Annotated in this window: 212 protein-coding genes, 1 tRNA gene and 6 pseudogenes (2 of these 219 only partly in view); 104 read left to right on the forward strand and 115 right to left on the reverse strand. The window is 71.9% G+C overall.

The genetic code is table 11. The features are described from left to right. Positions 1-401: pseudogene (locus OG435_RS23255) on the forward strand (class E sortase) (its annotated part extends 277 nt beyond the left edge of the window); the annotation flags it as partial. A 10-nt stretch (positions 402-411) separates the two neighbouring features. Further along, positions 412-1,131 carry a class E sortase gene (locus OG435_RS23260; protein ID WP_266879337.1) on the forward strand — a complete coding sequence of 240 codons (720 nt, stop codon included), beginning with the start codon at positions 412-414 and terminating at the stop codon, positions 1,129-1,131. 25 nt (positions 1,132-1,156) lie between these two features. Here OG435_RS23260 and OG435_RS23265 read toward each other — a convergent pair whose 3' ends face one another. The 7 genes from OG435_RS23265 to OG435_RS23295 all read right to left on the reverse strand — a co-directional run bounded on the left by OG435_RS23265 (position 1,157) and on the right by OG435_RS23295 (position 10,473). Then, on the reverse strand, positions 1,157-2,194 hold the full coding sequence (locus OG435_RS23265) for a restriction endonuclease (RefSeq protein WP_266879339.1): 1,038 nt from the start codon (positions 2,192-2,194) through the stop codon (positions 1,157-1,159). 144 nt (positions 2,195-2,338) lie between these two features. Beyond that, entirely contained in the window at positions 2,339-4,372 is a 2,034-nt protein-coding gene (pknB, locus tag OG435_RS23270) for a Stk1 family PASTA domain-containing Ser/Thr kinase (RefSeq protein WP_266879340.1), read from the reverse strand. Positions 4,373-4,586: 214 nt separating this feature from the next. Beyond that, on the reverse strand, positions 4,587-6,053 hold the full coding sequence (locus OG435_RS23275) for a peptidoglycan D,D-transpeptidase FtsI family protein (RefSeq protein WP_266879342.1): 1,467 nt from the start codon (positions 6,051-6,053) through the stop codon (positions 4,587-4,589). Next, positions 6,050-7,474 carry an FtsW/RodA/SpoVE family cell cycle protein gene (locus tag OG435_RS23280; RefSeq protein WP_266879344.1) on the reverse strand — a complete coding sequence of 475 codons (1,425 nt, stop codon included), beginning with the start codon at positions 7,472-7,474 and terminating at the stop codon, positions 6,050-6,052. Before OG435_RS23280 ends, OG435_RS23275 begins: the two co-directional genes overlap by 4 nt. A gap of 31 nt (positions 7,475-7,505) precedes the next feature. Further along, complete coding sequence (locus tag OG435_RS23285) at positions 7,506-8,981, reverse strand: PP2C family protein-serine/threonine phosphatase (protein WP_266879346.1); 1,476 nt, start codon at positions 8,979-8,981, stop codon at positions 7,506-7,508. Between the two features lie 141 nt (positions 8,982-9,122). Continuing rightward, a complete protein-coding gene (locus tag OG435_RS23290; protein ID WP_266879347.1) occupies positions 9,123-9,629 on the reverse strand; it encodes an FHA domain-containing protein FhaB/FipA in 507 nt (168 codons plus the stop codon). 10 nt (positions 9,630-9,639) lie between these two features. Further along, positions 9,640-10,473: an FhaA domain-containing protein gene (locus OG435_RS23295; RefSeq protein WP_266879349.1), complete on the reverse strand. Its 834-nt coding sequence runs from the start codon at positions 10,471-10,473 to the stop codon at positions 9,640-9,642. Between the two features lie 293 nt (positions 10,474-10,766). Here OG435_RS23295 and OG435_RS23300 point away from each other — a divergent pair. The 6 genes from OG435_RS23300 to OG435_RS23325 all read left to right on the forward strand — a co-directional run bounded on the left by OG435_RS23300 (position 10,767) and on the right by OG435_RS23325 (position 16,318). Next, positions 10,767-10,849 (forward strand) — tRNA-Leu (locus tag OG435_RS23300). A gap of 205 nt (positions 10,850-11,054) precedes the next feature. Next, on the forward strand, positions 11,055-12,755 hold the full coding sequence (locus OG435_RS23305) for a sensor histidine kinase (protein WP_266879351.1): 1,701 nt from the start codon (positions 11,055-11,057) through the stop codon (positions 12,753-12,755). A 20-nt stretch (positions 12,756-12,775) separates the two neighbouring features. After that, positions 12,776-13,423: a response regulator gene (locus OG435_RS23310; RefSeq protein ID WP_266882012.1), complete on the forward strand. Its 648-nt coding sequence runs from the start codon at positions 12,776-12,778 to the stop codon at positions 13,421-13,423. A gap of 46 nt (positions 13,424-13,469) precedes the next feature. Further along, positions 13,470-14,954, forward strand: a complete 1,485-nt coding sequence (locus OG435_RS23315) for a DUF2252 domain-containing protein (protein ID WP_266879353.1) — start codon at positions 13,470-13,472, stop codon at positions 14,952-14,954. 108 nt (positions 14,955-15,062) lie between these two features. Continuing rightward, positions 15,063-15,914, forward strand: coding sequence for a J domain-containing protein (locus OG435_RS23320; RefSeq protein ID WP_266879355.1), 852 nt, complete (start codon positions 15,063-15,065; stop codon positions 15,912-15,914). Between the two features lie 59 nt (positions 15,915-15,973). After that, positions 15,974-16,318, forward strand: coding sequence for a rhodanese-like domain-containing protein (locus OG435_RS23325; RefSeq protein WP_250738739.1), 345 nt, complete (start codon positions 15,974-15,976; stop codon positions 16,316-16,318). Positions 16,319-16,340: 22 nt separating this feature from the next. Here the strand turns inward: OG435_RS23325 and OG435_RS23330 are convergent, their stop codons facing one another. The 6 genes from OG435_RS23330 to paaA form a co-directional block, all read right to left on the reverse strand. Then, positions 16,341-17,489, reverse strand: a complete 1,149-nt coding sequence (locus tag OG435_RS23330; protein WP_266879358.1) for an acyl-CoA dehydrogenase family protein — start codon at positions 17,487-17,489, stop codon at positions 16,341-16,343. Between the two features lie 125 nt (positions 17,490-17,614). Beyond that, positions 17,615-18,778 carry a 2Fe-2S iron-sulfur cluster-binding protein gene (locus tag OG435_RS23335; RefSeq protein ID WP_266879360.1) on the reverse strand — a complete coding sequence of 388 codons (1,164 nt, stop codon included), beginning with the start codon at positions 18,776-18,778 and terminating at the stop codon, positions 17,615-17,617. After that, positions 18,779-19,300, reverse strand: coding sequence for a 1,2-phenylacetyl-CoA epoxidase subunit PaaD (gene paaD, locus OG435_RS23340; RefSeq protein WP_430625675.1), 522 nt, complete (start codon positions 19,298-19,300; stop codon positions 18,779-18,781). Further along, positions 19,294-20,040: a 1,2-phenylacetyl-CoA epoxidase subunit PaaC gene (gene paaC / locus OG435_RS23345; protein ID WP_266879364.1), complete on the reverse strand. Its 747-nt coding sequence runs from the start codon at positions 20,038-20,040 to the stop codon at positions 19,294-19,296. The genes paaD and paaC overlap by 7 nt, the downstream gene beginning before the upstream one ends. Next, positions 20,037-20,321, reverse strand: coding sequence for a 1,2-phenylacetyl-CoA epoxidase subunit PaaB (gene paaB / locus OG435_RS23350; protein WP_243331024.1), 285 nt, complete (start codon positions 20,319-20,321; stop codon positions 20,037-20,039). The genes paaC and paaB overlap by 4 nt, the downstream gene beginning before the upstream one ends. After that, positions 20,318-21,367: a 1,2-phenylacetyl-CoA epoxidase subunit PaaA gene (gene paaA, locus OG435_RS23355; protein ID WP_266879367.1), complete on the reverse strand. Its 1,050-nt coding sequence runs from the start codon at positions 21,365-21,367 to the stop codon at positions 20,318-20,320. The genes paaB and paaA overlap by 4 nt, the downstream gene beginning before the upstream one ends. 144 nt (positions 21,368-21,511) lie before the next feature. On the opposite strand from paaA, the gene OG435_RS23360 reads away from it, so the two are divergent. The 3 genes from OG435_RS23360 to OG435_RS23370 all read left to right on the forward strand — a co-directional run bounded on the left by OG435_RS23360 (position 21,512) and on the right by OG435_RS23370 (position 24,384). Continuing rightward, positions 21,512-22,177, forward strand: coding sequence for a DUF5819 family protein (locus OG435_RS23360; protein WP_266879369.1), 666 nt, complete (start codon positions 21,512-21,514; stop codon positions 22,175-22,177). A gap of 26 nt (positions 22,178-22,203) precedes the next feature. After that, positions 22,204-23,394, forward strand: coding sequence for an HTTM domain-containing protein (locus OG435_RS23365; RefSeq protein WP_266879371.1), 1,191 nt, complete (start codon positions 22,204-22,206; stop codon positions 23,392-23,394). 228 nt (positions 23,395-23,622) lie between these two features. Further along, positions 23,623-24,384, forward strand: coding sequence for a TrmH family RNA methyltransferase (locus OG435_RS23370; protein WP_266879373.1), 762 nt, complete (start codon positions 23,623-23,625; stop codon positions 24,382-24,384). On the opposite strand, the gene paaN is transcribed toward OG435_RS23370, so the two are convergent. Beyond that, the gene (paaN, locus tag OG435_RS23375; protein WP_266879375.1) at positions 24,381-26,063 is read right to left on the reverse strand and encodes a phenylacetic acid degradation protein PaaN; all 1,683 of its coding nucleotides are present in this window, start codon (positions 26,061-26,063) and stop codon (positions 24,381-24,383) included. The genes OG435_RS23370 and paaN overlap by 4 nt on opposite strands. Before the next feature lie 157 nt (positions 26,064-26,220). On the opposite strand from paaN, the gene OG435_RS23380 reads away from it, so the two are divergent. Together OG435_RS23380 and OG435_RS23385 are read left to right on the forward strand one after the other, a co-directional pair. Then, complete coding sequence (locus OG435_RS23380) at positions 26,221-27,783, forward strand: 3-hydroxyacyl-CoA dehydrogenase (protein WP_266879377.1); 1,563 nt, start codon at positions 26,221-26,223, stop codon at positions 27,781-27,783. Continuing rightward, positions 27,780-28,367 carry a TetR/AcrR family transcriptional regulator gene (locus OG435_RS23385; RefSeq protein ID WP_266879379.1) on the forward strand — a complete coding sequence of 196 codons (588 nt, stop codon included), beginning with the start codon at positions 27,780-27,782 and terminating at the stop codon, positions 28,365-28,367. The genes OG435_RS23380 and OG435_RS23385 overlap by 4 nt, the downstream gene beginning before the upstream one ends. Positions 28,368-28,448: 81 nt before the next feature. Here OG435_RS23385 and OG435_RS23390 read toward each other — a convergent pair whose 3' ends face one another. Then, entirely contained in the window at positions 28,449-29,036 is a 588-nt protein-coding gene (locus tag OG435_RS23390; RefSeq protein WP_266879381.1) for an Lrp/AsnC family transcriptional regulator, read from the reverse strand. 177 nt (positions 29,037-29,213) lie between these two features. Between OG435_RS23390 and pdhA (OG435_RS23395) the strand changes: the two genes are divergently transcribed. The 3 genes from pdhA (OG435_RS23395) to OG435_RS23405 are packed head-to-tail and all read left to right on the forward strand — an operon-like array spanning position 29,214 to position 32,751. Beyond that, positions 29,214-30,365 (forward strand): pyruvate dehydrogenase (acetyl-transferring) E1 component subunit alpha, encoded by a 1,152-nt coding sequence (gene pdhA / locus OG435_RS23395; protein WP_266882014.1) that lies wholly within the window; start codon positions 29,214-29,216, stop codon positions 30,363-30,365. Further along, on the forward strand, positions 30,362-31,375 hold the full coding sequence (locus OG435_RS23400; RefSeq protein ID WP_266879383.1) for an alpha-ketoacid dehydrogenase subunit beta: 1,014 nt from the start codon (positions 30,362-30,364) through the stop codon (positions 31,373-31,375). Before pdhA (OG435_RS23395) ends, OG435_RS23400 begins: the two co-directional genes overlap by 4 nt. Further along, entirely contained in the window at positions 31,375-32,751 is a 1,377-nt protein-coding gene (locus OG435_RS23405; protein WP_266879384.1) for a dihydrolipoamide acetyltransferase family protein, read from the forward strand. Before OG435_RS23400 ends, OG435_RS23405 begins: the two co-directional genes overlap by 1 nt. Positions 32,752-33,038: 287 nt before the next feature. Here the strand turns inward: OG435_RS23405 and OG435_RS23410 are convergent, their stop codons facing one another. From OG435_RS23410 to OG435_RS23455, 10 genes are all read right to left on the reverse strand, one after another. Beyond that, a complete protein-coding gene (locus tag OG435_RS23410) occupies positions 33,039-34,016 on the reverse strand; it encodes an NAD(P)H-quinone oxidoreductase (protein ID WP_266879385.1) in 978 nt (325 codons plus the stop codon). A gap of 27 nt (positions 34,017-34,043) precedes the next feature. After that, the gene (locus OG435_RS23415; protein ID WP_266879387.1) at positions 34,044-35,144 is read right to left on the reverse strand and encodes a potassium channel family protein; all 1,101 of its coding nucleotides are present in this window, start codon (positions 35,142-35,144) and stop codon (positions 34,044-34,046) included. Beyond that, positions 35,132-36,472, reverse strand: coding sequence for a molybdopterin molybdotransferase MoeA (locus tag OG435_RS23420; RefSeq protein WP_266879389.1), 1,341 nt, complete (start codon positions 36,470-36,472; stop codon positions 35,132-35,134). The genes OG435_RS23415 and OG435_RS23420 overlap by 13 nt, the downstream gene beginning before the upstream one ends. Next, the gene (locus tag OG435_RS23425) at positions 36,469-37,353 is read right to left on the reverse strand and encodes an NTP transferase domain-containing protein (protein ID WP_266879391.1); all 885 of its coding nucleotides are present in this window, start codon (positions 37,351-37,353) and stop codon (positions 36,469-36,471) included. Before OG435_RS23425 ends, OG435_RS23420 begins: the two co-directional genes overlap by 4 nt. 241 nt (positions 37,354-37,594) lie before the next feature. Next, a complete protein-coding gene (locus OG435_RS23430; protein WP_243330999.1) occupies positions 37,595-38,134 on the reverse strand; it encodes a bacterial proteasome activator family protein in 540 nt (179 codons plus the stop codon). A gap of 96 nt (positions 38,135-38,230) precedes the next feature. After that, complete coding sequence (locus OG435_RS23435) at positions 38,231-41,080, reverse strand: ABC transporter permease (RefSeq protein WP_266879394.1); 2,850 nt, start codon at positions 41,078-41,080, stop codon at positions 38,231-38,233. Continuing rightward, complete coding sequence (locus OG435_RS23440; protein WP_266879396.1) at positions 41,077-41,808, reverse strand: ABC transporter ATP-binding protein; 732 nt, start codon at positions 41,806-41,808, stop codon at positions 41,077-41,079. Before OG435_RS23440 ends, OG435_RS23435 begins: the two co-directional genes overlap by 4 nt. Before the next feature lie 33 nt (positions 41,809-41,841). Then, positions 41,842-42,573: a PadR family transcriptional regulator gene (locus OG435_RS23445; protein WP_266879398.1), complete on the reverse strand. Its 732-nt coding sequence runs from the start codon at positions 42,571-42,573 to the stop codon at positions 41,842-41,844. A gap of 75 nt (positions 42,574-42,648) precedes the next feature. After that, a complete protein-coding gene (locus OG435_RS23450; protein ID WP_266879399.1) occupies positions 42,649-43,104 on the reverse strand; it encodes a hypothetical protein in 456 nt (151 codons plus the stop codon). Positions 43,105-43,191: 87 nt separating this feature from the next. Next, positions 43,192-44,895, reverse strand: a complete 1,704-nt coding sequence (locus OG435_RS23455) for a protein kinase domain-containing protein (RefSeq protein ID WP_266879401.1) — start codon at positions 44,893-44,895, stop codon at positions 43,192-43,194. A gap of 284 nt (positions 44,896-45,179) precedes the next feature. On the opposite strand from OG435_RS23455, the gene OG435_RS23460 reads away from it, so the two are divergent. Beyond that, on the forward strand, positions 45,180-46,739 hold the full coding sequence (locus OG435_RS23460; RefSeq protein WP_266879403.1) for a protein kinase domain-containing protein: 1,560 nt from the start codon (positions 45,180-45,182) through the stop codon (positions 46,737-46,739). A 91-nt stretch (positions 46,740-46,830) separates the two neighbouring features. Here OG435_RS23460 and OG435_RS23465 read toward each other — a convergent pair whose 3' ends face one another. Continuing rightward, on the reverse strand, positions 46,831-47,247 hold the full coding sequence (locus tag OG435_RS23465) for a pyridoxamine 5'-phosphate oxidase family protein (RefSeq protein ID WP_266879405.1): 417 nt from the start codon (positions 47,245-47,247) through the stop codon (positions 46,831-46,833). Between the two features lie 173 nt (positions 47,248-47,420). Further along, positions 47,421-48,083, reverse strand: coding sequence for a response regulator (locus OG435_RS23470; protein WP_250738766.1), 663 nt, complete (start codon positions 48,081-48,083; stop codon positions 47,421-47,423). 325 nt (positions 48,084-48,408) lie between these two features. Between OG435_RS23470 and pdhA (OG435_RS23475) the strand changes: the two genes are divergently transcribed. The 5 genes from pdhA (OG435_RS23475) (at position 48,409) to OG435_RS23495 (ending at position 54,628) form a co-directional block, all read left to right on the forward strand. Further along, a complete protein-coding gene (gene pdhA / locus OG435_RS23475) occupies positions 48,409-49,614 on the forward strand; it encodes a pyruvate dehydrogenase (acetyl-transferring) E1 component subunit alpha (RefSeq protein WP_266879408.1) in 1,206 nt (401 codons plus the stop codon). A gap of 5 nt (positions 49,615-49,619) precedes the next feature. Next, on the forward strand, positions 49,620-50,600 hold the full coding sequence (locus OG435_RS23480; protein WP_266879410.1) for an alpha-ketoacid dehydrogenase subunit beta: 981 nt from the start codon (positions 49,620-49,622) through the stop codon (positions 50,598-50,600). A gap of 13 nt (positions 50,601-50,613) precedes the next feature. Then, entirely contained in the window at positions 50,614-52,080 is a 1,467-nt protein-coding gene (locus tag OG435_RS23485; protein ID WP_266879411.1) for a dihydrolipoamide acetyltransferase family protein, read from the forward strand. 138 nt (positions 52,081-52,218) lie between these two features. Then, positions 52,219-53,166 carry a GNAT family N-acetyltransferase gene (locus tag OG435_RS23490; RefSeq protein WP_266879413.1) on the forward strand — a complete coding sequence of 316 codons (948 nt, stop codon included), beginning with the start codon at positions 52,219-52,221 and terminating at the stop codon, positions 53,164-53,166. Positions 53,167-53,476: 310 nt separating this feature from the next. Then, positions 53,477-54,628, forward strand: coding sequence for an IS701 family transposase (locus OG435_RS23495; protein ID WP_266879414.1), 1,152 nt, complete (start codon positions 53,477-53,479; stop codon positions 54,626-54,628). A 24-nt stretch (positions 54,629-54,652) separates the two neighbouring features. Here the strand turns inward: OG435_RS23495 and OG435_RS23500 are convergent, their stop codons facing one another. Then, positions 54,653-56,578 (reverse strand): helix-turn-helix domain-containing protein, encoded by a 1,926-nt coding sequence (locus tag OG435_RS23500; RefSeq protein ID WP_266879416.1) that lies wholly within the window; start codon positions 56,576-56,578, stop codon positions 54,653-54,655. Between the two features lie 287 nt (positions 56,579-56,865). Between OG435_RS23500 and OG435_RS23505 the strand changes: the two genes are divergently transcribed. Together OG435_RS23505 and pabB are read left to right on the forward strand one after the other, a co-directional pair. Then, a complete protein-coding gene (locus tag OG435_RS23505) occupies positions 56,866-57,615 on the forward strand; it encodes a class I SAM-dependent methyltransferase (protein ID WP_266879418.1) in 750 nt (249 codons plus the stop codon). 23 nt (positions 57,616-57,638) lie between these two features. Further along, complete coding sequence (gene pabB / locus OG435_RS23510; RefSeq protein WP_266879420.1) at positions 57,639-59,771, forward strand: aminodeoxychorismate synthase component I; 2,133 nt, start codon at positions 57,639-57,641, stop codon at positions 59,769-59,771. On the opposite strand, the gene OG435_RS23515 is transcribed toward pabB, so the two are convergent. Beyond that, positions 59,698-60,723 carry a transaldolase family protein gene (locus tag OG435_RS23515; RefSeq protein WP_266879422.1) on the reverse strand — a complete coding sequence of 342 codons (1,026 nt, stop codon included), beginning with the start codon at positions 60,721-60,723 and terminating at the stop codon, positions 59,698-59,700. The two genes, pabB and OG435_RS23515, sit on opposite strands and share 74 nt — an antisense overlap. Positions 60,724-61,021: 298 nt before the next feature. On the opposite strand from OG435_RS23515, the gene OG435_RS23520 reads away from it, so the two are divergent. From OG435_RS23520 to OG435_RS23540, 5 genes are read left to right on the forward strand one after another with little or no spacing between them, the layout of a single operon-like run. Continuing rightward, entirely contained in the window at positions 61,022-62,191 is a 1,170-nt protein-coding gene (locus OG435_RS23520; RefSeq protein ID WP_266879424.1) for a 3-deoxy-7-phosphoheptulonate synthase, read from the forward strand. Between the two features lie 28 nt (positions 62,192-62,219). Then, entirely contained in the window at positions 62,220-62,990 is a 771-nt protein-coding gene (locus OG435_RS23525; RefSeq protein WP_266879426.1) for a 2,3-dihydro-2,3-dihydroxybenzoate dehydrogenase, read from the forward strand. A 58-nt stretch (positions 62,991-63,048) separates the two neighbouring features. Beyond that, entirely contained in the window at positions 63,049-63,723 is a 675-nt protein-coding gene (locus OG435_RS23530; RefSeq protein WP_266879428.1) for an isochorismatase family protein, read from the forward strand. Next, positions 63,720-65,603 (forward strand): anthranilate synthase family protein, encoded by a 1,884-nt coding sequence (locus OG435_RS23535; protein WP_266879430.1) that lies wholly within the window; start codon positions 63,720-63,722, stop codon positions 65,601-65,603. The genes OG435_RS23530 and OG435_RS23535 overlap by 4 nt, the downstream gene beginning before the upstream one ends. Next, complete coding sequence (locus tag OG435_RS23540) at positions 65,600-65,923, forward strand: hypothetical protein (RefSeq protein ID WP_266879432.1); 324 nt, start codon at positions 65,600-65,602, stop codon at positions 65,921-65,923. The genes OG435_RS23535 and OG435_RS23540 overlap by 4 nt, the downstream gene beginning before the upstream one ends. A 63-nt stretch (positions 65,924-65,986) precedes the next feature. Here the strand turns inward: OG435_RS23540 and OG435_RS23545 are convergent, their stop codons facing one another. Further along, positions 65,987-66,496 (reverse strand): AtaL-like protein, encoded by a 510-nt coding sequence (locus tag OG435_RS23545; RefSeq protein WP_266879434.1) that lies wholly within the window; start codon positions 66,494-66,496, stop codon positions 65,987-65,989. Between the two features lie 222 nt (positions 66,497-66,718). Between OG435_RS23545 and OG435_RS23550 the strand changes: the two genes are divergently transcribed. Genes OG435_RS23550 through aroC form a run of 5 tightly spaced genes read left to right on the forward strand, consistent with a single transcriptional unit; the run spans position 66,719 to position 73,298 of the window. Beyond that, positions 66,719-67,420: an SDR family NAD(P)-dependent oxidoreductase gene (locus OG435_RS23550; protein ID WP_266879436.1), complete on the forward strand. Its 702-nt coding sequence runs from the start codon at positions 66,719-66,721 to the stop codon at positions 67,418-67,420. A 53-nt stretch (positions 67,421-67,473) separates the two neighbouring features. Further along, complete coding sequence (tkt, locus tag OG435_RS23555) at positions 67,474-69,603, forward strand: transketolase (protein WP_266879438.1); 2,130 nt, start codon at positions 67,474-67,476, stop codon at positions 69,601-69,603. Beyond that, positions 69,600-70,901: a 3-phosphoshikimate 1-carboxyvinyltransferase gene (aroA, locus tag OG435_RS23560; protein WP_266879440.1), complete on the forward strand. Its 1,302-nt coding sequence runs from the start codon at positions 69,600-69,602 to the stop codon at positions 70,899-70,901. Before tkt ends, aroA begins: the two co-directional genes overlap by 4 nt. Before the next feature lie 25 nt (positions 70,902-70,926). Continuing rightward, entirely contained in the window at positions 70,927-72,117 is a 1,191-nt protein-coding gene (locus OG435_RS23565; RefSeq protein ID WP_266879442.1) for a 3-hydroxybenzoate 6-monooxygenase, read from the forward strand. Then, positions 72,114-73,298, forward strand: a complete 1,185-nt coding sequence (gene aroC / locus OG435_RS23570; protein WP_266879443.1) for a chorismate synthase — start codon at positions 72,114-72,116, stop codon at positions 73,296-73,298. Before OG435_RS23565 ends, aroC begins: the two co-directional genes overlap by 4 nt. A gap of 186 nt (positions 73,299-73,484) precedes the next feature. On the opposite strand, the gene OG435_RS23575 is transcribed toward aroC, so the two are convergent. Next, positions 73,485-74,957, reverse strand: a complete 1,473-nt coding sequence (locus OG435_RS23575; protein ID WP_266879445.1) for an MFS transporter — start codon at positions 74,955-74,957, stop codon at positions 73,485-73,487. Between the two features lie 123 nt (positions 74,958-75,080). Continuing rightward, on the reverse strand, positions 75,081-75,860 hold the full coding sequence (locus OG435_RS23580; RefSeq protein ID WP_266879446.1) for an alpha/beta fold hydrolase: 780 nt from the start codon (positions 75,858-75,860) through the stop codon (positions 75,081-75,083). A gap of 294 nt (positions 75,861-76,154) precedes the next feature. On the opposite strand from OG435_RS23580, the gene OG435_RS23585 reads away from it, so the two are divergent. Together OG435_RS23585 and OG435_RS23590 are read left to right on the forward strand one after the other, a co-directional pair. Next, on the forward strand, positions 76,155-77,390 hold the full coding sequence (locus tag OG435_RS23585; protein ID WP_266879447.1) for an acyltransferase family protein: 1,236 nt from the start codon (positions 76,155-76,157) through the stop codon (positions 77,388-77,390). A 25-nt stretch (positions 77,391-77,415) separates the two neighbouring features. Further along, positions 77,416-78,270 (forward strand): NAD(P)H-binding protein, encoded by an 855-nt coding sequence (locus OG435_RS23590; RefSeq protein ID WP_266879448.1) that lies wholly within the window; start codon positions 77,416-77,418, stop codon positions 78,268-78,270. 77 nt (positions 78,271-78,347) lie between these two features. On the opposite strand, the gene OG435_RS23595 is transcribed toward OG435_RS23590, so the two are convergent. From OG435_RS23595 to OG435_RS23620, 6 genes are all read right to left on the reverse strand, one after another. Next, a complete protein-coding gene (locus tag OG435_RS23595; protein ID WP_266879450.1) occupies positions 78,348-79,724 on the reverse strand; it encodes an FAD-binding oxidoreductase in 1,377 nt (458 codons plus the stop codon). Between the two features lie 2 nt (positions 79,725-79,726). Then, positions 79,727-80,140, reverse strand: a complete 414-nt coding sequence (locus OG435_RS23600) for a VOC family protein (RefSeq protein ID WP_266879452.1) — start codon at positions 80,138-80,140, stop codon at positions 79,727-79,729. 150 nt (positions 80,141-80,290) lie between these two features. Beyond that, entirely contained in the window at positions 80,291-80,692 is a 402-nt protein-coding gene (locus tag OG435_RS23605) for a YybH family protein (RefSeq protein WP_266879454.1), read from the reverse strand. Between the two features lie 7 nt (positions 80,693-80,699). After that, a complete protein-coding gene (locus tag OG435_RS23610; protein WP_266879456.1) occupies positions 80,700-81,512 on the reverse strand; it encodes an arylamine N-acetyltransferase family protein in 813 nt (270 codons plus the stop codon). 113 nt (positions 81,513-81,625) lie between these two features. Next, positions 81,626-82,642: a 3-oxoacyl-ACP synthase III family protein gene (locus tag OG435_RS23615; RefSeq protein ID WP_266879458.1), complete on the reverse strand. Its 1,017-nt coding sequence runs from the start codon at positions 82,640-82,642 to the stop codon at positions 81,626-81,628. A 119-nt stretch (positions 82,643-82,761) separates the two neighbouring features. After that, entirely contained in the window at positions 82,762-83,385 is a 624-nt protein-coding gene (locus tag OG435_RS23620; RefSeq protein ID WP_266879460.1) for an NAD(P)H-dependent oxidoreductase, read from the reverse strand. Between the two features lie 243 nt (positions 83,386-83,628). Here OG435_RS23620 and OG435_RS23625 point away from each other — a divergent pair, with 243 nt between their 5' ends. Next, positions 83,629-84,714, forward strand: coding sequence for a phenazine antibiotic biosynthesis protein (locus tag OG435_RS23625; protein ID WP_266879462.1), 1,086 nt, complete (start codon positions 83,629-83,631; stop codon positions 84,712-84,714). A 1-nt stretch (position 84,715) separates the two neighbouring features. Further along, positions 84,716-86,089, forward strand: a complete 1,374-nt coding sequence (locus OG435_RS23630; protein WP_266879463.1) for an aldehyde dehydrogenase family protein — start codon at positions 84,716-84,718, stop codon at positions 86,087-86,089. Between the two features lie 86 nt (positions 86,090-86,175). Here the strand turns inward: OG435_RS23630 and OG435_RS23635 are convergent, their stop codons facing one another. From OG435_RS23635 to OG435_RS23675, 9 genes are all read right to left on the reverse strand, one after another. Next, positions 86,176-87,387 carry an NAD(P)/FAD-dependent oxidoreductase gene (locus OG435_RS23635; protein WP_266879464.1) on the reverse strand — a complete coding sequence of 404 codons (1,212 nt, stop codon included), beginning with the start codon at positions 87,385-87,387 and terminating at the stop codon, positions 86,176-86,178. Then, the gene (locus OG435_RS23640) at positions 87,384-88,805 is read right to left on the reverse strand and encodes an FAD-dependent oxidoreductase (RefSeq protein ID WP_266879466.1); all 1,422 of its coding nucleotides are present in this window, start codon (positions 88,803-88,805) and stop codon (positions 87,384-87,386) included. Before OG435_RS23640 ends, OG435_RS23635 begins: the two co-directional genes overlap by 4 nt. Further along, positions 88,802-90,967 (reverse strand): molybdopterin oxidoreductase family protein, encoded by a 2,166-nt coding sequence (locus OG435_RS23645; protein ID WP_266879468.1) that lies wholly within the window; start codon positions 90,965-90,967, stop codon positions 88,802-88,804. The genes OG435_RS23640 and OG435_RS23645 overlap by 4 nt, the downstream gene beginning before the upstream one ends. Then, on the reverse strand, positions 90,960-92,339 hold the full coding sequence (locus OG435_RS23650) for an MFS transporter (RefSeq protein ID WP_266879470.1): 1,380 nt from the start codon (positions 92,337-92,339) through the stop codon (positions 90,960-90,962). The genes OG435_RS23645 and OG435_RS23650 overlap by 8 nt, the downstream gene beginning before the upstream one ends. A gap of 129 nt (positions 92,340-92,468) precedes the next feature. Beyond that, positions 92,469-93,887, reverse strand: a complete 1,419-nt coding sequence (pcaB, locus tag OG435_RS23655; protein ID WP_266879472.1) for a 3-carboxy-cis,cis-muconate cycloisomerase — start codon at positions 93,885-93,887, stop codon at positions 92,469-92,471. Then, complete coding sequence (locus OG435_RS23660) at positions 93,884-95,881, reverse strand: FAD/NAD(P)-binding protein (RefSeq protein WP_266879474.1); 1,998 nt, start codon at positions 95,879-95,881, stop codon at positions 93,884-93,886. Before OG435_RS23660 ends, pcaB begins: the two co-directional genes overlap by 4 nt. Next, complete coding sequence (locus OG435_RS23665) at positions 95,878-97,116, reverse strand: FAD-dependent monooxygenase (protein WP_266879476.1); 1,239 nt, start codon at positions 97,114-97,116, stop codon at positions 95,878-95,880. Before OG435_RS23665 ends, OG435_RS23660 begins: the two co-directional genes overlap by 4 nt. Further along, positions 97,116-98,708, reverse strand: a complete 1,593-nt coding sequence (locus OG435_RS23670; protein WP_266879478.1) for a class I adenylate-forming enzyme family protein — start codon at positions 98,706-98,708, stop codon at positions 97,116-97,118. The genes OG435_RS23665 and OG435_RS23670 overlap by 1 nt, the downstream gene beginning before the upstream one ends. Before the next feature lie 109 nt (positions 98,709-98,817). After that, a complete protein-coding gene (locus tag OG435_RS23675) occupies positions 98,818-99,354 on the reverse strand; it encodes an SRPBCC family protein (RefSeq protein WP_266879480.1) in 537 nt (178 codons plus the stop codon). Between the two features lie 177 nt (positions 99,355-99,531). Here OG435_RS23675 and OG435_RS23680 point away from each other — a divergent pair, with 177 nt between their 5' ends. Continuing rightward, positions 99,532-100,182, forward strand: a complete 651-nt coding sequence (locus tag OG435_RS23680; protein WP_266879482.1) for a TetR/AcrR family transcriptional regulator — start codon at positions 99,532-99,534, stop codon at positions 100,180-100,182. A gap of 20 nt (positions 100,183-100,202) precedes the next feature. Here the strand turns inward: OG435_RS23680 and OG435_RS23685 are convergent, their stop codons facing one another. Then, on the reverse strand, positions 100,203-101,123 hold the full coding sequence (locus OG435_RS23685; protein ID WP_266879484.1) for a pirin family protein: 921 nt from the start codon (positions 101,121-101,123) through the stop codon (positions 100,203-100,205). A gap of 250 nt (positions 101,124-101,373) precedes the next feature. Here OG435_RS23685 and OG435_RS23690 point away from each other — a divergent pair, with 250 nt between their 5' ends. The 4 genes from OG435_RS23690 (at position 101,374) to OG435_RS23705 (ending at position 105,429) form a co-directional block, all read left to right on the forward strand. Continuing rightward, the gene (locus tag OG435_RS23690) at positions 101,374-101,955 is read left to right on the forward strand and encodes an NADPH-dependent FMN reductase (RefSeq protein ID WP_266879486.1); all 582 of its coding nucleotides are present in this window, start codon (positions 101,374-101,376) and stop codon (positions 101,953-101,955) included. Positions 101,956-102,103: 148 nt separating this feature from the next. Beyond that, positions 102,104-103,087, forward strand: coding sequence for an NADPH:quinone reductase (locus OG435_RS23695; protein WP_266879488.1), 984 nt, complete (start codon positions 102,104-102,106; stop codon positions 103,085-103,087). A gap of 94 nt (positions 103,088-103,181) precedes the next feature. Then, positions 103,182-104,648, forward strand: a complete 1,467-nt coding sequence (locus OG435_RS23700) for an MFS transporter (protein WP_266879490.1) — start codon at positions 103,182-103,184, stop codon at positions 104,646-104,648. A gap of 31 nt (positions 104,649-104,679) precedes the next feature. Further along, positions 104,680-105,429 carry a hypothetical protein gene (locus OG435_RS23705; RefSeq protein WP_266879491.1) on the forward strand — a complete coding sequence of 250 codons (750 nt, stop codon included), beginning with the start codon at positions 104,680-104,682 and terminating at the stop codon, positions 105,427-105,429. A 9-nt stretch (positions 105,430-105,438) separates the two neighbouring features. Here the strand turns inward: OG435_RS23705 and OG435_RS23710 are convergent, their stop codons facing one another. Next, positions 105,439-105,849: a PPOX class F420-dependent oxidoreductase gene (locus OG435_RS23710; RefSeq protein ID WP_266879493.1), complete on the reverse strand. Its 411-nt coding sequence runs from the start codon at positions 105,847-105,849 to the stop codon at positions 105,439-105,441. A gap of 97 nt (positions 105,850-105,946) precedes the next feature. Next, entirely contained in the window at positions 105,947-106,315 is a 369-nt protein-coding gene (locus OG435_RS23715; RefSeq protein ID WP_266879495.1) for a winged helix-turn-helix transcriptional regulator, read from the reverse strand. A gap of 102 nt (positions 106,316-106,417) precedes the next feature. Here OG435_RS23715 and OG435_RS23720 point away from each other — a divergent pair, with 102 nt between their 5' ends. Next, positions 106,418-107,071 carry an FMN-dependent NADH-azoreductase gene (locus tag OG435_RS23720; RefSeq protein ID WP_266879497.1) on the forward strand — a complete coding sequence of 218 codons (654 nt, stop codon included), beginning with the start codon at positions 106,418-106,420 and terminating at the stop codon, positions 107,069-107,071. A 13-nt stretch (positions 107,072-107,084) separates the two neighbouring features. Here OG435_RS23720 and OG435_RS23725 read toward each other — a convergent pair whose 3' ends face one another. Then, positions 107,085-107,711 (reverse strand): LysR substrate-binding domain-containing protein, encoded by a 627-nt coding sequence (locus tag OG435_RS23725; protein ID WP_323187889.1) that lies wholly within the window; start codon positions 107,709-107,711, stop codon positions 107,085-107,087. 21 nt (positions 107,712-107,732) lie between these two features. On the opposite strand from OG435_RS23725, the pseudogene OG435_RS23730 reads away from it, so the two are divergent. Continuing rightward, positions 107,733-107,873 (forward strand): annotated as a pseudogene (locus OG435_RS23730) (RNA-guided endonuclease TnpB family protein); the annotation flags it as partial. A gap of 181 nt (positions 107,874-108,054) precedes the next feature. Here OG435_RS23730 and OG435_RS23735 read toward each other — a convergent pair. The 3 genes from OG435_RS23735 to OG435_RS23745 form a co-directional block, all read right to left on the reverse strand. Beyond that, positions 108,055-108,627 carry a GNAT family N-acetyltransferase gene (locus tag OG435_RS23735; RefSeq protein WP_266879499.1) on the reverse strand — a complete coding sequence of 191 codons (573 nt, stop codon included), beginning with the start codon at positions 108,625-108,627 and terminating at the stop codon, positions 108,055-108,057. Next, entirely contained in the window at positions 108,624-109,853 is a 1,230-nt protein-coding gene (locus tag OG435_RS23740; RefSeq protein ID WP_266879501.1) for a DUF1266 domain-containing protein, read from the reverse strand. The genes OG435_RS23735 and OG435_RS23740 overlap by 4 nt, the downstream gene beginning before the upstream one ends. A 228-nt stretch (positions 109,854-110,081) precedes the next feature. Then, the gene (locus OG435_RS23745) at positions 110,082-110,474 is read right to left on the reverse strand and encodes an ATP-binding protein (RefSeq protein ID WP_266879503.1); all 393 of its coding nucleotides are present in this window, start codon (positions 110,472-110,474) and stop codon (positions 110,082-110,084) included. 209 nt (positions 110,475-110,683) lie between these two features. On the opposite strand from OG435_RS23745, the gene OG435_RS23750 reads away from it, so the two are divergent. From OG435_RS23750 to OG435_RS23795, 10 genes are all read left to right on the forward strand, one after another. After that, on the forward strand, positions 110,684-111,547 hold the full coding sequence (locus tag OG435_RS23750) for a helix-turn-helix domain-containing protein (protein WP_266879505.1): 864 nt from the start codon (positions 110,684-110,686) through the stop codon (positions 111,545-111,547). 4 nt (positions 111,548-111,551) lie between these two features. Continuing rightward, a complete protein-coding gene (locus OG435_RS23755; protein WP_266879507.1) occupies positions 111,552-111,728 on the forward strand; it encodes a DUF397 domain-containing protein in 177 nt (58 codons plus the stop codon). Next, positions 111,725-112,216 carry a GNAT family N-acetyltransferase gene (locus OG435_RS23760; protein ID WP_266879509.1) on the forward strand — a complete coding sequence of 164 codons (492 nt, stop codon included), beginning with the start codon at positions 111,725-111,727 and terminating at the stop codon, positions 112,214-112,216. Before OG435_RS23755 ends, OG435_RS23760 begins: the two co-directional genes overlap by 4 nt. Positions 112,217-112,259: 43 nt before the next feature. Further along, positions 112,260-113,468 (forward strand): FAD-dependent monooxygenase, encoded by a 1,209-nt coding sequence (locus OG435_RS23765; protein WP_266879511.1) that lies wholly within the window; start codon positions 112,260-112,262, stop codon positions 113,466-113,468. 303 nt (positions 113,469-113,771) lie between these two features. Further along, positions 113,772-114,605 carry a hypothetical protein gene (locus tag OG435_RS23770; protein WP_266879513.1) on the forward strand — a complete coding sequence of 278 codons (834 nt, stop codon included), beginning with the start codon at positions 113,772-113,774 and terminating at the stop codon, positions 114,603-114,605. A gap of 126 nt (positions 114,606-114,731) precedes the next feature. Beyond that, entirely contained in the window at positions 114,732-115,562 is an 831-nt protein-coding gene (locus tag OG435_RS23775) for a hypothetical protein (protein WP_266882016.1), read from the forward strand. 186 nt (positions 115,563-115,748) lie between these two features. Next, positions 115,749-117,749: a C1 family peptidase gene (locus OG435_RS23780; protein WP_266879515.1), complete on the forward strand. Its 2,001-nt coding sequence runs from the start codon at positions 115,749-115,751 to the stop codon at positions 117,747-117,749. Between the two features lie 32 nt (positions 117,750-117,781). Further along, entirely contained in the window at positions 117,782-118,093 is a 312-nt protein-coding gene (locus OG435_RS23785; protein WP_266879517.1) for a protease inhibitor I42 family protein, read from the forward strand. A 56-nt stretch (positions 118,094-118,149) separates the two neighbouring features. After that, positions 118,150-118,809 carry a GntR family transcriptional regulator gene (locus OG435_RS23790; RefSeq protein WP_266879519.1) on the forward strand — a complete coding sequence of 220 codons (660 nt, stop codon included), beginning with the start codon at positions 118,150-118,152 and terminating at the stop codon, positions 118,807-118,809. Continuing rightward, entirely contained in the window at positions 118,806-120,290 is a 1,485-nt protein-coding gene (locus OG435_RS23795) for an MFS transporter (RefSeq protein WP_266879521.1), read from the forward strand. The genes OG435_RS23790 and OG435_RS23795 overlap by 4 nt, the downstream gene beginning before the upstream one ends. 139 nt (positions 120,291-120,429) lie before the next feature. Here OG435_RS23795 and OG435_RS23800 read toward each other — a convergent pair whose 3' ends face one another. Then, positions 120,430-121,071: a helix-turn-helix domain-containing protein gene (locus tag OG435_RS23800; RefSeq protein WP_266882018.1), complete on the reverse strand. Its 642-nt coding sequence runs from the start codon at positions 121,069-121,071 to the stop codon at positions 120,430-120,432. Positions 121,072-121,098: 27 nt separating this feature from the next. Then, complete coding sequence (locus tag OG435_RS23805) at positions 121,099-121,929, reverse strand: maleylpyruvate isomerase family mycothiol-dependent enzyme (RefSeq protein WP_266879523.1); 831 nt, start codon at positions 121,927-121,929, stop codon at positions 121,099-121,101. 172 nt (positions 121,930-122,101) lie between these two features. Here OG435_RS23805 and OG435_RS23810 point away from each other — a divergent pair, with 172 nt between their 5' ends. Then, the gene (locus tag OG435_RS23810; protein ID WP_266879525.1) at positions 122,102-122,881 is read left to right on the forward strand and encodes a carbon-nitrogen family hydrolase; all 780 of its coding nucleotides are present in this window, start codon (positions 122,102-122,104) and stop codon (positions 122,879-122,881) included. Positions 122,882-122,914: 33 nt separating this feature from the next. On the opposite strand, the gene OG435_RS23815 is transcribed toward OG435_RS23810, so the two are convergent. Further along, positions 122,915-123,418, reverse strand: coding sequence for an LURP-one-related/scramblase family protein (locus tag OG435_RS23815; RefSeq protein ID WP_266879527.1), 504 nt, complete (start codon positions 123,416-123,418; stop codon positions 122,915-122,917). Between the two features lie 32 nt (positions 123,419-123,450). Between OG435_RS23815 and OG435_RS23820 the strand changes: the two genes are divergently transcribed. Then, the gene (locus OG435_RS23820) at positions 123,451-124,251 is read left to right on the forward strand and encodes a hypothetical protein (protein WP_266879528.1); all 801 of its coding nucleotides are present in this window, start codon (positions 123,451-123,453) and stop codon (positions 124,249-124,251) included. Positions 124,252-124,279: 28 nt separating this feature from the next. Here OG435_RS23820 and OG435_RS23825 read toward each other — a convergent pair whose 3' ends face one another. After that, entirely contained in the window at positions 124,280-124,744 is a 465-nt protein-coding gene (locus OG435_RS23825; protein ID WP_368083319.1) for an SCO4225 family membrane protein, read from the reverse strand. 189 nt (positions 124,745-124,933) lie between these two features. Between OG435_RS23825 and OG435_RS23830 the strand changes: the two genes are divergently transcribed. Further along, positions 124,934-126,772, forward strand: coding sequence for an NHL domain-containing thioredoxin family protein (locus OG435_RS23830; protein WP_266879532.1), 1,839 nt, complete (start codon positions 124,934-124,936; stop codon positions 126,770-126,772). Positions 126,773-126,845: 73 nt separating this feature from the next. Here the strand turns inward: OG435_RS23830 and OG435_RS23835 are convergent, their stop codons facing one another. From OG435_RS23835 to OG435_RS23855, 5 genes are all read right to left on the reverse strand, one after another. Further along, positions 126,846-128,144, reverse strand: a complete 1,299-nt coding sequence (locus OG435_RS23835) for a M18 family aminopeptidase (RefSeq protein WP_266879534.1) — start codon at positions 128,142-128,144, stop codon at positions 126,846-126,848. A 101-nt stretch (positions 128,145-128,245) separates the two neighbouring features. Then, the gene (locus OG435_RS23840; protein WP_266879536.1) at positions 128,246-128,989 is read right to left on the reverse strand and encodes a hypothetical protein; all 744 of its coding nucleotides are present in this window, start codon (positions 128,987-128,989) and stop codon (positions 128,246-128,248) included. A gap of 189 nt (positions 128,990-129,178) precedes the next feature. Continuing rightward, complete coding sequence (locus OG435_RS23845) at positions 129,179-131,005, reverse strand: acyl-CoA dehydrogenase (protein ID WP_266879538.1); 1,827 nt, start codon at positions 131,003-131,005, stop codon at positions 129,179-129,181. 67 nt (positions 131,006-131,072) lie between these two features. Next, positions 131,073-131,489 (reverse strand): ATP-binding protein, encoded by a 417-nt coding sequence (locus OG435_RS23850; RefSeq protein WP_266879540.1) that lies wholly within the window; start codon positions 131,487-131,489, stop codon positions 131,073-131,075. Continuing rightward, positions 131,486-131,692, reverse strand: coding sequence for a hypothetical protein (locus OG435_RS23855; RefSeq protein ID WP_266879542.1), 207 nt, complete (start codon positions 131,690-131,692; stop codon positions 131,486-131,488). Before OG435_RS23855 ends, OG435_RS23850 begins: the two co-directional genes overlap by 4 nt. A 120-nt stretch (positions 131,693-131,812) precedes the next feature. Between OG435_RS23855 and OG435_RS23860 the strand changes: the two genes are divergently transcribed. From OG435_RS23860 to OG435_RS23875, 4 genes are read left to right on the forward strand one after another with little or no spacing between them, the layout of a single operon-like run. After that, positions 131,813-132,607: a helix-turn-helix domain-containing protein gene (locus OG435_RS23860; protein WP_266879544.1), complete on the forward strand. Its 795-nt coding sequence runs from the start codon at positions 131,813-131,815 to the stop codon at positions 132,605-132,607. Beyond that, the gene (locus OG435_RS23865; RefSeq protein ID WP_266879546.1) at positions 132,588-132,869 is read left to right on the forward strand and encodes a DUF397 domain-containing protein; all 282 of its coding nucleotides are present in this window, start codon (positions 132,588-132,590) and stop codon (positions 132,867-132,869) included. Before OG435_RS23860 ends, OG435_RS23865 begins: the two co-directional genes overlap by 20 nt. 48 nt (positions 132,870-132,917) lie before the next feature. Beyond that, complete coding sequence (locus OG435_RS23870) at positions 132,918-133,382, forward strand: SseB family protein (protein ID WP_266879547.1); 465 nt, start codon at positions 132,918-132,920, stop codon at positions 133,380-133,382. Positions 133,383-133,413: 31 nt separating this feature from the next. Next, the gene (locus OG435_RS23875) at positions 133,414-134,364 is read left to right on the forward strand and encodes an ArsR/SmtB family transcription factor (protein ID WP_266879549.1); all 951 of its coding nucleotides are present in this window, start codon (positions 133,414-133,416) and stop codon (positions 134,362-134,364) included. A gap of 15 nt (positions 134,365-134,379) precedes the next feature. Here the strand turns inward: OG435_RS23875 and OG435_RS23880 are convergent, their stop codons facing one another. After that, entirely contained in the window at positions 134,380-134,814 is a 435-nt protein-coding gene (locus OG435_RS23880; protein ID WP_266879551.1) for a hypothetical protein, read from the reverse strand. A 194-nt stretch (positions 134,815-135,008) separates the two neighbouring features. On the opposite strand from OG435_RS23880, the gene OG435_RS23885 reads away from it, so the two are divergent. The 6 genes from OG435_RS23885 (at position 135,009) to OG435_RS23910 (ending at position 140,621) form a co-directional block, all read left to right on the forward strand. Continuing rightward, complete coding sequence (locus tag OG435_RS23885) at positions 135,009-135,377, forward strand: peptidase inhibitor family I36 protein (protein WP_266879553.1); 369 nt, start codon at positions 135,009-135,011, stop codon at positions 135,375-135,377. Positions 135,378-135,415: 38 nt separating this feature from the next. Continuing rightward, positions 135,416-135,580 carry a hypothetical protein gene (locus OG435_RS23890; protein WP_266879555.1) on the forward strand — a complete coding sequence of 55 codons (165 nt, stop codon included), beginning with the start codon at positions 135,416-135,418 and terminating at the stop codon, positions 135,578-135,580. A 120-nt stretch (positions 135,581-135,700) separates the two neighbouring features. Further along, entirely contained in the window at positions 135,701-136,702 is a 1,002-nt protein-coding gene (locus OG435_RS23895) for a pirin family protein (protein WP_266879557.1), read from the forward strand. Positions 136,703-137,026: 324 nt separating this feature from the next. Further along, a complete protein-coding gene (locus OG435_RS23900) occupies positions 137,027-138,589 on the forward strand; it encodes a peptidoglycan-binding protein (RefSeq protein WP_266879559.1) in 1,563 nt (520 codons plus the stop codon). A 2-nt stretch (positions 138,590-138,591) separates the two neighbouring features. Further along, positions 138,592-139,365: an ABC transporter ATP-binding protein gene (locus OG435_RS23905; RefSeq protein WP_323187944.1), complete on the forward strand. Its 774-nt coding sequence runs from the start codon at positions 138,592-138,594 to the stop codon at positions 139,363-139,365. Continuing rightward, positions 139,362-140,621: an ABC transporter permease gene (locus OG435_RS23910; protein ID WP_430625676.1), complete on the forward strand. Its 1,260-nt coding sequence runs from the start codon at positions 139,362-139,364 to the stop codon at positions 140,619-140,621. Before OG435_RS23905 ends, OG435_RS23910 begins: the two co-directional genes overlap by 4 nt. 35 nt (positions 140,622-140,656) lie before the next feature. On the opposite strand, the gene OG435_RS23915 is transcribed toward OG435_RS23910, so the two are convergent. Then, positions 140,657-141,127 (reverse strand): hypothetical protein, encoded by a 471-nt coding sequence (locus OG435_RS23915; RefSeq protein WP_266879561.1) that lies wholly within the window; start codon positions 141,125-141,127, stop codon positions 140,657-140,659. Between the two features lie 218 nt (positions 141,128-141,345). Here OG435_RS23915 and OG435_RS23920 point away from each other — a divergent pair, with 218 nt between their 5' ends. Both OG435_RS23920 and OG435_RS23925 read left to right on the forward strand, forming a co-directional pair. Next, entirely contained in the window at positions 141,346-142,095 is a 750-nt protein-coding gene (locus tag OG435_RS23920) for a GntR family transcriptional regulator (RefSeq protein WP_266879563.1), read from the forward strand. Between the two features lie 180 nt (positions 142,096-142,275). Continuing rightward, entirely contained in the window at positions 142,276-143,547 is a 1,272-nt protein-coding gene (locus tag OG435_RS23925) for a PTS transporter subunit EIIC (protein WP_266879565.1), read from the forward strand. 4 nt (positions 143,548-143,551) lie between these two features. Here the strand turns inward: OG435_RS23925 and OG435_RS23930 are convergent, their stop codons facing one another. The 3 genes from OG435_RS23930 to OG435_RS23940 all read right to left on the reverse strand — a co-directional run bounded on the left by OG435_RS23930 (position 143,552) and on the right by OG435_RS23940 (position 148,615). Further along, positions 143,552-144,610 (reverse strand): AI-2E family transporter, encoded by a 1,059-nt coding sequence (locus OG435_RS23930; RefSeq protein WP_266879567.1) that lies wholly within the window; start codon positions 144,608-144,610, stop codon positions 143,552-143,554. 58 nt (positions 144,611-144,668) lie between these two features. Further along, complete coding sequence (locus OG435_RS23935) at positions 144,669-146,309, reverse strand: hypothetical protein (protein WP_266879569.1); 1,641 nt, start codon at positions 146,307-146,309, stop codon at positions 144,669-144,671. A gap of 80 nt (positions 146,310-146,389) precedes the next feature. Beyond that, a complete protein-coding gene (locus OG435_RS23940; RefSeq protein WP_266879570.1) occupies positions 146,390-148,615 on the reverse strand; it encodes a SpoIIE family protein phosphatase in 2,226 nt (741 codons plus the stop codon). Positions 148,616-148,763: 148 nt separating this feature from the next. Between OG435_RS23940 and aspS the strand changes: the two genes are divergently transcribed. Continuing rightward, positions 148,764-150,569 (forward strand): aspartate--tRNA ligase, encoded by a 1,806-nt coding sequence (gene aspS / locus OG435_RS23945; protein ID WP_266879572.1) that lies wholly within the window; start codon positions 148,764-148,766, stop codon positions 150,567-150,569. A gap of 65 nt (positions 150,570-150,634) precedes the next feature. Here aspS and OG435_RS23950 read toward each other — a convergent pair whose 3' ends face one another. Continuing rightward, the gene (locus OG435_RS23950; RefSeq protein WP_266879574.1) at positions 150,635-152,311 is read right to left on the reverse strand and encodes a VWA domain-containing protein; all 1,677 of its coding nucleotides are present in this window, start codon (positions 152,309-152,311) and stop codon (positions 150,635-150,637) included. 292 nt (positions 152,312-152,603) lie between these two features. Here OG435_RS23950 and OG435_RS23955 point away from each other — a divergent pair, with 292 nt between their 5' ends. Then, positions 152,604-154,706, forward strand: a complete 2,103-nt coding sequence (locus OG435_RS23955) for a PhoX family protein (protein WP_266879576.1) — start codon at positions 152,604-152,606, stop codon at positions 154,704-154,706. Positions 154,707-154,778: 72 nt separating this feature from the next. Here the strand turns inward: OG435_RS23955 and OG435_RS23960 are convergent, their stop codons facing one another. The 4 genes from OG435_RS23960 to OG435_RS23975 all read right to left on the reverse strand — a co-directional run bounded on the left by OG435_RS23960 (position 154,779) and on the right by OG435_RS23975 (position 159,972). Further along, positions 154,779-156,035 carry a sensor histidine kinase gene (locus OG435_RS23960; protein WP_266879577.1) on the reverse strand — a complete coding sequence of 419 codons (1,257 nt, stop codon included), beginning with the start codon at positions 156,033-156,035 and terminating at the stop codon, positions 154,779-154,781. 15 nt (positions 156,036-156,050) lie between these two features. Beyond that, on the reverse strand, positions 156,051-156,776 hold the full coding sequence (locus OG435_RS23965) for a hypothetical protein (RefSeq protein ID WP_266879579.1): 726 nt from the start codon (positions 156,774-156,776) through the stop codon (positions 156,051-156,053). 232 nt (positions 156,777-157,008) lie between these two features. After that, on the reverse strand, positions 157,009-158,940 hold the full coding sequence (locus OG435_RS23970; RefSeq protein WP_430625773.1) for an FUSC family protein: 1,932 nt from the start codon (positions 158,938-158,940) through the stop codon (positions 157,009-157,011). A gap of 204 nt (positions 158,941-159,144) precedes the next feature. Further along, positions 159,145-159,972, reverse strand: coding sequence for a hypothetical protein (locus OG435_RS23975; RefSeq protein WP_266879583.1), 828 nt, complete (start codon positions 159,970-159,972; stop codon positions 159,145-159,147). Between the two features lie 121 nt (positions 159,973-160,093). Between OG435_RS23975 and OG435_RS23980 the strand changes: the two genes are divergently transcribed. The 3 genes from OG435_RS23980 (at position 160,094) to OG435_RS23990 (ending at position 161,521) form a co-directional block, all read left to right on the forward strand. After that, complete coding sequence (locus tag OG435_RS23980; protein ID WP_266882024.1) at positions 160,094-160,567, forward strand: RrF2 family transcriptional regulator; 474 nt, start codon at positions 160,094-160,096, stop codon at positions 160,565-160,567. 46 nt (positions 160,568-160,613) lie between these two features. Next, on the forward strand, positions 160,614-161,021 hold the full coding sequence (locus OG435_RS23985; RefSeq protein ID WP_266879585.1) for a RidA family protein: 408 nt from the start codon (positions 160,614-160,616) through the stop codon (positions 161,019-161,021). 71 nt (positions 161,022-161,092) lie between these two features. Continuing rightward, positions 161,093-161,521, forward strand: coding sequence for a hypothetical protein (locus OG435_RS23990; RefSeq protein WP_266879587.1), 429 nt, complete (start codon positions 161,093-161,095; stop codon positions 161,519-161,521). A 256-nt stretch (positions 161,522-161,777) separates the two neighbouring features. Here OG435_RS23990 and OG435_RS23995 read toward each other — a convergent pair whose 3' ends face one another. From OG435_RS23995 to OG435_RS24015, 5 genes are all read right to left on the reverse strand, one after another. Beyond that, on the reverse strand, positions 161,778-161,936 hold the full coding sequence (locus tag OG435_RS23995) for a hypothetical protein (protein WP_266879589.1): 159 nt from the start codon (positions 161,934-161,936) through the stop codon (positions 161,778-161,780). Between the two features lie 97 nt (positions 161,937-162,033). Next, positions 162,034-162,369 (reverse strand): hypothetical protein, encoded by a 336-nt coding sequence (locus OG435_RS24000; protein WP_266879590.1) that lies wholly within the window; start codon positions 162,367-162,369, stop codon positions 162,034-162,036. Positions 162,370-162,565: 196 nt separating this feature from the next. Then, entirely contained in the window at positions 162,566-163,213 is a 648-nt protein-coding gene (locus OG435_RS24005) for a class F sortase (protein WP_266879592.1), read from the reverse strand. Between the two features lie 618 nt (positions 163,214-163,831). Further along, positions 163,832-164,755: a hypothetical protein gene (locus OG435_RS24010; protein ID WP_266879593.1), complete on the reverse strand. Its 924-nt coding sequence runs from the start codon at positions 164,753-164,755 to the stop codon at positions 163,832-163,834. A gap of 35 nt (positions 164,756-164,790) precedes the next feature. Further along, entirely contained in the window at positions 164,791-166,065 is a 1,275-nt protein-coding gene (locus OG435_RS24015; RefSeq protein ID WP_266879595.1) for a 3-oxoacyl-[acyl-carrier-protein] synthase III C-terminal domain-containing protein, read from the reverse strand. 134 nt (positions 166,066-166,199) lie between these two features. Here OG435_RS24015 and OG435_RS24020 point away from each other — a divergent pair, with 134 nt between their 5' ends. Continuing rightward, a complete protein-coding gene (locus OG435_RS24020; protein WP_266879597.1) occupies positions 166,200-167,678 on the forward strand; it encodes a hypothetical protein in 1,479 nt (492 codons plus the stop codon). A 70-nt stretch (positions 167,679-167,748) separates the two neighbouring features. Here the strand turns inward: OG435_RS24020 and OG435_RS24025 are convergent, their stop codons facing one another. Together OG435_RS24025 and OG435_RS24030 are read right to left on the reverse strand one after the other, a co-directional pair. Beyond that, positions 167,749-168,303: a GNAT family N-acetyltransferase gene (locus tag OG435_RS24025; RefSeq protein WP_266879599.1), complete on the reverse strand. Its 555-nt coding sequence runs from the start codon at positions 168,301-168,303 to the stop codon at positions 167,749-167,751. Between the two features lie 43 nt (positions 168,304-168,346). After that, a complete protein-coding gene (locus tag OG435_RS24030; protein WP_266879601.1) occupies positions 168,347-169,288 on the reverse strand; it encodes an SMP-30/gluconolactonase/LRE family protein in 942 nt (313 codons plus the stop codon). 314 nt (positions 169,289-169,602) lie between these two features. Between OG435_RS24030 and OG435_RS24035 the strand changes: the two genes are divergently transcribed. Next, positions 169,603-169,986, forward strand: a complete 384-nt coding sequence (locus tag OG435_RS24035; RefSeq protein ID WP_266879603.1) for a Ser-Thr-rich GPI-anchored membrane family protein — start codon at positions 169,603-169,605, stop codon at positions 169,984-169,986. Here OG435_RS24035 and kdpC read toward each other — a convergent pair. From kdpC to OG435_RS24060, 5 genes are read right to left on the reverse strand one after another with little or no spacing between them, the layout of a single operon-like run. Continuing rightward, positions 169,976-170,608, reverse strand: a complete 633-nt coding sequence (gene kdpC / locus OG435_RS24040) for a potassium-transporting ATPase subunit KdpC (RefSeq protein ID WP_266879605.1) — start codon at positions 170,606-170,608, stop codon at positions 169,976-169,978. The genes OG435_RS24035 and kdpC overlap by 11 nt on opposite strands. Positions 170,609-170,638: 30 nt before the next feature. Continuing rightward, positions 170,639-172,738, reverse strand: coding sequence for a potassium-transporting ATPase subunit KdpB (gene kdpB / locus OG435_RS24045; RefSeq protein WP_266879607.1), 2,100 nt, complete (start codon positions 172,736-172,738; stop codon positions 170,639-170,641). Continuing rightward, a complete protein-coding gene (kdpA, locus tag OG435_RS24050) occupies positions 172,735-174,399 on the reverse strand; it encodes a potassium-transporting ATPase subunit KdpA (protein ID WP_266879609.1) in 1,665 nt (554 codons plus the stop codon). The genes kdpB and kdpA overlap by 4 nt, the downstream gene beginning before the upstream one ends. Before the next feature lie 5 nt (positions 174,400-174,404). After that, positions 174,405-174,494 (reverse strand): K(+)-transporting ATPase subunit F, encoded by a 90-nt coding sequence (gene kdpF, locus OG435_RS24055; protein ID WP_215024204.1) that lies wholly within the window; start codon positions 174,492-174,494, stop codon positions 174,405-174,407. Then, positions 174,491-174,670, reverse strand: coding sequence for a hypothetical protein (locus OG435_RS24060; protein WP_266879612.1), 180 nt, complete (start codon positions 174,668-174,670; stop codon positions 174,491-174,493). Before OG435_RS24060 ends, kdpF begins: the two co-directional genes overlap by 4 nt. Before the next feature lie 219 nt (positions 174,671-174,889). On the opposite strand from OG435_RS24060, the gene OG435_RS24065 reads away from it, so the two are divergent. From OG435_RS24065 to pucL, 3 genes are all read left to right on the forward strand, one after another. Then, positions 174,890-175,702 (forward strand): SDR family NAD(P)-dependent oxidoreductase, encoded by an 813-nt coding sequence (locus OG435_RS24065; protein WP_266879614.1) that lies wholly within the window; start codon positions 174,890-174,892, stop codon positions 175,700-175,702. Between the two features lie 53 nt (positions 175,703-175,755). Next, positions 175,756-177,120 carry an aspartate aminotransferase family protein gene (locus tag OG435_RS24070; RefSeq protein ID WP_266879616.1) on the forward strand — a complete coding sequence of 455 codons (1,365 nt, stop codon included), beginning with the start codon at positions 175,756-175,758 and terminating at the stop codon, positions 177,118-177,120. 255 nt (positions 177,121-177,375) lie between these two features. Next, positions 177,376-178,293 carry a factor-independent urate hydroxylase gene (gene pucL, locus OG435_RS24075; protein WP_266879618.1) on the forward strand — a complete coding sequence of 306 codons (918 nt, stop codon included), beginning with the start codon at positions 177,376-177,378 and terminating at the stop codon, positions 178,291-178,293. A gap of 66 nt (positions 178,294-178,359) precedes the next feature. Here pucL and OG435_RS24080 read toward each other — a convergent pair whose 3' ends face one another. Continuing rightward, entirely contained in the window at positions 178,360-178,821 is a 462-nt protein-coding gene (locus OG435_RS24080; protein ID WP_266879619.1) for a histidine phosphatase family protein, read from the reverse strand. Between the two features lie 121 nt (positions 178,822-178,942). Here OG435_RS24080 and OG435_RS24085 point away from each other — a divergent pair, with 121 nt between their 5' ends. The 5 genes from OG435_RS24085 to OG435_RS24105 all read left to right on the forward strand — a co-directional run bounded on the left by OG435_RS24085 (position 178,943) and on the right by OG435_RS24105 (position 183,476). Beyond that, on the forward strand, positions 178,943-180,229 hold the full coding sequence (locus OG435_RS24085) for a phytase (protein WP_266879621.1): 1,287 nt from the start codon (positions 178,943-178,945) through the stop codon (positions 180,227-180,229). 243 nt (positions 180,230-180,472) lie between these two features. After that, on the forward strand, positions 180,473-180,691 hold the full coding sequence (locus tag OG435_RS24090) for a CbtB domain-containing protein (RefSeq protein WP_266879623.1): 219 nt from the start codon (positions 180,473-180,475) through the stop codon (positions 180,689-180,691). 30 nt (positions 180,692-180,721) lie between these two features. Then, entirely contained in the window at positions 180,722-181,477 is a 756-nt protein-coding gene (locus tag OG435_RS24095) for a CbtA family protein (protein WP_266879625.1), read from the forward strand. A gap of 169 nt (positions 181,478-181,646) precedes the next feature. Beyond that, on the forward strand, positions 181,647-181,880 hold the full coding sequence (locus tag OG435_RS24100) for a hypothetical protein (protein WP_266879627.1): 234 nt from the start codon (positions 181,647-181,649) through the stop codon (positions 181,878-181,880). A 75-nt stretch (positions 181,881-181,955) separates the two neighbouring features. Continuing rightward, the gene (locus OG435_RS24105) at positions 181,956-183,476 is read left to right on the forward strand and encodes an alpha/beta hydrolase (protein ID WP_266879629.1); all 1,521 of its coding nucleotides are present in this window, start codon (positions 181,956-181,958) and stop codon (positions 183,474-183,476) included. On the opposite strand, the gene OG435_RS24110 is transcribed toward OG435_RS24105, so the two are convergent. Then, the gene (locus OG435_RS24110) at positions 183,430-184,068 is read right to left on the reverse strand and encodes a TetR/AcrR family transcriptional regulator (RefSeq protein ID WP_266879631.1); all 639 of its coding nucleotides are present in this window, start codon (positions 184,066-184,068) and stop codon (positions 183,430-183,432) included. The two genes, OG435_RS24105 and OG435_RS24110, sit on opposite strands and share 47 nt — an antisense overlap. 146 nt (positions 184,069-184,214) lie before the next feature. On the opposite strand from OG435_RS24110, the gene OG435_RS24115 reads away from it, so the two are divergent. Further along, positions 184,215-185,156, forward strand: a complete 942-nt coding sequence (locus OG435_RS24115; protein ID WP_266879632.1) for an alpha/beta fold hydrolase — start codon at positions 184,215-184,217, stop codon at positions 185,154-185,156. A gap of 38 nt (positions 185,157-185,194) precedes the next feature. Here OG435_RS24115 and OG435_RS24120 read toward each other — a convergent pair whose 3' ends face one another. Further along, positions 185,195-186,220, reverse strand: coding sequence for a GlxA family transcriptional regulator (locus OG435_RS24120; protein ID WP_430625677.1), 1,026 nt, complete (start codon positions 186,218-186,220; stop codon positions 185,195-185,197). A 155-nt stretch (positions 186,221-186,375) separates the two neighbouring features. Between OG435_RS24120 and OG435_RS24125 the strand changes: the two genes are divergently transcribed. From OG435_RS24125 to OG435_RS24135, 3 genes are all read left to right on the forward strand, one after another. Next, the gene (locus OG435_RS24125; protein ID WP_266879634.1) at positions 186,376-187,008 is read left to right on the forward strand and encodes a TetR/AcrR family transcriptional regulator; all 633 of its coding nucleotides are present in this window, start codon (positions 186,376-186,378) and stop codon (positions 187,006-187,008) included. Positions 187,009-187,115: 107 nt separating this feature from the next. Next, the gene (locus OG435_RS24130) at positions 187,116-187,511 is read left to right on the forward strand and encodes a hypothetical protein (RefSeq protein WP_266879635.1); all 396 of its coding nucleotides are present in this window, start codon (positions 187,116-187,118) and stop codon (positions 187,509-187,511) included. Between the two features lie 96 nt (positions 187,512-187,607). Next, positions 187,608-189,437, forward strand: a complete 1,830-nt coding sequence (locus OG435_RS24135) for an alkyl/aryl-sulfatase (RefSeq protein WP_266879636.1) — start codon at positions 187,608-187,610, stop codon at positions 189,435-189,437. A 28-nt stretch (positions 189,438-189,465) separates the two neighbouring features. On the opposite strand, the gene OG435_RS24140 is transcribed toward OG435_RS24135, so the two are convergent. Both OG435_RS24140 and OG435_RS24145 read right to left on the reverse strand, forming a co-directional pair. Beyond that, positions 189,466-189,987: a hypothetical protein gene (locus OG435_RS24140; protein ID WP_266879638.1), complete on the reverse strand. Its 522-nt coding sequence runs from the start codon at positions 189,985-189,987 to the stop codon at positions 189,466-189,468. A 133-nt stretch (positions 189,988-190,120) separates the two neighbouring features. Next, the gene (locus tag OG435_RS24145; protein WP_266879640.1) at positions 190,121-190,648 is read right to left on the reverse strand and encodes a hypothetical protein; all 528 of its coding nucleotides are present in this window, start codon (positions 190,646-190,648) and stop codon (positions 190,121-190,123) included. Between OG435_RS24145 and OG435_RS24150 the strand changes: the two genes are divergently transcribed. The 3 genes and pseudogenes from OG435_RS24150 to OG435_RS24160 all read left to right on the forward strand — a co-directional run. Further along, positions 190,635-191,195, forward strand: coding sequence for a TetR/AcrR family transcriptional regulator C-terminal domain-containing protein (locus OG435_RS24150; protein WP_266879642.1), 561 nt, complete (start codon positions 190,635-190,637; stop codon positions 191,193-191,195). The genes OG435_RS24145 and OG435_RS24150 overlap by 14 nt on opposite strands. 87 nt (positions 191,196-191,282) lie before the next feature. After that, positions 191,283-192,546, forward strand: a pseudogene (locus OG435_RS24155) (NAD(P)/FAD-dependent oxidoreductase). Between the two features lie 10 nt (positions 192,547-192,556). Next, positions 192,557-192,823: pseudogene (locus OG435_RS24160) on the forward strand (sigma factor); the annotation flags it as partial. Here the strand turns inward: OG435_RS24160 and OG435_RS24165 are convergent. The 3 genes from OG435_RS24165 to OG435_RS24175 are packed head-to-tail and all read right to left on the reverse strand — an operon-like array spanning position 192,750 to position 195,348. After that, complete coding sequence (locus OG435_RS24165) at positions 192,750-193,502, reverse strand: response regulator (RefSeq protein ID WP_266879644.1); 753 nt, start codon at positions 193,500-193,502, stop codon at positions 192,750-192,752. The pseudogene OG435_RS24160 and the gene OG435_RS24165 sit on opposite strands and share 74 nt — an antisense overlap. Before the next feature lie 50 nt (positions 193,503-193,552). Next, positions 193,553-194,710 (reverse strand): sensor histidine kinase, encoded by a 1,158-nt coding sequence (locus OG435_RS24170; RefSeq protein WP_266879646.1) that lies wholly within the window; start codon positions 194,708-194,710, stop codon positions 193,553-193,555. 53 nt (positions 194,711-194,763) lie between these two features. Further along, positions 194,764-195,348, reverse strand: a complete 585-nt coding sequence (locus OG435_RS24175; RefSeq protein ID WP_266879648.1) for a hypothetical protein — start codon at positions 195,346-195,348, stop codon at positions 194,764-194,766. A gap of 134 nt (positions 195,349-195,482) precedes the next feature. Between OG435_RS24175 and OG435_RS24180 the strand changes: the two genes are divergently transcribed. Continuing rightward, positions 195,483-195,818, forward strand: a complete 336-nt coding sequence (locus OG435_RS24180; RefSeq protein WP_266879650.1) for a YnfA family protein — start codon at positions 195,483-195,485, stop codon at positions 195,816-195,818. 107 nt (positions 195,819-195,925) lie between these two features. Here the strand turns inward: OG435_RS24180 and OG435_RS24185 are convergent, their stop codons facing one another. Beyond that, positions 195,926-196,627, reverse strand: a complete 702-nt coding sequence (locus OG435_RS24185) for a hypothetical protein (protein WP_266879652.1) — start codon at positions 196,625-196,627, stop codon at positions 195,926-195,928. Between the two features lie 116 nt (positions 196,628-196,743). On the opposite strand from OG435_RS24185, the gene OG435_RS24190 reads away from it, so the two are divergent. Then, positions 196,744-197,394, forward strand: a complete 651-nt coding sequence (locus tag OG435_RS24190; protein WP_266879654.1) for a TetR/AcrR family transcriptional regulator — start codon at positions 196,744-196,746, stop codon at positions 197,392-197,394. Between the two features lie 63 nt (positions 197,395-197,457). Here OG435_RS24190 and OG435_RS24195 read toward each other — a convergent pair whose 3' ends face one another. The 4 genes from OG435_RS24195 to OG435_RS24210 form a co-directional block, all read right to left on the reverse strand. Continuing rightward, positions 197,458-197,658: a hypothetical protein gene (locus OG435_RS24195; RefSeq protein WP_266879656.1), complete on the reverse strand. Its 201-nt coding sequence runs from the start codon at positions 197,656-197,658 to the stop codon at positions 197,458-197,460. A gap of 164 nt (positions 197,659-197,822) precedes the next feature. Beyond that, positions 197,823-198,332 (reverse strand): nucleoside 2-deoxyribosyltransferase, encoded by a 510-nt coding sequence (locus OG435_RS24200; protein ID WP_266879658.1) that lies wholly within the window; start codon positions 198,330-198,332, stop codon positions 197,823-197,825. Beyond that, a complete protein-coding gene (locus OG435_RS24205; protein ID WP_266879660.1) occupies positions 198,329-199,075 on the reverse strand; it encodes a methyltransferase domain-containing protein in 747 nt (248 codons plus the stop codon). Before OG435_RS24205 ends, OG435_RS24200 begins: the two co-directional genes overlap by 4 nt. Positions 199,076-199,087: 12 nt before the next feature. Next, entirely contained in the window at positions 199,088-200,131 is a 1,044-nt protein-coding gene (locus OG435_RS24210; RefSeq protein WP_266879662.1) for a thymidylate synthase, read from the reverse strand. Positions 200,132-200,494: 363 nt separating this feature from the next. On the opposite strand from OG435_RS24210, the gene OG435_RS24215 reads away from it, so the two are divergent. Continuing rightward, positions 200,495-201,538: an alcohol dehydrogenase catalytic domain-containing protein gene (locus OG435_RS24215; protein ID WP_266879664.1), complete on the forward strand. Its 1,044-nt coding sequence runs from the start codon at positions 200,495-200,497 to the stop codon at positions 201,536-201,538. 117 nt (positions 201,539-201,655) lie between these two features. Here OG435_RS24215 and OG435_RS24220 read toward each other — a convergent pair whose 3' ends face one another. The 5 genes from OG435_RS24220 to OG435_RS24240 all read right to left on the reverse strand — a co-directional run bounded on the left by OG435_RS24220 (position 201,656) and on the right by OG435_RS24240 (position 206,457). After that, positions 201,656-202,117, reverse strand: coding sequence for a hypothetical protein (locus OG435_RS24220; protein WP_266879666.1), 462 nt, complete (start codon positions 202,115-202,117; stop codon positions 201,656-201,658). A 2-nt stretch (positions 202,118-202,119) separates the two neighbouring features. Continuing rightward, on the reverse strand, positions 202,120-202,620 hold the full coding sequence (locus OG435_RS24225; RefSeq protein WP_266879668.1) for a hypothetical protein: 501 nt from the start codon (positions 202,618-202,620) through the stop codon (positions 202,120-202,122). A gap of 29 nt (positions 202,621-202,649) precedes the next feature. Then, positions 202,650-203,978: a hypothetical protein gene (locus OG435_RS24230; RefSeq protein WP_266879670.1), complete on the reverse strand. Its 1,329-nt coding sequence runs from the start codon at positions 203,976-203,978 to the stop codon at positions 202,650-202,652. Between the two features lie 29 nt (positions 203,979-204,007). Continuing rightward, entirely contained in the window at positions 204,008-204,406 is a 399-nt protein-coding gene (locus OG435_RS24235; protein WP_266879671.1) for a hypothetical protein, read from the reverse strand. A 485-nt stretch (positions 204,407-204,891) separates the two neighbouring features. After that, positions 204,892-206,457, reverse strand: a complete 1,566-nt coding sequence (locus OG435_RS24240; protein WP_266879672.1) for a helix-turn-helix domain-containing protein — start codon at positions 206,455-206,457, stop codon at positions 204,892-204,894. A gap of 322 nt (positions 206,458-206,779) precedes the next feature. On the opposite strand from OG435_RS24240, the gene OG435_RS24245 reads away from it, so the two are divergent. After that, complete coding sequence (locus OG435_RS24245) at positions 206,780-207,496, forward strand: DUF4232 domain-containing protein (RefSeq protein ID WP_266879673.1); 717 nt, start codon at positions 206,780-206,782, stop codon at positions 207,494-207,496. Between the two features lie 194 nt (positions 207,497-207,690). Here OG435_RS24245 and OG435_RS24250 read toward each other — a convergent pair whose 3' ends face one another. Further along, a complete protein-coding gene (locus OG435_RS24250) occupies positions 207,691-207,945 on the reverse strand; it encodes a hypothetical protein (RefSeq protein WP_266879675.1) in 255 nt (84 codons plus the stop codon). A gap of 204 nt (positions 207,946-208,149) precedes the next feature. Here OG435_RS24250 and OG435_RS24255 point away from each other — a divergent pair, with 204 nt between their 5' ends. Then, positions 208,150-209,136, forward strand: coding sequence for a hypothetical protein (locus tag OG435_RS24255; RefSeq protein WP_266879677.1), 987 nt, complete (start codon positions 208,150-208,152; stop codon positions 209,134-209,136). A gap of 105 nt (positions 209,137-209,241) precedes the next feature. On the opposite strand, the gene OG435_RS24260 is transcribed toward OG435_RS24255, so the two are convergent. The 3 genes from OG435_RS24260 to tsaD form a co-directional block, all read right to left on the reverse strand. After that, positions 209,242-209,571 carry a hypothetical protein gene (locus OG435_RS24260; RefSeq protein WP_266879679.1) on the reverse strand — a complete coding sequence of 110 codons (330 nt, stop codon included), beginning with the start codon at positions 209,569-209,571 and terminating at the stop codon, positions 209,242-209,244. A gap of 4 nt (positions 209,572-209,575) precedes the next feature. Next, a complete protein-coding gene (locus tag OG435_RS24265; RefSeq protein ID WP_266879681.1) occupies positions 209,576-210,235 on the reverse strand; it encodes an SMI1/KNR4 family protein in 660 nt (219 codons plus the stop codon). A 236-nt stretch (positions 210,236-210,471) separates the two neighbouring features. Continuing rightward, entirely contained in the window at positions 210,472-211,530 is a 1,059-nt protein-coding gene (tsaD, locus tag OG435_RS24270) for a tRNA (adenosine(37)-N6)-threonylcarbamoyltransferase complex transferase subunit TsaD (RefSeq protein ID WP_266882028.1), read from the reverse strand. Between the two features lie 580 nt (positions 211,531-212,110). Here tsaD and OG435_RS24275 point away from each other — a divergent pair. Continuing rightward, positions 212,111-213,319, forward strand: coding sequence for a PP2C family protein-serine/threonine phosphatase (locus OG435_RS24275; protein ID WP_266882030.1), 1,209 nt, complete (start codon positions 212,111-212,113; stop codon positions 213,317-213,319). A 71-nt stretch (positions 213,320-213,390) separates the two neighbouring features. Here OG435_RS24275 and OG435_RS24280 read toward each other — a convergent pair whose 3' ends face one another. Then, the gene (locus tag OG435_RS24280) at positions 213,391-213,729 is read right to left on the reverse strand and encodes a MerR family transcriptional regulator (protein WP_266879683.1); all 339 of its coding nucleotides are present in this window, start codon (positions 213,727-213,729) and stop codon (positions 213,391-213,393) included. 723 nt (positions 213,730-214,452) lie between these two features. Here OG435_RS24280 and OG435_RS24285 point away from each other — a divergent pair. Then, positions 214,453-214,826: pseudogene (locus tag OG435_RS24285) on the forward strand (ATP-binding protein); the annotation flags it as partial. A gap of 36 nt (positions 214,827-214,862) precedes the next feature. On the opposite strand, the pseudogene OG435_RS24290 reads toward OG435_RS24285, so the two are convergent. Next, positions 214,863-215,618: pseudogene (locus tag OG435_RS24290) on the reverse strand (IS256 family transposase); the annotation flags it as partial. 38 nt (positions 215,619-215,656) lie between these two features. Between OG435_RS24290 and OG435_RS24295 the strand changes: the two are divergent. Continuing rightward, on the forward strand, positions 215,657-216,814 hold the full coding sequence (locus OG435_RS24295; protein WP_430625678.1) for an IS30 family transposase: 1,158 nt from the start codon (positions 215,657-215,659) through the stop codon (positions 216,812-216,814). Here the strand turns inward: OG435_RS24295 and OG435_RS24300 are convergent. From OG435_RS24300 to OG435_RS24320, 5 genes are all read right to left on the reverse strand, one after another. Then, positions 216,805-217,365, reverse strand: a complete 561-nt coding sequence (locus OG435_RS24300; protein ID WP_266879687.1) for a transposase — start codon at positions 217,363-217,365, stop codon at positions 216,805-216,807. The genes OG435_RS24295 and OG435_RS24300 overlap by 10 nt on opposite strands. Positions 217,366-217,639: 274 nt before the next feature. Next, complete coding sequence (locus OG435_RS24305; protein WP_266879689.1) at positions 217,640-217,954, reverse strand: SCO5918 family protein; 315 nt, start codon at positions 217,952-217,954, stop codon at positions 217,640-217,642. A gap of 49 nt (positions 217,955-218,003) precedes the next feature. Further along, positions 218,004-218,426, reverse strand: coding sequence for a CBS domain-containing protein (locus OG435_RS24310; RefSeq protein ID WP_266879691.1), 423 nt, complete (start codon positions 218,424-218,426; stop codon positions 218,004-218,006). Positions 218,427-218,472: 46 nt separating this feature from the next. Then, the gene (locus tag OG435_RS24315) at positions 218,473-220,005 is read right to left on the reverse strand and encodes a DEAD/DEAH box helicase (RefSeq protein ID WP_266879693.1); all 1,533 of its coding nucleotides are present in this window, start codon (positions 220,003-220,005) and stop codon (positions 218,473-218,475) included. A gap of 311 nt (positions 220,006-220,316) precedes the next feature. Further along, on the reverse strand, positions 220,317-220,520 hold the full coding sequence (locus OG435_RS24320; protein ID WP_266879695.1) for a cold-shock protein: 204 nt from the start codon (positions 220,518-220,520) through the stop codon (positions 220,317-220,319). Positions 220,521-221,466: 946 nt separating this feature from the next. On the opposite strand from OG435_RS24320, the gene OG435_RS24325 reads away from it, so the two are divergent. From OG435_RS24325 to OG435_RS24340, 4 genes are all read left to right on the forward strand, one after another. After that, positions 221,467-221,733: a hypothetical protein gene (locus OG435_RS24325; RefSeq protein WP_266879697.1), complete on the forward strand. Its 267-nt coding sequence runs from the start codon at positions 221,467-221,469 to the stop codon at positions 221,731-221,733. Next, positions 221,730-222,098, forward strand: coding sequence for a hypothetical protein (locus OG435_RS24330; protein ID WP_266879699.1), 369 nt, complete (start codon positions 221,730-221,732; stop codon positions 222,096-222,098). The genes OG435_RS24325 and OG435_RS24330 overlap by 4 nt, the downstream gene beginning before the upstream one ends. Continuing rightward, on the forward strand, positions 222,095-222,373 hold the full coding sequence (locus tag OG435_RS24335; RefSeq protein WP_266879701.1) for a hypothetical protein: 279 nt from the start codon (positions 222,095-222,097) through the stop codon (positions 222,371-222,373). The genes OG435_RS24330 and OG435_RS24335 overlap by 4 nt, the downstream gene beginning before the upstream one ends. A 682-nt stretch (positions 222,374-223,055) precedes the next feature. Continuing rightward, positions 223,056-223,988: a helix-turn-helix domain-containing protein gene (locus tag OG435_RS24340; RefSeq protein WP_266879703.1), complete on the forward strand. Its 933-nt coding sequence runs from the start codon at positions 223,056-223,058 to the stop codon at positions 223,986-223,988. Between the two features lie 205 nt (positions 223,989-224,193). Here OG435_RS24340 and OG435_RS24345 read toward each other — a convergent pair whose 3' ends face one another. Continuing rightward, positions 224,194-225,528, reverse strand: the 3' portion of a protein-coding gene (locus tag OG435_RS24345) for an ice-binding family protein (RefSeq protein WP_266879705.1). Its footprint extends 300 nt past the window's final position; the window shows 1,335 of its 1,635 coding nt (coding positions 301-1,635); the start codon falls outside the window, past its right edge; the stop codon is at positions 224,194-224,196.

The raw sequence follows: 225,528 nt of genomic DNA on the forward strand, positions 1-225,528 counted from the left end.
TCGACAAGGGCATGGTCGGCCACTACGGCGAGGCGCCGCTCGCGACCGGGATGCCGGCCGATCCCCAGGGCAACTTCGCGCTGGCGGGCCACCGGAACACGCACGGCGAACCGTTCCGCTACATCAACCGGCTGGTGCCGGGGGACAAGATCGTGGTGGAGACCCGGGACGCGTACTACACGTACGAGATGACCTCGCAGCTCGCGCAGACCCCGCCGTCGAACGTGTCGGTCATCAAGCCGGTGCCCGTCGGATCGGGCTTCACTTCCCCGGGCCGGTACATCACGCTGACCACCTGCACCCCGGAGTTCACCAGCACCTACCGGATGATCGTATGGGGCAGGATGACCGGTGAACGCCCCCGCAGCCAGGGTGCTCCGCCCGAGCTGAACAGCCCGTAGAGGATCCGCAGTGTCACGTGTCGCACCGCCCCCGCGCCGCAGCGCCCTCGCGGGGTTCCTGAGCCTGCTGGGCGAGCTCCTGATCACGGCGGGCCTGGTGCTCGGGCTGTTCGTGGCGTACTCCCTGTGGTGGACCAACGTCCTCGCGGACCGGGACGCCTCAGCGCGCGGGGACGCGGTGCGCGAGCAGTGGGACCGGGCGGCGCCCTCCCCGTCGGCGTCCGCGGCGCCGGGCGCGCTGGACGTCCAGGGCGGGGTCGGCTTCCTGCACGTGCCGGCGATGAAGAACGGCGAGGTGCTGGTCAAACGGGGCACCAGCTCGGAGGTCCTGAACGACGGTGTCGCGGGCTACTACACGGAACCGGTGAAGTCGGCCCTGCCGTGGGACCCGGCGGGCGGCAACTTCGCGCTGGCGGCGCACCGCGACGGGCACGGGGCCAAGTTCCACAACATCGACAAGCTGAAGAACGGCGACGCGGTCGTCTTCGAGACCCGCGACACCTGGTACGTGTACACGGTCTTCGCCGACCTCACCCAGACCTCGAAGTACAACGTGGACGCGATCGGCCCGATCCCCAAGCAGTCGGGCCGCACGGCCCCGGGCCGCTACATCACCCTGACGACCTGCACCCCGGTGTACACCTCGAAGTACCGCTACATCGTCTGGGGCGAACTGGTCCGCGCGGAAAAGGTCGACGCGAAGCGAACGCCTCCGGCGGAGCTGCGCTGACGGCGACAGCTTGTCGCTGTCGAAATCACCGCAGCACCTGGAGCACCACTCCGGCGCTCCAGGCCTCCAGAAGCCCCCTGTGGACGGCCGTGACGCCCCCCTGAGCGGCGATGGCCAGGGATTCGCGTGTGAAGGCGCAGGTGGCCACGTAGAGGGCCACGTCGGCCCGCCGCAGCACTTTGGCGGCGCCCAGGAACTTCTGCATCTCGCCACTGAGCACGTGCCGGAAGGGCGCGAAGTTCTTGCCCTGGACGGCGACCAGGCGTCCGTCCGCCGTCTTGGCGGTGATGTCGACCCCGCGGTCGCCGCCGTGCCCGCCGTACACCTCGACGTCGGTGCAGCCGTCGCGGCGGAGCAGGCCGGCGACGTGCTGCTGGAATTCCTTCCGGGTCATGGCGTCGATGGTGCCGATGACTCCGGTGAGCGCCCTCACGTCCTGGCCCCGCTGGAGGCGGCTGAGCTGTAGGTCGTGCTCGACGAGCCGCTGCTGGATCTGCTCGACGTCTTCCCGAAGGGAGATCAGTTCGTGGCGCTGTTCGACGGAGGTCTCGATGAGGACGTTCAGCATGGGCACGATGGTCTTGCCGAGTACGTCGGTGATCCGGCTGTCGATCCGCTCGTCGAGCTCGTCAGAGCGGGAGCTGTGGACAGAGTTATCCACAGCCTGCGTACGGACCTCGCCTTCGGTGTCGAGGAGGTACGCACGCACCTGACGTGCGACTTTGCTGTCGCGGAGCAGCATTCCGACGTTCAGGACGGTCCGTCGGGAGTAGAGGGCGATGGCCGCGGCGCGGCTGCTGAGCCCACTGACTTGCTTAAAGTAAGTCAGTTCTGCACCTGTCAAAACCCGATAGCCGTTGGCTGAGAGTTCGTCCCGGTGATCGAACACCAAGGCGTCCATGACCTGGATGCTGACCTCGTAGTAAGCCGCCACCATCGCCGTCGTCACGTGCAGCCGGTCCGGCAGGAGCGACAGCGCCTTCACCCTGTCCAGTACTTCCGTCCGCTCCAGGACGCTCGTGCGCAGAGTCCTGGACTCGAGCAGCACCGATTCGTTGATCATGATCCGACCCTCCCGGGTGGGCTCCGCTGCCCGCCCCGTCCGGGTTAACGAATTTCGTACATATGAAGACATGTACGTACGGAAAACGGGTCCGGCTCCTCTCGGGGAGAGGGGCCGGACCCGTTCGTGCTCGGGGGTGTGGGGCTAGTTGCTGAGGCCGCCGATGAAGCCGCCGCCTCCGCCGTCGTTGCCGCCGTTCTGTTGGTTGTCGGGCTGCGTGTTCACGTTGATCACCATGCCGATGGTCGCCGGGCTGCCGACCTGCGGGTCCGTGCTCAGGATCCGCGCCTTGCCGTCCGAGGAGCCCGACAGGACGGATCCGAAGATCAGGCCCTTGGAGGCGAGCTCGGCCCTGGCCTGGTTGATGGTCCTGCCGACCAGGTTCGGGACCGTGAGCTGCTGGACCGGCTTGGCGACCGAGATGTTGACCGTCGAGCCGACTTCGACCTGGCCGTTGGGGCCGGGGTCCTGGCTGACGACCGTCTTGGGGGCCGTGCCCGGGGGCGCGTCGACCTCCGTGACGCTGCCGAGCTTCAGCTTGAGGGCCTGCAGGGCCTTCGAAGCGTCGCCCTGGCTCTTGCCGGTCAGGTCCGGGACGGTCACCTTGGAGATTTCCTTGGCCACCGTCAACGAGATCGTCGAGCCCTTCTCGGCCTCGCCGCTCTTCGGGTTCTGCTCGATGACGGTGCCGGGGGGCTGGTCGGACTCGACGAGCTTCTTGTCGATCTGGAAGCCCTTCTCCTGGAGCGCCTTCTCCGCGTCGGCGATCGCCAGCCTGATGACGTTCGGGACGAGGACCTTGGAGGGGCCCGTGGAGACCTTCACCTTGATCACGGAGTTCTTGTCGACCTTGACGTTCTCGGCCGGATCCTGCTCGCAGACGCTGCCCTTGGGGGCGGCGTCGCAGGCCATCTCCCCGACCTGCTCGACGCTGAGGCCGACGTTGGTGGCGTTCGCCTTGGCCGCTTCGAGGGTTTCGCCGATGAGCTTGGGCACTGCCGGCCGGTTGTCGGCCTTGTTCTCGAAGAGGACGCGTCCGATGAGGATCGCGCCGACGAGGACGAGGATTCCGGCGGTGACCAGCAGGAGAGTGGAGGCCTTGCTCTTCTTCTGCGGACGCCGGCCGCGGCCGCCCTGGTCGTAGCCGCCCTGGTCTGCGTACCCGGCGGTCCCGTATCCACCGTCGCCCGGAGGCATCGGCGGGAGCATGGAGGTCTGGTTCGGGTCGGCGGTGCGCAGGGCGGTGGTGGGCTGGTCGTAGCCCTGGGGTCCGTATCCGTTGCCCTGGTCGGGGTAGCCGTAGCCGGCGGCGCCCATGGAGGCGGTGGCGGCGACGGGCTGGCCGTCGAGGCAGGCCTCGATGTCGGCGCGCATCTCGTCGGCGGACTGGTAGCGGTAGTCGGCGTCCTTGACCAGCGCCTTCAACACGATCGCGTCCATCTCGGGCGTGATCTCGGAGTCGAAGTTCGACGGGGGCTGGGGCTCTTCCCGTACGTGCTGGTAGGCGACCGCGACCGGGGAGTCCCCGATGAAGGGGGGCCGGACGGCGAGGAGCTCGTACAGCAGGCAGCCGGCCGAGTAGAGGTCGGAGCGCGCGTCGACCTGCTCGCCCCTGGCCTGCTCCGGGGAGAGGTACTGGGCGGTGCCGATGACGGCGGCGGTCTGCGTCATGGTCATGCCGGAGTCGCCCATGGCGCGGGCGATGCCGAAGTCCATGACCTTGACCTGGCCGGAGCGGGTCAGCATGACGTTCGCGGGCTTGATGTCGCGGTGCACGATGCCGGCGCGGTGCGAGTACTCCAGCGCCTGGAGGATGCCGATGCACATCTCCAGGGTGCGCTCGGGCAGCAGCTTGCGGCCGGAGTGCAGGAGCTCGCGCAGGGTCGAGCCGTCGACGTACTCCATCACGATGTACGGGATGGAGATGTTGTCGACGTAGTCCTCGCCGGTGTCGTACACGGCGACGATCGCCGGGTGGTTGAGCGATGCGGCCGACTGGGCCTCGCGCCGGAACCGGGCCTGGAAGGACGGGTCGCGAGCGAGATCGGCGCGCAGGGTCTTGACGGCGACGGTACGGCCGAGCCGGGTGTCGTGGGCGAGGTAGACCTCGGCCATGCCACCACGGCCGAGCACGTGGCTCAGCTCGTACCGGCCGCCGAGGCGACGCGGCTCTTCCATAACGTGCAGCCCTCTCCGTCAGTCCCGACCGCACCCGTGTGTGGTCCGGCGGTGTGCTGTTCGCGCAAAGGCTACCGGCCGATCGCCGGTGATCGGTTCGTGACCACAGGCTGATACCGGACCGGTACCGTACGCTCGGATCCGGGCGGGAATGGTGACCCGGATCACAGGTGTGTGCCCCTTGCGGCTCTCGCGCTCCCTTCGGCCCCGCCCGTTACCCCTTGGTGCTCTTGAGGACGGCCTGCATGACGGCCTTGGCCACGGGGGCGGCGAGGCCGCCGCCGCTGATGTCCTCGCGGTCCGCTGCGCTGTCCTCGATGACGACGGCGACGGCGACCGGCGAGCTGCCGTCGGGGTTCTCGGCGTAGGAGATGAACCAGGCGTACGGGCGCTTCTTGTTGCCCTCGCCGTGCTGGGCGGTGCCGGTCTTGCCGCCGACGACGGTGCCGGGGATCTTGGCCTTGTCGCCGGTGCCGTTCTGGACGACGTTGACCATCATGTCCCGGACCTTCTTCGCGTTCTCGACGGAGAGGGGCCGGCTCATTTCCTGCGGCTCGTGCTTCTCGACGATGTCGAGGCCGGGGGATTCGAGGTGGCTGACCATGTACGGCTTCATCAGCTTGCCGTTGTTGGCGATGGCGGCGGTGACCATGGCCATCTGCAGCGGGGTGGCCGCGGTGTTGAACTGGCCGATGGAGCTCTGGGCGTTGCCGTCGGGGCTCATGGTCTTGTCGTAGACGCTGGCGAAGGCGCGGACCGGGGTGTCGATCTTGTCGTTGTTGAAGCCGAACTTCTCGGCGGTCTTCACCATGTTGTCCCGCCCCACCTTGTCGCCCATGTGGGCGAAGACGGAGTTGCAGGAGACCTGCAGGGCGTAGTTGAGCGTGGCCTTGCCGCAGTTCTGGGCGTGGTTGACCATCGGCGTCCTGGTGCCCGGGAGGATGTACGGGTCATCGGTGTCGGTCGGCGCGTTGATGTCCGTGACGACCCCGTTCTCCAGGGCCGCGGCGGCGGTGACCACCTTGAAGGTGGAGCCGGGCGGGTAGGTCTCGCGCAGGGCGCGGTTGACGAGCTTCTTGTCCTCGCTGTCCTTGAGCTCGACCCAGGCCTTCTCGTCGGTCTTCGAGTTGCCGGCGAAGGAGCTGGGGTCGTACGAGGGGGTGCTGACCAGGGCGAGGATCGCGCCGGTGCGCGGGTCGATCGCCGCGACGGCGCCCTTCTTGTCGCCGAGCTTGTCGAACGCGGCCTTCTGCGCGGCGGCGTTGAGCGTCGTGACGACGTTGCCGCCCTGCTTCTTCTCGCCGGTGAACATGCCGATGGTGCGGTCGAAGAAGAGCCGGTCGTCGTTGCCGGTGAGGATGCCGTCCTCGAGGGACTCCAGCTGCGTGGAGCCGAAGGCCTGCGAGGCGTAGCCGGTCACGGGGGCCCAGAGCGGACCGTCGAGGTAGGTCCGCTTGAACTTGTAGTCGCTGCCGTCGGTGACGGCGGAGCCGGTGATCGGCTTGCCCCCGACGATGATGTTGCCGCGCTCGGTGGCGTACTGGGCGATCTGGACCCGCCGGTTCTCCTTGCGGGTGCTCAGCTCCTCGGCCTTGACGTACTGGAGCCAGTTGGTCCGCACGAGCAGTGCCAGGACGAGCAGCCCGCAGAAGATCGAGATGCGGCGCAGGGGCTTGTTCATGACGGGCGGACCACCTGGGTCATCTCGGAGTCGGGGGACGGTGCCGGGGCCGGGGCAGGGCGGCGTGCGGTGTCGCTGATCCGGATGAGGACGGCGATGAGGATCCAGTTCGCGAGCACGGACGAGCCGCCGGCCGCGAGGAAGGGCATGGTCATGCCGGTCAGGGGGATGAGGCCCATGACTCCGCCGGCGACCACGAAGACCTGGAGTGCGAAGGCGCCGGAGAGCCCGATCGCGAAGAGCTTGCCGAAGGGGTCGCGGGCGGCCAGCGCGGTGCGCACGCCCCGCTCGATGATCAGGCCGTAGAGCAGCAGGAAGGCCATGACGCCGGTGAGCCCGAGCTCCTCGCCGACGGTGGAGAAGATGAAGTCGGAGTTGGCGGCGAACAGGATGAGGTCGGAGTGGCCCTGTCCCAAGCCGGTGCCGAGGACCCCGCCGGAGCCGAAGGTCATGATCGACTGGCCGACCTGCTGGCAGGCGTCGGACGTCTCGTAGCAGCTGAAGGGGTCGAGCCAGGCGTTCACGCGGGCCTGGACGTGGCTGGCGGTGGAGCCGACCACGGCGGCCCCGCCCACGCTCATGAGCAGGCCGATCACGATCCAGCTGGTGCGCTCGGTGGCGACGTACAGCATGATCACGAACATGCCGAAGAAGAGCAGCGAGGTGCCGAGGTCGTTCTCGAAGACCAGGACGAGCAGGCTCATCGCCCAGATCATCAGGATCGGGCCGAGGTCGCGGCCGCGCGGCAGGTAGAGGCCCATGAAGCGGCGGCTGGCGAGGGCCAGGGCGTCGCGCTTGACCATGAGGTAGCCGGCGAAGAAGACGGCGATGACGATCTTGGCGAACTCGCCGGGCTGGATCGAGAAACCACCGACGCTGATCCAGATCTTGGCGCCGAAGACGTCGGCTCCCAGACCCGGGATCACGGGCAGGATCAGCAGCACGAGTGCGGCGGCCATGGAGATGTACGTGAACCGCTGGAGCACGCGGTGGTCCTTGAGGACCAGGAGCACGCCGGCGAACAGGGCGATGGCGAGGGCCGTGTACATCATCTGCCGGGGTGCGGACTCGGTGAAGGCGCCGAACTGCCGCTTCGCCAGGCTCTGCAGGCGCTCGGACTGGTCGAGGCGCCAGATCAGGACGAGGCCGAGCCCGTTGAGGAGCGTGGCGATCGGCAGCAGCAGCGGGTCGGCGTGCTTGGCGTAGCGCCGTACGACGAAGTGGGCGATGGCCGCCAGGACGCCGAGGCCGAGCCCGTAGGTGAGCATGCCCGGGGGCAGCTTGCCGTCGATCGCCAGGCCCGTGTTGGCGTAGGCGAACATCGTGATGACCACGGCGAAGACGAGCAGCAGGAGCTCGGTGTTCCGCCGACTGGGCAGCTCGATGGCGCCGATGGTGGTCGTGTTGGTGACAACGCTCATGGTGTGACGGGCCCCCTGTGCCCGCGTATGACTACTGCTTATCGCACTGGCTGACGACCTGCTGCTCGGCGGCAGTCAGGACGGGGCCGGGCGTTTGGTTGCCCTGTGCCTCGGCCGCGCGCCGTTGCTCGTCCTTCTTGCACGCGGAGGCCTGGGTACCGAGTTCGTCGATCTTCGTGCGGGCGGCGTCGAGGCTGCTCTCGCTGATCGTGTCCTCGACCTGCTTGCGCTTGAAGGGCGGCAGGTACTTCAGTTCGATGTCGGGGCGGTCGGTCTCCACCTTGGAGAGCTCCAGCGGGCCCAGCTTCTGGCTGATCCCGCGGAAGAGCGCGACGTGTTCGTCCTTGGCGCCGACGTAGAACTGCGTCTGGGTCCAGCGGTAGCCCGCGTAGAGTCCGCCGCCGATGACACCGAGGACCACGAGCAGCGTGAGCGTGCGCGTGGTCCACTTGCGGCCCTTGCCGCGGCGCCTGCGCGGGTGGTCGTACGTGTCCTCGTACCCGGAGTCGCCGTCGTACGGGTCGGCCTCGCCGAAGCTGCCGTACCCGTCGGCTCCGCCGCCCTGTCCCTGGGCGCCGTAACCGCCGTAACCCGGTGCCTCACCGCTGCCGGGAGGGCCGAAGGCGCCGGCGGGCGGGGGGCTCTGGCGGCCGAGCCCGGAGGCGCGGCCGGCCGGGGTCTGCATGGCGTTGCCGCCGTCGAAGAGCTGGTGGTGCTGGTTCTCGGCGACCGCGCCGACGACGACCGGGGTGTCGTTGACCTGCGCGGCCAGGGTGTCGTTGCTGTCGGTGTCGAGGACGTCGGCCACGATGCACGTGATGTTGTCGGGGCCGCCGCCGCGCAGCGCGAGCTGGATGAGCGAGGCCACGGTCTCGCGGGGGCCGTGGTAGTCGGCGAGGGTCTCTTCCAGGGTCTGGTGGGAGACCACGCCGGAGAGTCCGTCGGAGCAGATCAGGTAGCGGTCGCCGACCCGGACCTCGCGGATGGAGAGGTCGGGCTCGACGATGTCGCCGCTGCCCAGGGCTCTCATCAGCAGGGAGCGCTGCGGGTGGGTGGTGGCTTCCTCTTCGGTGATCCGGCCCTCGTCGACCAGGCGCTGCACCCAGGTGTGGTCCTGGGTGATCTGCGTGAGGACGCCGTCGCGGAGCAGGTAGGCGCGGGAGTCGCCGACGTGGACCAGGCCGAGGCGCTGGCCCGTCCACAGCAGGGCGGTGAGCGTGGTGCCCATGCCCTCGAGCTGGGGGTCCTCCTCGACCATGACGCGCAGCTGGTCGTTGGCGCGCTGCACCGCGGTGCTGAGCGCGGTGAGCATGTCGGAGCCCGGGACGTCGTCGTCGAGCTGCACGAGGGCGGAGATCACCTCGGAGCTGGCGACCTCACCGGCGGCCTGGCCGCCCATGCCGTCGGCGATCGCGAGGAGACGGGGGCCGGCGTAGCCGGAGTCCTCGTTGCCCTCCCGGATCATGCCCTTGTGCGATCCGGCGGCGAACCGCAGGGACAGACTCATGCGCACCTGCCCTGTGGATGCCTCGGGGTACAACCGGTCTTGAGCCACACTGCCCACCCTCCGGCCTGGAGCGCGCTCGGGTCCGTGTCCCCGGTGGGACGGACCGCTGCGGCTCGCTCGCTCCGCTCGCTCATTCTCGTACTACTTCCGCAGCTCGATGACGGTCTTGCCGATGCGGATCGGGGCGCCCGGCGGAATGGGCGTCGGGGTGGTCAGCCGGGTCCGGTCGAGATACGTGCCGTTGGTGGACCCGAGATCCTCGACGATCCACTGGCCGTCACGGTCGGGGTAGATCCTGGCATGCCGGCTGGAGGCGTAGTCGTCGTCCAGCACGATCGTGGAGTCGTGGGCGCGGCCCAGGGTGATCGTCTGGCCGGCGAGGGCCACCGTGGTGCCCGTGAGGGTGCCCTCGGAGACGACGAGTTTGGTCGGCGCACCGCGGCGCTGGCGCTGCTGCGGTGGGGCCGCGGCCTGGCGGCCGCCCTGCTGGGCCGGGGCGCCGGAAGCGCCCCCGCCGCGTCGGGAACCGCGCTGCGTGACTCTCGTACCGAAGAGATCGCTGCGGATGACCTGGACGGCCACGATGACGAACAGCCACAGAACGGCCAGGAAACCCAACCGCATGACCGTCAGGGTCAGCTCTGACATTGCCCCCGCTTCACCCTTCGGCTTGCCGGTAAATGATGGTGGTGGATCCCACGACGATCCGCGAACCGTCGCGGAGCGTAGCGCGGGTGGTGTGCTGCCCGTCCACCACGATGCCGTTGGTGGACCCGAGATCCTGGATGGTCGAGGGCGTTCCGGTCCGGATCTCACAGTGCCGGCGCGATACGCCGGGGTCGTCGATCCGCACGTCGGCTTCGGTGCTTCGGCCGAGTACGAGCGTAGGGCGTGAGATCTGGTGGCGGGTGCCGTTGATCTCGATCCAGTGGCGCCGGACGGCGCCTGCGGTGGGTACGGGTGCCGGTCCGCCGGGTACCGGCCTGCGTGCGCCGGCCCCGCCCGGGGGCGGACCCGCGGGCATGGGGGGCGCGGAGGCCGGGGGGTACCCGTAGCCGCCGGGCCGGTCCGGGGGGGCCTGGTGGCCCTGCCCCTGGCCCGCGCCGGGCTGGGAGGTGCTGGAGGCGAGCGTGCGGCTGCGGACCCGGTAGAGACCGGTGTCCAGGTCGTCGGCCTTCTCCAGCTGGACCTTGATGGGGCCCATGAAGCTGTAGCGCTGCTGCTTGGCGTAGTCGCGGACCAGGCCCGCGAGCTCGTCGCCGAGCTGGCCGGAGTAGGGGCTCAGGCGCTCGTAGTCGCCCGTGCTCAGCTCCACGATGAAGTCGTTGGGGACAACGGTCCGCTCGCGGTTCCAGATGGTGGCGTTGTTGTCGCACTCGCGCTGGAGGGCGCCCGCGATCTCCACCGGCTGGACCTCGGACTTGAACACCTTGGCGAAGGTGCCGTTCACCAGACCTTCGAGTCGCTGCTCGAACCGCTTCAGGACTCCCATGGGGCACCTCCTCCGTCGTTGTCGCCCTGTACTGCTTACTGATCGTATCCACGCATGGCGGATTCGGGTGGTTCCCCATCGGTCACGTGCGCATGAGTGTTGGTCCTCACAAGCGATCGTAGGGGCGCCCCGAGGACAGTGTCCCGCACCGGCGGCCGGGTGCGGGAGGGGCGGTCGTCGGCGGGCGTCGGGAGAGCACGAAAAGCGATGTGAATCCAGCCCCTCCGACGTGCTAATGTTCCGATGTCGCCAGGGGAACGGCCCGCAAGGGAAGAGCCGCTGGTAGTCACTTTGCGCGAGTGGCGGAACGGCAGACGCGCTGGCTTCAGGTGCCAGTGTCCTTCGGGACGTGGGGGTTCAAATCCCCCCTCGCGCACAGAGTGAAGAGCCCCCGCTCCGGAGAAATCCGGAGCGGGGGCTCTTTCGTCGTGCCCGGGGGACCCCGGAGGGTGTCCGGGATGCGGACGCGCGCGTGACGAGGGTCTCGGCGCGGGTGCGGACTGCGCCGGGAGACTTTCGTAGCGGGTGGGCGCGACGAAAGAGGGAGGCCTGACGGGGGCGCCGTGTCTAGGGTCGGTCGCGTGGATGTGACGGCGAGGGCGCGTGCGGGACGGGACTGGGTGAAGGGGCCCGAGCCCTGGACCCGGCGGATGCTGGCGGGGGACCTGGCACTGGCCGGGCTGCTGGTGCTGGTCGGGCTGGGGATCGAGGAGATCGACAAGGGTTCCCCGGCGCGGATGCTGGCCAGTTCCGTGGTCGTGGTGGTGCTGACCCTGCTGCGGCGGCGGTTGCCCGTGTTCACGCTGGTGGCCGGCTCGGCGCTGAGCGCCTACCTGCCGGGGGCCTTCCTCGTGGTGATCCCGCTCGGCTGGTCGGCGGGGCGCCGCATCGTCGGCGTCGGACGGGCGCTCGGCGCCTTCACCGCGGCCTTCGCCCTGGCCGTCGCCCTCAGCGTGGTCAAGGACTGGTCGCAGGGCCGCGCGGTGCTGATCATCGTCTTCAGCGCGCTGATGTTCCTCGCCATGGTGGTCATGCCCGGTCTGGCCAGCCGCTACTGGTCCCAGCGCCATACGCTGCTGCGCGCCCTCCAGGAGCGCAACGCCCAGTTGCTGCGCGAGCGGGCCATGGTCGCGGGCCAGGCCCGGCTGCGCGAACGCCAGCGCATCGCCCAGGACATGCACGACAGCCTTGGCCACCAGCTCGCGCTGATCTCGGTGCACACCGGTGCGCTGGAGGTTGATCCGGTCCTGACCGACCGGCAGCGCGAGGCGGTGGGAGTCCTGCGGCAGGCCTCGGTCGCCGCCATGCACGAGCTGCGCGAGGTCGTCGGCATCCTGCGCGACGGGGTGGAGGCGCCGCTGCCGGTCGAGGAGGCGCAGCCCGCCGCTCGCGGGGTGGCGGGGATCGCCGGGATCGTGGAGTCGGCGCGGAGCGCGGGGACGGACGTACGGCTCACCACCGCGGGGCAGCCCAGGCCGCTGGTCGCGGCGTGCGACCACGCGGCGTACCGGATCGCGCAGGAGGCGATGACCAACGCCTACAAGCACGCGCCGGGCGCGCCCATCACGGTGGAGCTGCGGTACGAGGACGACTCCCTGGTGGTGGAGATCGCCAACGGACCGGCGGCCGGTCCGGGCACCGGTGAGGTGGTGTCCGGTGGGCAGGGGCTGACCGGGCTGCGCGAACGGGCCCGGCTGGTGGGCGGCATGGTCTACGCGGGGACCGTGGAGGGCGGCGGGTTCCGGGTGGCCGGGGTGCTTCCCTACGGGACCGAGCCGGCCGGGGCCCGGGAGCGGGGGATGGGCGGGGTCGCCGACGACTTCGGGCAGCAGGTGCAGGCCAGGACCCTCGGCTCGGGCGCGGGTGCCGGGCCGGTGGACTGGGACGCGATCGACCGGAAGCTGCTGAGCGGCGGCAGCCGCGTCGGGGGCGTGACGCTGGGCTGCGGGATCGCGGTCGCCGCCGTGGTGGTGCTGCTGATCGTGATCGGAGCCGCGGTGGCGCTGCTGGTGGGCTCGGTGAGCGACGCGAGCATCGGCCGGGCCGACTACGACGAGATCCAGGTGGGCGAGCCGGAGGGCGCGGTACGGTCGCGGCTGCCCAGCGGGGACAGCATCCTGACCGAGGGACTCGACCGGCAGGGGCCGCCGCGTCCGCGGGGCGCCAGCTGTCTGACCCTGCTCGCGGACGGCGGCGGAGACTGGGACAGCGACAGCGTTTTCCGGTTCTGCTTCAAGGACGGCAAGCTCGTCGACAAGCAGGCGTACGAGGCCAAGCAGTAGGAGCAGGGGTGACAGCCAAGGTGATCCGCGTGGTGATCGCTGACGACGAACCGCTGATCCGGGCCGGGATCAGGATGATCCTGACCTCGGCGGCGGACATCGAGGTCGTCGCCGAGGCGGCGAACGGCCGGGAGGCGGTGGAACTGGCGCGGGCGCACGGCCCGGACGTGGTGCTGCTGGACATCCAGATGCCGGTGATGGACGGGCTGACGGCACTGGCCGAGCTCGGGCGGGCGGCGCCCGAGGTGCGGGTGCTGATCCTGACCACCTTCGGGGAGAAGGAGAACGTGCTGCGGGCCCTGAGCGGCGGCGGCGCGGGGTTCCTGCTGAAGGACTCGGCGCCCGGCGAACTCATCGGCGCCGTACGGGCGGCCGCGGCGGGGGACGCGTACCTGTCCCCGGCGGCGACCCGGCACGTGGTGGACCAGCTCGCGTCCGGCCGGAGCGCCGGCCGGGAGGAAGGGGCGCGGCGCCGGGTGGCCGAACTGAGCGAGCGCGAGCGCGGGGTACTGGCGCTGCTCGGGGAGGGGCTGTCGAACGCGGACGCGGGGCGCCGGCTGCACATGAGCGAGGCCACGGTGAAGACGTACGTGAGCCGGATCCTGGCGAAGCTGGAATGCGAGAACCGCGTACAGGCGGCCCTGCTGGCCAGGGACGCCGGGCTGTAGATATACGGTCGGGCCGAAATCCGATGGCGATCAGGGGGCGGGGCGCATGACGGCGGTAGCGCGGCAGCACGGTGTGGGACCGGAGTCGACGAAGGTACGGATCCCGGAGGTCGAGGGGTTCGCCCGGCGGGCCGGGTCTTCCTCCGGGTCTCCCTCCGGTTCTGCCGCGGGTTCTGCTCCGGTTTCTTCCGTGGGTTCTCCCCGGGAGGCGGGCAAGGCGCTGCGCGTGCGGGTGCCCCGGTCGGTGCACGCGCGGTTCGAGGCCCCGGCCGACCGTCCGGACGCGGTGCGGGCGGTGGAGGAGTCCAACGTCGGCCGGGTCCCCGAGCTCGCGCCGATACGGGTCGGCCGGATGGCCGCCAACCCCTTCGCCTTCCTGCGCGGCTCGGCCGGGCTGATGGCGCACGACCTCTCCGGCGGTCCCGTGACCGGGATCGGCGCGCAGATCTGCGGAGACGCCCACGCGGCCAACTTCGGCCTGTACGGGGACGCGCGCGGCCGCCTGGTCATCGACCTCAACGACTTCGACGAGACCGTCTTCGGCCCGTGGGAGTGGGACCTCAAGCGGCTGGCCACCTCGCTGGTCCTGGCCGGCCGGGTGGCCGGCGCGGACGAGGACACCTGCCGCGCCGCCGCGCACGATGCGGCGGGCGCCTACCGGCGCACGATGCGCCTGCTCGCCAAACTGCCGGCCCTGGACGCGTGGAACGCCATCGCGGACGAGGAACTGGTCTCGCACACCGATGCCCGTGACCTGCTGGGCACGCTGGAACGCGTCTCGGAGAAGGCCCGCAACAACACCTCCGCACGCTTCGCGGCCAAGTCCACCGAGCTCACGCCCGACGGCGGCCGGGCCTTCGTGGACGCGCTGCCCGTGCTGCGCCGGGTCGGGGACGGGGAGGCGGCGGCCGTGGCGGCCGCGCTGGGCCCGTACCTGGAGACCCTCCAGGGCGACCGGCTGCCGCTGCTGGCCCGGTACGCGATCCACGACGTGGCCTTCCGGGTGGTGGGCACGGGCAGCGTCGGTACCCGCTCCTACGTGGTGCTGCTGCTGGACCACCGGGGTGAGGCACTGGTCCTCCAGGTGAAGGAGGCCAGGCCCTCCGCACTGCTGCCGCACCTGCCGGGGCTCGGCTTCGTCTCCCCGCCGGAGGAGCACGAGGGCCGTCGGGTGGTGGCCGGGCAGAAGCGGATGCAGGTGGTCTCCGACATCCTGCTGGGCTGGACGACGGTGGAGGGGCGGCCCTTCCAGGTCCGCCAGTTCCGCAACCGCAAGGGCAGCGTGGACCCGGCGGCGCTGGCCGCCGACCAGTTCGACGACTACGGGCGGATGACCGGGGCCCTGCTGGCGCGGGCACACGCGCACAGCGCGGATCCGCGGCTGCTGTCCGGGTACTGCGGCAAGAGCGACGAGCTGGACGAGGCCGTGGCCGGCTTCGCCGTGGCCTACGCGGACCGCAGCGAGGCCGACCACGCGGTGCTGGTGGAGGCGGTACGGTCCGGGCGGATCGCGGCGGAGTCCGGGGTCTGAGCGGCTGGAGGCCGAGCCCGTGCACGGGCTCGGGCTCGGGATGTTTCACGTGAAACCGGTGGATGTTTCACGTGAAACACCCGGGCCTGCGGGCCTTAGGCTGGCCGGGTGAGCGAGCAGACTGTTCCCGAAGCGTCCGAGCCCGACTCCACGCCCGGCTCCGGCTCCGGCCCCGCCGCCGACGAGCGGCCCGAGGCGCGCCTGGAGCGCGCCGTGCGGGCCGCCGAGCAGGCGCTGATCGAGTTCGAGATCGCGGTGGAGACCTTCCGGGTGGAGGTGGAGAACTTCTCCCGCCTGCACCACCAGAAGCTCGGACCGATGTATTCGCGGCTGGACGAGCTGGACGCCCTGATCGCCGAGGCGAAGGCGGCGAGGACCGGTGACGCGGAGGACCTGCGCCGTGCGCGCGAGGCCCGCTCGCTGGTGATGCCGATGCCCGGGGTGGACGAGCTGTTCCACGACTGGCTGGACGCGGACGGGATGTCCGACGACGCCTCCGCGATGCTCACGGACCGTGCGGTGCGGCCGCCGGAGCGGGTGCGGCCCTCGGAGGAGGTGCGCCGCCTCTACCGCGAGCTGGTCCGCAAGGCGCATCCCGACCTGGCCCAGGACGAGGCCGAGCGCGAGCGGCGCGACGAGTTCATCGCCCGGGTCAACGCGGCGTACGGGCGCGGCGAGGAGCAGCTGCTGCGTGAGCTGGCCGAGGAGTGGGCGGCCGGCCCGGCGCCGGCGGAGCAGCGGCTGAGCGAGAGCGAGGAGCTGTACGAGCGCCTGGAATGGCTCTCGCGCCGCAAGGAGCTGCTGTCGGTGGTGGCCCGGGACCTGGAGGAGAGCGCGATCGGGTCGATGCTGCGGATGGCTCCGGAGGACCCGGACCGGCTGCTGGAGGAGATCGCCGAACAGCTGCTCGGCGACGTCGAGAAGCGTGAGGCGGAGCTGGCGGCCCTCGCCGCAGAGTGAGGCCGGGGCAGGGTCGGATAGGTTGGCTCAGCTATCCGTGACGAGAGAAGGCGACAGACATGAACTCCGGACCGCTTCCCTCGGTGGCCGCCTCCGCGCTGCCCTCCGAAGCCTTTGTCCTCGACGTTCGCGAGAACGACGAATGGGCGGCCGGCCATGCCGAGGGCGCCCTGCACATCCCGATGAGCGAGTTCGTGGCGCGCATCGGTGAGCTGACCGAGAAGATCGAGGACGAGCGCCCGGTCTACGTGATGTGCAGGGTCGGCGGACGCTCGGCCCAGGTGGCCCAGTACCTGCGGGGCCAGGACATCGACGCCGTGAACGTGGCCGGCGGCATGCAGGACTGGGAGGCCGCGGGCCGCCCGGTCGTCACCGACGCGGGCACCCCGGGCTTCGTCGTCTGAGACGTCTCCGGCCCCTCAGCGGCTAGGCGAGCGGGTGGGCGGCCAGCAGGTCGCCCAGTGCCTCCTCGTGGGCCGCGGCCGGGCCGAGCTGGAGCTCCAGCTGCTTGGCCCAGGCGTGGTAGCGGTGCAGCGGGTAGTCGGTGTCGGCGCCGAAGCCGCCGTGCAGGTGCTGTGCGGTCTGCACGACGCGGCGTACGCCCTCGGAGGCCCAGATCTTGGCCACGGCCACGTCGCCGGCGCTCGGCAGCGGTCCGCCCGCTCCGCCCGTGGCGGCGTCGAGCCGCCAGGCGGCCTGCCAGAGCGTGACCTCCATGGCGCGCAGGTCGATGTAGCGGTCGGCGGCCTGGACGGCGACGGCCTGGAAACTGGCCACCGGGAAGCCGAACTGCTCGCGCTTGCTCGTGTACTGGCTGGTCATGGTGAGCACGTTCTCGCCGAGGCCCAGCGCGAGCGCGCAGGTCCCGGTGGCCAGGAGCTGGCGCAGGTGGTCCCAGGCGCCGGGAGCGTCGATCAGGTGCGCGGCCGGGACCCGTACGCCGTCGAGCGTGAGCTCGGCGAGCCGCTCCCCGCTGGTGGAGTACTGCTCCGCGAGGGACAGGCCCCCGGCGGCCCGGGGGACGAACGCGATGACTGCCTCGCCCTCCCCGGTGTGGGCCGGTACGGCGATCCAGTCGGCGCTGTGCCCCCAGGTGACGGTCGTCTGGAGGCCTTCCAGGACCCAGGTGTCCCCTTCTTGTTCCTGCCGTGCGGTGACGGCCAGTTCGGCCGGGTCGTGGCCGCTGCGGCCGTGCGCGGCGACGGTCAGGACGAGGCTGCCGTTCCCGGCGCCGGGCAGCAGGGCACTCGCCAGCTCGGGGCTGCCGTGGGCCTGGACGGCCATGGCGGTGGCGCAGTGCTCCAGCAGCGGAACGCGGGCCAGGACCCTCGCCGCCTCGCGCAGGACCAGGCACAGGGCGATGGCGTCGAGGCCGGAGCCGCCGTGCTCCTCGGTGAGGACCAGGGTCAGCAGGTCGGAGTCCGCGAGCTTGGCCCAGAGCGCGCGGTCGAACTCCTCGGCCACCGCCCTCGGGGTGAGCGCGGGGCTGGGCACGCCGTCCGGGGCCACGTCCGCGAACACGGCCTTGGCCGCCTCGACGGCGGCCTGCTGCTCCTCGGTGAAGGTGAAGTCCACTGCCTGTCCTCCCGCGTACCCGAATCGTGCTCTGTCTGACGGTGCGTCAAGATAGAACACGTTCCTAAAAAAGCACAGCCTGGAAACGTGACAGGGGGACGGCAGTGGAGGCGACGACGGGTCGATCAGCGGTCGAAGTCGATCTCCACGTCCTCCGACACCGGGTGCGACTGGCAGGCCAGCACGAACCCGGCCTCCGTCTCCTTCTCCTCCAGCGCGAAATTGCGCTCCATTCGCACCTCGCCCGAGACGACGAACGCCCGGCAGGTGCCGCACACCCCGCCCTTGCAGGCGTACGGGGCGTCCGCCCGGGCCCGGAGCACCGCGTCGAGCAGGGACTCCCCGTCGCGCACGGGCCAGGTGCCCGAGCGGCCGTCGAGGCGCGCCGTGACCCGGCCGCGGGTGGCGTCGGCCGAAGCGGTGGGCGCGGGGCGCGGGGCGCTGTCCTCGACGTGGAAGACCTCCTCGTGGACCCGGGTGCGGAGCACGCCGAGCGCGCCCAGCGCCCGCTCCGCTCCCGTCACCAGGCCGTAGGGGCCGCACAGGAACCAGCCCGTCACCTCCGTGACCGGCAGCAGGGCGGGCAGCAGTTCGGTCAGCCGGTCCTCGCCGAGCCGCCCGGAAGGCAGCCCGGCCTCCTGCTCCTCCCGGGACAGCACGGTGACGAGCTGGAACCGGTCGGGATAGCGGTCCTTGAGGTCGGCGACCTCCTCCAGGAACATCGTCGAGGCCGCGCTGCGGTCGCTGCGCACCAGGCAGAACCGTGCGTCGGGGCGGGCGGCCAGGAGGGTGGCGGCGATCGACAGCACCGGGGTGATGCCGCTGCCGCCGACGATCGCGGCGTAGTGCGCGGCGGGCGGCGCCGCCGCGGGGTCCAGGACGAACCGGCCGGCCGGGACCATCACGTCCAGGACGTCCCCCGCGGTGATCTCCTTGTGGGCGAAGGAGGAGAACTCCCCGCCCTCCACCAGCCGCACCCCGACCCTCAGCGCGGCGGGACCGGGCCCGTCCGCGGCCGGGGCGGCGGAGCAGATGGAGTACGTGCGCCGAACCTCCGACGTGGCAGCGGTTCCGGCCGCGGCGGAGCCGCTGCGGCGCAGGGTGAGGTGCTGGCCGGGGGAGTGCCGGTACTCGGCGCGCAGCTCCGGCGGGACGGCCAGGGTCAGGGCCACGGAGTCCTCGGTGAGCCGGTCGACCGCCGTCACCGTCAAGGTGTGGAACGCGCCGTGGCGCGCGGGGCGCGTCGGGCTCGCGGACCCCAGCGTGGGCGACGGCGGTGACACGGCCATCTACAGCTCCTTGAAGTGGTCGAACGGTTCGCGGCAGGCGACGCAGCGGCGCAGCGCCTTGCACGCGGTGGAGGAGAACCGGCTGAGCAGCTCGGTGTCGGTCGATCCGCAGTTCGGGCAGCGGACGGACAGGGTGAGCGGCACGGGTCCGCCGGCGGCGTGCGGCCGCGGCGGGGCGATGCCGAACTCGGCCAGCTTGCGGCGGCCTTCGGCACTGATGTCGTCGGTGGACCAGGCGGGGGCCAGCACGGTCCGGACCCGGACCTCCCGTATGCCGTGGTCGGTCAGGATCCGCTCGATGTCCGCGGACATGGCCTCGATGGCCGGGCAGCCGGTGTAGGTGGGGGTCAGGGTGACCTCCACGTGGCCGTCCTCGTGCATCCGCACCCCGCGCATCACGCCGAGCTCGGCGAGGGTGAGCACGGGCAGTTCGGGGTCGGGGACGGAGCCGGCCAGTGCGGCCAGCTCCACCTCCAGCCGGGTCTGCTCGGTGCGGGCGTCCGCGGCGGTCCCGGTCACCACGATGCCCCCGGGTGGCTGCGGTGCAGGTGCTGCATCTCCGCGAGCAGTCGGCCGAAGGACTCGGTGTGCAGTCCCTGCCGGCCGGCTCCGGCGGCCCAGGCGCCCTGCCGGGGGCCCTGGGGCAGCTCCAGTCCGGCGCGCTCCAGTACGTCGCCGAGCGCGGCCAGCCAACGGCCTTCCAGGGCGGCCCAGTCGAGCGGCTCGAGCCCGGCCACCGGCTGGAACATCTCTCCGGTGTACTTCCACAGTCCGTCCAGGCCGGCGCGCATCCGGCGCCGGCTCTCCTCGGTGCCGTCGCCGAGCCGCAGCGTCCACTGCTCGGCGTGGTCGCGGTGGTAGGCGGTCTCCTTGACCGCCTTGGCGGCGAGCGGTGCGAACGGGCCGTCGCCGAGGGCGATCTCCCCGTAGAGCTCGTGCTGGTAGAGCGAGAAGTAGAGCTGGCGCGCGATGGTGTGGGCGAAGTCGCCGTTCGGCTGCTCGACCAGCTGGAGGTTGCGGAAGGACCGCTCCTCGCGGAGGTAGGCCAGCTCGTCCTCGTCGCCGGCCGTCGACAGCAGGACGCGGGCCTGGCCGAGGAGGTCGAGGGCGATGTTGGCCAGGGCGACCTCCTCCTCCAGGACGGGCGCGTGGCCAGCCCACTCGGCGAGGCGGTGCGAAAGGATCAGCGCGTCGTCGCCGAGGGCCAGCGCCGCCGTCACGGCGGAGCTCGCCGTCGTCGTGTCCGTCTCGGTGCTCGTCACAGGTGCTGCACCCCCTCGGGGATCTCGTAGAAGGTGGGGTGCCGGTACGGCTTGTCGGCGGACGGGGCGAAGAACGGGTCCCGCTCGTCCGGGGAGGAGGCGGTGATCTCCGTGGAGGGCACCACCCAGATGGAGATGCCCTCGCCGCGCCGGGTGTAGAGATCGCGGGCGTTGCGCAGGGCCATCTCCGCGTCGGGGGCGTGCAGGCTGCCCGCGTGCGTGTGTGAGAGGCCGCGCCGCGAGCGGACGAACACCTCCCACAGGGGCCAGTTCTGCGTCATACCCGAGCCTCGCTTCCGATGGTCGCCGCGGCCGCCGTGGCCGCTGCCTGCTTCTCCGCATACGCCGCGGCCGCGTCGCGCACCCAGGCGCCTTCCTCGTGCGCCGTGCGGCGCTGGCCGATCCGCTCCTCGTTGCACGGGCCGTTTCCCTTGAGGACTTCCCAGAACTCCGCCCAGTCGATGGCTCCGAAGTCGTGGTGCCCGCGCTCCTCGTTCCACTTCAGGTCCGGGTCGGGCAGGGTCAGCCCCAGCGACTCGGCCTGCGGGACCGCGATGTCCACGAAGCGCTGGCGCAGGTCGTCATTGGTGTGGCGCTTGATCCGCCAGGCCATCGACTGCGCCGAGTGCCCCGACTCGGCGTCCGGCGGGCCGAACATCATCAGCGAGGGCCACCACCAGCGGTCGACGGCGTCCTGCGCCATCGCGTGCTGGGCCTCGGTGCCCCGGGAGAGGGCGAGGAGCAGCTCGTACCCCTGGCGCTGGTGGAAGGACTCCTCCTTGCAGATCCGGACCATGGCCCGTGCGTACGGCCCGTAGGAGCAGCGGCAGATCGGGACCTGGTTGGTGATGGCCGCGCCGTCCACGAGCCAGCCGATCGCGCCCACGTCGGCCCAGGTCAGCGTGGGGTAGTTGAAGATCGAGGAGTACTTCTGCTTGCCGGCGTGGAGCTTGTCGAGGAGCTCGTCGCGGCTGGTGCCCAGGGTCTCCGCGGCGCTGTACAGGTACAGGCCGTGTCCGGCCTCGTCCTGGACCTTGGCCATCAGGATCGCCTTGCGGCGCAGGGAGGGCGCGCGGGTGATCCAGTTCGCCTCGGGCTGCATGCCGATGATCTCGGAATGGGCGTGCTGGGCCATCTGGCGGACCAGGGAGGCGCGGTACTCGTCGGGCATCCAGTCGCGCGGTTCCACCCGCTCGTCGGCCGCCACGGCCGCGTCGAAGGCAGCCGCGAGCTGCGCGCCGAGGTCGGCGGTCACGCCGATCCCCGCGTCCTGCCCTGCGTCCCGCCCCCCGGTCCCCGATGTCACTGCCGGGGTCACTGTCACCATCACGGCCCCCTGTCAGAGGTCTTTTCCCGCCTCGTCCGCCCGACCGACCGATCGTTCGGTTCATGCTCTTCAATGGTGGGACGAGGGCCCGTAGGGTGTCAACCTCTGTGGTCAACCCTGTGGACACCGGATGATCGGGGCGGGATGGATTCGAACGCGCGCGAGCCCCTCGCGGGAGTGGCTCCGCCCCCGCCCAGGGCGCCCGGAATCGCCGGCCTGTCCACCCCGTACCGGGTCGTCACGGCCCTCGCCCTCGGGGCGGTGGCGGTGGCCGCCTGCTGCCACCTGGCCCTCGTGTTCCTGCACGTGGCCCCGTCCAACACGGTCAGCAAGCGGAACGCGGGCTCGATCGACTACTGGATCTACCCCGAGTTCGAACAGAACTGGAAGCTCTTCGCCCCCAACCCGCTCCAGCAGAACATCGCCGTGGAGATGCGCGCGGAAGTGCGGACGGACGACGGCCGGCTGGTGACGGGCACCTGGCGCGATCTGTCCGCCGAGGACGGCGCGGCCATCCACCACAGCCTGCTGCCGAGCCACACCGAGCAGAACGAGCTCCGCCGGGCCTGGGACTTCTTCACCGCCTCCCACGACGAGGACAACAAGTCCACCGGCGAGCGCGGCGAACTGGCCGAGCAGTACCTGCGCCGGATCGCCCTGGACCGGCTGGAGCCCGCTGGGGACGCGGAGGGCCGGATCGTACGGATCCAGGTGCGCGGGGCGACCGCGGAGGTCGCCGCGCCCCACTGGTCCGACGAGAAGACCGACACCCAGACCTACTACCGGGAGCTGCCGTGGTGGACGGTGTGACGGGGTCCGGTGTGACGGGGTCCGGGATGGAGGGGTCCGGTGCGACGGGCCTCAAGGCCTCCGCCGGGCGGGCGCTGGCCCGGGTCAGCGGGCAGGCGCTGGGGCCGTACCAGAGCGCCGTGGTCCGCATCGGATTCGCCGGGACCTGGCTGTTCTTCCTGCTGCGGGAGCTCCCGAACCGCCACGAGCTGTACGGGCCGGACGGACCGTGGAGCTGGGAGCTGGCGCGGCGGCTGATCGACTCGAACCGCGCCTTCACGGTGCTGATGTGGTCGGACTCGGCGCTCTGGTTCGAGATCGTCTACGCGGTGGCCGTGCTGTCGTCCGCCCTGCTGATGCTGGGCTGGCGCACCCGGGCGACCTCCGTGGTGTTCATGGTCGGCGTGCTGTCCCTGCAGAACCGCAGCGTCTTCATGGGCGACGGCGGGGACAACGTCATCCACCTGATGGCGATCTACCTCGTGCTGACCCGGTGCGCACAGGTCTGGTCGCTGGACGCCCGCCGTGCCCGCCGCCTCGGCGCGGCCTCGGCCGGGCGGGCGGGGCCGGTGCTGTGGGGCGTGCTCGGGGCGGTGTTCGCGTACGGGGCGGTGACCGGGGGGTTCAGCACCGGCTGGCTGGTGGCCTTCACGGCCCTGTGGGTGCTCGCCGCCCTGTGGTGGATGGTCGACCGCTACGAGCCGGAGGGGGAGGGGCGGGCCGTCCTCGACGTCCTGGCCAACCTGCTGCACAACGCCGGGATGCTGGTGATCATGGTGGAGGTCTGCCTGATCTACGCCACGGCCGGCTGGTACAAGATCCAGGGGTCGCGGTGGCAGGACGGCACGGCGCTGTACTACCCGCTGAACCTGGACTACTTCACCCCGTGGCCCGGGGTCTCGGCCTTTCTCGCGAGCAGCGGGACGCTGGTGATGCTGCTGTCGTACGGGACGGTCGCGGTTCAGGTGGCCTTTCCGTTCACGGTGTTCAACCGGCGGATCAAGAACGTGCTGCTGGCGTTGATGATGCTGGAGCATGCGGGGATCGCGGTGCTGTTGGGGTTGCCGTTCTTCTCGTTGGCGATGATCGCCGCTGACGCGGTGTTTCTGCCGACGGCGTTCCTGGTCTGGCTCGGGGCGCGGGTCGCTGCGCGGCGGGTGGGTCGGGGGCGGCCCGTCCCGGAACCGGAGCCGTACGCGGATCCGGAGCCCGCGCTCCCCAGCCCCGTTCCGCGCTGAGGCTTGGCCCTGCGGGGCTTGTCCCCTACCCGCCCTTCCACCATCCCCCAGACTCCGTCCGGGGGGACCCCAGCCGGGCTCCGCCCGGACCCGTTTCCGCGTGCGGCGCCGTTGCCGGGGGCCAGCCCCCGGACCCCCGCTCCTCAAACGCCGGAGGGGCTGGATCTTCGCCGGAGGAAGGGCGGGTAGGGGGAGGAGCGGGTGCTGAGGGGACCGTACGCTCGGCGTATGAGTGAGTACGGGAGTCCCGAGGAGATCGCACGGCAGTGGCAGGGGGCTGCCGAGAGGCAGGACCTGGTCCTCCTCGACGGGTTCCACGCGCTGAAGCACGCCCTGCGGTTCGGGGCGGACGTGCGCTTCGCCGTCGCCGAGGAGCCGGAGGCCGTACGGGGCCTCGCGCGGGAGCTGGCTCCGGATGTGGAGGCGGACGTCGCGCGGCTCGTGCGGCGGGCTCCGCTCAAGGGGCTGCTGGCGCGGGTGCACCCCACCGGGGTGGCGGCGCTCGCGGTCCGGCCCGGTCGGGCCGAGGGGCGGGCGCGGCTCGACGCACGGCCCCGGACGGCCCCGATCGTGCTCCTCGACAACCCCCGCAACCTGGGCAACGTCGGAGCCGTCGTCCGGCTCGCCGCAGGCTTCGGCGCCACCGGCGTGGTCACCCGGGGGGATCTGGACCCCTGGCACCCCAATGTGGTCCGGGCCGGCGCGGGGCTGCACTACGCCACGACCGTGGACCGGGTGGAGCTCGACACGCTGCCGCCCGGCCCCCTGTACGCCCTCGATCCGGAGGGCGAGGACATCCGCGCCCTCACCCTCCCGGACGAGGCCCTGCTGGCCTTCGGCTCCGAACGCCACGGCATCTCGCCCGAGCTGCGCGCCCGCGCCGATCACCTGGTGTCCCTGCCGATGCGGCCGCAGGTCTCCAGCTACAACCTGGCCACCAGCGTGGCCATGACCCTCTTCCACTGGGGCGGGCCCAGGGAGAGCCTCTAGCCCTGGCGGCGGACCTCCACCACGCGGAAGCGGTTCGAGACGAACGCCCCGTCGCACAGCGCGGCGTTCGCCGCCGGGTTGCCGCCGGAGCCGTGGAGGTCGGAGAAGGCCGCGGTCTGGTTCACATAGACCCCGCCCGTCAGGTTCAGCGAGAGCTGCGCCGACTCCTCCAGGCAGACCTCCTCGATGGCCCGCTCGGTGTCCGCGGACGTGGTGTACGCGCCGACCGTCATCGCGCCCTTCTCGCGGACCGTGCGCCGCAGCAGGTCGAGGGCGCTCTGCGTGGAGTCGACCGCCACCGCGAAGGAGACCGGGCCGAAGCACTCGGAGAGGTAGGGGGCGGAGTCGTCCGGCTTGGCGGAGTCCAGCTTCACCATCACCGGGGTGCGCACGACCGCGCCCGGGAACTCGGGGTTCGTCACCTCGCGCGAGGCCAGCGCGACCTCGCCGAGCCCGGCCGCCGCCTCCAGGCGGGCCTTGACGTCCGGGTTGACCAGGGCGCCGAGCAGGGCGTTGGCCCGTGCGTCGTCGCCGAGCAGGCCGCCCACCGCGCCCGCGAGGTCCGAGACGACCTCGTCGTAGGACTTGTGCCCGGCGTCGGTCTCGATGCCGTCGCGCGGGATCAGCAGGTTCTGCGGGGTGGTGCACATCTGGCCGCTGTAGAGGGACAGGGAGAAGGCCAGGTTGGACAGCATGCCCTTGTAGTTGTCGGTGGAGTCCAGGACGACGGTGTTGACGCCGGCCTTCTCCGTGTAGACCTGCGCCTGGCGGGCGTTGGCCTCCAGCCAGTCACCGAACTCGGTGGACCCGGTGTAGTCGATGACCTTGATCTCGGGCCGGACGGCGAGCTCCTTGGCGATGCCCTCGCCCGGACGCTCCACGGCCAGCGCGACCAGGTTCGGGTCGAAGCCGGCGTCGGCGAGGACCTCGCGGGCCACCTGGACGGTCAGCGCCAGCGGGAGCACGGCGCGCGGGTGCGGCTTGACCAGCACCGGGTTGCCCGTGGCCAGGGAGGCGAAGATGCCCGGGTAGCCGTTCCAGGTGGGGAAGGTGTTGCAGCCGATCATCAGGGAGATGCCGCGCGGCACGGCCGTGAAGGTCTTGCCGAGCTCCAGTGGGTCCTTCTTGCCCTGCGGCTTCGACCAGTCGGCCTGCCCCGGGACGCGGGTCTGCTCCTCGTAGGCGTAGGCCACCGCTTCGAGACCGCGGTCCTGTGCGTGCGGGCCGCCCGCCTGGAACGCCATCATGAAGGCCTGGCCGCTGGTGTGCATGACGGCGTGCGCGAACTCGTGCGTCCGCGCCGAGATCCGGGCCAGGATCTCGATGCAGACCAGGGCGCGCGCCTCGGGCCCGGCGTCCCGCCAGGCGCCCATGCCGGCCCGCATCGCGGGCAGCAGCACCTCCGGGTCCACGTGCGGGTACTCGACGCCGAGCTCCACGCCGTACGGGGAGGTCTCCGCGCCCGTCCAGCCGTCGGTGCCGGGCTGTCCGAGGTCGAGCCGGGTGCCGCGCAGCGCCTCGAAGGCGGCGAGGCCGTCGGCCGGCGCGGTCTCGCCGTACGCCTTGGGGTGCTCGGGGTGCGGGGACCAGTAGGCGCGGCTGCGGATGGTGGCCAGCGCCTGGTCCAGAGTGGGCCGGTGCTTGGCGGACAGCTGGGGGACGGTGAGCTCGGCGGCCATCAGGGACCAACTCCTCTTTGAGCCGGGCGGGATCAGGCGATCGGGGCAGGCAAGAAGGGATGAACAAGAGCAGACTGGAGTTAGAGTAACCGAACGATCGGTCGGGACAAGAGGGCCCGGCAGACCTGTGGACAAGTCTGTGCGGGAGGATCTGGGCATGACAGCAATCGAGCGGTCCCGCACAGTGGCGGTCGTCGGCGCCGGCACCATGGGGCAGGGCATCGCCCAGGTCGCCCTTCTCGCAGGTCACCGGGTGCTGATCTACGACATCAACGCCGCACTGGCCTCCGACGCGGTCGGGTTCGTCCAGGACCGGGTCGAGCGGATGGCCGCGAAGGGCCGGCTGGACCGGGCCGAGGCAGAGGCCGCGATCGGCCGGATCGGTGCTGCGGCCGGTCTCGCCGAGCTGTCCGACGTGGCCCTCGTCGTGGAGGCGGTCGTCGAGGACGTCACCGTCAAGCGGGCGCTGTTCGCGGCGCTCGAAGAGGTGGTTTCGCCGGACGCCCTGCTGGCCACCAACACCTCCTCCCTCTCCGTCACCGAGCTCGCCGCCGGCCTCGCGCACCCGGGCCGCTTCCTGGGTCTGCACTTCTTCAACCCGGCCCCGCTGCTGCCGCTGGTCGAGGTGGTCTCCGGGTTCGCCACGGATCCGGCCGCCGCCGGCCGTGCGTACGCCACCGTCCTGGGCTGGGGGAAGACGCCGGTGCGCTGCGCCGACACCCCGGGCTTCATCGTCAACCGGATCGCCCGGCCCTTCTACGCCGAGGCCTTCGCGGTGTACGAGGAGCAGGGCGCCGACCCGGCCACCATCGACGCCGTGCTCCGCGAGAGCGGCGGCTTCAAGATGGGCCCCTTCGCGCTGACCGACCTGATCGGCCAGGACGTCAACGAGGCCGTCACCCGCTCGGTGTGGGAGTCCTTCTTCCGCAGTCCCAAGTTCACCCCGTCCCTCGCGCAGCGCCGGCTGGTCCAGTCGGGCCGCCTCGGCCGCAAGTCGGGCCACGGCTGGTACCCGTACGGCCCGGATGCGAAGGCCCCGGCCCCGCACACCGCCGGCCCTGAAGAGGCGCCCGAGAAGGTGACCGTCGTCGGTGACCTCGGACCGGCGGCCGGGCTCCCGGACCTCCTGGAGGAGGCCGGGATCGCGGTCACGGCCGTCGGGCACGGGGGTCCGTACATCCAGCTGCCCGGCGAGGGGCAGCTCGTGCTCGCCGACGGCAAGACGGCGATCGAGTTCGCCGACGTCGTCTACTTCGACCTCGCCTTCGACTACCGCGACGCCACCCGGATCGCGCTCTCCGTCAGCGAGGACACGAGCGAGCGGACGCTTTCCGAGGCCGTGGGGCTGTTCCAGAAGCTCGGCAAGAAGGTCTCCGTCATCGGCGACGTCCCGGGCATGATCGTCGCCCGGACGGTCGCGATGCTGATCGACCTCACCGCCGACGCCGTCGCGCGCGGGGTGGCGGGCGCCGAGGACATCGACACAGCGATGCGGCTCGGGGTCAACTATCCGGTGGGCCCGGCCGCATGGCACGACCGGCTCGGCCGCGACTGGGCGTACGACCTGCTGCACCACCTCGACGAGCGGTGTCCGGGCGGCCGGTACGCGCCGTCGCTGGCGCTGTACAAGCTCGGCTACGCGGCGGGCGAGGACGAGGGCCCGGAGGATGAGAGCCCGGAGGACGAGGGCCCGGACGACGAGGCGGGGGAGACCGAATGACCACGGCCAAGCGGGACACGTACACGCCCGAGACGCTGCTGTCCGTCGCCGTCCAGGTCTTCATCGAGCGCGGCTACGACGGCACCTCGATGGAGCACCTCTCCAAGGCGGCCGGCATCTCGAAGTCCTCGATCTACCACCACGTCGCCGGCAAGGAGGAGCTGCTCCACCGCGCCGTCAGCCGGGCCCTGGACGAGCTCTTCGCGGTCCTGGCGGAGCCGGGGGCGATACGGGGCCGCGCGGTCGAGCGCGTCGAGTACGTCACGCGCCGCACGGTCGAGGTCCTGGCCCGGGAGCTGCCCTACGTGACCCTGCTGCTGCGGGTCCGGGGCAACACCCGTACCGAGCGCTGGGCCCTGGAGCGCCGCCGCGAGTTCGACCACCAGGTCGCGGAGCTGCTGAAGGCCGCCGCCGCCGAGGGCGATCTGCGGGCGGACGTGGACATCCGGCTCGCGACCCGGCTGCTCTTCGGCATGGTCAACTCCCTGGTCGAGTGGTACCGCCCGCACCCCGGCACGACCCCCGACCAGCTCGCGGACGCGGTGGTCAGCATGGCCCTGGACGGCCTGCGCGCGCAGCGCTGACCGCCGCGTCCCGGGCGGCCGTGCACCCGTTGAGCAGGCGGCGCAGGCCGTCCTCGACGGCACGGGGCCATGGCCGCGTGGTCAGTCCTCGGTGATCGTGGGGCCGGCGGTCTGGTCGCGGGCCAGTAGGTCGGTTTCCTCGAAGACCAGCAGGGTGCGGGTGGAGAGGACCTCCGGGATGGACTGGAGGCGGGTCAGGACCAGTTCGCGCAGGGTGCGGTTGTCCGGGGTGTGGACCAGGAGCAGGACGTCGAAATCGCCGCTGACCAGGGCGATGTGGGCAGCTCCCGGGAGCTCGCGGAGCTGTTCGCGGACCGTGCGCCAGGAGTTCTGGACGATCTTCAGGGTGATGTAGGCGGAGGCGCCCTGGCCCGCGCGTTCGTGGTTGACGCGGGCGGTGAACCCGCGGATCACCCCGTCGTCGATGAGCCGGTTGATCCGGGCGTAGGCATTGGCCCGGGACACGTGGACCTGCTCGGCGACGGAGCGTATCGAGGCGCGGCCGTCCGCCTGGAGCAGGCGCACGATCGACCGGTCGATCGGGTCGAGCGGGCGGGGCGGCGCAGCGGGCGGCCCGGGGGATACCGGCGGTACGGTCGCGCCCCCGAGTGCGCCCCCCGCCGGGGAAGCCGCACCGGAACCCGCTCCGGCCATTTGTTCATCCGTCATCGCCCGATGCCTGCCTCTCCTGGACGTCCTGCACCCATACCAGGGCGTCGACGCCACTTTGTCCACAGCCTGGCGCCGCCTGTAGCCAAATTGCCGGGACAACCGAACAATCGGTAGGTGAGGGGCCTCACACCCGAGGCCTCCCTGCCCGCTTCCCACGAGGAGGTGTACGCCGCCATGACGGTCCAAGAGCTGCCCGGTGCCGGTGCGTCCCACCGCTCCACCCCGCCGCCCGCCTGGAGGCCCCGTACGGATGCCGCCCCGCTGCTCCCGGACCCCGAGCCGTACCGGGTGCTGGGCACCCCGGCCGCCGACCGGCTCGACCCCGAGCTGATGCGCCGGTGCTACGCCGAGCTGGTGCGCGGCCGCCGCTACAACGCCCAGGCCACCGCCCTCACCCGGCAGGGCCGTCTGGCCGTATATCCCTCCACCGTCGGCCAGGAGGCGTGCGAGATCGCCGCAGCCATGGTCCTGGAGGAGCAGGACTGGCTCTTCCCGAGCTACCGCGACACCCTGGCGGCCGTGGCGCGCGGACTGGATCCCGTACAGGCCCTGACGCTGCTGCGCGGCGACTGGCACACCGGGTACGACCCGCGCGAGCACCGGATAGCCCCCCTCTCGACCCCCCTCGCCACGCAGCTGCCGCACGCGGTCGGCCTGGCGCACGCCGCCCGGCTGCGCGGTGACGACGTGGTCGCCCTCGCCATGGTCGGCGACGGCGGCACCAGCGAGGGAGATTTCCACGAGGCCATGAACTTCGCCGCCGTCTGGCAGGCGCCGGTCGTCTTCCTCGTGCAGAACAACGGCTTCGCGATCTCGGTCCCGCTCGCCAAGCAGACCGCCGCCCCGACCCTGGCCCACAAGGCCGTGGGGTACGGGATGCCCGGCCGCCTCGTCGACGGCAACGACGTCGCCGCGATGCACGAGGTGCTGTCCGAGGCGGTCCGGCGGGCCCGGTCCGGCGGCGGACCGACCATGATCGAGGCCGTCACGTACCGCATAGAGGCCCACACCAACGCCGACGACGCCACCCGCTACCGGGGCGACGCCGAGGTCGAGGCGTGGAAGGCGCACGACCCGGTCGAGCTGCTGGAGCGCGAGCTGACCGCGCGCGGCCTGCTGGACGAGGCGGGCATCCAGGCGGCCAAGGACGCCGCCGAGGCGATGGCGGCGGCACTCAGGGACGGTATGAACGCGGAGCCCGTGCTCGACCCGATGGACCTCTTCGGACACGTCTACGCACAGCAGACCGGACAACTGCGCGAACAGGCTGCCATTCTCCGTGCCGAGCTGGAAGCGGCCGACCAGGAAGAGGGGGACGGATCATGACCACGGTGGCGGTGAAGCCGTCGGCCACGAAGCCGGCGACCATGGCCCAGGCGCTGAACCGCGCGATGCGCGACGCGATGGCCGAGGACCCGACCGTCCACGTCATGGGCGAGGACGTCGGCGCGCTCGGCGGGGTCTTCCGCATCACGGACGGCCTCGCGAAGGAGTTCGGCGAGGACCGCTGCACGGACACCCCGCTCGCCGAGGCCGGCATACTCGGCGCGGCCGTCGGCATGGCCATGTACGGGCTGCGGCCGGTCGTGGAGATGCAGTTCGACGCCTTCGCGTACCCGGCCTTCGAGCAGCTGATCTCGCACGTGGCGAAGATGCGCAACCGCACGCGCGGTGCGATGCCGCTCCCGATCACCATCCGGGTGCCGTACGGCGGCGGGATCGGCGGCGTGGAGCACCACTGCGACTCCTCCGAGGCGTACTACGTGGCCACGCCCGGCCTCACCGTCGTCACCCCGGCGACGGTCGAGGACGCGTACGGACTGCTGCGCGCCTCGATAGCCAGCGATGACCCGGTGATCTTCCTGGAGCCGAAGCGGCTCTACTGGTCCAAGGCCGACTGGTCGCCCGAGACGCCCGCGGCCGTCCCCGGGATCGGCGAGGCACTCGTCCGGCGGACCGGCACGAGCGCGACGCTGATCACCTACGGGCCCTCCCTGCCGGTGTGCCTGGAGGCGGCCGAGGCGGCCCGCGAGGAGGGCTGGGACCTGGAGGTCGTGGACCTGCGCTCGCTGGTCCCCTTCGACGAGGAGACCGTCGTGGCCTCCGTACGCCGGACCGGGCGCGCGGTGGTGGTCCACGAGTCCGGCGGCTTCGGCGGACCGGGCGCGGAGATCGCCGCCCGGGTCACGGAGCGGTGCTTCCACCACCTGGAGGCGCCCGTGCTGCGCGTCGCCGGCTTCGACATCCCGTATCCGCCGCCGATGCTGGAGAAGTACCACCTGCCCGGCGTGGACCGGATCCTGGACACCGTGGCCCGTCTGCAGTGGGAGAACTGATGCCGCAGGTCATGGAGTTCAAGCTGCCGGACCTGGGCGAGGGGCTGACCGAGGCGGAGATCGTCCGCTGGCTGGTCGCGGTCGGCGACGTCGTCGCCATCGACCAGCCCGTCGTCGAGGTCGAGACGGCCAAGGCGATGGTGGAGGTCCCCTGTCCGTACGGGGGCGTGGTGACCGCCCGCTTCGGCGAGGAGGGCACGGAACTGCCCGTCGGCGCGCCGCTGATCACCGTGGCCGTGGGCGCGCTGAGCGGGCCGGCGGATGCGGTCGCCGCCGCCGTGGGGCCCCAGGACGCCGCAGACTCCGCGAACGCGCCCCGGCCCTTGATCGGTTACGGCTCGGACCATTCCCGTCCGGCGCGTCGGAGGCGGGTGCGACCCGGCTCCGCCGCGCCGGGGGCGGCTCCCGCGGGTCCGGCTCCGGCCGTGGTCGCGGCACCTGCCGTCTCGGCACCGGCGGCCGTCGCACCGGCCGTCGTCGCCGGGCCGGTGCCGGTCATCTCGCCGCTGGTGCGCAAGCTGGCACGGGACCACGGGGTGGACCTGCGGGCCCTGCGCGGATCGGGGCCCGAGGGTCTGATCCTGCGCGCGGACGTCGAGACGGCCCTGCGCGCACCGGCGCAGCCGCCGGTCGGCGCGGCGTCCGTCGCCGCCCCGGCCGCCCTGGCCGCACCGGCCGCGCCGGAGGGTGCCGCGCGGATCCCCCTCAAGGGGGTCCGCGGGGCGGTCGCGGACAAGCTGTCGCGCAGCCGGCGCGAGATTCCGGACGCCACCTGCTGGGTGGACGCGGACGCCACCGAACTGATGGCGACCCGGGCGGCGATGAATGCCGCGGGCGGCCCCAAGATCTCGGTTCTCGCGCTGCTGGCGCGCATCTGCACGGCGGCGCTGGCCCGCCACCCGGAGCTCAACTCCACGGTGGACCTGGCGGCGAACGAGATCGTCCGGCTCCCGGCCGTGCACCTGGGCTTCGCCGCGCAGACGGAGCGGGGGCTGATGGTTCCGGTGGTCCGGGACGCTCAGGCGCGCAGCGCGGAGTCGCTGTCGGCGGAGTTCGCCCGGCTCACGGAGCTGGCGCGGGCGGGGAAGCTGGCGCCGTCCGATCTCACCGGGGGCACCTTCACCCTGAACAACTACGGGGTGTTCGGGGTCGACGGCTCCACGCCGATCATCAATCACCCCGAGGCGGCGATGCTCGGTGTGGGGCGGATCATTCCGAAGCCGTGGGTGTACCAGGGGGAGTTGGCGGTCCGGCAGGTCGTGCAGCTTTCGCTGACGTTCGATCACCGGGTGTGTGACGGCGGGACCGCGGGTGGGTTCCTGCGGTACGTCGCCGACTGCGTCGAGTCGCCCTCGGTGCTGTTGCGCAGCCTGTAGCTCCGCGGGGCCGGTGGGCGGGTGCGGGTGGTCTGCCCTGCGGGGCGGGCTCCCCTACCCGCCCTCGCCCGTTCCCCGGGCTGCGCCCGGACCCCTCCTGGGGCTCCGCCCCAGACCCCGCGCCTCAAACGCCGGCCGGGGCTGGCATTGCCCTGCGGGCAATCCAGCCCCGGCCGGGCAAAATCAGCCCCTCCGGCGTTTGAGGAGCGGGGGTCCGGGGCGGAGCCCCGGGGAACGGTGGAAGGGCGGGTAGGGGACCCAGCCCCGCGCAGCGGTGTTCCGGTGGGTCAGGTGGTCAGGAGGAGTTTGCCCACGTGGGTGCTTGCTTCCAGGACTCGGTGGGCCTCGGCTGCGTCCTGCATCGGGTATGTCGCGTGCACCACCGGGTGGATGCGGCCCGCCGCGAGGAGGGGCCATACGTGTTCCCGTACGGCTGCGACGATCGCGGCCTTCTCCTCCAGGGGGCGTGACCGGAGGGTGGTCGCGGTGATGGCCGCTCGCTTCGCGAGCAGTGCGGCCAGGTTGAGCTCCGCCTTGATCCCGCCCTGGAGTCCGATGATGGCGAGGCGGCCGTTCACGGCCAGTGCGTCCACGTTCCGGGTCAGGTACTTCGCGCCCATGATGTCCAGGATCACGTCCGCCCCGGCGCCGCCGGTCGCCGACCGGATCTCCTCCACGAAGTCCTGCTCGCGGTAGTCGATCAGGATGTCGGCGCCCAGCTCGGCGCAGCGCGCCAGCTTCTCCTTGGCGCCCGCCGTGACCGCGACCCGCGCGCCCACGGCCTTCGCGAGCTGGATCGCCATCGTCCCGATGCCGCTCGATCCGCCGTGCACCAGCAGGGTTTCGCCCGGGCGCAGACCGGCCACCATGAACACGTTCGACCAGACCGTGGAGACGACTTCGGGGAGGGCCGCCGCCGTGATCAGGTCGACTCCCGCCGGGACCGGCAGGAGCTGGCCGGCCGGGACGGCCACCCGCTGCGCGTACCCGCCGCCGGAGAGCAGCGCGCACACCTCGTCGCCGACCGACCAGCCGGAGACCCCGGCCCCGATCGCGGAGATCCGCCCGGAGCACTCCAGGCCGGGATGGGGCGAGGCGCCGGGCGGAGGGTTGTAGAAACCCTGCCGCTGCAGGACGTCGGCGCGGTTCACGGCGCTCGCCGCGACCTCGACGAGGACCTCGCCGTCGCCGGCCACCGGGTCGGGTGCTTCGGCCCACACCAGGGCCTCGGGGCCGCCGGGCTGTTCGATGGTGATCGCATGCATGGCCGGAGGCTACCGCCCCCGGGCCGCTCAGTCCGCCGAACCCAGGACCACCGGCGGGGTGGCCGACGGACTCGCGCGGACGATCGTGATGACACGGTCCGTCAGTTGCAGGGGACTCGCGTGCGGATCGTCGTAAGGGAGCAGGCGGTGGCCGCGCAGGACGCTGACGACCAGGTCGTCGGTGTCCCGGACCGATTTGCCGACCTCGGACCGGTTGACCGGACGCTCGATCAGATCCAGTCCGCTGCCCTGCTGGATGAGGTCCTCCATCACCGTGCCCGCGCTCGGGCTGAGCACCGAGAGCCCGAGCAGCCGGCCCGCCGCGCTGGCGCTGGTGATGACGGCGTCCGCTCCCGACTGGCGCAGCAGCGGGGCGTTCTCCTCTTCGCGGACGGCCGCCACGATCTTCGCGCCGCGGTTGAGCTGGCGGGCCGTCAGGGTGACCAGGACCGCCGTGTCGTCGCGCTGGGTGGCGATGACGATCTGACGGGCCTTCTGGATCTCCGCCCGCAGCAGGACGTCGGAGCGGGTGGCATCGCCGACGACCCCGGTGAACCCCTCCGCGTTGGCGATGTCGATCACCTTGGCGCTCGGGTCCACGATGACGACCTGCTCCTTGCTGAGGCCGGTGGACAGCAGGGTCTGCAGGGCGGAACGGCCCTTCGTTCCGAAGCCGACGACGACCGTGTGGTCTCGCAAGTTCTTCCTCCAGCGGCTGAGCCGCCACTCTTCCCTGGTGCGTTCGGTGAGCACTTCCAGGGTGGTGCCGACCAGGATGATCAGGAACAGCACGCGCAGCGGGGTGATCAGCAGGATGTTGACCAGCCGCGCGCTGTCGCTGTACGGGACGATGTCGCCGTAGCCGGTCGTCGACAGGGTGACGGTCGCGTAGTAGACGCAGTCGAGGAAGTCGACCTTGTCGTTGGCGTTGTCGTGGTAGCCGTCGCGGTCGATCCACACGATAAGGACCGTCAGGAACATCACGAACAGCGCCATCAACAGGCGCCGGGAGACCTGCCGGAGCGGTTTTTCGACGATGCGCTTGGGCAGTTTGATGCGGCGCGAGACGAGTTTCTCGTCGGCGCCGCGCGCCATCGCGTCGGATCCGTGAAGTTTCACGTGAAACATCCCCCCGAGGCCCACGGGAGATCGAGGATCTCCAACTCCTGTCCGGACCGCGCCCCGTTCGGCGGTACGACGGCCAGCGCGTCGGCGGCGGCCACCCCGCGCAGCATCGCCGGCCCGTTGTAGCGCAGCGGTACGGCGTGGTCCTCGGTCAGCAGGACCGGTACGAGGCGGGTGTCGTGCGGGTGTCCGGGTACGTCGCCCTCCACGGGCACCACGTACCGGGGGCGCGGGCGCCGTCCGGCGAGGGCGCGCAGCAGCGGTTCGGCGAGGGTGAGCAGCCCGGAGACGGCGGCCAGCGGGTTGCCGGGCAGCCCCACCAGGTGGCGGCTGTCGGCGCGGTCGCCGAGGCGGGCCAGCAGCATCGGGTGCCCGGGGCGTACGGCCACGCCATCGACGAGCAGTTCGGCGCCGGCCTTGGCGAGCACGGGGTGGACGTGGTCGACCGGGCCGGAGGCGGTCCCGCCGGTGGTGATCACCACGTCGGCGGTGGAGCCGGTGACGGCCGCCAGCAGTGCTTCGGCGCCCTCCGGGTCGTCGCCGAGCCGCCGTACGGAGACGACCTCGGCGCCGAGCCGGGTCAGCCAGGGGCCCAGCATGGGGCTCAGGGCGTCGCGGATGAGGCCGTCGTGCGGGGGGCCTTCGGTGAGCAGTTCGTTGCCCAGGACCAGGATCTCCACGCGCGGCCGGGGCCGGGTGGCGAGCTCGTCGTACCCGGCGGCCGCGGCGAGGCCGAGGACGGCCGGGGTCACCAGGGACCCGGCGGGCAGCAGCAGATCGCCGGAGCGGCACTCCTGGCCGCGCGGGCGGATGTCCTGTCCGGTGACGACGGGCCGCTCGGCGTAGAGAAGGGTGCCGGCCTCGCGGGAGTGCTCGCTGCGGATCACGGCGGTGGTGTCGGCGGGGATCCGGGCGCCGGTGGCGATGCGTACGGCCTCGCCGTCGGCGAGGGGTGCGGGGCGCTCGCTCCCGGCCAGTGCGCTCGCGCCGGGGCGGACCGTCCAGGGGCCCGGGCCGGCGACGGCCCAGCCGTCCATCGCGGAGGTGTCGAAGGACGGCAGGTCGCCCAGGGCGTCGAGGGACGCGGTCAGCACCTCGCCGAGGGCGGCCGCCAGGGGGACCCGGTGGGTGCGGCCGCGGACGGCCGAACCGGCGCGGGTGGCGGTCTCCCGGGCCCGGAGCCAGGTCGCTGCGCGGTGACCGCCGCCGGCGGTGGCGCCTGCGGCGTCGGCGGCATCGGAGCGGGGGGCGCGGCTGACCAGCGCGAGCGCCTGGTCGAGGTCGCGGTCGGCGGCGTCGGCGGCGGCGTTTGCGGCGGGGTCGGCGGTCATCCGGAGCCGGTCGCTTCGGGGCCGGTGGCCTCGTTCTCCGCGGCCCATCGCAGAGCCAGTTCGGCGGCCTTGCGGGAAGCCTCGGCCACGGCCTGCGCGGGGTCGGCGCCGGTGGCTTCGGCGTGGGCCGCCGCGTAGCCGACGAGGAAGGTCGTCAGCGGGGCGGCGGGCCGGGCGACGCCGTGGGCGGCGTCACGGGCGAGGTCGAGCAGGGTCTTGGTGTCGACGGCGACGTCGATGCCCAGCTCGTTCTTGACGGCGGTGATCCATTGCTCCAGCACGGTTCCATGCTCTCTGATTCGGGCGCGGGCGGCGGCGAGATCGTCCCAGGTGTCGCAGTCGAAGGAGGCGAGTGGCGCGGCCGCGGTGACCGGGGTGAGGTCCAGTTCGGCGGTGAGGGCGCGCAGGGGGAGGCCGTGCACCGAGCCGTGTTCCGTGGCCAGCAGGGCGATTTCCCTGCGCAGGGGCTCTGCGCGGTACGCGGCGACCAGGGGCTGGTCGCGGCCGCCCGGGTCCCTGAGCAGGGCGCCGTCCCGGGTGTGGTGTCCGGGCGCGTCGAGGGTGCGGAGCAGGGTGTCGACGGTGTCCCGGTCCAGGAACGGCAGATCGGCGGAGAGTACGAGGACCAGCGGGGCGGTGATGTGCCGCAGTCCCGCGTCCAGCGCGGCGAGGGGGCCGCCGCCGGGGGGGGCCTCCCGGGCCCAGTGCACCGGGCGGGCCGTCGGCCTGCGGGCGGCTACGACGACGGTGGTGCGGGCGCCTTCGCAGGCGGCGAGGACGCGGTCGAGGAGGGGGCGGCCGCCGACGAGCAGGCCGGGCTTGTCGGCTCCGCCGAGGCGGGTTGCGGCGCCGCCTGCCAGGACGATGGCGTCGTAGGTCATTCCCCGAGTATGCGGGGGGTTGGGGCCGGATGGGCTGCGGCGTTTACCGGGTTCTTAACCCGGTGGCCCGCGGGCCGGCCGCGGGCGTGTGCCGCTGCGCGGGGCGGAGTTCCCCTACCCGCCCTTCCACCGTTCCCCGGGCACTGCCCGGACCCCGGTCCTCAAACGCCGGACGGCTGGATTTGGCTCCGCCCCGGGTATGGGTCCGGGGCCGCCCTTTGGGCGGCCCCGGAGGGGTGGGTTAGAGGTAGGGGCCCGAGCGGATGGCTCCGTGCGGGCCGTCCTCGTCGTCCTCGTGGGAGGAGCCCGGCGGGAGGGCGCGGCGCATCTGTTCCAGTTGGGCCCGCGCCGCCATCTGCTGCGCGAACAGGGCCGTCTGGATGCCGTGGAACAGGCCTTCCAGCCAGCCCACCAACTGGGCCTGTGCGATCCGCAGTTCCGCCTCGGAGGGGATGGCCTCCTCGGTGAAGGGGAGGGAGAGGCGCTCCAGTTCCTCCACGAGCTCGGGAGCCAGGCCGTCCTCCAGCTCCTTCACCGACGCCGCGTGAATGTCCTTGAGACGGACCCGGCTGGCCTCGTCCAGAGGTGCGGCGCGTACCTCTTCCAGGAGTTGCTTGATCATGCTGCCGATCCGCATGACCTTGGCGGGCTGTTCGACCATCTCCGTCACCGGGACCTCGCGCGACTCGTCATCGGCGCCGCCGACCGGCATCCCGTCCTGCCCCACGATCAGGCCGTGCGGGGGGCTGTCCTGCGACCGTTCACTCCTCGGCATCTCCATGCCGTCATTCTCTCGCACACCTTCGTATTCACACGGTGTGCCCCCGCACGGGCGTGATCCACCCTGCGCGGGGGCACCAACTGGGCGCCGTGATCGTCAGGCCTCGCGGCGGGCCAGTGCTCCGCTCGAACGGGTGACCAGGGCCGCCAGCAGCGCCGCGCCCACCGGGACGACGATCAGCAGACCGCCCAGGGTCGTCCACGGCACCGCGATCGGGATGTACGGGAGGGCCTCGGAGGCCGCTTCGTAGCCGTTCTCGATGCCGGACCGGACCATGTCGGCCGCGGCCCGCCGTTCGGTGAGCCGGAGCCCGACCGCGGGCAGCACGCCGGCCGCCGAGCCGAGGACCACGCCCATCAGGGCTACCACCCCGCACTGGAAGCCGCTGAGCGTGCGCCGCACCCGCGGCGGTGCGCCGACCGCCGCCAGGGTCTTCAGGTCGCCCTCGGCGTCCGCCTGGGCCAGGCCGGTCGCGATGCCGGCCGCGCCGATGGTGACCAGGCCCGCGAAGACGGTCAGGACGAGCATGACGAGGCTGTCGTCGCCCTCGTAGCCCTTCTCGATCCGTACGCTCGTGTCCAGGCCCAGCTTGTCGAGGGCCCCTTCGAGCCGCTGGCGCTGCTCGGAGCTCGCGTCCCCGTCGAGGGTGAAGTACGAGCCGAAGGGGACGGTGGCGATGCCGGCGCTCTTCGCGGCCGCGGGCGGCAGCACCAGGTCCAGGCCGTAGTCCTTCACCGACTCGGGCGCCTGGTACGCGGCGAAGACCTTGTCCGTGCCGGGCGGCGGCTCACCGGGCGCGGAACCGGGGGCGGTCTCGCCCCGGCCCTTGATCAGCCGCACGGTGACCTTGCCGTCGCGCACGTTCTGCTTCTTGAAGGAGACGGCCTTGCCGGCCTTCAGCGCGGCCGCGGCGCCCGGGTCGTCGACGGCCAGGACGGACAGCAGCTTCTCGTCGGCGACGACCAGGGAGTACTGGATGCCGAAGCGGTCGTACTGGCACCGCCAGTCGTCCCGCAGCTTCTTCCGATCGGTCAGGGAGAACGATTCCGGTCCGTTCACGGCCGTGTAGAGCGGGCAGCGCTGCTCCTTCGGGATGATGATCTCGGCCTGCCCGCACTCCGGGTCGTCCCCGTAGGGGGAGCAGCCCGGCTTGCCGACGACGAGACGGTCCACGTCGGCCCGTACGGCCACCGGGAGTTCCTGCGACAGGGTCGTGCGCATCGCGGGCACGTCCCGGAACGCGGTGAACTCGTTGGTCTCGATCAGACCGGCGCCGTACGGGAGCTGGGCGACGTACTCGTGCCGCGCCTGGATCTCCCTGCTGTGCTGGTACGTGGCCACGGCGACGGTGCCGGCGACGGCGGCCAGTACGGCGGCCACGGCCGGGGCCGTACGCCCCCGGTTGCGGACGGCGTCGCGCAGCGCGAGGCGGGGCGACAGCGGCAGCCACCGGCCAGCCCGGCCGAACAGGCCGACCAGGGTGGGGGTGAGGGCGACGACGCCGAGCTCGGCGATGGCGCTGCCGCCCGCGACGACGGTGACGCCCATCTTGGAGACGGTGCCGAACAGGGCGATGGCGGCCCCGCCCGCGATGGCGATCAGGCCGAGGACGGGCAGTACCCGGTTGGCCCGGCGCACGCCGCGGCGGCCGGTGAGGGAGGCCAGTACGGTCTGCCGGGAGGCGTTGACGGCCGGGACGATCGCGGCCAGCAGGCCGGTCAGGACGGCGAGCAGGCCGATGCCGAGGAGCTCCAGCGGGCGGACGTCGAAGCTGCCGAACCGCTTGCCGATCACGCCCTCCAGCACCGGGCGGAGCCCGATGGTGAGGGCGATGCCGAGGGCGGTGCCGATGACGGCCGCCGCGGCGCCGATGACGAGGCCGCCGGAGAGCACGATGGCCCGGATGTGCCGCCGGTCACCGCCGTTGGCGCCGACCAGGCCGAGCTGGCGGCGCGAGCGCCGGGCACCGACCGCGAAGGCGGGTCCGGCCAGCAGGCAGATCTCCAGCATGGCGAGGCCCACGACGGTGGAGGCGATGGCGACTTCGGTGGCTCCGAGGGTGACGCCGGGCTGCCACATGTCCTTGGGCTGCTGCGTGTAGAGCGGCACCTCGGAGTCGGCCGGCGGGTCGAGCAGTACGGCGCGCGATTCGACGAGGACGTGCTGCTTGGCGTTGGCCTCCTTGACCATGTTCCACGTGAAACCTTCGCCGCCGACCTTCACCAGGTACTCGTCCTGGGGTTCCAGGCCCGTGCCGCCGGCGGCCTTGCGGTCCCGGTCGAGGGGGGCGAGCAGGGTTCCCGGCGGGGCCAGGAGCTGCGCGTTGTCCAGGGCGTCGGGCATCTCGTAGACGCCGACGATCTTGTACGAGGTGGTCGACTCGCGCGGGGTCACGCTGGAGCCGAGGAAGTACCCGGACTCCTCCAGGAAGTGACCGGTGGCGAGGATCTCGCCGGGAGCCTGCGGCAGCCGGCCGCGCTCCAGCGTCCATAGGCCCTTGACCAGCGGGCTCGCCGGGTCCACCTCGCGGAGCTCGGCGTCGAGGATCCCGTACCGGGTGCGGACCTTGGCGTAGGTCTTGCTGTCCTTGACGGCCTGCGCCCCGGCCGGGAGGGCGGGCGCGGCGGCGGCCGCGTCCCGGCCGTCCGGCATCCCGTTGTACTTGTCGTAGCCGCCGACCGGGGCGTAGTTCTGCGCGTCGGGGCTCTGGTAGATGGCCGTGTCCATGTGGGGCGAGGTCACCTTGGCGTCGGCGGTGCCGAGCACCCGGTCCAAGCGCTGTTCGGTGGAGAGCTCCGAGCTGCGGATGGTGACGTCGACGGCGCTCACGCCGACAATCGGCAGGGCGATCATGGCCAGGACGAGGGCGCTGCGGCCCTTGGAGCGCCAGGCGTCGCGGCGGGCTATCCGGATCGCCGCGATCCAGGAGTGGTACATGGAGATCACTGAGCGGCCGCCTGCCCGGAGAGCAGGGAGTCGGCCTGGCTGCGCAGGGTCTCGTCGACGACGCTGCCGTCGCGCAGGAACACCACGCGGTCGGCCCACGCGGCGAAGCGCGGCTCGTGCGTCACCAGGATCCCGGCCGCGCCCGCGTCGCAGCGCGAGCGCAGCAGGGCGAGTACGGACTCACCGGTCTCGGAGTCGAGGGCGCCGGTCGGCTCGTCGGCGAGGACCAGGCGGCGGTCGCCGACCAGCGCGCGGGCGATGGCCACGCGCTGCTGCTGGCCGCCGGACATCTCGTCGGGGAAGCGGTCGGCGAGCTGTCCGAGGTTCATCTCCTCCAGGGCCGCGAGCGTCGAGACGCGGGCCTTGCGGGCCGAGACGCCGTCGAGCTCGAGCGGCAGGGAGACGTTCTCCGCGGCGGTGAGCGCCGGGATCAGGTTGTAGTCCTGGAAGACGTACCCGATGCTGCGGCGGCGCAGGGCGGCCAGCTGCTTGCGGCTCGCGGTGGTGATGTCGGTGCCCTCGACGATCACCCGGCCGCTGCTCGGGGTGTCGAGTCCGCCGGCGAGGGTCAGCAGCGTGGACTTGCCGGACCCGGAGGGGCCCATGACGGCGACGAGTTCGCCGGGGTACACGGAGAGGTCGATCCCGCGCAGGGCGTGCACCTCGGTGGCGCCGCTGCCGTGGATGCGGACGAGCTGGTCCAGCTGCAATACGGGCTGGTCGGGCATGAAGGGTTCCCCCCTGGGACGTGGAGCGGTGGTTCAGACCCGCCGCGTACGGGCGGTGCGGGAAAGAGACCGGTCGGTAGTGGTTGTGGGAGCGGTCGTAGGTGTGGTCGTGGCCGGGGCGGTGGTGGCCCCGGAGGCTCCGGTGACTGCCGTGGCTTCGGCGGGGCGGCCCGCGCCTTCGCCCTCGGGAGGCTCGGCCTCGGCCGGCGCGCGCTCCCCGCGCGCGGACAGCCGTACGAGCCGGGACTCGCAGTGGTCGAGCCAGCGTGCCTCGGCCTCGGTCTGGAAGATCAGCTGTTCCAGGACCAGCAGCCAGGCGATGTCGTCGCGCTCGCCGGAGCGCCCGCTCTCGATGGCGGCGAGCGCCTGGGCCTTGAGCCGGGTGTAGTCCTGCATGGCCTGGACGGTGGCGTGCCGCTGGGACTGGATGACGGCGCGGATGTCCACGCCGGGTGCGCCGACGGCCATGGCGAGCTTGATGGCGAGCTCGTCCCGGGGCGGGTTGGCCCGGTCCACCGGACGCTCGTACCAGGCGTGCAGTTCGTGGCGCCCGGTCTCGGTGATGGCGTACAGGGTGTGCCCGGCGGTGTCCTCGCCGCCGGGGGCGACGAGCCCGTCGCGCTCCAGGCGGGCGAGCGTCGTGTACACCTGCCCGACGTTGAGGGGCCAGGTGGAACCGGTGCGGGATTCGAACTCGGTGCGGAGCTGAGAGCCGTATCTGGGGCCCCGTTCCAGTAGGGCGAGAAGGCCGTGGCGGATCGACATACTCAGTATGTATACCGGGTATGCCCGCCGCCGCAACCATCCTGAGGCCTACATCCCAAGGGGGACGGGCCGGGGTCACATGCCCCGGCGCAGCCGCATTCCCATGAATCCGAGACCCAGTCCCATCAGGGTGAACCCCGTCCCGAGCGGCAGTATGTGCGCGGCCAGGTCGGCGGCCCGCTCGTTCGGCTGGGTGCCGAGCGCGCCGACCAGCGGGGTCGCCGTGGGCTCGGCGGGGATTGCGGGGACCGGCTCGGTGCGGGGGTGCGCCGGCACGGGGCGCGCGGCGAGCACGGTCTCTGGGTTGGCCGGTTCGCCCACCGGCCGACCGGGGCGCTCCCGCCCGGCCCCGGCGGAGCTCCCGGCGAGGTCCTCGAAGACCCGGTCCTGCGACACGTCGCCCGCGGCGGCGACGGCGGGGAAACCGTGGACCGACGCGGAGGCCGCGGCCTGCGCGGGCGCCGTGATCAGCAGCGCGGCTGTTGCCAGCGCTGCCCCGGCGGTCCAGCGCAGCGCGCGGGCGTAGGTCACGGACTCAGATTTGCATAAACGGACAAAAGCGGCATCTCGGACGGGCCGTTCGGAATGCCGGCGCTTCTGCTCCGGGTGCCGGTGCTTCTACTCGGGGTCGCCCGTCGAGATCCACAGGGTGATGGTGGTGTTCGCCGGGTCGAACGCGATGCCCGGTTCGGGCTGCTGCTGGACGACGGTCCCCTCGCCGTAGACCGCCTCGTCCTTGGGCTTCGACTCGTACTTCCAGCCGGCGGCCCGGATGCAGGCCTTCACCGAGACCTGGTCGACGTACCGGAAGTCCGGTGCCTCCAGCTTCTTCGGGTCACTGCGGTCCTTCTGGGCATCCGTCGTGCACTTCTTCTCCTCCATCGTCCGCGACTGGTCCGGCCCCTTGTGCCCGGCCTTCGCCGGGGCGGACGCCGAAGTGGAGGAACCGGGGGTCGACGGCCCGGCCTTGTCCTTGTCGCCGTCGCCGCCCATGTTCAGTACGGCGATCAGCCCGCCGATGGCGACCAGCGCCACCGCGGCGGCTCCCCATACGACCGGGCCGTTCTTCTTCCGGCCGGTCCCACCGGTCCCGCCCTGCGAGGAGTGCGGAGAGAGCGTGTACGGGGGCGGGGTCGCGGGCGAGTACGGAGCCGGGGTCTGCGCCTGCTGGTGGGACTGCTGGTGCAGCGGCTGCTGGTGCTGCTGCGGGTACCCGTACGCCCCGGACTGCGGCGCCGGAGGCGGCGTCGGCGCGTACGCGGACGGCACCGGGGTGTGCGGCGCCTGGTACGGCTGCTGCACCGAGTGCGGCGGCGCCTGCAGGGAGGAGTCCACCGGCGGGAACACGGCCGAGCCGAGTCCGGCGCCGCTGTTCGTCGGGTGCGCGCCCGGGACGATCACCGGGGCTGCCCCGGTGTGCCCGGCGCCCGCCACCCGCGCGACCTCGTCGAGCATGGCGGAGGCGGTGGGGAAACGCTCGTTCGGGTTCTTCTTCAGGGCCCGCGCCACCAGCGCGTCCATCGCCGGGGTGACCGAGCGGTTGATGGAGGAGGGCGCGACCGGCTCCTCCTGCACGTGCGCGTACGCCATGCCCAGGGCCGAGTCGGCGACGAAGGGGACGCGACCGGTCAGCAGCTCGAAGAGCATGATGCCCACCGAGTACAGGTCGGAGCGGGCGTCCACGGCGCGCCCGAGCGCCTGCTCGGGGGAGAGGTACTGCGGGGTGCCGACGACCATGCCGGTCTGCGTCATCGAGGTGACCCCCGACTGCATGGCCCGTGCGATGCCGAAGTCCATGACCTTCACCACTCCGCGCCGCGTCATCATGACGTTGCCCGGCTTGATGTCGCGGTGGACCAGCCCCATTTCGTGGCTGCTCTCCAGGGCCGCCAGTACGTCGGCCGTCACCTTCAGCGCCTTGTCGGCCGGCATGGCCCCGTACTGCCTGATGTCGCCGTCCAGGACGGAGCCGAGCGGCTGCCCCTCGACGTACTCCATGACGATGTACGGCATGACGGCGCCGTCGGCCGCCGCGGGGTTCGCGAAGGAGACGACTCCCTCACCGGTGTCGAAGACCGAGACGATGTTCGTGTGCGACAGTTTCGCTACAGCCTGCGCCTCGCGCCGGAAGCGTTCGCGGAAGGACTGTTCGCGTCCCAGCTCACTGTGCAGGGTCTTGATGGCGACCTGGCGGTCGAGCGCCGAGTCGTAGGCGAGGTAGACGGAGGCCATGCCCCCCTCGCCGAGCAAGTCCCTCAGCTGGTAACGGCCACCGGCCAAAGAGCCGCCCGCGTACTGGCCCTGAGTGCCGTCCTGGCTCATGGCTGTTGCTTCCCCTCGGGATGTTCCCCACGCCCCTGGCTGAGCGCATGTCGCGCCCAGTCTGCCGGAGGGCAAGCACACGTCAAGCCAGGTTCCCGTTCCGTGACCACAAGGCCACAGAGGGGCCACAGGCGCCGCACGCGGGCTCCTCGTCCGAACGGTGACCGGTTCCGAGGCTGTAGCGTTCGTCGGAGCACACGATGAGGACACATCCGCTGAGCGGCGGCCGAGACAGACGACGGTGAGGACTGATGGCACCCGAACCCGAGGGAAGCGGCGCCGGGATGGCAGAGGGTCCTGAGCACTGGGGCGCGGGCGGCCTGGTGGGCGACGGCCGTTACCGGCTGACCCACCGTCTGGGCCGGGGCGGCATGGCCGAGGTCTTCGCGGCGGAGGACGTCCGGCTGGGCCGGACCGTCGCCGTCAAGCTGCTGCGCCCGGACCTGGCCGAGGACCCGGTGTCCAAGGCCCGTTTCACGCGCGAGGCGCAGTCGGTCGCCGGCCTCAATCACCATGCCGTGGTCGCCGTGTACGACTCGGGCGAGGACCGGGTCGGCCCGAACGTCGTCCCCTACATCGTCATGGAACTGGTCGAGGGCCGCACCATCCGCGACCTGCTGATCAGCGCCGAGGCCCCGGGCCCCGACCAGGCGCTGATCATCACCTCCGGCGTGCTGGAAGCGCTCGCGTACTCGCACCAGCACGGCATCGTGCACCGTGACATCAAGCCCGCCAACGTGATCATCACGGACACCGGCGCGGTCAAGGTGATGGACTTCGGCATCGCGCGCGCCCTGCACGGCGCGCAGTCGACGATGACCCAGACCGGCATGGTCATGGGCACGCCGCAGTACCTCTCGCCCGAACAGGCCCTCGGCAAGGCCGTGGACCACCGCTCCGACCTGTACGCGACGGGCTGCCTGCTCTACGAACTCCTCTCGCTGCGTCCGCCGTTCACCGGGGAGACCCCGCTGTCGGTGGTCTACCAGCACGTGCAGGACGCGCCGATCCCGCCCTCGCAGCTGCCGGAGGGCGGCCAGATCCCGCAGGAGCTCGACGGGCTCGTCATGCGCTCCCTCGCCAAGGACCCGGACGACCGGTTCCAGAGCGCCGAGGAGATGCGCGGGCTGGTCCAGTACGCCCTGCAGATGCTGCACGACCAGGGGGCCAACACCGGCACCTGGAACACCGGCCCGGTCACCATGGCGCTGCCCCACGGGCGCGGCCCGGCGCAGACCACGGCGATGGCGACGCCCGGCCAGGGCCAGCCGCAGTACGGCTCGCACTCCAACACCTCCCAGTTCCAGCAGCCGATGGTGCCGCCGCTGAACCCTGACGACGGCTCCGCCTACCCGGGCGGTGGCGGCAACGGCCACGGCCAGGGCGGCAACGGCGGCTACGACGGGTACGGCCAGGGCGGGAACGGCGGCGGCCGCTGGAAGATGCTGCTGTTCGCCCTCCTCGCGGTCCTCGCGATCGCGGGTGGCGTGGCGTACGCGGTCAACAACTTCGGCGGCGGCAAGAAGGACCCCGGCACGAGCACGAACTCGCCGGTGACCTCCCCGTCCTCGTCGGGGAGTTCGGAACAGAACAGCCCGGATCCGGAGACCTCGACGTCCAGGTCGGCGCCGGAGAGCTCGTACACGCCGGGCCCGAGCCGCAGCCGGTCCTCCACGCCGAGCTACTCGTACTCGCCGTCGTACACGCCGTCGCCCACGCCGACGCCGACTCCCACGCCCACGCCGACGCCCACTCCGACCCCGACCCCGACGCCCTCGCCGAAGCCGACGCCGACGCCGTCGAAGACGCCCGAGGAAGACGGGGGCGGGGACATCGGGGAGTAGCCCTGAGTCACGAAGAACGGCCCGGCGGCCCCTCTCGATGAGGGGGCCGCCGGGCCGTCGCTTTCGGGACCAAAGTCCCGCGGGGTGCTGTTCAGAGCGCGTGCTGGTACTGCCGGTCCAGATTGCCCGCGAGGGTGTGGACGGTCACCAGGTGGGGCTCGATCCGCATGTAGACGGGGTCGAACACCGCGCCGTCCACGAAGTGCGGACCGGATCCGAACAGTTCCAGTTCGGCGGTGGTGGGTTCGACGATGTTCGCGGTGCCGGTGAACTGCACCGACCACAGCTGGGAGTCGCCGGAATTGAAGTTGTCGGCGCCGTACGAGACCACGCTGCCGTTGCATGCGTGGTGGTAGCCGAAGCCGGCGTGCATTCTCAGGACGACCTTGCCGTTCACCACGATGTGGCGCGCGACGGCGAGGAAGGGCAGCGCGCGCATGCTGGTGGCGGCTCGGCCGTACGGCACGCGGCGCAGCAGTTCGATGGCGTGGAGTTCCTCTGGGGACATGTCATCCACTGTCCGGTACCGACACCGTGCCGGGAAAGAGGAGCCCGCCCCGCACATCAAGGACGTTGGTCCCGAATTAAACAGTGCGCCCCGTGGAAACGTGCGACCACGGGGCGTGACACTGAGTTACGAAACTGAGTTACGAAACTGAGTCGCGGAACTCGGTTGCGGAACTAGTTCCGCTTCTCGGCCTGCAGGCGGGCCACGTAGGCGGCGGCCTGGGACCGGCGCTCCATGCCGAGCTTCGACAGGAGGCTGGAGACGTAGTTCTTGATCGTCTTTTCGGCCAGGTGCAGCCGCTCGCCGATCACGCGGTTCGTCAGGCCCTCGCCGATCAGGTCGAGGATCTTGCGTTCCTGCTCGGTGAGGTTCGACAGGCGGTCGTCGCCCTTGCCGTTCTTGCCGTCGCGCAGCCGCTCCAGGACCCGGGCCGTGGCGACGGGGTCCAGCAGGGACTTGCCGGCCGCCACGTCGCGCACGGCGTTGAGCAGCTCGTTCCCGCGGATCGCCTTCAGCACGTAGCCCGAGGCGCCGGCCATGATCGCGTCGAACAGCGCTTCGTCATCGGCGAACGAGGTCAGCATCAGGCACTTGATGTCCTCGTTCTGGGAGCGCACCTCGCGGCACACTTCCACGCCGCTGCCGTCGGGCAGCCGGACGTCGAGGACCGCCACGTCGGGGCGGGTGGCGGGGATCCGGACCAGTGCGTCGGCGGCCGTACCGGCCTCACCCACGACCTCGATGTCCGATTCCATCGACAACAGCTCGTGAACACCCCGACGTACCACTTCGTGGTCGTCCAGGAGGAATACCTTGATTTTTCCGTTTTCGCGCACGAACTCAGTTTCACACACTCACCCCTTCCCTGCCGGTGGCGAGCGGGATAACGTGCCGTTGTTCCGGCCCCCTGCAAGGCTGTGACCAGTGGTTGTTCCCGGTTCCGCCGATTTACTTGGAAATCCAAGCAAAATCGCAGGTCAAACGGGGTTTCGCAGTTATGCGACGCACTGGGTAACGTGCATTGCGCAGGGCACTCGCCGGGGCACCTGTCACGCCTGAATCCCAGACCCGAAGCGCACCCACCCCGTGCGCGGGCAGAGATCCAGGTGAGCCGCACTGGTCCCCGGAGAACCCGGGTGCCGGACCGACGGAGGAGCAATCGTGACCGTGGAGAGCACTGCCGCGCGCAAGCCGCGCCGCAGCGGCACCAAGCGGCCGGCCGGCGCGGCAAGCGCCGCCAAGCCCGCCGCTGCCACCGCGAAGACGCATGACGCCGAGCCCCAGCTCGTACAGCTGCTGACGCCCGAGGGGGTGCGCGTCGACGTCGCGGAGAATCCGGACGTCGCGGAATTCGCACCCTTCGTCGCCGACATCACCACCGATGACCTGCGCGGTCTCTACCGCGACATGGTCATGACCCGCCGCTTCGACGGCGAGGCGACCGCCCTCCAGCGGCAGGGCGAGCTGGGCCTGTGGGCCTCGCTGCTCGGCCAAGAGGCCGCCCAGATCGGCTCCGGCCGGGCCCTGCGCGACGACGACTACGTCTTCCCGACCTACCGCGAACACGGTGTGGCCTGGTGCCGCGGGGTCGACCCGACCAACCTCCTCGGCATGTTCCGCGGCGTGAACCACGGTGGCTGGGACCCGACCACCAACAACTTCCACCTGTACACGATCGTCATCGGCTCCCAGACGCTGCACGCGACCGGGTACGCGATGGGCGTGGCCAAGGACGGCGCGGACTCGGCCGTCATCGCCTACTTCGGCGACGGCGCGTCCAGCCAGGGCGACGTGGCGGAGGCCTTCACCTTCTCGGCGGTCTACAACTCGCCCGTGGTGTTCTTCTGCCAGAACAACCAGTGGGCCATCTCGGAGCCCACCGAGCGCCAGATGCGCGTACCGCTCTACCAGCGCGCGCAGGGCTTCGGCTTCCCGGGCGTCCGGGTGGACGGCAACGACGTACTGGCCTGCCTCGCGGTCACCCGCTGGGCACTGGAGCGGGCCCGCCGGGGAGAGGGACCCACCCTGGTGGAGGCCTTCACGTACCGGATGGGTGCGCACACCACCTCCGACGACCCGACGAAGTACCGGCGCGACGAGGAGACGGCGGCCTGGGAGGCCAAGGACCCGATCCTGCGCCTGAAGGCCCACCTGCTGGCCACCGGAGCCGCCGACGAGGCGTACTTCGCGGAGCTGGAGGTGGAGAGCGAGGCCATGGGCAAGCGGGTGCGCGAGGTCGTGCGCTCGATGCCCGACCCCGACACGATGGCGATCTTCGAGAACGTCTACGCGGACGGGCACGCGCTCGTCGACGAGGAGCGCGCGCAGTTCGCCGCCTACCTCGCGTCCTTCGAAGGCGGGGAGTGACCGTCATGGCCGTACAGAAGCTCACCATCGCCAAGGCGCTCAACGACTCCCTGCGCAAGGCCCTGGAGCAGGACCCCAAGGTCCTGATCATGGGCGAGGACGTCGGCAAGCTCGGCGGCGTCTTCCGCATCACCGACGGACTCCAGAAGGACTTCGGCGAGGAGCGGGTCATCGACACCCCGCTCGCCGAGTCGGGCATCGTCGGCACCGCGATCGGCCTGGCCCTGCGCGGGTACCGGCCGGTCGTGGAGATCCAGTTCGACGGGTTCGTCTTCCCCGCGTACGACCAGATCGTCACGCAGCTCGCCAAGATGCACGCGCGCTCGCTCGGCACCATCAAGATGCCGGTCGTCATCCGCATCCCCTACGCGGGCGGCATCGGCGCGGTCGAGCACCACTCGGAGTCCCCGGAGACGCTGTTCGCGCACGTCCCGGGCCTGAAGGTGGTCTCGCCGTCCAACGCCAGCGACGCCTACTGGATGCTCCAGCAGGCGATCCTCAGCGACGACCCGGTGATCTTCTTCGAGCCGAAGCGCCGCTACTGGGACAAGGGCGAGGTCGACGTCGAGGCCATCCCCGACGCGCTGCACGCCTCGCGCGTGGCCCGGACCGGCACCGACATCACCCTGGCGGCCTACGGGCCCATGGTGAAGGTCTGCCTGGAGGCCGCCGCAGCCGCCGCCGAGGAGGGCAAGTCGGTGGAGGTCCTCGACCTGCGCTCGATGTCCCCGGTCGACTTCGACGGGATCCAGGCGTCGGTGGAGAAGACCCGCCGGCTCGTGGTGGTCCACGAGGCGCCGGTGTTCCTCGGTGTGGGTTCGGAGATCGCCGCTCGCATCACGGAGCGGTGCTTCTACCACCTGGAGGCGCCCGTGCTGCGCGTGGGCGGCTACCACGCCCCGTACCCGCCGGCCCGCCTGGAGGACGAGTACCTGCCGGGCCTGGACAGGGTGCTCGACGCAGTCGACCGCTCGCTGGCGTACTGAGGAGAGCCCTGCGATGACGATCCGCGAATTCAAGATGCCCGATGTGGGCGAGGGCCTCACCGAGGCCGAGATCCTCAAGTGGTACGTCCAGCCGGGTGACACCGTCACCGACGGCCAGGTCGTGTGCGAGGTGGAGACGGCGAAGGCGGCCGTCGAGCTGCCGATCCCCTTCGACGGGGTCGTGCACGCGCTCCTCTTCGAGGAGGGCGTCACGGTCGACGTCGGCCAGGTCATCATCTCGGTCCGGACCGGCCCGGCCGACGAGGCCCCGGCGGCGGCAGCCCCGGTGGCGGCCCCCGTGGCCGCTCCCGTGGCGGCTCCCGTGGCCGCCGCCGAGGCGGAGCCCGAGGCCCCCGCCGCCCGCCAGCCCGTCCTGGTCGGCTACGGAGTCTCCACCGCCTCCACGAAGCGCCGCCCGCGCAAGGCCGCGCCGCAGTCGGCGGTCGCCGCGCAGAACGGCACCGGAGTGGCCCACGCCGCGCCCGCTCCGGCGGCTCCGGCCGCCCCCGTGGCGGTCCCCGTCCAGGGCGGCGCGGGCAGGGCACTGGCGAAGCCGCCCGTGCGCAAGCTCGCCAAGGACCTCGGCATCGACCTGGCCGTCGTGGTCCCCACCGGCGACGGCGGGGTCGTGACCCGCGAGGACGTGCACGCCGCGGCCGCCGCGGCCATCACCCCGCAGGCCGTTTCCCCGGCGGTCCCGGTGGCCCAGGCCGCCGCTCCGGCGGCTCCCGTACAGGCCCCGGCTCCGGCGCAGGCCCCGGCCGAGGTGTCCGGGTCCGCCCGCGAGACCCGTATCCCGGTCAAGGGCGTCCGCAAGGTCACCGCCCAGGCCATGGTCGGCTCCGCCTTCACCGCGCCGCACGTCACGGAGTTCATCACCTTCGACGTGACCCGCACGATGAAGCTGGTCCAGGAGCTCAAGGAGGACCCGGACCTCGCGGGGCTCCGGATCAACCCGCTGCTCCTGATCGCCAAGGCCGTCCTCGTGGCGATCCGCCGGAACCCGGACGTCAACGCCTCGTGGGACGAGGCGGCCCAGGAGATCGTGCTCAAGCACTACGTCAACCTGGGCATCGCGGCGGCCACGCCCCGCGGGCTGATCGTCCCGAACATCAAGGACGCCCACGCCAAGACGCTCGGCGAGCTGTCGCAGGCCCTGTCCGGACTGGTCGCCACGGCCCGCGAGGGCAAGACCTCCCCGGCGGACATGCAGCAGGGCACGATCACCATCACCAACGTCGGCGTCTTCGGCGTCGACACCGGTACGCCCATCCTGAACCCCGGAGAGTCCGCGATCCTCGCGGTCGGCGCGATCAAGCTCCAGCCGTGGGTCCACAAGGGCAAGGTCAAGGCCCGCCACGTCACCACCCTGGCGCTGTCCTTCGACCACCGCCTCATCGACGGCGAACTCGGCTCCCGCTTCCTCGCGGACATCGCCGCCGTCCTGGAGCACCCCCGCCGTCTGATCACCTGGTCCTGACGGCCCCGAGGACCGGCCTCCGGGTACCCACCCGGAGGCCGGGATTTCATGCAAAACCACCCCCGCAATGTCCCTGCACCGCCTCTGACGTGCAGAAACCTCTTGGGGAACACCCTCATCCGATGTGACCATCGGTCCATGTACTTCCGCGCTGCCACAGCAGACTCCACCGACCTGGACCGCGCTCTGGCCTACCCGGCCGACGGCCCCGTCCCCGCCCTCACCCCCGAGAAGATCCGCGAAGAGTTCGCCGCGGGCCAGATGCGCCCCGAGTGGACCTGGTTCGCCGAGGACGAGAACGGCGAGATCCTGGCCCGCGCCCTGTGGTGGGGCCGCGCCGACAAGGAGAGCCCGAACGCGCTCGACTGCCTCCAGGTTCGGAGCTCCGTGGCCGACCCGGCCGCCGTCGCCGCCGGGCTGCTCGCCGCCGGGCACGAGGCCTTCGGCAAGCTCCCCGAGTACAACCTCTCGCTGCCGCGCGACTGGCGCACCTCCCCGGACGGCATGGCCGACGCGGTCGCCTGGCGCCAGAAGGCCGCCGCCGCCTCCGGTCTGGTCCGCGAGATCGAGCGGCTCCGCTTCGAGTGGACCCCGGCCGCCGGCACCGCCGAGCCCACCGGCCGCCTCGTCTTCCGCGAAGGCACCGACGAGGAATTCCTCGACGCCTTCGTCCGCCTCTCGTCCGGGAGCCTGGACCTGCACACGCAGAACGAGCTCCGCACGATCGACGCCGAGGAACTGGCGCGCGACGACATCGAGTTCTACACCGACTGCCCCGGCGAGCGCTCCTGGTGGCGCCTGGCCCACCTGCCCGACGGCACCCTCGCCGGCCTGGCGATCCCCTCCGCGACCCCGTACCACCGCAACGTCGGCTACCTCGGCGTGGTCCCCGAGCAGCGCGGCCAGGGCCTGATCGACGAGATCCTCGCCGAGATCACCCGCTTCCACGCCTCCGAGGGAGCCGACCGGATCACCGCCACCACGGACACCGTGAACGTCCCGATGGCCGCCGCCTTCACCCGCGCCGGCTACGAGGTCACGGAGATCCGCCTGGTCCTGGAGGCAGCGGCCGGAGCCACCGGCTGACCTGGAGATGGGTGACGGGGCCACCACACCGCGGCCTTCCGGGCGGTGTGGACGGTGGCCCGGTCACCATGGGGCGCCGCCGCCGGACGGTCCCGGCGGGTCCTGCCGGGCCGGACCCCCTCCGGCCCGGCCGAAGTCCGTGTCGCGGACCCCGTCGGGTGATCGGCGGGACGACGCGGCACATGCCGGTCTGATGGCCCGCCCTGCACGCACGGGCGAATGTGTGTGACGGGTCCACCTGGTTCTCGGACCGCTCCCCACCGCAGGGTTGAGGAGCGTCGGAGAACACGGGGGAAGGGATGGATCCGCAATGACCGTCACGAGTCTTGAACGCCTGTCCACGCTGAGCAGCCGGTTCGTACCGGACCTGGTCGTGGGCGAGCTCTGTGCCGAGCTGTTCGCCTCGCTGCCGCGCAGCGACCAGCGGCGCAAGGGCGAGGTGTACCTGCGCGGCCTGCTGCAGGCCGAGGGGCGCAAGTCGATCCGGAACATCGCCGCGTACGTCGGGGACCGGGCGGCCGAACAGAGCCTGCACCACTTCGTCGTCTCCTCCACCTGGGACTGGGGCCGGGTACGGGCCGCGCTGGCCCGCTACCTGGAGCGGGCACTGCCGCCCCAGGCCTGGGTGGTGCAGCCGGTGGTGATTTCCAAGGCCGGCACGGAGTCGGTGGGCGTGGACCGCCGGTTCGTGCCCGAGCTCGGGCAGATGGTCAACAGCCAGGCCGCCTACGGGGTCTGGTCGGTGGGTGAGGAGCAGAGCTGCCCGGTGAACTGGCGCCTGACCCTCTCCCGGAAGTGGCGCGACAGCATCGGTCCGCTGTCACCGAACGCCGGTGAATCCGAACTGGCCTCCACCCCGCTGGAGTTGGTCGCCGGAGCCGTGGAGGAACTGCGGGGCTGGGTGGGGCGGACCCGTCCCGTGCTGCTCGACGTTCCCGACCTCGATCCCGCGGCGGTCGCACGACGCTTCGAGCCGAGCGGAACGCACTTCGTCGCGCCGGCCCGCGGCTCCCTGCGCGTCCGGTGCGTGGACGCGGTCCTGCCGGGCGCGGCCAACCGCGAACTCGCCGCGCACCAGCTGCTCCTGATGGCGCGCACCCTGCGCCGGCCGGTGAGCTGGCGGGACCCGTCCACCGGGCGGCCCCGCGTCAGCCTGGTGGTCACCGTACGCGTGGAGCTGCCGAACGCTCCCAGGCCGCAGCTGCTGTTCGGCGAGTGGAGCGATCCGCGCGGCTGGCCCGACCAGTGCTGGGTCACCGACATGACGCAGGCGCACCCGGGTGCGCTGCTGCGGCTGGCGAAGCGGGCGCGGCAGGTCGAGGCCGACTTCACCAACGTCGCCCAGAAGGTGGGGCTCACCGACTTCGGCGGCCGCTCCTTCGAAGGCTGGCACCGGCACACCACCCTGGCCTCCGCCGCGCACGCGGTCCGGGTCCTCACCCAGCGCGCCGCGGAGCACTAGGCAGTCCGGGGAATGTCGCCGGGATCAGCCGACGGCGTGCCTGTTCTGCCGCCGCCGCTCCTGGTCGAGGGCCTTGCGGGTGCGCTGCAGCTGGAGGGCGAGCTGCACCTGGAGGGCCTGGGTCGGCTTCTGCCAGTCCTCGCCGAGGATCTCGGTGATCCGCTCCAGCCTGCGGGAGACGGTGTTGGGGTGCACGTGCAGGGACTCCGCCGCCCGAGACGGGCTGTTGGCCGAGGCGAAGTACGCCTCCATGGTGCGGATCAGCTCGGTGTACTGCTGGTCGTCGTAGTCGAGCACCGGACCGATGGTGTCGTTGATGAACCCGGCGATGTCCGGCTTCTCGGAGAGCAGGACACCGAGGAAGCCCAGCTCCTCGGGGGAGGCGCTGCTGCCGATGCCGGTGAGTGCGGTCACCGCGTCCAGGCAGCGCCGGGCCTCCTGGTACAGGTGGACGATCGCCGCCGGGGTGTCGGTCGGCCCGGCCGAGCCGGCGGTGACCGGCTTGCCGAGCACCGCGGAGAGCTCCTTGGCCGCCGTCCTGGCGATGTCGCCCGCCGCGGTGCCGGGGAGCAGCAGCACCACGAGGTCGCCGTCCACGCTCTTGAGGCCGTGGTGGCGGTTGGAGTACGAGGCGGCCCAGGCGGCCACTCGGCCCTGGATCCCCCCTTCGGGGCGGGCGATCACGACGACGTGGGGTTCGTCCAGGTTGAGCCCGAGGCGGCGGCTCTGCTCCGCGATCAGCGCCGGCGACAGCGACGGGCCGCGCAGCAGGTCGTGGAAGAACTCGTCGCGTATGTGCCCTTCGGCGGCGGCCATGCCCTGGTTCATCAGCAGGACTACGGCGGTCACCTGGGCGGTGAGCGCGAGGAGTTGGAGGCGGTGGTCGGTGACCGGGGTGTCGGTGGCCAGGACGAGCGTGCCCAGCATCTCGTCGCCCGCGGCGATCGAGGCGACCCACACCCCGTCGCCCGCGTTCCGGGGCAGTCGGTCGGTGTGGGCGTCGAGCAGGGCGGTGCGGACCAGGGCCTCGTCCAGTTCCGGGAGGCCGGCGCCCGGGCCGGCGAGGGTCCGTCCCGCCGAGTCCCGTACGAGGAGGGTGCCGCCGAGGTCCTTGGCCGCCTCGGCGGTCAGGTTGCCGAGGCCGTCGCCGCGCAGCACGAGGTCGAGCAGGCGGCCGTGCGTCTCCCGGAGCCGGCGGGCGGTGGTGGAGGAGTCCAGGGCGCGGGAGGTGCCCTGTTCCAGCTCGACGACTTCGTACCGGGTCTGCTCGAGCAGGCGGGCCTTCTCGATCGCGACCGTCGCGAGGTCGGCGAGGGAGCTCATGAGGGAGGTCTCGTCGGGCGTGAAGTGCCGGATGTTGCGGTCCGCGACGTACAGGGAGCCCCACGTGGTGCCCTCGTGCCGGAGCGGGATGGCCATGACGGCGCGCAGGCCCTCGGCCTGCACCACTTCGTCGATGACCTTGCTGTGCCGGAAGCTCTGGTCGTTCATGTAGTCGGCCGACCAGAACGGCGAGGCTCCGTCGACGGCCCGCTTGCCGACGCCGCCGTCCAGCGGGACGGCGAACCCGATGGTCAGCGCCGAGGCGTGGCCGTCCGCCGAGCGCACCAGGGAGCACCCGCTCTCGGCGTCGTCGAGGGCGACCCAGGCCATGTCGAGCCCCAGCAGCAGCCGGGCCCGCCGCGTGATGACTTTGAGCAGGGCGTCCACGTCGTACGGAAGGGTCAGGTCGCGCGCGGTGTCCACGAGAGCGGCCAGGCCGGCTTCGCGCTGCTGGCGGCGGACGAAAAGGGCCCGTACTCCAAGGCTTTGGTCCCTCGCCCTGGTCAACTGGGCGAGCGCGGCACCGGACATGCCGGATTCGCGCGCCTTTCGTACCGCGTCATCGAATGCGGATGCCGGCGCCTCTCTGTTCAGCAGTTCCAGCATCTCGTAGGCATGGTCGACCACGTCTATACCGCCCCCCGGTTCACAAGCCGTTCACAACCGGACCTTTGACGGTCCAATCGCTCTCTGGCCTGCATGAACGTAGCCCTTTAGGCAAGATCTGGTCAAGAATCTCGCGGGCGTTCGGCGAGGTCAGAGACGCGGAGGGTGATCGGGCCACCACTCCCCATGACCGATGCTGTCACCTGGACACCTTCTGGCAGGCACTGCCACGACGGCAGGGTGATCACCGAGCGCTCCGGTGCCGTCACCAGCGCGACCACGACTGCCGATGTTGGAGAAGTTCCCCCATGTCTCAGGTGTCACAGATCCACGATGCGACCCGGCTCAAGAGCTTCGAGCGGTCCCTGCTGCGCAGTCACCTGTCCCTGACCCGGGAGGACCGTCCCCGGGAGTTCACGCTGGCCGGCCGGAACTGGGACCTGTTCGACGAGGTCTTCGCCCCCGTCTACTCCCCCTCCACCGGGATCGCCCTGGAACTCCTGGGACTCGGCCACCCGCAGGAGACCCCGCGTTCGGGTTCGTTCCTGGAGATCGGCTGCGGCACCGGGGTCGTGGCCGTGATGAGCGCGCTGGCGGGCTACGACCGGGTGGTGGCGGCCGACATCAGCCCCTCCGCCGTGGAGAACGCGCACGTCAACGCGGACAGACACGGGGTGACCGACCGTCTGCGGGCCGTGCACAGCGATCTGTTCTCGGGGCTGGGCGAGGACGAGCGGTTCGACATCGTCTTCTGGAGCTCCAACTACGTGATGGGCCCCGAGAGTTACGAGTACAAGTCGGTGCACGAGCGGGCGTACGTGGACACTGGTTACCAGACGCACCGCAGGTTCCTGGAGCAGTCCGTGCTCTGGACCACCGCGGGCGGATCCGTGCTGCTGCACTTCAGCGACCGCGGCGACCTGGCCGCGCTGCACGAGATCGCCGCCGACTGCGGGCGCGAGCTGCGCCTGGTGGCGGGGCAGCGGGTCCGCGAGGGCGAGTACGGCGAAGACATGGTCGAGCACATGCTGCTCGAGATCCTGCCGCTCGGAGTCTGAATCAATACCGGGGGAGTTTCATCGTGCGCACGCTACTCATCGACAACTACGACTCTTTTACGTACAACCTGTTCCACCTTCTGACCGAGGTTAACGGCACGGAGCCGGAAGTCGTCCGCAACGACGATCCGCACTGGAGGCCCGCTCACCTGGCCGCCTTCGACAACATCGTCGTCTCGCCGGGGCCGGGAACCCCCGGCCGGACCGCCGACTTCGGTATCTGCGCAGAGACCATCCAGCGGACTGACCTGCCGCTGCTGGGCATCTGCCTCGGACACCAGGGGATCGGCCTGATGCACGGCGCCACCGTGGACCGCGCGCCGCAGCCGCGCCACGGGCGCACCTCGCCCGTCCTCCACGAAGGCACCGGCCTGTTCGCCGGACTGCCCTCGCCGATGGAGGTGGTGCGGTATCACTCGCTCGCCGTGACCGACCTGCCCGACGAGCTGGAGGCCACCGCATGGACTCCGGACGGAATACTGATGGGGCTGCGGCACCGTACGCGCCCGATGTGGGGCGTGCAGTTCCACCCCGAGTCGATCTGCAGTGAGTACGGCAAGGAACTGCTGGCGAATTTCGCCCGGTTGAGCAGGACGTACGGAGCACACCGCGCGGTGCCCGCACCCGCGCCGGTACCCGCGCCGCCCGTACTCGCGCCTACGCCTGCGCCCGTGCCCGCTGCACCGTCCGAGCCCGCGCCGACCCGTGAGCTCAGGCTGCTCACCAGCCGCGTGACCACCGACTGGGACACCGAGGCCGTCTACGACCGGCTCTTCCGGGGCAACGACCACGCCTACTGGCTGGACAGCAGCCGGCCCGGAGCCGATCGCGGCCGGTTCTCCGTCATGGGCGACGCCACCGGCCCGCTCGCCCGGGTGGCCACGGCCGACGTGTGGAGCAGGGTCGTCACCGTGGAGTCGCGGGGCGGCGACGGCGGACTCGTCGCGGGCCCCTTCATGGAGTGGCTCGACCGGGACCTGCGCTCGATCCGTACCGAGCTCCCCACCGGGGACGAGGAGTTGCCCTTCGACTTCGCCCTCGGCTGGGTCGGCTACCTCGGCTACGAGCTGAAGGCCGAGTGCGGCGGCGATCTCGTGCACCGCTCGCCCGTGGCCGACGCCACGATGGTCTTCGCCGACCGGGCCCTGGTCTTCGACCACGTCACGAACACCACCCATCTCCTCGCGCTCGCGGAGGGGGACGACGCCGAGGCCCGGCACTGGCTGACCGGGACCGAGGAGCGCCTCGCGCGCCTCGCGGGCCTGCGGCTGCCGGCCCCCGAGACCGCCGGATCGGGCGGTGAGATCCGGCTGCGCCACGACCGCGCCGCCTACCTGGACCTCATCGACACCTGCCTGGAGGAGATCACCGCGGGGGAGACCTACGAGGTCTGCCTGACCAACATGGCGGAGTCCGACACCACCGTCGACCCCTGGACCGCGTACCGCGCGATGCGGCGCACCAGCCCCGCGCCGTTCGCCGCCCTCCTCCAGTTCGGTGAGCTGTCGGTGCTCAGCAGCTCGCCCGAGCGGTTCCTGCGGGTCTCCCGCGACGGGCTGATGGAGTCCTCGCCCATCAAGGGCACCCGCCCGCGCGGTGCCACTCCCGAGGAGGACGCAGCCCTGGTGGCGGACCTGCTGAGCGACGAGAAGGACCGCTCGGAGAACCTGATGATCGTCGACCTGGTCCGCAACGACCTCGGCCGCTGCGCGCTGCCGGGCTCGGTCGAGGCCGAAGACCTCTTCCGGGTGGAGCGCTACGCCACGGTCCATCAGCTGGTGAGCACCGTACGGGCGTGGAAGCGGCCGGAGTTGAGCGCGCTGGACTGTGTGCGCGCCGCGTTCCCCGGCGGCTCGATGACCGGCGCTCCCAAGATCCGCACCATGCAGATCATCGACCGTCTGGAGGCGGGCCCGCGCGGGGTGTACTCCGGAGCCATCGGCTACTTCTCGCTCTCCGGCGCCGCCGATCTGAGCATCGTGATCCGTACCGCGACGATCACGCCGGACCGGGTCCGGTACGGAGTCGGAGGGGCCGTGGTGGCCCTGTCCGACCCGCACACGGAGTACGAGGAGACGGCGGTCAAGGCTGCCCCGTTCCTGGCACTGACGCAGGCCCGTTTCCCGGAGAGGCAGCGGCAGACGATCCGGTCCTGACGTCCCAGTCGTGCTGGAGGCGGGCGAGTTCCGCCGTCTCCAGCTCGGCCGCGACCCGGGAGGGGGAGACACCGAGCCGCTCCAGCGCGCCCAGCGCGCCCTTTCCCTCGTCCTTCCTCGTGAGCAGGGTGTCCCCGCTCAGGTTCGGCCGGCGCGCCGCCTCCTCCAGGGTGTCCACCGACAGCGCGAGCGCCGTGTTCCAGCCGATGAGCGCGCCCACGTCGGTGCCCCCGGTGGTCCACAACAGCCGTGGCTGCGGTGCCCCGTTGGCCCGCAGCACCCGCCACCAGCCCCCGGACAGCCGGTCCTCCCGGAGCCGGTACAGCGTGCGGGCGACGGCCAGACCCGCCGCGCCCCGGACCTCGTGGCCCGGGTCGACCCCCAGCCCGTCCAGCCGGGACTCGACCTCCGCGTCGAACACCCCCACCGGGAACGAGGCCACCATCAGGGCGTCGTCCAGCGACCGGCCGGACGCGAGCGAACGCTCCAGCCCGTCGACGTAGGCATCGAGCACCTCGGCGTACCGCCCGGCCGAGAAGACCATCGAGGCGTGCACCCCGATGCCCTCGGCCAGGCAGTCGGCCATGGTCTCCAGCCCCGCCGGGGTCGCGGGGATCCGTACGAGCACGTTGGGGCGCGCCAGTTGCCGGTGCAGGGCGCGGGCCGCGGACCGCAGCGCGTGCGCGTCGTGGGCCCACCGGGGGGACACCGGGACGGAGACGTGGCCGACGGCGCCGTCGGTCGCCTCGAACACGGGCCGCAGCAGGTCGCAGGCCCGCTGGAGCAGCGCGAGGGTACTGCCCGGGGGCACCAGGGCGTTGTGGAAATGGGTGCCCAGCACCGGATGCCGGACGCTCGTCTCGAACTCCTCGGGGCCGTGCGCACTCAGCCACGGTGAGACGCCTTCGGACGCCAGTTGTTTCAGCAGGTCTCGCGCTTCTTGACTCACCACGGTCCCGACCTTAGGTGTCCACGACTTGAGCCGTCCCTGAATGGTCGGCTCTGTGTCAGGTGCGTGCGGATCACCGCCTGAGACCCCCTGACGCGCGCGGACTTTAATGTGTGCACCGCCCGTCGATCCCATGGATCCGGGTAATGCGTCATGTCGAATTCCGGGCCGACGCGCCGACGTGACCGAAAATGTAGCCACCTGACGAATCGGTGAATCTCTGGTGGTTGACTCATTCTTTTCTTCGCAGGCTTCTGGCTGCATCCGATGTCACGGCAGGTTCAGTACCGGGAGGTGCCACATGTACGGTGTCGCGCGCTTGAAATCAGCGCCGGCGGGCCAGCAGCCCGTTTGGCCAGACGAAGACGCCCTGGCGAATGCGAGGGCCGAAATCGAGGACTCGGCCGCTCTTGTTCGCGCGGAGGACGTCGAGACCCTGCGGGTCCTGCTGGCCGCGGCCTCGCGGGGCGAGGTGCAGATCGTCCAGGGCGGGGACTGCGCCGAGGACCCCGCCGAGTGCTCCCCCGGATACGTGGCCCGCAAGGCGGCGCTCCTGGACGTGCTGGCCGGCGTCATGAAGACGCGCTCGCTCAAGCCCGTCCTGCGGGTGGGCCGGCTCGCGGGGCAGTTCGGCAAGCCCCGGTCCAACAACACCGAGATCGTCCAGGGCGTCGAACTCCCGGTGTACCGCGGTCACATGGTCAACAGCCCGGAACCCGACGCCGAGCTGCGCCGGCCCGACCCGCAGCGGCTGGTCACCGGCTACCGTGCGGCCGCCGGCGCCATGCGGACGCTGGGCTGGCACGGCGAGCGGCGGCCCTCCGTGGCCGAGGCCCCGGTGTGGACCAGCCACGAGGCCCTGCTGCTGGACTACGAGGTCCCGATGCTGCGCACCCAGCCCGACGGCTCGGTGCTGCTCACCTCGACGCACTGGCCCTGGATCGGCGAGCGCACGCGCGAGCTGGACGGCGCCCACGTCGAGCTGTTCGCGTCCATCTCCAACCCCGTCGCCACCAAGGTCGGCCCGAAGATGACCCCGGCCGAGCTGGTCGAGCTGTGCGGCCGCCTCGACCCGCAGCGCGAGCCGGGACGGCTGACGCTGATTTCCCGGATGGGGGCGGGCACGGCTGCCGAAAAGCTGCCGGAACTGGTCCGCGCGGTCCGCGAGGCCGGGCACCCCGTGCTCTGGATGTGCGACCCCATGCACGGAAACACCGTCAGTGCGCCCGGCGGCTACAAGACCCGCTACACCACGGTCGTCGTGCGCGAGGTCGAGGAATTCCAGGCGGCCGTCGTCGACAACGGCGGAGTCGCGGCCGGACTTCATCTGGAAACCACTCCCGACGCCGTGCACGAATGCGTGCGCGACGAATACCACGTCAGCGAGCTGGGCGAGAAGTACACCTCGTTCTGCGACCCGCGCCTCAATTCCGACCAGGCTGTCGAAGTCGTATCCGCCTGGCGCGGCTGAGACTGAAATAGAGAGAGGCGTTCCCGTCATGGAAGGAAAAATCGCTCTCGTCACCGGAGCGGCCGGCGGTATAGGCGCGGCCATTGTCCGCGCACTGGCCGCCCTGGGCGTCCGGGTGGCCGCGGTCGACATGGACGCGACCCGGCTGCGCGACCTGGCCAAGTCGGTGACCGAGGAAGGAGGCCGCGTCGAAGCGTTCCCGGGCGACGTCACCTCCAGCGCGGACGTCGAGGCGCTGGTGGACGACGTGGAGGCGCTCGTGGGCCCCCTCGACTTCCTCGTCAACGCCGCCGGAGTGCTCCGGCTCGCCGAGGCCCGTGCCCTCACCGACCAGGAGTGGAGCACGACGTTCGCGGTCAACACCACGGGCGTGTTCCTCGTGTCGCGCTCCGTCGTCAACCGCATGGTGCCGCGCGGACGCGGGGCGATCGTCACGATCGCCTCCAACTCCGCGGGCACCGCACGGACGGAGATGGCCGCGTACGCCGCTTCGAAGGCGGCCGCGACCATGTTCACCAAGTGTCTGGGCCTGGAGGTCGCCAAGTTCGGGATCCGCGCCAACATCGTGGCGCCGGGATCCACGGACACCCCGATGCTCACCTCGATGTGGCAGGACGAGAGCAGTGCGAAGGCCTCCATCGAAGGGGTGCCGGGCTCCTACCGCGTCGGCATCCCGCTCGGCAAGATCGCCCGCCCTGAGGACGTCGCCGAGGCGGTCGTCTTCCTGCTCTCCGACAAGGCCGCGCACATCACGATGCACGACCTCACCGTGGACGGCGGTGCGGCCCTCGGTGCCTGAGACCGGTGTGACCAGTCGACCAACCGTCAACGAGACCGTGAACGAGAGGGAGAAACGTATGGCAGGCATACCTGCGATCAGCCCGTATCCGATGCCCTCGGCAGCCGACCTGCCCGCCACCGCCGTCGACTGGGAAGTCGACCCGGACCGCGCCGTACTGCTGGTGCACGACCTGCAGAAGTACTTCCTGACCGCCTTCCCCGCGGGTGAACAGCCCGTCGTGGACCTGACCCGCAACGCCGGAGAACTGCGCGTACGCGCGGCGGCGCTCGGCATTCCGGTCGCCTACACGGCGCAGCCCGGCGGCATGACCCCCCAGGAGCGCGGCCTGCTCGCGGACTTCTGGGGCCCGGGCATGCGGCCGAGCCCCGAACACCGCCAGGTCGTGGACCCGGTGGCGCCGGCCGCCGGGGACTGGATGCTCACCAAGTGGCGCTACAGCGCCTTCTTCAAGACCGATCTGCTGGAGCGGATGCGCGCACAGGGCCGCGACCAGCTGATCATCTGCGGCGTGTACGCCCACGTGGGCGTCCTGATGACGGCGGTGGAGGCCTTCACCAACGACATCCAGCCCTTCCTGGTCGCCGATGCCATCGCCGACTTCAGCTGGGCGGAGCACCGGATGACGCTGGAGTACGCGGCCGGCCGGTGCGCCGCCCTGACCACCACGAAGCAGCTCCTCACGGCCCTCCCGGACCGGGTGGACGCGTACGCGGAAAGGGTTTCGGCATGACCGAGGACCAGCTGGGCCGGATCCTGGGCGACCGGCCGCCGGCCTTCGCGCTGATCCACCGCCCGGAGACCGTTCCCACCGGTCGGCTCGACCTGTTCCTCGGGTCGTTCACCGAGGCCGCGACACTGGCCGACGTACCCCTCGGCGAGGTGGTGGAGGGCGGTGGCGCGCGTCAGGACGTACTCACCCTGATCCCGTACCGGCAGCTCGCCGAGCGCGGCTTCGAGGCACCGGACGACAGCACCCCGCTGCTCGCCATGGTGATCGACGAGCAGACGCAGGTGCCGCTCGACGCCGTGCTGCGGCAGATCCCCGACGGACCCGTCCACCTCGTACCCGGCGGCGACTTCGACATCGACGACGACACGTACGCCGAAACGGTCCGCCGTGTCATCGCGGACGAGATCGGCACCGGCGAGGGCGCCAACTTCGTGCTGAAGCGCTCGTTCGTGGCCGACGTCGGCGACTACTCCGTCGCCACGGCGCTGCGGATCTTCCGCCGGCTGCTGGAGCGGGAGACCGGCGCGTACTGGACCTTCGTCGTGCACACCGGCGACCGCACCCTCGTCGGCGCCTCTCCCGAGCGCCACATGAGCGTGGCGGGCGGCCGGGCCGTGATGAACCCCATCAGCGGCACCTACCGCTTCCCCGCCTCGGGCCCCGAACTGCGCGGCGTCATGGACTTCCTCGCCGACCGCAAGGAGGCCGACGAGCTGTACATGGTCGTCGACGAGGAACTCAAGATGATGGCCCGGATCTGCGATTCGGGCGGCCGGGTCGTCGGGCCCTATCTGAAGGAGATGGCCCGGCTCGCGCACACCGAGTACTTCATCGAGGGCCGCACCTCCCGCGACCCGCGCGAGATCCTCCACGAGACGCTGTTCGCGCCGACGGTCACCGGGTCCCCGCTGGAGAGCGCGGGCCGGGTCATCAAGAAGTACGAGCCGCAGGGACGCGGCTACTACAGCGGCGTGCTGGCCCTCATCGGCCAGGACGAGAACAGCGAGCGCACGCTGGACTCGGCGATCCTCATCCGGACCGCCGACATCGACGACGGGGGGCGGATGCGGATCGGCGTCGGCGCCACGCTCGTGCGCCACTCCGACCCGCTGTCCGAGGTCGCCGAGACCCGCGCCAAGGCCTCCGGTCTGCTGGCCGTGTTCGAGGAGCCCGGACCGAGCAGGTTCGGCGACCACCCCGAGGTACGGGCGGCGCTCAGCCGGCGCAACGACACGATCGCCGGTTTCTGGCTGGACGACGAGGCCGACCGCGCCCGGCCGGTCGCGCTGCTCGCGGGCCGCAAGGTGCTGGTGGTCGACGCGGAGGACACCTTCACCGCGATGATCGGGCACCAACTGCGGGCCCTCGACGCGGAGGTCACCGTCAGCCGCTTCGACGAGCCCTACGACTTCGCCCCGTACGACCTCGTGGTCATGGGGCCGGGACCGGGCGACCCGCGGGAGGTGGACCACCCGAAGATCGCGCACCTGCGGGCCGCGGTCGACACCCTCCTCACGGAGCGGCGCCCGTTCCTCGCCGTCTGCCTCAGCCACCAGGTGCTCAGCACCAAGCTCGGTTTCGGCCTGCGGCGCAGGGAGCAGCCCAACCAGGGGGTGCAGCGGGAGATCGAGCTGTTCGGGCGGCGCGAGCGCGTCGGCTTCTACAACACCTTCGCGGCGCAGAGCGCCTCGGACACGGCCGAGGTGCCCGGCCTCGGCACGGTCCAGGTGTGCCGGGAGGCGGGGACCGGCGAGGTGCACGCGCTGCGCGGGCCCGGCTTCCGGTCGATGCAGTTCCACGCCGAGTCGGTGCTCACGGAGGACGGCGTCCGCATCGTCGGCGAGGCCCTGGCCGGACTGCTGCAGGAGCAGCTCGTATGAAGGCGACGGTGGCCTGGTGGGATCTGGCCGGCTCGGGGCACAGCATCGAGTCGATGCGGTCGTACCTGCGTGACGAGGCGGTCGACCGGTTCGCGTCGGTCGAGGGTCTGCGGCTGAAGTTCTGGATCGCGGATCCGGGGACCGAGCGCTGGGGCGCGGTGCTGCTCTGGGAGTCCGCGGAGGCAGCGGCCCGGCCGCTCGCCCCGCGGGCGGCGGAGCTCATCGGGCGGGCACCGGTGCAGTACACGGTGTTCGACGTCGAGGCGACGGTCGAGGGCGTGCACACGCTGCCCGGGCTGCCGGGCCTGGGCCTGATCTGAGGACTGGTCCGAGGCCTGGTCGGAGTCCGGGGCCCGTACCGAGGGCGGCGGCGAAACGGCCCCTCACGACCCGTTCGGGTCGGGAGGGGCCGTTCGCGTCCCCGTCGTCCCGGGCTCCGTGGAGACCTGGCGCAGAACGGCCGTCATGGCGTCCAGCGTGCCGTGGAAGTCGTCGTCCAGGTGCCGCAGATACGGGTTCTGCTCCAGGACCGCGGCCGTCCTGTCCTCGGTCAGGGTGATGCTCAGCGTGAGGGTGAGCCGCCCCTCCCCGTCCTCGCCGATCTCGTTGCGTATCTCCGTGATGTCGGTGTGGTCCAGGTACCGGTAGACGATGCGTCCGGCGCTCTCCTGGGCGGTGACCCGCTGGAGGAACGTGTGCTGTCCGCGCCGGATCTCCCGGAGGAGTCCGTCCGCGTACCGATCGTGGATCCGGCATTCCGCGATGGCGGGCACATAGTCCGTCGGATGCTCCGCCTTGTGCAGCAGGGCCTGCCACAGCTTCTCCCGGGTGGGACCGCCATGACCTTCCTGACCTGCGTCGACGACCGGACGGGTCCACGAAAGCGTCAGCATTGATCTCCCTTTCGGTCGCTTACCGGCGTGCAGCCTCCGCCCGCCCGGCCGGGGTGTCAAAGGGGGGCCGCGCAGTCCGTCAGATGGATCCAGGACCTGACGAAGTGCCCCAAGTGCACTGCCCGGTCAGGCCCGTTTCCTTGCAAGGTGGCCGCTGGTCGAATGCGCTCGGCGCGAGCCGGCGCCTTCTCGGAGTCCCTGCGGAGAATCAGGAGAACACTGATGTCTGAACGGTTCGACGGCCGGGTCGTCCTCGTGACCGGAGGTGGCGAAGGCATCGGCCGGGCAGCGGCGGTGGCCTTCGCCCGGCTCGGAGCCCTGGTGGTGGTCGCCGGCCGACACCAGGAGACGCTCGACGCGACGGTCAAGCTGATCCACGACGAAGGCGGCCGGGCCGACAGCGTGGTCGGCGAGGTCTCGGACGCCACGGAAGGCGCCGACGCCGGCGCCGCCCACATCGTCTCCGAGACCGTACACCGCCACGGGGCACTGCACGTGGCCTTCAACAACACCACGGAGCTCGGCCCGCACCAGCACGTCGCCGACATCAGCGAGGCCGCCTGGGCGCAGAGCCTGACGGCCAACCTGACCGGCGTCTGGCTGTCCATGAAGCACGAGATCGCCCACATGGAACGGGCCGGCGGCGGGGTCATCGTCAACACGGCCAGCAACATCGGATCCCAGGGGATGCTCCCGGGCCTGGGCGCGTACGCCGCGTCGACGGCGGCGGTCAGCGCGCTCACCCGGACCGCGGCCAAGGAGTACTTCGGCAAGGCCATCCGGATCAACGCCATCAGCCCCTGCCCGCTCGGCCGGGGAGGCAGCCCCGAGGAGATCGCCGACACCGTCGTCTGGCTCGCCTCCGACGCGGCCGCGTACATCGTCGGGCACGACCTCGTACTCGACCGCAAGACCAGCGTGTGACCAGTACCCAGTCGAGCCCCGCGGCCCGGCCGAGCAGAGGAGTCCCGAGCACCATGACGAGCAGCCCCCAGCACAGGTCCCCCCGTACCTTCGAGTGGAGCGACCTGGACCGGCGCGCCGTCGACACCGCCCGCGCGCTGGCGATCGACGCCGTGGAGGCCGCGGGCCACGGCCACCCGGGTACCGCCATGAGCCTGGCGCCGGCCGCCTACCTGCTGTTCCAGAAGCTGCTGCGGCACAACCCGGCCGACCCCCAGTGGGCCGGGCGCGACCGCTTCGTACTCTCCTGCGGGCACTCCAGCCTGACCCTGTACACCCAGCTCTACCTCTCCGGCTACGGCCTGGAACTCGACGACCTCAAGGCGCTGCGCACCGAGGGCAGTCTGACCCCGGCGCACCCCGAGTACGGGCACACCCCCGGCGTCGAGACCACGACCGGCCCGCTCGGCCAGGGCCTGGGCAACGCGGTCGGGATGGCGATGGCGGCCCGCCGCGAGCGCGGTCTGTTCGATCCGGACGCCGCCCCGGGCGAGAGCCCCTTCGACCACACCGTCTGGGCGTTCGTCTCCGACGGAGACCTGGAGGAGGGCATCAGCCACGAGGCGGGTTCCCTCGCGGGCCATCAGCGGCTGGGCAACCTGGTCGTGCTCTGGGACGACAACCGCATCTCCATCGAGGACGACACGCTGATCGCGGTCTCCGAGGACGTGCCCGCGCGCTACCGCAGCTACGGCTGGCACGTCCAGCAGGTCGACTGGACCGTGACGGGGGCGTACGTGGAGGACATGGCCGCCCTGTACGAGGCCCTGTCGGCCGCCCGTGAGGAGACCGGCCGGCCCTCGCTCGTCGCGCTGCGCACCATCATCGGCTGGCCGTCGCCGGGCAAGCAGAACAGCGGAAAGATCCACGGGTCGGCGCTCGGTGCGGCCGAGGCCGCGGCCACCAAGGCGGCCATGGGCTTGGACCCCGAGCGCTCCTTCGAGGTACCGGACGAGGTGCTCGCGCACGCCCGGCAGATCGGCGAACGGGCCCGCGCCGACGTGAAGGCCTGGGCGAAGCGGTACGCGGACTGGCGCGCCGGCGCCCCCGAGCGGGCGGCCGAGTTCGACCGGATCAGCGTGCGCGAACTGCCCGCGGGGTGGACGGACGCGCTGCCCGTCTTCGAGGCGGGCGCGCAGATCGCCACCCGCAAGGCGTCGGGCGAGGTGCTGAGCGCGCTGGCGGCGGCGCTGCCCGAACTGTGGGGCGGCTCCGCCGACCTCGCCGAGTCCAACCTCACCACCATGAAGGGCGAGCCCTCCTTCATCCCCGAGGAACTGGCCACCGAGGCCTACGCCGGGCACCAGTACGGCCGGACCCTGCACTTCGGCATCCGCGAGCACGCCATGGGCGCCGTCCTCAACGGCATCGCCCTGCACGGCGGGACCCGCCCCTACGGCGGCACCTTCCTCGTCTTCTCCGACTACATGCGCCCCGCGGTCCGTCTCGCGGCCATGATGAAGCTGCCCGTCACCTACGTCTGGACCCACGACTCCATCGGGCTCGGCGAGGACGGACCCACCCACCAGCCCATCGAGCACCTCTGGTCGCTGCGCGCCATCCCCGGCCTCGACGTCGTACGCCCGGCCGACGCCAACGAGACGGCCGTCGCCTGGCGCACCGTACTCGAGAACGACGACCGGCCCGCCGGCCTGTGCCTGTCCCGGCAGAACCTGCCGGTCCTCGACCGCTCCGCCGCTTCCGGTGTGGAATCGGCCGAGGGCACCGCACGCGGCGGCTACGTCCTGGCCGAGGCGGCCGGCGGCGCCCCCGACGTGGTGCTGATCGCCACGGGCAGCGAGGTGCACATCGCGCTGGACGCCCGCGCCGTCCTCGAGCGCGAGGGCGTCGCCACCCGGGTCGTGTCGATGCCGTGCCTGGAATGGTTCCAGGAGCAGACCCCCGAGTACCGCGAGCAGGTCCTGCCCGGCGCCGTGCGGGCCCGGGTCTCCGTCGAGGCGGGATCCGCGCTCGGCTGGTACCAGCTCCTCGGCGACGCCGGGATCCCGGTGGGGCTCGACCAGTTCGGCGCCAGCGCTCCGTACACCACGCTGTACGAGCGCCACGGCTTCACCGCCCTCAACGTGGCCGCCACCGCCCGGGCCAGCCTGGCCCGCGTCGCGGCGCAGCGGGGCACGCGGTGAGCGAGCCGGCGCTGATCGCCCGGATCCCGGGCTCCAAGAGCATCACCAACCGGGCGCTGCTGCTGGCCGCCGCGGCCGAGGGTGTCTCGCTGCTGCGGGCTCCGCTGGTCAGCGAGGACACGCTCGCCTTCAGGGAGGCCCTGACCGGGCTCGGAGTGCGCATCGAGACGGTGGAGCACGGCGCCTGGAAGGTGACCGGAACGGGCGGCGCCCCGCGCGGGGGCGGCTCCGTGTGGTGTGAGGACGCGGGTACGGCGGCCCGGTTCCTGCCGCCCTTCGCGGCGGCCGGCGAGGGCGAGTTCGCCTTCGCCGGGACCGAGCAGCTGCGGGCCCGGCCGCTGCGGCCGCTGGCCGACGCGCTGGCCGGGCTCGGCGCGGACGCCCGGGTGACGGAGCCGGTCGGCGGACTGCCGCTGACGGTCGCGGCCCGGGGTCTGGCCGGCGGCGAGCTGACCGTGGACGCCTCACTCAGCAGCCAGTACCTCACCGGCCTGCTGATGGCCGGTCCGCTGATGCGCACGCCGCTGGTCGTACGGGGCGCCGGGCTGGTGAGCCGGCCGTACATCACGATGACCCAGGCGCTGATGCGGCAATTCGGAGCTTACGTCGATGAGTTCGACGGCTCCGGCGAGTTCGGGGACGGGACGATCCAGGTGCTGCCCGGCGGCTACCGGGCCGCCGACCTGGACATCGAGCCGGACGCCTCCACCGCGTCGTACGCCTTCGCCGCGGCCGCCGTCACGGGGCGCGGCATCACCGTGCCGGGACTCGGCACGGGCAGCGTCCAGGGCGACCTCGGCTTCGTCCGGGTCCTGGCCCGGGCGGGCGCCCGCGTGGAGATCACCGACCGGGCGACGACCGTCACCGGTACCGGTCCGCTGCGCGGCGGCTTCGACATCGACATGGGCGACATCTCCGACACCTTCATGACGCTGGCGGCGGTGGCCCCGCTCGCCGACGCACCCATCACGGTGCGCGGCATCGGGCACGCGCGGCTGAAGGAGTCCGACCGGATCGCCGCGGTCGAGGAGAACCTGCGGGCCTGCGGGATCCGTACCGAGTCCGGTCCGGACCGGCTCACCGTCCATCCGGGCCGCCCCACGGCCGCCCGGATCGCCTGCCGCCGCGACCACCGGATCGCGATGGCGTTCTCGGTCCTCGGACTGCGCGTCCCCGGCATCACGCTGGACGATCCGTCGTGCGTCGGCAAGACCTTCCCCGGCTTCCACACCGAGCTGGAGCGGCTCTTCCCGGCCCGCACGCGCCGTGCGCATCGAACGAGCGCCGGCAGTCACTGATCAGGAAAGGGAAGGTGAGACACCCATGGCCGACATACTCATCGCCGGTGGTGGCATCGGTGGACTCGCTGCGGCACTCGGGCTCGCGCGACGCGGCCACCAGGTCACGGTCCTGGAGCGCAGGGACGTCTTCACGGAGGTCGGCGCCGGCATCCAGCTCGGCCCCAACGCCTTCCACGCGCTCGACCTGCTCGGAGTGGGCCGGGAGGTCCGCGAACGCGCCGTCCTCATCGACGAGCTGCGCTTCATGGACGGCATCACCGGCGAGCGGGTCGCGGCCCTGCCGGTGACCGGGAAGTACCGGGCCCGGTTCGGCAACCCGTACGCCGTGGTGCACCGGGTGGACCTCTACCTGCCGCTCCTGGAGGCCGCCCGCCGGTCCCCCGGCATCGAACTGCTCGGAGGATGCCACGTCGTCGCGTACGAGCAGTGGGTGGGCGGGGTGACGGCCGTGCTCGCCGATGGCAGGCGGCGCACCGGCGACGCGCTCATCGGCGCCGACGGACTGCACTCCGCGGTCCGCCGGCAGCTGGTCGGGGACGGGCCGCCGCGCATCTCCGGTCACACCATCTACCGCTCGGTGATTCCCGTGGAGGAGGTGCCCGAGGACCTGCGGGGAAACACCGTGGTCCTGTGGGCGGGCCCGAAGTGGCACTTCGTGCACTACCCGGTCACGGGCGGCAGGTACTTCAATCTGGCCGCGACCCGCGACGACGGCGCCACGCAGGCCCTGGCCGGGGTCCCGGCCGAGCACGGCCACGTGAGGGACTCCTTCCCCGGACTGCCCGGCCCGGCCCGCAGGGTGCTGGAGCTGGGGCGGGACTGGAAGTCCTGGGTGCTGTGCGACCGCGACCCGGTGGACCGCTGGACCGAGGGCAGGGTCGCGCTCCTCGGGGACGCCGCGCACCCGATGCTCCAGTACGCGGCGCAGGGTGCGTGCCAGGCCCTTGAGGACGCGGTCCTGCTGTCGGTGCTGCTGGACGGCCCCGAGGCCGACTTCGTCCAGCGTCTGGAGAAGTACAACGCGGCGCGCCGGGAGCGTACGGCCCGGGTGCAGCTGGTGGCACGGGAGATGGGGCGCGTGCTCTACCACGCGGCCGGGGAGGCGCGGGTGGAGCGCAACGCGATGCTGGCCGCGCTGTCCGACGAGGACATGTACGACAAGGCGGCCTGGTTGCACGGCGCCTACGACTTCGCATGGGGAGACGGAAATTGAGCAGGTTGCGTTGGCTGACGGCCGGGGAATCCCACGGCCCGGCTCTGGTAGCGACGCTGGAGGGGCTTCCCGCCGGTGTTCCGGTGACCACGGAGCTGGTGGCCGAACACCTGGCCCGGCGCCGGCTCGGCTACGGCCGCGGTGCACGGATGAAGTTCGAGCAGGACGAGATCACCTTCCTCGGCGGTGTGCGCCACGGTCTGTCGCAGGGCGGTCCGGTCGCCGTGATGATCGGCAACAGTGAGTGGCCCAAGTGGGAGACGGTGATGTCGGCCGACCCGGTCGACCCCTCGCTGCTGAAGGAGACCGGCCGCAACGCCGCGCTGACCCGCCCGCGCCCCGGCCACGCCGACCTCGCGGGCATGCAGAAGTACGGCTTCTCGGAGGCCCGGCCGATCCTGGAGCGCGCCAGCGCCCGGGAGACCGCGGCCCGCGTCGCCCTCGGCGCCGTGGCCCGGTCCTTCATCAAGGAGGTGGCCGGCATCGAGATCGTTTCCCATGTGGTGGAGCTGGCGGCGGCCAAGGCCCCGTACGGCCTCTACCCGACCCCCGCGGACGTCGAGAAGCTCGATGCCGACCCGGTGCGCTGCCTGGACGCCGACGCGTCGAAGCGGATGGTCGCGGAGATCGACCAGGCCCACAAGGACGGTGACACCCTGGGTGGTGTCGTCGAGGTCCTCGCCTACGGGGTGCCCGTCGGCCTCGGCTCGCACGTGCACTGGGACCGCCGCCTCGACGCGCGCCTGGCGGCCGCGCTCATGGGCATCCAGGCCATCAAGGGCGTGGAGGTCGGTGACGGCTTCGAGCTGGCTCGCGTGCCCGGCTCCAAGGCGCATGACGAGATCGTCTCCACCCCCGAGGGCCTCAAGCGCACCTCGGGCCGTGCCGGTGGCACGGAGGGCGGTCTGACCACCGGTGAACTGCTGCGCGTGCGCGCCGCGATGAAGCCGATCGCGACCGTGCCGAAGGCCCTGGCGACCGTGGACGTCGCCACCGGCGAGGCCACCGTCGCGCACCACCAGCGTTCCGACGTGTGTGCCGTGCCGGCGGCGGGGATCGTGGCTGAGGCGATGGTCGCGCTGGTGCTGGCGGATGCCGTGGTGGAGAAGTTCGGTGGCGACTCCGTCCCCGAGACCCGCCGCAACGTGCGGTCGTACCTCGACCACCTCAAGATCGTCTGAGCGGGGCCCGACCAGGGCGGTACAACGGGCGGTGGGGGCACGGACAACCGTGCCCCCACCGCCCGTTGTGGTTGCTCCCCCTCGGCCGCTGTACCGCCCCGCTCGGCCCCGCGTACGACTACGGCCGGTGCCTCCCCCCGGAGGCACCGGCCGTAGTCGGTGGGGGCGCACGGAGCGCCCGGACGGTCAGACGGTGGCCGGCACCGCGGACTGCTCGTCCTGCGAGGACGGATCCGCGGTCGGCGTGCCCGTCGCATCGGCGTCGGCACGGCGGAAGGTGAGCGCGATGGCGATCGAGACGACCATGGCGCCGGCCGCGATCAGGACGGCGGTGCGCAGACCGTCCGTCGTCGCCGCCCGGGTGGCCTCCTCGCCGGTGATCGAGTTGGCCACGGCCACCAGGAGTGCCAGGCCCACGGCGCCGCCGACCTGCTGGCCGGTGGAGACGATGCCGGAGGCGATGCCCTGCTCCATCGGGTCCACGCCGGACGAGGACGCGGAGAACATGCTCGTGTAGAGCGCCCCCTGGCCGAGGCTGAGCACGATCAGGCCGGGGACCAGGGCGATGTACGAAGCCGACGGGTCCATCGCGAGCGCGAGCATCAGCGTGCCCGCCGCGCCCACGACCAGGGCGCCCAGGATGGTGTTGCGGGTGCCGAGGCGGGTGGCGAGCCGACCGCCGAGGGTGGAGCCGACCAGCCCCGCGACCATCGGGACCAGGAAGGCCAGACCGGTCTCGAGCGCGCTGTAGCCGTGCACACCCTGGAAGTAGATGGTCTGGAAGTACAGCAGCGAACCGAAGGTCGCCATGAACATGAAGGTGGTGGCCACGCCCGCGGACAGGTTGCGATTGCGGAACAGCCGCAGCGGCAGGAGCGGTTCGGCGCTGCGCGACTCGACCACCAGGAAGACCGTGAGCAGCACCAGAGCGGCAGCGCCCGCGCCGAGCACGGGGGCCGAGGCCCAGCCGGACTCCGGTCCCTGGACCAGGGCGAAGACCACGAGCGTGGCACCGGCGGTGCCGGTCAGCGCGCCGGGCACGTCGAAGGAGCGGCCGGCGGCGCGCTTGCCGTCGGGGGCGATCAGCGCATAGGCCGCGGCGATGGCGACGACCGCCAGCGGGACGTTGACGTAGAAGACCGACTCCCAGCCGAAGGCCTGGGTCAGGACGCCGCCGAGCAGCGAGCCGAGGACCATGCCGCTGGCCCCGGCGCCCGCCCAGACCGCGAGGGCCCGGTTGCGCTCGCGGCCCTCGCTGAACGAGGTGATGACCAGGGCGAGGGTGGCGGGGAAGAGGAACGCGCCGCCCAGGCCCTGCAGCGCCCGCGCCGCGACCAGGAACTCCGAGGCGTCGGCGAGACCGCCGAGGAGCGAGCCGACGCCGTAGAGGGAGAGCCCGAAGACGAACATGCGGCGGCGGCCGAGGAGGTCGGAGGCACGGCCGCCGAGCAGCAGGAAACCGCCGTAGATCACGGCGTAGGCACTGACGACCCACTGCAGCGTCTGGGAGGAGAAATCGAGGCTTTCGCCGATTTCGGGCAGTGCCACATAGACGATGTTGTAGTCGAGCGAAGTGATGAGCTGGGCCAGCGCGAGGAGCGCCAGGACAAGTGCGGGACGACGGGATGCCGATGTTCTCGAATCTGTGCCCGACGACATGGGGGGTCCTTTCGGTTCCATCGACCGAGCGGGCTGTTGGGGCCGCGAAAAGGGCGGGGACGGTCGTGACCGGCCCCCGCCCTTTAGTCGAGTGGGAACAATGGGTTCAGGGATGGGAAAGAATCAGGACTGGTGGATGAAGTCCTGAACGAGCTTGACGAATTCGGCAGGCTTCTCGTAGACGACCACGTGGCCGCTTTCCAGCTCGGCGTACGAGCTGTTCTTGATGGCGGCGTGCAGTTCCCGGGAGTTCTCCACGGGGACCGTGTTGTCCAGGGTGCAGCCGATGACCAGCGTCTGGGCCTCGATCTTCGGCAGCAGGTCCCGGATGTCCGCGCGCAGGTTGAGGTCGATGTGGCGCAGTGCGCCCTCGCTCGGCTGGTTGCCGGCGATGATGCCCTCCAGCTGCTCCCGGCCGACGCCGTTGAGGAAGGCGCGGCTGAACGCGGTCAGGGTGCCGAAGCGGCCGAACGCGTCCGGCTTGTCCTCCAGCGCACGCCACACGGTCATCAGGTTGCGCAGGTACTCGTCGTCGGGGGCGGCCCAGCCGGCCGTGAGGACCAGGCGGCGGACCAGGTCCGGGCGGGTGGCTGCGACGGTCGCGGAGACGACGGCGCCGAGGGAGAAGCCGACCAGGTCGACCGGGCCGTTGCCGGCCTCCTCGATCACACCGATCACCTGGGCGGCGAGCCGCTCCACCGTCAGCTCGGTGCCGTCGTCCTCGGTGGCACCGCAGCCGGACAGGTCCGGCAGGAGCACGGTGCGGCTCCCGGCGAACTCGTCGGCGAGGTGGCCCCAGGTTCCCTGGGCGCCGAAGCCGGTGCCGTGGACGAAGAGCAGGCCGGTGCCGGACCCGCGGACCTGGTAGTCCACGCGGGCGTCACCTGCGGTCACGATGGGCATGTTTCTCCCCTTGATGTGCGTCATTGCCGATATCACGATGCGCTCCGCCATCGCCAAGAGATGGGCAACGCCTTCGGAAATCTAAGGGGGAAACAAGGGGCTCGGGAGTTCTGCCCCGGCAATCTGTCAGGTCGGCGCCGGTCGGATCCGGCCGGTGCCGCACGGGAAGCCGCACCGTGTCCGCAGCTGACAGATTAAGCCACCGGCCGTGCCGGGAATCCGTCGGAAGCAGTCTAATCAGCGACTGAACCATAAAGGAAACGCGACAACTCCATTTCCAAGGACGGTTATTTCATGGCTTACGGCCAGATGATCGCGGAAGGACCGGCGGCCGCAACCGTCGAGGCTCCCACCGCGCAGACCGACCGGGGCACCAGCCCCGACCGGGGTACGAACGCGGAGCGTGGCCAGAGCCGGCTTCCCTCACTGACCGGACTCCGATTCCCCGCCGCCCTCCTGGTGTTCCTCTACCACGCGGCCCTGCCGATCCCCGCCCTGCGCCTGCTCGGGGACGACGCGGACGTCATGGACTTCTACAAGGTCGCCGGACAGATGGGCGGCCTCGGCGTCACCTTCTTCTTCGTGCTCAGCGGCTTCGTGCTGAGCTGGTCCGCCCGGCAGAAGGACACCGCGAGGGCGTTCTGGCGCCGCCGGTTCGTGAAGATCTACCCGAACTACGTGGTCGCCTGGGTGCTCGGGATGGTGCTCTTCGCCTCCGCCTACACCCCGGTCGGCACGTCGATCGCCAACCTGCTGATGGTCCAGGTGTGGTCGCCGGAGTTCAACACCTACTTCAGCGTCACCCCGCCCAGCTGGTCGCTCGGTGCGGAGGCGTTCTTCTACGCCGCCTTCCCCATGCTGAACAACGTCTTCCGGAAGATCCGCGACAGCCACCTCAAGTACTGGATCGCCGGCACCGTCGCGCTGGTCGTCGCCACCCCGATGCTCACCTACGCACTGCTGTCGGACGCCCCCGGGATCCCCGGCGGCGAGGCCAGCTCCGTGGTGCAGTACTGGGTCAGCTACGTGCTGCCGCCGGTCCGCATGGCCGACTTCGCGCTCGGCATGCTCGTCGCGCACGCGGTCCAGCGCGGCCGCTGGAAGAACATCGGCATGATCTGGTCGGGGCTGCTGCTCGTGGTCGGCTACGTGCTGACCGCGTACGTCCCCTACCTGTACGGACAGCGTGCCACCTGCATCATCCCGGTGATCCTGCTGATCGCCGCCGCCGCCACCGCGGACGTGGAGAACCGGTTCACCATCTTCCGCAACCGCACCATGCTCTGGCTCGGCGAGATCTCCTTCGCCTTCTACCTGCTGCACTTCGTGGTGCTCGCCTACGGGCGCGAGCTGCTCGGCACCGAGACCTACTCGGCGCTCACCACGGCCCTGCTGCTCGCCGCCGCCGCCGGTATCACCGTCGTCCTCTCCTGGGCCCTCTACGCCGGGGTGGAACGGCCGTTGACCCGCCGCTTCGCCAAGTCGAAGCGTGCCCGCCAGACGTCAGACCGCGTTTCCGCCGGTGCCTGAGCACCCGCCGACATCAAGGAGCAACATGTCCAGCACGCAGATCCTGGTCATCGGGGCCACCGGCCAGGTGGGCCGTGAGGTCCTCTCCCAGCTGATCGGGGCGGGTGTCCCGGTCCGGGCCGGCGCCCGCACCCCCGCGCGCATCGGCGCCCCGGAGACCGTCGAGGTGGTCGAGGCCGACCTCGGCCGGCCCGAGACGCTGCCCGCCGCGCTCGAAGGCGTCGAGAAGGTCTTCCTGTACGCCGTTCCGCAGGGGATCACCGAGTTCCTGGCGGCCGCGCAGCAGGCCGGGGTCAAGCACCTCGTGCTGCTGTCCTCCCAGACGGTCACCGAGGCCTTCCCCGGGCAGGAGCCGATCACCGAGATGCACCGCTCGGTGGAGTCGGCGATCGTCGAGTCCGGCATCGCGTACACCTTCCTGCGCCCGCACAACTTCGCCTCCAACATCCTGATGTGGGGCTGGCCCGAGAGCATCCGGGCCGAGCAGAAGGTGCGCTTCCCCTACCCCGGGTCGCACAGCGACGTCATTCACGAGAAGGACATCGCGGCGGTCGCCGTGACGGCCCTGACCGAGCCGGGCCACGAGGGGCAGAGCTACTTCATCACCGGCCCCGAGTCCGTGACGCAGCGCCGCCAGCTGGAGATCATCGCCGAGGTCGTCGGCAAGGAGCTGGAGTTCGAGGAGCGCACCGAGGAGCAGGCGCGCGAGGACCTCAGCGAGACCGTGCCGGCCTGGGTCGCCGACGCGGTGTTCGGCTACTGGTCCGCCTCCGACGGCGTACCGACGCACCTGTCGGACACCGTGGAGAAGATCACCGGGCGCCCGGCGCGGACGTTCGCCGAGTGGGCGGCCGACCACGCGCGGGACTTCACCGCCTGAGGGTGAGCCGGGGCACATGACGGAGGGGGACGGACCGGATGGTCCGTCCCCCTCCGTGCTGTCGGCTCGCGGTGCCGTCAGCTCGCGGTCGGCTCGATGTTGTAGTTCACCCGGAACAGGTTCTCCGGGTCGTACGCCGCCTTGAGCGCCGCCAGCCGGGCGTGGCCGGACTCCGTGTACGCGCTGCGGACCCGGTCGGCGCCGGTGTCGTCGATGCCGAAGAAGTTCACGAACGCCCCGCCGGTGCCCCACGGCTCCATCGTGCGGTGGAGCAGGTCGTGGGCGTCGCGGATCGCGGGCAGCCGGCCGGGCTCCATGATCGAGGTGGAGAACAGCATGAACCCGGCGTCCCGGCCCGCGACCGCGCTGTCGGTGCGGGGCGGCCGGGCATAGGCGCCCCCGTGGTGGCGGATCTCGACGAAGTAGGGGGCGTCCGCCTGCGGACCCGCCCGTTCGAGCAGGGCCTCGACGGCGGCGGGGGGCAGATCGCGCAGCGCCGTGTTGCGGTCGTACGCCGCCACCGGGAACGGCGGTTCGTGGTGGATGGACCCGACCTCGAGGTAGGGCATCGCGGCCACGGTGTCCTGGAGCACCGGACCGAGGGCGCGCAGCGGCCGCACCAGGCGCTCGCCGTCGGCGTGGTCGCCGGACCAGGCGATCCGGATGTGGGTGACGTACTGGCCGCGCATCGCCTCGGGCAGGACCGGCAGGTCGGGGTAGCGGATCAGCTGGATGGAGGAGGACATCTCCTCGGGGACCGTCGTGGTCCACGCGGCGTAGGCGCGCAGGGCCGTGGCCGCCGTGTCCGGCCCGAAGTAGAGTCCGCCGCCGTAGAGCTCGGCGACCGGGAACAGGTCGATCTCCATGGAGACGACCACGCCGAAGTTGCCCTTGCCGCCGCGCAGGGCCCAGAAGAGGTCCGGCTCCCGGTCGGGGGTCGCCGTGCGGAGCCGGCCGTCCGCGGTGACGACGTCCAGGCTGCGGACGTGATCGGCGGCGTACCCGTAACGGCGGCCGAGCAGCCCCATGCCGCCGCCGACGGTGTAACCGACCGCGCCGACACCCGGGTTGGAGCCGTTCAGGGGCGCCAGGCCGTGCGGGGCGCTCGCCCTGAGGACGTCCTGCCACACGGTCCCGGCCGCGACGGTCGCGGTGCGGCGCACGGGGTCGACCCGTACCCCCGTCATCAGCCGGGTGCTGATCATCAGCTGGCCTTCGGCCGAACGGGAGATGCCGTGGCCGGTGGCCTGCACGGCGACGCCCAGGCCCGCTCCGGCCGCGTACCGGACCGCTTCCTGGACGTCGGCGGTGTCCCGGGCACGGACTATGAGGGCGGGCCGGTGGTCGAGGGCCAGGTTGTAGCCGAGCCGCTCGTCGTCGTAACCCTCGTCCCCGGGCCTGAGGACCGGCGCGGCCAGTACTTCCGGTGCTTCCAGTACTTCTTGTGTGGGCACGGTCAGTCCATTTCGTAGGGGGCGGTCATGACTTCGATGCTGTGGCCGTTCGGATCGTCGAAGTAGACGCCGCGGCCTCCGTACCAGGCGTTGGTGACACCGGCGTGACGGTGGAAGGGGTCGCCCCAGTAGGGCAGCCGGCGGTCCTGGATCCGGGCGAGGATCCCGTCGAACTCGTGGTCGTCCACGAGGAAGGCGTAGTGCTGCGGGGTGACCGTGCCGTCGGCGCCGAGACCGGCGCCCTTGATGGCGTGTTCGCTGCCGAGGACGTCGAGGGTGATGTCGTTGGAGAGCTGGAGGACCCGGAACGGCCCGTAGCCGCGGCTGGGTTCGAGTCCCAGGATGTCGATCAGAAACGCCGCGGTGACGTCGCGGTCCAGGGCGGTGAGGACGGTGTGGTTGAGCCGGATGGCCACGGAGGGCTGCCTTCTGTCGGGGGTCGGGGGTCGGGGGTCAGGGGTCGAGATCGGGGGTCGGGGTCGGTCGGGGTCGGGAAACGCCCCGACCCCGCGCCGGAGGCACGGGGTCAGGACGGACGGGATCGGGCACGCTTCGGACACGAGGGGCTATCCGCGGTCGATGCCGGACGGGTTGTCGATCACGTAGCGCCAGCGGCCGTCGGGCCCGCGGCGGGCCACATCGGTGGCGGAGCCCTCCTGGTGCACCGGGCTTCCGTCCGGGCCGGTGCCCGAGATCACGAAGTCCCCTATGAGCAGGGCGATGTCGTCGCAGACATAGGTGTGCCGCAGGGTGAGCGCGATCGGGACGCCGAGCCCCAGGAACTGGGCGTTGGCCGCGCGCCGGGCATCCTCGGTGACGGCCTCGCCGGGACGGGTGACGAAGACGGCGCCGGGGGCGAAGAGACGGTCCACCGAGGCGAGTTCACCGGAGTTGAAGGCCGCTTCGAACACCGCGGGGAGCTCGGCCGGGTCGGTCGGGGGCAGGAGGTCGTCGAGGACGTCGGTCATGCCGTCCTCAGCCCGTCTGGATGCCGGCGCGACCGGGCTCGGGGGTGGCCGGGAGCACGTCCAGGTCGAAGCCGAAGTACTTGCGGTAGGCGGCGAGCACGGCTTCGTCGTCCGCCAGGTCCTCGACGATGCGCTCCGATCCGGTGATCTGGGTGAGGCGGTTGCCCTTGAGGGTGACGCGCCCGCCGTCCTCGGTCGGCAGCGAGCAGAACACGTCGGCCAGGAACGGCGACTCGGGTGCGGTGCGCCACCACCACAGGGTCGGCACGAAGTCGGCCACCCGCACGGGCCGGTCGTCGATCCGGTAGAGCGGGCGGTCGTTCAGGAGGATGTCGAAGCCCCAGGCGCCCTCGCCCTCGGCCGGTACGACGCGGTAGCTGCCGTGCGCGTCCTGCTGCGGCTCGGCGTCGGCGAAGCGCAGCGGCGTACGGCTGTTGCGGCCGAAGCCGACGTCGACGAGCCAGGCCTCGCCGTCCAGCAGGACGCGGAGCGCCAGGTGGCCCATGAACGGGCCCGGGCCGTCGGGGCGGTAGACCTGGCCGGGCAGGATCTCCACCTCGTAGCCGAGGGCGCTCAGCAGGTACCCGAAGGCGGGGTTGACCTCGTAGCAGCCACCACCGCGACGGCGGTCGACCAGCTTCTCGAGGACCTGCTCGTCCATGTGGACGGGGGCTCCGGCGACGTGGTAGTCGAGGTTCTCGAACGGCACGGTCAGGCAGTGCCGCTCCTGGAGGCGGCGCAGCGCGGCGAGATCGGCCCGCTCGGGCCGGGTCGCGCCGATGCGGTCCAGATACGCGTCAACCTGGGCGTCATTCAGCATGTCTGTCTCCATGGGCAGGGTGGGAGGGGCTGGAGCCTGGGGGAGGTGAGGGGGCGGGGAGGGCGCCTGAGGGAGGGGGCCTGGACGACGACCCCGCCGTTACCCGGGTGCGGTCACCACCGGAGCAGGACGAGGCCCATGGCCATCCCGCCGCCGAACGCGGCGAGCAGGACGAGGTCCCCGTCCTTCATCTCCGCCGTCCGCACGGCGTGGTCGAGGGTGACCGGCACGGAGGCCGAGCCGGTGTTGCCGTACTCCTCGTAGGTCGAACGGGTGCGCTCCCGGGGGATCCCGATCCGGTCGGCGAGGTCGTCGATCATCCGGCCGTTGGCCTGGTGCGGGACGAAGTGAGCGATGTCGGCGGGGGTCACGCCGTTGTCGGCGAGGAATTCGGAGATGGCCGGGGCCACCATCTCGGCGACGAAGTCGCGGACCGCGCGGCCGTTCATCGTGAAGTAGTGCAGCCCGTCGCGGAGGGTGTCCTCGGTGGCCGGGAGGCGGCTGCCGCCGGCCGGGACCCCGATCAGCTCGTGCTCGGAGCTGAAGCCGGCCAGCCGGGCGCTGAGGAGGGTCCGGCCCTTGTCCGGGCCGATGACGACGGCACCGGCGCCGTCGCCGAACAGGATGGTGGTGCGGCGGTCCTCCGGGTTGAGGATCCGGGAGTAGACGTCCGCGCCGACGACCAGCGCGTAGCCGCCCGTGTCCCGGATGATCCGCTCCGCGGTGGTCAGCGCGAAGATGAAGCCGCTGCACACCGCGTTGAGGTCGAAGGCGGTGGTGCCGCTGCCGGCGCCGAGCCCGTCGGCCACCAGGGAGGCGGTCGGCGGCTGCGGCGAGTCGGGGGTGGAGGTGGCCGCGATGACCAGGGAGAGCTCGGAACCGCGGATGCCGGCCTGTTCGAGAGCGGCCCGGCCCGCGGCGACGGCCAGGTCGGAAGTGGCCTCGTCCGGCTTGGCCCAGCGACGGTTCCGTATGCCGGTCTTGCTGAAGATCCACTCGCCGTCGACTCCCGCGGGGGCGCCGACTTCGTCATTGGTGACGACGTGGGACGGCAGACAGGAGCCGGTTCCCAGAATTCCGACGGAGTGCGCTGACGGGCCCTCTTCGAAACGGCGGCCGGTGGTGATCAATTGTCGTCCCCTCGGTGTGCTCGGGCGCCCATGGTTCCGCGCCGTCATGCGCGGTGCCATGTCCTTTCCCGGTTTCTGTCAGGTGGTGGGAAATGCGTCAGAAAGTGCGGCCGGGATTCCTATCGGGCGGCGGCGAGGCCGCGTACGACGATTCCCGCGACTTCGGTGACCCGGCGCGCCTGGAATTCGACGGCGGCGAGATTGTCCTCGTGGACGTTTCCGGGGCGGTTGCGGGTGACGCTGGAGCTGCCGTAGGGGTTGCCGTTCTCCGGGCGGAAGAGGACCTCGCCGGTGGAGCCGTTGGCGACGATGAGCGAGCCCCAGTGGCAGACGGCGTTGTGGACCGCGAGCAGGGTGGTCTCGTGACCGCCGTGCGGTGCGGAGCCCGAGGTGAAGGCGGACACCACCTTGTTGGCGAGCTTGCCCGGAATCGACACGGGCGCGGTGGAGTCGATGAAGGCGCCGACCGGGGCGGCGGGCAGTCCGAACCGGACGGGCGTGCCGATGAGGATGCCGTCGGCCCAGAGCAGGTCGTCGAGCCGGACCTCGGGGATCTCGCCGTCGGTGTTCCCGTGCGCGGCCACGGCGTCCTCGGTGCCGGGCACGACGGTCTCGGCGCTCAGCCGCGGAATGCGCAGGAGCCGTACCTCGGCTCCGGCCTTCCCGGCGGCCGTGGCGGCCGCCTCGGCGAGCTTGTGGACGTTTCCGGTGGACGAGTAATAGACGACGGCGATGTTGACCATTCCTGGACATCTCCTGGCGGGATCGATTGCTTCGGGTCCTGAATCGGACCATCGGATGCTGGTGAGCGGCCGGGAATCCGGCAATGGCCGGCATCGAAATCTGTCAGGTGGCGGCTGTTCGCGGCGGCCAGTTGACGGACTCGTCTCCGCGGCGTGGACCCGTCCCGGGGCGCGGCGCACCATGCGGAAGGTACGGCGTCAACCAGCCCTGCCGGAAGGAGCATCGTGTCAACCGTTGATCCCATGCTGGAATTTCCACTCGACACCCAGCCGGACCCCGACGCATTCCTGCGCGCCGCTCTGCGGTGGCATTTCTCCCCGGAAACGGGCTCGCCGTTCTGGCTCGAACGCGCAGGAACTCTTGGTTTCGATCCGCTGACCGACATCCACGGTTTCGCGGACCTGTCCCGCTTCCCCAACCTCGCCAACGAGCTGCGCGACGTACGCGCCGAGGACCTCATCCCGCGCGGCTACGGCCCGCACCCCGAGGTCGTCGGCGTCTACGAGAGCGGCGGCACCACCGGCGCCCCCAAGCGCATAGTCCTGCTCCAGGAGTGGCTGGACCGCCTGCTCACCTGGAGCAGCGCCCAGCTCGACCGGCACGGCGTTCCGCAGAACGTGAACTGGCTGGTCGTCGCCCCGACCGGCCCCCACATGGTGGGCGACGTCATCAAGCGCCAGACCGCCTTCCGCGGCGGCCTCGCCTTCACCGTCGACCTGGACCCGCGCTGGGTCAAGAAGCTCATCTCCGAGGGCCGGGCCGCGGACGCGGGCGCCTACGCCGAGCACATCGTCGACCAGGTGGCGTTCCTGCTCCAGACCCAGGACATCGGCGTCCTGATGTGCACCCCGCCGATCCTGGAGCGCCTCGCGCGCCGCGACGACCTCGCCAAGCTCATCCACGAGAAGGTCAAGGCGATCAACTGGGTCGGCACCCAGATGGACGCCGACACCCGCTACCTGTACCGCACCGAGGTCTTCCCCAAGGCGCACCTCTACAGCGGCTACGGCTCCACCATGATCCTCGGCAACGCCTCCGAGCGCCCGGGCCTCTCGGACGACGACCCGTGCATCTACGACCCGTTCTCGCCGCACATGGTCTTCGACGTGGTCGACCCGAAGACGCACGAGACCGTCGGGTACGGCGAGCGCGGCCAGGTGGTCATGCACCACGTCAGCAAGAGCCTGTTCATGCCCAACAACCTGGAGCGCGACTACGCGACGCGCGTGCCCGGCCCCAAGGGCGTCTGGCAGCTCGGCGACTCCGTGGCGGACATCGCTCCGGTCCAGGAGTTCGACAACGAGACCGTCATCGAAGGGGTCTATTAAAATGAGTTCCGGCCTGATCACGCTGGACGCACTCGGGCCGGCCGGCCCCTTCCGCGCACGCAAGCGGACGACCGTCACGGACGTGACGGGTGCGCCGGTCGCCGAACTCAGCCTGGTGCCCAAGCTGTTCGTGACGCGGGCGATGACCGCGCTGCGCAAGGCCTCCTCGCTGCCGCTCACCGAGCGGACGGAGGCCCTGGAGCGGGCCGGACGGATCTTCGCCGAGGAGATCATCGACGGACTGTCCTTCGCCGAGTACGAGCACACGGTCGCCCGCGTCTCCGGGGTGCCGATCGGTGTCGTCCGGGCCGCGACGGCCGCCATCATCGAGGCCACCGAGCAGTCCCGGTACGCCGCCTTCCAGGCGCGGCCGGTCGGCGCCGTGGACGACTGGCGCGCCGAGGAGACCCGTAACGGCAGCGCCGTGTGGACCCGGCGCGGCGACGTGTTCGCGGTGCACGCGGCGGGCAACCACCCCGGCCCGCACTCGCTGTGGGTGGAGGCCCTCGCGCTGGGCTACCGGGTCGCCGTGCGGCCCTCGCGCCGCGAGCCGTTCACCCCGCACCGGCTGATCTCGGCCCTGCGGGCCGCGGGCTTCGGCGAGGACCAGGTCGTGCTGCTGCCCACGGACTACGAGGCGGCGGACGAGATCCTGCGCGGCGCCGACTACGGCCTCGTGTACGGCGGCGACGACGTCGTCCGCAAGTACGCGGGCACCCGGGTGCTGCCGCAGGGTCCGGGCCGCTCGAAGATGCTGGTTCCGGCCGGCGTCGACTGGCGCGAGCACCTCGACACCATCGTGGACTCCATCAGCCACCAGGGCGGGGTGGCCTGCATCAACGCCACCACCGTGCTCATCGACGGGGACCCGGCGCCGCTCGCGCAGGCCATCGCCGAGCGCCTCGCCCTGATCCCGAGCCTGCCTCCGGAGGACGACAAGGCCGTCCTGGCGGTGCAGCCGGTGGAGGGGGCCCGGGCGATCGAGAAGTTCCTGCTCGCCAAGGCCGCCGGCACCACGGCGCACCTCGGCGGTGACGGCGTCGTGGAGGAGCTCGGCGACGGGAGCGCGGTCCTGCGCCCGGCCGTGCACCAGCTGGACCGGCCGGACGCGGAGCAGGCCGGCATCGAACTGCCCTTCCCCTGCGTGTGGGTGGCCCCGTGGTCGCCCGCCGACGGTGTCGGGCCGCTGCGCAACTCCCTGGTGCTGACCGCGTTCACCGACGACGAGGCGCTGATCGACGAGCTGCTCGCGGAGCCCACGATCAGCAACGTCTACCTCGGCGACCACCCGACGTACTGGATCCGGCCGGGCGTTCCCCACGACGCCTACCTCGGGGAGTTCCTGATGCGGACCAAGACCGTCATCCGCGACTGATCCGATCCCACCCGTCCCGCCAGTCCCACCGTCCCCTCTCGGCCGTCCGCGGCCGGGAGGGGCGTTCTGCGTTCCCCCGGGGGCGCTCAGCGCGGGCCGGCCAGCAGCCGGTGCCCCGCGGCCGGCATCCCCCGGCCGAGGAAGGGCCGCAGCTCGCCGTAGGCGCCGGCGTCGCCGACCAGGACGCCGCCGAGCAGGGTCCGGCCGTCCGCGTCCAGGACGAGCTTCGCGTACGTGCCGGCCGCCCCGTCCCGCCGGCTGAGCGCCAGCGCACCCGCGGTGCTCGCGTGGGCGTCGCCGAAGCTCGCCACCTCCACGCCGAGCAGCTTCAGCCGCGTGGACATGTCCGCCTCCCCGAACGGCTCCCCGTCCAGGCCCAGCAGCTGGCGGGCCACGGACGCGGCCATCCGGTAGCCGGGTGCGGCCAGGCCGTAGCAGCGCCCGGCCACCGCCGCGCACTCGCCGATCGCCCAGACGTGCCCGTCCCGCGTGCGGCAGTACTCGTCGACCAGGATCCCGCCGCGTTCGCCGGTGGCCAGACCCGCCGGACCGGCGAGCTCGTCCCGCGGGCGCACACCCGCCGAGAACACCACGACGGACGCATCGAGGGTGGAGCCGTCCGCCAGGGCCACGCCGCTCGCCCGGCCGTCGGGACCCGCCTCGATCCCCGCCGTCGCGACACCGCAGTGGATCCGCAGCCCCCGGTCCCGGACGTGCCGCGCGAGGACCTCGCCGCCGTCCGGGTCCACCTGGAGGGGCATCAGCCGCGGGGCGAGCTCCACCACGTGCGGCTCCATGCCGAGCAGCCGCAGCGCGTTCGCCGCCTCCAGGCCGAGCAGGCCGCCGCCGATCACCACCCCGGGGCGTCCCGGCTCGGCCGCGGCGCGGATCGCGTCGAGGTCGCCGAGCGAGCGGTAGGCGTAGCAGCCCGGCAGGTCGTGGCCCGGTACCGGCGGGACGAACGGCCGGGATCCGGTGGCCAGGACCAGGGCGTCGTAGCCGATCAGCTCACCGGTGGTGGTGGTCACGGTGCGCGCGGCGCGGTCCACGCGGTGCACGCCGGTGCTCAAGCGGAGCTCCAGCAGCGGGTCGTCGAGGAAGCCCGGTGCGGCCAGGGCGAGGTCCGCCGCGCTGCGGCCGTCCAGGTAGGAGGAGAGGGCGACCCGGTCGTAGGCGGGGTGCGGCTCCTCGGCCAGGACCACGATCCGCCAGACACCGGCCGCGTCGAGGGAGCGCAGCTCCTCCACGAGGCGGTGCCCGGCCATGCCGTACCCGGCCACGACGAGAGTGCGGTTCACGGGGTGTCGGTCCCTTCCGGAGGACGAAATGTTCCGCACAGCGCGCGTACCGCGTCCGTGCAGCCGCCGCAGCCGGTGGTGGCCCGGGTCACCGCGGCGATCGACGGCAGGTCGTGGGCTCCGGCCCGGCAGGCCTCGGCGAGCGTGTGCTTCGTGACGTTGTTGCAGCGGCAGACCACCGCCTCGTCGGGCAGTTCTTCGGCGTCCGCCGTGGCGGGCGCCGTGCCGAGCAGGAGTTCCAGCCGCCCCGAGGGCACCGGCAGGTCGAGCGCGTGGAGCCGGGTCACCGCGGCGATGGCCCGCGGCAGCCCCAGCAGGACCGCCTCGGTGATCCGCTCGCCGTGCAGCGTCAGCCGGGCGTACCGGCCGCGCGCCGGGTCGGTGAAGGTGACCAGCTCGCCGGCGTTGTCACCGGCCTCGACCTCGGTGGTCCGTCCGCCCCGGCCCAGCTGGACGAGGTCGAGGCCGGGGATCCGCAGCCGGGTGACCTGGCGGGTGCCGCGGCGGCGTACGGGGACCCCGGCGAGGTGTCCGGCGAGGGTCTCCGCCTGTTCCCAGGCGGGTTCGAGGTGTCCCGCGGTGTCGCCCGGGTGCTCCGAGCAGTCGCCGATGGCGTGGATGCGCGGGTCGTCGGTGCGCAGCAGGTCGTCGACCACGACGCCCGAGCGGACCGTGAGCCCGGCCCGGCGGGCGAGCCTGGTGTCCGGTTCGGCTCCGGTGCACAGCAGGACGAGGTCGGCCGCGAGCACGCTGCCGTCGTCGAGGACCAGTTTCCCGTGGTGGTGCTCGGCCGCTCGGCGGTCCGCGTGGACCTCCACGCCCATGCCTTCGAGCCGCCGGGTGAGGAGCGTGCCCGCGACGGAGTCCAGCCGCCGGTCCAGCGGATGCGGCCCGCGGTGTACGAGGGCCACGTCGTGGCCCGCGCGGCGCAGGGCGGCGGCCGCCTCCACACCGAGCAGTCCGGCGCCGAGGACCACCGCGCTCTGCGGGGGTGTCCGGGCGATCCGCTCGGCGTCGGCGAGGGTACGGAGCGCCAGGACGCCGCTCCCGGGGGAGGCGCCGCCCGCCGTGAGTCCCGGGATCTCGGGGAGGGCGGGCCGGGCGCCGGTCGCCAGGACCAGGGTGTCGTAGGGGTGCGCGGCCCCGTCCCGCGTGTGCGCGAGCCGGCGTGCGCGGTCGATGCGGGTCACGGTGACCCCGGTGTGCAGCCGGGTGCCCGGGGGCGGCGCGGGCAGCGTGAGCGCGCCGGGCGGCAGGGTGCCGTCCAGGACGGAGGTCAGCAGCACCCGGTTGTACGCGGCCCCGTGCTCGGCGCCGAGCACGGTGACGCCGCCCCGGTGGCCGTGGTGGTGGAGCCGCTCCACGAACCGGTTCGCGGCGGGCCCGTTGCCCACCACCAGCACCTCGCCCGCGCTCACGGCCGGGCCCTGGCGAGCGGTTCGGAGAGCGCCTCGGGCACCGGTTCGGCGGCCGGCCCGATGCGCACCGCGCACACCTTGAACTCGGGCATCTTGCTGCGCGGGTCGAGCGCGGGGCTGGTGATCAGGTTGGCCCGGCCCGCCCCGGCGAAGTGGAACGGCAGGAAGACCGTGTCCGTCCGCAGGGTCCCGACCAGCCGGACCCGTGCCAGGGTGCTGCCGCGCGCCGAGCTCACCCTGGCGGCGGCGCCCTCGACGAGCCCGTGCCGCCCGGCGGTATCGGGGTGCACCTCGACGAACATCTCGGGTGCGGCCGCCATCAGTTCGGGGATCCGGCGGGTCTGCGCGCCCGACTGGTACTGGGCGAGCACCCGGCCCGTCGTGGCGTACAGCGGGAAGTCCGCGTCGGGGGTCTCGGCGCTGTCGCGGTGCTCGACCTCGGCGAAACGGGCCAGCCCGTCCGGGTGCGCGAAGGCGTCGAGGAACAGCCGGGGGGTGCCGGGGTGCGGTGCGCGGTCCGCCCCGCCCGGGCCGTCGCCGCCCGGGCCGTCCCCGCCCGGGCCGCCCGGGACCTGGGGGCAGGGCCAGTACAACGCCTCGCCCGCGTCGAGGCGTTCGTAGCTGATGCCGGAGTAGTCGGCGCGCCCGCCCCGTGACGCGCGGCGCAGCTCCTCGAAGACCTCGCGCGGCTCGGTGGGGAACTGCGCGGCGGGCCGGCCGAGCCGGACCGCGAGGCCGTGCAGCACCTCCAGGTCGCTGCGGGCCTCGCCGGGCGGGGCCAGCATCCGGCGCCGGCGCAGGATCCGCCCCTCCAGGTTGGTCATCGTGCCCTCCTCCTCGGCCCACTGGGTCACGGGCAGCACGACGTCGGCGAGGAGCGCGGTCTCGGAGGGCACGAAGTCGGCCACGACCAGCAGGTCGAGCGAGGCGAGCCGGTCGCCGATCCGGGCCGCGTGCGGTGCGGAGACCGCCGGGTTCGAGCCGAAGACGAGCAGGGCGCGCGGACCGCCGTCCGTACCGAGGGCGTCGAGGAGTTCGTAGGCGCTGCGGCCGGGACCCGGCAGGGCCTCGGGGTCCACCCCCCAGACCGCGGCGACGTGGGCGCGGGCGGCGGGGTCCGTCAGCATGCGGTAGCCGGGCAGCTGGTCGGCCTTCTGGCCGTGCTCGCGCCCGCCCTGGCCGTTGCCCTGGCCGGTCAGGCAGCCGTAGCCGCTGCCCTCTCGGCCGGGCAGGCCGAGGGTGAGGGCGAGGTTGATGAAGGCCGAGACCGTGTCGGTGCCCTTGCTGTGCTGCTCGGCGCCGCGTCCGGTCAGGACGTACGCCCGCTCCGCGGTGGCCAGCATGCGGACCGCCTCGCGCTGTTCGGCGACCGGGACTCCGGTGACCCGCTCCACGCGCTCGGGCCACCAGGCGGCGGCCCGCCGCCAGGCCGCGTCGAAGCCGGTGGTGCGCTTGTCCAGGAAGGGCTGGTCCGCGTGGCCCCCGACGACCGCGAGGTGCAGCAGTCCCAGGGCCAGTGCGAGGTCCGTGCCGGGCGCCGGCTGCAGGTGCAGGGCCGCGGCCTCGGCGGTGGGGGTGCGCCGGGGGTCGATGACGATCAGCCGGGCCTTGTTCAGGTGGCGCATCAGCGGCGGCATCGTCTCGGCGGGGTTGGCGCCGGCGAGCAGGATCACCTCGGCCCCGCCGAGATCGGTGACGGGGAAGGGCAGGCCGCGGTCGAGCCCGAAGGCGGTCGTGCCCGCGGCGGCCGCCGAGGACATGCAGAACCGGCCGTTGTAGTCGATCTGACTGGTGCCGAGCGCGACCCGGGCGAACTTGCCCAGCTGGTAGGCCTTTTCGTTGGTGAGTCCGCCCCCGCCGAACACGCCCACCGCGTCGGGGCCGTGCTCGTCGCGGATGTCCCGCAGCCGTGCGGCGATCGTGTCGAGGGCGGCCTCCCAGGTGCTGGGGGCGAGCCGGCCGTCCGCCCCGCGCACCAGCGGCGAGGTCAGCCGGTCGGGCGCGCCGAGCAGGGCGGGAGCGGTCCAGCCCTTCTGGCACAACCCGCCCTGGTTCACCGGGAATTCCCCGTCGGGTCTGACGGTCGTACGGCCGGCCCCGCCGCCCAGTACGGTGCCGCACTGGAGGGCGCAGTACGGGCAGTGGGTCCTGACCTCAGCCACGGCCGGCTCGGGCGAGGACGCGCCGGGGGGCGGGCTCGGCGGTGGGGCGCTTGCGGAGGTAGACCGCGCAGGTCACCAGGACGCACACCAGGTAGTAGGCGAGGAAGGCGAGGAACGCGGGCTCACCGGACTTCTCGGAGCCGCCGTACGAGCTGCGGAAGACCAGGTTGACCCCGACCCCGCCGAGGGCGCCGACCGCGCCGGCGATGCCGATCAGCGCACCCGAGAGGCTGCGGGCCCGGGCGAAGGCCTCCGTCGCGTCGTGGCCGGAGGTGACGGCGTCCTCGGCCCTCCTGGCGAACACCGCCGGGATCATCTTGTACGTCGAGCCGTTGCCGATGCCGGTCAGTACGAACAGCACGGTGAATCCGCAGATGAAGAGCGCGAAGGACCCCTGCACGGAGGCCAGCAGCAGGACCCCGGTGCCCGCGGCCATCGCGCAGAAGGTGCAGAGGGTGATCAGGGCGCCGCCCCACCGGTCGGACAGCAGCCCGCCCAACGGCCGGGCCAGCGAGCCGAGCAGCGGTCCGAGGAAGGTGTACGAGGCCGACTCCAGCGGGGTGGCTCCGAACTGGCTCTGGAGCACCAGCCCGAAGGCGAAGCCGTAGCCGATGAAGGAGCCGAAGGTGCCGACGTAGAGGAGGGAGATCCACCAGGTGTGCGGGTCGCGCAGGGCCTCGAGCTGGGCGCCGGGTGCGCCGCGCACGGCGGTGAAGTTGTCCATCTTCAGCGCGGCGAGGAGCGAGACCAGCACGATCAGGGGGAGGTACGCGGAGATGACGTACGCGGGATGGGAGCTGCCGGCCGTGGCGATGACCAGCAGGCCGATCAGCTGGATCGCCGCGACGCCGAGGTTTCCGCCGCCCGCGTTGACGCCGAGGGCCCAGCCCTGGAGGTGCCGCGGGAAGAGGACGGCGATGTTCGTCATGGAGGAGGCGAAATTGCCTCCGCCCACCCCGCCGGCCGCGCCGATCAGCAGGAACACCCACAGCGGGGTGCCCGGCCGCTGGACGAACCAGAGTGCGGCGAGCGTCGGGACGAGCAGGATGGCGGTGGCGAACACGGTCCAGTTGCGGCCGCCGAAGCGGGTCACCGCGTAGCTGTAGGGGAGGCGCAGCAGCGCGCCCACCAGGGTGGGGACGATGACGAGCAGGAACTTCTCGGACGGGGTGAAGCCCAGGCCGATCTCGGGGGACATGAAGAGCACCAGGACCGACCACATGCTCCATACGGAGAAGCCGATGTGCTCGGAGAGGACCGAGAGGATCAGGTTGCGGCGGGCGGTCCTGCGGCCGGTCCGCTGCCAGAACTCCTCGTTCTCGGGGTCCCAGTCCTCGATCCAGCGTCCGGTCTCGGTCCGTGCGGGTCTCATGGCTCCTCGGCTTCCTGTGCGGGGGCTGCTCCATTGATTGAACCGTACAGTTCAGTTCAGTTGAATTCAATGGCGAACCCGGAACGAGAACCCGGAACGAGAAGCCGGAACGAGAAGCGGGGCGTTCGGCTAAGCCAGCGCCCGGTCCACCAGCGGACCGGCGCCCCCGGTGTAGGTACCGGGATCACACAGCCGCGCCCGTTCGTCCGCGGTCCAGCGGCCGTGCAGTGCGGGCTCCTCGGCAAGCAGTTCGTGCAGGGGCCGGCCGCTCGCCTCGGCCGCGGCCGAGACCCGGGTCAGCAGTTCCTTCGCCGCCACCTTGCCCAGCAGCGGAGCCAGTACGGCCGCGATCCGCTCGGACACCACCTGGCTGCCGGTCAGCAGCAGGTTGGCCCGCATCCGCTCCGGCCTGGCGGTGAGGCCCTCGGCGAGCTCGGCGGCCGTGGCGGCCGCACCGCCGACCAGCCGCAGGCATTCGCGCAGCAGCTGCCACTCGGCGTGCCATACGCCGCCCGACCGCTCGTCCTCCGACACCAGGCACTGCACCAGCGCCGCGGAGAGGGCCGGGACCTGGAGGGCGGCGCTGCGCATCAGGGTGCTCAGGACCGGATTGCGCTTGTGGGGCATGGCCGAGGAGCTGCCGCGGCCGGCCACGGCGGGCTCGGCGACCTCGGCGATCTCGGTCCTGGCCAGGGTCTGCACATCGATGGCGATCTTGCCCAGGGCGCCCGAGGTGAAGGCGAGCGCGGCGGCGAGATCGGCGATCGGGGTGCGCAGCGAGTGCCAGGGCAGCAGGGGACGGGCGAGGCCGGTCTCGGCGGCGTAGGCATCGACCAGCCGGTCCAGGTACTCACCGGGCTCGGGCCAGCGGCCCGCGCCGTCGATCCGGGCGTACTCCAGGTATCCGGCGAGCGTTCCGGCGGCTCCGCCGAGCGACACCGGCAGCCCGCTCTCCTGGACCCGGCCCAGCCGCTCGTCCGCGTCCAGGACCAGTTGGCGCCAGCCGGCCGCCTTCAGCCCGAAGGTCGTGGGTACGGCCTGCAGGGCCAGGGTGCGCCCCGCCATCGCGGTGTCCCGGTGCTCCCCGGCGAGTACGGCCAGGGCGGCGGCGGTACGGGCCAGGTCGGCCCGGACCAGGCGCAGGGTCCGGGAGGACACCAGCATGGCGCCGGTGTCGAAGATGTCCTGGCTGGTGGAGCCCCGGTGGACGTACTCGGCGGCTCCGGCGTCCTCGGCGGCGACCACCCGGGTCAGCGCCTGCACCATGCCGACCACGGGGTTGGCGGTCTCCCGGGCGGCGAGGGCGAGGGCCCGCAGGTCGAGGTTCCCGGCCCGGGCGGCCGCGGTGATGGTGTCGGCGGCGGACTTCGGGAGGGTGCCGAGTCCCGCCTGGGCGCGGGCGAGGGCGGCCTCCGCGTCGAGCATGGCCTGCAGCCAGGCCAGATCGCAGACGGCTTCCTCGGCCGGGGTGCCGGCGCGTACCGGGGACAGTAGCCCCGCGTCGGTGAGCGCGTCCTGCCGGCCGGCGGAAGCGGCGGGGGTGCTCATACCAGGACCCCGGTCAGGTCGGTCTCGGCCGGCATCGGTGCGACGCCCGCCGGGACCGTGGCGCCGGCCGTCAGGGCGAGTACGGAGCGGGCGATCGCGTCGGAGTCGCCGAGGGTGACCGAGTCGACGCCCGGCCGGATGCCGGCCGCCGTCACCCAGTGCACGGACTCGGTGGGCACCCCGTACGCGAACCGGCGGGGGTGGGCCCGGCCGCGCGCGTCGAGCAGCCGGTACGGGCGCTCGGTGACGGCCAGGCCGCCGGACTCGTAGCCGGAGCCGTCGCCGCCGGAGATCCGGTACGTGGTGCACTGCTCGGTGTCGAGCAGGTGGCGCAGCAGCGGGTCGTCGGTGCGCCGCAGGTCGGGCTCGGGCAGCCGGGCTTCGATGAGCACGGTGGAGCGGACCGTGGGGCCGGGCACCAGCCGGGACCGCAGGACGAAGGTGGCCTGGTCGCCCGCGGCGGTGTCGACGCGGATCTCCGTACCGGGACCGGTCGGTTCGAGCACTCCGGCGTCGATGAGGGCGATCATCTCCTCGATGCGGGAGGCCGGCGGGCCGATGGAGAGGAAGGCGTTGAGCGGGGTGTACCAGCCCTCCAGGTCGTCGCGGTGCGAGTCGGCGGTCAGGCCGCCGTGGTCGACGGCGAGGCGGATCTCGTTGCGCAGGTCCCGCATGGTGTCCAGGGCCGCCTTGAGCGGGCCGCTGAGGTTGCCGGCCCTGGCCTCCTCGACGTCCTGCGCCAGGTACCCGACGAGCCAGGCCTTGAAGTCCTCGCGGCTGGTGAACTCCCGGTCACCGTAGGGGCGGGAGAGCCGGTCCCAGCTCCAGCGCTCCGCCGCCTCGATGCCGTAGGCGTCCAGCAGCGCTTCGCGGTCCTGCTCCTGCTCCAGCGACAGGAACCGCGCGGTGAACCCTTCGCTTTCGCTGCCGCGGCCCTTGTTCTTCAGCAGGGCGCCGTAGTAGACGCTCTCCGTCTCGCGGGAGATGAGCGGCCACAGGTCCTCGGAGAAGCTGATGCCGTCCCCGTCCGCGGAGCGGCGGCGCATGTCGGCGATCACCTCGGGGGTGAGCAGGCGCGGCAGGTAGCGGCCGTAGGCGCCCTTCTCGTTCTCTCCGCGGGCGTGGTACGGGATGCCGCGCCGGGAGAAGGCGTACAGCTTGGGCTCGTTGCCCGAGGGCAGGTAGGTCAGCCGGCCGTCCTCGCCCCGGACGTACGTGCCGCCGCGGCCGGCGGTGAAGAGCGCCATGTGGTCGAAGAAGTTCAGGCCCAGGCCGCGCAGCAGCACGTTCTCGCCGGGCTTGACGACGTGCAGGTTCAGGTCCGCCGGGTTGGCGGGCGTCACGTAGGTGAGGTGGTGGATCCGGGCGAGGCTCGCGGTCTTGGCCTCGCGGGGGGTGAGCCGGGCCGGTACGTGGCCCTGCGCCATCACGATGGCGTCCAGGTTGTTGAGGCGGACGCCGTTCTCCAGCCGTACGCCCTGCGGGCCGCCCGGTACGCCGTGCGTGTCGGCCATGGCCACGGCGCGGGAGGCGTGCACCTCGACGGTGACGTGGGCGGGGGAGTTCGCCACGACGCGCTCGAAGGTGGCGCGCAGGTAGCTGCCGTAGAAGGCGCGGGTGGGGTAGGTGTTCGGGCCCAGCCGGCGGGCCTCGGCGACGGTGGACTCGAGGAGGCCCGCGGCGGCCGCGCCGCCCCCGGCGACGCTCCGCGACCACTCGAAGAGGGTCGGGCCGGGCTCGATCGGGCCCTCGGTCCGGACGCTGTCGTCCGTGTAGATGGTGATCTGGGAGGCAACCGTGTTCATCAGCAGGAGCTGGGACTGGTCCGGGCGCCACACCTGTCCGGCGCCCGGCGCCGACGGGTCGACGACGTGGACGGTGACGGCGGGGTGCGAGGGGTTGGCGCGCTCGTTGGCGCACAGCCGCTCCAGCACGGACAGTCCGCGCGGGCCGGCGCCGATGATCGCGACCTGGGTACGTCCGTTGCTGCTCATCGCTGTTCTCCGTTCGGGGTGTTGCGGCTGTCGGCGAGGGTGGTGGTGAGGGTGCGGGTGTCGTCGAGGGTGCGGGCGCCGTGCATCCAGGCCACGTAGTCGTGGAGCTGGTCGGCGGAGTACGAGGAGAGCTGGGCGTTCCTGGCCGAGGCGGCGGGTCCCTGGGTGTGCCAGAGCTTGATGCTCTCCCGGGCGAGGAGCTGGATCTTCGCGGTGCGCTCACGCCGCTCGGCGTTGAACTTCTCGAAGCGCTGGGGGAGTTCGGAGGTGTCGCAGTCGAGCAGGTCGCCCAGGATCACGGCGTCCTCGAGGCCCTGGCAGGCGCCCTGCGCCACGTAGTGGAGCATCGGGTGGGCCGCGTCGCCGAGCAGGACGACCCGTCCGTCGGTCCAGTTCGCGACCGGGTCCCGGTCCACGAGGACCCAGGACTTCCACCCTTCGCCGAGGGCGAGCAGCCGCTGCGCGTCCTCGCCCAGCGAGGCGAACTCGCGGCGGACGTCGCCCTTGGAGGCGGGCACTCCGGCCACCGTCTCGGTGGCCTTGTTGTCGCTGCTCGCCGCGAGGTTGAGGTACTTGCCGCCGGCGATCGGGTAGTGCACGAAGTGGCAGCCGGGCCCGGTCCACCAGGTCACGGAGGTGAGGTGGCGCAGGTCCTCGGGGATCTGCTCCATCGGGATGATCGCCCGGTAGACGGTGATCCCGGTGTTGCGGGGCGCGCCGTCCCCGACGAGCTGTCCGCGGATGGCCGAGTGGATGCCGTCGGCGCCGATGACGGCGTCGCCGGTGATGCGCTCACCGTTCTCCAGGACGACCGAGGCTCCGTAGGCGTCCTGCTCGTACCCGGCGGCCGGCGCGCCGCTGCGCAGCTCGATCGCCTCCGAGGCCCGGCAGGCCTCCAGCAGCTTGGTGTGCAGTTCGGCGCGGTGGACGACGGCGTACGGGTTGCCGAAGCGCTCCCGGTAGGTGTCGGTCAGGTCCATGCTCACGACGTGTTCGCCGGTGACGCCGTCCATGAAGCGCAGCTCGTCCATGAGGACGGCGGTGGAGCGGACGCTCTCGCCGAGGCCGAGCTGGTCCAGGGCGTGGATCCCGTTGGGGGCGAGCTGGATGCCCGCTCCGATCTCGGCGAACTCGGGGGCGCGTTCCAGGACGAGTGCGGTGTGTCCCTGCCGGGTGACGGCGAGGGCCGTGGCCAGCCCGCCGATTCCGCCACCGACGATGATCAGCCTCGACATCAGACCTGCTCCTGAAGGGATCGGCCGGCGGTGGCGCCGGAGGTGAGCAGCCGGGCGAGTTCCAGGCGCTTGATCTTGGTGGTGGCCGTCTGCGGCAGGTCGCACTGGCGCCACTGGACGGGCTCGCCCATCCGCGGGAGTCCCGAGACGGCCGACTGCCAGGCCTTCAGGTCCAGCGGCTTGTCGTCCTTGGTGCATACGACGGGCACGGCGTGGCCGTTCTCGTCGGGGATGATGATGACCTCGGCCAGCTCGTCCAGCCGGGTGAAGAGGGTGTCCTCGGCGGCGAGGGTGGAGCCGAAGCCCTCGATCAGGTCGACCTCGCGGTCGAGCAGGTGCACGCAGCCCCACTTGGTGCGGTAGCCGACGTCGCCCATGCGCCACCAGCCGTCGTTGACCTGCTTGTCGTAGCGCTCCTGCTCGCCGAGGTAGGTGACGATCCGGCCGTCGCTCTTGACCTCGATGAAGCCGGGGTTGGTCTCCGACGGGGGCAGGCCGTTGCGGCTGACGACACGGACGTCGGTCATGCCCGGGAAGGGCATGCCCACGCAGCGGCCGTCGGCGTCGAGACCGCGGCGCTTGGAGAAGGAGCGCGCCACGGCGGGGCCGATCTCGCTCTGCCCGTACAGCTGGCCGAAGACCGGGGCCTTGCGGCGGGTGGCGGCCAGGAGCCGCTGGACGGTCCGCGGGTGGATGGCGTCGAAGGTGCTGCTGAAGAGCTTCACGTTCGCCAGAGGGCCGCGCGGGTCGTCGGCGAGCTCCTCCCACTCCATGAAGGAGTTGGGGTGGGCCTCCAGGATGCCGGGGCGGAGCTGGGCGAAGAGGTCGGCGGCCTGCTTGGGGTCGCCGTCGCGGAGCACGACGATCGGGAAGCCGCGGAAGAGGGAGATGGCCAGTGCGGTGATGAGCCGTGAGTGGACGAAGGAGACGTGCATGGCGATGGTCTCGCGGCCCCGGATGAGCGGCTTGGTGATCATCGCCTGCGGCAGGTAGCGCGCCTGGAGGGTGTGACCGGTGTGGACGGCGAGCTTCGGGGTGCCGGTGGTGCCCGAGGTGTGGGTGATCAGGGTCGGGTGGTCCGGCGGCATGGTCACGGAGGGGACGCGCCCGACCCCGGCGAGGGAGGCCAGCTCGGTCGCCTGCTGGTAGCTGCCGGAGGTGAGTAGGACCTGCTCGGCCTCCGCGAACACCGAGGCGGGCAGCTCGTTCTCCAGCTTGTCCTGGTCGGTGAGGAGGTACGGCTGGTCGGTGCGGCGCACGAGTTCGGCAACGGTCTCGCCGTCGAGCTTCGGCGACAGCAGCACCGGTACGGCGCCGATGCGGGCCACGGCGCAGGCCAGCAGCGTGATGTCGAAGCCGTCGGACTTGTAGACGACCACGCGTCGGCCGGGGCGGACCTTGGCGGCCCAGAGCCGGGACGCGAAGTCGTCGATCAGGTCGGCGACTTCGGCCACGGTCGCCCGGCGGCCCAGTGCCGGGGCGATGTCCAGGTCGTGGTCCAGGATCACCACGTTCGTCGGGTGCTTCCTGGCGGCCCGCTCGAAGAGCGTCCCGAGCCGGATGCCTTTGTTGCCGATGCGCTGCAGAATCATCGTCTCGCCGTTCTCAAGTCTCTTACAGAAAAGGTCAGTTGGTCTCTCGGGGTAATCTCTGTCCGCTCTCGGGCCGCTCGCCTCTCGGGCCGCTCGCCGCCCGATGGGCTCAGGCGGTCTTCTCGATGACCGGCTTGACGCGCTGCAGGGTCTCGGCGAGGTCGCCGGCCACCTTCTCGCCCCACTCGGCGAAGAACTTCTGCTGGGCGTCGGCGTCCATCTCGGCGGTGATGCCGACGATTCCCTCCGTGGCGGTGCCCATCCGGAAGTGGTGCGTGAGGAGGCTGCCCGCGCCCTCGGCCTCGATGGAGAAGCCCCAGACGCTGTCCTGCTTCACCCCGGAGCTGTTGTGCATGGCCCACTGGAAGGTGCGGCCGGCTTCGGCCTCGACGACCTCGGCGTGGGTGGTCCACTTGCCGCGCACCACCGGGGCCCAGGAGACGACGTCCTCGCTGCGCTGGTTCTCGCCGCGGAAGACCGATCCGACCGCGCCGGGGGCGCCGGAGGCCCATTCGCCGCCCAGGCATTCGGGGCTCCAGTCGCCGCTGCGGGCCAGGTCGCTGACGACCGCGTACACCTCGGCCGGGGTGGCCTGTACGTGGATCTGGGCTCGCGACCCGAAGAGGGGCGTCTGGGTCTCGCTCATGGAAATGGCCTCCTGGAAAGTCCGCTCGAATGCTGTGGCTGGTTCGAATTCCCCGGCCGGCGCCCGTTCCGGCGCCTTCCGATGACTGAACCATACAGTTCAGTTCAGTTGAACGCAACGGTTCAGTTCAGTTGGGACCTAGACTGGATTCCCACCGCCGAGGAGTAGGGGATCGACATGAAGGCGCGCACCACGGCAGAGCAGCCCGCCGTCCCCACCGGGGCCCGCGCCGCGCGCAAGCGCCAGGCCATCCTGGAGGCGGCGCGCACGGTGTTCCTGCGCGACGGCTTCGGGGCCGGCATAGACCTGCTGGCCGCGGAGGCGGGGGTCTCCAAGGTGACCGTCTACAACCACTTCGGCAGCAAGGAGAACCTCTTCAACGCCGTGATCGGGCAGACGCTCGACGAGGCGCTGGAGGTGGCCCAGTCGGTGATTCAGGCCAAGCTCGCCGAGTCAGACGACATCCGCACGGACCTGGTGGAGGCGTGCCGCACCTGGGTCGCGGGCCTGACAGCACCCGATGTGCTGGCGCTGCGCAATGTGATCGCGGGGGAGCGCCACCGGTTCCCCGAGCTGGGGAGCGCCTGGCAGGAGGAGGGTCCGGGCCGCCAGCACGCCACCTTGGCCACGGCCCTCGGCCGCCTCAACGACCGCGGTCTGCTCCGGATCCCGGACATGGAGCTGGCGGTGCTCCAGCTCTCGGGCCTGGTGCTGTCCCCGCACCTGGTCTACGGCGTGTACGGCACCGCCCTGGACGAGGACCTCGCGGAGCGTCTCGTACAGGGCGGTGTGGCGATGTTCCTGAACCAGTACGGGGTCGACCAGTAGGGCCGGCCGCCCGGCGCCGGTCAGTCCTCGTACCGGCAGTCCTCGTACCGGCCGAGGCGGTCGTTCGCGTAGTCGTCGAAGGCCCGGTCGATCTCCTGTGGGGTGTTCATGACGAACGGGCCGCTGCGGACCACGGGTTCGCCGATCGGCTCACCGGACAGGAAGAGCAGGTCGGCGCCGACCGGCCCGCCCTCGACCCGGACGCTGTCGCCGTCGTGCGCGAGGACGGCCAGGTCCCCGTCGACGAGTTCCCGCGAGGCGGCCTTCCCGCTGCCGGACAGGACGTACACGGCGGCGTTGCGGCCCGCCGGAGCGGGGAGTACGGCGCTGCTGCCCGGGGCCACCGACGCGTGCACGACGGTCACCGGCACCAGGGTCGGGAAGGGTCCGGTCACGCCGAGCGCCGTGCCCGCGATGACCTTGAACCAGGAGCCGTCGAGCTCGCGGACGACCGGGATCAGCTCGGCGCCGCGGTGGCGGGTGCGGGGGCGGACCCCCTTGAGGCGGGCGGGCAGATTGACCCAGATCTGCAGGTGGTGCTGGAGGCCGCCGGCCTCGCGGAAGGCCGCGGTCGGCCGCGCCGTGTCCAGCACGCCCGCGCCGGCCGTGAGCCACCGCACGCCGCCGGGACGTACGACGCCGCGGCTGCCCGTCGAGTCCGCGTACTCGATGTCTCCGTCCAGGACGTACGCGATGCTCTCGAAGCCGCGGTGCGGGTGCTCGGGGTCGCCGCCCCTGGGCTCGCCCGGTCCGAGGGCCACGGGGCCGACCTGGTCGACCGTCAGGAAGGGGTCCAGCTGCGGGATGCGCGGTGTGGGGACGGAGCGGCGCACCGGGAATCCCTCGCCCTCCAGGGCGCGGACCGGCTGAAGCACGTCGACCACCGAACGGCTCGCGGCGGCGGTGGGGGTGGGGTCGGTTGCGGAACCGGGCGTGGTCATGATGCCTTCTCTCTTGGTGGTCGGACGTCGTCCTGCCGTCCCTCCCGAGTTTTCTGAACTATACAGTTCAGTTCAGTTGTCTCGCAAGGCCGGACGTCACCGCATCCCGGACAGCTGACAGATACGCCGGTACGCGGTTGAAGCCCACCCGCGCCTGCGGCCAGACTCCCGCACATCCCACCGACTTCTGCGCACGGGCCTGCCGGGCACGGCGTTCACCGCTCATGTCACCTTCACGGAAGAGAAGTTCATGCCCGATCTCAAGATTCTGGCCATCTCCGGCAGTCTGCGTGCCGCCTCGCTCAACAGCGCCCTGGTGCGCGCCGCGCAGAAGTTCGCCCCCAGTGGCCTGTCCATCGAGATCTACGAGGGCCTGCGCGAGATTCCTCCGTACGACACGGACCTCGACAACGCCACCCCGCCGGCCGCGGCGACCGACCTGCGCCGCCGCATCACCGAGGCGGACGGCCTGTTCATCGCCACCCCCGAGTACAACTACGGCATCCCCGGCGTCCTGAAGAACGCGCTGGACTGGGCGAGCCGCCCGATCGCCCCCTCGCCGGTCTCCTCGCTCGCCGCCAAGCCGATCGCGATCGCGGGCGCCGCGCCGACCAACTTCGGTACGGTCCGCGCCCAGCTGGCGCTGCGCCAGTCGTTCCTGTGGACGGACTCCAAGGTCGTCGGCAAGCCGGAGCTCCAGATCTTCCGGGCCCACGAGCGCTTCGACGAGTCCGGCAATCTGACCGACGAGATCACCATCGGCCTGCTCCGGCAGCTGCTCGACGCGCTCGCCGCGAAGATCCGCGAGACGCGGGCCGCCGAGTCCGTCTGATCCCCTGATCCCCCCACACCCCCGAAGGGCCGCCCGTCCCCCGCGCGGCCCTTCGGTCTTTTCATCACCGGCCCCCTCCCGGCGAGGAGTTGACGAAGCCTCCTCCGCGCCCTGCGTGCGGGGCGGGGCGGCTTGGGAGGATCGGGTCATGCGCGCAGCCTTCATCGAAGAACTCGGTCCCGCCGAGAACATCCGCTACGGCGAGATCGCCCCTCCGGCCCCCGGCCCGACGGACGTTCTGGTCGAGGTCGAAGCGGTATCCGTCAACCCGGTCGACACCTTCGTGCGGTCGGGCCTCTTCCGCACCCCGGTCGAGTTCCCGTTCGTCATCGGCCGCGACCTCGTCGGGACGGTCGTATCGGCCGGTCCCGGAGCCCCGGGCTTCGCCGTCGGCGACCGGGTCTGGTCCAACAGCCTCGGCCACGGGGGCCGTCAGGGCGCCGCCGCCGAACGGGCCGCCGTTCCGGCCGACCGGCTCTACCACCTGCCCGCCGGCGTGGACCCGGCGGAAGCGGTCGCGCTGGTGCACCCCGCCGGCACCGCCTACCTCGCCCTGTTCACGCACGGCCGGGTCCGGGCCGGCGAGACCGTACTGATCGCCGGAGCCGCCGGGAACGTGGGCAGCGCCCTCGTCGTCATGGCCGTCGAGGCGGGAGCCCGGGTCATCGCCACCGCCTCCGCGCGCGACGCCGAACACTGCCGCCTCCTCGGCGCGACGGCGGTCCTCGACTACAAGGACCCCGAACTGGCCGACCGCATACGCGAGATCAGCCCGCGGGGGATCGACCTCCATGTGGACACCTCCGGCACGAACGACCTGACCGGCGCCGTGGGCGCACTCGCCCACCGCGGCCGCATCGTGCTCCTCGCCGGTGCCCGCTCCCAGCCGGTCCTGCCGGCCGGAGCGCTCTACATGAAGGACGGCTCGATCGTCGGCTTCGTCATCTCCCACGCCACCACGGCGGAACTCGCCGAAGCCTCCGTGTCGATCAACCGCCTGCTGGCGAGCGGCCGGCTGCGCGCCCGCTCCGTCGAGCGGGCCTCCCTGGCGGAGGGGGCCCGGACCCACCGGCGCATCGAGGACGGGGAACTGCACGGCAGTCGAGTGGTGCTCCTGCCGAAGGCTTCGTAGATCCCTGGGACCCCTGGGGTCCGTCGGCTCAGGACCTGACGGACTGGCGCCCGGCCCACGGCGGTGCCCGTGAGCCGCTGCCAGACTGCGCGGCATGGACGACTTGCCTCAGGGGCCACCCGCCGCGCCCGGTACGCGGGTGCCCTTCGCGACCCTCGCCGCGGTGCAGCTCCTGCTCAACGCATCGGTCTCGGTCGCCTTCGCCTCCGGACCGGCCATGCAGCGCGAACTCGTCCTGAGCCGTGGCGACCTCGTCCTCGTCAGCGCCTTCTACGGTCTGGCCTTCAGCGGGCTGCTGCTGCTCGGCGGACGGCTCACCGACCGGATCGGATGGCGCCGCCTGTTCACCCTGGGCACGGCCCTGTTCGGCGCGGCGTCCCTCGCCGCGGCGCTGGCCCCCGCCCCCTGGGTGCTGCTCGCCGCCCGCTTCGTACAGGGCTGCGGGGCCGCGCTCGCCGCGCCCCCGGCCATGGCACTGCTGCGCGGGGTCTTCCCCGAGGGCAGGGCCCGGGCCGCGGCGCTGGCCGTCTGGGGCCTGCTGTCCAGCCTGGGCGCCGCGCTCGGCATCATCCTCAGCGGGGCACTCGTGACCTGGCTGTCGTGGCGGTGGACCTTCGGACTGTTCGCGGCGGCGGCCGTGGCCGTGCTCGTGCTCACCCCCCGGGTGCTGCCGACCGGTCCCGCGCCGGTACGGGTACCCGTGGACTTCCTCGGCGCCGTACTCGCCACCCTCGGCCTCTCCACCTCCGGCTACGGCCTCGTGATGGTCGGGCCGCAGGGCTGGGCCTCGGCGCGGGTCCTCGTACCCCTGGCCCTGGGCGCCGTACTCCTCGCCGCCTTCGTCCTCGCCCAGCAGCGCGTCCGCGCCCCCCTGCTGCCGCTGTCCTTCCTCGCCTCGCGGTACCGCGTGACCGCGCTGCTCTGCGCGCTGCTCGGCCCGGCCATCGGCGCGAGCACCGCCTTCCTGCTGGCCCTCTGGTTCCAGCAGGAACGCGGGTACTCGGCGCTGCAGAACGCCCTGGCCTTCGTTCCCTACAGCGCGACGCTGCTCGTGGTCGCCTTCCTCGCGGGCCGGGTCGTCGCCCGCCACGGCGTCCAGGCGGTCGCGGTGACGGGACTGGCCGTCATCGCCTCCGGCCTCCTGCTCATCGGGAGCGCGGGACTGCGTACGGGGTCGACGCCGACGGTGCTGCTGGGCCTGGTCGTCCTGTCGGGAGGCATCGGCACCCTCATGTCCGCCGCGGTCGTGGGGACCGTCGCCGGTGTCCCGGAGGAGCGGTCCGCGCTCGCCGGAGCCGTGGTGAACACGGCCATCCTGGCCGGGCCCACCGTCAGCCTCGCCCTGATCACCTCCGCGGCCGACGCCCGTACGGCCTCGCTGCTGGCCATCGGCGATCCGGCGGCCGTGCCGGGCGGCTACGCCTTCGGATTCGAGGTGGCCGCCGCGGTCTTCCTGCCGGCCATCGGCCTGGCCCTGTACGGACTGCGGGCCGCCCCGCGCCGGCCCGGCCCCGCCGCTTCGGAGGGCGAACACCGGGTGGTGCCGACTCCGGCCCGGTAGCCTCCCGGCCCAGGAAGGGGGGTGGGGCAGGGTGTCCTTCGCCGAGTTGCAGGTGTGTGCCGTCGAGGCCGCCGATGTCTCGGGCGGCGTCTGCGTGGTGCGGTGCATCGGCGGGGTGGCGCGAGCCGGGCAGGTGTACGCGGCGGGCGAGCTGCGGACCAGGCTGCGGGGGATCGAGCGGTACGGGCGCACGGTCGGGTCCTTCGACGCGGGGCACGTGGCGAAGGTGCACCTCACCGGACCCGTGGTCGCGCTGCTCGCCCGCGGGCAGGTGCTGACGTACGTGCCGCCGGACGGGCACGCGCTGGCCGAGCTGGAGGACTGGCTGGCCACCGGGCCGCCCTTGCTGGAGGAGCCGCATTCGGAAACGCTGCGGTGCCTGGCCACGCGCTCGATGCAGAACGACGAGCTGTCCGACGGGGTGCGGCTGCGCTGGGCCCGGGTCGCGCTGGCCGCCCTCGACCGGCTGGGCCGGCCGGAGGAACGGCCGTACGTACACGCCTACGTGATCGGACACCTCGGACCCGGTGAGCCCGGGGACTCCGACCGGGACCCCGCCGCCCTGTGCCGGGACGTGCTGGCCCACTTCGAGCTGACCCCGGACCAGGCGGCGGCGCAGGCCAGGGGCTGGCGGGACCTGCCGCGCCCCGACATCCTCCGGCTGCGCCGCATCAAGAACCTGATCCGCTGTACGGAACCGGCCCGGCCGTACCTCGCGGAGGGCGACCCCCTGGCGGCGGCGGTGGACGCCTGGACGGCGGTGCGGCCGGGGCTCCCGTAGGAGGGCGGGTCAGCGGGCCGCGTTGCCGAGCACCTTGGCCGGGGTGAGGCGCAGGACGACCCGTACCTCTTCGGCCGGGGCGTTCGCGTACTCCGCGCCCGCGCCCGGACCTTGGTACTCCTCCGCGATGCGGACGGCGATGGCCCGGCCGGTGTCCTCGGTGACGGTGGCGGTGCCGCGGATCTCGGCGTAGAGGAAGGGATTGGCCAGGTCGAAGACGGTGAGACCGATCCGGGCGTCCCGGACGATGTTGCGCTCCTTGCGGCGGCCGCGCTCGGTGGAGATCAGGATCTCGTCCTCGTCCCGGGTCACCCACACCACCGAACTCTGGGGACTGCCATCGGGGTTGAGCGTGGCGAGCACCGCCGGATGAGGGGCGTCGAGAAGCCCCCGCACAGTGTCGTTCAGTACAGAAGTCATGTGCGGAACGGTAAGGGGGCGGGGCGCCGGCCCGCGTGCGATTTCGCGCGGACGCGGGGCGACTACGGCAGGTCGGTCGGTGCCGGGTGGCCGCTGATCAGTAGCTCTCCCCGTCCTTGAGTAGGCACTTCTCCGCCCAGTCGCCCAGTTCCGTGAGCGCGGGCTTGAGGGCGGCGCCCCGGTCCGTCAGCCGGTAGGCCACGCGCAGGGGCGGTCCCTCGTCGACCTCGCGCAGGACGAGGCCGGCCGCGGCGAGCTCGACCAGGCGGTCGGAGAGCATGCGCTCGCTGATGCCGGCGATGGACCTGCGCAGGTCCGCGAAGTGGACGGGGCCCTCCATCAGCGAGGCCAGGATCACGCCGGTCCAGCGCTTTCCGAGCAGCCCGAAGACCTGGGTGATGCCGTCGCTCACCCGGCTGCAGGCCCCGGTGTCCTGGTGCTTCGTCTTGCCCGCCTCGTCCGCCATGGCCTCAGGGTACTACCCGCGACTTAGGGGGTGAGAAAAAGTAAGTGACTGTGTTATGAATAGTGACGTACGAAAATGCACCCGCCCATCTTGGAGGCCGTCATGGTCACGCTTCTGCACCTGGACTCGTCCCTGAACCCCGCCGGTTCCACCTCGCGTGCGGTGACCGCCGCCTTCCGCAAGGCCTGGGAGGAGCAGAACCCCGAGGGCACGGTCGTCTACCGCGACCTGGCCGCCGAGCCCGTACCGCACCTGGAGGGCCTCGCCGTGTCCGCGGCCTTCGCCGACCCCTCCACGCACACCCCGGAGCAGGCCGCGGCCTTCGCCGAGCGGCTGAAGCTGGTGGAGGAGCTGGAGCGGGCGGACGCCGTGCTGATCGGCGCCCCGATGTACAACTTCTCGATCCCCTCCACGCTGAAGGCATGGCTCGACCAGGTCATCCTGATGGGCCGCACCGCCGGCCCCGAGTCGCCCCTCAAGGGCCTGCCGGTCACCGTCGTCGCCAGCCGCGGCGGCTCCTACGCGGCGGGCACCCCCCGCGAGGGCCTGGAGTACGCGACGAACTACCTGGAGGGGGTGCTGACCGAGTTGATCGGCGCCGAGGTCGACTTCATCGTCCCCGAGCTGACCCTGGCCACGTCGGTCCCGGCGATGGCCGAGCTCATCCCGCTCGCGGAGGCCTCGTACGCACGGGCGCTCGCGGACGCGGACTCGAAGGGCAAGGCGCTCGAGACGCGCATCGCGTCGGCGGCCTGAAGTCGGAGCGGCCTCAGGCCGAAGCCGACCGCCTCGGCGCCGCGCCCTGCCGGAGCGCTTCGAGCAGGGCGCGTACGGGGGGCCGGCCCAGGGACACCTTGCGGACCGCCGCGTACACGGACCGGACCGGACGCGGATCGCGGACCGGGCGTACGACGACCCCCGGATGGCGGCCGCCCGCCACGGCCGGCGTCCCCGACCCGGGCCCGGGGCCCAGGCCCATCCGCGGCATGAGGCCGATGCCGAGGCCGGCCGCGACGAACCCCTGCGCCGTCGGGTAGTCCTCGCTCTGCACCACGAAGTCCGGGCTGAAGCCCGCCGCCGCACAGGCTTCGAGGACCGGCTCCAGGCAGGGTCCGGGCGGTTCGCTGCCGACCCATTGCTCGTCCGCGAGTTCCACGAGGGCGATCGTCTCCCTGGACGCGAGCCGGTGCCCGGCCGGGAGCACGGCGTCGTACGCGTCGTCGAGCAGGTGGACCAGCTCCACGTCCTCGCGCGGCCGCGTCCGCGGCGCGATGACCAGGGCCAGGTCCGCGCGGCCCTGCTCCACCTCCAGCAGCGGGTCCTCGGGGTCGGTCATCCGCAGGTCGATCCGCACGCCCGGATGGTCGCGGCGCAGCCCCGCCAGAGCGGGGGCCACCAGCGCCGCGCCCGCCGTGGCTGCGGCTGGTCGGGCAACGCCGACTGGAACGCGGCCCGCAACGTCTTGCACCTGTACCGGATGGGCCACGCGCTCATCCCGGCTGCCGGAAGGGCAGTCGTCAGGCGCGCGAAGCGCGTCAAGCCCACTGCCGCAAGGTAAGCAGGAATCTCCCGGCTTCAGCCGGGAGAACACTTCAACTGATGTTCTCGTTCCTCTTCGGCTACAGCTTCACCCTCCAGTCGGACTCCGCCGCACGCGAGGCCGGCTGCCCGACACGCTCCTTGCCTGCTCCGCGCGGTCACCCTCGCGCGTCTCCCGCGGCGCTGAGGGCTGCCCGCCTTCAGTTCCGCAGGTCGAGCAGCATCACGTCACGGAGGTAAGCGTCCGGGCCCGCGTCGGTGCTCGGGGGCCGGGCCTCGCCGATCTTGCGGTAGCCCCACGCCCGGTAGGCGGCGGAGGCCGCCGCGGCCTCCTGGTGGACCTTCAGCAGCACCCGCTCGGCCGTGATGCCTTCGAGCAGCGCCGTGTGCAGCCGCCGCGCCACGCCCTGTCCGCGCCACGGCCCGCGCACGGCGAGCTCGATGAGCCCGAAGGTACGGCGGCCGTCCTCCCGCCGTACGGCGTCGGGCACGGGCTCGGTGAGTTCGTCCCACCACACCGCGTCGGGCTGGAGCGTCCAGCCGTAGGCCATGCCGGCCGGTTCGCCGTCCGGGGTACGGGCCAGGGCCGCGCGGAAGGCGGGCCTGCGCGTCTGTGCGGGGAAGCGGAGGCGGGCGGCGGCGACCTCCTCCTCCGTCTCGTGGTGCGGAGCCTCCGCGAAGGCCTCGGCGTAGACCAGCCCGAACGCGTCCGCGGCCCGTAGCGCGGCCGGGCCCTGCATGCACTCCGTCGTGAGGCTTCCCTGCTGCGTCATGAGGCTCCTTCGGGCGTCCGCCAGGGGATGTTGAGCCAGGGGCTCGCCGGATCGGTGGCCAGGGTGAGGTGCGCGGCCAGTGCGCCCGCGTACCACTCGCCGAACTCCTCCTCGTCGAAGTGCAGACACCGTGCCAGGGCGTACCCGGCGGAGAACTCCTCCCACGAGCGGTACACCCCGCGCGCGGCCTCCCCGGCGGCCAGGACGCCGCGTTCGGCCTCGCCGAGCGTGCCGTAGCGGGCGCCCAGCCCCCAGCGGGCCATCTGCGAGGCCCGGCCGTGGTCCCAGCCCTCGACGGAGCGGACCCAGCCGTCCCCGGGGAGCAGTCCGTCGGCGCGGAACCGCTGCTCGTAGCGGGCGATCCGGCCGATCAGCCGCTGTACGCCCGCGATCTCCCCCTCCACTTCTGCGGTGGGCCGGGGCTCGGCGAGGGTGACCCCCTCGGGGGTGAGCTGCGGTTCGGCGGCCCGCTCGGCGCCCCGGCGCAGGGCGCTCGCGGCGGCGTGCCGCCAGTGCTCCGGGTCGACGGGGCCGGCGAAGTCGGAGGCGAGCAGGCGGCGCACGCGCAGCGCGAACTCCCAGACGGGACTGACCATCTCGGCCGAGAGCAGGCCGCGCAGGACCCGGTGCCAGCTCGCGGAGTCGGTGATGTCCCAGCTCTGGAGCAGGCGTTCGCGCTCGCGGGTGTAGCCGTGGCCGTGGTAGGCGAGGGCGTTCCAGAACTCCCCGTTCGTCACGGAGAGATGGGCGCCGACGGCGAGCCCGTGCGCGACGGGCCCGTGCAGCGGGCCACCGACGTGCAGGGAGTGCAGGGCTCCGGGGGCGAGCCCCCACACCGGGGCGGCGGCGTCCCAGTGGGCGCGCCAGCGGGCGAGGTCGGCGGGGGTGGTGGTGAGGTAGGCCTCGGCGGGGGAGCCGGGGTTCACGGCCAGGTGCGGGGGGTCCGCGGAGTCCCAGGCGTTCGCGAACCAGGCGAGGGACCGGGGCAGGTACACCGTGTGCGGGTCGGGGGCGGGGAGCATCCCCCGGGTGTGGACGACGAGGCAGCGCCGGTCGGGGGTGGGATGGAACCGCGCCTGCGCGGGCTCGGCGTCGACCTGGGCCCGGGACTGCGCCAGGAACAGCTCGCTGCGGGCGAGGACGTCGAGGTACCCGGCCCAGTCCCCGCGCGCCTTGGCCTCGTACAGCTCGCGCTCGATGGAACTCGGCGCCGTCCACCCATCCATGTCGATCAGCCTAACGGGGGACCCTGTGCCCTCCGCGATGAGGCTCCGGGCTCGCGGGAGAGCCCCCTGAGATTGCCGACCCGGGGGATCGGTGGAGTACTGAAAGGATCCGAGACACCCGCAGGAGGAAGGTCATGAGCTTCCTGGATTGGCTCTTTGGCGCCGACGGCAATGGTGTAGTCCAGCTGGGCTCCGAGATCTGCGGCGAGGCCTGATCACCGCTCACGCTCATCGTCCGTGCGCCAGCTCCGCCCATACGGTCTTGCCGACGACCCGGTCGTTCCATCCCCATGTCTCCGCGAGGGCTTTGACGATGTGCAGCCCGCGCCCGAACTGGTCGTAGTCGGCGACCGCCGCTCGCGGTTCGGGACGGCGCTCGCCTTTCGGATCGGTGACCTCGATGCGGAGCACTGCTCCGGTGAGCTTGACCTCGACCCGGAAGTACCGGTCCCACACGGAGCCGTGCAGCAGGGCGTTGGTGGTCAGCTCGCTGGTCAGCAGCGCCGCGTCCGCCGCCAGCTCGGGCCGCCCCCACGCCACGGCGAGCCACGCGGTGTGCCGGCGGGCGGCGGGTACGGAGTCCTGGCGGGGCGGGTAGTTCCGTACGTCGTGACGCTCCATGGCTGTGCACCTCCGGTACGGGCGGTGGCATGCCGGGCAGCCCGGTGCGCTTCCGCCAACTGACTCTGTGCGGTGAGTAGTTCGTTACCGACCGTAGGGCGGGCCGGGTCTGGGGTGCAAGCTAAAGCGGGGAAATATATCCCCAGGGAGTAGTTGTGCGGGTCGGGCCGGGCGCGGAAGACTGCCTCGGGTACGAGGAGGTCGATCAAGTGCCCACGGACAATCGGGTATCCACGGTGCTGGCGCGCCGGCTGGGCGGGGAGCTGCTGCGCCTGCGGGACGCTGCCGGCCTGACCCAGCCGCAAGCGGCGCAGGTGCTGAGTGCCACGGCGGCCAAGGTCGCCAAGATGGAGCGCGGCTGGGTTCCGTTCCGGGACCCGGACATCGTGGCCTTGTGCAAGCTCTACGGAGTGACGGACGAGGCGATGGTTCGCAGCCTGCTGTCACTGGCCAAGCTGGATCGTGAGCGTCGCAAGGCCAAGGGCTGGTGGCAGCACATGCCCATCGTGGGTGGCCTGGGCGAGTACATCGCGATGGAGGAGGTCGCCACACGCATCCGTACCTGGCATCCCGCGCTGGTCCCTGGACTGCTCCAGACCCCTGAATACGTACGGGCGTTGGGGGTCACCTCCAACTGGTCGCACCCTGACGAGATCGAGGCCCTGGTGACCTCGCGGATCAAGCGGCAGGCGCGGTTGTGGGGCGACTCGCCACTGGAGTTCCACGCGGTGCTGTGGGAAGCCGCCTTGCGCCACCAGGTCGGCAGCGTCGAGGTGATGCGGGCGCAGTTGGACCACCTCGTGCAGATGGCGAAGCTGCCGCATGTCCACGTGCAGGTCCTGCCCTTCCGGGCGGGAAGGCACCACGGCGTCGACGGTTCGTTCAACATCGTCTCCTTCGCGGAGCCCGGGGCGCTGGACGTCGGCTATGCCGAGACCATCGGATCTACCCTGTGGGCAGAAGGGGCGGAGGCGAACGAGGCGTACGGCCGGGCCTTCGCCCGGGTGTCACGGCTGAGTCTTGCGCCGCACGACTCCGTGAGCCTGATCGATGCCATCAGCAAAGGTATGTAAGCCCGTGAACGAGTACGAGTTCGTGAAGTCCAGCTACAGCAGCGACCAAGCCAACACGGAGTGCGTCGAGGTGGCCACCAACGTGGTCGGGACCGTCGCCGTCCGGGACAGCAAGAACGCCGACGGGCCCGTGATCCGACTGACCCCCGCCGCCTGGGCGGCCTTCGCGGCCTTGGCGTGATCATCCGGACCGGCCGGCTGACCCTGCTGCCCCTGGAGGCCGCGCACGCGCAGGAGATGGCCACCGTGCTCGGGGATCCGGAGCTGCACCGCTATGTCGGCGGAGCCCCCCTCACCGAGCCGGAGCTGCGCACGCGCTACGCGCGACTCGCCGCCGGGTCGCCGGACCCCGCCGTCACCTGGTGGAACTGGGTGGTGCGGCTCGACGGCGCCGGCCGCCTGGTCGGCACCGTGCAGGCGACCGTGAGCGGCGGCGTCGCCGAGGTCGCCTGGGTGATCGGCACGCCCTGGCAGCGGCGCGGCATCGCCGCCGAGGCCGCAGCCGGGCCGGTCGGGTGGCTCCGTACCCAGGCGGCGGTGCACGCCGTCATCGCGCACGTGCACCCCGACCACACCGCATCCGCGGCCGTCGCCCGCGCGAGCGGCCTCACCCCCACCGACCAGCGGCACGACGGCGAGGTCAGGTGGGAGCACCCGGAGCGCCAGTAGGGTGTCGGGCCCCGGGGGGACTCGTCACGGCGGAGGAGCGGCCATGCGGAGCGGTACGGGTTCGGTCGCGGTGGTCGGAGGTTCCATCGCGGGCTGTGCGTTCGCCACGGCCGCCGCGCGGGCCGGCGCGGCCGAGGTGGTGGTGCTGGAGCGCACGCGCGGGCGGCTCGCGGACCGGGGGGTCGGGCTGTGCGTCCACGACGACCGGGCCGTCGAACTGCGCGCGAGCGGGGCGCTGCCCGAGGGGATTCCCGCGCACCGGCTGGAGCGCCGCCGGTGGGTGGTGCGCGACCCGCAGGCGGGGGCGGGCGGCCGGCTGATCTGGGAGCAGCCGTTCCCGTTCCACTCGTACCACTGGGGACAGCTCTGGCGCGGGCTGCGCGAAGCGGTCCCGGACGCGGTGGTCTACCGGCAGGGCGAGACGGTGACGGGCGTGGCCGGGGACGGGGAGGTGCGGCTCGCGGGCGGCGGGGCCGAGCGGTACGACCTGGTCGTCGGCGCGGACGGCTACCGGTCCGTGGTGCGCGGGGCGGTCTGCCCCGAGTCCCGGCCGCACTACGCCGGGTACGTGTGCTGGCGCGGCAACCTCGACGCGGGGCGGCTGCCGGCGGACGCCGTGGACCCGCATCCGGCGGCGGTCACCACCGTCTGCTTCTCCGGCGGCACCTGCGTCATCTACCGCATCCCGGGGCCGGACGGGCCCCGGGTGAACTGGGTCCTCTACGCCCCGCCGCCGCGGAACGGGCAGTTGCGCTACGACGACCCGACGAGCTTCCCGCCCGGCGGGCTGACCCCGGAGCTCACGGAGCACCTCGGGGCGCTGCTGGAGCGGGAGTTCCCGCCGTACTGGGGCCGGGCGCTCGCGGCGACGGACCCGCGGGACACCTTCGTCCAGCCGATCTACGACCTGGAGACCGCCCGCACCACGGCCGGCCGCCTGCTGCTGGCCGGGGACGCGGCCAGTGTCGTACGCCCGCACAACACGAGCGGCGCCGCCAAGGCCCTCCAGGACGCCACCGCCTTCGCCGACGGCTGGCGGCGGGCGGACTCCGTCGAGGAGCTGCTGCGCGGGTACGAGGAGGTGCGCGGCGGGGCCGGGCGGGAGCTGGTCGCCCTGGCGCGCAGGCTCGGGCGTGCCCAGGTCGAGCGGACCCCGGCCTGGGCGGACATGAGCCGCGACGAGGTGGCGGCGTGGTGGCAGGGGCAGCTGGCGGGGGTGCCCGGGATCGGCGGGCAGTCGATGACCCCGTAGCCGGGACGGTGCCTCGTGGCGGCGGTGCCTCGTGGTGGCGGGCCCGCCTGACGGGGCATCGGCCGAGGGTGACGGTGTACACGCAGGTCACGGGCGTCCGTAGGCCGGTTGCGCGGCGTGTCGGCGCGGGGCGAACAGGGGCTCCGGTTGCGGGAGATGACGGGGTGTCCATGAGTGGACCGTGACACGTCCCATGTCACGGCCCGTGTCACGTGCCAGGTCACGTCCCGTCCCCGGCACACCCCTGACATCCCGGCATCGCTGTCCCCATCGGTGTCGGTGTCCCGCCGACAGGAGAGTCCGTTGCGCCGCCTCACCCGCTACACCGTCCCCGCCGCCCTCTGCGTGACCCTGCTGGCCGCGTCCCCCGGCCTCGCGCAGTCCGCCGTCACCCCCGCGAAGACCCCGGCGGCCTCGACCCGTCAGGCCATCCCCGGAACCGAGGCGCTGCTCGCCCAGGTGCAGTCGCTCGGCGGCGTCGGGGGGCTGCTGAAGCCGGTGACCGACCTCCTCGCGGCGGTACTGAAGTCCCCGGACGGCAAGATCCCGGAGGCGGACCTGGCCGCCTTCAAGGAGAAGATCGAGGCGGCGCTCGCGGAGCTGAAGAAGACCCTGCCCGCCGCCCCGGCCCTCCCGGTACCGGTGCCGCCGGTGGACGCGCCGAACCTCCCGGTGGACCCGCCGAAGCTGCCGGTCGAGGCCCCCAAGCTGCCGGTGGAGGCGCCGAAGCTCCCGGTGGAGGCCCCGGCACTCCCCGTAGAGGCCCCGAAGCTGCCCGTCGAGGCGCCGAAGCTCCCGGTCGAGGCCCCCAAGCTCCCCGTCGACGCGCCGAAGCTCCCCGTCGCGCTCCCCGTCGCCGCCCACAAGGCGAAGCCCGCCGTCGGCCCGCTGGACCTGGCCACCGGAGCCATCGACAAGCTCAAGGCCTCCGTCGACGGGCTCACCAAGGCCGCCGGTCCCTGCGGCTGCTCCACCGATGCCAAGGCCAAGGCCACCGACGTGGTGACCGACCTGGTCGCCGCCCTGGTCGCCCTGCTCACCGGCCTCGGTCTGCCGGGCCTCCCGCCGCTCCCGGTCCCGGCCCCGCCGCTCCCGGTCCCGGCCCCGCCGCTCCCGGTCCCGCTCCCCGTCCAGTAGCGACCGCACCCCCGGCGCTGCCCGCCCAGAACCGGCAGCGCCCGGCCGGGGCCCTCGTGGGCGGGCACGGCACGCGCTCCTGCGTTGACGGAGCCGATACCCGGTGTCCCGTACGGTCGGTCCGTGATGATCAAAACGGACAGCCCTCGCACCCTCGGCGTCCCTGATTCCGAGGCGCGGTTGCGCTTCGGTATGGAACGGCACGAGGTCGGTGGTGGGCCGCGGCGCCACGTGCTGACGGTGGACGAAGAGCCTGCTTTCGAGCTCAACTTCCCCTGCGGGACGTGCGCGTTCCTGTTCCGCCGGTTGCAGGGCGCGACGGAGAGGTTGTCCCTGGAGACCATGCAGGAACGGCTGACCGGAGCCCTGGACGATCTGGACGACGGCGGCGTGATCGAGGCGTTCGGTGCGTTGCTGCCGCAGGGCGAGTACCTTCCGCTGCTCCTGGAGGTGGAACCCCGGCTGGTCCTCCCCGGCAAGGAGGGGGACTACTTCAGCGACGAACAGGTCGCGGGGTGGGGGGTCGATCAGTTCTGGGGCCTCCCGCAGTACCCGCACACTCCGTACTACCGGACCTTCGAGACCGCCGTCGACGCGGACGCCCACCTCTACGAGTTCGTCGTGCCCATGGTTCCCCCGACGTGGAACAAGGAGCAGCGCGTCGAGGAGTACGTCGCGCTCATGGAGGGGGGAACGGTTCCCACGGCGGTGGCGATCTCCACGCTGGACCTGTGTCAGTCCGCCCTCGGCCTGGCGGACGACCCTTGCGAGCACTGGTGCCTGACTCATTTCCTCCTCGACGGCCACCACAAACTGGAGGCCGCGGCCACAGCCGGCAGGCCCGTGCGGCTCCTCTCGCTCCTGGCCCTGGGCGAGGGCATGTCCGGAGCCGAAGACTGGGCCCGCCTCCCCGCCCTGCGCGGCCGGCCGCGCTCGGCCCGAGTGACCGGTACCTGAACCTGCGCCGAAGATCACGCGTGCGGGACGACAACGGCGTACGCCCGGGCCCTCCCCGGAACCCTTGGGCCGGGCGGCAAGCGCCCCCGCGTGCCGCCGCGCGACCGTACGGACCCCCTTGACGCGCCCTCCGTGCAGGTGGACGCTCCCGGGGCTCGGATCCGTAGGTGCGTTGGGGGGGCCGGAATGCCGGAGCAGTCGGAGGGGCGTGTCCAGACGGCGGGGGAGCTGCGGGCGGTGCTCGCGGGGCGCGGGGCGCGGTGGTCCGTGAGCGAGCACCTCGCCGACGGGGATCCCGTCCCGAGGGCCTCCCTGGGCCTGGGCGCGGCCACGGCGGCGGCTGCGGAACTCACCCCCGCCGGGGCGGCGTCGCCGGTGGATCTGCGCAGCCTCGTAGGCCATGCCAGCGGCAATCCGCACCTCAACCGGCGCAGGGCGGCGCACGGGCTGCTGCCAGGCAGCGGCACCGGTACCGGAGCAGGCACCGGGACCGACACCCCCCGTGCGGCCCCGCCAACCGGGGCCCCCGCCCGGCCGTCCGCCGTGGACTGGCGCAGCCGGTGGGGACGGCCCTGGCTCACCAAGGTGAAGGACCAGAACCCGTGCAGCGCCTGCTGGGCGTTCGGGGCGGCCGGCCTGGTGGAGTCGATGGCCCGCATCGAGCACCACGTGTGGGCCGAGCGGTCCGAGGGAGACGTGCACGACGGGACGAAGGCCACCTGCGGACAGACGGGCAGCCCCGAGGCCGCCCTCGACTGGATACGGACCAACGGCGGCCTCGCGGACCCGGGCTGCTGGCCGTACTCCCCACCGCCGCCCGGTACCCCCGTCGACCGCCGGGAGGCCTGGCGGGCGGAGTACACGCCGAGCTGGGACCGTTCCGGCCGGACCGTCCGCATCACCGGGGGCCACGTCCTGCTCGGCGACGTGGAGCAGCAGAAGGTCTGGCTGGACACGGTGGGCCCGCTGACCGCCTGCTTCGACGTGTACGAGGACTTCTTCGGCCTGGGCTCCGGCGTCTACCACAGCACCAGCGACCGCCTGGCGGGCGGCCATTGCGTCCTGATCACCGGCTACGACGACGCGGCCGGCTGCTGGCTGTTCAAGAACTCCTGGGGCACCGGCTACCACGTGGGCGGCTACGGCCGGATCGCGTACGGCGAGGCGCGGATCGACGACTGGGCGAAGTGCGGGCTCCAGGGCACCAACATCGACCCCTGGAGCAAGCGCCGCCTGCACACCGGCAACGTCTACGAGAGCGGCAACGGCCGCGCCCACCGCAACTTCGAGATGGCGGCGCTCAGCGGCGGGGGCGGCGGGGGCGGCGAGGGCGAGGGCGGGGGCGGCGGGGGCTCCCTGAGCCACTGGTGGCGCGAGGGCGACGCCCCCTACGCGTGGACCCGCGCCCAGACCTTCGCCACCGACGCCTCGGGCCAGCCCGCCTTCACGGGGACCACGTACAACCGGAACATGGAGTCGCTGCACGTCACCACCGGCGGCCGGCTGCGCCACTGGTACTACGAGCACTTCGGCGGGGCCTGGCGCGACGGCGGCGCCTTCGGCCCCGGCGACGCGGCGGTCGGGTCGACCCCGGCCTTCATCCAGAGCGACTACGGGGCGCCCGGCAACTTCGAGGTGGTCGTCCGCACCGCCGACGGCCGCCTCAACCACTGGTGGCGGATCAACGGCGCCCCCTGGACCTGGAACGACGGCGGCCGCTTCGCCTCCGGCATCGCCCACTTCGGCCCGGCCCTGGTCCAGACCCGCGCCCGCCACCTCGACCTGGTCGCCACCCGCGCCGACGGCCGGATGCAGCTGTGGTGGCGCGACGACCCGAACGGGTTCGTGTGGCGCCCCGGCGAGGTCTTCGGCTCCGGCATCACCTCCGCGCCCTGCCTCATCGAGGGGCAGAACGGGGCGGCCGACGAGGACACCGCCGGGAACTACGAGCTGTGCGTGACGGCCGAGGGCGGCCGCGTCGAGCACTGGTGGCGCGGCAACGCGGGCGGCGCCGCCTGGCAGCGCTCCGCTGTCTTCGGGCACGACGTGCTGGCGGTCACCGGGATGCTCCAGGGCAGCTTCGGGTTCAACCTGGAGGTGATCGTCCTGCGCACGGACCGCCGGCTCCAGCACTACTGGCGCGACGGCGCGGGCTGGCAGGAGGGGCCGGTGATCGGCCCGGCCTAGGCCGTGGCCGCCACAGGAGAGGAGCGGTCCGCGTGGAGGTCCGCGAGGTGGTGCTCGCGCCCGGTGAGCCGTACGAGCTGCGGCTCACCGTGCGCGGTGCGCGCGGCTACGTCTGGACCTGGCGGGTGACGGGCGACGCGGACGCCGTCGCGGTGGCGCAGGCCCCGCCGGCCGCCGCACCGCAGCCGACGGAGCCGCCGCTGCCCGGGGCGACGGTGGAACGGCTGTACCTCGTACGGGGGCGGGTGGCGGGCCGGGCCAGGATCCGCTTCGCGCAGGTCCGTCCGCCGTATCCGGACGAGGCCCCGTACGACGAGTTCGTGCTGGACGTCACGGTGCGGTGAGGTCCACATACTGGACAACCCTCAACTTGCACCTCTGTTGTATCTATGCTGTGCGCATGCCACCCGCCAGTACCCCCGCCACCACCGTGACCGCTGCCGAACGCGTCTACCAACACGTCAAGCAGGCCGTGCTCGACCGCCGCTACGAGGGCGGGGTGCTGCTGACCGAGGGCGAGCTCGCGGTGGCCGTCGGGGTCTCGCGCACACCGGTCCGCGAGGCGCTGCTGCGGCTGGAGACCGAGGGGCTGCTGAAGCTGTACCCGAAGAAGGGCGCCCTCGTCCTCGCAGTCTCCGCCCAGGAGATCGCCGACGTGATCGAAACCCGGCTGCTGGTCGAGGAGTTCACCGTCCGTCAAGCCGTGCCCGCCCCGGCCGGACTGCTGGAACGGCTCGCGGAACTGGTCGAGGAGCAGCGCCGGCTCGGCGACGCGGGCGAGCTCGCGGCGATGATGGCCGCCGACCGGGCCTTCCACGCGGAGATCGTGCGCAGCGCCGGCAACCAGATCCTCTGCCGCCTCTACGACCAACTGCGCGACCGCCAGCTCCGCATGGGCGTGGCCCTGCTGCACGCACACCCCGAGCGGGTGGAGCGGACGCTGGCTGAGCACCGGGAGATCCTCGACGCCCTGCGCGCGGGCGACGCCGACACGGCCGCCGCGGCGGTACGGGCCCACGTGAGCCGGGTCGGGGAACTGGTGCGGGGGTCCGCCCGATGAGCTCCGCGTCCGCCGCGTCCGCCGCGTCCGCCGCGTCCGCCGCCGCCCCCGCCGCGTCCCCCGCCGTCTTCAAGGACCCGCCGGGCGGCCGCAGGGCGGTGCTCGTCTGGTCCATCGGCGTCGCCGTCTACTTCGTGGCGGTCATCTTCCGCACCAGCCTCGGTGTCGCCGGGCTGGAGGCCGCCGACCGCTTCCACGTGAACGCCTCGGCGCTGTCCACGTTCTCCCTGCTCCAGCTCCTGGTCTACGCGGGCATGCAGATACCCGTCGGCCTGATGGTGGACAGGCTCGGCACCAAGAAGGTGCTCACCCTCGGCGCCGTGCTCTTCACCGCCGGCCAGATCGGCTTCGCGCTCTCCCCCTCCTACGGGATGGCCCTGGCGGCCCGCGCCCTGCTGGGCTGCGGGGACGCCATGACCTTCATCTCCGTACTGAGGCTCGGCACCCGCTGGTTCCCGGCCCGCCGGGGCCCGCTGATGGCGCAGCTGGCGGGGCTGGTCGGGATGGCCGGCAACCTGATCTCCACGCTGGTACTGGCCCCCGTGCTGCACGGCGTCGGCTGGGTGCCCGCGTTCGCGGGCAGCGCGGTGGCGGGGCTGATCGTCCTGGTCCCGCTGGTGCTGTTCCTGCGCGACCACCCGGAGGGACACGAGCCCGCGCCGCGCGCGGCCACCGGCGCGGGCGGCTTCGTACGGCGCCAGATCGCCGACTCCTGGAAGGAGCCCGGCACCAAGCTCGGGCTGTGGGTGCACTTCACGACGCAGTTCCCGGCGATGGTGTTCCTGCTGCTGTGGGGCATGCCCTTCCTCGTCGAGGCCCAGGGGCTCTCGCGCACCACCGCGGGCGGACTGCTGACGCTGGTGGTCGCCTCGAACATGGCGCTCGGGCTGGTCTACGGCCAGGTCGTCGGCCGCCGGCAGTCCTCCCGGATCCCGCTGGCCCTGGGCACGGTCGCCCTGACCGCCCTCCTCTGGGGCTCGGTCCTGGCGTACCCCGGGGACCACGCGCCGATGTGGCTGCTGATCGCGCTCTGCCTGGTGCTGGGCACGTGCGGACCGGCGTCGATGATCGGCTTCGACTTCGCCCGCCCCGCCAACCCGGCGGATCGTCAGGGCACCGCCTCCGGAATCACCAACATGGGTGGTTTCCTCGCCTCCATGACGACCCTGCTGGTGGTGGGCCTGCTGCTCGACGCCACCGGGGACAACTACCGCATCGCGTTCTCCTCGGTCTTCGTCCTGGAACTCCTGGGCATCGCCCAGATCCTGCGCCTGCGCGGTCGCGCCCTGGCCCGCGAACGCGAGCGGGCGGCTGTGCTCGTCCCGGTCGCCCCGGTCGCCCCGGTCGCCCCGGTCGTCCTCGCCGCGGCGTCGGCTTCGGCGCCGCTTCCGCCGGCCCCGGTACCGGCGGCCACCGCCGTGGTCGCCTCCGGGGCCGGCACCCCCGTCGGCACCCCTGCCGACCCAGGGCCCGCCCGGTGAGGTCCGGTGGCGGCCCGGCATCCGCGTAGGCCCCGTACCGCGCGCGGGGGACGGGCCCGGGCGGGACAGACCCCCGTCCTTTCCCGCCCGTCCGTCCGTCCGCTCCGCGGAGTCGGGTTCCGGCCAACGCCTGCCGAGCCTATGAGGGCTCCGCGCGGTCGCGTGTGCACTGCGCGCAGGGACTGTTGACAATCCGCGCAGCAGGTTTGGCGGCCCGTGGGGCGGATCGCACAGCCGCGCGGCGGAACGCGCTCGGGCCGGCCCCGTACGTCTCCCGGAACAGCCGGCTGAACACCGAGGCGTTGGTGAATCCCCAGCGCAGGGCCACGCTGTGGACGGGGACGGCCAACTGTCCGGGGTCGGAGAGGTCCTCGCGGCAGCGCTCCAGCCGGCGGCGGCGGATCGAGGCCGCCACACCCTCCCCGCGCTCCCGGAAGAGGAGCTGCAGCCTGCGCAGCGACAGACCGTGGCGGGCGGCGACCACGGACGGGCTCAGCCCGGGATCGCCGAGGTTGTGCCCGATGAAGGTGTCGATCCGGGTCAGCAGTGCCCGGGTGCGGACCTCCCCGGACGGCTCGCCCTCGACCTGGTCGGCACCGGCCAGGGCGATGGCGATGGCGTTCAACTGCTCCAGCTCGGCCGGGGTGCACTCCTCCCCGTGCGCGGCCAGGGAGCGCAGGTACTGCGCGAGGATCGCCCCCGTGCCCCGCTCGGCGGGGATCCGCGCCGGGTCCCCGGGGAAGGAGCCCGGCTCGGAGGAGTCCGAGCCAGGGGACGGCATCACCGGCCACACCAAGCCGTATCCGGCCTACGGGGTCACGGAGAAGTGGGTCAGGATCGCCTCGGCCAGCGCCGGGTCACCCTCCACCTTCACCCGGTCGGCGACGGTGTGCGCACGCACCCGGCCGGCCGCGAGGCGTACGTACGTCTCCCAGTCCAGGGTCACGGTCACCGCGGGACCCAGCGACGGGGCCTTGTCGATGGTGCCGCGGCCCTCCGCGTCGACCCGTACGGTCCGCATGAACTCCAGCGCCCCGTGCACGTCGATGACGACGGCCGAGTTCGCGGGCGCGCCCGCCTTCTTCGCGACCACCTTCGGCAGCCCGGCCAGCAGCAGGTCCCTGGCCACGTAGGCACCCGGCGAGTCCCAGTTCCCCGGTACGCCCAGGGCCGCCCGCAGGTCCTGCTCGTGGATCCACACGTCGAAGGCGCGCAGCCGGAGCGAGTCCTCCAGGGTGGCCGGCTCGCCCAGCGGGCCGCGGATGATCGTGTCCGGTTCCCGCTTCTCGTTCCGCAGCTGCCGCGAGCGGCGGATGATCGTGTACTCCAGCTCGGAGGTCATCTCGGGCGCGGTGTGGTGGCGCCGTACGTCGACCTGCACCTCCATGTACCGGGAGAACTCGTCGACCACGTGCCGCAGGTCCCGCGGCAGGGTGTGGATCGGCCGCGGGTCGCCCAGCTGCTCGCACTCGATGCCGATGACGTGGGACACGACATCGCGCACGGACCAGTTCGGGCAGGGCGTCGCCCGGCTCCACTCGCCTTCCGTCAACGGAAGGACCAGCTCGGATATCGCCTCGATGGAGTGGGTCCACGCGTCGGCATAGGGCTGAAGGCTGGGATGCGGATGGACGGTCAACGGGACCCCTCGCGTGCTGTTCATCGGCCTGTTGGCGCGTTACGTGCAGTGGCGCGTTCTGGAAGCTTGTGCAATGGCTTCAAAACTACGCTGCCGGTGAGCACCCCGGCAGTGCTTTCGTGTGACGATCGTAGGCCCGAGTTGACGGCTTGAAAGCCAGGACGGTGGTACTGTGCGCGCTTCTCTGATCCAAATCGCGGTGAATGAGGCGGAGTCGGTGGTTTCCCGCCGCTCCAGGGCAGCTGAACTCGTGCGCGAGCAGTCCGGCTCGGACCTCGTCGTCCTGCCGGAACTGTGGACCGTGGGCGCCTTCGCCTACGAGCAGTTCGAGACAGAGGCCGAGCCGCTGGACGGCCCCACCTACGAGGCCATGGCCGCGGCCGCCCGTGACGCCGGGGTCTGGCTGCACGCGGGCTCCTTCGTGGAGCGCGCGGGCGACGGCTCGCTCTACAACACCGCGCTCGTCCTCTCCCCGACGGGCGAGCTCGCCGCCACGTACCGCAAGATCCACCGCTTCGGCTTCGACCAGGGCGAGGCCGTCATGATGTCCGCGGGCGAGTCCCTGACCACGGTCGCCCTGCCGGAGCAGACCCTGGGCCTGGCCACCTGCTACGACCTGCGCTTCCCGGAGCTGTTCCGCGGCCTGGTCGACGCCGGGGCGACGACGCTGGTCGTCTCCGCGGGCTGGCCGGCCCGCCGCCGTGAGCACTGGACCCTGCTGAACCGGGCGCGGGCCGTCGAGGACCAGTCGTACGTCCTCGCCTGCGGGTCGGCCGGGACCAACGGGGGCGTGGAGCAGGCCGGCCACAGCCTGGTCGTCGACCCGTGGGGCGAGGTCCTCGCGGAGGCGGGCCCGGGGGAGGAGGTCCTGACGGTGGACCTCGACCCGCAGAAGGTCGCCGAGACCCGCGAGCAGTTCCCGGCCCTGAAGGACCGCCGCCTCGGGCTCTGAGCCCGTCGAGGGGCGCTGCTCGACCGGCCGGGGCTAATCGCCGCCCGGGCCCTCGCGTTCCTTCTCCGCCATCCGGATCACGCACACGGCGACGGCTACGAGCAGCGAGGCGTCGGCGTCCTCGCGGATCACGTCGACGGCGTACGTCTCGCGGATCCGGTACCACTGGCGGGAGATCAGCGCGAGCAGCTCCCCGTCGTACTCGACCTTGAACTCGCGGTCCAGGATCCGCCCGCTGACATCGAGTTCGGTGCCCTCGTTGAGCGTGACCAGGTAGTGGTTGCGCAGCAGCGAGAACCGCTTCTTGCGGATCACCGCGAGCCGCCGCTCGTCGCGCTCCAGCGTCATCGCGTCGCGCAGGGCGAAGAGCTTCTCCCGCAGCGTGATGAGGATCCGCCCGTCGGGGTCCTTCAACTCCAGGGTGTCCCGGAACCGCAGGGCCTTCCCGTCGACGAGGAAGGCGTGCCGCCCGTCCTCGTCCTCGATCCAGTAGTCGTCCCCGACGGCCAGCATTTTGTCCCGTACCAGGTATTTCACGCCCTCATCGCTGCCCGCGATAGGTTCCGGTCATGCCACTTCTCTACGTGACCGACCTGGCGTACCCGGCGCGCGGCCGCCGCTACGGCGACGAGGACGTCTTCCTCACCGCACGCCTGCGCGAACACTTCCCCCTCGCCCTCTGCCACCCCCTGGACGCGGAGGCCCTCCTCCCCGCCTTCGACACCGTGGTCGTCCGCAACAGCGGCCCGGTCCTCCACCACCAGGAGGCCTACGACTCCTTCCGCACGGCCGCCCTCGCTGCCGGCACCCGGGTCTACAACCCGCTGACGGGCCGCGGCGACATGGCGGGCAAGCAGTACCTGGTCGACCTGACCGCCTCGGGCCACCCGGTCATCCCGACGATCGACGACCCGGCGCACCTGTCCCTCCTCCCCGCGTCCCCCGCCTACGCGGTGAAGCCGAAGCAGGGCGCGGACTCGATAGGCCTGACCTTCACCCCTCACCCGGACTGCGCCCCGGGAGAGTTCCTGATCCAGCCGCGCATCGACTTCTCCTACGAAGTCTCCTTCTACTTCGTGGACGACACCTTCCAGTACGCCCTCTACGCCCCCGACCCGGACCGCCGCTGGGAGCTCGTCCCCTACGACCCCACCCCCGCGGACCTCTCCTTCGCCCGCACCTTCATCACCTGGAACACCCTCACGCACGGCATCCAGCGCGTGGACGCCTGCCGCGCCCCCTCGGGCGACCTCCTCCTGGTGGAGCTGGAGGACCTCAACCCGTACCTCTCCCTGGACCTCCTCCCGCCCGAGGTCCAGAACACTTTCGTCACCTCCCTGGTCCGCTCCCTCCACAGCTTCGGAGCCTGATCCCTGATCCCGGACCCGGGTGCGAGGGCTAGAGCTGCACGCGCCTGGCCCCCTGCCGCGCCACGTAGCGGAGCAGGGCCCAGATCGCGGTGGCGTTGACCAGGGCACTGACCAGGAGCGCGCCGACGAGGCCGAACTCGGCCCCCACGCCGAACTTGTCGTCGCCGGACATGTCCGGCGCGACCCAGTCCGAGGGGCGCGGCACGGACTCCGGGTCGAAGTCCGCCCCGGTGGGCACCGGAAGGGGAGGCGGCTCCACCCCGCCGTACGCGGGCTCCACGACCGGGGCGGACTCGTCCAGGGCGTCCGCCGCGGGTCCGAAGCCGCTCAGCAGCAGCATGCTGACCGGCGCGGTGGCCAGGATCGGCAGGGCCGCGAACATCCCGATGTCACCGGTCCGGCTGCCGATCACGACATAACCCAGCATCGCGACCACCACCGCCAGGTACGCACCGGGCACCCACATCTCAGCCTTCGACCAGCGCCGCACCATGACGTCCACCGTTCCCGTTCCGCTTCGTTCGTTGTGCCCCCAGTCTCGAAGCCCCCGTGCCCCGCCACCTGAGTACGCCTACTCATCCTGTCCGGCCTGCGTACCTGGTCAGAGCTGGTGCGTACGCCCTGAGCAGGCGTTTCGTACGGGCGTGATCCTGCGTTCACAGGTGGATGGCAAGCTTGAAGCATGAACGATGCTGCCCCGGCGCCCACCCCCGCGCCCGCACCCCGCAAGCGTGCCCGTGTCCGTGCCCCCGAGCTGATCGGCAAGGGCGGCTGGCTCAACACCGGCGGGAAGGAGCTCACCCTCGCTGACCTGCGAGGTAAGTGCGTTGTTGTGGATTTTTGGACCTTCTGCTGTGTGAACTGCCTCCACGTGCTCGACGAGCTCCGTGAGCTGGAGGAGAAGCACCGCGACACCGTCGTGATCGTCGGCGTGCACTCGCCGAAGTTCGTGCACGAGGCCGAGCACTCCGCCGTCGTCGACGCCGTCGAGCGGTACGGGGTGCACCACCCCGTGCTCGACGATCCCGAGCTCGCGACCTGGAAGCAGTACGCCGTCCGCGCCTGGCCCACGCTCGTGGTGATCGACCCCGAGGGGTACGTCGTCGCGCAGCACGCCGGTGAGGGGCACGCGCACGCCCTCGCGAAGCTCGTGGAGGAGCTGGAGGCCGAGCACGAGGCCAAGGGGACGCTGCGGCGCGGGGACGGGCCGTACGTGGCGCCCGAGCCGGTGGCGGGGGACCTGCGGTTCCCCGGGAAGGCGCTCGTGCTGCCGTCCGGGAACCTGCTCGTCTCCGACACGACCCGGCACCAGCTGGTGGAGCTGGCTCCCGACGCGGAGAGCGTCGTACGGCGCATCGGTGGCGGGGAGCGCGGCTTCGGGCCGGACTCCTTCAGCGAGCCGCAGGGGCTCGCCCTGCTCCCCGACGGGTCCGTCGTCGTCGCCGACACCGTCAATCACGCGCTGCGGCGCTTCGACCCCGCGACCGGGACCGTGGAGACCGTCGCCGGGACCGGCCGGCAGTGGTGGCAGGGGTCCCCGACCTCCGGGCCGGCCCTCGAGGTCGACCTGTCCTCGCCGTGGGACGTCGCCTGGTGGCAGGGCCGGGTGTGGATCGCCATGGCGGGCGTCCACCAGCTGTGGACCTGGGACCCGGAGAGCGGCACCGTCGCCGTCGCCGCCGGGACGACCAACGAGGGGCTGCACGACGGGCCGGCCGCCGAGGCCTGGTTCGCGCAGCCGTCCGGGCTCGCGGCCACCGAGGACCGGCTGTGGATCGCCGACTCCGAGACCAGCGCCCTGAGGTACGTCGAGGTGGACGAGGGCGGCTACGCCATCCGCACCGCCGTCGGCTCCGGCCTCTTCGACTTCGGGCACCGGGACGGCGACGCCGCCCAGGCCCTGCTCCAGCACCCGCTCGGCGTCACCGCGCTGCCCGACGGCTCGGTCGCGGTGTGCGACACGTACAACCACGCCCTGCGCCGCTACGACCCGGCCACCGACCAGCTCACCACCCTCGCCACCGACCTGCGCGAGCCCAGCGACGCCGTGCTGGTCGGGGACGACATCGTGGTCGTGGAGTCCGCCCGGCACCGGCTGACCCGACTGCGCCTCCCGGAGGAGGCCGTACGGGTCGACGCGATCGCCCACCGCACCCGGCGGGCCGCCACCGAGGTGGCCCCCGGCACGCTCCGGCTCGACATCGTCTTCCAGGCGCCGTCGGGCCAGAAGCTCGACACCCGCTACGGCCCCTCCACCCGCCTGCTGGTCTCCTCGACCCCGCCGGAGCTCCTGACGGCGGGCGACGGCCCCGGCACGGACCTCTTCCGGGAGCTGACCCTGAACCCGGCCCTGACCGAGGGCGTCCTGCACGTCTCCGCGATGGCCGCCTCCTGCGACGACGACCCGGCCAACGAATTCCCGGCCTGCCACGTCCACCAGCAGGACTGGGGCGTCCCGCTCACCGTCACCCCCGACGGCACGAGCCGCCTGCCCCTGGTCCTGGCCGGGATGGACGACTGAGCCCACACGTCACCGTGCCCGCCGGGGGATCTTCCCTCGGCGGGCACGGTCATGACGGGTCGTCGGTGGAGGCTCAGTTCTCCAGGAACGCCAGCATCACGTTGGCCAGGAGGTACGGGTCGTCCGCGCCGCACAGTTCGCGGGCGCTGTGCATCGAGAGGATGGCCACGCCGATGTCGACCGTCTGGATGCCGTGGCGGGCCGCGGTGATCGGGCCGATCGTCGTGCCGCACGGCATCGAGTTGTTGGAGACGAAGGTCTGCCACGGGACGCCGGCGCGTTCGCAGGCGCTCACGAACACCGCGCGGCCGCTGCCGTCGGTGGCGTAGCGCTGGTTGACGTTGACCTTCAGGATCGGGCCGCCGTTGGCGCGGGGGTGGTGCGTGGGGTCGTGCCGCTCCGCGTAGTTGGGGTGCACGGCGTGGCCGGTGTCCGAGGAGAGGCAGATGGCGCCGGCGAAGGCCCGCGCGCGGTCCTCGTAGGAGCCGCCCCGCGAGAAGACTGAACGTTCCAGCACGTTGCCCAGCAGGGGTCCGTCCGCGCCGGTGTCCGACTGCGAGCCGTTCTCCTCGTGGTCGAAGGCGGCCAGCACCGGGATGTGGTCGAGGGTGTCGCCGGCCGAGGCCGCCACCAGCGCCGCCACGGCCGCGTGGACCGACAGGAGGTTGTCCATGCGCGGGCCCGCGAGCAGCTCGCGGTCGCGGCCCAGGTAGGCCGGGGGCTCGATGGAGTGGACCATCAGGTCCCAGCCGGCGACGGAGCCGCGTTCCAGTTCTTCCTCGTCCTCCAGGAAGGCGATCAGGTCGCCCTCGTGGACGTCGCCGAGGCCCCAGATCGGCTGCATGTGCCGCTGCTTGTCCAGCTTGAGCCCGTCGGAGTTCACCGACCGGTCCAGGTGCACGGCGAGTTGGGGTACGCGCATCAGCGCACGGTCGATGTTGACGAGCCGTTCGGTGCCGTCGAGCAGGGTGAGGCGTCCGGCCAGGCCCAGGTCGCGGTCGAGCCAGGTGTTGAGCAGGGTGCCGCCGTAGATCTCCACGGCGATCTGGCGCCAGCCCTGGGCGCCGGTGTCGGGCAGCGGCTTGACCCGGAGGTTGGGGGAGTCGGTGTGCGCGCCGATGATCCTGAACGGCGTGTGCGCGGCCGCGCCTTCGGGCACGTACCAGGCGATGATCGCGCCCCCGCGGAGTACGAACTTGCCTCCCGTGCTCGCGTCCCACGCGTCGGTCTCGGCCAACTGCCTGAATCCGGCCTTCTCCAGCCGCTCGGCCGCGTTGGCCACGGCGTGGTACTGCGACGGACTCGCCGCCAGGAAGGTCATCAGGTCGTCGGTGTGGCCGCGGTCGAAGCGGGCGGCGGCGGGAGAGCTCATGTGGTTCACCTTAACGACGGTCGTGTTCGTCATGGCCGGACTGCGGCGGATGGCCGGAGGGGAGGGGCCCCACGGGCGGGGTGGCCCGGCCCCGGGGCCTGTCAGCCCGGCGGACGGTCGAAGCGGCGCTGCAACTGTCTGCGCTCGCCCCGGCGGATGCGCGGGAGCATCTCCGGGGTCTGCGCGGAGCGCTGTGCGCGTCTCTTGCGTCCGGCGCAGAAGATACAGGCCTCACCGGGAGGGGCGTCGGGATCGATGGGTGCGCCGGGGTGCTCGGAGCATCCGGAGGCGTTGCGCGGGCGCGACAGCTCGCGCGCCACGATGAAGGCGCGGTGCAGGTCGTCGGCCATCGCGACGAAGTCCTCGGGGGGCGAGGACAGGCTCAGGTGGAAGCGGCGCTCCTCGACCGTGCGCAGGCGGGTCTGCAGCGCTTGGAGCGTGTACGGGGGCTCGGGCACGGGGTAGCCGAGCCGGCGCTGCTCCCCGGCGGGCGGGGTGGCGGCGGCCGCGGCGCGGGCGCCCTGGGCGCGCAGTCCGAGCCGGCGCCGGTCGTTGCAGATCAGGCAGCGCCCCCAGCCGTCGGGCGCCTCGGGGTCCAGGGCGCCGTTGGGGTGCTCCGGGCAGCCGGTGTAGCTCTTGGCGGGGGCGAGCCCGGCGGCGGTCTGGAAGGCGGTGTAGAGGGCGTCGGCCACCGATTCGTACTCGGTGGGATGGGCGCCCTCGTAGAGCTCCTTGAGGTGGTCGCCGAGGCTGCCCACGGCGGACTGCAGCTCCTTGAGGGCATAGGGCCGCCCGGTGGGGACCGAGTACCCCCTGCTGCCGCGCTGCTGCTCCTGTGGACTCATACCCACGAGCGTCCCACGAACCACGGACATCCCGGGAAACCCGCAGACCACAGGCGGTACGGGGCTGTGTACGGGGCCTCACGGCGACCGTCGGCCCCCGCGCACGCCGACGGCCGGGTCCCCGTGCGGAGGACCCGGCCGACTGCGCGTACGTACACCGCGTACAGCTGGGGACGGAGGGTACGGGGCCTAGAAGGCGGCCTCGTCGAGCTCCATCAGGGTGTTGTCGACGGCCTCGGCGAGCGCGCGGGCCACCGCGACGCCCGGGAGGACCTCGCCGGCGAAGAACTTCGCGGCGGCGATCTTGCCGGTGTAGAACGGCACGTCCTTGGCGGAGGCGGCCGGCAGCTTCTCGGCGGCCACGGCCGCGCCCTTGAGGAGCAGGTAGCCGACGACCACGTCACCGGAGGCCATCAGCAGGCGGGTGGTGTTCTGGCCGACCTTGTAGATGTTCTTGACGTCCTCGCCGGTGGCGGTGAGGTCGACGACCATCTGGCCGACGATGGCCTCCAGGTCGACGGCGGCCTTGGCGAGCGCGTCGCGGGCCGGGGCCAGCTCCTCGCCGCCTTCGCCCTCGGCCAGGAACTTCTTGATCGTCTCGGTGAGGACGTTCAGCGCGGCGCCCTGGTCGCGGACGATCTTCCGGAAGAAGAAGTCCTGGCCCTGGATGGCCGTGGTGCCCTCGTAGAGGGTGTCGATCTTGGCGTCGCGGATGTACTGCTCGATCGGGTATTCCTGCAGGTAGCCCGAGCCGCCGAAGGTCTGGAGCGACTGCGCGAGCTGCTCGTAGGACTTCTCGGAGCCGTAGCCCTTCACGATCGGCAGGAGCAGGTCGTTGAGGCCCACGAGGGACGCGGTGTCCTCGCCGGCGGCCTGCTTGACCTGGATCTCGTCCTGGACGGAGGCGGTGTACAGCACCAGGGCGCGCATGCCCTCGGCGTACGCCTTCTGCGTCATGAGCGAGCGGCGCACGTCGGGGTGGTGCGTGATGGTGACCTTGGGGGCCGTCTTGTCCATGAAGTTGGCCAGGTCCGGACCCTGCACGCGCTCCTTGGCGTACTCCAGGGCGTTCAGGTAACCGGTCGACAGGGTCGCGATGGCCTTCGTGCCGACCATCATCCGGGCGAACTCGATGATCATGAACATCTGGCGGATGCCGTCGTGCTTGTCACCGATCAGCCAGCCCTTGGCGGGGTGCTGGTCGCCGAAGGTCATCTCGCACGTGTTGGAGGCCTTGAGGCCCATCTTGTGCTCGACGTTCGTCGCGTAGACGCCGTTGCGCTCGCCCAGCTCGCCGGTCTCCCAGTCGAAGTGGAACTTGGGCACCAGGAAGAGCGAGAGCCCCTTCGTGCCCGCGCCGTGGCCCTCGGGGCGCGCGAGGACGTAGTGGAGGATGTTCTCCTCCATGTCGTGCTCGCCCGAGGTGATGAAGCGCTTGACGCCCTCGATGTGCCAGGAGCCGTCGTCCTGCTGGACCGCCTTGGTGCGGCCCGCGCCGACGTCCGAGCCGGCGTCCGGCTCGGTCAGGACCATGGTGGAGCCCCAGCGCTTCTCGACCGCGAGCGCGGCGATCTTCTTCTGGACCTCGTTGCCCTCTTCGAAGAGGACGCCGGCGAAGGCCGGGCCGGAGGAGTACATCCACACGGCCGGGTTCGCGCCCAGGATCGTCTCGGCGAAGGCCCAGATCAGGGAGCGGGGCGAGGTGGTGCCGCCGATCTCCTCGGGCAGACCCAGACGCCAGTACTCGGAGTCCATGAAGGCCTTGTAGCTCTTCTTGAAGGACGCCGGGACGGGCGCGGTGTTGGTCGTCGGGTCGAAGACCGGCGGGTTGCGGTCGGCGTCCTCGAAGGAGGCGGCCAGCTCGTTCTCGGAGAGCTTGGCTATCTCGCCGAGGATCGTGCGGGCGGTCTCGCTGTCCATCTCACCGAACGGGCCGGTGCCGTACACGTTGTCGCGCCCGAGCACCTCGAAGAGGTTGAACTCGATGTCGCGGAGATTCGACTTGTAGTGCCCCATGGCGACGGCTCCGTTAAGGCTCGGTGAGAGTGGTTCCTCGTGCATACCAATCGGTAACGTAATGATGCTACCCACCGGTAATAAGAGCAACCCTTCCGTGGCGACTGTGACCAGGGTCAAGTTCGAGCTCGCACCAGACGGTCTTGCTCCCGGGTCCCTGGATGACACCCCATTGCAGCGCGAGCGCGTCGAGCAGGGCTAGACCCCGCCCGGATTCGTCGCCGTCCGTCGTGTCCCGCCTTACGGGGCGTGCGCGCGGGTCGGGGTCGGTGAGCTCGACGCGTGTACGCGCTGCCCTTCCGGTGACCCGCAGCGTGACGGCCGTGCCGTGGCCCAGGTGGGCGAGGGCGTTGGTGAGCAGCTCGCTCACGCAGAGCTCGGCGTCGGGGGAGGCCCCGGGCCCCAGGTGCGCCCGCACTGCGTGGCGGGCCAGGGGGACGGAGTCGGGGGTGGCGAGGAGGTGGAGCGTGAGGTCGCTGTTCACCGGCCCGCCAGGGCTTCGGCCAGTCGCTGCGCGGTGGCCGGGTTGCAGTTGCCGAGGGCGATGAGGGGTGGGGTGGCGTACCGCCCGGCGTAGGAGAGGAGGTGCAGGTCGAGGGACGGGAGGGTGATCCCGTGCGTTTCGAGTGCGGCTCGGAGGTTCTCCAGGGCCTGGGTCGCCTCGTGGTCGTGGGGGTGGTCGCTCATGGCGGAGCCGTGCCTTTCGCAGCGGGGAGTGACGAACTGCTCACAGCGTGACGCGGCCCGGCGTACCGTTGGAAGGGTTTCGAGTTCCGCTGGACAAGTGGCAAATGGCGGTGGTGGGTTGTGCCCGCTCGTAAGGACCCCGACGCTTCGGCGAACGTCCCCTCCTTCTATGGCGCGGAGCTGCGTTACAAACGGGAATCGGCTGGTCTCACGCTGGAACAGCTGGCGGAGGGCAGCTTCCGGGGGGTGCCGTTCCTGAGCCAGATCGAGCACGGCGAGCGCCGGATGCCGCTGGATCTGGCCCGGCACGTGGACGGGAAGCTGGGGACGGACGGGTTTTTCGAGCGCCGCTGTGAAGATGCGCGCAAGGCGAGGCAGTCCGGGCATGCGGAGTATTTCGCGGACGTCGCCGAGATGGAGCCATTTGCCGAGACGATTGAGGAATGGGCTCCGATGCTCGTGCCGGGGCTGTTGCAGACCCCGGCCTACGCACGGGCGCTCACCCGGGCAGCGATGCCCCGGGCCCTGGACAGCGAGGTCGAGGAAAAGGTGCAAGCCCGCGTCGCGCGGGCCCAGCTGTTCAGGGGTGAGATGCCCCCGTCCTACTGGGTGGTCCTGGACGAGTCACTGATCCGGCGGCAGGTCGTTCCCGCCGGGGCGATGGCTGAGTTGTTGGACCACATCGCGAGCGTGGTCAGAACCACTCGCTCCATTCTGCAGATCGTTCCGGAAACGGCTGCGGCCCACCCGTTCATGATGGGCATGGCCAAGATGATGACCTTCGTGGACGCACCGCCCGTCGTGTACACCGAGAGTCTGCACAGCGGGCAACTCATCGACTTTCCGGCCCTCGTGAACCTGGCGAGGATCGACGCAGCTGCAGAGGACTTCAGAAATGGCAAGCACCGCGATTGACTTGACGTCTGCCTGCTGGCGCAAGAGCAGCTTCAGCAACGGCACGGGCGGCGACTGCGTCGAGGTCGCCGAGGCGTTCCCCGGCGCCGCGCGCTGGCGAAAGAGCACCCACAGCAACGGCAGCGGCGGCGAGTGCGTCGAGGTCGCCGACGGGCTCACCGGAACCGTCCCCGTGCGGGACTCCAAGGACCAGGGCGGGCCCGTCCTCATGATCGGGGCCACCGCCTGGGCGGGCTTCGTGCGGGGGCTGAAGTCCCACTGACCGGAACTCGACGCACCGGCGGGCCCCCGCCTCGGTAGGCTTCGGGCCATGTACGGCTATGACCAGAACGTGAGCGCGGGGCAGCAGGGCTACGCCCAGCCCCAGCAGGGCTACGCGCAGCAGCAGCCTCAGCAGCCGCTGTACCCCGAGCCCTCGCCGCCCTCCCTCGCGGACGCGGTACGCGCCTTCACGACCGGGTCGCTGTCCGCCGAGGACTTCCAGCAGATCTTCGCCTCCTCGAAGGTCTACTGCCCGCGGGGCGACACCCCGGGCTTCCTCGCGCTGCACAACACCCAGCAGCCGGTCATCCCGATGTTCACCACGCTCAAGGAGCTGCGCCGGTACGCCGGCAAGGAGTCCAAGTACTTCGTGATCACCGGCGCCGAGGTGATCGACCTGCTGCCCACCGGGTACGGCTTCGTCCTCGACATGGAGGGCGACCACCGGATGGTCTTCGACGCGAAGGCGGTCGAGCAGATGGTCGACTACGCCATGCGCCGCATGTACGGCTAGGAGCCGACGCCGGGGGGCGGACCTGCTGCGCGTGCACTTCGAGGCCGAGGACCTGCTCAACGTCACCTTCGCGAGCGAGCCCCTGCCCCTGGTGGAGCTGGCCCTCGCGCTGGTGGCCGCGCAGCGTACGGACCAGCAGGCGGTTTTCGGCCGCTGGCGCAGCCTCGCCGCGCGGGAGCTGCCCGGGCGGGTGCGGCCGCTCTTCGACCTCCTGCGCCCCGACGGGGACAACCCCCACTTCGTGGAGCCGTACGCGCGCGGCCTGGAGGAGGGCATCGCCGTCATCCGGGACCGGATCCCCCTCCTCACGCCGGAGGGGCTGGCCCGCGCCGCGACCCGCGCGCCCGGGTCCCCGTCCTGGCTGCGCGCCCTGTGGGGGCAGGACCGGGAGGCCTGGCAGCAGCTCGACTCCGCGATCCGGTCGGCGTACGAGGTCCTGATCGCCCCGCACTGGCCGCGCATCCGGCAGTCCTTCCAGGCGGACGTGGCCTGGCGGACCAGGCTGCTGGCCGCGCACGGGATCAAGGCCTGCCTGGCGAGCACGCATCCGGCGGCGGACTGGTCGGGCCTGGTCTTCGAGGTGGGCCGGCCGCCGGACTACGAGGTCCGGCTCGGCGGGCGCGGGCTGGTGCTGATGCCCTCGCCGTTCTGGACGGGCCGCCCGCTGCTGGACGAGCACCCGGACGGGACGTACGTACTCCTCTACCCGGCGCTGACCCCCCTGCCGCTGGTCTCCCCGGACCGGGCGGACGGCGCGCTGGACGCGCTGCTGGGGCGGACCCGGGCGGCGGTGCTCCAGCTGCTGATCGAGCGGCGGACCACCTCCGAACTGGCCCGCGACCTCGACATCAGCCTCCCGTCGGTCTCGGAGCACACCCGCACCCTGCGCGCGGCGGGCCTGATCACCACGGCGCGGGACGGCAAGGCGGTGCTGCACTCGGCGACCGCCCTGGGCGTGGACCTCATCCACAGCGGCGGCTGACCGCGCGGCCGACCTTCAGGAGCGGTGGCGCAGCCGCCATACGATCGCCGCCACCGTGATCAGGGCGACGGCCAGGGCGCCGTACGTCCACAGGAGGGCGAGGTCGGGGCGGTGGGCCAGGGAGGTGCGGATGCCCGCGCAGGACAGGGCGGCGATCGCCTCGGCGCCGCCGTCCACGCCCTTGAACCCCGTCGCCCAGCGCAGCAGCAGGCAGCAGGCCAGGCAGAGGACGCCGAAGGCGGCGAGATAGGGCCACGGCGAGCCGGGGAGCGGTTCGAGGGGCAGGCCTGTGGCTGCCCAGCGGTAGGAGGCGTACCCCAGGGCCACGACTGCGGCCGCGAGGGCGACGGACCAGCCGAGTGCGGCGAGCGCGGGCTGCGCCTTCCCGTGCCGGGCGTCCGCCCCCGCGTCCGCCTCCGCGCCGTCGGCCTCGTTCGTCGAGGTGGTCACTGATCGGGCTCCTGTCGTGGGGCGTGCGTCGGTCCGTACGCATCGATGGTGTCGATCATGAGGACGCCCGTCCGGGGCCCCTGGTTGGCCGGGCGCAGGTTTCGGCGGTACCCGAAAGGATCGCGGCGGTGGCCGAGAGTCCCGAATATCAGTGCTGCGGGGGGAAACCCGCTCTGACTGACAGGGGGACTGTGATGACACGTACGTCCTTACGCACGAAGCTCGCGGCAGTGGCGGCCACGGGGGTGATGGCGCTGGGTACGGGGGTCCTGGCGGCATCGCCCACGCAGGCCGCCACGGCGGCGGCCGACTGCCCGTACACCTACTTCTGCGCCTACGAGGGGCCCAACTACACCGGCCGCTCGATCAAGATGTGGCAGTGCAGCGATGTCCGGTGGATCCCGTGGGCCGGAACGAACGGCTCCTGGATCAACAACCAGACCCCGGGCACGCGTGCGGTGTTCTCGCTCTCCAACGGGTCGAGCGCCTCCACGTACGGCGCCTACTACGCGGTGTCCGAGCGCATCGACTGGCGCTCGGTCTACTCCATCGACCCCTGCTAGGGCGGTCCCCGTCCCGAGCTCCATCCGAGGAGGCAGCAATGACCCGTACGACTTCCACCACCCGTAAGGCGCTCCGCGCGAAGGCCGCCGCGGTACTGGCCACAGTGGCCCTGGCGGTGGGCGTGGGCGCCCTCGCCGCGGCCCCGGCGCAGGCCGCCACCGCGCACCTGTGCCGGGACGCCAACCCGGCCTGCAACACCTGAACGACCGGCGCAAACCGAGCTACGGGCCCCGGGGGAATTCCCCCGGGGCTCCTTCTGTTCTGTCGGGTGGCAGAAAGTTCGGGTTTCAACTAAACTCGACGCCAGAAGGAGGTTCCGACCATGCCTGCAGTGACTGTGGAGAACCCGTTGACGCTCCCTCGCGTCGGGGAGCCCGCCCAGGAGACGACCGCCCGCAAGGTGCTGGCCGTCACGACCGCCCCGGGTGGTTTCGAGGGCGAGGGATTCCCGGTGCGCCGTGCGTTCGCCGGGATCAACTACCAGTACCTCGACCCGTTCATCATGATGGACCAGATGGGCGAGGTGGAGTACGCGCCGGGCGAGCCCAAGGGCACCCCCTGGCACCCCCACCGCGGCTTCGAGACCGTCACCTACCTGATCGACGGAACCTTCGTCCACCAGGACAGCAACGGCGGCGGCGGAGTCATCAACGGCGGCGACACCCAGTGGATGACGGCCGGCAGCGGCCTGCTCCACATCGAGGCCCCGCCGGAGTCGCTCGTGCTGTCCGGCGGGCTCTTCCACGGCCTCCAGCTGTGGGTGAACCTCCCCGCCTCCGACAAGATGATGCCCCCGCGCTACCAGGACATCGGCGGCGGCCAGGTCCAGCTGCTCTCCACCCCGGACGGCGGCGCCCTGCTCCGCGTCATCGCCGGTGAGCTGGACGGCCACGAGGGCCCGGGCATCACCCACACCCCGATCACGATGATCCACGCGACGGTGGCACCCGGCGCGCAGATCACCCTCCCGTGGCGCGAGGACTTCAACGCCCTGGCGTACGTCATGGCCGGGCGCGGCTCGGTCGGCGAGGACCGGCGGCCCATCCACACCGGGCAGACCGCGGTCTTCGGCGAGGGCGGCTCGCTGACCCTGCGCGCGGACGAGGGCCAGGACGCCAACGCCCCGGCGCTGGAGATCGTCCTGCTCGGCGGCCGGCCGATCCGGGAGCCGATGGCGCACTACGGGCCGTTCGTGATGAACAGCAAGCACGAGCTCCAGCAGGCGTTCGACGACTTCCAGGCGGGCCGGCTGGGCCGCATCCCCACCACCGCCCGCACCGGCCTCGGCCACCGCGGGACGGGCGAGGCCGACACCGAGTCGTAGGCCGCGCGCCCGAACCCCGTACGGCGAAGCCCCTGGCCATCCGGCCCGGGGCTTCGCCGTGTCGTGACGCGGCGCATCAGCGGGAAGCGGCGCCGGATCATGGCCGGAACTTGATCGTTCCGGGCTGATGAGGCTGTGGACCAACCCGTAACTACGTCCTATTCTTTGGGCGCTCGGCCCGGAAGGCGCAGGCGGCCCGGCGCCCCGGTCCGTCCCTGGCGGATCCGCCGGGCGGGGCCGGAGTGCTCGCTCGGGCCGACTCGCCCCCTCGTGCTCAGCTCGTCGGCTGATCCGCGCAAACCCGCGAGGCGAAGAAGGACACGGATGGCGCAGGACATGGGCACGACGGTCGACGTGGCTCAGCCGGGCCTTCCGGGCCTTCCGGGCCTTCCGGGCCTTCCGGAGTCCGAAATACCCGAAACGACACCCGACCCGGCACCCGAAGCAGCACCCGAGCCGACCAGCGGTACGTCCGGCCGTCGCCGGTGGCTGGCGGCCGTGGCCGTGGGGGCCGTGATCGCCACGCTCGGCGGTCTGGGGGCGGCCCTGCTGGTGAAGTCGCCCGCGCAGGTCGCCGCGGACGCCGCCGCGCCCCGGCCCGACGTGCTGACCGCGACGGTGGAGCACCGGGTGCTCACGTCCTCCGTCATCACCCGGGGCCAGGTCGTCGCGGGCCAGACGGTCGAGGTGGTCCCCCAGGTGACCGCCGGGGTGGGTGCCGCGCGTCCGGTGATCACCAAGCTGCGGGTGCGGCCCGGGGACACGGTGAAGGCCGGGCAGGTCCTGATGGAGGTCTCCGGGCGGCCCGTGTTCGTCCTGGAGGGCAGCCTGCCCGTCTACCGCGACCTGACCCCGGGCGCCACGGGCGACGACATCGCCCAGGTGCAGAAGGCGTTGAAGGCACTGGGTCACTCCTCGGCGCCCGACGCCGCGGGCAGCTTCGGCGCCGGCACGAAGGGCGCGCTCAACTCCTTCTACAAGGCGGTGGGTTACAGCCCCGTACCCGCGAACGGCACGGAGGGCGACCCGGTCGCGGAGGCCCGGAGCCAGGTCACGGCCGCCCAGCGGGCGCTGGAGGACGCCCGGAGCGCGCAGGCGCAGGCGTCCAGGCCGGGTGCCAAGCCGAGCGCCAAACCGGGCGAGGAGGCGGCGGCCACCTCCGGCGGCGACGGCGGGAAGGCCGTGCGCAGGGCGCAGGAGGACCTGGCCGAGGCGAAGAAGAAGCTCGCCGCCGCCGAGGCGGCCGCCGGGCCGAAACTGCCCGCGGCCGAGGTGGTGTTCCTGCAGAGCTTCCCGGCCCGGGTGGACTCGGTGGTCGCGAAGGTGGGCGCCGAGGCGACCGGTACCGCCATGACGCTCTCCGCCGGCACGCTGGTGGTGCAGGCGTACGTCCCCGAGTACCAGAAGGACCTCATCCAGGCGGGACGCGCGGCCGAGATCTACTCCGAGGTGACCGGCCTGTCCGCGAAGGGCCAGGTCACGCTCGTCTCCGACAAGCGTTCCGAGGCCGGCTCCCCGGCCGGACAGCCGAAGCCGGGCGCGGACGCGCCCGCCCCGGGCGGCCAGGGAGCGACCGGGTGGCTCGTGGAGATCACCCCCGGTGCGCCGCTGAAGCCGGAACTGACCGGCCAGGACGTACGCGTCACCGTCACCGCGGCGTCCACGGACGGCAAGTCCCTCGTCGTACCGATCACCGCGATCAGCTCCGGGGCCGACGGCCGGACCACCGTGACCGTGCTCGACGGGAGCGGGGAGCGGCGCCGGGTGGAGATACGGACGGGCACGGCCGGGGACGGTTTCGTGGCCGTCGTCCCCGTGGCGGACGGCTCGCTGGCGGGCGGCGACCGGGTGGTCACCGGGGTCGCGCGCGAGAAGGCTTCCCCGTGACAGTGAATGTGGACGTGGACGTGGACGTGACCGCGATCGTGGACGCGAACGTGGCCTCCGAGCCGGTCATCGAGTTCCGCGGGATCGGGCTGACCTATCCCGGTCCGCCTCCCGTGGCCGCACTCAAGGCCTGCGACCTGACCGTTGGGCGGGGCGAGTTCGTCGCCGTCGTCGGCCCGTCGGGTTCGGGGAAGTCCACGTTCCTCAACATCGTCGGACTGTTGGACGCGCCCACCGGGGGAACGTACCTCCTGGACGGCATCGACACCGGCACGCTCCGCGACGCCGACCGCACCGCCCTGCGCGGACTGCGCATCGGCTTCGTGTTCCAGTCCTTCCACCTGCTGCCCCAGCGCAGCGCGTTGGAGAACGTCATGCTCGCCCTCGTCTACGACGGCACCCCGCGCCGGGAGCGGCGCGCCCGTGCCCGTCACGCGCTGGAGCAGGTGGGCCTCGGCCATCGCCTCGACTCGCTGCCCACGCGGCTGTCCGGCGGGGAACGCCAGCGGGTGGCCATCGCCCGCGCGCTGGTGACCCGGCCCTCCCTGCTGCTGTGCGACGAACCGACCGGCAACCTCGACACGGCGAACGCCGATTCCGTACTGGCCCTGCTGGAGCGGCTGCACGCGGAGGGCATGACGGTCCTGGTGATCACCCACGATCCCCTCGTCGCCGCCCGCGCCAAGCGCACGGTGACGATCCGGGACGGGGTGCTGAGCGTCTCGGACCCGGCCGCGGCCGCTTCGGCCCCGGCCGCGTCGGAGGTGGCCCGGTGAGGCCGGTGCGGCGTACCCGGCGCGCGCGGCGGGACGGTCGCATCCGTCCCTCCGTGTTCGGGTGGCGCGACGTGCTCTCCGAGTCCCTCGCCGGAATGCTCCAGCGGCCCGGCCGCTCGGCGTTGACCGGCCTCGGTACGGTGCTCGGCGTGGGCACGTTCGTGGCGATCCTCGGGCTGACCACCACCACCTCCTCCCAGATCGACACCCGGTTCAACGCCCTCAGCGCGACCGAGGTGAACGTCGAGGACATCGCCCACGAGCAGGACGAGTTCGCCGGCCCCGCCTTCCCGAAGGACGCCGACGCGCGGATCGAGCACCTCAACGGGGTGGAACACGCAGGGGTGTTCTGGCCGGTGAGGCTGACGGCGGAGGAGGCCGTACGGTCCTCCGCGGTGGTCGGGGACCGCCTCGCCCAGGGCAGTACCGACGTCGTGGCCGCCTCGCCCGGGGTGCTCGCCGCGGCGGGTGCGCGCCTGGCCGAGGGAAGGCTCTACGACGCCTACGCCTCGGAACACGAGGCCCCGGTGGCCGTCATCGGCACGGGGGTCGCCGACCGGCTCGGCATCACCACCCTGGAGACCAACCCGGCGATCTTCATCGGCGGCCGGCCCTTCACCGTGGTCGGCATCATCGCCGACACGGACCGCAAGGCCGACCTCCTGCTGTCGGTCGTCGTACCCCACACCACCGCGGAACGGATCTGGGGCGCGCCCGACTCCGGCGGGGCGAAGATGCTGATCACGACCAGGATCGGCGCGGCCGCGCAGATCGGCCACGAGGCCCCTACGGCGCTGCGCCCCGACCATCCCGAGTACTTCAAGTCCGTGCCGCCGCCGGACCCCAAGATGCTGCGGGGCCAGGTCGGCGACGACCTGAACCGGCTGTTCCTGCTGCTGGCGGCGATCTGCCTGGTGATCGGCGCCGTCGGCATCGCCAACACCACCCTGGTCGCCGTCCTGGAGCGCACGGGGGAGATCGGTCTGCGCCGGGCCCTGGGCGCACGCGGGCGCCACATCACCGTGCAGTTCCTCGCGGAGTCCGGTGCGCTCGGCGCGCTGGGCGGCCTCGTGGGGACCTCCCTGGGCGTCCTGACCGTGGTCACGGTCGCCGTGTTCCGCGACTGGACCCCGGTGGTCCACCCGGCCACGGCGGCAGCGGCGCCGGTCATCGGACTGCTGACGGGCCTCGTCGCGGGTCTCTACCCCGCATGGCGCGCCGCGCGCGTCCAGCCGGCGGAGGCCCTGCGCCGCTGAGGCCGGGCCCGGTCCCTTGCAGGTCCCCGCCGCCCTCAGGCCGCCGGCGTCGCCCCCCGCAGCAGACCGACCAGCGTCGAGCTGCTGTCGGCGCCGAAGCCCGCGGCGACTCCGCGCCGGTACAGGTCGGCGTGCGCGCTCAGGATCCCGGTGTCCACGCCGGAGTCGGCGGCGGTGTGCAGGATGTGCTCCACGCTCGCCGCGCACATCGCGAGGCGTTCGTAGGTGCCCTCGTGCGCGTCCGCGTCGATCAGCGGGGCGGAGCCCTCGTAGAAGCCGCGCATGGTGTCGGCGGTGTAGCCGGCGTACGGCACGATGTCCGCGGCCGTCAGGCCGTTGCCCTGCGCCACGGCGAGGGCCTGGTACCAGCCGGTGAACGCGGACCAGAACATGATCATGTTGAGCTGGTAGTAGAGCTGCGCGTAGCCGGGGTCGGCGCCCCGGTAGTCGGTGGCGGCCAGCAGGTCGAGCGGTCCCGCACCCCGCTCCTCCTGGCGGGCCGTCACCTCGCCCGCCTGGTCTCCTCGTACGCCACCGGCACCCCGCAGGGACGATCGGACTGATCATCAGGACCTTCGGCGTGCTGCCGCGGCGACCGCGGGCTGTTGGCTTGTCCGTGGCGTTACGGGCGGGAACGGCGTGCGGATCGCCGCCCCAGGGCCTGACCCGCCCCGGCGTGGTGTCGGGCCGGGTTCCGCGCCGCCCGGCAGAGTGGGGGCCAGTCATGCCCGTAGAGCCCGAGTTCCGTCCCGTCGTGCCCGATGGCGCGCAGCCGCCGTACGTCCTGGCCAAGCGGGCCCTGGCGCACGCCATCGCGGCCGGCGCCCTCGCCCCGGAGCAGCGGCTGCCCTCCGAGCGGTACCTGTGCGAGCAGCTCGGCATCAGCCGCTCCACCCTGCGCCGCACCCTCAAGGAGCTCGGCGAGGAGGGGCTGGTCGAATCCTCCGAGCGGCGCGGCTGGCGCGTGAAGCGGGTGGGCTTCAGTCACTCCCCGGACGCCACGGCCCTGGTCGGCTTCGCCGACCTGAACCGGAGCCTGGGGCGGGCGGTGACCGCCCGGGTCCTGAGCGCCCGTACCCGCCCGGCCGCCTCGGAGGAGGCCGAGCGGTTCCAGGTCGCCACCAGGGCCGAGCTGTTCGAGCTGCGCCGCGTGCGCTTCCTGGACGGCCTGCCGGTGTGCGTCTCGCACGACCTCGTCCCGCTCGCCGTGGCCCCGGCCGTCGCCGGGGCGGACTTCACCACCGCGTCGCTCTTCGGCCTGCTCGCCGCCGCAGGTCACGTACCCGTCGGTGCCCGGTACACGGCCCGCGCGGCGCTCGCCGACACCGAGCAGAGGCGTCTCCTCGACCTGAGCGGCCCCTCGCCCGTCCTGAACACGCGGCGGCTCTCGCTCGACTCCGCCGGGCTGCCGTGCGCCGACAGCCGGGAGACGTACCGGGCCGACCGCTACGAGGTGCGGCTCACCCTCGGCTGAGGCCCCTCGCCCCTGTGGGCAGTCGGGCCTTTGGTCGGCAATCCGTCCGCCGATGCTCCCTAAAGGGGAGATGTGTAAGCAACTGCCCCTTTTTGTCGTCTATACCTGAATCATCTGGTCTGCATCTGGTCTGTATCTGGTGTGAGCGGGCCATCGGTGTGCGTCCAGGAGGAACTGGCGATGAGTACGACTACGGCTGCCGCCGCGCCCGCGAAGAAGCGCGGCGCAGGCCTGATGCAGGGCATGCAGAAGGTCGGCCGCAGCTTGCAGCTGCCGGTCGCCGTGCTGCCCGCCGCCGCGATCCTGCTGCGGCTCGGCCAGGACGACGTCTTCGGCAAGGAGGGCCTGCACTGGGGCAAGCTCGCCGACGTCTTCGCCACCGCCGGCAACGGCGTCTTCGCCAACCTCCCGCTGCTCTTCTGCGTGGGCGTGGCCATCGGCTACGCGAAGAAGGCCGACGGCTCGACCGCGCTCGCCGCCCTGGTCGGCTTCCTCGTCTACAAGAACGTGCTCACCGCGTTCCCCGTCGACGGCTCCGTCACCGAGCTGCTGCCCAAGGGCACGCCGCAGGACCCGGGTGTGCTGGGCGGCATCATCGTCGGCTTGGTCAGCGCCATGGTCTGGCAGCGCTTCCACCGGACCAAGCTGGTCGACTGGCTCGGCTTCTTCAACGGCCGCCGCCTCGTCCCGATCCTCATGGCCTTCATCGGCACCTGTTTCGGCGTGGTCTTCGGGCTGGCCTGGGGCCCGGTGGGCAACGCGCTGGGCTCGTTCAGCGAGTGGCTGATCGGTCTGGGCTCGGTGGGCTCGGGCATCTACGGCGTCTTCAACCGCGGCCTGATACCCGTCGGCATGCACCAGTTCCTCAACACGTTCTTCCAGCAGCAGGTCGGCTCCTTCACCAAGCTCGACAGCTCGGTCGTGCACGGCGAGATCCCCCGCTTCTTCGCCGGGGACCCGACCGCGGGCCAGTTCATGTCGGGCTTCTTCCCGATCATGATGTTCGGCCTGCCGGCCGCCGCGATCGCCATCGCCCACTGCGCCAGGCCGCACCGCCGCAAGGCCGTCATGGGCATGATGGTCTCGCTCGCCCTCACCGCGCTGATCACCGGTGTGACCGAGCCGATCGAATTCACCTTCATGTTCCTGGCCCCCGCCCTCTACGCGGTCCACGCGGTCCTGACCGGCCTGTCGATGGCGGTGACCTGGGGCCTGGGCGTGCACGACGGATTCGGCTTCTCGGCGGGCCTGATCGACTACCTGCTGAACTGGAAGCTCGCCACCAAGCCGTGGCTGATCATCCCCATCGGCCTGTGCTTCGCCGTCGTCTACTACGTGGTCTTCCGCTTCGTCATCACCAAGTTCGACCTGCCGACCCCCGGCCGCGAACCCGATGACGAAGCCGGCGACGAGGCCGACGAGGCGGCCGTGACCGGCGCGACGACTGGCTGACCGCTCAGGCCTGCGCCGCGTAGCGGGACTTCAGTTCCGAGACCACCCCGAAGAAGGCCGCGGTCAGCGGTACGGCCAGCAGCATCCCGAGGATGCCGGCGGCGCTCGCCCCGGCCGTGATCGAGAGCATCACCACCGCCGGGTGCATCTGCACGGTGCGGCTCTGCACCATCGGCTGGAGGACGTAGCCCTCGATCATCTGGACCGCCAGCACCACGCCCAGCGCCCACAGGCCGATCACCCAGCCGCGGTCGGCGAGGGCGACGAGGACCGCCACGGCGCCGGAGAGGAAGGCGCCCAGGTAGGGGATGTAGGCGGTCACGAACACCAGGGCGGCCAGCCCCACGGCCCCGGGGACCCGCAGGATCAGCAGGCCCGCGCCGATCAGCACGGCGTCGACCAGGGCCACGAAGGTGGTGCCGCGCATGAAGCCCTCGACGGCTCCGTACGCGCGCCGCCCCATCGCCTCCATCAGGTCGCCCGAGGTGCGCGGCACCATCGAGCGCAGGGCGGCGACGGCGCGGTCGGAGTCGCGGAGGAAGAAGAAGATCAGCACCATGGCCAGCAGGGCCGTCGCCAGCATCGTCGCGACCACGCTGAGCCCGGTGACCACGCCCGAGGCGGCGGTTCCGCCGAACTTGGTGAGCAGGTCCTTGGAGTTCTTGGCCACGTCCTCCAGGGAGGTGCCGAGCGCCCCGAAGTGCTTCGCGAGGTCCTCGCCGGCCTTCCGCAGGGAGTCGATGATCTGGTCGCCGGTCTCGATGAGCGCCAGGACCACGATGTAGCCGGCCCCGCCGACCACGGCGGCCACGGTCAGGCAGGTGAGGGCCGCGGCGAGCGAGCGGTTGACCTTCATGGCGACCAGCCGCCGGTGCATCGGCCCGAGCAGGGCCGTGCCGAGCACGGCGAGCAGCACGGGCGTGACCACCGTCCGGAAGACGGCGCACAGCCACACGACGAGCGCGAGGACGGCGGCGGCGAGGAGGACGACGACGCACCAGGCGGCGAGGCGGCGTACGGGCTCGGGCAGCAGGGGAGTTGTCGGCTCGGCCCATCCATACACGGCCGGGGGGCCGCCCCCGGGCGCGCCCCGCCGGGGGCGCGGGCCGGGGGCGCGGGTGTCACGGCTTGACGACGACCTCGTCGACGCGGCTCTCGGCGAAGAAGTGGGTCGCGTCGGTCTCTTCGTAGCGGGCCATCCAGGAGCCGGTCATTTCGGCGCCGAAGGCCTGGCTGAAGGTGCCGTCGGCCTCGGTCACGTCCCAGGTCATGTAACGCCACGTGGTGCTTCCGGCCGGGCGGAAGTAGTAGCGGACCTTCTGGCCGGCGAGGGGCTTCCACGTGGGGTCGGCGTGGGTGAGCTTGCCGGTGACGGTGATCAGCCGGCCCTTCCTGACCGGCTCGGGCGAGGCGTTGAAGTCCGGGATGGCCGTCATGGTCCGGGCCACCTTGACGGCGGGGGTGGACCAGCCGTGGATGGTCTTCGTGCCCGCGTACCGCAAGCGGATGTAGCCGGCACCCGGGTAGGGCAGCGTCGACTCGATGTACGCCGGGGTGTTGGCGCCGGGCCTGGTGGTGACGTCCACGCTCTTGCGGGTGGTCCAGCCGGTCTTGCCGTCCGCCGAGTGCTGGACCTCCACCTTCAGTGAAGTGGTGCCGGCCGGGATCTCACCGCGGTCGAACTGGGCCTTCACCGTGACGGTCTTGTTGTTGTCCACCGAGGCCGTGAAGCCGGTGAACAGGGTGCCGGCGGTGGTGTTCACCTTCACCTGCGGACCGCTTCCGAACAGCCAGGGTGAGTTCTCGACGACCGTCCACGGCTTGTCGTCGAGGAACTTCGGGGACGCGGTGAAGCGGCCCGAGCCGTCGGTGTTGACGCTCTCCGTGCCGACCTTGACCGCAGTGCCCGCGGGTACCGGCTTGTACGTGCCGTCAGGAGACTCCCAGGCGACGGTTCCGCCGACCTTGCCCCGGGTCGCGTAGGCGCCGGTCTGCGTCGGGGAGTCCAGGGTGATGCGGGCCCTCACCGCATTCACATTGACTTCCGTGTGCGTCGTTTCCTTGGCGCCGTTCAGCTCGGTCGCGAGGTCCACGTGCACGTGGTGCCAGCCGTAATCGAAGTGGTCCTGGTGAACGGGCTCGGCACCGGTGAGCACGACCTTGGACTCGAAGTGGCCCTGCGCGTCCGCGGTGACCGGCGTGGCGACGGTGCCGATCCGGCGGGTGACCGTGCCGCCCGCGAACGGCTTCTTCGAGCTGTCACGGGGGTCGTAGATCTTGATGTCACCGGACACGACCGTGTCCTGCTTCGCCAGGTCCACCCCGTTCGAGTAGTTCACGTTCTCGAACACCGGCCGCAGGACGTAGCTCAGGGCCGAGCTGTCCTTGTGGAGGACGGGCTCGCCCTCGGTTCCCACGTACTCCACGTCGACGGCGTACTGCCCGAGGTCGGCGAGGCGCAGCGGGCCGGTCGTGAGGTACTCCGCCATGTCGGGCATGTCCGAGTCGCACATCGACTCGCAGCGCTCCGTCACGGAGAAGCTGGTGAGGGTGGCGGCCGGCGTGGACGTGCCCTTCGGGCGCACGTGCACCTTGAGGCCCTTGGGCTGCTCCGAGGTGGGGAACTTGAGCAGGACGCGCGAGTCGGCCGAGATGACGACGAACTTCGGATGGGGATCGGCCGCCTGGGCGGTCGTGGGCGCGGCCAGTACGGCCGCCGTGGCGATTGCCGTGCAGAGCACGGCGCTGATGCGCTTGTTCATGTGTCCCCCCGGGGATCCGTTCATCGACCGGTCACTGGACCGACCGATGAACTGACCGCTTACGCCACCGGATGGTTGTACTAGGAGTCGTTCTCCGCCTCGGCGGGCTTCGACTGTTCGACGAGGACGAACCACGTGGACTTGCCCTCGCCGCGCGGGTCGACGCCCCAGTCGTCGGCCAGCATCTCCAGCAGCAGGACGCCCCGTCCGCTCGACGCCATCTCTCCCGGGTGCCGCTTGTGCGGCAGCTCGTCGGAGGCGTCCGCCACCTCCACCCGCAGCCGGCGCGAGCCGATCTCGCCCACCGCCTCGGCGATCAGCAGCGCGTCCCCGTCCGTGTGGACCAGTACGTTCGTCACCATCTCGGAGACCATCAGCACCGCCGCGTCGACCTGCTCCGGGTCCGCCCAGTCGTGCAGCAGCTCCCGGATCTGCCGGCGGACCCATCCGACCCGCTCCGGCTCCGCCTGGGCGACGGTGGTCATGGTGCGCCGGGCCGGCCGCGACGGGTGCAGCAGCGGGGTCTCGCAGCCGCAGCCCTCGCCCTCGCGGCAGAGCAGGACGACGGCGATGTCGTCCTCGCGCCGGTCGGCCAGCGGGCCGGTGGTGTGGTGCGAGGACGGGCCGTGCACCGCCTGGACCAGCAGGTCGGCCAGCCGTTCCAGGTGGCGGGGCTCCGGGTCCGCGGGGTCGGGGGTCGCCGACTCCAGGATGGCCCGCAGCCGGGCCCAGCCCGTGTCGAGGTCGTGCCCGCCCGTCTCGATGAGCCCGTCGGTGCAGAGCATCATCGTCTCGCCGGGTTCCAGGGTGAACCGCGTCGTCGGGTAGTCGGTGTCCGGGACGATGCCGAGCGGCAGCCCGCCCGCCGTGGGCCGCATCAGGACGGTGCCGTCGGCCATCCGCACCGCCGGGTCGGGGTGCCCGGCGCGGGCCACCTCCAGCAGACCGGTCGCCGGATCGCATTCCACGTACAGGCAGGTCGCGAAGCGCGGGCTGGTGAAATCGGAGTCCCCGCCGCCCCCGACTCCGCCCCCGGCGCCGCCGCCCGTGCCCGGGCGGCCCGTGTCCGACCCGGTGTCCTGTTCCGAGCACAGGCCCGCCAGGAACCGGGAGGCGCGCGAGAGCACGGCGTCGGGCCGGTGGCCCTCGGAGGCGTACGCGCGCACCGCGATCCGGAGCTGGCCCATGAGGCCGGCCGCCCGGACGTCGTGGCCCTGGACGTCGCCGATGACCAGCGCGAACCGTCCCGACGGCAGCGGGATCATGTCGTACCAGTCGCCGCCGACTTGGAGCCCGCCGCCGGTGGGCACGTAGCGCGCGGCCAGCGTCATCCCGGGGATCTCGGGGCCGAGCTGCGGCATCATCGACCGCTGCAGGCCCGTGGTCAGCTCCCGCTCGGATTCGGCCACCCCGGCGCGCTGGAGCGCCTGCGCGAGCATCCGGGCCACCGTCGTCAGCACGGAGCGCTCGTCGGGGGAGAAGGACACCGGGTGCTTGAAGGCGGCCATCCAGGCGCCCATGGTGCGTCCCGCCACGATCAGCGGCAGGAAGGCCCAGGAGATCCTGCCGAAGCGCTGGGCGAGCGGCCAGGTGGCCGGAAAGCGCCGTTTGTAGTCCTCCGGGCTCGGCAGGTAGATCGCCCGGCCGGTACGGACGACCTCCGCGGCCGGGTAGTCGGTCTGCAGCGGCATGTCCGCGAAGGGGCCCTCGTCCCCGGGATCGTGCCCGTGGTGGCCGATGATCGACAGCCGGTCGCCGGACACGCCGAAGACGGCCAGCCCGTCGGGGATGAACCCGGGCATGGACAGCGAGGCCGCCACCCGCAGGACCTCGGAGGTCGAGCGGGCCTCGGCCAGCGCCCGCCCGGCGTCCAGCAGGAACGCCTCGCGCGAGCGGCGCCAGTCGCCGGTGATGGGGGTGTGCGCGGCCGTGGTGCCGGGCTGCGCCTCCGCTATCTCCTGGATCGTGCCGATCAGCTCGTAGTCGACGCGGCCGTCCGCGCCCCGGTTCTCCAGCGGCTTCGAACGGCTCCGTACGGTGCGCAGCACGCGCCCGTCCTCGTCCATGATCCGCAGCCGGGCCTCGGCGAGGGTGCCCTCGGCCACCGCGAGGTTCACGATGCCGTTGATCTCGTTCCAGTCCACCGGGTGGAATCGCGAGCGCACGGCGACCTCGGGCAGCGCGACGGGCTCGGCGGGCAGCCCGAGCAGCCGGGCGGCCTCGCTGTCGAGGGTGACCGTCCCGGACGCGTTGTCCCATCGCCACAATCCGGTCGCGATGGCGGCCAGGACGTCCTCTGTGCGCACCCGGTCATCTTTACAGGTCATCCGCCTGACGTGCCTGTTCACCACCCCGGTGCGCCGCCCGGCGGGCGGGCCCGCACGGGCTCGCGCCCCGGACGGTAACCTTGGGACGGTTGAATCCACCCTGGTATCACGTAGAACTGGATGACTGATGCATCGGTACAGGTCCCACACGTGCGGCGAGCTTCGTGCCTCCGACGTCGCCTCCGACGTCCGGCTGAGCGGCTGGCTGCACAATCGTCGAGACCTGGGCGGCATCCTCTTCATCGATCTGCGTGACCACTACGGCATCACGCAACTCGTCGCCCGTCCCGGCACCGCCGCGAACGAGGCGCTCAGCAGCGTCACCAAGGAGACCGTCGTCCGCATCGACGGCAAGGTCGTCTCCCGCGGCGCGGACAACGTCAACCCCGAGCTCGCCACCGGCGACATCGAGGTCGAGGTCACCGCGGTCGAGGTGCTCGGCGCCGCCGCCCCGCTGCCCTTCACCATCAACACCGACGACGGGGTGAACGAGGAGCGCCGTCTGGAGTACCGCTTCCTCGACCTGCGCCGCGAGCGCATGCACCGCAACATCATGCTGCGCTCGGCCGTCATCGCCTCCATCCGCTCCAAGATGGTGGCCCTCGGCTTCAACGAGATGGCGACCCCGATCCTCACCGCGACCTCCCCCGAGGGCGCCCGTGACTTCGTCGTCCCGTCCCGCCTGAACCCGGGCAAGTTCTATGCGCTCCCGCAGGCGCCGCAGCAGTTCAAGCAGCTGCTGATGATCTCCGGCTTCGACCGGTACTTCCAGATCGCGCCCTGCTTCCGCGACGAGGACGCCCGCGCCGACCGTTCGCCGGGCGAGTTCTACCAGCTCGACGTCGAGATGTCCTTCGTCGAGCAGGAGGACGTCTTCCAGCCCATCGAGCGGCTGATGACGGAGATCTTCACCGAGTTCGGCAAGGGCCGCCCGGTCACCTCGCCGTTCCCGCGGATCCCCTTCCGCGAGTCGATGATGAAGTACGGCAACGACAAGCCCGACCTCCGGTCCAAGCTGGAACTCGTCGACATCACCGACGTGTTCGAGGGCTCGGAGTTCAAGGCGTTCGCCGGCAAGCACGTGCGCGCCCTGGCCGTCCCGGACACCGCCGCCCAGCCCCGCAAGTTCTTCGACGGCCTCGGCGAGTACGCGATCTCGCTGGGCGCCAAGGGCCTGGCCTGGGTCCGTGTGGGCGAGGACGGCGGCCTGACCGGCCCGATCGCCAAGTTCCTCACCGAGGAGAACGTCAAGGTCCTCACCGAGCGCCTCGGCCTTGCCGCCGGGCACGCCGTGTTCTTCGGCGCCGGCGAGTTCGACGAGGTCTCCAAGATCATGGCGGGCGTCCGCGTCGAGGCGTCCAAGCGCGCCGGACAGTTCGAGGAGGACGTCTTCCGCTTCTGCTGGATCGTCGACTTCCCGATGTTCGAGGCGGACGAGGAGACCGGCAAGATCGACTTCTCCCACAACCCGTTCTCCATGCCGCAGGGCGGCATGAAGGACCTGGAGGAGAAGGACCCGCTCGACATCCTGGCGTGGCAGTACGACATCGTCTGCAACGGCATCGAGCTGTCCTCCGGCGCCATCCGCAACCACGAGCCCGAGGTCATGCTGAAGGCCTTCGAGATCGCCGGTTACGAGGCCGAGACCGTCGAGCGCGAGTTCGCGGGCATGCTCCGCGCCTTCCGCCTCGGCGCCCCGCCGCACGGCGGCATCGCCCCGGGCGTGGACCGCATCGTGATGCTGCTCGCCGACGAGCCGAACATCCGCGAGACCATCGCCTTCCCGCTCAACGGCAACGCGCAGGACCTGATGATGGGCGCGCCCACCATCCTGGAGGAGTCCCGCCTGCGCGAGCTGAACATCGCGCTCCGCAAGCCGGTGGAGACCAAGACGAGCGAGCCGGTCGACAAGGCCGTCAAGCCGCACCAGTAGGCCGTCACACGAAGGAAGGGCCCGGGATCCGTACGGATCCCGGGCCCTTCCTTCGTACCGTCTGGCTAGAACTTCTCCAGCAGGCCCTTGAGGAGGGCTGCCGAGGTCAGTTCGGCCGGGGCGGGGCCGGCGTGGAAGAAGCCGGCGTTCTCCGCATCCAGCTTGCGCAGGAAGTCGAAGGCCTTGGCGTCGTGCTCGCCGAACGCGACGAACTGCCAGTGGATGCCGGGGGCGGTGGCGGCGGCGTCGGCGATCGCCTGGCGGGCGGGGCGGACGCTGTCGGGCGCGCCGTCCGTCTGGAACACGACCAGGGCCGGGCCCTCGCCGCCGTCCTTCTGGTACCGCTCCACGACGGCCTCGACGGCGACGTGATAGCTGGTGCGGCCCATCCGGCCGAGCTCCGCGTGGCGGGTCTCGACCCAGGCCTCGTCGTACGCGTCGAGGGCGAGGTCGGCCGTGCCGTCCAGCTCGGTGGAGAAGAACACCGTACGGACGGTGGCCTCTTCGTCGAGGTGCGCGGCGAGGGCGAGGGCGTGGTCGGCGAGGTGCTGGACGCTGCCGTCCTTGTAGAACGGGCGCATCGAGCCCGACCGGTCGAGCACGAGGAACACGGTGGCGCGGGCGCCGGCCTTGCCCTTGGCGCGCAGCGCCTGCCCGGCGGCCTTGTACGCGGCCGCGAGCGGGGGCGCTTGCCGCTTGAGGGAGGCGAGGTCATGAGCGGGGCCGCCTGCGGCGGCGTGGGCGGGGAGAAGCTCGGCTTCGCCGTCGACCTCGGCGGTGACTTCGGCGTCGGTCGGGACGGGCTCCGCGTCGGCTTCGACCGCGACGGGCTCTGCCTCGGTGATGGCCTCGGCTTCGGCCGTGACCGGCTCGGCCTGGGCGGCCACGGGCTCGGCCTCGGTGATGACCTCGGCGTCGGCTGCGACGGGTTCTGCCTCGGTGATGACCTCGGCCTCTGCCGGGATCGGCTCGGCCTGGGCGGCCGGGGGCTCCGGCTCGGTGATGACCTCGGCCTCTGCCGTGACCGGCTCCGCCTCGGTCTCGGCCGCCACGGGCTCGGCCTCGGGCTCGGTGTCCGCTACGTTGGCCTGCTGCTCGGTGTCCGCCTCGGCGGCGGGCTCCTCCTCGGGCACTGCGGCCAGGGCCGGTTCGGCCTCGGGGGTGGCGGCTTCGGCCTCGGCCGCCGGAGCGTCGAGGGGCTTGGCTTCGGCCTCCGCCACCTCGGCGATGGCCTCGGCCGCGACGGGCTCGGGCTCGGTGGTGGCGGGCTCCGGCGTTGCCTCGGCGGCCTGTTCGGCCTCGGGCTCGGCCACAGCCACAGCCACAGCCACAGGCTCGGCTTCAGCCTCGGGCTCGGCTTCGGCCGCAATCGCAGCCTCGGGCTCGGCCGCAGCTTCGGGCTCGGGGGCAACCTCGGCTGCGGCAGCCGGGGGAGTCGGGGTGGGCGGGGTCGCGGGGGTCGACGGGGTCCCGGTGGAGGGGCGGCGGGCCTCCGGGACCGTGGGGTCCGGGTTGGGGGCCGGGGCCGGGGCGGTGAGCACCGTGCCCGGTTCGAGGTCCCGGGGGGTGGACTGCGGGGGAACAGTGGGGTTGTCGAAGGAGGCGGCGACCAGTTCGGCGGCCGCGTCCAGGGGGGTGCGTTCGGTCTGGCTCGGAAGGGCCGCCGAAGTGGTGCCGGTCGTCTCCGGAACCTGTTCAGCAGTCCGTCCGAACACCTTGCGCAACAAGCTCCGAATACCCATGGGCCAGGCCTTTCGCATGAGTGCGTGCGTCATTTGTCCGTGAGGCGCGGTAGATCCCTGCCCAGAGTGGACACGTAAGGTTATCGGCCCCTTGGCTGGAACTTTGGGAGGGGCACCTTTCGTGGCGCCCACGCCTCAAACCCACCCGTTATGCCCCCGAACTGCCGCCCCGACGTGCCGGATTCACCGGCCGTTCATCCATCGGCCGCCGCTTCGGCGCAACCCACCCATAGCGTCACCGACGGATTGTTCCGACACGTTGTCGGGGACCGTGCATCAACGGAGGACACTCGTGCGCAAGCTCCTGCCGCTCATCGGCTCATCTCACGGGGGCGGCCGTTCCGCTCTCACCTGCCGCTACCGCTGCGGTGACGCCTGCTTCCACGAGGTGCCGAACACCAGTGACAACGAGTACGCCGGGGACGTCATAGCCCGCGCGTACTCCCGCCGCGCGATGCTCCGCTCCGCCGCGGTCGTCACGGTCGCCTCGGCCGCCGGTACGGCCCTCACGCTGAGCGGCAACGGTTCCTCCGCCTCCGCCGACCCGACGGTCGAGGCGCAGCGCGCCGGCGCCGCCGGGGTCAACGCCGCGGGTGCCCGCGGTCTGCGCTTCACCCCGGTCGCGCCGAACACCGCCGACCAGGTCACGATCCCCGAGGGTCACGAGCAGAACGTGGTCATCCGCTGGGGCGACCCGATCGTCAAGGGCGCGCCGGGCTTCAACCCGGACAAGCAGACCGCCGCCGCCCAGGCCGGTCAGTTCGGCTACAACAACGACTTCCTGAGCCTGCTCCCGCTCGGCGGTGACTACGAGCGCCAGCAGCTGCTCGTGGCCAACCACGAGTACACGGACGAGAACCTCATGTTCAAGGCGTACGACCCGGCCAACCCGACCCGTGAGCAGGTCGAGATCGCCTGGGCCGCGCACGGCCTGTCCGTGGTCGCGGTCCAGGAGGACCACCGCAGCGGCAAGCTGACGGCCATCAGCCGCCACCGCCTCAACCGCCGCCTGACCGCCACCAGCGAGTTCCGGCTGACCGGCCCGGCCGCGGGCACCGACCTGGTGAAGACCTCGGTCGACACCACCGGCACCAAGGTGCTCGGCACCCTCAACAACTGCGCCGGCGGCACCACCCCGTGGGGCACCACCCTCCACGGCGAGGAGAACTTCAACCAGTACTTCGCCAACGCCGGTCTGGTCACCGACCCGACCCAGGCACTCCGCCTGAAGCGCTACGGCGTGACCGCCGGAGCCACCGAGCGCAAGTGGGAGCGGTTCGACAAGCGCTTCGACGTCGCGCAGGAGCCCAACGAGTCGCACCGCTTCGGCTGGGTCGTCGAGCTGGACCCGTACGACGTGAACTCCGTCCCGCGCAAGCGCACCGCGCTCGGCCGCTTCAAGCACGAGGCCGCGCAGCCCCGCCTGACCGAGGACGGCCGCCCCGTCGTCTACATGGGCGACGACGAGCGCTTCGACTACTTCTACAAGTTCGTCTCGTCGAAGCAGATGAAGAAGGGCGACTCGCGCGCGGCGAAGGAGCACAACCTCACGCTGCTCGACGAGGGCACCCTCTACGTCGCCAAGCTCACCGGTGACACCCCGGTCACCGAGTTCGACGGCACCGGCAAGCTCCCCTCCGACGGCGAGTTCGACGGTTCCGGTGTCTGGATCAAGCTGCTCACCACTTCCCCGAACGGGAACGTCTCGCACGTCGAGGGCCTGACCGCCGCAGAGGTGTCGGTCTTCACGCGCCTCGCCGCCGACAAGGTCGGCGCGACCAAGATGGACCGTCCCGAGGACGTCGAGCCGTCCCCGCGCACCGGCCGCGTCTACATCGCGCTGACGAACAACACGGACCGCGGCAAGCCGGGCAAGGAAGGTGCCACCGAGGCCAACCCGCGCAACCTGAACAAGCACGGCCAGATCCTGGAGCTCGCCGAGAACTTCGACGACCCGGCCGGCGACGGCTTCGCCTGGCGCCTCTTCCTGGTCGCGGGTGACCCGAACGACCCGGCGACCTACTTCGCGGGCTTCCCGAAGGACAAGGTCAGCCCGATCTCCTGCCCGGACAACGTGGCGTTCGACCCGCACGGCAACCTGTGGATCTCCACGGACGGCAACCAGCTCGGCTCGCACGACGGCCTGTTCGGCGTCGCGACCGCCGGTGAGCGCCGTGGCGAGCTGAAGCAGTTCCTGACCGTTCCGCGCGGCGCCGAGACCTGTGGCCCGCTCATCCAGGACAAGCGCGTCCTGGTGGCCGTGCAGCACCCGGGCGAGATCGACGGCGCGTCCGTCGAGAAGCCGCAGTCGGTGTGGCCCGACGGTCCGGGCAAGATCGTCCGTCCGTCGGTCGTGTCGGTGTGGCGCAAGGACGGCAAGAACATCGGCGTCTGAGCCCCTGGGCTGACGTGAGTTGACCCGAGCGGGGGCGGTGGATGTTTCACGTGAAACATCCACCGCCCCCGCTCAACTGCCTTCCGGCAGACGCCCGACCGGCAGCAGCAGCGTGGTCACGGCGCCCCCGTCGGGGGCGTTGGAGAAGCGCAGCTCGATCTCCAGTACCTCCGCCTGCCCGGCCGCGATGATCAGGCCCAGCCCGTGGCCCCGTCCGCGTCCGGGATCCCCGGCGCGGAACCGCCGCGGGCCCTGCTCGATCAGCTCGGCCGGATAGCCGGGCCCGTGGTCGCGTACGGTCACCAGCGGGCCGGTGACGGTCACTTCGATCGGTGGCTGCCCGTGCTTGTGGGCGTTGACCAGCAGGTTGGCCAGGATCCGGTCGAGGCGGCGCCGGTCGGTGAGCACCACCGCGTCCCGCTCGATCCGTATCGCGACGGGCAGCCGGGTGCTCGCCGCGGCCCGCTCCACCGCGCGGCCGAGCTCCACCCGGGCCAGGTCGGCCCGTTCGACGCCGGAGTCCAGCCGGGAGATCTCCAGCAGGTCCTCGGTGAGCAGGTGCAGGGCCTTGAGGCGGTCGTTGATCATCTCCTTGGGCCGTCCCTCGGGCAGCAGCGCGGCCGCGGCCAGGGATCCCGTGAGCGGGGTGCGCAGTTCGTGCGCGACGTCCGCCGTGAACCGCTTCTCTGCCTCCAGCCGGGCCTGGAGCGAGGCCGCCATCGAGTCGAGGGCCTGCGCGACGTCCGTCACCGCGTCGCGTGAACGGGCGCGGGGCCCCTCCCCTTCGGCCGGGAAGCCGACGCGCGCGTCGAGGTCCCCGGCGCTGATCCGGCGGGCCACCGCGGCCGTGGTGGCGAGGCGGCGGCTGATGCGGCCCGCGAGGAAGATGCCGGCGAGGGCGACCACCCCGGCGGCGAGGCCGGCGGAGACCAGGATCGCGGCATCGATCTCCCGGAGCCGGGTGCGGGTGCTGTCGTAGGGGACCCAGACCGCGAGGGGCTTTCCGTCGGCGGGGCCGGCCGCCCACATGACCGGCATTCCGTCCTGGGTGCCGGTCATGCTGCCGGTTCGTCCGCGGGCGACCAGGTCGCGCAGCGGGGCCGGGAGGCCGGGCGGGTCCAGGGCGCTGTTGCCGTCGCCGCGCGCGGTGCCGTACTCGTACTGGGCCAGGGCGTAGTCCAGCTCCCGGTCCACGTCCTTGCGGACCTCGCCGACGAGCTGACGGGCGACCACGTTGTGCACGAGGATGCCGAGCGCGGCCGCGACGGCGCAGCACACCGCCGTGGTGGTCATGGCGATCTTCCAGCGCAGGCTGATCGTGCGGCGCATCGGGTCCCGGCCTCCTCAGCCCGTGCCGGCGCCGGCGCCCTGGGCCGGGCAGGGGGAGGTGTCGCCCTGGCCCGGGCACTCGTCGAGGGTGAGCTGGGAGAGGTTCATGATTCCGGCCTCCGGGTCCCACACGTAGTCGGAGATGGAGACCTTCTTCGGGTTCGAGGTCGGCTCGCGCACCGCCAGGTGCTCGGCGGCCACCTCCACGCCCTCCAGCACCGCGCGCCGGGACAGGACGCGGGCGATCGTCCCGTCGTCCCGGACGGTGTAGACGCGCAGTTCGCTGACCCGGCCGTCCATGTCCAGGGCGGTGATCAGCTCCGGGATCCCGTTGCCCGTCACATCGGCCAGGACCGGGGGCCGGACCGGGCAGTCGGGGCCGCCGTCCACAGCCTGTGCACAGAGCGCGAGGCGCTGGATCGCCCGGGGGTCGACGAGCCGGCCGGTGCCGGCGTCCGCGGCGGTGGCGGCGGTGACGTCGGCCCGTACGACGTCCACGGCGTTGACGCCCTTCATGGACAGCGAGGGGACCTTGGCGAGACCCGGGACGGCGGTGGCCGCGCCGGACTGCTGGCCGGGAGCCGGGGGGTCGGGACGGATGTCCTTCCACAGGGTGCGGGGGGCGTGGGCGTTGCCGAGGTCGCCGTCGTTCTGGAGGCCCTCCACGTCGGCGCAGCCCGTCGCCGCGGACAGGGCGGCCGCCAGCAGGAGGGCCCGGCTGCGCCGGAGGAAGGGCCTCATGTGCTGATGCTCTCCCGCCGGCCGCGGGGTGGCCCGGGGGCGGAGCCATTGGGGGGACTGCGCGCCGCCACTACCAGGGGCTCCGCCCCTGGACCCCCGCGCCTCAAACGCCGGCGGGGCTGGATTTGGGCTGGGCCCGGTGGGTGGATGCGGCGCCGCTACCAGGGGCTCCGCCCCCAGGACCCCCGCGCCTCGAACGCCGGCGGGGCTGGATTTGGGGTCGGGGGCGCGGCTAGTTGTGGGTCGGGCTCGTGATGGCTCTGGCTGCTGAGAGTTCCTGGCGGACCGGGGAGAGGACGGAGGTTTCCTCCACCTCGGGGGGTGGGGTGGGGCGGAGCAGAGTGGGGGTGTCGACCCGGCGGACGCCGTGGGCCAGGGCCCGGAGGTCTTCGGCGATCGCCTCGACCTCCTGGGGGGCCGGGTGCGGCGCGCCGTGGTTGACCCGGACCCGGGCAGCCGTCGTCGCGTCGACGATCCGCTCGACGGCGACCACCAGCGGCCACCACGCGGCGGCCCGTTCCCCGGTCGGCGGAGGCTCGGTCAGCGCCCGCTGGAACTCGCTGCGCACGCCCGACAGGTCCCGGTAGATGCGGCGGCGGGCCTGGAGCCGGGCGGTGCGGGCCGCCCGCTGGCCCGCTTCGGTGTCGGGGCCGGCGCCGAAGGCGCGCTCCACGTACCGGGCGGTGTCGTCCACCGTGTCGGCGAGCCGGTCGCCGATCCGGGTGTGCCAGCTCTCGGGCCAGAGGAGGTATCCGGCGATCAGGGTGATGGCACAGCCGATCAGGCTGTCGAGCAGCCGGGGCCGGACCAGGTCGAAGCCCTGGTGGTTGAGCAGGTCGGAGAGGAGCAGGATGACCGGGGTGATCGCCGCGGTCTGGAAGGCGTAGCCCTTGACCGAGAAGACGGGGATGAGGGCCGCCAGGACCACCATGACGGGCACGTCCCACCACCCCCGCGGCACCTCCGAGAGCACCGCGGCCGCGACGACGAGCCCGACGGCGGTGCCCAGCGCGCGCAGCACGGCGCGGGAGAACACCGAGCCGAAGTCGGGCTTGAGGACGAAGGTGACGGTCAGCGCGACCCAGTAGGAGCGCTCGATCTCCACCACCGACACGAGGGCCTGCGCCAGCCCGATGCACAGCGCGAGCCGCAGCCCGTACCTCCAGGAGGCCTCGGAGAACATCATGTCGCGCACCACCCGGCGGGCCCGGACCCGCAGCGCGGCGGGCCGGCCGAGCCGGTCGTCGACGTTGTGCATGTCCGGCTCGGCCAGGGGAACGATGGTCGCGGCGTGCCGCAGGGCCGCGTCGATGGCCCGCTCGGACTGTCCGTCGGGCGCGGGGAGGTCCAGTACGGGGGTGTCCGTGCGACCCTCCTCGACCGCCGTCGCCAGTTCCCGTACGGCCTCGGGGATCGCGGGGGAGAGGGGTCTGCGGCGCAGGTGCGCGGCGGGCGCGGCCTCGACGAGCGGGATCAGGACGTTCAGCTGGGCCAGCATCCGCACGAGCGAGGGACTGTGGCCGTGCACCCGGGCCCGGCGGCCCAGCACCAGGTCGTAGGCGTGGTTCAGGGCCTGGGTGACCTGCTGGCGGCGCTCCTCGTACGCGGGTCCCGGTCCGCCCGCGGCCTCCAGGCAGTCGGCCAGGGCCCGGTAGGCGGAGCCGACGGCCGCCCGCTCCGGCTGCCGGCCGCGCAGCGGCCAGCCCAGCAGGGTCAGCAGGAGGACGAACAGTCCGCCGGCGCTCAGCAGCAGGGGGGCCGTCCACCAGGGACTGGGCATCGGGAGGCCGGCGCCGACCACGGCGTTCAGCAGGAGCACCAGCCCGGAGGCGGAGGCCACCGTGCCGATGGAGGAGATCATCCCGGAGACCAGGGCGACCAGGGTGAGGACGCCGACCGCGACCCAGCCGTGCCCGAAGACCAGGGTGCCCACCGCGACGCCCACGGCCCCGAAGAGCTGGGGCACGGCGATGTTCAGGATCCGCATCCGGTAGGCGTCCGCGGTGTCGCCGATGACCCCGGACAGGGCGCCCATCGAGACGAGCGCGCCGTACTCGGGCTCGTCGACGGCGAAGCCGACGGCCAGTGGCAGGGTCATGGCGATGGCCGCGCGCAGTGCGGCGGCCCAGGGGATCGGTGCGGAACTCGGCCGCAGCCCCTTCAGCAGCCAGGCCGGCGGGGCCAGCGGACCGAACCGCCCGGCTGCCGCCGACGCGCCCCGTCCTGTCCGTCCGGCCCGCCCGGGCGGTATGTCCTCGGTGCGTTCGCTGCTCATTCCCGCTTCCGTGCCGCCGCTCGTGAATCGGTTCTTCTGTGCTGTTCTCAGCATTCTTCTACGGATTTACGTGCCAATCCGCCGGTTCCGAGCTTATGGGGTGCGGCGCAGTCGGCCCGCCAGCCAGGAGGCCAGCGCGGCGGCGAGCCCGACGGCCAGCACCACCCAGGCTGTGGTCCGCAGGAACGAGGTGAGGGCGTCGTACACCGCTTCGGCCGCCGCCCGGTCGATGTCGGCCGGCAGGTCGTCCAGGGTGAGGCGGCGGCACACGACCACGGCCACCCACAGCAGGACGGCCCCGACCGCCAGTCCGAGCCCGGTCGCCAGGACGGCCCGGCGGCGCCGGACGGCCACGATGACGGCGACCGCGGCCAGCACCACGGTGAGCACGGGGAGCCAGACCCCGGCGATCTGCAGCATGCGGAAGCCCTTCCGGAGCGCGCCGAGGTTGTCGTACTCCATGACCTTCACCGAGAGGTGGGTCTCGGGGATGCGGTCGGCGAGCGGCACCCCGTTCTCGATGAGATCGGTCTTGATGCTGGCGATCACGGGCGCGAGGTCGATGGTCACGGCGTTGCCGTCACCGGTGGTGAGTGCCTGGAAGAAGGCGCCGTGGGCGGCGCGGTTCGCGGCGTCCCAGGCGGTGCGGTAGGCCGGGGTGCCCACGAAGGAGCGCAGGGCCTCGCCGAGCAGGGCGTCGACCCCGCCCTGGAAGGGGCCGGCGTCGATCTGCCCGGAGAGGGCCCGGCCGGCCTGGGTGACGACGAGGTTCTGCACGGCGGGATCCGAGGCGAGCGGGGACATGGCCGTGGTGTAGCGGTCGGCGCTGCCGAGCTCGTGGTCGGCCCAGTACGCGACGGCGCTCGCGGGCACCAGCAGGGCCACGAGCGCGATGAGTACCGCCGAGAGGAAGGTCCGCACGTCACCAGGGAAAGGGGGCCGGGCGCGCGGCGCGAGCCGGGTTGCTGCGGCCGGGTGGTGCGGGCCGGGCGTATCTCTCTTGCCGACTCTAATCTGGATATCTAATATCCAGGTTATGAAGATGAGCGAGGGCGTCGAATGGGCCCTGCACAGCTGCCTCAACCTGGCCTGGAGCGGCGACGGCCGGGCGGTCTCGGCGGCCCGGCTGGCGGCCTGGCACGACCTGCCCGCGGCCTACCTCAACAAGCAGCTCCAGGCCCTGGCCCGGGCGGGCATCGTCACCTCCACCCCCGGTCCGCGGGGCGGCTTCCGCCTCGCGCGCCCGCTCGACTCCATCTCGCTCATGGACGTGGTCGCCGCCGTCGAAGGGCCGGACGAGGCCTTCCGGTGTGCGGAGATCCGGCAGCAGGGCCCCGGCGGCGGCCAGGAGCCGCCCGCGGCCGACTGCGCCATCGCGCACGCGATGGGCCGGGCCGAACTGGCCTGGCGCCGCGCGCTGGCCGCCCAGACCCTCGACGAGATCCGGCAGCAGGCCGAACGGCAGGCCCCCGAGGCCCCCGAGCGGCTCCGGGCCTGGCTCGCGACCGCCCGCTAGGCCCGGGCACCACCCACCCCTTGGACAACTGACCCAGGAGCTTGGAATGACGCGCAGCATCACCAACCCGGCAGAACTCCACGACCCCACCGGCTACGGCTACAGCCACATCGTCTCCGCGCCCGGGGAGCAGGTCTTCATAGCCGGCCAGTACGGCTCCGATCCGAGCGGCCACGTGGTCTCCGACGCCTTCGACGCCCAGGTCGGGCAGGCCTTCGCCAACCTCCGCACCGCCCTGGAGGCCGTGGGCCTGGGCCTGGGCGACGTGGTCCGGATCGGGACGTACGTCGTCGGGCACGACCAGGGGAAGCTGGAGGTGCTGCTGAAGCACCTGCACGCCGCCTGGGGCACCGCACTGCCCGCCCAGACGCTGATCGGCGTGGCCGCGCTCGCCCTGCCGGACATGCTCTTCGAGATCGACGCGGTGGCGGTACGGGCGGCCTCCGGCGCATAGCCGGGGGACTGCTCCGGTTGCCGGTCCCCGGTTGCGGGTGTGCCCTGGATGATGGGAGAGAGGAGCCCGTCATGACACATGCGGCACCCACCGCCCCCCGGGGGCACCGGCAGCCGGCGTCCGGTACGGCGGCCCACACGAGCAGGTCGGCCCTCGTCCGGCCGCTGCTCATGGGACTGGTCTACGGCGTCTACGCCGCCTTCATGAAACGTCAGATGGGGCCCGTCGACGCGGGCAACGTCTTCTACGGGATCCTGTGCGGCGCGATCTTCGCCGCCTGCCTGGTGGCCCTCGCCCGGATCGGCCCGCGGCTGGCGCAGGAGCCGCACGCGGCGACGTACGGGATCTTCGCCGGCATCGCCTTCGGCTACCTGTACAGCCTGGCCGGTGAGTCGATCCTGAAGAGCTCGGGCCTGGGCCTGCTCGTCGGCGTGGGCGTCGGCGTGGCGGCCTTCTACCGCTACCACACGCGCAACGCCCCCCAGAGGTCGTCCGCCTAAGCCGTGCGGGCCGGAAGCCGTTCACGCCGGAGCCCCGGCCCCCGCCGTGTGCGGGGGCCGGGGCTCGGTACTTTTGGCAGGGCGAATCCGGACAAAAGACTGAGGTCGTTCCACGGGTGGGTGCCGGAGACTGAACGAGGCGCCGGTTCCCGTGCTCCGTGGTCGAACCTCACGTGACCACTCTCCGTTGCCGAGGGCGCGGGAACCGGTGCCTCCCCATGCCCTGACGCCCCCGCGGGGCGTCCTGTTCGAGGTCCTACGCCGCCGTGTCGTCCCCGGCCGGGGCTTCGGCGGTCGTCTGGGCGGTCTTGGCGGACTCGGGTTCCGGCTGGCGCACGGGCGGGGCCGGCGGCGAGAAGCGGGCGGCCTCGGCGCGGAGCATGGCGTTCAGGGCGAGGTACGGGTCGAAGGACATGGCGGAGCCTCACGGTGTTTCGGGGGTGTGGGGGGACGCGCGCCGAGGCCGTTGGTGTGCCGGGCGCGCGGTGCTGCTGCTCAGCCGCTCGGCCAGGTCAGCAGCGCAGGACCACATTCCGTACCGCCCGCAGGGAAGCCGCCGGTGCGGCGGCCCCCGCCGGGTGCGGGGCCGGCTCCGAGGGTCCGGACCGGGGAGGTTTCACGTGAAACACCGGCCGCTGCAGTCCCCGTACGCCGGGGACTCCTCGCGCCGGGACCCGTACCGCCACCCGTACTTCGGGATCGCCGGCCGGATCGGAGGGTGCCTCCGTGGGCTCGGCCGGGGCAGTGGGGGCGGAGCGGGGGCCTTCGGCCGTCGCGGTGGACGGTCCGGCCCCGCCGACTCCGAACAGGCACAGCAGCACGACGCAGAGCACCGTCAGGGCCGTCATCAGGGCCCTGTCCGGTGCCGTCCGTGCATGGCGCGCATGCTGCGCGTGCCGCGTACCGCTCATGCGGAGGGTCTGCCCCGACACGCGGGCGGACTCTCCCCCGGACACGCAGCGTCCCCCGACCGGGGGACGAAGACACCCCCTGCGGCTGTCAGGTGGCCGCAGGGGGTGTCCGTCCTTCGGGTGTCGCCGCCGGTCAGGGCAGGGTGCGGCGATGGCCGGTGAGGCGGGCCAGTACCGCCGTTTCGCCGCTGATCAACCGGAGTTGGGCCCGCCCGGACGGCCCGCCCCGCCCGGAGATCCCGGGGGAGACCCGGGTCACGGTGAACACGGCCGTACGCCGGTCGGCGCGCTCGACCTCGATCGTCTGCCCGCGCCGCAGTTCGCCCAGCCGCGGCAGGTCTCCGAAGACCACGGCGGTACCCGCCGCGCCCGGGGGCGGGCTCGCGAAGTCCCACACGGCACTGTCCGGGACGGGAGGCTTGGCATCGGCGGCGCCGGGCTGGAGGTCCGCCGCGTGCGCCCCGCCGGACGGCGCACCGCCCGTCAGCGGTACGTCCGTTCCGAGGACCGGGACGACCAGGCGCAGCGGCGGTGAGGCCGGCAGGGCCGTGACCCCCGGCCGTCCGGGCCGCCGGGCGCCCTTGCCGGTGGTGTGTCCGCCGGAGTGCTCCAGCTGCCGGGCCAGCCGGCGCGGGCCGGACAGCCCCAGGACCCGCGAGGGCAGGGCGTCGCCCGCGGTCGGGGCGGCGGGCCGGCCGCCTTCGGTGGTGCGCAACACCCCTAGGCCGGTGCACAGCAGAGCCACCGTCAGTACGCCGACCACCCACTTGGCGCGGGGCATGGGAATCCTTCCTGGTCCAGCCCGGGCGGCCGGTCCCGAGAGCAGTGGACCCTTCCCTGCCCCCCCGGCGGTGCGCGTAACACGGCGAACTGACGGCGAGTCACCGCCCTGTCACCCGTCCTCCGGCGCGTCTTCGCAGCTGGAGGCCGGTGGGTCGGGGCGGGAGCCGGGGTGGGGGCGTGCGCCCGAACGGGTGAGAACGTCAGGGGCGGACCTTGGGCGTGTCGGATCGGCGGCACGTTCTGCCACATGCGAAAACCTGTCAAGCCGGACGATATGACGGACCGTCGGCCGGAGTTGCGGGGTGGGGGCGGGCCGCTTGTCCTTGGATCATGAATGATCCTTACGCGTATGCCCTGGCCATGGGGTCCCCTTATGTCCCGGACCTGCCGCCGACCCGGCCCGCCTCGGCTGCCCCGGGTGCTGCTCCCGCCGATGCCCCGGCCGATGTCCCGGCCGATGGCAGCGCCGATGCCCTCGCCGGTGCCCCCGCCCGGGTCGGGTCCGGCCTCGCCGGTGTCCGGCCGTTGCCCAGGAACCGTTCCGAGGCCGCCTCCCGCAGGGCGTCCGCCAGGCCGTCCACCACGCGCCGCTCCCGCCAGGGGCGCGCGGCCCCGCTCACACCCGCTCCGGTGTCCGGCCGGGCCGCCGGACGCGGGGCAGGACGGGCGCCGCAGCCCGGGTGAGGTAAGCGGCGCCGAGCGGCAGGCCGTCCAGCTCGGTCGTGGCGGCCGCGGGCTGGAGCTCCGACAGCCGCCGCAGCAGGCCCGGGGCCAGCTCCGGGCCGACCGCCCGGGTCAGCGCCGAGGCCTCGGTGGGGTGTGCGTGCACCCAGCCGATGTGGCGCAGCCCCGACCAGCCCGGCTCCTCGGCGGCCTCCGCCAGGGCGCGGGCCGCGGGGGCCAGGGGCAGCAGCCTGACCCCGGCCGGAGCCGCCGGCTCCGGTGCTCCCGGCTCCGCTGCTCCCGCCGGAGCCGGCCGGACGGACTCGGCGACCGCGAGCCGGGTGAAGGCCGCCCGGGGCAGCTCCGCGTGGTCGGCGAGGTCGCTGACGGTCGGGGCCAGGCAGTGCACCCCGGCCGGGAACCCGTCCCGTACGGCGGCGGCGGCGACCGTACGCCCGGCAGGACCCGCGTCTCCGACGGTGACCAGGTGGAATGCCGTACGCCTCCCCCCTCCGGAGGCGAGGGGCAGCAGCGCGGCCGCGGTGGCGGCGGGCTGCTCCACGCACCAGACGGCGTCGAAGCGGCCGACGGGTGAGCTGGACGGGGGAGACGGGGTGGACGGCCTGGGCGGCCCCGGCGACCCGGGTGCGGCGCCGGCCAGGACCTCGGCGCCCCGGCGCGCGTCGAGGCGGGCCGCGAGGAGGTCCACGTACGCGGGATACAGCCCGATCAGCGCGAGCTGACGGGCCAGCAGGAGTCTGCTCTGCCGTACGTCGGAGGCGGTGAGCAGGGTCAGGTGGTGGCCGCGGCCGAGCAGTTCGGCGGCGAGCCGGATGCCGGTGGGGCTGGCGGCCCCGACGAGGGCGATGTGCAGCACGGCGGACTCGTTTCGAAGGAGGTGGGCGCGTGCGTCTACGCGGTGGCGGTGCGTCCGGGAGCCCCGAGGGCAGCAGCGGTCCCGGCGGCTCCAGCGGCTCCGGCTGTCCCGGCCGTCCCGGCAGCTTTCGCGGCGGCCGGGACGGGCGGCAGCGGTGCGGTCGCGGTGACCTCGCCGGGGATCCCCACCCGCGCGAGGAAGGCCCCGCGTTCGGGCCCGGCGCCGATGACGGAGAAGCAGACGGCGTCGCCCGCACCGACCAGGCCGTTCACCACGTCGGTGTAGAAGAGCACGGGGGTCGCGGAGGTGACGAGATTGCCGAGTTCGCGGGCGTGCGCGGGAGCCTTCCCGGTGTCCAGGCCCGCGAGTTGGTGGTAGTCCGCGACCAGGGCCGGACCGGCCTGGTGCGTGTAGATCCGCCGCACCTCGTCCACGAAACCGGGGCGGTGGGCGTCCATGGTCTCCTGGTTCATCATCATGCCGCGCGAGTAATAGCGGGCCAGTTCCGGTCCGTTGAGTCCGAATGCCGAGAGTTCGGCGGATCCGGGAAAGCCCGGCGGGTGGGCGGCGCCGCCCCCGGGATAGTGGATGAGCGGATCGCTGAATCCGGGCTCGCCCCCGAAATCGAGGGAATCGCGCGAATAGAAACCGAGACCGGCCTCGAAGTCTTCGTCCCGCTCGAATACCAGGGCGGTCGCGGCATCGGAGAACAGTGCCCCGGAGCACCACAGGGTGTGCGCGAAGGGATGCTCCCCGTCCGCGCCGCTGTACTGGGAAATGATGCCGTTCTCGTCGATCCCGATCGGGCTCGCGGCGTTGTACGAGATCACCAGCGCGCGGCGGGCCCCCGTCCGGGCCAGGTGCGCGGCGACGCGGGAGAGCCCGCCGCAGCCGGCGCCGAGCTGGAAGGGGGGCACGCTGTCCGGGATGCGCAGGCGGCGCAGCAGGTTGAAGGCGTCCTGGTCGAGCATGATCTCGTACGGGGTGCACGTGGCGACGAAGACGGCGTCGATGTCCTCGGGCTCGGCGAGGGCCGAGCGCAGCGCCGAGCGGGCGACCTCGACGGCGGTGTCGAGCCAGGCGAAGCGCGCCCGGTCCCAGCTCTTGGACGTGACCCCGAGGATGCGCTCGATGTCGGCGCCGCTGATCTCCTTTCCGGCCCGCTTGCGGTGCGGGATGTGTGCGAGCCGGGCCCATTCATCGACGGATATCACTTCGCCGATCTGGGCGCCGACGCCGGAAATCCGGTAGGGGAACGGATATGCGTACGCGGCGGGGGCGGGGGTATTGGCCGTTTCCGAGGCAGACATGCTTCTCCGGTCCGTGGAATCCGATGGGGACCGCTCCAGCGAACACCAGCACGGGGGCGGGGAGAAGGGAATGCGGGGGGTGCAGTGGTGAAAGCGTTGAATTCCGGGTTGCCGTCGCGCCGGGGACGGTCGGCGTGAGCGGGCGACGGGTGGCCAATGCCTGGCTGGGCGACCTGCTGGCCGAGGCCGGCTGGAGCGGGGCGGAGCTGGCGCGGGCCGTCAACGCCCTCGGGACCCTGCACGGGCTGGCTCTGCGCTACGACCGGACCGCCGTCGCACACTGGCTGTCGGGCACCCGGCCGCGCGGGCCCGTGCCCGAGTTGATAGCGGCGGCGCTGACGGAGCGGTGCGGGCGGCTGGTCACGGTGGCGGAGGCGGGCCTCGGCGCGGGCCCGGCGGGGCCCGGCGTACGGACCGGCCCGGGGGCGGCGGTGGCCGAAGGCGGGGCCGGGGGGCTGCACCGGCTCGCGCTGCAGGCCAGGGCGGACACGGACCCGCACGGCAGGGCGCCGCTGCTGCGCAGCCCGTACCAGCCGGCGCCGGTACCGGCGGCGATATGGGACCCGGAAGCGGCGGGCCCGGGCCCGGGTGACGCGGGCGCGGGCACGGGTTCGGGCACGGGCACGGCTACCGCCACCGGCATCGCGGACCTAGCCGCCCGGCGGTATCTCGCGGCGCACGCCGAGCAGTTGAGGGCCATCGCGGGGAGCTTCTCCGGCCTCTACCTCACCCATGGCGGCGTCCACACCCGTACGGCCCTGGCGGCCTGGCTGGCCCAGGACGCCGGCGCCTTCGCGGCCCGCCACACGGACGGTCCGGGGCTTTCCGTACGCGGCCGGGGTCCGTCCGGGCCGCGGTGCGGGGTGGTGGAGGTCTGGCGGGGCTACGCCCAACTCGCGCACCTGCTCGCGGAGATGACGGCGGACTCCGGACACCACGGGCTCGCGCAGGAGTACCACGGCATCGCCCTCGGGCTGGCCCGGCAGGCCGGGGACCGGCGGATGTACGCCATCACCCTGCGCGCGATGAGCGCGCACGCCGGCCGGCTCGGGCAGCCCGCGCACGCGGTACGGCTCGCCCGGACTGCGGTGGAGACCGCGCCCGCCGACGGGGAGCCGGGCACCCTGGCGTTCCTCCTCGTCCAGCGTGCGGCGGCGCACGCCCACGCCGGGCAACGGGCCGCCGCCACCGCGGACCTGGCCGCCGCCGCCGGGTTGCACGCACGGCATGCGGTGAAGCCGCCCGACGGGCCCTTCGACTCCTACGCCCGGGCCGATCTCGACTTCGCCCGGGCCCGCACCCACCTCGCCCTCGGCGAGTTCCCCGCCGCGGCCGAGGCGCTGGAGCGGTCCCTGCACGGCCGTGCGGCCGACCAGCACCGGGCCACCGCACTCACCCACGCCGCGCTCGCCGAGACCCTGCTGCGCCTCGGGCACCTTACCCGGGCGTGCGAGCACTGGCGGGCGTTCCTCACGGCCGCCCCGGCGGTGCAGTCGCGTGCGGTACGCGAGGCGCTCGGCCGGCTGCTGCGCGACCTGGGCCCGTACCGGCGGACGAGGGAGGCGGTCCCGACCGTCGCGATGGCCCGGGCGCTGGCGGAACGGCTGCCGTGAGCGCGGCGGGGGGTCCAGAGCGGGGTGTTCAGAGCGGAGTGTTCAGCGCAGCCCGCTCAGCGCAGCCCGCTCAGCGCGCGGCGGCGGCCGCCCGGCGGTAGCGGAGCTCGGGAACCGGGGAGCCGTCCGCGTACTCGACGAGGGTGCCGCCGTCGGGGCTGAAGCCGGCGCGCTCGTAGAACCGCCGTGCCCGGGCGTTGCCTTCGACCACCCAGAGCCGTACCGCGGGGTAGGGCGCCCGGCGCAGCACCTCGGCCACCAGGGCGCGGCCGACGCCGGTGCCTATGACGTCGGGCCGCGCGTAGAGGGCGGACAGCTCGCCCTCGTCCGGGGCGGCGCCCTCGGGATCCGTGGTCGTGGCGGGGCCGAAGGAGGCCCACCCGATCACCGAACCGTCGGGGCCGACGGCCACGAGGTCGGTCACGCCGCTGGACCGGTCGGCGAAGGCCTCGCGTCGCTGCTCCGCGAACGCGGCGACGCTGAGGCCGTCCAGGTAGGCCTTCGGCATCAGTCCGGCGTAGGCGTGGCGCCAGGCGCTCACGCGCACGGCGGCCACGGCGTCGATGTCGGACTCGGTCATCTCGCGTACGGAGCAGCGGGCTTCAGCCGCGTCAGTGGCGTTCATGCGGGGAGTGTGCCAGCGCGTTACGGGGCCCGGCACCGGGATTTCAGGGGCGGTCGGAGCCGTTCAGCCAGGGCCTGCGGCCCGGTCCGGTCGGGTGCAGGCCGGTGACGCCCATGACCACGGAGTAGAGGCTGGTCTCGGCGGTGATGAAGAGCCGGTTGCGCTTGGCCCCGCCCCAGGCGATGTTCGACACCGTCTCGGGGAGGTCGAGCCGCCCGAGCAGGGTGCCGTCGGGGTCGTAGCAGTGCACGCCGTCGCTCAGGGCGGCCGCCCAGAGCCGGCCGCCGTCGTCGAAGCGGAGGTTGTCGAAGCGGGCTCCGGGGCGGGCCGCCGCGTCGGCGAAGACCTTGCCGTCCGAGAGGGTGCCGTCCTCGCGCACGTCGAAGACCCGGATGCAGCCGCCGCGGGTGTCGGAGACGAACAGCTGCCGCTCGTCGGGGGAGAACACGAGGCCGTTCGGGGCCTCGAAGCAGTCGGCGACCAGGCGCACTTCACCGGTGCCGGGATCGATGCGGTAGACGTTGTTGGAGCCGATCTCGCTCTCGGCGACGTAGCCCTCGTAGTCGCTGGTGATCCCGAAGTCCGGGTCGGAGAACCAGATCGAGCCGTCGGACCTGACCGCGGCGTCGTTCGGGCTGTTGAGGCGCTTGCCCTGCCAGCGGTCGGCGAGCACCGTGATCGTGCCGTCGTGCTCGGTCCGGGTCACCCGGCGGTTGCCCTGCTCGCAGGTGACCAGCCGGCCCTGCCGGTCGAGGGTGTTGCCGTTGGTGTGCCCGGCGTCGCGCCGGAAGACGGCGACGGTCCCGGTCTCCTCGTCCCAGCGCAGCATCCGGTCGTTGGGGATGTCGCTCCAGATCACCTGCCGCCACGCGGGTACGTAGACCGGTCCCTCCGCCCAGCGGCAGCCGGTGTGGAGCACCTCCGGCCCGTCGTCCCCGTTCATGCACCGTCCGGTCCGGAACCGGTCGTCGAACATCTCGTACATGAGATTCCCCCTCACCTCACATGAGCCGAATCTCCTTCGGCTCAATATCAATACTGCAAGATGTCATATGGCCTCCGCCAGATCATTCCGAAAGGATGAGGTGTGGATCACAGCCGTCACAGGGGCTGTCGCAGCGGCCGTCGCAATGGCTGTCGCAGTGGCCGCCTCCCTGCCGGAGCGAGCGGGAACGGGCCGAAAGGCCGTGGCGGCCCGGGGGGCCGGGCGGTCATTCTCAAAGAGGACCAAAAGGCTCAGACCGGACTCTCCGGAGCAGCCCGCCCCGGAGCCGGCCCCGCGCCCCGCGAAGGAGAACCATGTCGGCGACCGCCCCCTCCCTGAAGTCCCTCGCCCGGCACCTCTTGCAGGGCCTGAGCCGCCCCGAGGCGGCGGTCGTCCTGGAGTCGGACAACCTCCTGGTGAAGAGCCCCGGGCCCGGCACGGTCTGGCCCCGCCGCAGCAGGCAGGCCGTCGCCTGGTACGTGGTGGGCCCGGCGGGCGACGTCGTGGACATCGAGCTCGTCACGATGGCCGGCGGGCAGTCCCGGACGGTGGCCGTCCTCGCGAGAGGCGTCGGGACCGACCGCACCGGCATCACGGTGACGGTCCCCGCGGTCGCCCCGGGCCGCTACCTCGTCCTGGTCAGCTCCACCACGGGCATGCTCGACGCCTACAGCCAGCCGGTCACCGTCACCGCTTGAGGTCCCGCAGGGCCGTGTTCAGTTCCAGGACGTTGACGCGCGGCTCGCCCATGAAGCCGAGGGTGCGGCCCTCGGTGTGGGCCTTCACCAGCTTCGCGACCTCCGCGACCGGGAGTCCGTTGCGCTGGGCGACGCGCGCCGTCTGGAGCTCCGCGTAGGCCGGGGAGATGTCGGGGTCCAGGCCGGAGCCGGAGGAGGTCACCGCGTCGGCCGGGATCCGGTCGAGCCGCGGGGTGTAGCCCGGGACGGTGTTGTCGAGCAGGACCTTGGCCTTGGCCTCCTCCACCGATTTCAGCAGCTCCGGGCTGTCCGCCGCCTTGTTGGTGGCGCCGGAGACCAGCAGCTCGTACCGGGTGTTGACGGTGTTCTTGCCGAGTCCCGCCGCCGGTCGGCCCTGGAACCAGCGCGGGTCGTCCCCGTACGACTGGCCGATCAGGGAGGAGCCGACGACCTGGCCGCCCGCGTCCTTGATCTCGGAGCCGTTGGCCTTGTTGTTGAAGGCGGCCTGGGCGATGCCCGTGATGGCGAGCGGATAGAGCACCCCGCACAGCACGGTCAGGACGAGGAGGGCGCGCAGCCCGGCGCCGAGCATGCGGGCGGTGTTTCCTACGGAGTTGTTCATGGGGTCAAGTCCTAAGTCAGCAGAGCCGGTTCAGCGCAGGCCGGGGATGAGGGAGACGACCATGTCGATGAGCTTGATGCCGATGAACGGGGCGATCAGGCCGCCGAGTCCGTAGAGGGTGAGGTTGCGCCGGAGCATCTTGTCGGCGCTGGTGGGCCGGTACTGGACGCCCTTGAGGGCGAGCGGGACCAGGGCGATGATGACCAGCGCGTTGAAGATGACCGCGGAGAGGATCGCGGAGTCGGGGGAGTGCAGGCCCATGATGTTGAGCTTGTCCAGGCCCGGGTAGACCGCCGCGAACATGGCCGGGATGATCGCGAAGTACTTCGCGACGTCGTTGGCGATGGAGAAGGTGGTCAGGGCGCCGCGGGTGATCAGCAACTGCTTGCCGATCTCCACGATTTCGATGAGCTTGGTGGGGTTGGAGTCCAGGTCCACCATGTTCCCGGCCTCCTTGGCGGCCGAGGTTCCGGTGTTCATCGCCACGCCGACGTCCGCCTGGGCGAGCGCGGGGGCGTCGTTCGTACCGTCGCCGGTCATCGCGACGAGCTTTCCGCCGGCCTGTTCCCGCTTGATGAGGGCCATCTTGTCCTCGGGGGTGGCCTCGGCGAGGAAGTCGTCGACACCCGCTTCCTCCGCGATGGCCTTGGCGGTCAGCGGGTTGTCACCCGTGATCATGATGGTCTTGATGCCCATGCGCCGCAGCTCGTCGAAGCGTTCGCGCATGCCCTCCTTGACCACGTCCTTGAGGTGGATGACACCCAGGATCCGGGCGCCCTTGTCGTCCTCGAGCGCGACGAGCAGCGGGGTGCCGCCGGCGCCGGAGATCTCGTCGACCTTGGCCCGTGCGTCCGGGGCGACCGTGCCGCCCTGTTCGCCGACCCAGGCGATGATCGAACCGGCCGCGCCCTTACGGACCTTGCGGCCGTCCACGTCCACGCCCGACATGCGGGTCTGCGCGGTGAAGGGGATCCATTCGGCTCCGACCAGTTCGCCCTGGTGGCGTTCGCGCAGGCCGTACTTCTCCTTCGCGAGGACCACGATCGAGCGGCCCTCGGGGGTCTCGTCGGCCAGCGAGGAGAGCTGGGCGGCATCGGCCAGTTCGGCGGCGATGGCGCCGGTGACGGGGACGAACTCGGAGGCCTGGCGGTTGCCGAGGGTGATGGTGCCGGTCTTGTCGAGGAGCAGGGTCGAGACGTCGCCGGCGGCTTCGACCGCGCGCCCGGACATGGCGAGGACGTTGCGCTGGACCAGGCGGTCCATGCCCGCGATGCCGATGGCGGAGAGCAGGGCGCCGATGGTGGTGGGGATGAGGCAGACCAGCAGTGCGGTCAGCACGATCATCGACTGTTTGGCGTGCGCGTACATCGCGAAGGGCTGGAGGGTGACGACGGCGAGGAGGAAGACGATGGTCAGCGAGGCGAGCAGGATGTTGAGCGCGATCTCGTTGGGGGTCTTCTGCCGGGAGGCGCCCTCGACCAGGTTGATCATGCGGTCGATGAAGGTTTCGCCGGGTTTCGTCGTGATCTTGATGACGACGCGGTCGGAGAGGACCTTGGTGCCGCCGGTCACGGCTGAGCGGTCGCCGCCCGATTCGCGGATGACGGGGGCCGATTCGCCGGTGATGGCGGATTCGTCGACGGATGCGACGCCTTCGACGACGTCTCCGTCGCCGGGGATGATGTCGCCGGCCTCGCAGACCACGAGGTCGCCGATACGGAGTTCCGTGCCGGGGACCTGTTCCTCGACGGTGCCCGTCAGGCGGCGGGCGACGGTGTCGGTCTTGGCCTTGCGCAGGGTGTCGGCCTGGGCCTTGCCGCGGCCCTCCGCGACCGCCTCGGCGAGGTTGGCGAAGACGGTGGTCAGCCACAGCCAGCCGGTGATCGCCCAGCCGAAGAGGTTGCCCGGGTCGGAGATCGCCAGCGCGGTGGTCAGGACGGAACCGATCAGCACCACGAACATGACCGGCGACTTGATCATCACCCGGGGATCGAGCTTGCGGATTGCGTCCGGGAAGGACTTCAGCAGCTGCTTCGGGTCGAAGATGCCGCCACCGATCTTGGCCTTCTCGGGCTTGTGACCGCTGGGCAGGTCCCCGTGCGGGGCTCGGGTGGAGGTGGCGGTGCTCATGAGGCGAGCCCTTCGGCGAGCGGGCCCAGCGCCAGGGCCGGGAAGTAGGTGAGGCCCGTGACGATGATGATCGTGCCGACGAGCAGGAAGGTGAACAGCGGCTTCTCGGTGCGCAGGGTGCCCGCGGTGGCGGGGACCGGCTGCTGTTCGGCGAGGGAGCCGGCCAGAGCCAGGACGAAGACCATCGGCAGGAAGCGGCCGAGCAGCATCGCCAGACCGGTGGTGGTGTTGAACCACTGGGTGTTGGCGTTCAGGCCCGCGAAGGCCGATCCGTTGTTGTTTCCGGCCGAGGTGTAGGCGTAGAGGACCTCGGAGAAGCCGTGCGCGCCGCCGTTGGACATCGAGTGCCCGGGGGTCGGCAGGGCCATCGCCAGGGCCGTGAAGCCGAGCACGAGGGCGGGGGTGATGAGGATGTAGCAGGCGGCGAACTTGATCTGGCGGGTGCCGATCTTCTTGCCGAGGTACTCGGGGGTGCGGCCGACCATCAGGCCGGCGATGAACACCGCGATGATCGCCATGATCAGCATGCCGTAGAGGCCGGAGCCGACGCCGCCGGGGGCGATCTCGCCGAGCTGCATGCCCAGCAGCTGGATGCCGCCGCCGAGGCCGGTGTAGGAGGAGTGGAAGGAGTTGACGGCGCCGGTCGAGGTCAGCGTCGTGGCGACCGAGAAGATCGCGGACGCGCCGATCCCGAAGCGGGCCTCCTTGCCCTCCATCGCACCGCCCGCGGCCTGGAGCGCCGGACCGTGGTGGCCGAATTCCGTCCACATCATCAGGGCGGTGAAGCCGAGCCAGATGGTGACCATCGTGGCGAGGATCGCGTAGCCCTGGCGGACCGATCCGATCATCTTCCCGAAGGTGCGGGTCAGCGCGAAGGGGACGAGCAGGATCAGGAAGATCTCGAAGAGGTTCGAGAAGGGACTCGGGTTCTCGAAGGGGTGGGCGGAGTTGGCGTTGAAGTAGCCGCCGCCGTTGGTGCCCAGCTCCTTGATGGCCTCCTGCGAGGCGACTGCCCCGCCGTTCCACTGCTGCTTGGCCCCCAGGAACTGCCCGACCTCGTGGATGCCGGAGAAGTTCTGGATGACCCCGCAGGCCACCAGCACGACCGCGGCGATCACCGACAGCGGGAGCAGGATGCGGACGGTGCCGCGCACCATGTCGGCCCAGAAGTTGCCGAGTTCCCCGGTGCGGGAGCGCGCGAAGCCCCGTACGAGGGCCACCGCGACGGCCATGCCCACGGCGGCGGAGAGGAAGTTCTGCACGGCCAGGCCGCCGGTCTGCACGAGCGGGCCCATGGCCTGCTCACCGGAGTACGACTGCCAGTTCGTGTTGGACACGAAGGAGGCGGCCGTGTTGAAGGCCTGGTCCGGCTTGATGGAGACGAAGCCGAGCGAGCCGGGCAGGTGGCCCTGCAGGCGCTGGAGCAGGTAGAGGAAGAGGACGCCCACCAGCGAGAAGGCGAGGACCGAGCGCAGGTACGCCGGCCAGCGCATCTCGGCGTTCGGGTTGGCGCCGACCGCCTTGTAGATCCACTTCTCGGGGGCCCAGTGCTTCTTCGAGGAGTAGACGCGGGCCATGTAATCGCCCAGGGGGCGATAGGCGAGGGCCAGGGCCGCGAAGAGCGCGAGCAGCTGGAGCACCCCGGCGAGGACGGGACTCATCGGCGCTAGAACCTCTCCGGGAAGACGAGGGCGACGACGAGGTAACCCAGCAGGGCTACGGCGACCAGCAGGCCGACGACGTTTTCGGCGTTCACAGCTTGGCCACCCCCTTGGCGACGAGGACCACCAGCGCGAAGACCGCGATCGTGATGACGACGAAGGCCAGATCGGCCATCGTGAGCTCCCGGAGGGTTCGAGGGCGGGCGTTTTTCGGACACCTCTGAGTGGAACGCCCTTTCGGGGCCTCACAGGCTTCCTTGACGGGGCCCATACGCCCGTTGGCGCGGCCTTGACGGGTCCCTAACGCGGGTGGACGTGACGTGCGCTCAGGCTAAGTGGATCTGGGGGGATATGCCTGAGATGTTCTGATTGTCGTTCTGTGGGCAGAAGATCGAATTCCGCCTGATGGAAATTGCTTTCCGACATGTGGTATTCGCGTTATGCTCCGGCGGTCCGCACCCGGAAGCGAACCCCTGCCAGGAGGAATGCCATGTCCGAGTCCCGAACCGAACTCCGTACCGAGCCACGTACCGAGCCACGTACCGAGCCACGTACCGAGCCCGGTGCCGAGACCCGTGTCGCCCTGATCACCGGCTCCTCCTCCGGCATCGGCGCCGGCATCGCCCGCAGGCTGGCCGCGGCCGGCATCCGCGTGGTCCTGAACTCGGCGCGCAGCGAGAGCGCGGGCAAGGCGCTCGCCGCCGAACTGCCCGACGCGGTCTACGTACGGGGCGACGTCGCGGACGCCGAGGACGCGCGGCGGATCGTCCGGACGGCCATCGACACGTACGGGCGGCTCGACATCCTGGTCAACAACGCGGGCGTCACCCGGTTCATCCCCCTGGACGACCTGGACGCGGCCGACGCCGACGCCTGGCGCGAGATCTTCGAGGTCAACGTCGTCGGCACCTGGCAGATGGTCACCGCCGCCACCCCCCACCTGCGGGAATCCGGCGCGGGCTCGATCATCAACGTCTCCTCGGTCTCCGCGACCCGCGCGCTGGGCAGCTCCATCCCCTACGCCGTCAGCAAGGCCGCGGTGAACCACATGACCCGGCTGCTGGCCTCCCAGCTCGGACCCGCCGTCCGGGTGAACGCGATCGCACCCGGCCTGATCGACACCCCCTGGTACGAGGGCGAGGACCAGGTGTGGGAGAGCTCGCGGGAGTGGATCACCGAGAACACCCCGCTGCGCCGCGTGGGCACCCCCGAGGACGTGGCCGAGGCCGCGCTCTACCTGGTCGACGCCGCCTACACGACCGGCGACGTGCTCACCGTCGACGGCGGCCGGCACGTCGTCTGACGCGCCCGGCCATCCCCACCGGATTCCACATCGTGGACAACTACCCTCGGAATATGAACTCAGAAGCCGACGCACCCGCCACCTCTGCAAAGGCCACCGTGAAGGCCGACGACCGCAGTCACGTCTTCCACTCCTGGTCGGCCCAAGAGCTCATCGACCCGCTCGCCGTGGCGGGTGCCGAGGGTTCCTACTTCTGGGACTACGACGGCAACCGCTTCCTCGACTTCTCCAGCGCCCTCGTCTACACGAACATCGGCTACCAGCACCCGAAGGTGGCCGCGGCCATCGCCGAGCAGGCCGGCAAGCTCTGCACCGTCGCGCCCGGCTTCGCCGTCGACGTGCGCTCCGAGGTCGCCCGGCTGATCGCCGAGCGCACCCCGGGCGACCTCGACAAGATCTTCTTCACCAACGCCGGCGCCGAGGCCGTGGAGAACGCCGTCCGCATGGCCCGGGTGCACACCGGCCGCGCCAAGGTGCTCTCCGCGTACCGCTCGTACCACGGCGCCACCTCCACCGCGATCAACCTCACCGGGGACGCGCGCCGCTTCGGCAACGACACCGCCACCGCCGGCGTCGTGCACTTCTGGGGGCCCTTCGCCTACCGCTCGCCCTTCTACGCGGCCACCCCCGCCGAGGAGTGCGAGCGCGCGCTGCGCCACCTGGAGGACACCATCGTCTTCGAGGGCCCGCAGTCCATCGCCGCGATCATCCTGGAGACCGTCGGCGGCGCCCCCGGCGTGCTCGTGCACCCCGACGGCTACCTGGCCGGGGTCCGCGCGCTCTGCGACCGCTTCGGCATCGTCTTCATCCTCGACGAGATCATGGTCGGCTTCGGGCGCACCGGTAAGTGGTTCGCCTCCGAGCACTGGGACGTCACACCCGACCTCATCTGCTTCGCCAAGGGCGTCACCAGCGGCTACGTCCCCCTCGGCGGGGTCGCCATCTCGGCCGCCATCGCCGAGACCTTCGCCCGCCGCCCCTACCCGGGCGGGCTGACCTACTCCGGGCACGTGCTGGCCTGCGCCGCCGCCGTCGCGACGATCAACGTCATGGAGGAGGAGGGCACCGTCGAGCAGTCCGCCCGCACGGGCGCGGAACTGCTCGGCCCGGGCCTCGCCGCCCTCGCCGAACGCCACCCGTCCGTCGGGGAGGTCCGCGGGCTCGGCACGTTCTGGGCCCTGGAGCTCGTACGGAACAAGGAGACGCGCGAGCCGCTGGTCCCGTACAACGCCGCGGGCGCGGACAACGCGCCGATGGCCGAGTTCGGGGCGGCCCTGAAGAAGGCCGGCCTGTGGCCGCTGCTCGCCGGGAACCGCATCCACGTCGCGCCGCCCTGCAACGTGTCCGCCGAGGACGTGGAAAAGGGGCTCCGGATCATCGACGAGGCCCTGATGGTGGCCGATGCGCACACGGTCTGACATGCGCCGCTCATAAGGTCGCCCAAACCGTGGGTGCCTGTTCTCGGAGGATCCGCTCTCTTACGAACGGCATGTGAACGTGCTGGAATCAACAGGCACCTACGGACCGGGATGCACGTCAGTCCCGGGGCGGTCCACGCGAGGAATCGGCGTGACCGAACGGCGGGGGGCGGGCTGCGCGTCCGCCGGACGCCGGGCGTACGGGATCCAGACAACCGGACTCCGTGTTCCCGAGTACCCGAAGGAAGACAGCGCATGAGCAAGCACGTCCTCGCCCAGAACCAGTACGGCAAGGCCGAGAACCGCATCGTCAAGGTCACCCGCAAGGGCAGCGACGGTTCCTGGCACGAGATCCGCGACCTCAACGTCTCCGTCGCGCTGCGCGGCGAGTTCCGCGACGTCCACCTCACCGGTGACAACGCCAACTGCCTCCCCACCGACACCACCAAGAACACGGTGTACGCGTTCTCCAAGGAGCACGGCGTCGCCTCCCCCGAGGCCTTCGGCATCCTGCTCGCCAAGCACTTCGTCTCCTCCCAGGCCCCGATCCGCGAGGCGCAGATCCGCGTCGAGGAGTACGCCTGGGAGCGGATCCCGGTCCCGACGCGCAAGGAGCAGCACTCGTTCGCCCTCAAGGGCACCGAGGTGCGCACCGCGCAGATCACGTACAGCGAGACCACCGGTCTCCAGGTGATCTCGGGTCTGAAGGACCTGACCGTGATGAACTCGACCAACTCCGAGTTCCACGGCTTCATCAAGGACAAGTACACGACGCTGCAGGAGGCGTACGACCGCATCCTGGCGACCAAGGTCACCGCGCGCTGGGCGCACTCGGCCCTCGCCGCCGACGACGCCGAGTACGACTGGGACCAGTCGTACAAGAAGGTCCGCAAGAACATGCTGGAAGCCTTCGCGGAGACCTACTCGTACTCCCTGCAGCAGACCCTGAACCAGATGGCCGAGCGCGTGCTCGACAACTGCCCGCGGGTCAACGAGGTGCGCCTCAACCTCCCCAACAAGCACCACTTCCTCGTCGACCTGGAGCCCTTCGGCCTCAAGAACGACAACGAGGTCTACTTCGCGGCGGACCGCATGTACGGCCTCATCGAGGGCACCGTGCACCGCGACGGCGTGCAGCCGGTGATCGCCACGAGCGACTGGATCGTGGCCTGACGCCCGCTCCGCACCCACGGTAGTTCGGCCCGGACCGCGTCGCGGGGTCCGGGCCGATCCGCGTTCTCACCCGGAAGCGGCCTCCGGCTGCCCCACGAGCAGGTTCCAGCGCCCGGAGCGGCCCGTCAGCGCCGTCACCGACCCGGGCCGTACGTCGAGCCGCCAGAAGGCGGCCGCCGGCAGCTCCAGGGCCCACACCACGGCCGCCCGTACGACGCCCTGCCCGGTCACCGCCCGGTGCGTCCCCGGCGCCAGCGCGCCCAGGTGTGCGCCGACCCGCGCGATCAGCGCCTCCACCGACTCCGCGCCGCCCGGGGGCGCGTAGGCGGTGTCGGTCATCCACCGCCGCAGCCCCTCGGGGTCCTCCCCGGCCACGTCGTCCATGGCCCGCCCGGCCCAGGCGCCGTGGTCCTGTCCGCGCAGCCCTTCGTGCCCGGGGCACGGATCCCCGTGGGGGAAGCGGTGGGAGCGCGCCGCTTCGTCCAGCGGGGGTGTCACGAGCCGGACTCGTACGATGGTGGGGTGCACCGCCCGAGTGTCCCGGGGTTTCGCATCGCGTTCAACCATCGGACATCTAATGACCGCGGACATGACCATCACTCCGGCGAGCGTCTTCCCCCCAGGGCAAAACCCTTGCAAAGGAAGAACATTGACCATACGTTCGGCCGCCCGCGCCTCCGTACTCGCGCTGTGTACCGCACTCGCCGCGTCCGTCGCGCTCCCGGCACAAGCCTCCTCGATCGCCGCCGTCCGGCCCACGGCCGAGACCGCGCCGCTGTACGACGACGCGGCCGGCGGCGACGCCAACGCGGATGACCCGTCGATCTGGCGCAACGCCGCCGACCCGGGCCGCAGCCTGGTGATCGCGACCGCCAAGCAGGGGGGCTTGCGGGTCTACGACCTGGAGGCCCGGCAGGTGCAGTCGCTGCCCGCCCCGGCCGGACCGGGCGCCGACGACGCACCCGGCCGCTTCAACAACGTCGACCTGGTCAGCGGCCTGCGCCTGGGCGGCGGGCGCGCCGATGTCGCGGTGGTCAGCGACCGGGGCAACGACCGGCTGCGGATCTACCGCATCGACCGGAACCGGCCCGGCGGCCCGCTCACCGACGTCACCGACCCGGCGGCGCGCCCGGTGTTCTCCGCCGACCAGGCCGAGATCAACGAGCAGAAGACCGCGTACGGCCTCGCCACCTGGACGGACCGCAGGACCGGCCGGTCCTACGCGGCGGTCAGCCAGCGCAACCGCACCCGGATCGCCCTCCTGGAGCTGATCGCCACGCCCGCCGGCACGGTCGGCTACCGCCAGGTCCGCACGCTCGACCTGCCGTCCTCCTTCCGCCTGCCGAACGGCGCCGCCTGGACGCCCTGTCTCGAGCCGGGCGAGCTGCCGCAGGTCGAGGGCATGGTCGTCGACCCCGCGGACGGCACCCTGTACGCGGGGCAGGAGGACGTCGGGATCTGGCGCATCGACGCGGGCCTCACCGGCACGCCGAAGCTGATCGACAAGGTGCGCGAGTACGGCGTGCCCGGCACCTACGACGAGGAGACCGAGGAGTGCGCGCCCGGCGCCGATCCCGGCTACGGCGGCAAGCGCCTGAAGGCCGACGTCGAGGGCCTGACCCTGGTCACCGAAGCCGGCGGCGACGGCTACCTGCTCGCCTCCAGCCAGGGCGACGACACCTTCGTCGCCTACGACCGCGAGCGCGAGGACCACAACGAGTTCGAGGGCGCCTTCCGCATCACCGCGGCCTCCGCCACCCTCGACGGCTCCGAGGTGTGTGACGGGGCCGCGGCCCTCAACGCCCCCCTCGGCAAGCGCTACCCCCGCGGCCTGCTCGTCGTCCAGGACGGCCGGGAGACCCCCGGGGACGGCGACCGCGAGGCGACCGGCTTCAAGTTCGTCGACCTGGGACAGGTGATCGACGCCATCGGCTGATTCCATCGGTCGGCGGGACGACCGGTGAGGTGAGACGGAGCCCTCCTGCGGGGACGCTGTAAGGCCGCCATAAAGAGCGGTACGGTGGCGGACGACAAGACGACGGTATGACGGAAGTCCGGTTGAGAATCCGGCACGGTCGCGCCACTGTGAATCCTCCCGGAGGGGGAGGAAAGTCAGACCCGCCACCGTCGTCGAAAGCACCAATGACCGGGACGCGTGTTCCCTCTGGAGGCTCCTGCCATGGCCAACTCCGCCGTGCCCACGACTGCCACCCCCCTGGCCGTCGCACCCATCTCCCTCACCGCTCTGGCCCCTTGGGCGCTGTTCGCCGGTGTCCTGATGCTGGTCCTGCTCTACCTCGTCGGCGCCGAGCAGGGCGCCACCGCGATCTTCGAAGGCGACACCATCCACGAGTGGATGCACGACGGTCGCCACCTCCTCGGCTTCCCCTGCCACTGATCCACCGATCCGCAAGGGACCGATCACTCCATGAACACCATCTCCCCCCGCGTGCTCCTCGTCCGGGGCATGCTCGCCGGCCTGCTGGCGGGCATCGCCGCGTTCCTCGTCGCGTACCTCCTGGGCGAGTCCCAGGTCGACGCGGCGATCGCCATCGAGGAAGCCGGAGCCCACGACCACCACGGTGACGCCGAGGCGGCCCCGGTCAGCCGGGCGCTCCAGGCCACGGCCGGCCTGGGCACCGGAACCCTGCTCTACGGCATCGCGCTCGGCGGCATCGCCGCGCTCGTCTACTGCTACGCCCTGGGCCGGATCGGCCGCTTCGGCCCCCGGGCCACGGCGCTGCTGGTGTCCGGCGGTCTGTTCGTCACCGTCTCCCTGGTGCCGTTCTTCAAGTACCCCGCCAATCCGCCGGCCGTCGGAGACCCCGAGACCACGGTCCAGCGGACCACCCTCTACGTCCTGATGCTCGCGCTCGGCCTGCTGCTCGCGGCGGCCGCGCTGATCCTGGGCCGGCGCCTCGCGCCGGGCCTGGGCAACTTGGACGCCTCGGTCGTCGCCTCGCTCGCCTTCGTGGCGGCCGTCGGCGTGGCCTACGCGCTGCTGCCGGGCATCAACGAGGTGCCGGAGGGCTTCCCGGCGGCGCTCGTCTGGCAGTTCCGGCTCGCCTCGCTCGCCATCCAGGCCGCGATGTGGAGCACTTTCGGCCTGGCTTTCGGATTTCTTGCCGAACGGGCCCTTGTCCCCGCCGCCGCTCCCAAGGAGGCTGTACAGCCTGCGAGTTGACGTCTTGCGTGCGGGTGACTGAAAGGCTGGTGACGGCGGGGTGGCGACGGCGATCCGAGAGCTCGGGGACCACCGAAGACCCAAAGGCCGCCGGGAGGGTTCGCGCCGCCCGCGCCTCCCCCGTCCGTCGAGCCTGCCGAGCCTGCCGAACCGGCAGCAGTGGCGGGAGATGCGGGAGTGGCGGGGCTGGACGGGCGCCGCTCCGTTCTGGCTCAACGCGGTCCTCCTGCTGCTGACCCCGTTCACCACCGTCACCCTGCTCGCGCAGGTCGGCATCATCGCGGGCCTGACCGCCATCGGCGGCCTGGCCCGCCACCTCTGGTCGGGCGACTACGGCCATGCGGCCATCCACTGCGCCGCCGTACTCATGGGTGCGGCGGCGGTGGCGGTCGTGGTGGTCTGACGGGGGGCTAGCCCCCCGAACGGCCTTCCCGGCTACCGGATGTAGTGGCGGAGGATGCTCAACCATCCTCGTTCCATGACCACTTACCGCAGCAAGACCGCACTCGTCGCACTCTGCGTCACGGCCGTGGCGGCCACCCTGACCGGCGCCGCCGGTGCCACGGCCACGGCTGCCGTCCGCGACGCCGCGACGGCCACCCCGCCCGCCCTGGCCTGGGCGGCGTGCGCCCACCCGGGGCACCTCGACGGCCAGCAGTGCGCGAAGCTGTCCGTCCCCCTCGACTACGCCGACCCGGCCGGTCCGCAGGTCGACCTAGCCGTGTCCCGGCTGCCGAGCACCCGTCCCGCCGCCCGGCGCGGGACGCTGGCCGTGGTGCCCGGCGGCCCGGGCGGCTCGGGCGTGCAGCGACTCTCGCAGAAGGGGGCCGCACTGGCGGGACAGCTGGCCGGGGCGTACGACCTCGTGGCGCTCGACCCGCGCGGGGTCGGCGGCAGCGTCACCGCCGGGTGCGGCCTGGACGCGGCCGACCGGCGGCTGACGACCCTGCGGTCCTGGCCCGGCGCCGACGGGGGGATCGCGGAGAACGCCGAGCGCTCCCGCCGGGTGGCCGAGGCCTGCGCCGCGAACGGCGGCGCGGTCCTGCGCAGTTTCACCACCGCGAACCAGGCGCGCGACATGGACCGCTTCCGGGAAGCACTCGGCGAGCGCAGGCTTTCGGTCTGGGCCGTCTCCTACGGGACCTACGTGACGGCGGTGTACGCGCAGAAGTTCCCGCAGCGCACCGACCGCCTGGTGCTGGACAGCAGCGGGGACCCCGACCCGAAGCGGGTCGCCCGCGGCTGGCTCGCGAACATGGCCCAGGGCGCCGACGACCGCTTCCCCGACTTCGCGGCCTGGGCGGTGGACCCGGCGCGGGCGGGGGAGGGGCTGCGGATCGCCGAACACCCGGACGACGTAAAGCCGTTGTTCCTGGCGCTGGCCGAAAAGCTGGACCGTTCCCCGAAGCCCTCGAACGTCCCCGGCCTGCCGCTCACCGGCACGATGCTGCGCCAGGCCCTGCAGACCGCCCTCTACGGGGACGCCCAGTTCCCCGCCTTCGCCCGACTGGTCCGCGAGGCCCGGGACCCCAAGGCGGTCCCGCAGCTGCCCCAGGAGCTCGCCGCGGTGCTGCCCGACTCGGACGCGGCGCTGATGGTGGGCGTCATCTGCAACGACGTGGCCTGGCCGAAGAACGTCTCCTCGTACGAGCGGGCGGTGGCCGCGGACCGGGCCGCGCACCCCCTGACCGCCGGAATGCCGGCGAACGTCACCCCGTGCGCCTTCTGGAAGGACGCCCCCGCCGAACGCCCCACCCGCATCACCGACCGGGGTCCCTCGAACATCCTGATGGTCCAGAACCTCCGCGACCCGTCGACCCCGTACGCCGCCTCGCTGAAGATGCGCGAAGCCCTCGGCCCGCGCGCCCGGCTGCTCACCGTCGACCACGGCGGCCACGGGGTCTACCTGGGCAACGGCAACGCCTGCTCCGACCGCACCGTGACCGCGTACCTCACGACGGGGGAGCGTCCCGCGCGGGACTCGGTGTGCCCGTCCTGAAGATCCGGTCCAGGTGGTGGCGCAGCACCGCGACGGCCGACTCGGGCCCCCGCTGGCCGACCAGGATGCTGGTGCCCATGGTCGCCGCCATGGCGAGCAGGCTGATCGCCTCCGTGCGCGCGTCGACGTCCGGGTCGGCCAGGCCGGATTCCTGGGCCCGGGCGATCAGCCCGGCCACCGCGTTCTCGGCGGCGTCGGGGTTGTCGATGAAGGGCTGGGCGGCGAGGGCCTCGTCGGTCACGGACAGGATCGAGTAGGAACTGTAGAGGAGGTGGAAGGTGCGGCTCTCCTCGTCGGTCGGCAGGGAGGCCAACAGCAGGGCCTCGATCGTCGCGCGCGGGCCGGGAGCGGGGCCGGCGGCGGCGAGGCGGGCGCCGACCCGGGCGGTGAAGCGGTCGGTCAGGTGCTGGAGCCCGTAGAAGAGCAGCTTCTCCTTGGACTGGAAGTAGTACTGGACCAGGCGCAGGGAGACCCCGGCCTCGGCGGCCACGTCGCGCATGCCGACGGCGTGCAGCCCCCGCCGTCCGGCGACGCGGATGAGTGCTTCGGCGATCTGGGTGCGCCGTTCCTCGTGGTCCACGCGTTTCGGCATGTTCTGGTGTCTCCGCCCGTCGGTGTCCGTGGGTGCTCGTGCTCGTCGCTGTGAGCCCGCGGCTCGTTTTCATGGTACCGCCGTATCAACATCATGGTACGGTCGTATCACGAAGAACGGATCCCCGGTCCTCCAGGAGGTGCCCCGTGCCCGACAACAAGCCCCGTGTACGCCGCGACATCGGCCACTACGTGAGCGACGAGCTGCGCGACCGCTACTTCGCGGCCTGCGACGCCCTCTACGCGAAGGGAGCGCCCGCCCGCTCCGAGACGGACGTGGAGACGAGCTTCGGGACCACGCACGTCTACCGGTACGGCCCCACGAACCCGGCGGCGGAGTCCCGTACGCCGATCGTCCTGATCCACGGTTCGGGCGGCTGCTCGGCCCAGTGGTACCCCAACACCGTCGCCCTCAGCGCCGACCGGCCCGTCTACGCCCTCGACACCCCCGGCGACCCGGGCCGCAGCGTCCAGCGCGAGGTGATGTGGCAGCCCGAGCGGGCGGCCCAGTGGATGGACGAGGCCCTCGACGCGCTCGGCCTGGACCACGTCCACCTGGTCGGGTCCTCCTACGGCGGCTGGCTGGTCATCAACCAGGTGCACCTGCGACCCGGCCGGCTCGCCTCGGTCACCGCCCTGGACCCGGGCGGCCTGGAGAAGGTGGGGCTGCGCTTCTTCGTGTGGATCTTCGCCAGCCTCTTCGCGACCTTCGCGCCCAAGGCGCTGCGCCCGACCCTGGCCAAGTGGCTGGAGCAGCCGGTCCTGATCGACCCCGAACTGCGCACGATGATCCAGAGGGGCGTCCGCGCCTTCCGGATCCGCCGCCCCGCCCCGCTGCCGCTGTCGGACGCGGAACTGGGCTCGATCCGGACGCCGTTCTACCTGATCATGGGCAAGCGGAGCCTGCTCGTGCACCCGAAGCGGCAGCTGGAGCGGGTGCCGCGGGTGATCCCCGGAGCCCGCGCCGAGATCGTCTCCGCGACCGGGCACGGACCGCAGATCGACCACCCCGAGCTGGTCAACGCCCGGATGCTCAGCTTCATGGAGGACGTCGACTCCCTCGACCCGGCCGGGCGCAGGGCCGCGTAGCGCGGACGGGGCGCCGCTCGGGTGCCGCTCAGGTCCGCTCAGGCGGCCCGGAAGCGCAGCCGGTACTCCGTGGGCGTGGTGCCGAGCGTGCGGCGGAAGGCCCGTACGAGGGTGTCGGTGGTGCCGAACCCGCAGGCGGAGGCGATCCGGTCGAGCGTGGCGTCCGTGGCTTCGAGCTGGCCCCGCGCCAGCTCCACGCGGGCCGACTCGATGTAGGCGGCCGGGGTCATGCCCAGCTCGGACTTGAAGATCCGGGCCAACTGCCGCTCGCTGACGTGCGCGTACGCGGCGAGGTCGGCCAGGCTGAGCCGGCCGCCGAGGTGCCGCCTGATGAAGTGCCGCAGGTCCTCGCCGCGCCGTGTCGCGGAGGGCGGCTCCAACGGGACGCTGAACTGGCTCTGCCCGCCGGGCCGTTTCAGGTACATCACGAGCTGCCGGGCCACGCGCAGGGCGACGCCCTCACCGAAGTCCTCGGCCACCAGGGCGAGCGAGAGGTCCAGGCAGGCGCTGATCCCGGCGCCGGTCCACACCTCGCCCTGCCGGATGAAGATCGGGTCGGCGTCCACCTCGACCTCCGGGTGATCGGCGGCGAGCTGCTCCGCGGTGGACCAGTGGGTGGTGGCCCGCTTGCCGTCGAGCAGCCCGGCCGCGGCCAGCAGGTGCGCCCCCACGCAGACGGAGGCGACCCGGCGCGTGCGTGCGGCGAGCGTCCGCACCCAGTCGACGACCTCCGGGTCGGTGAGGGCGCGGACGCGGCGCTCGGCGTCCAGCTCGACGGCGCCGGGCACCAGGAGCGTGTCGATGCTCCGCGTGGCGGCCTCGCGGAAGGTCAGGTCCGGCAGGATGCGCACCCCGGCCGAGGTGGTGACGGGGCCGAGGGTGCGGGCGGCCAGGGCGACCCGGTAGCCGGCCGTGTCGTCGGTCTCCCGCGGGACCAGGGAGAACACCTCCGGCGGTCCGGTGACGTCGAGCAGGTCGACGCCTTCGAAGAGCACGATCACGATCAGCCGCTCGAGGGGCTCCAGGGGGGAATCGAGGTCCAGCCGGTGTCCATGGGTCTGCATGACATCTCCGTGGGTGCTTTCTGGTCGGCGCTCACGAGTTGACGTGTGCAACGCTAACACAATACGTAATCAATGTTTACGAGACTCATGTGATGTCCAGCCCAGATGCCCGCATCCCCCCAGGCCGGATCTGTTAGCGCTGCTACCATCGAGCCATGTCGACGGCCCGAGAACGCATCCTGGAAGCCACCGCCGAGCTGCTCGCCACCAAGGACGCGCCGGCGATCTCCACCCGGGCCATCTGCGACCGCGCCAAGGTCGGCATGCCCGAGATCTACCGCCAGTTCGGCGACAAGGAGGGGCTGCTCACCGCGGTCGCCGACCTCGGCTTCGAGCGTTTCCTCGCCAACAAGCGGCGCAACCCGCAGACCGGCGATCCGGTGGCGGACCTGCGCACGGCCTGGGACAGCCACGTCGCCTTCGCGCTCGGCAACCCCCACCTCTACCGGCTGATGTTCACCCCGGCCGGAACGGTCAAGCCGCAGGCGATCGCGGAGGCGCAGGCCCTGCTCCTGGCGGCCGTGGAGCGCTGCCGCGCGGCGGGCCGGCTGCGGACGACCCCGGCGCTGGCCGGCCAGTCGATCCTCTCGGCGAACGTGGGCGTCTGCCTGATGGCGCTGTCCTTCCCCGAGCTGTACGGGGGCCTGGACGTCTCGCAGTCGGTGCGGGACGCGGTGATCGGCAAGGTCACCGGCGACGAACGGGAGGACACGAGGATCGGCGCCGCGACCGTCCTCGCCCAGGCCCTGGTCGACACCCTCACGGGGGCGACGCCGGTGGAGGAGTAGCTCCTCACCCGCCTGAGCTGCACCCTGCACCCCGAGCTCGCCGGCCTTGCGGCCCCGTCGGTGGTCGGCGATGATCTGGGCTTTCCGTCGGTCGGGGGGCGTTGTCGGTGAGCGGTTGGGTCTTTCTGGTCGGTGTGGTCGCGCTGGTGGTGTTCTGCGTCGCGCTCGGGATCTACGCCCACGCGAGCCCGCTGCTGAAGCGGGGCATCCGGCACTCCGCCGTCTGCGTCAACGTGGGCCAGATCGCGGGGGGTTCGATGATCCTGCTCGAGTACACCCCGGTGGGCGCCCCCGCACGCCAGTACACCGTGGGGCCGTTCGTCTTCCCGCCGGTCCAGGTCGGGGGCCGGATGGACGTGATCTACGACCCCAAGCGCCCGCAGGAGGTGACCCTGCCGGACCGCCTGCCCCGCAGCACCCGTGGGCTGGTCGTCACCGCCGCCGTGTCCGGCGCCGTGCTCGCGGCCTGCGTGCTGCGGATCGTGCTGGCCCTGCGGGGCTGAGCCACTCCACGCAAACCATCCCGAAGTGCACCCCGCCGGGTCCGATGTTGAGATGAGGCGATGCACGGCGTCGACCCCCGCTGAATGGAGCGAGAGATGGCCAACCTCCCCTTCGAGACCCTTCCGTATGACGACGTGACCGACTTCGAGAACGCCGACCGCGGATTCATCGCCGCGCTCGCGCCGGCCGTGGTCAAGGGCGCCGAGGGCCGCACCGTGTGGGACAACGACGCGTACGCCTTTCTGAAGGCCGAGTGCCCCGACACCGCGAACCCCAGTCTGTGGCGGCAGGCGCAGCTCGCCGCGAAACAGGGCCTGTACGAGGTCACCGCGGGCGTCTACCAGGTACGTGGCCTCGACCTGTCGAACATGACCCTCGTCGAGGGCGACCGCGGGGTCATCGTCATCGACCCGCTCATCTCCGCCGAGACCGCCGCCGCCGCGCTCGCGCTGTACCGAGAGCACCGCGGGGACCGCCCGGTCACCGGCCTGGTCTACACCCACTCGCACGGCGACCACTTCGGCGGCGCCCGCGGCGTGCTCCCGCGCGGCACCGAGGAGGGCGTGCCGATCCTCGCCCCCGCGGGCTTCCTGGAGCACGCGGTCAGCGAGAACGTCTACGCCGGCAACGCCATGACCCGCCGCGCCGTCTTCATGTACGGCGACCGCCTGCCCAAGGCCCCCGACGGCCAGATCGGCGCCGGCCTGGGCATGACCACCTCCACCGGCACCATCACCCTCATCCCGCCCACCGTGGACATCACCGCCACCGGGCAGGAGGAGACGGTCGACGGCGTACGGATCGTCTTCCAGCTCACCCCCGGCACCGAGGCGCCGGCCGAGATGAACTTCCTCTTCCCGGACAAGCGGGCGCTGTGCCTGGCGGAGAACGCCACGCACACCATGCACAACATCCTGACCCTGCGCGGCGCCGTCGTCCGCGACTCCCGCATCTGGTCGCGGTACCTCGACGAGGCGATCGAGTACTTCGGCGACGGCTACGACGTGGCCTTCGCCTCCCACCACTGGCCCACCTGGGGCCGGGACAACGTCGTCGCCTTCCTCGCCGCCCAGCGCGACCTGTACGCGTACATGCACGACCAGACCCTGCGCCTGCTCAACGACGGCCTCACGGGACCGGAGATCGCCGAAGAACTGCGACTGCCGCCCGCTTTGGAGAACTCCTGGCATGCGCGCGGCTATTACGGCTCCCTCTCCCACAACGTCAAGGCGATCTACCAGCGTTACCTCGGCTGGTTCAACGGCAACGCCGCGACCCTCTGGGAGCACCCGCCGGTCGAACTCGCCCGGCGCTACGTCGACTCGATGGGCGGCCCCGAGCAGACGCTCGACAAGGCCCGCGCCTACGCCGACTCCGGCGACCTCCGCTTCGCGGCCACCCTCCTCAACCACCTGGTCTTCGCCGATCCCGGCCGTACGGACGCCAAGGAGGCCCTCGCGGCCGTCTACGACGAGCTCGGCCAGGGCGCGGAGAACGGCCCCTGGCGCAACTTCTACCTGACCTCCGCCATGGAACTGCGCCACGGCGAGAACCGGGCCCTGCTCGACACGGCCAACCCGGAGATGGTGATGGCCCTGACCACCGACATGCTCCTCGACTCGGTCGCGATCCGGATCGACGGCCCCCGGGCCTGGGACGAGGACCTCACCATCGACCTCGTCCTCACGGACGAGGGCAGCCACCGCCGCCTCACCCTCCACAACGGCGCCCTCACCCACCGCACCGTCACCGACCCCCGCACCCCGGCGGGCCTGACCCTCACGCTCACCAAGCCCCAGCTCCTGGCCGTCCTGGCGGGCCGGGCGCCGGACACCATCTCCATGACGGGATCCCCGGCCCTCCTCAGCCGGCTGTTCTCCTACGTGACGAAGCCCGACGCGGCCTTCCCGATCGTCACGCCTTGAGGCCGTGAGGCCTGGGGCCCTGGGGCCATCAGGCCGCGCGGCACAGATCCGCGGCCGAGGGGGCCGTACGGACGGTGCGTACGGCGGTTGCGGCGGACACGGCTGCCGCGGCGGGCGCGGCCTTCGAGCGGTGCTGCGCGAAGACGACGACGCGCAGCACCGCGAACCGCGCGACGCCGGCGAGCGCGGAGGCGGACAGGTAGACGACCTGTTCGCGCACGGCACTGGGCGAAGCTTCGAGCTGGCGCAGGACGAGCATCGCCGCGCAGGTCACCGCGTACGCGGCCGCGGCGGATCCGGCCGACTGCGCGTGCTGGCGCCAGGTCGCCCGCCCGCCGGCGCCGAAGGTGAAGCGGGCGTGCAGCTCGGTGGCCAGGAGGGTGGAGACCGCGGTGATCAGGGCGTTGGCCAGGATCCAGGGAATCCAGGAGGCGAGCCCCGCCACGGCGAAGCTGGAGGCCACTCCCACTCCTCCGCCGCAGACCACGAAGCGGGCGAAGGCGGTGAGCGCGCCGGCTGCGATCCGCTTCCGGCTCTGCGCTGCCTCCATGATCCGACCCCTCCGATGGTGGCTCGATGCGCCGTAATGGTGCCATTGTGGCATATGTATGGCACCACGTCTAGGCGTCAATGGCGCCACACCCTTCCGGGGTGGCGCCACCAGGGCGGTCGGGCGGGGGTGGTCAAACGAGGACGGCGACGGTCAGGGTGAGGGCGGAGCCGGCGAAGACCACGGTGTGGCGGACGTTCTGCAGGACCCGGGTCCAGGAGGGGAACGCCCCTTCGGCGGCCTTGAGAAAGGCGGGGACGTCCACGCGCAGCAGCTCGGGGTCCCCCTTGCGGCGAAACGCGGCCTGTACGGACTTCACGGCGCCGAGCTGGCTCTGCAGGATCAGGATGTTCGCGAGGAGCGCGAGCGTGGAGAAGATCCAGGTCAGGGTGGTACCGAGCGGGTTGCCGGCCAGGTTGAGGGCGGCGGCGGCGGCGAGGCTCGCGGCGGCGAAGGATCCCGGGGCCCACCATTCGTGGCCACTGGCGTCGAAGCGGAGCTTGTTCTCCTCCAGCACCTCCGGGCGGATGCCCTGTCGGCGCAACTCGCTGACGGCGACGGCCTTGGCGACGGCGCCGAAGCGATGGCGCAGGAGCGGGATCGAGGCGAAGGCGGCGGCGACGAGGATCTGGGCGACGGCGGCGAGCGTGTGGGTGTTCATGGGCTTCTCCCTCTACGACACCGAAGGCCTGGAAGGCCAGATCCGGCTGCCCGACCTCGACGCGGTCGACTGGCGCGGAGCCGCCACCTCCATGGCCGGCGACCTGTACGGGATGTTCACGCGCCACCCCTGGCTGGTGCAGGCCTTCGCCACCCATCTCTTCCACGGCACGGGCAAGGCCCGCCACGACGACCACAACCTGGCCGTCTACGAGAAGGCGGGTTTCACCGGCCCCCAGGCGGACCGGGCCGCCGCCGCCGTCTTCACGTACGTCCTCGGCAACGCGGCGCCGTCCGCCGCCACCACCTCGCTCACCCGCCGGATCGAACCCGAGGGTGGTGATGCCGAGGAGGTGTTCGGCGCCGTCATGAAGCAGGCGACCGAGGCCGCCGCGGGCTTCCCCCGCCTGCGGTCCCGGGTCGAGTCGGTTTCCGGCTCCGGCCACCCCGACTACGCGGACGCCCCGGACGACACCTTCGACTTCGGCCTCCAGGCGCTGCTGGACGGCCTGACGGCCCGGATCCCCGGCACTCCCGCCACCATGTGACCCACGTCACCCGGGATTCCTGTCAGGAACCGGGCCGCGGTTCCGCTCATGTCGGCGAGAGCCCAGCGAACCGACAGGAGACATCACATGAAGCACCGCATCGTCGTCCTCGGTGCCGGCTATGCCGGGGCCTACGTGGCGGGGAACCTGGCCCGCAGGCTGTCCCCGGAGGACACCGAGATCACCGTGGTCAACGCCGAGCCGGACTTCGTCGAGCGGCTGCGGCTGCACCAGCTCGCGGCGGGCCAGGAGATCGGGACCCGCGCACTCGCCGACGTCTTCGCGGGGACGGGGGTACGGCTGCGCCTGGCCCGCGTCACCGCCGTCGACCCCGAGCGCCGGGTCGTTACGGTGACGGGCACCGACGGCGGGACGGCCACCGACGGCGGCACGCGCACCGGCGGCGGCCCCGCCGAGCTCGGCTACGACACCCTGCTCTACGCCCTCGGCAGCCACGGCGACGACCACGGTGTCCCCGGCGTGGCCGAGCACGCCTTCGACGTCGCCGTCCGGCCCTCGGCCCTGCGCCTGCGCGACCGCCTGAACGCCCTGCGGGACGGCGGCGGCCGCGACGGCGCCGGCGCCGGGAACGTACTGGTCATCGGTGACGGCCTGACCGGCATCGAGACCGCCACCGAGATCGCCGAATCCCGTCCCGGCCTGTCGGTGACGCTGGTCGCCCGCGGCGAACTGGGCGCCAGGCTCTCTCCCGGAGCCCGCGGCCACCTGCGCCGGGCCTGCGAACGCCTGGACGTCACCGTCGTCGAACACACCCGCGTCGAAGCCGTCGAAGCGACCCGGGTCCTGTGCGCCGACGGGACCGCCCTGCCGTCCGACGCGACCGTGTGGACGGCCGGGTTCGCGGTCGCGCCCATCGCCGCCGCCGCCGGGCTGGCGGTCACCGCGGACGGCCGGATCCTCGTCGACCCCACCATGCGCTCGCACTCGCACCCCGAGGTCTACGCCGCCGGTGACAGCGTCCACGCCATCGGTGCGAACGGCCTGCCGCTGCCCATGTCCTGCGCCTCGGCCGGCTTTCACCGCCATGCAGGCCGTGAAGGCCGTCATGGGAACCCTCACCGGCACCGGGACCGGCCACGTCAAACTGGCCTACCCGGGCAACCACATCAGCCTCGGGCGGCAGGACGGGATCCTGCAACTGGTCGACGGCGCGGCGCGGGCGAAGTCGGCGTACGCGGGCGGGCGGAAGGCCGCGCGGATCAAGGCGGGCATCCTCAGGATGTCGCTGTGGACCACCTCGCACCCGACCTTCTGCCTTCCCAAGCGCCGGCGCCGCCTGGCCACCGTGCCCGACGCGACTGCCCGGACGGCGGCCGCGCAGGCCTCGTAGGGTGATCCGCATGGACCACGTAGCCGGGGACCGGTTCGACACCAGCCGCTTCGAGGCCTCCCGCAACCGGCTGGCCGCGCTGGCCTACCGCCTGCTGGGCTCCGCCGTCGACGCCCAGGACGCGGTGCAGGACGCGTTCCTGCACTGGCAGGCCGCCGACCGGGAGCGGATCAGGGTGCCGGAAGCATGGCTGACAAAGGTCGTCACCCACCTGTGTCTCGACCGGCTGCGCTCGGCGCAGGTCCGCCGCGAACGCAGCACCGGCGCCTGGCCGCCAGTTTGGACAGCAGGCGGCCGATGTGGGTCTTCACCGTGCCCATGCTCAGGTGCAGCCGCGCCGTGATCTCGTCGTTGGACAGGCCGCGTGCGATCAGTTCCAGGACCTCGCGCTCCCGGCCCGTCACCCCGGCCAGCGGTGCGGGACCGTGGCCCGGACCGGGGGGCGGGTACGGGTCGGGGCGGCGGGCGAACTCCTCGATGAGGCGGCGCGTCACCGACGGAGCCAACAGGGAGTCGCCCGCGGCGACCACCTGGATGGCGGCCAGGACTTCCGCGGGCGGGGCGTCCTTGAGGAGGAAACCCGCGGCTCCGGCCCGCAGGGCCGCGTAGACGTACTCGTCGAGGTCGAACGTGGTCAGGATCAGCACCCTGACGCCGGCCGTCTCGGGGGAGCCGCAGATCCGCCGGGTCGCCTCGATCCCGTCCATGACCGGCATCCGGACGTCCATCAGGACCACGTCCGGCCGGTGCAGGCGCGCGAGTTCGACGGCCTCCGCCCCGTTGCCCGCCTCTCCGACGGCGGTGAGGCCGGGTTCGTTCTCGACGAGGATCCGGAAGGAGCCGCGCAGCAGCACCTGGTCGTCGACGACGAGCGCCCGGGTCGCGTCCGGGGCCGTGCCGACGTCGGCGTCCGTGTCCGTGCCCGCGTCCGTGTCCGCGTCCGTGTTCGCCGTCATACGGTCCTCCTCATGCCGTCCTGCGGCAGCCGGGCGGAGACCGCGAAGCCTCAGCCGGGGCGCGGGCCCGCGCTGAACGTTCCGCCGTACATGATCGCCCGCTCCCGCATCCCGACCAGGCCGTGCCCGTGTCCGTGCCCGTGGCCGCCCGGCCGTTCGCGGTCGGGCCCCGGGCCCGGTACCCCGTCGTCCGTGACATCGATCCGCACCTCGTGCGGGTCGGCCTCGACCCGGACCAGGCAGCGTGCGGGCGCCGCGTGCTTCACCGCGTTGGTGAGGGACTCCTGGACGATCCGGTGCACGGCCAGGGCGATTCCCGCGGGCAGACCGCCGTCGGGCAGACCGCCGTCGGGCACGTGGACACTCAAGTCGACCTCCACACCCGCCTGTCGGGCCTGCTCGGCCAGCAGGCCGAGCGCGTCGAGGCCTGGCGTCGGGTCCAGCGGGGCGACCGCCGCGGTGTCGGTGCGAAGCACGCCCAGGGTGCGGCGCATCTCGGTCATGGCGGCCCGGCTCGTGCGCTCGATGACGCGCAGCGCGTCCACGGCCTCCTCCGGGCGGCGCTGGGCCACATGTCCGGCGACCCCGGCCTTGACCGCGATCAGGCTGAGGCTGTGCGACACGATGTCGTGCAACTCCCGGGCGATACGCAGCCGTTCTTCGGCGATGGCCTGCTCGGTCCGCCGGGCTGCGAGCTCGGCCTGCCGGGCCCGGCGCGTGCGTACGACGAAGCCCGCCGCCCAGCCGCCGCCGAGGACCAGCCAGACGATGGCGGCGACCCCGGCCGCCCCGCTCCCGGTCTCGGCCGGTGTGACCAGGGCCTCCCCGGTGAGCACCGCGGCCGCCGCGAGGGCGAGCGAGGCGGCGAGCACCGGCACCGAGCGCCGCGGGGGACCGCTGAGGGCGACCGTGTAGAGGAGGAGGCCGACCGCGGTCCACGGCTCGTGCGTGACGTCCAGCAGGGTGGCGGCACAGGCTCCGGCGAGGGCCGTCGCCGCTGCCGGTACGGGCCACAGCCGGCGCACCGCGACCGGGAGGCCGATCGCCGCGGCCACGAGCACACCGGCCCACGCCGGCCCGGTGTAGGCGGGCTGCGCCCCGTCGCCCGGCATCCGCGTGAAGCCGACGTACACGGCGGTGATGAGCAGCGCGGTCACCAGGTCGAGCGTGAGCAGATGACGGTCCCGCAGCCCCCGTTGGGCACCCATGCCCCGACCGTACAGCGCGCCCCGCGTGCCCATCGGATACCCCCTCATGTGCGTCAACCGGCCCGCCCGATCAGGGGCATGAGGATCAGCGTGACGGTGATCGCCAGGCTCCAGCGCAGGACCGTGGCCCGGCCGGGCGCCGGGCCGTCGCGCAGCACGGTGAACGTCTCGCCGACGAACCGGGCCGCGGCTTCCGCGCCCTGCCGTCCGGCGAGCTGGAAGGCGAGGTGGTCCACGCCGGCGTGGAAGGTCCGGGCGAAGAGCCCGAGGACGGCGAAGACCCCGCCCCACAGGGCCGGCCCGGGTGCGCGGCGGCCGATGCGGGAGGCGAGTACGGCCAGGGCGGGCCAGAGCAGGACGGTCCCGGCGGCGAAGGCACCGTAGGAGACCGAGATCAGGAGGGGGTGCTCGACGCGGGCGGCGAGCTGCTCGGGGTAGAAGAAGTGGAACGGCAGTCTCAGGAGCACCCCCGCGCAGAGCAGCACCGGCCCGGCGACCAGGGAGACGCCGCCCACCCAACGCCCGGGAAACCCGGACCAGTCGACGGGCAGCAGCGGCGGCCTCGCCGGCCCGGCGGTGTCACGTGCGGTGTCACGTGTGGTGTCACGTACGGAGGACCTGCTCGGTGTCGTCGTCATGCCCCGAACGATCCCGCCCGCGCACACCCCACCGCATCGGAGCACGGTCCACTCCCCGAGGGCCCGCATCGGCCCCAGGTCCGACGCCGCCCCTTCCCCGGCGGCTCTCCGGGAGACGGCCTAGGGTCGCAGACATGACCGTCGCCCGATCCCTCGCCCTGTTCGCCGTCGCCGCCCTCTTCGAGATCGGCGGCGCCTGGCTGGTCTGGCAGGGCATCCGCGAACACAAGGGCTGGTTCTGGATCGGCGCGGGCGTCATCGCGCTGGGCCTGTACGGGGTGGTGGCGACCTTCCAGTCCGACGGGAACTTCGGCCGCATCCTCGCCGCGTACGGCGGCGTCTTCGTCGCCGGATCCATCGCCTGGGGCATGGTCGCCGACGGCTACCGCCCCGACCGCTACGACGTCATCGGCGCACTGGTCTGCCTCGCCGGCATGGCCGTGATCATGTACGCGCCCCGCACCCACTGACGCCGCACCCACTGACGCCGCACCCACTGACGCCGCGATCACCCGCCGGGGCGGCCCGGCGCCCGGCCGGAACGGTCGGAACGGTCGGACGCGGGCACCCGGGGCGGTCAGGCGCGGGCGGCGGCGGCCGCGACGATCCAGTTCCGGAACTCGACGGCGTAGTGCCGCAGGTGGTGGTCCAGGACCTCGTCCGGGCAGGTGACGGGGAAGTAGACCGACAGGTTCGCGGTGAAGCCGTCGGCCGTGTCGCCGAACTGGATCAGCGCCCGCCCGACGACGGTGCCGTCGGCCAGGAAGAGGTTCGAGGACATCTTGCGGGGGAACTCCGATTCCGGGAGGAGCTCGGCCGCGTCCTTGGCCCAGTCCAGCGCGTCGGTGCCCCAGCCGCCCATGTAGAAGTCGGCGATGTGCGGGCCGATGTTCTCCACCACGCGCGCGCCGATCTCATCGGTGCCCATCACGTAGTGCTCGGGGTGCGCCGCGAGGAGCACGCGCTCGTCCCCCGCGAACGCCTTGTCCATCCAGGCCAGGAACTCGCCCGAGGTCAGCCCCTTCGTCGCCAGCACGGTGGTGCCGCCCTTGAAGGCACCGTCCGAGGTGCGGGCGCTCTCGCGCAGGACGGCATTGCCCGCCTCGATGTCCGCGGCCAGGAGGTCGAGGAGCCCCTGGCGGCCCAGCAGCGTCCGGAAGCGGTCCACGGCGCGGCGGGCGTAGAAGAGCTCGAAGTCGTCGATGCTCCCGGCGCCGGAGGGTCCGGCCTCGAGCGTCACGGTGACCCCGGCGGGCTGAGAGGTCTGGTTGTCGATCATGGTGGAACCTCCGATAGGATGTGAATGCGAATTCGCATTCACATCTCGAGGTTACGCCCAAGGGGGCACCAGTTGTCAAAGGTCCTGCTCGGAGCGGCGCGGATACCATGCGGGACATGACCATGGAGCCGGAGCGCCCGGCGGCCTACCGGGAGCCCCAGCAGGCCCGTAGCGCCGCGACCCTGGCCCGTGTGCTGCGGGCGGCCGAGGAGATCGCCTCCGATTCCGGCCTGGAGGAGATGACCATCGCCGGTGTCGCACAGCGCGCCGGCGTCGCCGTCGGGACGATCTATCGCCGCTTCGAGGACAAAGAACAGCTGATCAGCGCCCTGACCGAGCGGATGCTGGAACGCCGCGAGGAGTACGTGGCCGAGCGACTGCGCGCGGCCGAGCCCTCCCTCCCGGGCGTCATGGACGCCTACGCGCACGCCCTGCTGCAGTCCTTCGCCGACCACAGCAGCCTCTTCCCCGAGCTGCTGCGCACGCGCGGGACCAGGTCCCTGGACCGCGGGGCCCGCACCATCACCGAACTCCACCGCCTCCTGCTCGAAGCGGCGGCCCCGTACGCCGGCCAGATCCGCCGCTCCCGGCCCCAGCAGGCACTCGACACCGCGGCCCGCGCCCTCCTCGGCGCCTGCTTCCACAACTCCGTACGCCCCGACGCCGCCACCGGCGAAGCGGCCAGGCGCCGGTACGCCGACGAGCTCGCCGACATGGCGACCGCCTACCTCCTCACCCCCGACCGGCGCCGCGACGCCGACACCTGAGCCCGCCGGGCAGGGGCGAGTGGCCTGGTCGAAAGTCGCGACCAGGCCACCGAGGCACGTCGTTCAGAGCGTCTCGTCGTGCAGGTCTTCCTCGCGCAGCAGGTCGTCCTCGCGCCGGCGCGAGCTCTCCTTCTGGTTCTTCTTCTGTCCCTGCTCGCGGGACGCCTTGCCCGGCTGGGGGTGCGCGGGGTCGCCGGCGCGATGGTGCTCCTGCGCCTCGCGGTCCTTGCCCGGCTCCTGGTGCTTGCCCTGTGTACCGCCCATGACGCGGTTCCTCTCGATTGCGTGGGAGGGGGATTCCCCGCCCATCACGCTGACAGGAAGATGCACAATCTGCATCATTTCGGACGCGGGGCGTGACGTGCGGGCGGTCGGGCAGGCGGACGTGCGGGTGACGCCCTCCCGGCCCGCAGGGTCCGCAGGATCCGTTAAGCCTCCGCGCCGGTCCGGGCCAGTCGGTTCACGGTGGCGATGACCTCGTCCGCGAGGGACTCCGTGTCGCCGATGGTGAGGTAGGTGACGTCGGCGACGGTGTGGAGGCCACGGACGAGGAAGGCGTAGTCCACTCCGTCTTCGAGGAGGAGCACGATCGGCTTCCCGAGGGCCGAGGCCCAGCCGATCTCGATGTGGGTGCCGGGGGAGGCAGGGTGGCCGGGGAAGGCGACGAAGACCGTGCTCGCGGAGATCTCGTCGTAGTCCAGGCGGGTGCACTCGTCGGGGGTGAGGAACTTCGCGCCCCAGGACTCGCGGCGGTGGGCGTTGTAGACCTGGTAGTCCTCGGCCTCCAGGCGCTCGATGAGCGTCTCGAAGCGGGTGCGGGCCTCGGTGTTCATGGCGCCGTTCGCGTCGACGAGGGCCTTGAAGGGGCCGCCGAGGAAGACGCTGCGGGTCTGCCGGCCGGCTGCGGTGGCGGTGGGGGCTGCGGTCGTGGTGGTCACTTCTTGACTCCCGTGATGATGTGGAACGGCGGGTGGGCGGTCTCGGCCGGGTTCGGTCCGGGCAGGGCCGAGGGGTCGGTGAGGAGGGGTTCCTCGACGGTGAGGTCGGTGAAGCCGGCCTCGGTCAGGACGTCGAGGTAGGTCCGGCGGGGCCAGTGGTGGTCGATGAGCTCCAGCGGCTCGCCGCCGCCGGGCTGGTCCAGGAGGACCTGGCGGCGCTCGCCGGGGGCGTAGGTGCGGCCGGGTTCGCCGCTGCGGAAGGTGGCGAAGCGGACGCCCGTGGTGGCGGGGTTGGTGTCGAGCACCGCGTAGCGCCCGCCGGGACGCAGGACGCGGTGGACCTCGGCGGCGATCTCGTGGAGGACCGGGACTTCGCCGACGTTGATGAAGACGTAGCAGGACATGGCCGCGTCGATCGAGTCGTCGGCGAGGAAGGTCAGCTTGCCGCTGTCGATCTGCCGGTACTCGATGCGGGGGTGCGGACGCAGGGCCCGGGCGATCTCCAGCATGCGGGGGGAGATGTCGGCGGCCACGACCCGGACGTCGTCGCAGGTCTCGGTGACGCGGGTGGCGACCTTGCCGGGGCCGCAGCCGTAGTCCAGGACCGTGCGCACGGAGGGGGTGCCGATGCCGAGGGCGCGGAAGACGGCAGGGTAGCCGATGAGGCGCTCGGGGAGGTCGTCGTAGGCGTCGAAGCCGTCGGCGATCGACGGGGTGGACTGCCAGTGGGTGCTGGTCGTCATGGCGGGGGCCTTTCAGCCTGCGGCGGGAACGGCGACGGGAACCGAGATCGGAACGGCGGGGACGGGTGAGGCGACCGACGCGGGGGAGACGCTCGGCCAGCGCTCCTCGACCAGACGGCGGTAGAGCGGCCACAGGAGCGTCAGCTGCTCCTCGCCGACGTGCTCCTTGCCGCGGATGCGGCGGTGGACCTCGAAGAGGACCAGGACCTGGGTCCAGTACTCGGGCAGCCCGTGGGTGCGCGGATCGGCGGCGAGCCGGTGCCGGCCGGTGCGCAGCTGCTCCTCGACGGCCAGGACCTCGCGTACGTAGGGCCAGTTGTCGCCCTCCGGCATGGCGGGGAACTCCCGCGCCGGGGGCTCGTCGGCGGCCGGATCGGCGAGGACCTCCAGGGCCCGGGCGTGGTCGGGGTCGTAGAGGTGCAGGGAGCCGACCTGGTGGACGTACGAGCCGAGGGGGACGCCGAGTTCGCGGGCGAGCATCTCCTGGAGGAAGGTGAAGGAGAAGACGTCGCTGGTCATCCCGCGGTAGACGTCGTTGGCCCGCATGAACCCCACGCCGTGCAGGGCGCCTTCGCGCAGCAGGAACTGCAGGCCGAGGGTGCAGGAGACGTCCGGATTCCCCGCGACCTGGAGCTCCTCGCCGCGGAAGATCTGGATGACGGCCCGCTTGGAGTCCGGGTCGTCCCGGAGCGTCTCCACGACGGCCGGCCACTGGTCCGGCCTCCCCTCGGAGGCTCCGAACAGGGCGCGACCGTAGGCGGTGCCCGTCAACCGGTGCCCGTCGGCGGAGTACTTGCGGATGCTGGGCGCGTAGTACCCGATGAAGTCCAGGTCGTCCCGCCCGGCCAAGTACCACAGGGCCTCGGCGAAGTTGAAGACGATGTTCAGGCGCCGGGCGGGGACGAGGGGCACCCGCTGGTCCGCCCGCGCGAGCCGGAACCGGACGCCGAGCTGCTCGCGGCTGGCGTAGCCGCGGGGGGCGTTGCGATAGGCGGGCTCCTCGATCAGCCACCGCAGCATGCGCGGGTAGGCCTGGTGAAAGGTGTCGAAGTCCACGGGGTCGCTCTCTGCCGACGACGGTGATCCACTGCGACGGAACGTAGCGGCCCCTGCCCCGGTTCTTCCCGTCCGACGGAATCCGCGCCTCGACGGACGAGCGGGCATCGCCGCAGGTCGGAAGCGTTCGACTAACCCGGATGGCAGAACCGGTCCCCGGCCCGGCGTCCCGGATGCCGTCCGTCCACCGGGTGAACCGCTGATCCGGATGCAGGGCATCACCGCAGGTCAAGGGCGAGAGAAACGTCAATTCGGCTACCCGGAGCCGATATCCGGCATTGACGGCGCTGTGACTGTGTGACGATCTTGCGCCGGAGGCCGCCGAACCCTCGGCGGCCGGGCGGACGGTTCCTGGAGGTCCCCATGGCCAGCGGTGAGATGTCGGCAGCGGTGCTCCGGGCCCTGGGCAAGCCCCTCGAGATCGAAACCAGGATCCGGCCCGTCCCCGGCCCCGGCCAGGCCCTGATCCGGGTCAGGGCGGCCGGCCTGTGCCACACCGACCTCCACCTGGCCGAGGGCTCCGCGGTCACCCCGCCGCTGCCCATCGTCCTGGGCCACGAGATCGCCGGCGAGATCGCCGAGATCGGCCCGGGTGTCGATGCCCGTCCGGGCGACCGGGTCCTCGCGTACTACTACGAGGGCTGCGGCCACTGCACCTGGTGCGCGGACGGCTCGGAGAACCTCTGCCCGGCCCCCGCGGCCAAGGTCGGCTTCGACTCCGACGGCGGACTGTGCGAGTACTACCTGGCGGGCGCCGGCTCCCTCGTGCCGATCGCGGACACGGTCTCCTTCGCCGAGGCCGCCGTCCTCGGCTGCTCGGGAACGACCGCCGTACGCGTCGTCCGGTCCGTGGCCCGTACCGCTCCCGGCGAGACCCTCGTGGTCATCGGCGCGGGTGGGGTCGGCCTCGCCGTCGTCCAGGTCGCCGTCGCCGACGGGGCCCGCGTCATCGCCGTCGACCCCCACGCCCCGAGCCGGGAACAGGCCCGCCGGTACGGGGCCCACACCGTGATCGACCCGCTGGCGGGCGACCCGGTGGCCGCCGTCCACGCCGCGACGGCCGCGGCGGGGTCGGGGGCCGGCTGCGACGTGGTGGTCGACACGGTCGGCAACGCGCACACCCCCGGCCAGGCCGTACGCATGACGGGAACCCGCGGCCGCGTCGTCCTGGTCGGCTACACGGGCAGGCCCGCGACCCTCGACGTCCTCGACGTGGTCGTACGGGAGACCGAGATCCGCGGCTCCGTCGGCGCCACCCTCGCCGACGCGCACACCGTGATGCGGATGGCCGAAGCGGGCCTCATCCGCGGGCACGTGGAAGCCGAGTACCCCCTGGACCAGGTCAACGAGGCCCTGACCCGGCTCGCCGCGGGGGAGGTCACGGGACGCCTGGTCGTCACTCCCTGAAGGCAGCCGCCGGGGTGCGGCCGCCGACTGCTCGGGGCAGCCGCCCGGGTGCGGTCGCGGACCGCTCGGGGCAGCCGCCCGTATGCGGCCGCCGACCCCTCGGGCCGGCCCTCCCGGTCAGAGCCGGAACAGCACTCCGCGCCAGCTCCAGCCGGCGTCGAGGACCGCCTGGCGCAGGGGGTCCTTCATCTCCCGGGTCTCGAAGCGGAGCGTCTCGACCCTGCGCTCGCGCCCGTCGGGCCCCGTCTCCTTCCCCCACACCCGGTACACCGCGTTCGCCGGCCCGCGGGAGCGCTGCCCGAGGACGTGCTCGCTCAGCGAGACCTCCCATTGCTCGTCGACGGCCCGCACCTCGTGCTTCGCCGCGTCCAGGCGCATGCGGGTCCAGAGCCGCACGCGCAGCAGCGGGAGCCGGCACTCGGCCACCAGGTCGCCCTCCTTCGGGGTCCCGTTGCGCACGGCGAAGGGGACGCCCGGCCCGTTGAGCGCGAGGAGCGCCGACCGGACCTCCAGGGGCGTACGCGGTGCGACACCCCCGTCGGGATGCCGGGTGCCGAAGTAGTTGTCGAGGAGACCCATGCCTACGCCCCCGCCCCGGTGTCCGGGCGAACCGTGCGCACGAACTCCTGGAAGTCCCCCAGGACCTCGTCGTGCTGGGCCGCCGTGGCGGTCAGGGCCAGCCGGATCACCGCCCGCCTGCGCGGGTCCCGGTCATCCGGGAAGGTCAGGAACACCTGGGACTGGACGAGGTCGTGCCGTACGTCGCCCACGACGGCCGAGAAGATCAGCCGCTGGGTCAGGGCGGGCGCGTCCGCGGTCCCGACCTCGCGGCGGTGGGCCACCACGACCGGCCGGGCGGCCTCGCGCAGGCGCAGCGCCGACTCGTCGGCGAGTTCGGCCAGGGTCGCCGACTCCTGCGGGACCTCGCCGGCGACGGTGATGTTGGCGGTGAACCCGTGGTCCGGGTGTGCGTGCACCGCGGCGAAGGACACCCCGGGGACGTCGACGCCGTCCGGGGGCGCGGCCGGCAGCCAGCCTTCCGGCAGGCGGAACTCGATCGGGATCGGCAGTGTCATGGGCATCGTGGGCCCTCCTCACGCAGGGAAGTAGATCAGAAGACCCAGTCGGCGGCCTTGCCGAGCGCGTCGACCCCGTCCCCGACCGCGTCGCCCACCGCGTCGGCCGCGTCGCCGACGCTCTGGGCCACCTTGTCCGGGTCGACCGTGAACTCGAGACCCACGGAGCCGCCCAGGGCGGGGGAGAGCCCCACCTTGCCGCCGATCTTGTACACGCCGTCGTCGTTCTTCTCGAAGCCCCACTTGGCCTCCGCACCGGGACCGGCCCACCCCTCGGCCGTGGCGCCGAAGCCGATGCCGGCGACCTCGCCGCCTCCGGCGACGGAGGCCTTCGCCCCGGCGAACGCCTTCGCGTTGACCACGACGCCGTCCTTGCCCGCCTTGAGGCCGGCGCTCGCCTCCGCGCCGGCGAAGCCCTCGGCCCGCCCGTAGACGCCGGCGTAGGGGCCGTACTCGACCCGCCCCTCGGCGAGCCCGCGCAGTCCTGCGGACGCCTCGGCCTTGGCGTTCAGGCCCGCGTCGGTGAAACCGAAGTTCGCGCTGGCCCGGGCGCCCCCGTAGGCGTCGGCGATCCCGGAGAGCTTCCAGTCCCCGTTGGTCGTCGACCCCTGGGCGTTGAGGTGGAAGAGGTCGGCGGCGGCCTTGACCGAGCCCTCCTTGCCGTACTTGGGTCCGGTGACCTTGAACTCGGCCCCGGGCCCCTTCGCCGACGCCGAGCCCTCGGACGTCCATCCGTCGGTCCTCGTCGCGGACTCGTCCCCCTTGGGCGCCCCGGCCTTCGCCAGGTCCCCCTCGGGGTGGGCGTTGAACCCGTTGAAGGTGGCGTCGTCGCCCTTGCCGAAGGCATCCCTGTTGCTGTCGACCACGGCGGCGCTCAAGGCGGTCCTGACGCTCTGGTCGGCCTCGGAAACGACCTTCACGCGGTCGTCGATGTGCTGCTGCCATGCCGCGACGGACTCGCGAATGATGGTCTGACCGTCGGGATCGTGGTGGTACGCGCTGCGCTCGGCGGGTGTGAGCCTGGCGTAGTCGAAGCCGACGCGCCCCTGCTCGGACACGGTCATGCCGGCGGCTATCGCGTCGTCGCGGGCGCTCTCGAGCTTCTGCTTGAGCTCGGTGAACTTGGCGTGGGCGTCCCGCAGCAGGCTCGCGATCGCCTTGGCCTGGCTCTGGGCCGCGGAGTACTCGTACCGGGTGGCCGCGAACTTCGTCCGGGCGGCGCCGGCGCTCACGCCGGCCCAGCCCTGGCCCATGGTGATCTTCTGGACGGTGTCGCCGTAGCGGATCTCGACCTTGTGCAACTCACCGGCCATTTCCTCCCACTGGGAGGCGGCCGTCGTCAGCAGGCCCAGGTCCGTGGTCATGACTTCGTGGTAGGTCAGCACCGCAGCCCTTACAGGTTGTTCAGTTTGGACTGGGACAGGAGCTGGTCACCCACGCCGGTGTCATTGCGCACGAAGAGGCCCGAGGCGCCGCGCAGCGCGTTCTTCTCGGCGGCCAGACGGCCCATCAGGGCTCTCACCTGCTGGTCCCACGTGTCCGCGACCGTCTTCAGACCGGCGGCGGTCTCCCAGCCGTCGAAGCCCTTGTGCGCGGAGTCGGTGGAGCCGTCCGCGTGCTCCGCGGCCTTCTTGGTGTGGGGCTCCAGCTCGTTCTCGATGGTGCCGGCCGCCGCGTTCTTCTGCGCCGGCGTGGAAGCGAAGTCCGGTGGCCCGCCGCCCGGTCCGGACGGCTCCGGCGGGATGCCGTTCACCTGCGTACGCACCTGCTGGTCCGCGCCTCCCGTGGGCACACGCCCCCACTCCTGAGCCGAATCCTCGGCCATGGCGCCCCCCCGTGTCGGCTGAATCCGATCATAGGACGAGTGTCGTCCGGCTCTGCAACCCCCTTGGTACCGAACGGAATAGGGGACACAGACCGTCCATACCCCCTCCACCCGATCCCCCTCCACCCACGTGAGCAAGCCCAGTCCCCCGGTGTCCCAAACCCTTCGCACGAGGTGGTGCACGTCGTACGGCGTTGCTCCACGACCTCGGCGACGCGATCGAATCGCTCGGCGGCCTGCTGACCGCCCGCACCGTGCCGTCGCTGCGCTGCGCTGCGCCGACGACGTCGCGGGCCCGGCCAACAACCAACTCGACGAACCGGCCACCGCCGACCTCCTCGCGGCGCGGGACATCCTCTGGGCGCCGGACGGGGTCGTCAGCTCCGGAGGAGTCATCCAGGAGGGCCGCCCCCACCCGGCCCACATCGAGGCGCCGCGCCCGGCCCGGCCCTTCACTCCGTGTACGGCAGCCAGGCGTTGTTGTTCGCGTTGTACCAGTAGCTGTGGCCGGTGTTCTGGGCGACCGTGCGGAACGGGCGGCCGTGGTCGTCGATGCGGGTGGTGCCCTTGCGGTCGCCACTGCTCCAGGCCAGTTCCAGGTACCAGCTGACGTCCTGACCGAGCGTGGCGGCGTCGATGTTCAGCACCTGGGGTTCGGTGGCGGAGACCTTGTAAGGGAAGTTGGTCGAGGCCGTCGGCCGCTCGCCCTCCTTGCCGGGTAGGGGCCTGGCCCTCGGCGAGGCGTCGTCCAGGTCCACGGCGAAGTTCGCCGGCACCAGCGCGCCGCCGCAGCCGGAGCCCATGGTGTACGCGTTCCAGCCGGGAGCCTTGCGGCCGCTCACGACACGGACGTACAGCGCGTGCAGGACCGCGGCCTTGCCCTCGGTGCCCTGGACGGTCAGCTGCATGCGCAGGTGCCCCGCCGGGACGGCGTCCAGGGCCCGGGCCCACCCCTCGGTCGCCTGCCCGGCGGGCGGCGGGGGGACCGTGCCGGGTGCCTTGTTCAGGGCGAACCACTGGTCGCAGGGGCTGTCCCAGTTGTCCGGCAGGACGTTGACCGTGAACGGGGCGGTGGGGGAGGCCCCCTCCTTGGCGGTGCCCTGCGAGGCGGGCGGGGACGCTGCCGAGGCGGACGCGGACGCCACCGAGGGGGACGACGGTCCCGGGCCGGACGGGGATGCGGAATCGGCTGCGGGCGTGGGTGACGACGCCCCGCCGGACGGCAGGGCCGGGCCCGCCGCCGCCCGCCCGGGTGAGGACGGCTGGGCGGCGCCGCGGCGCGTGTCCCCGTGACCCGCGTCTCCCATGGCGGAGACGGCGGCGGCGGTCCCCGCCACCGCGGCGGTGGCCACGGCGGCCGCAACGGCGAGCAGCAACCGATGACGCCGGGCCCTCGGTACGGAAGCCCGCGCGGGGCCCGGCTGGACGAGGACGGCGGGGGCGTCGGCGGGTGCCTCCGCCGCCGGTGCCGCTGCCGCTGCCGCTGCCGCTGCCGCTGCCGGTGCAGGGTCGGGGGCAGACGCCGGGACGGGTGCCTCCGCACCTGCAGGTCCGGGCACCGGGGCGGCTGCGGACGCCGGGGCCGGTGCGGGTGCAGGGTCGGTCTCCGCTTGCGGCCGGACCTCCGAAGTCGCCCCGGCTTCCCCAGCCACCACCGCCGATGCGGGCGGCGCCTCCGGGGCGGCGTCAACGCCCTGCGGCGCCGCGGAGTTCGCCGATCCCGCGCCCGAGGCCGCTCCCGCCCCCGAGGCCGGCCCTTCCGTCGCTGCCCGCCGCCGCTCCACCAGCGCCAGCAGCCACTGCTGGTGCAGCGCGAGCAGCTCGTCCGCCGAGGCACCGCAGACTCGGGCGAACCGCTCCACCGGGGCGTACTCCGTGGGCACCGCCGCGCCGCTGCAATAGCGGTGCAGCGTCGAGTTGCTGGAGTGCAGACGCTTCGCGAGCGTGCCGTAGCTCCGCCCCGAGCGCTCCTTGAATCCGCGCATCAGATCCGCGAACCGCTCCGTCTCCGTGGCCATTCCACCCTCCCCCTCATCCCGGAAGCACGTTCCAGGCTCGCCCGATCGCCCAGGTGAGAGGGGTCGGGAGCGTTCCAGGGTTCCTACTATCCCGGTCCGGACGCCACTGGAACGAAACCGGCCCCAGAGTTGCGTCATCAGCCGGTCGGATCCGGCGGTCGCCACGGCAGGGTCCCCACCCGCCCCACCGGCCGCCCTCATCCGCTTGCGGTCAACAGCCGATCGGAATACCAGCGCAACCGAGCCCGACCCAACCCAACGTCTCGTCAGGCGGGAAGCAAAAGCCTCCGTCTGACGACCGCACCCACACGGAGAGTTCCTCATGCGTACCTACCGACTCCGCACCACCGCCCTGGCCACCGTCACCGCCGGCCTCGCTCTGGCCCTGACCGCCTGCGGCGGCGCCGACAGCGCCGGCGGGCCGACCACGAACCCCGCCGGGGCCAAGAGCGCGGACCAGCCGGTCTCGACCGGGACCGTGACGCCGTCCGGGGAGGGCGCCGCCGCCCCTTCCTCCGGCAAGGCCACCGGAACCGGAACGGCCACCGCCACCCCGGCGAAGGCCGGTTCGGGCGGCAAGGCCACGGGGGACACCACCGGTGACTCCTACGCCTACACCCACCCCTGCTCGGCGCGGAACCTGACCGTCAAGGTCACGTCCCCGGCGGGCACTCCGGCCACCGTCCGCGTCATCACCGTGACCAACAACGGTTCCACCTCCTGCGGTCTGGACTACTTCCCCACCGTCGGCTTCAGCGCCAAGGGCGAAGCGCTCGGTCTCCAGGCCACCGCCCCCGGCGGTCTGGGCGGCGCCCCGGCGTACCCGGTCCGCCCCGGCGCCACCGCGTACGCGGCCGTGAACCTCAACCCGTCGGGTGGCAACGGCCCCGTGGCCGACGAGATCAACATCCTGGCCGACAGCGAGCACATGTCGAACGCCGACGGCGTCAGCCTCAAGCTGGCCAAGCCGGGCAGCGTCGCCAACCCGAAGGTCGGCCTGTACCGCACCAACACCCGCGACGCCCTGACCGCCTTCTGACCGGCCCTCCGGCGGTCGTGTTCGAGGGGCTTCACGGACATGTGAGTGGGGCCCCTGCAGATGGAACGGCACGGGTGAGCACGGGGGCATCCTGGGCAGGAGCCGGCAGCCGGATCAGTAGTCGGCGAAGTTCCAGAACATGCCGACTTCGGTGTCCGAGACGACGATCAGGCCGTAGTCCTCGGAGTAGACGCTCAGCGGGCTGTATCCCCAGGTGCGATGAACTCCGGAGGGTGGGCCGGGAAGTGGTACGTGGGGGACTGCTCGTACCGGCCTTGCGCCCCATCGTCGAGAGCGGACCAGCCCTGCGGGTCGGGGACCCCCTCCATCAGCGCGATGACATCGAGGACCCAGTCCCCGTGGCGGCGCGGGCCCGTGGCGTCGTAGGGGTTCGCGTCCTCGAAGAGATGGCGGACCGCGGCTTCCCAGGATCGCTGGTCGACGGGCACGTGATGGCGGCCTTTCCCTGCGGAGTGCCATGGCTTGCAGGGCGAATCCGGTCCGTGCCAGTGCCTGTCATCCGTGGTCGGTCGTCATCCGCACGGTCAACTGCCCGCCATGACCCCTGAGGTAATCGTCTTCCCCGGCGCCCTCGAAGAACCTTGATCCATCCAAGCGATCAAGCGAGCACGCGATCACGAACGGGGAACGACATGACCATACGGCGCTACACGCGCACCGGAGCATTCGCGGCGGCCACCCTCCTCGCAGGCCTCACCATCGGTGCCGCGCCGGCCACCGCCACCGCCGAGGGCGGCGAGTGCGCCGAGGTCCGCGAGAAGGTGGACCGGCTCGAAGGGCGGATCACCCCGAACGCCTGCGCCTTCATGAAGCGGCAGATCGCCTTCGGCGAGGCCCCCAGCGTCCAGACCTACCTGGACATCTTCGACGAGGAGGCCAGCCTCTGGGAGGCCGGCGGCAAGCCCCAGCGCGGCCACGAAGTGATCGGAGCCTCGATCGGCAACTCGCTCCGCCTTGTGCCGGACCTCCGCTACCGCGGCACGAACGTGGTCGCCGACGGCGCCGTGATGATGTTCGGCCAGCAGAACACGGTCACCCTCAAGGGCCAGAAGGTCAGCTACCCGCAGATCGCCCGCAACGTCCTCGGCGACGACGGCAAGACCATCCAGGCCCGCCGCTACTACGACCGCTACGAGCTGTTCCGGGTCTTGCCCGAGTCTCAGCGGCCCCGCCCCCTCTTCGCCGGCATCGCCGACCCGGCCGGCCCCGGCCCGCGCGGAGCGGCCCCCGACCGGTTCCACGCCCAGGAGATCCCTGCCCGCCTCGCCGCCTGGAACAGCGGGGACGCCGGCGCGCTGGCCGCCCGTACCGGCAACGCCAAGCTGGCCGGGCCCGGCCTGAACCGGTCGCTGACCACGCAGGTGGGCAAGACCGCCTACCTCCACCGGCTGTTCGAGAACGCGGACGTCGAGTTCAAGGCGGGCCAGGTCGCCTTCGGCCGCACCACCACCTACATCGAGTGGCACGGCACGATGACCACCCCCGACGCCACCGGCATCCCCTTCGGGATGGTCGAGCGCATCGGCCCGAAGGGCGAGTGGGAGCTCTCCTTCGACACCTTGCCGGTGATCGCGGACGGGGAAGAGATCCGAGGCCTGTTCAAGGCCCTCGCGAGCTAGCCGCCGTCAAGGTGCACAGCTGATCCGCTGAGAAGGGCAGGTCCCTCGGGGGCCGAGGTCCGCGTACCGAAGAGTCTCCCTATTGCTGCGCGTCATTGCTGCGCGTCATTGCTGCGCGTCGCAGCTCTCGCAGCGGCTCACGGCCGCCCGCTCGGTGTTGCCGTGGGTGGCGCGGAGCGGGCTGGAGGCGGTGAGACGACGCCATGCTCCGGGTGAGGGGGCGAGCACCCAGCCGTATCGGGGTGGACGGATGTCGGCCGGGACGATGTGCGTGCAGCCCGGAAGGTGGGCCTTGCCGCTGGCGTGGATGATGATCGAGGCTGCCGACCACCCGTCCCATTCGCTGGTGGCGGGTGCGCTGCCATGGGGTGCGCACGGAGCGCCGTCTGCGCAGTTGTGCATTTCATGGCGTTCGCAGTACTGCATCGTCCTCATCCTGTCAGGTCTCGAGCCGCCGCTCGGTGCGCTCGAGCCAGCTTCGGTACCAGTGCGCGAAGTCTTGCCCGGTCGGCTCGATTCCTCGGTCCATCGGTCTCAGATCCTCCCAGATGGCACCTCGGTGCGGGCCCGTCATCACCATCAGCGACGTGTAGCCGCATCCTTGCTCGCTGAGGAACACCGCCCCCGCCTCCTGCGCGTCGTGCAGTTCCTCGTAGCGTGCGTCCCAGGCCGCGTACGCGAGACGGAATGCATCATCGGCCTCAAAGGCCTCCTTCACGGGCTCACGCGTCTCAAGCACGGCCAGCTCCTGCCGCAGTGCCTCGGCCACGAAGGGCCGTCCGGCGAACTCGGCGGTAGTGGACTGGGCCGCGTAACGAAGCCCGATACCGAGCCACTGCCACGCACCGTCGCTCAAGACCGGTGTCATCAGCCCGTAGTGAGGGCCGGCTCCCCCGCTCCCGACACGGAGCAGAAAACTCCGATACTGCTCAGGCAGACCGACACCCAAGTCCGCTTCCAGCGCGCGGAGCTGCCCCTCGCCCATGACCGGACCAAGGCGAAAGCCGTGCCCCTGCGCCCCGAAAACCTGGTCCGCCTCGGGGTGTTCGGCAAGCCGAAGCACCCGATCCCGCACTCCCGCCCACACGTCGCCGCTCACGGGATCATGCTAGAGAGCCCTGCACCGCACCGGCATGCGATATTCCAGTGTGAAGCAACGCTTCGCATGGTGCTCGAACTGCGGAAACCCGCCCCAGAGCCTGCGGTTGCAGATGCCCTGGGGCCTGGTGGTGTCCGCCGTTCTCCGCGCTGAAGGGCGAGGTCGGGCTTGCCTCACCGGGGGACCTCGGCAACCGGGCAGCAGTTCCGCCCCCGACACCCGCCTCACCCTGCCGGTCATGCGACTCTCGCGGCGGTTCGGGCGACGGGGTGCAGGGCCGCGTACTCCAGCGGCGCCGACGGATCGATGGAGACGTCGAGCTGCGCGGGAGCCGAGCCCGCCTGGACCAGGAGGTCGCCGACGGCGGCGATCATCGCCCCGTTGTCGGTGCACAGGGTCAGCGGCGGCACGCGCAACTCCACGCCCGCGGCCGCGCACCGCTCCTCCGCCAGGGTCCGTACCCGCGAGTTGGCGGCCACCCCGCCCACCACGACAAGGGTGCGCACCTCGTACTCCTTGCAGGCGGCCAGGGCCTTGCGGGTCAGTACGTCGGCCACGGCCTCCTGGAGGGAGGCGGCGCCGTCCGCGAGGGGGATCTCCTCGCCGCGGATGCGGTGCTGCTCGGCCCAGCGGGCGGCGGCGGTCTTGAGGCCGGAGAAGGAGAAGGCGTAAGGCGCATCACCCGGACGGGTGAGCGGGCGGGGGAACGCCACCGCACAGCCGTTGCCCGTGCGCGCGGCCCGGTCGATGGCGGGCCCGCCGGGATAGGGCAGTCCGAAGACGCGGGCCACCTTGTCGAAGCACTCCCCGGCGGCGTCGTCGACGGTGTCGCCGAGGTGCAGGATCGGGTCGCGCACGAGGTCCCGTACGAAGAGCAGCGAGGTGTGGCCGCCCGAGACGATCAGCACCATGCAGGGATTGGGGAGCGGTCCGTGCTCCAGGGTGTCGGCGGCGACGTGCCCGGCGAGGTGGTGCACCCCGTACAGCGGGACGCCGGCCGCGTAGGCCAGGGTCTTCGCCCCGGCCAGGCCCACTTGCAGGGCACCGGAGAGGCCCGGTCCGGTGGTGACCGCGACGGCATCGATGTCCGAGATCCGCAGCCCCGCCTGGTCCAGGGCCTCGCGCACGACCGGGTTGAAGGCCTGGAGGTGGGCGCGGGCGGCGATCTCCGGCACGACCCCGCCGAACCGCGCGTGCTCGTCCATGCTCGACGCCACCACGTGCGCGAGCAGCCGCCCGCCGGACACGATCCCGGCACCGGTCTCGTCACATGACGACTCGATGCCCAGTACCACAGGAGAGCCCACGGGAGCCCCTTTCGCGCATGGCCAGTAGTTGCAAATTATGTGCAATAAGGTAGCCGCATCGACCCCGGTACGGCCGCCGGTATCGAGGCGGGGCGACGACGAGCGCCGTTGTGCCGGCTCGGGTGCACAAGCGGCACCTGGACTGGTGCGCGGAGAAAGGGCCCGACGGGCTCCTGTTCGTAGGAGTCCGCAGAGCGCTCCGGGCGTGCGCGCTACGCCTGTGGCCGGACCGTGGCTCCCAGGCCGCGATGGCGACGACGCTCCCCGAGTACGCGGGCCGCTGCCCGCTGTTCGGGTGAAGCAGCTCGGCAGCACGGCCTGCACGGGTCGTAGCGGCCTACTGGCGTGCGGGTCCTCGTGCAGGGTTGGGAATGGCCGGCCCAGCGGGTAGTCCGGATCAGTGCCGGGTGTGGGCTTCGGGTGCTTCGGGAAGAGCGACGGGGAGCAGGTCCCGGGAGCGGCCGACTTCCCATGGTGTCGGAGGAGGAGAGGAGCAACCATGCCCCCGACGGAGGAGCCAGATACGGGCGCCGGTCAGGGGCTCGGCGGCGGTGAGCGGCCTGCGCAGATGGATCTAGCGGACACGCTCGCGGCAGCGGAATCCGCCTCCCCGGTCGAGTCGCTGGATGTCGTCGCCCGGATGCTCAGGGACTGCCTGAACGCTGCTGCGGTCACGTTCCTGATCGTGGACTTCAGCGGTTCGTCCGTGGTGCGGCTCGGGGCCGCCGACTACGTCGAGGCCGGTGAGCCCTTTGAGCGCGTCGCTCTGCCGGGCACCCTCTACGCGGACGTATTGCGCACACAACGGCCTGCCGTCCAGCTGGAGGGCGGCGGTCTGGTCAGGGTGGTGGCGCCCGTCACCAACCGCGGTGACGCCATCGGCCTGCTCGAATTGTTCCTGCCGGACCATCCCGATGACGACGGGATGAGGCAGATCGCCGCGACCGCGCACGCCCTGGCTTACATCGTCATCGCCAACCGGTCCTTCACCGATGTCTATCAATGGGGCCGCCGTACCCGTCCCCTGAACCTGGCGGCCGAGATCCAGCACCGGCTCCTCCCCGCCTCACTGGCATGTGAGGCGGCCCAGTTCACGGTCGCGGGAGCACTGGAACCGGCGACGTACGTCGGCGGTGACACCTTCGACTACGTCGTCGACCGCGACACCATGCAGCTCTCCGTCACCGATGCCATGGGCCATGACGTGGAAGCCGCGCTTCTCGCCACCCTGGCCGTGGGCGCCCTGCGCAGGGCGCGACGTGCCGGGGCCGATCTCGAAGAACAGGCTGTCGAGGCCAACCAGGCGATCGTGGCCGACGGCAGGCGGGGCTTCGTCACCGGACAGCTGCTGCGCGTCAGCCTGCTCGACGGGTCCACCGAGTTCGTCAACGCGGGGCACCCCTGGCCGCTGCGCCTGAGGCAGGGAAAGGTTGAGGAATTGGTTCCCCAAGTGGATCTGCCTTTTGGGGTCAGGCCACGTACCGATTACCGGGTGCAGCTGCTGGACCTGCGGCCGGGTGACCGGCTCGTGATGCTTACCGACGGCATGCTGGAGCGCCGCGCCGTTGATGTCGACCTGTTCTCCCTGATCGTGAGCACAGGCGATCTCCACCCACGTGAGGCCGCCCGCGCCCTGGTCGCAGAGGTTTTGCGCGCTCATGACGGACGTCTCCAGGACGACGCGACGGTCATGTGCTTGGACTGGCGAGGTACGCACCAGGCCACGCGCAGCGCTGACGCCGGGGCGGACCTCGCAGAAGCCTCGCCGCCCGAGTAGCACTCCGTCCAGCGTCCAAGCCGCGGGCCGAGACGATCGTCTGCCCGCCGATGCCGACGGGCGCGATCACCTCAGGCCGAGGCGGGTGGAGCGGAGGATTCGCTGGCGCGGCGGTATTCGGCGTTGATGCGTTGGGCTTCTTCGAGTTGGTCTTCGAGAATGATGATGCGGCAGGCGGCGTCGATCGGGGTGCCTTGGTCGACGAGTTCGCGAGCGCGGGCGGCGATACGCAGCTGGTAGCGGGAGTAGCGCCGGTGACCGCCGTCCGAGCGGAGCGGGGTGATGAGGCGGGCCTCGCCCAGGGCGCGGAGGAATCCCTGGGTGGTTCCGAGCATCGCTGCGGCCCGGCCCATGGTGTAGGCGGGGTAGTCGTCGTCGTCGAGACGGCCGAACGAGTCATCTGCTGTCATTGAACCTCTTTCTGGAACGCGTGGAGGGGCCCTGGTGCCTATGGCACCAGGGCCCCGAAGGAACTACTACACCATCTGCCGGCCCTCATACTGCGCCGGCCTCCTGTGTCCGCGGACCCGACTCATGCGTGATCGGGATGCGGGGATCGCGGTTGCTTGACCGGAGACCACCTCACTAACGATGTCCTGCGGTACCCGGGCTTCGATCTGCCGGCCCGGGCGATCCTGATGGCGCTAAGCTCCTCCGTTCTTCCCTCGGTGATCAACTGCTTACCAAGCGGGGGACTGCGTAATGCCGATGTTGCTCACTGCTCTACTGCGTACCGCTTGTACTGCTCGTGGCCTGGCTGAGCGCCACGTTTCGGCAGCCAGCCCCGTCGCCCGTCGTGCGTCTGCTCTGGCTTGGAACCCCACTGCCGAACTTCCCGGTGCGCGCGCCCGCAGCCGACGCCTTCACCGAGGTGCTGCTCACTGACTTCACTGCTGATCACTACACCTACAGGTACTGCTGCCCGGCAGTTCGTCTCTGCCAGGCCCTGCTGTCTCTCTGGGCTACGAGAGAAACCATAGCCATGCCACCGCCCAATGTCTACTCCGACCGGCATAGATTTTTGAGTGCGTGCCACAGAGGTAATCGGGTCCCTTCAGGTTGGACAGTCGTGGGTCAGGGCACAACGACCGGGCAGGCAAGGCCGGACACCGACAACAGACCCGGAGCGCGCGATGACCACGATGAGCGCCCAGTGCACACCCCTTGCTCCCCTGTCCGACGTCGCCGAGGCGCGCCAGGCCGCCCGTACATTCCTCGAAGCCCTCGGCCGGCCGTCGAGCCGGAAGGTGCCGACACCTTGATCCTGGTCGTCTCCGAGCTCGTCACCAACGCCCTGCGTCACGGCGGCGGCGCCCACACGCTCCGGCTGGCCGTGCACCCCGACACCATCGAGGTCGCCGTCGAGGACTCCAGTCCCCATCCGCCACGCATGCGTACCCCCGACCTCGTCGACGGCACCGGCGGGTTCGGCTGGCACATGGTCAACGACCTCGCGCACGCCACGATCGTCACGCCCATGCCCGAGGGCGGGAAAACCGTACGCGCCCGGGCGTGTCAGCGATTTTGTGTAAGTCGTCTGGTGTCATTGGATGCTGAGCCGGTCCTCGAAGAAGAGTGAGAACTGGTTCAGTGCCTCTTTCCAGTGTGCGGCGACGTGGTTCGCGTCGCGCGCTTTCGGGTTGATCTGCTCGCGGACGGCGAGGTAGAGGACTTTCAACGCGGCCTGTTCCGAGGGGAAATGGCCACGATTTCGGGTGGCCTTGCGGAGCCGGGCGTTCATGGATTCGACCGTGTTCGTTGAGTAGACCACGGTCCTTATGGCCGGCGGGAACGCCAGGTAGGGCGTGAACTCCGGCCAGGCTGAACGCCAGGTCCGGACGATCGCCGGATAGCGTTCGCCCAGCTCAGAGTCCTCGAAGGCGTCGAGGGCCTGCTCTGCCGCGGCCTCGGTCGGGGCCGTGTAGATGGCCTTCAGGGCCGGGACCAGCTTCGGGTGGTCCCGCGACGAGGAGAGCCTGAGCGAGGCTCTCGTCAGGTGGATCACGCAGGTCTGGACGGTGGTTTGGGGCCAGGTCGCGGTGACCGCGTCCGGCAGGCCCTTCAACCCGTCACAGACCACGATGCAGACGTCCTCGATACCCCGGTTTCGCAGCTCGGACAGGACCGCCATCCAGGTGCTGGCGCCCTCGCCCTCGGAGCCGACCCACAAGCCCAGGACGTCTTTACGGCCGTCCATGTTGACGCCCACGGCCAGGTAGACCGGCTTCGAGGTCACCGAGCCAGAGCGGATTTTCACCCACAGCGCGTCGATGTAGATGATCGGCCAGACCGGGCGGTTTCCATCGGTGGTCGCGACTCCTGAAAGGAGCCGGTCCTATGCAGAGGCATCCGCCGAACCGTTTGCCGCTGTCTGTGCCGAAGAGGTACTTCGAACTGCGTAGAGGTGGCCTGAAAGGGGCTGCCGCTGCCCGCCAGGTGGGCGTATCCACCAGCGCTGGCTCGCTGTGGTTCATCAAGGCTGGACGCATGCTCCTGCCCGATGTGCCCATCGACGACCGCTACCTCACCCAAAACGACCGCATCGCGATCGCAGAAGGACTGCTCGCCGGCCGTACTCCCGGGCAGATCAGCCAGGAGATCGGCAAGCACCGCTCCACCGTCTACCGGGAGATCTCCCGAGGCCGCTGCCCCGGTGGTGCCTACTCCCCGTGGTGGTCGCACAACCAGGCCATCCTGCGCCGACGCCGCCCGAAAGAGGAGAAGTTCCAGACCAGCAACGAACTGCGTGCTTTCGTCAACGACAAGCTGGGGCAGCGCTGGTCACCGCAGCAGATCACCCGTCACCTCGCCCGCACCCATCCTGGCCAGACCGACATGAACGCCTGCCCGGAGACCATCTACCGCGCCCTCTACCGCGGACTCCTGGACAAGCGCACCGCCCGGCTGAGGACCCGGCGCTCCCGCCGCAAGAAGCAGCGCCGCGGCATACCGTCCAAGAACGCCATCCCGAACATGCGGCCGGTCCACACCCGCCCCCGCGAGGCAGAGGCCAGACAACGAGCAGGGCACTGGGAGGGCGACCTCATCGTCGGAAAGGCACAGGCCTCCGCGATCGGCACCCTGGTCGACCGTGCCACCCGCTACGTCCGGCTCATCCACCTGCCCCAAGGCTGGAAAGCTCCGCAGGTCCGCGACGCGCTCGTCGCCCAGACCGCCGCCTGGCCCGCCTCGCTGCGGCGCACGCTCACCTGGGACCAGGGCCGAGAGCTCTACCACCATGAGGAAATAGAGGACCTCACCGGATTCCGGATCTACTTCTGCGACCCCCACTCGCCCTGGCAGCGAGGCACCCACGAGAACACAAACGGACTGCTCCGCGAGTACTTCCCGAAAGGCACGAACCTCTACCACTACACCGCCCGCGACCTCGCGCAAGTCGAACGTGAGCTCAACGAGCGCCCCCGTCTGGTCCTCGGAGACCGAACACCGGCCGAGGCCATGAGACGCTGGTCAAGAGAACTCGCCTACTGCTGAGTCGCAACGATCAGTGGAAGCCCCCCCGCGTCGAGAGGCCGGTTCTGCCAGGTCACGAGCTCGTCAATCACGGCGTCGGTGACCTTGCTGATCAGGTCCGGGCTGACCTCGATCCCGTAGATCTGGGCGAGGTGGGAGCGGATGTCGCGCACGCTCATCCCGCGAGCGTAGAGCGAGAGGATCCGGTCGTTGAACCCAGCGAGGCGGCGGGCGTTCTTCGGGACCAGCCTCGGTTCGAAGTTGCCGTTTCGGTCACGCGGCACCGCCAGAGTGACCGCTCCGGCATCGGTCAGGACCGTCTTGGGCGAGGTTCCGTTGCGGGAGTTCCCAGACCCGTGACCTCCGGAATCTCCGCGCTCGTAGCCGAGGTGTTCACTCATCTCGGCTTCCAGAGCCCGCTCGAGGACGGCCTTGGTGTTCTCGGTCAGGAGCCCGCCCTCACCGAGAAGGGCCGCCCCCGAGGCGTCAGCTTTGTCGAGCAGCCGCTCGACCACCTCGTCGACCGTATTGTCGCTGGCCACGGACGCGGCCGCTTCGTTTTTGTCTGCCATGACTCGTCCGATCCGCCTGGCCCACAGGCCCGAGGCCGAGCCCCGGGCCAGGCTTCCACATCACGGACTTACACGATCTTTCAGACACGCTCGCGCGCCCTCCTGCCGCGTCGGACCTGCGGATAGGCGCGAGCCCGCGGGCGGGTAGTCGGTCCAGGGCTTCTCCGCCCGGATTCCTGGCGGTCAGGACTTGGTGCGCGAAGAGGGCCCGACCGGCGTGTGCCGGTCGGGCCCTCTTCGCTGTTCGGGCGGCGGCATGGGCCGGGCCCACCGGTCAGGCGGTCACGGGGGTGCCGAGCATTGCGGAGGCCCGCTGGAGCGGGCTGATCATGCGCGTGGCCACTGCGGTTCGGGGAAGGCTGCCGCGGCAGGTGAAGCCGAGCTGGGTCATGGCGCGGAGGACTTCGCCGACGCTGAAGTCGCGGCGGTCCTGGCGCGTGATGACCTGGCCGGCCTGCTTGACGGGGTAGGTGCGTCGGCCGATGATCACGGACTCGCCGATGACTTGCTCGGGCTTGATGCCCTTCATGGACTCCAGGACGCCGCTCTTGGTCAGGTCGAACGGGAAGCGGGCGATGACACAGCGCATGATGCCTCACAGAGAGAAGAAGGGGACGGTCGTGCCGAGCCGGGACGGTTCAGCGGGCGAGGGCGAGGGCGAGGACGCCCAGGGCGGTCCCGTGCTCGTCTACGACGGGCAGGGCGGTGAGCTTGCGGTAGCGCATCGCGTGCTCGGCTTCGGCCATCGCGGTCATGGGCGAGGTGAACGGCCCGCGGTCGCCTAGGACATCGCGTACACGGAGCTGGTCCGTGTACACCGCGCTCCGGCGGAGGGCGGTGAGCTGGGGCTGGGTGACCAGCCCGATACACAGGCCGTCCTCGTCGCAGACGAGGAGATGGTCCGTGCGGGAGCCGGCCATGACGGCCAGGGCCACCTCGACGGTCATGTCGTCGCAGACCTGCGGACCAGGCGCTTCCATGGCGTCGTTCACCGTCCGGTGGACGAGGTCGGCATGGGCATGGGCATGCACCGGGCGGGGCTGCATCTGGACCAGCGTCAAAATCTGCCTCCTGCAGAGATGGGTCAGTTTCCTGATCAAGTTGTTCTCAGGCCGCCGCATCGAAGGCGGACTGCCGCGCGCTCGCGCGCCGGGCGGCCGAAGCGGGCCCGCGGCGGCCACGGGAGGCCGCGCCGCGCTTGGGTCGCTCGGACACGGGTGCGGTGATGGTGACCGGGATGCCGGAGGGTGCCTGGGCGCCGGTGATGCGGTTCAGGGCTTCGTCGCCCGAGCGGACCTGGGTGGTCTGCGGGGTGATGCCCGCGGCCTGCATGAGGCGTGCCATCTCGCGGCGCTGGTTGGGGGTGACCAGGGTGACGACGCTGCCGGACTCGCCGGCGCGGGCAGTGCGGCCGCCGCGGTGCAGGTAGTCCTTGGGGTCGGTCGGCGGGTCGACGTTGACGACGAGGTCGAGGTTGTCGACGTGGATGCCGCGCGCCGCCACGTTGGTGGCGACCAGGACGCTGACGTGCCCGCTCTTGAACTGGGTGAGGGTACGGGTCCGCTGCGGCTGGGACTTCCCGCCGTGCAGGGCCGCGGCGCGCACTCCGCTGCTGAGCAGGTGCTCGGTGAGGCGGTCCACGGCGTGCTTGGTGTCCAGGAACATGATCACGCGGCCTTCGCGGGCGGCGATCTCGGTCGTGGCGGCCTGCTTGTCGAAGCTCTGCACGTGCAGGACGTGGTGCTCCATCGTGGTGACCGCACCCTGCGAGGGGTCGACGGAGTGCACGACCGGGTCGGTCAGGTAGCGGCGCACCAGCAGGTCGACGTTGCGGTCCAGCGTCGCGGAGAACAGCATCCGCTGGCCCTCGGGGCGCACCTGGTCCAGGAGCGCGGTGACCTGGGGCATGAAGCCCATGTCGGCCATCTGGTCGGCCTCGTCCAGGACGGTGATCCCGACCTGGTTCAGCCGGCAGTCACCCCGGTCGATGAGGTCCTTGAGGCGTCCGGGCGTGGCGACGACCACTTCCGCTCCGGCGCGCAGCGCCTGCGCCTGCCGGTAGATGGGCATGCCGCCGACGACGGTGGCCAGGCGCAGCTTGACCGCCCGGGCGTAGGGGGTGAGGGCTGCGGTGACCTGCTGGGCGAGCTCACGCGTCGGTACGAGGACCAGCGCGAGCGGCTGACCCGACTCGGCGCTCTGCCCGGCGGTACGGGCCAGCAGGGCGAGGCCGAAGGCCAGGGTCTTGCCGGAGCCGGTGCGGCCGCGGCCCAGCACGTCACGGCCCGCGAGGGTGTTGGGCAGCGTGGCGGCCTGGATCGGGAACGGCGTGGCCATGCCCTCACGGGTGAGCGTGGCGAGCAGCTGGGCCGGCATGGCGAGGTCGGCAAAGGCCTCGACGGCGGGCAGCGCGGGGGTGATCGTCTTCGGCGGGGCGAACTCGCCCTGGATCGCGGCGGGCCGACGGCCGTATCCGCCCGAGCGGCTCGGACCGCCCGGATGGCTCGGGGCTCCGGAACGGCTCGGGGCCGAAGAGCCGAAACGGCTGCCCCGACCCGAACCAGCGCCGGCGCCGAAAGCGGGGCCGCCGGTGCGGCTGCGGGTAGCGGACGAGCGCTCGTTCTTACGTGTGGGATTCATGCGAAACCTTCCTTGACACGGCACGTATCAAGGAATTCCCGCAGCGGAAGAGCGGCGCAGGGAATTGCGAGAACGGGCCGAATTGAATGCGGAAGCGGATCCCGTCCGCGAGAAATCTGTGCGGCTACGGGCGCTTGCCATGGGGTGGCGTCATACGGACGCGAAAACCTGAGAAATGAGCTGGGGTGCGGCTCCGAGGAGGCGGCATCCCGTGTTTGGACCCGCGGGTGGAAGCACCGCGGGCGAGATGTGTGCAGCTGGGGCCCGCACCCCGAGGGATGCGGGCCCCAGCTGCGAAACGCGCGTCAGCGTCAGGCGGGAACGATGTTCTCCGCCGTCGGGCCCTTCTGGCCCGGCGCGATGTCGAAGGTGACCTTCTGGCCTTCGGTCAGCTCGCGGAAGCCTTGGGCGGCGATGTTCGAGAAGTGGGCGAAGACGTCGTCACCGCCACCGTCCTGCTCGATGAAGCCGAAACCCTTTGCCGCGTTGAACCACTTCACGGTGCCAGCAGCCATGTCATATCTCCTTGGGGGCAGTACACCGGATTCCGCACTGTGCGGAGACCGTGTCGCCGCGATGATGCCCCGCCCGGAACTGACCGGAAATATGAAGCACCACCATGCGGCGCGGAGGCCGGTCGGTGGTGCTCTAAGTTTTTGGGTACCAAAACTGCAACCGAGATGGACAGTAGCATGCCGCAGTGGATTGCATGGGGCGAACATTTATACCCCCTGCACTGCGGTAAAAACTCTCCTCGCGTTGCCCGCTAAACCCTCTGCCCGCGCGGACAGGTATTGATTCACGCCCAGTGCAGTGTTTCGAAAGTTGGCGTATTCGCCAGCTACGACATAGGGCACGGGTGATGATTGAGCTGAAGCTCGGGACCGTGGTGTGCCCGCACTGAGCTGCCGGGCCGGCTGCCGGGCAGGCCCGGACCGTCGCCGCAGACGGCCGGCGCCGGGTCACGGTGGCAGGGCCCGGGGCAGTGCGTGCGGTGCGTGAAGTGGGCACTGAGCAGAGCCCTCCCGCCAGTTGGGGCACGCGGAGTGCACGGCGAGGTGGGAGAGGTCTGGACAACAAACAAGCCCCAGGTCGCTGACCTGGGGCTTTGCTGTGGAGCGGATGACGGGAATCGAACCCGCGCCATAAGCTTGGGAATCCCCGGCACTCAAGGGCCTGCATAGCCTCTGACCTGCTGAGATGGTGGCCAGGAGTGGCGTGGGAGCGGCCCTGTCGAGCCCTCTGGTGACCGCTGTTCACCGCCTCTACTGGCGCGTTGTGGCACGGCTGGCGGCTCCGCATGGCTCCTGTCTGTCGTGAGGTAACCCCTGGGCGCCCGGCGCCCGTGCGCTTCAGGGCTCAGCTTCCACCCATTTCCATGGTGCGTCGCTTCTCTCGGCTGGGTCCTCCGGCGGGAGAGTCTCATAGCGTCAAGCAGGGGTGACGGTTTATGCTCAGGTTGTGCGAGCCGCGAGTGAACCCCTGACCGATGACGAGAAGACCGACCTGGACGACGCCCTCAAGGCCGTCCGCCGGGCCGAGCAGGCCCTTGCGCGGGCGCAGGCGCACCTCAATCGCACGGTGGGCCGGATCGGCTCCGCCGACCGCTACGGGCAGAAAGCTGCGGCAGGCCGCCGCGTCGGCTGGTCCCGCCAGCACGTCACCACCCTTGCCAACGCCTACCGTGCGGGCGAACTTGACCAGGAGGAGAGGACCGAAGCCGCATGAGTACCGCGCCCCAGCCGTCCACCGTCCCACAGCCGCCCGCCCAGCTCGAGGCGATCCGCGCCGCCCTATCCCAGGTGGCCCCGCAGCTGCTCGCCGACTTCGACCGCGACCGCGCGGCCAGCACCGCCCGCGCGCGCGCCGAGGTTTCCGCCATTCCCCTCCGCACCTTCACGGAGGCGTGGGCCGTGGAGGTGGCGATTGCCCGACACCCGGAGACGGCCGCCCGACTCCATGTGCTTGAGGCCCGCGCCGGAGAGGTCACCGACCTCGGCGAGGCCCGTGACATCGCCGCCGAGATCAGCCGCATCCGCAACGCCGCCGCCGCCGAGGCCGGGCTCCGTACCGCTGGCGAGGCCGCCCGGTGACCGACGACCGTTGGGTGTGGGAGTACGCCTTCCACGCCGAGGACGAGGTGGGCTACCCGAAAGTTGTGCGCGATGAAGTGACGGCCGTCGCCGACCAGATCGTCGAGCTGGCCAACCTCGGCATCGACCCGTCCGAACTGGGCGACCCCACCCCCGGTACGGCTCGCCGTCACATGCTCCCCTCCGGCGGGTGGTTCGAGACCCAGGCGCTCCCGCGGATGAGCCCGCGCCTCCTGGCCGTGGTCCTGGTCGTGCCGCCGCCGCACTTGCTCTGACACGAGAAGGGCAGGTGGTGCACGGGTGGTGCGCGGCGCAGGGAAGGCCTGGACAACGAAGAAGGCCCAGGTCGCTGACCTGGGCCTTCTTGCAAGAGCGGATGTCGGGAATCGAACCCGCGCTATAAGCTTGGGAATCTATGGCGCGCGGGTGATCCATATGGCTTCTGACCTGCGAAAACAGCCTGGCGAATGCGCTATCGAGAGGGTCCGTCCGTACCCGTATCGACCGCTGTTCACCGCCCCGAAGGGCATGCGCGGGGCACGGGCCTTCCGGCGCTGCGTGAAGATCGCTTCGCCGAGAGGAGCGCGTCGGCTGGACGCTTCGTGCCCCGCTCCCTGTGGCGCGGCGAGGCGATGCGGACCAGGCGGCGTTCCCGGAAGGCGGAGAGCGTCAGGTCGGAGCAGTCGAAGCGCTGGCATATTACACAGAAACTTGCATCGGGCGGCGGCCCCTTCGGGGTGATGGCGATTCTTCAGGTCACTGCGAGACGGTGTTCCGATTCCTCTTCATTTGAACCGGAATATATGGCCAACCGGCTGCGGTTGAATGCCAGTTAAGGGCGTTCTCCGCCCGGCGCAATGACCGCGCGCGACACGGGGGCAAGGCGGATCCGGCGGCCCCGACCGTGGCAGTCTGTTCGCTAGCGCAAGGTCTATTTGAAGCGGAGGTATGCGTCCTGTGGGCGTCACTGTGAATCCCACCGTCAGCAGACGCCGACTGGGGTCGGAGCTGCGCCGGCTTCGGGAGATCAGCGGAATGACGACGCAGCAGGTGGCGGAACGCCTGCTGATCTCCCAGCCCAAGATCAGCCTGCTGGAGAACGGTCACCGCCCCATCAAGCCGCGCGACGTGCGCGATCTCTGCGCGCTGTACGGAGTCCAGGACCAGCGGCGTGTTGACCACCTGATGCAACTGGCCGGGGAATCGGGTCAGCAGGGTTGGTGGAATTCCTACGGCGACATCTCGTACGGCGCCTACATCGGCCTGGAGGCCGCGGCGGCCGCCATTCGTTTCTACGAGCCCATGGTGATCCCCGGCCTGCTGCAGACTCCTGCCTACGCCCGGGCGGTCATCGCAGGAACGATCCCTCACGCCACTGCCGAACAGGCCGCCACACGCCTCCAGGTGCGGCTGCGGCGCCAGAGCCGGGTGGGTGCCCCGCGCAACCCGCTGCGCTTATGGGCCGTACTGGACGAATCGGCGCTGCGGCGCGTCGTGGGCGGCCGCGAGGTGATGCGGGAACAGCTGGACCATCTGATCCGCCTCAGCGCCCGGCCTCACATCACCCTGCAGGTTCTCCCTCACGATGTGGGAGCGCACCCGGGCGTTTCGGGGCAGTTCGCCCTGCTCGAATTTGCCGACGCCACCGATGCGAGCGTGGTGTATCTCGAGAGGTTCACCAGCGACGTCTATCTGGAGAAACGATCCGACGTGCGGCGCTACAGCGATATGTATGCGCACTTGCAGGCCCGGGCGCTGGGCCCGGACCGTACGCGCCGTTTCATCGACGAAGTCGTCAAGGCGTACGGCCGTACGGAATTCTGCCCTGACCTTTACCGGTCAGGGCAGGGAGTTCAGCGCGTGCAGGAGCCCTGTCCTTCGATGTCCTGACGGCGAGTCCGTCAGTGGATCCGGGCCGCCGGCTCTGGATCCCTCGAGCCCCACCGAGCCCCACCGAGCCCCACCGAGCCCCTGGACGACGAGTCCAGGGGCTCTGCGGGCGAACGGCTGACAAGGGCGTCCCCATGTGCTTGACCGGGCTCCGGCCCCGGCCCCCGATGGCTCAGGGGCGGGAGGTGGTCACGTTCGCGATGGGCTAGTCCTGTCGAGTCGCCGTACGTCGGACTCGCTTCATGGTGAAGAGGACCGAGCCTCCGATGAATGCGAGCGCGGCTGCGGAGGCGGCCAGGACGCCGGGCCCGCTGCTTGCGTGGTTCGTGGCGAGTACGGGCGACGCTCCCTCGGGCTGCTGGCGGGTAGCGGCGCTCACGTTGCCGAAGTTGACGCTCTTGGCCGTGTGGCCGGCGCCCATAGGGCCCAGAACATTGTCGAGGTTGCCCGGCAGGGAGTTGGCCCATGGAGGCTTGCCGTGGTTGTCCTGGCCGTGGCCGGGTCCGCCGTTGCCGGGCCCGTCGTGGCCGTGGCCGTGCTCGCCGTCGTCCTCGTCGTCGTCGTGACCGTGGCTGGGTCCGCCCTCGTCGTGGTCGTGGTGCCCGTGGCCGTGCTCGTCGTGGTCACCCTTTTCGCCCTTGTCCCCGCGCGGCCCCTTGGGCCCTGCAGGTCCGGCGGGTCCTGCAGGTCCTGCAGGTCCTGCAGGTCCTGCAGGTCCTGCAGGTCCTGCAGGTCCGGCGGGTCCAGCGGGTCCGGGTGCGCCGACCGGTCCGGGGCTACCTACGGGGCCGGGTGATCCGGTCGGTCCGGGGCTGCCGACGGGTCCGGGTGAGCCGGTCGGGCCGGGTGCGCCGGGGGATCCGGGGGTACCGGGCGAGCCGTCAGGGCCGGGTGCGCCGGGTGATCCGGTCGGTCCGGGGCTGCCGACGGGTCCGGGTGATCCGGTCGGTCCGGGGCTGCCGACGGGTCCGGGTGATCCGGTCGGTCCGGGGCTGCCGACGGGTCCGGGTGAGCCGGTCGGGCCGGGTGCGCCGGGGGATCCGGGGGTACCGGGCGAGCCGTCAGGGCCGGGTGCGCCGGGTGATCCGGTCGGTCCGGGGCTGCCGACGGGTCCGGGTGAGCCGGTCGGGCCGGGTGCGCCGGTCGGGCCAGGGCTGCCAGTGGGGCCGGGAGAGCCGGTCGGTCCGGTCGGTCCGGTCGGTCCGGGAGGTCCGGGCGGGCCAACGGCGCAAGCCGCCCTCGTAATCGTGTTGTTATCCAGCGTGACCGCGCCGTTGCGCGCGAGGGCCCGGCCTTCGATCACGGCGCCGGTGTTCACCGAGATGGACTCCAGGGCCAGGATGTTGCCCTTGAACTGGGAGGTCGTGTCGATGGTGGCGGAGCTGCCCACCTGCCAGAACACGTTGCAGGCGTTTGCGCCGTTGATGAAGGCCACGACACTCGCCGGAGCCGTGATCAGGGTCGAGGGGATCCGGAAGATGAAGACGGAGGCGGGGTCGTTCTGGCCGTCGAGAGTGACCGTTCCGGTGATGCCCACGGT

Source organism: Streptomyces sp. NBC_01264 (genome assembly GCF_026340675.1).
Lineage (GTDB): Bacteria > Actinomycetota > Actinomycetes > Streptomycetales > Streptomycetaceae > Streptomyces.

Excerpts from the sequence above, each read along its gene's own strand:
- OG435_RS23265 (WP_266879339.1), bottom strand. The coding sequence starts at position 2,194 with ATGATCAACGAATCGGTGCTGCTCGAGTCCAGGACTCTGCGCACGAGC.
- pknB (WP_266879340.1), bottom strand. The coding sequence starts at position 4,372 with ATGGAAGAGCCGCGTCGCCTCGGCGGCCGGTACGAGCTGAGCCACGTG.
- OG435_RS23275 (WP_266879342.1), bottom strand. The coding sequence starts at position 6,053 with ATGAACAAGCCCCTGCGCCGCATCTCGATCTTCTGCGGGCTGCTCGTC.
- OG435_RS23280 (WP_266879344.1), bottom strand. The coding sequence starts at position 7,474 with ATGAGCGTTGTCACCAACACGACCACCATCGGCGCCATCGAGCTGCCC.
- OG435_RS23285 (WP_266879346.1), bottom strand. The coding sequence starts at position 8,981 with ATGAGTCTGTCCCTGCGGTTCGCCGCCGGATCGCACAAGGGCATGATC.
- OG435_RS23290 (WP_266879347.1), bottom strand. The coding sequence starts at position 9,629 with ATGTCAGAGCTGACCCTGACGGTCATGCGGTTGGGTTTCCTGGCCGTT.
- OG435_RS23295 (WP_266879349.1), bottom strand. The coding sequence starts at position 10,473 with ATGGGAGTCCTGAAGCGGTTCGAGCAGCGACTCGAAGGTCTGGTGAAC.
- OG435_RS23315 (WP_266879353.1), top strand. The coding sequence starts at position 13,470 with ATGACGGCGGTAGCGCGGCAGCACGGTGTGGGACCGGAGTCGACGAAG.
- OG435_RS23325 (WP_250738739.1), top strand. The coding sequence starts at position 15,974 with ATGAACTCCGGACCGCTTCCCTCGGTGGCCGCCTCCGCGCTGCCCTCC.
- OG435_RS23335 (WP_266879360.1), bottom strand. The coding sequence starts at position 18,778 with ATGGCCGTGTCACCGCCGTCGCCCACGCTGGGGTCCGCGAGCCCGACG.
- paaB (WP_243331024.1), bottom strand. The coding sequence starts at position 20,321 with ATGACGCAGAACTGGCCCCTGTGGGAGGTGTTCGTCCGCTCGCGGCGC.
- paaA (WP_266879367.1), bottom strand. The coding sequence starts at position 21,367 with ATGGTGACAGTGACCCCGGCAGTGACATCGGGGACCGGGGGGCGGGAC.
- OG435_RS23360 (WP_266879369.1), top strand. The coding sequence starts at position 21,512 with ATGGATTCGAACGCGCGCGAGCCCCTCGCGGGAGTGGCTCCGCCCCCG.
- OG435_RS23365 (WP_266879371.1), top strand. The coding sequence starts at position 22,204 with ATGGAGGGGTCCGGTGCGACGGGCCTCAAGGCCTCCGCCGGGCGGGCG.
- OG435_RS23370 (WP_266879373.1), top strand. The coding sequence starts at position 23,623 with ATGAGTGAGTACGGGAGTCCCGAGGAGATCGCACGGCAGTGGCAGGGG.
- paaN (WP_266879375.1), bottom strand. The coding sequence starts at position 26,063 with ATGGCCGCCGAGCTCACCGTCCCCCAGCTGTCCGCCAAGCACCGGCCC.
- OG435_RS23380 (WP_266879377.1), top strand. The coding sequence starts at position 26,221 with ATGACAGCAATCGAGCGGTCCCGCACAGTGGCGGTCGTCGGCGCCGGC.
- OG435_RS23385 (WP_266879379.1), top strand. The coding sequence starts at position 27,780 with ATGACCACGGCCAAGCGGGACACGTACACGCCCGAGACGCTGCTGTCC.
- OG435_RS23390 (WP_266879381.1), bottom strand. The coding sequence starts at position 29,036 with ATGACGGATGAACAAATGGCCGGAGCGGGTTCCGGTGCGGCTTCCCCG.
- pdhA (WP_266882014.1), top strand. The coding sequence starts at position 29,214 with ATGACGGTCCAAGAGCTGCCCGGTGCCGGTGCGTCCCACCGCTCCACC.
- OG435_RS23400 (WP_266879383.1), top strand. The coding sequence starts at position 30,362 with ATGACCACGGTGGCGGTGAAGCCGTCGGCCACGAAGCCGGCGACCATG.
- OG435_RS23405 (WP_266879384.1), top strand. The coding sequence starts at position 31,375 with ATGCCGCAGGTCATGGAGTTCAAGCTGCCGGACCTGGGCGAGGGGCTG.
- OG435_RS23410 (WP_266879385.1), bottom strand. The coding sequence starts at position 34,016 with ATGCATGCGATCACCATCGAACAGCCCGGCGGCCCCGAGGCCCTGGTG.
- OG435_RS23415 (WP_266879387.1), bottom strand. The coding sequence starts at position 35,144 with ATGTTTCACGTGAAACTTCACGGATCCGACGCGATGGCGCGCGGCGCC.
- OG435_RS23420 (WP_266879389.1), bottom strand. The coding sequence starts at position 36,472 with ATGACCGCCGACCCCGCCGCAAACGCCGCCGCCGACGCCGCCGACCGC.
- OG435_RS23425 (WP_266879391.1), bottom strand. The coding sequence starts at position 37,353 with ATGACCTACGACGCCATCGTCCTGGCAGGCGGCGCCGCAACCCGCCTC.
- OG435_RS23430 (WP_243330999.1), bottom strand. The coding sequence starts at position 38,134 with ATGGAGATGCCGAGGAGTGAACGGTCGCAGGACAGCCCCCCGCACGGC.
- OG435_RS23440 (WP_266879396.1), bottom strand. The coding sequence starts at position 41,808 with ATGCCCGACCAGCCCGTATTGCAGCTGGACCAGCTCGTCCGCATCCAC.
- OG435_RS23445 (WP_266879398.1), bottom strand. The coding sequence starts at position 42,573 with ATGTCGATCCGCCACGGCCTTCTCGCCCTACTGGAACGGGGCCCCAGA.
- OG435_RS23455 (WP_266879401.1), bottom strand. The coding sequence starts at position 44,895 with ATGAGCCAGGACGGCACTCAGGGCCAGTACGCGGGCGGCTCTTTGGCC.
- OG435_RS23460 (WP_266879403.1), top strand. The coding sequence starts at position 45,180 with ATGGCAGAGGGTCCTGAGCACTGGGGCGCGGGCGGCCTGGTGGGCGAC.
- OG435_RS23465 (WP_266879405.1), bottom strand. The coding sequence starts at position 47,247 with ATGTCCCCAGAGGAACTCCACGCCATCGAACTGCTGCGCCGCGTGCCG.
- OG435_RS23480 (WP_266879410.1), top strand. The coding sequence starts at position 49,620 with ATGGCCGTACAGAAGCTCACCATCGCCAAGGCGCTCAACGACTCCCTG.
- OG435_RS23485 (WP_266879411.1), top strand. The coding sequence starts at position 50,614 with ATGACGATCCGCGAATTCAAGATGCCCGATGTGGGCGAGGGCCTCACC.
- OG435_RS23490 (WP_266879413.1), top strand. The coding sequence starts at position 52,219 with ATGTACTTCCGCGCTGCCACAGCAGACTCCACCGACCTGGACCGCGCT.
- OG435_RS23495 (WP_266879414.1), top strand. The coding sequence starts at position 53,477 with ATGACCGTCACGAGTCTTGAACGCCTGTCCACGCTGAGCAGCCGGTTC.
- OG435_RS23505 (WP_266879418.1), top strand. The coding sequence starts at position 56,866 with ATGTCTCAGGTGTCACAGATCCACGATGCGACCCGGCTCAAGAGCTTC.
- OG435_RS23520 (WP_266879424.1), top strand. The coding sequence starts at position 61,022 with ATGTACGGTGTCGCGCGCTTGAAATCAGCGCCGGCGGGCCAGCAGCCC.
- OG435_RS23525 (WP_266879426.1), top strand. The coding sequence starts at position 62,220 with ATGGAAGGAAAAATCGCTCTCGTCACCGGAGCGGCCGGCGGTATAGGC.
- OG435_RS23530 (WP_266879428.1), top strand. The coding sequence starts at position 63,049 with ATGGCAGGCATACCTGCGATCAGCCCGTATCCGATGCCCTCGGCAGCC.
- OG435_RS23535 (WP_266879430.1), top strand. The coding sequence starts at position 63,720 with ATGACCGAGGACCAGCTGGGCCGGATCCTGGGCGACCGGCCGCCGGCC.
- OG435_RS23540 (WP_266879432.1), top strand. The coding sequence starts at position 65,600 with ATGAAGGCGACGGTGGCCTGGTGGGATCTGGCCGGCTCGGGGCACAGC.
- OG435_RS23545 (WP_266879434.1), bottom strand. The coding sequence starts at position 66,496 with ATGCTGACGCTTTCGTGGACCCGTCCGGTCGTCGACGCAGGTCAGGAA.
- OG435_RS23550 (WP_266879436.1), top strand. The coding sequence starts at position 66,719 with ATGTCTGAACGGTTCGACGGCCGGGTCGTCCTCGTGACCGGAGGTGGC.
- tkt (WP_266879438.1), top strand. The coding sequence starts at position 67,474 with ATGACGAGCAGCCCCCAGCACAGGTCCCCCCGTACCTTCGAGTGGAGC.
- OG435_RS23565 (WP_266879442.1), top strand. The coding sequence starts at position 70,927 with ATGGCCGACATACTCATCGCCGGTGGTGGCATCGGTGGACTCGCTGCG.
- OG435_RS23575 (WP_266879445.1), bottom strand. The coding sequence starts at position 74,957 with ATGTCGTCGGGCACAGATTCGAGAACATCGGCATCCCGTCGTCCCGCA.
- OG435_RS23580 (WP_266879446.1), bottom strand. The coding sequence starts at position 75,860 with ATGCCCATCGTGACCGCAGGTGACGCCCGCGTGGACTACCAGGTCCGC.
- OG435_RS23585 (WP_266879447.1), top strand. The coding sequence starts at position 76,155 with ATGGCTTACGGCCAGATGATCGCGGAAGGACCGGCGGCCGCAACCGTC.
- OG435_RS23590 (WP_266879448.1), top strand. The coding sequence starts at position 77,416 with ATGTCCAGCACGCAGATCCTGGTCATCGGGGCCACCGGCCAGGTGGGC.
- OG435_RS23605 (WP_266879454.1), bottom strand. The coding sequence starts at position 80,692 with ATGACCGACGTCCTCGACGACCTCCTGCCCCCGACCGACCCGGCCGAG.
- OG435_RS23610 (WP_266879456.1), bottom strand. The coding sequence starts at position 81,512 with ATGCTGAATGACGCCCAGGTTGACGCGTATCTGGACCGCATCGGCGCG.
- OG435_RS23620 (WP_266879460.1), bottom strand. The coding sequence starts at position 83,385 with ATGGTCAACATCGCCGTCGTCTATTACTCGTCCACCGGAAACGTCCAC.
- OG435_RS23625 (WP_266879462.1), top strand. The coding sequence starts at position 83,629 with ATGCTGGAATTTCCACTCGACACCCAGCCGGACCCCGACGCATTCCTG.
- OG435_RS23630 (WP_266879463.1), top strand. The coding sequence starts at position 84,716 with ATGAGTTCCGGCCTGATCACGCTGGACGCACTCGGGCCGGCCGGCCCC.
- OG435_RS23650 (WP_266879470.1), bottom strand. The coding sequence starts at position 92,339 with ATGAGACCCGCACGGACCGAGACCGGACGCTGGATCGAGGACTGGGAC.
- pcaB (WP_266879472.1), bottom strand. The coding sequence starts at position 93,887 with ATGAGCACCCCCGCCGCTTCCGCCGGCCGGCAGGACGCGCTCACCGAC.
- OG435_RS23660 (WP_266879474.1), bottom strand. The coding sequence starts at position 95,881 with ATGAGCAGCAACGGACGTACCCAGGTCGCGATCATCGGCGCCGGCCCG.
- OG435_RS23665 (WP_266879476.1), bottom strand. The coding sequence starts at position 97,116 with ATGTCGAGGCTGATCATCGTCGGTGGCGGAATCGGCGGGCTGGCCACG.
- OG435_RS23670 (WP_266879478.1), bottom strand. The coding sequence starts at position 98,708 with ATGATTCTGCAGCGCATCGGCAACAAAGGCATCCGGCTCGGGACGCTC.
- OG435_RS23675 (WP_266879480.1), bottom strand. The coding sequence starts at position 99,354 with ATGAGCGAGACCCAGACGCCCCTCTTCGGGTCGCGAGCCCAGATCCAC.
- OG435_RS23680 (WP_266879482.1), top strand. The coding sequence starts at position 99,532 with ATGAAGGCGCGCACCACGGCAGAGCAGCCCGCCGTCCCCACCGGGGCC.
- OG435_RS23685 (WP_266879484.1), bottom strand. The coding sequence starts at position 101,123 with ATGACCACGCCCGGTTCCGCAACCGACCCCACCCCCACCGCCGCCGCG.
- OG435_RS23690 (WP_266879486.1), top strand. The coding sequence starts at position 101,374 with ATGCCCGATCTCAAGATTCTGGCCATCTCCGGCAGTCTGCGTGCCGCC.
- OG435_RS23695 (WP_266879488.1), top strand. The coding sequence starts at position 102,104 with ATGCGCGCAGCCTTCATCGAAGAACTCGGTCCCGCCGAGAACATCCGC.
- OG435_RS23700 (WP_266879490.1), top strand. The coding sequence starts at position 103,182 with ATGGACGACTTGCCTCAGGGGCCACCCGCCGCGCCCGGTACGCGGGTG.
- OG435_RS23710 (WP_266879493.1), bottom strand. The coding sequence starts at position 105,849 with ATGACTTCTGTACTGAACGACACTGTGCGGGGGCTTCTCGACGCCCCT.
- OG435_RS23715 (WP_266879495.1), bottom strand. The coding sequence starts at position 106,315 with ATGGCGGACGAGGCGGGCAAGACGAAGCACCAGGACACCGGGGCCTGC.
- OG435_RS23720 (WP_266879497.1), top strand. The coding sequence starts at position 106,418 with ATGGTCACGCTTCTGCACCTGGACTCGTCCCTGAACCCCGCCGGTTCC.
- OG435_RS23735 (WP_266879499.1), bottom strand. The coding sequence starts at position 108,627 with ATGACGCAGCAGGGAAGCCTCACGACGGAGTGCATGCAGGGCCCGGCC.
- OG435_RS23740 (WP_266879501.1), bottom strand. The coding sequence starts at position 109,853 with ATGGATGGGTGGACGGCGCCGAGTTCCATCGAGCGCGAGCTGTACGAG.
- OG435_RS23745 (WP_266879503.1), bottom strand. The coding sequence starts at position 110,474 with ATGGAGCGTCACGACGTACGGAACTACCCGCCCCGCCAGGACTCCGTA.
- OG435_RS23765 (WP_266879511.1), top strand. The coding sequence starts at position 112,260 with ATGCGGAGCGGTACGGGTTCGGTCGCGGTGGTCGGAGGTTCCATCGCG.
- OG435_RS23775 (WP_266882016.1), top strand. The coding sequence starts at position 114,732 with ATGATCAAAACGGACAGCCCTCGCACCCTCGGCGTCCCTGATTCCGAG.
- OG435_RS23780 (WP_266879515.1), top strand. The coding sequence starts at position 115,749 with ATGCCGGAGCAGTCGGAGGGGCGTGTCCAGACGGCGGGGGAGCTGCGG.
- OG435_RS23790 (WP_266879519.1), top strand. The coding sequence starts at position 118,150 with ATGCCACCCGCCAGTACCCCCGCCACCACCGTGACCGCTGCCGAACGC.
- OG435_RS23795 (WP_266879521.1), top strand. The coding sequence starts at position 118,806 with ATGAGCTCCGCGTCCGCCGCGTCCGCCGCGTCCGCCGCGTCCGCCGCC.
- OG435_RS23800 (WP_266882018.1), bottom strand. The coding sequence starts at position 121,071 with ATGCCGTCCCCTGGCTCGGACTCCTCCGAGCCGGGCTCCTTCCCCGGG.
- OG435_RS23820 (WP_266879528.1), top strand. The coding sequence starts at position 123,451 with ATGCCACTTCTCTACGTGACCGACCTGGCGTACCCGGCGCGCGGCCGC.
- OG435_RS23825 (WP_368083319.1), bottom strand. The coding sequence starts at position 124,744 with ATGGTGCGGCGCTGGTCGAAGGCTGAGATGTGGGTGCCCGGTGCGTAC.
- OG435_RS23830 (WP_266879532.1), top strand. The coding sequence starts at position 124,934 with ATGAACGATGCTGCCCCGGCGCCCACCCCCGCGCCCGCACCCCGCAAG.
- OG435_RS23835 (WP_266879534.1), bottom strand. The coding sequence starts at position 128,144 with ATGAGCTCTCCCGCCGCCGCCCGCTTCGACCGCGGCCACACCGACGAC.
- OG435_RS23840 (WP_266879536.1), bottom strand. The coding sequence starts at position 128,989 with ATGAGTCCACAGGAGCAGCAGCGCGGCAGCAGGGGGTACTCGGTCCCC.
- OG435_RS23845 (WP_266879538.1), bottom strand. The coding sequence starts at position 131,005 with ATGGGGCACTACAAGTCGAATCTCCGCGACATCGAGTTCAACCTCTTC.
- OG435_RS23855 (WP_266879542.1), bottom strand. The coding sequence starts at position 131,692 with ATGAGCGACCACCCCCACGACCACGAGGCGACCCAGGCCCTGGAGAAC.
- OG435_RS23865 (WP_266879546.1), top strand. The coding sequence starts at position 132,588 with ATGGCAAGCACCGCGATTGACTTGACGTCTGCCTGCTGGCGCAAGAGC.
- OG435_RS23870 (WP_266879547.1), top strand. The coding sequence starts at position 132,918 with ATGTACGGCTATGACCAGAACGTGAGCGCGGGGCAGCAGGGCTACGCC.
- OG435_RS23885 (WP_266879553.1), top strand. The coding sequence starts at position 135,009 with ATGACACGTACGTCCTTACGCACGAAGCTCGCGGCAGTGGCGGCCACG.
- OG435_RS23890 (WP_266879555.1), top strand. The coding sequence starts at position 135,416 with ATGACCCGTACGACTTCCACCACCCGTAAGGCGCTCCGCGCGAAGGCC.
- OG435_RS23895 (WP_266879557.1), top strand. The coding sequence starts at position 135,701 with ATGCCTGCAGTGACTGTGGAGAACCCGTTGACGCTCCCTCGCGTCGGG.
- OG435_RS23900 (WP_266879559.1), top strand. The coding sequence starts at position 137,027 with ATGGCGCAGGACATGGGCACGACGGTCGACGTGGCTCAGCCGGGCCTT.
- OG435_RS23920 (WP_266879563.1), top strand. The coding sequence starts at position 141,346 with ATGCCCGTAGAGCCCGAGTTCCGTCCCGTCGTGCCCGATGGCGCGCAG.
- OG435_RS23925 (WP_266879565.1), top strand. The coding sequence starts at position 142,276 with ATGAGTACGACTACGGCTGCCGCCGCGCCCGCGAAGAAGCGCGGCGCA.
- OG435_RS23935 (WP_266879569.1), bottom strand. The coding sequence starts at position 146,309 with ATGAACAAGCGCATCAGCGCCGTGCTCTGCACGGCAATCGCCACGGCG.
- aspS (WP_266879572.1), top strand. The coding sequence starts at position 148,764 with ATGCATCGGTACAGGTCCCACACGTGCGGCGAGCTTCGTGCCTCCGAC.
- OG435_RS23950 (WP_266879574.1), bottom strand. The coding sequence starts at position 152,311 with ATGGGTATTCGGAGCTTGTTGCGCAAGGTGTTCGGACGGACTGCTGAA.
- OG435_RS23960 (WP_266879577.1), bottom strand. The coding sequence starts at position 156,035 with ATGCGCCGCACGATCAGCCTGCGCTGGAAGATCGCCATGACCACCACG.
- OG435_RS23965 (WP_266879579.1), bottom strand. The coding sequence starts at position 156,776 with ATGAGGCCCTTCCTCCGGCGCAGCCGGGCCCTCCTGCTGGCGGCCGCC.
- OG435_RS23980 (WP_266882024.1), top strand. The coding sequence starts at position 160,094 with ATGAGCGAGGGCGTCGAATGGGCCCTGCACAGCTGCCTCAACCTGGCC.
- OG435_RS23985 (WP_266879585.1), top strand. The coding sequence starts at position 160,614 with ATGACGCGCAGCATCACCAACCCGGCAGAACTCCACGACCCCACCGGC.
- OG435_RS23990 (WP_266879587.1), top strand. The coding sequence starts at position 161,093 with ATGACACATGCGGCACCCACCGCCCCCCGGGGGCACCGGCAGCCGGCG.
- OG435_RS23995 (WP_266879589.1), bottom strand. The coding sequence starts at position 161,936 with ATGTCCTTCGACCCGTACCTCGCCCTGAACGCCATGCTCCGCGCCGAG.
- OG435_RS24000 (WP_266879590.1), bottom strand. The coding sequence starts at position 162,369 with ATGACGGCCCTGACGGTGCTCTGCGTCGTGCTGCTGTGCCTGTTCGGA.
- OG435_RS24005 (WP_266879592.1), bottom strand. The coding sequence starts at position 163,213 with ATGCCCCGCGCCAAGTGGGTGGTCGGCGTACTGACGGTGGCTCTGCTG.
- OG435_RS24015 (WP_266879595.1), bottom strand. The coding sequence starts at position 166,065 with ATGTCTGCCTCGGAAACGGCCAATACCCCCGCCCCCGCCGCGTACGCA.
- OG435_RS24025 (WP_266879599.1), bottom strand. The coding sequence starts at position 168,303 with ATGAACGCCACTGACGCGGCTGAAGCCCGCTGCTCCGTACGCGAGATG.
- OG435_RS24030 (WP_266879601.1), bottom strand. The coding sequence starts at position 169,288 with ATGTACGAGATGTTCGACGACCGGTTCCGGACCGGACGGTGCATGAAC.
- OG435_RS24035 (WP_266879603.1), top strand. The coding sequence starts at position 169,603 with ATGTCGGCGACCGCCCCCTCCCTGAAGTCCCTCGCCCGGCACCTCTTG.
- kdpC (WP_266879605.1), bottom strand. The coding sequence starts at position 170,608 with ATGAACAACTCCGTAGGAAACACCGCCCGCATGCTCGGCGCCGGGCTG.
- kdpB (WP_266879607.1), bottom strand. The coding sequence starts at position 172,738 with ATGAGCACCGCCACCTCCACCCGAGCCCCGCACGGGGACCTGCCCAGC.
- kdpA (WP_266879609.1), bottom strand. The coding sequence starts at position 174,399 with ATGAGTCCCGTCCTCGCCGGGGTGCTCCAGCTGCTCGCGCTCTTCGCG.
- OG435_RS24060 (WP_266879612.1), bottom strand. The coding sequence starts at position 174,670 with ATGGGCCCCGTCAAGGAAGCCTGTGAGGCCCCGAAAGGGCGTTCCACT.
- OG435_RS24065 (WP_266879614.1), top strand. The coding sequence starts at position 174,890 with ATGTCCGAGTCCCGAACCGAACTCCGTACCGAGCCACGTACCGAGCCA.
- OG435_RS24070 (WP_266879616.1), top strand. The coding sequence starts at position 175,756 with ATGAACTCAGAAGCCGACGCACCCGCCACCTCTGCAAAGGCCACCGTG.
- pucL (WP_266879618.1), top strand. The coding sequence starts at position 177,376 with ATGAGCAAGCACGTCCTCGCCCAGAACCAGTACGGCAAGGCCGAGAAC.
- OG435_RS24090 (WP_266879623.1), top strand. The coding sequence starts at position 180,473 with ATGGCCAACTCCGCCGTGCCCACGACTGCCACCCCCCTGGCCGTCGCA.
- OG435_RS24095 (WP_266879625.1), top strand. The coding sequence starts at position 180,722 with ATGAACACCATCTCCCCCCGCGTGCTCCTCGTCCGGGGCATGCTCGCC.
- OG435_RS24100 (WP_266879627.1), top strand. The coding sequence starts at position 181,647 with ATGCGGGAGTGGCGGGGCTGGACGGGCGCCGCTCCGTTCTGGCTCAAC.
- OG435_RS24105 (WP_266879629.1), top strand. The coding sequence starts at position 181,956 with ATGACCACTTACCGCAGCAAGACCGCACTCGTCGCACTCTGCGTCACG.
- OG435_RS24110 (WP_266879631.1), bottom strand. The coding sequence starts at position 184,068 with ATGCCGAAACGCGTGGACCACGAGGAACGGCGCACCCAGATCGCCGAA.
- OG435_RS24120 (WP_430625677.1), bottom strand. The coding sequence starts at position 186,220 with ATGCAGACCCATGGACACCGGCTGGACCTCGATTCCCCCCTGGAGCCC.
- OG435_RS24125 (WP_266879634.1), top strand. The coding sequence starts at position 186,376 with ATGTCGACGGCCCGAGAACGCATCCTGGAAGCCACCGCCGAGCTGCTC.
- OG435_RS24135 (WP_266879636.1), top strand. The coding sequence starts at position 187,608 with ATGGCCAACCTCCCCTTCGAGACCCTTCCGTATGACGACGTGACCGAC.
- OG435_RS24140 (WP_266879638.1), bottom strand. The coding sequence starts at position 189,987 with ATGGAGGCAGCGCAGAGCCGGAAGCGGATCGCAGCCGGCGCGCTCACC.
- OG435_RS24145 (WP_266879640.1), bottom strand. The coding sequence starts at position 190,648 with ATGAACACCCACACGCTCGCCGCCGTCGCCCAGATCCTCGTCGCCGCC.
- OG435_RS24165 (WP_266879644.1), bottom strand. The coding sequence starts at position 193,502 with ATGACGGCGAACACGGACGCGGACACGGACGCGGGCACGGACACGGAC.
- OG435_RS24170 (WP_266879646.1), bottom strand. The coding sequence starts at position 194,710 with ATGGGTGCCCAACGGGGGCTGCGGGACCGTCATCTGCTCACGCTCGAC.
- OG435_RS24175 (WP_266879648.1), bottom strand. The coding sequence starts at position 195,348 with ATGACGACGACACCGAGCAGGTCCTCCGTACGTGACACCACACGTGAC.
- OG435_RS24180 (WP_266879650.1), top strand. The coding sequence starts at position 195,483 with ATGACCGTCGCCCGATCCCTCGCCCTGTTCGCCGTCGCCGCCCTCTTC.
- OG435_RS24185 (WP_266879652.1), bottom strand. The coding sequence starts at position 196,627 with ATGATCGACAACCAGACCTCTCAGCCCGCCGGGGTCACCGTGACGCTC.
- OG435_RS24190 (WP_266879654.1), top strand. The coding sequence starts at position 196,744 with ATGACCATGGAGCCGGAGCGCCCGGCGGCCTACCGGGAGCCCCAGCAG.
- OG435_RS24195 (WP_266879656.1), bottom strand. The coding sequence starts at position 197,658 with ATGGGCGGTACACAGGGCAAGCACCAGGAGCCGGGCAAGGACCGCGAG.
- OG435_RS24205 (WP_266879660.1), bottom strand. The coding sequence starts at position 199,075 with ATGACGACCAGCACCCACTGGCAGTCCACCCCGTCGATCGCCGACGGC.
- OG435_RS24215 (WP_266879664.1), top strand. The coding sequence starts at position 200,495 with ATGGCCAGCGGTGAGATGTCGGCAGCGGTGCTCCGGGCCCTGGGCAAG.
- OG435_RS24220 (WP_266879666.1), bottom strand. The coding sequence starts at position 202,117 with ATGGGTCTCCTCGACAACTACTTCGGCACCCGGCATCCCGACGGGGGT.
- OG435_RS24225 (WP_266879668.1), bottom strand. The coding sequence starts at position 202,620 with ATGCCCATGACACTGCCGATCCCGATCGAGTTCCGCCTGCCGGAAGGC.
- OG435_RS24230 (WP_266879670.1), bottom strand. The coding sequence starts at position 203,978 with ATGACCACGGACCTGGGCCTGCTGACGACGGCCGCCTCCCAGTGGGAG.
- OG435_RS24240 (WP_266879672.1), bottom strand. The coding sequence starts at position 206,457 with ATGGCCACGGAGACGGAGCGGTTCGCGGATCTGATGCGCGGATTCAAG.
- OG435_RS24245 (WP_266879673.1), top strand. The coding sequence starts at position 206,780 with ATGCGTACCTACCGACTCCGCACCACCGCCCTGGCCACCGTCACCGCC.
- OG435_RS24255 (WP_266879677.1), top strand. The coding sequence starts at position 208,150 with ATGACCATACGGCGCTACACGCGCACCGGAGCATTCGCGGCGGCCACC.
- OG435_RS24260 (WP_266879679.1), bottom strand. The coding sequence starts at position 209,571 with ATGAGGACGATGCAGTACTGCGAACGCCATGAAATGCACAACTGCGCA.
- OG435_RS24275 (WP_266882030.1), top strand. The coding sequence starts at position 212,111 with ATGGATCTAGCGGACACGCTCGCGGCAGCGGAATCCGCCTCCCCGGTC.
- OG435_RS24280 (WP_266879683.1), bottom strand. The coding sequence starts at position 213,729 with ATGACAGCAGATGACTCGTTCGGCCGTCTCGACGACGACGACTACCCC.
- OG435_RS24295 (WP_430625678.1), top strand. The coding sequence starts at position 215,657 with ATGCAGAGGCATCCGCCGAACCGTTTGCCGCTGTCTGTGCCGAAGAGG.
- OG435_RS24300 (WP_266879687.1), bottom strand. The coding sequence starts at position 217,365 with ATGGCAGACAAAAACGAAGCGGCCGCGTCCGTGGCCAGCGACAATACG.
- OG435_RS24305 (WP_266879689.1), bottom strand. The coding sequence starts at position 217,954 with ATGCGCTGTGTCATCGCCCGCTTCCCGTTCGACCTGACCAAGAGCGGC.
- OG435_RS24315 (WP_266879693.1), bottom strand. The coding sequence starts at position 220,005 with ATGAATCCCACACGTAAGAACGAGCGCTCGTCCGCTACCCGCAGCCGC.
- OG435_RS24320 (WP_266879695.1), bottom strand. The coding sequence starts at position 220,520 with ATGGCTGCTGGCACCGTGAAGTGGTTCAACGCGGCAAAGGGTTTCGGC.
- OG435_RS24330 (WP_266879699.1), top strand. The coding sequence starts at position 221,730 with ATGAGTACCGCGCCCCAGCCGTCCACCGTCCCACAGCCGCCCGCCCAG.